Source organism: Pseudomonas sp. HK3 (assembly GCF_052920985.1).
In genome coordinates this window covers 57672-288357 of record NZ_JBREXD010000003.1, presented here as the reverse complement: position 1 = coordinate 288357, position 230686 = coordinate 57672, and the positions used below count along the sequence as shown (strand labels likewise).

General features: G+C 42.5%; 203 protein-coding genes, 9 pseudogenes and 1 riboswitch (2 of these 213 only partly in view). Of the genes and pseudogenes, 87 read left to right on the top strand and 125 right to left on the bottom strand.

Going from position 1 to position 230686, the window contains the following annotated elements; translation table 11 throughout:
• The 3 genes from gspE to ACU6U9_RS16620 form a co-directional block, all read right to left on the bottom strand.
• Nucleotides 1–194, bottom strand: partial view of a type II secretion system ATPase GspE gene (gspE, locus tag ACU6U9_RS16630; protein WP_446736131.1) — the start only. Its footprint begins 1294 nt before the window's first position; the window shows 194 of its 1488 coding nt (coding positions 1–194); the start codon lies at nucleotides 192–194; its stop codon lies off the left edge, out of view.
• 171 nt (nucleotides 195–365) lie between these two features.
• On the bottom strand, nucleotides 366–1295 hold the full coding sequence (locus ACU6U9_RS16625) for an electron transfer flavoprotein subunit alpha/FixB family protein (protein WP_446736130.1): 930 nt from the start codon (nucleotides 1293–1295) through the stop codon (nucleotides 366–368).
• Nucleotides 1295–2044, bottom strand: coding sequence for an electron transfer flavoprotein subunit beta/FixA family protein (locus tag ACU6U9_RS16620; protein WP_446736129.1), 750 nt, complete (start codon nucleotides 2042–2044; stop codon nucleotides 1295–1297). The genes ACU6U9_RS16625 and ACU6U9_RS16620 overlap by 1 nt, the downstream gene beginning before the upstream one ends.
• Before the next feature lie 413 nt (nucleotides 2045–2457).
• Here ACU6U9_RS16620 and ACU6U9_RS16615 point away from each other — a divergent pair.
• Nucleotides 2458–4102, top strand: a pseudogene (locus ACU6U9_RS16615) (electron transfer flavoprotein-ubiquinone oxidoreductase).
• Between the two features lie 159 nt (nucleotides 4103–4261).
• Here the strand turns inward: ACU6U9_RS16615 and ACU6U9_RS16610 are convergent.
• Nucleotides 4262–4786, bottom strand: a complete 525-nt coding sequence (locus tag ACU6U9_RS16610) for a DUF1285 domain-containing protein (RefSeq protein WP_446736128.1) — start codon at nucleotides 4784–4786, stop codon at nucleotides 4262–4264.
• Nucleotides 4786–5670 carry a radical SAM protein gene (locus ACU6U9_RS16605; RefSeq protein WP_446736127.1) on the bottom strand — a complete coding sequence of 295 codons (885 nt, stop codon included), beginning with the start codon at nucleotides 5668–5670 and terminating at the stop codon, nucleotides 4786–4788. Before ACU6U9_RS16605 ends, ACU6U9_RS16610 begins: the two co-directional genes overlap by 1 nt.
• Before the next feature lie 142 nt (nucleotides 5671–5812).
• On the opposite strand from ACU6U9_RS16605, the gene ACU6U9_RS16600 reads away from it, so the two are divergent.
• Complete coding sequence (locus ACU6U9_RS16600; RefSeq protein ID WP_446736126.1) at nucleotides 5813–8509, top strand: SNF2-related protein; 2697 nt, start codon at nucleotides 5813–5815, stop codon at nucleotides 8507–8509.
• Between the two features lie 92 nt (nucleotides 8510–8601).
• On the opposite strand, the gene rraA is transcribed toward ACU6U9_RS16600, so the two are convergent.
• The 3 genes and pseudogenes from rraA to ppsA form a co-directional block, all read right to left on the bottom strand.
• Nucleotides 8602–9090 carry a ribonuclease E activity regulator RraA gene (rraA, locus tag ACU6U9_RS16595; protein WP_446736125.1) on the bottom strand — a complete coding sequence of 163 codons (489 nt, stop codon included), beginning with the start codon at nucleotides 9088–9090 and terminating at the stop codon, nucleotides 8602–8604.
• Nucleotides 9091–9116: 26 nt separating this feature from the next.
• Nucleotides 9117–10067, bottom strand: coding sequence for an alpha/beta fold hydrolase (locus tag ACU6U9_RS16590; protein WP_446736124.1), 951 nt, complete (start codon nucleotides 10065–10067; stop codon nucleotides 9117–9119).
• Between the two features lie 8 nt (nucleotides 10068–10075).
• A pseudogene (gene ppsA / locus ACU6U9_RS16585) lies at nucleotides 10076–12410 on the bottom strand (phosphoenolpyruvate synthase).
• Between the two features lie 119 nt (nucleotides 12411–12529).
• Between ppsA and ppsR the strand changes: the two are divergent.
• The gene (gene ppsR, locus ACU6U9_RS16580) at nucleotides 12530–13342 is read left to right on the top strand and encodes a posphoenolpyruvate synthetase regulatory kinase/phosphorylase PpsR (RefSeq protein WP_446736123.1); all 813 of its coding nucleotides are present in this window, start codon (nucleotides 12530–12532) and stop codon (nucleotides 13340–13342) included.
• Nucleotides 13343–13346: 4 nt separating this feature from the next.
• Here ppsR and ACU6U9_RS16575 read toward each other — a convergent pair whose 3' ends face one another.
• From ACU6U9_RS16575 to ACU6U9_RS16555, 5 genes are read right to left on the bottom strand one after another with little or no spacing between them, the layout of a single operon-like run.
• Nucleotides 13347–14138 carry a hypothetical protein gene (locus ACU6U9_RS16575; RefSeq protein WP_446736122.1) on the bottom strand — a complete coding sequence of 264 codons (792 nt, stop codon included), beginning with the start codon at nucleotides 14136–14138 and terminating at the stop codon, nucleotides 13347–13349.
• Nucleotides 14138–14782 carry an OmpP1/FadL family transporter gene (locus tag ACU6U9_RS16570; RefSeq protein WP_446736121.1) on the bottom strand — a complete coding sequence of 215 codons (645 nt, stop codon included), beginning with the start codon at nucleotides 14780–14782 and terminating at the stop codon, nucleotides 14138–14140. Before ACU6U9_RS16570 ends, ACU6U9_RS16575 begins: the two co-directional genes overlap by 1 nt.
• Before the next feature lie 40 nt (nucleotides 14783–14822).
• Nucleotides 14823–15758, bottom strand: a complete 936-nt coding sequence (locus ACU6U9_RS16565) for an OmpP1/FadL family transporter (protein ID WP_446736120.1) — start codon at nucleotides 15756–15758, stop codon at nucleotides 14823–14825.
• Between the two features lie 14 nt (nucleotides 15759–15772).
• The gene (locus ACU6U9_RS16560; RefSeq protein WP_446736119.1) at nucleotides 15773–16792 is read right to left on the bottom strand and encodes a transporter; all 1020 of its coding nucleotides are present in this window, start codon (nucleotides 16790–16792) and stop codon (nucleotides 15773–15775) included.
• 22 nt (nucleotides 16793–16814) lie between these two features.
• Nucleotides 16815–17714, bottom strand: a complete 900-nt coding sequence (locus ACU6U9_RS16555) for a C39 family peptidase (protein ID WP_446736118.1) — start codon at nucleotides 17712–17714, stop codon at nucleotides 16815–16817.
• Between the two features lie 248 nt (nucleotides 17715–17962).
• On the opposite strand from ACU6U9_RS16555, the gene ACU6U9_RS16550 reads away from it, so the two are divergent.
• The gene (locus ACU6U9_RS16550) at nucleotides 17963–19270 is read left to right on the top strand and encodes an anthranilate synthase component I family protein (protein WP_446736117.1); all 1308 of its coding nucleotides are present in this window, start codon (nucleotides 17963–17965) and stop codon (nucleotides 19268–19270) included.
• A 10-nt stretch (nucleotides 19271–19280) separates the two neighbouring features.
• Here the strand turns inward: ACU6U9_RS16550 and thrH are convergent.
• A pseudogene (gene thrH, locus ACU6U9_RS16545) lies at nucleotides 19281–19902 on the bottom strand (bifunctional phosphoserine phosphatase/homoserine phosphotransferase ThrH).
• Between the two features lie 175 nt (nucleotides 19903–20077).
• On the opposite strand from thrH, the gene ACU6U9_RS16540 reads away from it, so the two are divergent.
• A complete protein-coding gene (locus tag ACU6U9_RS16540) occupies nucleotides 20078–20809 on the top strand; it encodes a phosphoadenylyl-sulfate reductase (RefSeq protein ID WP_446736116.1) in 732 nt (243 codons plus the stop codon).
• A 15-nt stretch (nucleotides 20810–20824) separates the two neighbouring features.
• On the opposite strand, the gene cysB is transcribed toward ACU6U9_RS16540, so the two are convergent.
• The gene (gene cysB / locus ACU6U9_RS16535) at nucleotides 20825–21799 is read right to left on the bottom strand and encodes an HTH-type transcriptional regulator CysB (protein WP_446736115.1); all 975 of its coding nucleotides are present in this window, start codon (nucleotides 21797–21799) and stop codon (nucleotides 20825–20827) included.
• 142 nt (nucleotides 21800–21941) lie between these two features.
• On the opposite strand from cysB, the gene ACU6U9_RS16530 reads away from it, so the two are divergent.
• On the top strand, nucleotides 21942–22727 hold the full coding sequence (locus ACU6U9_RS16530) for a sulfite exporter TauE/SafE family protein (RefSeq protein ID WP_446736114.1): 786 nt from the start codon (nucleotides 21942–21944) through the stop codon (nucleotides 22725–22727).
• On the opposite strand, the gene ACU6U9_RS16525 is transcribed toward ACU6U9_RS16530, so the two are convergent.
• Nucleotides 22724–23227 (bottom strand): universal stress protein, encoded by a 504-nt coding sequence (locus ACU6U9_RS16525; protein WP_446736113.1) that lies wholly within the window; start codon nucleotides 23225–23227, stop codon nucleotides 22724–22726. The two genes, ACU6U9_RS16530 and ACU6U9_RS16525, sit on opposite strands and share 4 nt — an antisense overlap.
• Nucleotides 23228–23314: 87 nt before the next feature.
• Here ACU6U9_RS16525 and ACU6U9_RS16520 point away from each other — a divergent pair, with 87 nt between their 5' ends.
• From ACU6U9_RS16520 to ACU6U9_RS16505, 4 genes are all read left to right on the top strand, one after another.
• Nucleotides 23315–23494 carry a helix-turn-helix domain-containing protein gene (locus ACU6U9_RS16520; protein ID WP_446736112.1) on the top strand — a complete coding sequence of 60 codons (180 nt, stop codon included), beginning with the start codon at nucleotides 23315–23317 and terminating at the stop codon, nucleotides 23492–23494.
• A gap of 132 nt (nucleotides 23495–23626) precedes the next feature.
• Nucleotides 23627–24694, top strand: coding sequence for a 3-deoxy-7-phosphoheptulonate synthase (locus ACU6U9_RS16515; RefSeq protein WP_446736111.1), 1068 nt, complete (start codon nucleotides 23627–23629; stop codon nucleotides 24692–24694).
• A gap of 76 nt (nucleotides 24695–24770) precedes the next feature.
• On the top strand, nucleotides 24771–25265 hold the full coding sequence (gene purE / locus ACU6U9_RS16510) for a 5-(carboxyamino)imidazole ribonucleotide mutase (RefSeq protein WP_446736110.1): 495 nt from the start codon (nucleotides 24771–24773) through the stop codon (nucleotides 25263–25265).
• A gap of 3 nt (nucleotides 25266–25268) precedes the next feature.
• Nucleotides 25269–26375 carry a 5-(carboxyamino)imidazole ribonucleotide synthase gene (locus ACU6U9_RS16505; RefSeq protein WP_446736109.1) on the top strand — a complete coding sequence of 369 codons (1107 nt, stop codon included), beginning with the start codon at nucleotides 25269–25271 and terminating at the stop codon, nucleotides 26373–26375.
• 53 nt (nucleotides 26376–26428) lie between these two features.
• On the opposite strand, the gene nfuA is transcribed toward ACU6U9_RS16505, so the two are convergent.
• Nucleotides 26429–27007, bottom strand: coding sequence for a Fe-S biogenesis protein NfuA (gene nfuA, locus ACU6U9_RS16500; RefSeq protein ID WP_446736108.1), 579 nt, complete (start codon nucleotides 27005–27007; stop codon nucleotides 26429–26431).
• Between the two features lie 205 nt (nucleotides 27008–27212).
• Here nfuA and ACU6U9_RS16495 point away from each other — a divergent pair, with 205 nt between their 5' ends.
• The 3 genes from ACU6U9_RS16495 (at nucleotide 27213) to ACU6U9_RS16485 (ending at nucleotide 30603) form a co-directional block, all read left to right on the top strand.
• The gene (locus tag ACU6U9_RS16495; protein ID WP_446736107.1) at nucleotides 27213–28871 is read left to right on the top strand and encodes a nitrite/sulfite reductase; all 1659 of its coding nucleotides are present in this window, start codon (nucleotides 27213–27215) and stop codon (nucleotides 28869–28871) included.
• Nucleotides 28855–29340 (top strand): DUF934 domain-containing protein, encoded by a 486-nt coding sequence (locus ACU6U9_RS16490; protein ID WP_446736106.1) that lies wholly within the window; start codon nucleotides 28855–28857, stop codon nucleotides 29338–29340. The genes ACU6U9_RS16495 and ACU6U9_RS16490 overlap by 17 nt, the downstream gene beginning before the upstream one ends.
• 99 nt (nucleotides 29341–29439) lie before the next feature.
• Entirely contained in the window at nucleotides 29440–30603 is a 1164-nt protein-coding gene (locus ACU6U9_RS16485) for a cation:proton antiporter (protein WP_446736105.1), read from the top strand.
• Nucleotides 30604–30612: 9 nt separating this feature from the next.
• On the opposite strand, the gene ACU6U9_RS16480 is transcribed toward ACU6U9_RS16485, so the two are convergent.
• Together ACU6U9_RS16480 and sohB are read right to left on the bottom strand one after the other, a co-directional pair.
• The gene (locus tag ACU6U9_RS16480; protein ID WP_446736104.1) at nucleotides 30613–31599 is read right to left on the bottom strand and encodes a YhdH/YhfP family quinone oxidoreductase; all 987 of its coding nucleotides are present in this window, start codon (nucleotides 31597–31599) and stop codon (nucleotides 30613–30615) included.
• Nucleotides 31600–31610: 11 nt separating this feature from the next.
• Nucleotides 31611–32621, bottom strand: coding sequence for a protease SohB (gene sohB / locus ACU6U9_RS16475; protein ID WP_446736103.1), 1011 nt, complete (start codon nucleotides 32619–32621; stop codon nucleotides 31611–31613).
• Nucleotides 32622–32854: 233 nt separating this feature from the next.
• Between sohB and ACU6U9_RS16470 the strand changes: the two genes are divergently transcribed.
• Nucleotides 32855–33169: an SCP2 sterol-binding domain-containing protein gene (locus ACU6U9_RS16470; protein WP_446736102.1), complete on the top strand. Its 315-nt coding sequence runs from the start codon at nucleotides 32855–32857 to the stop codon at nucleotides 33167–33169.
• A gap of 67 nt (nucleotides 33170–33236) precedes the next feature.
• Here the strand turns inward: ACU6U9_RS16470 and ACU6U9_RS16465 are convergent, their stop codons facing one another.
• The 5 genes from ACU6U9_RS16465 to ACU6U9_RS16445 form a co-directional block, all read right to left on the bottom strand.
• The gene (locus ACU6U9_RS16465) at nucleotides 33237–33875 is read right to left on the bottom strand and encodes a hypothetical protein (protein WP_446736101.1); all 639 of its coding nucleotides are present in this window, start codon (nucleotides 33873–33875) and stop codon (nucleotides 33237–33239) included.
• Nucleotides 33875–35518 carry a hypothetical protein gene (locus tag ACU6U9_RS16460; protein WP_446736100.1) on the bottom strand — a complete coding sequence of 548 codons (1644 nt, stop codon included), beginning with the start codon at nucleotides 35516–35518 and terminating at the stop codon, nucleotides 33875–33877. The genes ACU6U9_RS16465 and ACU6U9_RS16460 overlap by 1 nt, the downstream gene beginning before the upstream one ends.
• 109 nt (nucleotides 35519–35627) lie before the next feature.
• On the bottom strand, nucleotides 35628–36335 hold the full coding sequence (dnaQ, locus tag ACU6U9_RS16455; RefSeq protein ID WP_446736099.1) for a DNA polymerase III subunit epsilon: 708 nt from the start codon (nucleotides 36333–36335) through the stop codon (nucleotides 35628–35630).
• Nucleotides 36323–36781 (bottom strand): ribonuclease HI, encoded by a 459-nt coding sequence (gene rnhA / locus ACU6U9_RS16450; protein ID WP_446736098.1) that lies wholly within the window; start codon nucleotides 36779–36781, stop codon nucleotides 36323–36325. The genes dnaQ and rnhA overlap by 13 nt, the downstream gene beginning before the upstream one ends.
• Entirely contained in the window at nucleotides 36765–37472 is a 708-nt protein-coding gene (locus tag ACU6U9_RS16445; RefSeq protein ID WP_446736097.1) for a class I SAM-dependent methyltransferase, read from the bottom strand. Before ACU6U9_RS16445 ends, rnhA begins: the two co-directional genes overlap by 17 nt.
• A gap of 103 nt (nucleotides 37473–37575) precedes the next feature.
• Here ACU6U9_RS16445 and ACU6U9_RS16440 point away from each other — a divergent pair, with 103 nt between their 5' ends.
• The 8 genes from ACU6U9_RS16440 (at nucleotide 37576) to ACU6U9_RS16405 (ending at nucleotide 45904) form a co-directional block, all read left to right on the top strand.
• The gene (locus tag ACU6U9_RS16440) at nucleotides 37576–39174 is read left to right on the top strand and encodes a LysM peptidoglycan-binding domain-containing protein (protein ID WP_446736096.1); all 1599 of its coding nucleotides are present in this window, start codon (nucleotides 37576–37578) and stop codon (nucleotides 39172–39174) included.
• Between the two features lie 67 nt (nucleotides 39175–39241).
• A complete protein-coding gene (locus ACU6U9_RS16435; RefSeq protein ID WP_446736095.1) occupies nucleotides 39242–40270 on the top strand; it encodes an ABC transporter permease subunit in 1029 nt (342 codons plus the stop codon).
• Nucleotides 40270–41313 carry an ABC transporter permease gene (locus ACU6U9_RS16430; RefSeq protein ID WP_446736094.1) on the top strand — a complete coding sequence of 348 codons (1044 nt, stop codon included), beginning with the start codon at nucleotides 40270–40272 and terminating at the stop codon, nucleotides 41311–41313. The genes ACU6U9_RS16435 and ACU6U9_RS16430 overlap by 1 nt, the downstream gene beginning before the upstream one ends.
• 10 nt (nucleotides 41314–41323) lie before the next feature.
• Nucleotides 41324–42844 carry an extracellular solute-binding protein gene (locus ACU6U9_RS16425; RefSeq protein WP_446736093.1) on the top strand — a complete coding sequence of 507 codons (1521 nt, stop codon included), beginning with the start codon at nucleotides 41324–41326 and terminating at the stop codon, nucleotides 42842–42844.
• A gap of 4 nt (nucleotides 42845–42848) precedes the next feature.
• On the top strand, nucleotides 42849–43130 hold the full coding sequence (locus ACU6U9_RS16420; RefSeq protein ID WP_446736092.1) for a hypothetical protein: 282 nt from the start codon (nucleotides 42849–42851) through the stop codon (nucleotides 43128–43130).
• Entirely contained in the window at nucleotides 43127–44107 is a 981-nt protein-coding gene (locus ACU6U9_RS16415; protein WP_446736091.1) for an ABC transporter ATP-binding protein, read from the top strand. Before ACU6U9_RS16420 ends, ACU6U9_RS16415 begins: the two co-directional genes overlap by 4 nt.
• Before the next feature lies 1 nt (nucleotide 44108).
• Entirely contained in the window at nucleotides 44109–45119 is a 1011-nt protein-coding gene (locus ACU6U9_RS16410) for an ABC transporter ATP-binding protein (RefSeq protein ID WP_446736090.1), read from the top strand.
• On the top strand, nucleotides 45107–45904 hold the full coding sequence (locus ACU6U9_RS16405) for an enoyl-ACP reductase FabI (RefSeq protein ID WP_446736089.1): 798 nt from the start codon (nucleotides 45107–45109) through the stop codon (nucleotides 45902–45904). Before ACU6U9_RS16410 ends, ACU6U9_RS16405 begins: the two co-directional genes overlap by 13 nt.
• Nucleotides 45905–45967: 63 nt before the next feature.
• Here the strand turns inward: ACU6U9_RS16405 and ACU6U9_RS16400 are convergent, their stop codons facing one another.
• From ACU6U9_RS16400 to tig, 6 genes are all read right to left on the bottom strand, one after another.
• Nucleotides 45968–47806 (bottom strand): SurA N-terminal domain-containing protein, encoded by a 1839-nt coding sequence (locus ACU6U9_RS16400; RefSeq protein WP_446736088.1) that lies wholly within the window; start codon nucleotides 47804–47806, stop codon nucleotides 45968–45970.
• 111 nt (nucleotides 47807–47917) lie between these two features.
• Complete coding sequence (locus tag ACU6U9_RS16395) at nucleotides 47918–48190, bottom strand: HU family DNA-binding protein (RefSeq protein ID WP_446736087.1); 273 nt, start codon at nucleotides 48188–48190, stop codon at nucleotides 47918–47920.
• Between the two features lie 136 nt (nucleotides 48191–48326).
• A complete protein-coding gene (lon, locus tag ACU6U9_RS16390) occupies nucleotides 48327–50717 on the bottom strand; it encodes an endopeptidase La (RefSeq protein ID WP_446736086.1) in 2391 nt (796 codons plus the stop codon).
• Between the two features lie 112 nt (nucleotides 50718–50829).
• On the bottom strand, nucleotides 50830–52116 hold the full coding sequence (gene clpX / locus ACU6U9_RS16385; protein ID WP_446736085.1) for an ATP-dependent Clp protease ATP-binding subunit ClpX: 1287 nt from the start codon (nucleotides 52114–52116) through the stop codon (nucleotides 50830–50832).
• Between the two features lie 92 nt (nucleotides 52117–52208).
• Nucleotides 52209–52838 (bottom strand): ATP-dependent Clp endopeptidase proteolytic subunit ClpP, encoded by a 630-nt coding sequence (gene clpP / locus ACU6U9_RS16380; RefSeq protein ID WP_446736084.1) that lies wholly within the window; start codon nucleotides 52836–52838, stop codon nucleotides 52209–52211.
• Nucleotides 52839–52940: 102 nt separating this feature from the next.
• Nucleotides 52941–54251 carry a trigger factor gene (gene tig / locus ACU6U9_RS16375; protein WP_446736083.1) on the bottom strand — a complete coding sequence of 437 codons (1311 nt, stop codon included), beginning with the start codon at nucleotides 54249–54251 and terminating at the stop codon, nucleotides 52941–52943.
• A 213-nt stretch (nucleotides 54252–54464) separates the two neighbouring features.
• Between tig and ACU6U9_RS16370 the strand changes: the two genes are divergently transcribed.
• On the top strand, nucleotides 54465–54803 hold the full coding sequence (locus ACU6U9_RS16370) for a hypothetical protein (protein ID WP_446736082.1): 339 nt from the start codon (nucleotides 54465–54467) through the stop codon (nucleotides 54801–54803).
• On the opposite strand, the gene kdsB is transcribed toward ACU6U9_RS16370, so the two are convergent.
• Genes kdsB through gltX form a run of 4 tightly spaced genes read right to left on the bottom strand, consistent with a single transcriptional unit; the run spans nucleotide 54800 to nucleotide 59059 of the window.
• A complete protein-coding gene (kdsB, locus tag ACU6U9_RS16365) occupies nucleotides 54800–55564 on the bottom strand; it encodes a 3-deoxy-manno-octulosonate cytidylyltransferase (protein WP_446736081.1) in 765 nt (254 codons plus the stop codon). The two genes, ACU6U9_RS16370 and kdsB, sit on opposite strands and share 4 nt — an antisense overlap.
• 24 nt (nucleotides 55565–55588) lie before the next feature.
• Nucleotides 55589–56143 carry a KdsC family phosphatase gene (locus ACU6U9_RS16360; RefSeq protein ID WP_446736080.1) on the bottom strand — a complete coding sequence of 185 codons (555 nt, stop codon included), beginning with the start codon at nucleotides 56141–56143 and terminating at the stop codon, nucleotides 55589–55591.
• A 13-nt stretch (nucleotides 56144–56156) separates the two neighbouring features.
• Nucleotides 56157–57533 carry a mannose-1-phosphate guanylyltransferase/mannose-6-phosphate isomerase gene (locus ACU6U9_RS16355; protein WP_446736079.1) on the bottom strand — a complete coding sequence of 459 codons (1377 nt, stop codon included), beginning with the start codon at nucleotides 57531–57533 and terminating at the stop codon, nucleotides 56157–56159.
• A gap of 11 nt (nucleotides 57534–57544) precedes the next feature.
• A complete protein-coding gene (gene gltX, locus ACU6U9_RS16350) occupies nucleotides 57545–59059 on the bottom strand; it encodes a glutamate--tRNA ligase (RefSeq protein ID WP_446736078.1) in 1515 nt (504 codons plus the stop codon).
• A 113-nt stretch (nucleotides 59060–59172) separates the two neighbouring features.
• Here gltX and ACU6U9_RS16345 point away from each other — a divergent pair, with 113 nt between their 5' ends.
• Nucleotides 59173–61395, top strand: a complete 2223-nt coding sequence (locus tag ACU6U9_RS16345) for a 7TM diverse intracellular signaling domain-containing protein (RefSeq protein WP_446736077.1) — start codon at nucleotides 59173–59175, stop codon at nucleotides 61393–61395.
• Entirely contained in the window at nucleotides 61337–61687 is a 351-nt protein-coding gene (locus tag ACU6U9_RS16340) for an EAL domain-containing protein (protein WP_446737188.1), read from the top strand. Before ACU6U9_RS16345 ends, ACU6U9_RS16340 begins: the two co-directional genes overlap by 59 nt.
• A gap of 84 nt (nucleotides 61688–61771) precedes the next feature.
• Here ACU6U9_RS16340 and ACU6U9_RS16335 read toward each other — a convergent pair whose 3' ends face one another.
• Complete coding sequence (locus tag ACU6U9_RS16335) at nucleotides 61772–62320, bottom strand: PhzF family phenazine biosynthesis protein (protein ID WP_446736076.1); 549 nt, start codon at nucleotides 62318–62320, stop codon at nucleotides 61772–61774.
• A complete protein-coding gene (locus ACU6U9_RS16330) occupies nucleotides 62287–62685 on the bottom strand; it encodes a PhzF family phenazine biosynthesis isomerase (protein ID WP_446736075.1) in 399 nt (132 codons plus the stop codon). Before ACU6U9_RS16330 ends, ACU6U9_RS16335 begins: the two co-directional genes overlap by 34 nt.
• 99 nt (nucleotides 62686–62784) lie before the next feature.
• Between ACU6U9_RS16330 and ACU6U9_RS16325 the strand changes: the two genes are divergently transcribed.
• The 5 genes from ACU6U9_RS16325 (at nucleotide 62785) to ACU6U9_RS16305 (ending at nucleotide 67145) form a co-directional block, all read left to right on the top strand.
• The gene (locus tag ACU6U9_RS16325; RefSeq protein WP_446736074.1) at nucleotides 62785–63693 is read left to right on the top strand and encodes a LysR family transcriptional regulator; all 909 of its coding nucleotides are present in this window, start codon (nucleotides 62785–62787) and stop codon (nucleotides 63691–63693) included.
• A 258-nt stretch (nucleotides 63694–63951) separates the two neighbouring features.
• Nucleotides 63952–64974 carry a tRNA dihydrouridine(20/20a) synthase DusA gene (gene dusA, locus ACU6U9_RS16320; RefSeq protein WP_446736073.1) on the top strand — a complete coding sequence of 341 codons (1023 nt, stop codon included), beginning with the start codon at nucleotides 63952–63954 and terminating at the stop codon, nucleotides 64972–64974.
• Between the two features lie 108 nt (nucleotides 64975–65082).
• Complete coding sequence (gene tal / locus ACU6U9_RS16315) at nucleotides 65083–66048, top strand: transaldolase (RefSeq protein WP_446736072.1); 966 nt, start codon at nucleotides 65083–65085, stop codon at nucleotides 66046–66048.
• 1 nt (nucleotide 66049) lies between these two features.
• Complete coding sequence (locus ACU6U9_RS16310) at nucleotides 66050–66493, top strand: tellurite resistance TerB family protein (protein ID WP_446736071.1); 444 nt, start codon at nucleotides 66050–66052, stop codon at nucleotides 66491–66493.
• On the top strand, nucleotides 66486–67145 hold the full coding sequence (locus tag ACU6U9_RS16305; protein ID WP_446736070.1) for an NAD(P)H-binding protein: 660 nt from the start codon (nucleotides 66486–66488) through the stop codon (nucleotides 67143–67145). Before ACU6U9_RS16310 ends, ACU6U9_RS16305 begins: the two co-directional genes overlap by 8 nt.
• Here the strand turns inward: ACU6U9_RS16305 and ACU6U9_RS16300 are convergent.
• Complete coding sequence (locus ACU6U9_RS16300) at nucleotides 67135–67362, bottom strand: DUF1289 domain-containing protein (RefSeq protein ID WP_446736069.1); 228 nt, start codon at nucleotides 67360–67362, stop codon at nucleotides 67135–67137. The two genes, ACU6U9_RS16305 and ACU6U9_RS16300, sit on opposite strands and share 11 nt — an antisense overlap.
• A 248-nt stretch (nucleotides 67363–67610) precedes the next feature.
• Here ACU6U9_RS16300 and ACU6U9_RS16295 point away from each other — a divergent pair, with 248 nt between their 5' ends.
• Nucleotides 67611–69800, top strand: coding sequence for a malate synthase G (locus tag ACU6U9_RS16295; RefSeq protein ID WP_446736068.1), 2190 nt, complete (start codon nucleotides 67611–67613; stop codon nucleotides 69798–69800).
• A 199-nt stretch (nucleotides 69801–69999) separates the two neighbouring features.
• Here ACU6U9_RS16295 and ACU6U9_RS16290 read toward each other — a convergent pair whose 3' ends face one another.
• The 3 genes from ACU6U9_RS16290 to ACU6U9_RS16280 all read right to left on the bottom strand — a co-directional run bounded on the left by ACU6U9_RS16290 (nucleotide 70000) and on the right by ACU6U9_RS16280 (nucleotide 78784).
• On the bottom strand, nucleotides 70000–76215 hold the full coding sequence (locus ACU6U9_RS16290) for an FG-GAP-like repeat-containing protein (RefSeq protein ID WP_446736067.1): 6216 nt from the start codon (nucleotides 76213–76215) through the stop codon (nucleotides 70000–70002).
• 136 nt (nucleotides 76216–76351) lie between these two features.
• Nucleotides 76352–77176 (bottom strand): hypothetical protein, encoded by an 825-nt coding sequence (locus ACU6U9_RS16285; protein ID WP_446736066.1) that lies wholly within the window; start codon nucleotides 77174–77176, stop codon nucleotides 76352–76354.
• A gap of 828 nt (nucleotides 77177–78004) precedes the next feature.
• A complete protein-coding gene (locus ACU6U9_RS16280; RefSeq protein WP_446736065.1) occupies nucleotides 78005–78784 on the bottom strand; it encodes a hypothetical protein in 780 nt (259 codons plus the stop codon).
• 302 nt (nucleotides 78785–79086) lie between these two features.
• Here ACU6U9_RS16280 and ACU6U9_RS16275 point away from each other — a divergent pair, with 302 nt between their 5' ends.
• Both ACU6U9_RS16275 and ACU6U9_RS16270 read left to right on the top strand, forming a co-directional pair.
• Entirely contained in the window at nucleotides 79087–79497 is a 411-nt protein-coding gene (locus tag ACU6U9_RS16275; RefSeq protein ID WP_446736064.1) for a hypothetical protein, read from the top strand.
• Nucleotides 79482–79751, top strand: a complete 270-nt coding sequence (locus ACU6U9_RS16270; protein ID WP_446736063.1) for a hypothetical protein — start codon at nucleotides 79482–79484, stop codon at nucleotides 79749–79751. Before ACU6U9_RS16275 ends, ACU6U9_RS16270 begins: the two co-directional genes overlap by 16 nt.
• A 234-nt stretch (nucleotides 79752–79985) precedes the next feature.
• Here ACU6U9_RS16270 and ACU6U9_RS16265 read toward each other — a convergent pair whose 3' ends face one another.
• The 5 genes from ACU6U9_RS16265 to ACU6U9_RS16245 form a co-directional block, all read right to left on the bottom strand.
• Entirely contained in the window at nucleotides 79986–80474 is a 489-nt protein-coding gene (locus ACU6U9_RS16265) for a hypothetical protein (RefSeq protein ID WP_446736062.1), read from the bottom strand.
• A gap of 196 nt (nucleotides 80475–80670) precedes the next feature.
• A complete protein-coding gene (locus tag ACU6U9_RS16260; protein ID WP_446736061.1) occupies nucleotides 80671–81006 on the bottom strand; it encodes a hypothetical protein in 336 nt (111 codons plus the stop codon).
• 26 nt (nucleotides 81007–81032) lie between these two features.
• Nucleotides 81033–81155 carry a hypothetical protein gene (locus tag ACU6U9_RS16255; RefSeq protein WP_446736060.1) on the bottom strand — a complete coding sequence of 41 codons (123 nt, stop codon included), beginning with the start codon at nucleotides 81153–81155 and terminating at the stop codon, nucleotides 81033–81035.
• A 280-nt stretch (nucleotides 81156–81435) separates the two neighbouring features.
• The gene (locus ACU6U9_RS16250; protein WP_446736059.1) at nucleotides 81436–81777 is read right to left on the bottom strand and encodes a hypothetical protein; all 342 of its coding nucleotides are present in this window, start codon (nucleotides 81775–81777) and stop codon (nucleotides 81436–81438) included.
• Between the two features lie 505 nt (nucleotides 81778–82282).
• Nucleotides 82283–84514, bottom strand: a complete 2232-nt coding sequence (locus ACU6U9_RS16245; RefSeq protein ID WP_446736058.1) for a hypothetical protein — start codon at nucleotides 84512–84514, stop codon at nucleotides 82283–82285.
• 2061 nt (nucleotides 84515–86575) lie between these two features.
• On the opposite strand from ACU6U9_RS16245, the gene ACU6U9_RS16240 reads away from it, so the two are divergent.
• Both ACU6U9_RS16240 and ACU6U9_RS16235 read left to right on the top strand, forming a co-directional pair.
• On the top strand, nucleotides 86576–87868 hold the full coding sequence (locus ACU6U9_RS16240; RefSeq protein ID WP_446736057.1) for a S8 family serine peptidase: 1293 nt from the start codon (nucleotides 86576–86578) through the stop codon (nucleotides 87866–87868).
• The gene (locus ACU6U9_RS16235) at nucleotides 87816–88430 is read left to right on the top strand and encodes a PPC domain-containing protein (protein ID WP_446736056.1); all 615 of its coding nucleotides are present in this window, start codon (nucleotides 87816–87818) and stop codon (nucleotides 88428–88430) included. Before ACU6U9_RS16240 ends, ACU6U9_RS16235 begins: the two co-directional genes overlap by 53 nt.
• A gap of 863 nt (nucleotides 88431–89293) precedes the next feature.
• Here ACU6U9_RS16235 and ACU6U9_RS16230 read toward each other — a convergent pair.
• From ACU6U9_RS16230 to ACU6U9_RS16210, 5 genes and pseudogenes are all read right to left on the bottom strand, one after another.
• Nucleotides 89294–89548, bottom strand: coding sequence for a hypothetical protein (locus ACU6U9_RS16230; protein WP_446736055.1), 255 nt, complete (start codon nucleotides 89546–89548; stop codon nucleotides 89294–89296).
• 419 nt (nucleotides 89549–89967) lie between these two features.
• On the bottom strand, nucleotides 89968–90633 hold the full coding sequence (locus ACU6U9_RS16225) for a hypothetical protein (protein WP_446736054.1): 666 nt from the start codon (nucleotides 90631–90633) through the stop codon (nucleotides 89968–89970).
• A gap of 40 nt (nucleotides 90634–90673) precedes the next feature.
• The gene (locus ACU6U9_RS16220; protein ID WP_446736053.1) at nucleotides 90674–91024 is read right to left on the bottom strand and encodes a hypothetical protein; all 351 of its coding nucleotides are present in this window, start codon (nucleotides 91022–91024) and stop codon (nucleotides 90674–90676) included.
• A 334-nt stretch (nucleotides 91025–91358) separates the two neighbouring features.
• Entirely contained in the window at nucleotides 91359–91724 is a 366-nt protein-coding gene (locus tag ACU6U9_RS16215) for a hypothetical protein (protein WP_446736052.1), read from the bottom strand.
• A 239-nt stretch (nucleotides 91725–91963) separates the two neighbouring features.
• Nucleotides 91964–93043: pseudogene (locus tag ACU6U9_RS16210) on the bottom strand (transposase); the annotation flags it as partial.
• Nucleotides 93044–93113: 70 nt separating this feature from the next.
• Here ACU6U9_RS16210 and ACU6U9_RS16205 point away from each other — a divergent pair.
• From ACU6U9_RS16205 to ACU6U9_RS16195, 3 genes and pseudogenes are all read left to right on the top strand, one after another.
• Nucleotides 93114–94271, top strand: a pseudogene (locus tag ACU6U9_RS16205) (IS3 family transposase).
• 212 nt (nucleotides 94272–94483) lie between these two features.
• Entirely contained in the window at nucleotides 94484–95473 is a 990-nt protein-coding gene (locus ACU6U9_RS16200) for an IS110 family transposase (protein ID WP_446736051.1), read from the top strand.
• A 13-nt stretch (nucleotides 95474–95486) separates the two neighbouring features.
• A pseudogene (locus ACU6U9_RS16195) lies at nucleotides 95487–95726 on the top strand (transposase); the annotation flags it as partial.
• 158 nt (nucleotides 95727–95884) lie between these two features.
• On the opposite strand, the gene ACU6U9_RS16190 reads toward ACU6U9_RS16195, so the two are convergent.
• Nucleotides 95885–96262: a hypothetical protein gene (locus tag ACU6U9_RS16190; RefSeq protein WP_446736050.1), complete on the bottom strand. Its 378-nt coding sequence runs from the start codon at nucleotides 96260–96262 to the stop codon at nucleotides 95885–95887.
• A 606-nt stretch (nucleotides 96263–96868) separates the two neighbouring features.
• Nucleotides 96869–97873, bottom strand: a complete 1005-nt coding sequence (locus tag ACU6U9_RS16185; protein ID WP_446736049.1) for an AraC family transcriptional regulator ligand-binding domain-containing protein — start codon at nucleotides 97871–97873, stop codon at nucleotides 96869–96871.
• A gap of 139 nt (nucleotides 97874–98012) precedes the next feature.
• Between ACU6U9_RS16185 and ACU6U9_RS16180 the strand changes: the two genes are divergently transcribed.
• Nucleotides 98013–99623, top strand: coding sequence for a GMC family oxidoreductase (locus tag ACU6U9_RS16180; protein ID WP_446736048.1), 1611 nt, complete (start codon nucleotides 98013–98015; stop codon nucleotides 99621–99623).
• Between the two features lie 76 nt (nucleotides 99624–99699).
• Here ACU6U9_RS16180 and ACU6U9_RS16175 read toward each other — a convergent pair whose 3' ends face one another.
• Nucleotides 99700–100356, bottom strand: a complete 657-nt coding sequence (locus ACU6U9_RS16175) for a hypothetical protein (RefSeq protein WP_446736047.1) — start codon at nucleotides 100354–100356, stop codon at nucleotides 99700–99702.
• A 198-nt stretch (nucleotides 100357–100554) separates the two neighbouring features.
• Between ACU6U9_RS16175 and ACU6U9_RS16170 the strand changes: the two genes are divergently transcribed.
• On the top strand, nucleotides 100555–100749 hold the full coding sequence (locus tag ACU6U9_RS16170; RefSeq protein WP_446736046.1) for a DUF2061 domain-containing protein: 195 nt from the start codon (nucleotides 100555–100557) through the stop codon (nucleotides 100747–100749).
• Between the two features lie 48 nt (nucleotides 100750–100797).
• Nucleotides 100798–102351 carry a sensor domain-containing diguanylate cyclase gene (locus tag ACU6U9_RS16165; protein ID WP_446736045.1) on the top strand — a complete coding sequence of 518 codons (1554 nt, stop codon included), beginning with the start codon at nucleotides 100798–100800 and terminating at the stop codon, nucleotides 102349–102351.
• A gap of 7 nt (nucleotides 102352–102358) precedes the next feature.
• Here ACU6U9_RS16165 and dinG read toward each other — a convergent pair whose 3' ends face one another.
• From dinG to ACU6U9_RS16135, 6 genes are read right to left on the bottom strand one after another with little or no spacing between them, the layout of a single operon-like run.
• The gene (gene dinG / locus ACU6U9_RS16160) at nucleotides 102359–104479 is read right to left on the bottom strand and encodes an ATP-dependent DNA helicase DinG (protein ID WP_446736044.1); all 2121 of its coding nucleotides are present in this window, start codon (nucleotides 104477–104479) and stop codon (nucleotides 102359–102361) included.
• The gene (locus ACU6U9_RS16155; RefSeq protein ID WP_446736043.1) at nucleotides 104469–105089 is read right to left on the bottom strand and encodes a general secretion pathway protein GspB; all 621 of its coding nucleotides are present in this window, start codon (nucleotides 105087–105089) and stop codon (nucleotides 104469–104471) included. The genes dinG and ACU6U9_RS16155 overlap by 11 nt, the downstream gene beginning before the upstream one ends.
• 1 nt (nucleotide 105090) lies before the next feature.
• Nucleotides 105091–106554, bottom strand: a complete 1464-nt coding sequence (locus tag ACU6U9_RS16150; protein ID WP_446736042.1) for an AAA family ATPase — start codon at nucleotides 106552–106554, stop codon at nucleotides 105091–105093.
• Nucleotides 106551–107561: a hypothetical protein gene (locus ACU6U9_RS16145; RefSeq protein ID WP_446736041.1), complete on the bottom strand. Its 1011-nt coding sequence runs from the start codon at nucleotides 107559–107561 to the stop codon at nucleotides 106551–106553. Before ACU6U9_RS16145 ends, ACU6U9_RS16150 begins: the two co-directional genes overlap by 4 nt.
• Nucleotides 107561–110401 carry a hypothetical protein gene (locus ACU6U9_RS16140; protein WP_446736040.1) on the bottom strand — a complete coding sequence of 947 codons (2841 nt, stop codon included), beginning with the start codon at nucleotides 110399–110401 and terminating at the stop codon, nucleotides 107561–107563. Before ACU6U9_RS16140 ends, ACU6U9_RS16145 begins: the two co-directional genes overlap by 1 nt.
• 34 nt (nucleotides 110402–110435) lie before the next feature.
• Nucleotides 110436–111401: a LysR family transcriptional regulator gene (locus tag ACU6U9_RS16135; protein ID WP_446736039.1), complete on the bottom strand. Its 966-nt coding sequence runs from the start codon at nucleotides 111399–111401 to the stop codon at nucleotides 110436–110438.
• Nucleotides 111402–111536: 135 nt separating this feature from the next.
• Here ACU6U9_RS16135 and ACU6U9_RS16130 point away from each other — a divergent pair.
• A pseudogene (locus ACU6U9_RS16130) lies at nucleotides 111537–113130 on the top strand (isocitrate lyase).
• Nucleotides 113131–113343: 213 nt separating this feature from the next.
• A complete protein-coding gene (locus ACU6U9_RS16125) occupies nucleotides 113344–114054 on the top strand; it encodes an ABC transporter permease (protein WP_446736038.1) in 711 nt (236 codons plus the stop codon).
• A 96-nt stretch (nucleotides 114055–114150) separates the two neighbouring features.
• Here the strand turns inward: ACU6U9_RS16125 and ACU6U9_RS16120 are convergent, their stop codons facing one another.
• The 6 genes and pseudogenes from ACU6U9_RS16120 to topA all read right to left on the bottom strand — a co-directional run.
• Nucleotides 114151–114870 carry an NAD(P)-dependent oxidoreductase gene (locus tag ACU6U9_RS16120; RefSeq protein ID WP_446736037.1) on the bottom strand — a complete coding sequence of 240 codons (720 nt, stop codon included), beginning with the start codon at nucleotides 114868–114870 and terminating at the stop codon, nucleotides 114151–114153.
• A gap of 428 nt (nucleotides 114871–115298) precedes the next feature.
• The gene (locus ACU6U9_RS16115) at nucleotides 115299–115658 is read right to left on the bottom strand and encodes an adenylyltransferase/cytidyltransferase family protein (protein ID WP_446736036.1); all 360 of its coding nucleotides are present in this window, start codon (nucleotides 115656–115658) and stop codon (nucleotides 115299–115301) included.
• Nucleotides 115659–115718: 60 nt separating this feature from the next.
• Complete coding sequence (locus tag ACU6U9_RS16110) at nucleotides 115719–116372, bottom strand: CDP-alcohol phosphatidyltransferase family protein (protein WP_446736035.1); 654 nt, start codon at nucleotides 116370–116372, stop codon at nucleotides 115719–115721.
• Nucleotides 116373–116792: 420 nt separating this feature from the next.
• The gene (locus ACU6U9_RS16105; RefSeq protein WP_446736034.1) at nucleotides 116793–117293 is read right to left on the bottom strand and encodes a M48 metallopeptidase family protein; all 501 of its coding nucleotides are present in this window, start codon (nucleotides 117291–117293) and stop codon (nucleotides 116793–116795) included.
• Between the two features lie 9 nt (nucleotides 117294–117302).
• Nucleotides 117303–117719 (bottom strand): tetratricopeptide repeat protein, encoded by a 417-nt coding sequence (locus ACU6U9_RS16100; protein ID WP_446736033.1) that lies wholly within the window; start codon nucleotides 117717–117719, stop codon nucleotides 117303–117305.
• A 171-nt stretch (nucleotides 117720–117890) separates the two neighbouring features.
• A pseudogene (topA, locus tag ACU6U9_RS16095) lies at nucleotides 117891–120524 on the bottom strand (type I DNA topoisomerase); the annotation flags it as partial.
• Nucleotides 120525–120720: 196 nt separating this feature from the next.
• On the opposite strand from topA, the gene ACU6U9_RS16090 reads away from it, so the two are divergent.
• Nucleotides 120721–121479 (top strand): hypothetical protein, encoded by a 759-nt coding sequence (locus ACU6U9_RS16090; RefSeq protein ID WP_446736032.1) that lies wholly within the window; start codon nucleotides 120721–120723, stop codon nucleotides 121477–121479.
• Here the strand turns inward: ACU6U9_RS16090 and ACU6U9_RS16085 are convergent.
• The 3 genes from ACU6U9_RS16085 to fadB all read right to left on the bottom strand — a co-directional run bounded on the left by ACU6U9_RS16085 (nucleotide 121476) and on the right by fadB (nucleotide 125135).
• The gene (locus tag ACU6U9_RS16085; RefSeq protein WP_446737187.1) at nucleotides 121476–121691 is read right to left on the bottom strand and encodes a DUF1653 domain-containing protein; all 216 of its coding nucleotides are present in this window, start codon (nucleotides 121689–121691) and stop codon (nucleotides 121476–121478) included. The two genes, ACU6U9_RS16090 and ACU6U9_RS16085, sit on opposite strands and share 4 nt — an antisense overlap.
• A gap of 94 nt (nucleotides 121692–121785) precedes the next feature.
• Complete coding sequence (gene fadA / locus ACU6U9_RS16080; RefSeq protein ID WP_446736031.1) at nucleotides 121786–122961, bottom strand: acetyl-CoA C-acyltransferase FadA; 1176 nt, start codon at nucleotides 122959–122961, stop codon at nucleotides 121786–121788.
• Between the two features lie 26 nt (nucleotides 122962–122987).
• Nucleotides 122988–125135, bottom strand: a complete 2148-nt coding sequence (fadB, locus tag ACU6U9_RS16075; RefSeq protein WP_446736030.1) for a fatty acid oxidation complex subunit alpha FadB — start codon at nucleotides 125133–125135, stop codon at nucleotides 122988–122990.
• 486 nt (nucleotides 125136–125621) lie between these two features.
• Here fadB and ACU6U9_RS16070 point away from each other — a divergent pair, with 486 nt between their 5' ends.
• Complete coding sequence (locus ACU6U9_RS16070) at nucleotides 125622–126455, top strand: hypothetical protein (protein WP_446736029.1); 834 nt, start codon at nucleotides 125622–125624, stop codon at nucleotides 126453–126455.
• Here ACU6U9_RS16070 and ACU6U9_RS16065 read toward each other — a convergent pair.
• On the bottom strand, nucleotides 126445–126930 hold the full coding sequence (locus ACU6U9_RS16065) for a hypothetical protein (protein ID WP_446736028.1): 486 nt from the start codon (nucleotides 126928–126930) through the stop codon (nucleotides 126445–126447). The genes ACU6U9_RS16070 and ACU6U9_RS16065 overlap by 11 nt on opposite strands.
• A gap of 45 nt (nucleotides 126931–126975) precedes the next feature.
• The gene (locus ACU6U9_RS16060) at nucleotides 126976–127836 is read right to left on the bottom strand and encodes a LysR substrate-binding domain-containing protein (protein ID WP_446736027.1); all 861 of its coding nucleotides are present in this window, start codon (nucleotides 127834–127836) and stop codon (nucleotides 126976–126978) included.
• 145 nt (nucleotides 127837–127981) lie between these two features.
• Here ACU6U9_RS16060 and ACU6U9_RS16055 point away from each other — a divergent pair, with 145 nt between their 5' ends.
• The 3 genes from ACU6U9_RS16055 to ACU6U9_RS16045 all read left to right on the top strand — a co-directional run bounded on the left by ACU6U9_RS16055 (nucleotide 127982) and on the right by ACU6U9_RS16045 (nucleotide 129957).
• Nucleotides 127982–128647 carry a pirin family protein gene (locus tag ACU6U9_RS16055; protein WP_446736026.1) on the top strand — a complete coding sequence of 222 codons (666 nt, stop codon included), beginning with the start codon at nucleotides 127982–127984 and terminating at the stop codon, nucleotides 128645–128647.
• Between the two features lie 33 nt (nucleotides 128648–128680).
• Nucleotides 128681–129310 (top strand): isochorismatase family protein, encoded by a 630-nt coding sequence (locus ACU6U9_RS16050; RefSeq protein ID WP_446736025.1) that lies wholly within the window; start codon nucleotides 128681–128683, stop codon nucleotides 129308–129310.
• A 110-nt stretch (nucleotides 129311–129420) separates the two neighbouring features.
• Complete coding sequence (locus tag ACU6U9_RS16045) at nucleotides 129421–129957, top strand: hypothetical protein (RefSeq protein WP_446736024.1); 537 nt, start codon at nucleotides 129421–129423, stop codon at nucleotides 129955–129957.
• A gap of 79 nt (nucleotides 129958–130036) precedes the next feature.
• Here the strand turns inward: ACU6U9_RS16045 and ACU6U9_RS16040 are convergent, their stop codons facing one another.
• On the bottom strand, nucleotides 130037–130936 hold the full coding sequence (locus ACU6U9_RS16040) for a LysR family transcriptional regulator (RefSeq protein ID WP_446736023.1): 900 nt from the start codon (nucleotides 130934–130936) through the stop codon (nucleotides 130037–130039).
• A 117-nt stretch (nucleotides 130937–131053) separates the two neighbouring features.
• Here ACU6U9_RS16040 and ACU6U9_RS16035 point away from each other — a divergent pair, with 117 nt between their 5' ends.
• The 3 genes from ACU6U9_RS16035 (at nucleotide 131054) to ACU6U9_RS16025 (ending at nucleotide 133131) form a co-directional block, all read left to right on the top strand.
• Nucleotides 131054–131728, top strand: a complete 675-nt coding sequence (locus tag ACU6U9_RS16035; protein WP_446736022.1) for a pirin family protein — start codon at nucleotides 131054–131056, stop codon at nucleotides 131726–131728.
• An 81-nt stretch (nucleotides 131729–131809) separates the two neighbouring features.
• Nucleotides 131810–132037: a DUF2798 domain-containing protein gene (locus tag ACU6U9_RS16030; protein WP_446736021.1), complete on the top strand. Its 228-nt coding sequence runs from the start codon at nucleotides 131810–131812 to the stop codon at nucleotides 132035–132037.
• A gap of 377 nt (nucleotides 132038–132414) precedes the next feature.
• Complete coding sequence (locus tag ACU6U9_RS16025) at nucleotides 132415–133131, top strand: isochorismatase family protein (protein WP_446736020.1); 717 nt, start codon at nucleotides 132415–132417, stop codon at nucleotides 133129–133131.
• 83 nt (nucleotides 133132–133214) lie between these two features.
• Here ACU6U9_RS16025 and ACU6U9_RS16020 read toward each other — a convergent pair whose 3' ends face one another.
• On the bottom strand, nucleotides 133215–135131 hold the full coding sequence (locus tag ACU6U9_RS16020) for an ATP-binding cassette domain-containing protein (RefSeq protein ID WP_446736019.1): 1917 nt from the start codon (nucleotides 135129–135131) through the stop codon (nucleotides 133215–133217).
• A 169-nt stretch (nucleotides 135132–135300) separates the two neighbouring features.
• On the opposite strand from ACU6U9_RS16020, the gene ACU6U9_RS16015 reads away from it, so the two are divergent.
• The 5 genes from ACU6U9_RS16015 to ACU6U9_RS15995 are packed head-to-tail and all read left to right on the top strand — an operon-like array spanning nucleotide 135301 to nucleotide 142236.
• Nucleotides 135301–136437, top strand: a complete 1137-nt coding sequence (locus ACU6U9_RS16015) for an efflux RND transporter periplasmic adaptor subunit (RefSeq protein ID WP_446736018.1) — start codon at nucleotides 135301–135303, stop codon at nucleotides 136435–136437.
• Between the two features lies 1 nt (nucleotide 136438).
• Nucleotides 136439–136879, top strand: a complete 441-nt coding sequence (locus tag ACU6U9_RS16010) for an efflux RND transporter permease subunit (protein ID WP_446736017.1) — start codon at nucleotides 136439–136441, stop codon at nucleotides 136877–136879.
• Nucleotides 136857–139589: an efflux RND transporter permease subunit gene (locus ACU6U9_RS16005; protein WP_446736016.1), complete on the top strand. Its 2733-nt coding sequence runs from the start codon at nucleotides 136857–136859 to the stop codon at nucleotides 139587–139589. Before ACU6U9_RS16010 ends, ACU6U9_RS16005 begins: the two co-directional genes overlap by 23 nt.
• 57 nt (nucleotides 139590–139646) lie before the next feature.
• Complete coding sequence (locus ACU6U9_RS16000) at nucleotides 139647–141602, top strand: transglycosylase SLT domain-containing protein (protein ID WP_446736015.1); 1956 nt, start codon at nucleotides 139647–139649, stop codon at nucleotides 141600–141602.
• A 34-nt stretch (nucleotides 141603–141636) separates the two neighbouring features.
• Nucleotides 141637–142236: a hypothetical protein gene (locus ACU6U9_RS15995; RefSeq protein ID WP_446736014.1), complete on the top strand. Its 600-nt coding sequence runs from the start codon at nucleotides 141637–141639 to the stop codon at nucleotides 142234–142236.
• Here ACU6U9_RS15995 and ACU6U9_RS15990 read toward each other — a convergent pair.
• Together ACU6U9_RS15990 and ACU6U9_RS15985 are read right to left on the bottom strand one after the other, a co-directional pair.
• Nucleotides 142233–143033, bottom strand: a complete 801-nt coding sequence (locus tag ACU6U9_RS15990; protein WP_446736013.1) for an MOSC domain-containing protein — start codon at nucleotides 143031–143033, stop codon at nucleotides 142233–142235. The two genes, ACU6U9_RS15995 and ACU6U9_RS15990, sit on opposite strands and share 4 nt — an antisense overlap.
• 90 nt (nucleotides 143034–143123) lie before the next feature.
• Entirely contained in the window at nucleotides 143124–144056 is a 933-nt protein-coding gene (locus ACU6U9_RS15985) for a chemotaxis protein CheV (protein WP_446736012.1), read from the bottom strand.
• 105 nt (nucleotides 144057–144161) lie between these two features.
• Between ACU6U9_RS15985 and ACU6U9_RS15980 the strand changes: the two genes are divergently transcribed.
• A complete protein-coding gene (locus tag ACU6U9_RS15980; RefSeq protein ID WP_446736011.1) occupies nucleotides 144162–145382 on the top strand; it encodes an EAL and HDOD domain-containing protein in 1221 nt (406 codons plus the stop codon).
• Nucleotides 145383–145610: 228 nt separating this feature from the next.
• Entirely contained in the window at nucleotides 145611–146828 is a 1218-nt protein-coding gene (locus ACU6U9_RS15975; RefSeq protein ID WP_446736010.1) for a sterol desaturase family protein, read from the top strand.
• A 369-nt stretch (nucleotides 146829–147197) separates the two neighbouring features.
• On the opposite strand, the gene ACU6U9_RS15970 is transcribed toward ACU6U9_RS15975, so the two are convergent.
• The 7 genes from ACU6U9_RS15970 to ACU6U9_RS15940 all read right to left on the bottom strand — a co-directional run bounded on the left by ACU6U9_RS15970 (nucleotide 147198) and on the right by ACU6U9_RS15940 (nucleotide 156668).
• Nucleotides 147198–147671 (bottom strand): L,D-transpeptidase family protein, encoded by a 474-nt coding sequence (locus ACU6U9_RS15970; RefSeq protein ID WP_446736009.1) that lies wholly within the window; start codon nucleotides 147669–147671, stop codon nucleotides 147198–147200.
• 104 nt (nucleotides 147672–147775) lie between these two features.
• Nucleotides 147776–148573: a hypothetical protein gene (locus ACU6U9_RS15965; protein ID WP_446736008.1), complete on the bottom strand. Its 798-nt coding sequence runs from the start codon at nucleotides 148571–148573 to the stop codon at nucleotides 147776–147778.
• A gap of 110 nt (nucleotides 148574–148683) precedes the next feature.
• Nucleotides 148684–149430: a hypothetical protein gene (locus tag ACU6U9_RS15960; protein WP_446736007.1), complete on the bottom strand. Its 747-nt coding sequence runs from the start codon at nucleotides 149428–149430 to the stop codon at nucleotides 148684–148686.
• 456 nt (nucleotides 149431–149886) lie between these two features.
• The gene (locus ACU6U9_RS15955; RefSeq protein WP_446736006.1) at nucleotides 149887–151734 is read right to left on the bottom strand and encodes a DUF1302 domain-containing protein; all 1848 of its coding nucleotides are present in this window, start codon (nucleotides 151732–151734) and stop codon (nucleotides 149887–149889) included.
• A 116-nt stretch (nucleotides 151735–151850) separates the two neighbouring features.
• Nucleotides 151851–153410: an FGGY-family carbohydrate kinase gene (locus ACU6U9_RS15950; protein WP_446737186.1), complete on the bottom strand. Its 1560-nt coding sequence runs from the start codon at nucleotides 153408–153410 to the stop codon at nucleotides 151851–151853.
• A gap of 35 nt (nucleotides 153411–153445) precedes the next feature.
• Nucleotides 153446–155035, bottom strand: coding sequence for a glycerol-3-phosphate dehydrogenase/oxidase (locus ACU6U9_RS15945; protein WP_446736005.1), 1590 nt, complete (start codon nucleotides 155033–155035; stop codon nucleotides 153446–153448).
• 28 nt (nucleotides 155036–155063) lie between these two features.
• Nucleotides 155064–156668, bottom strand: coding sequence for an FAD-binding oxidoreductase (locus tag ACU6U9_RS15940; protein WP_446736004.1), 1605 nt, complete (start codon nucleotides 156666–156668; stop codon nucleotides 155064–155066).
• A gap of 160 nt (nucleotides 156669–156828) precedes the next feature.
• On the opposite strand from ACU6U9_RS15940, the gene ACU6U9_RS15935 reads away from it, so the two are divergent.
• The gene (locus ACU6U9_RS15935) at nucleotides 156829–157851 is read left to right on the top strand and encodes an AraC family transcriptional regulator (RefSeq protein ID WP_446736003.1); all 1023 of its coding nucleotides are present in this window, start codon (nucleotides 156829–156831) and stop codon (nucleotides 157849–157851) included.
• A 106-nt stretch (nucleotides 157852–157957) separates the two neighbouring features.
• On the opposite strand, the gene ACU6U9_RS15930 is transcribed toward ACU6U9_RS15935, so the two are convergent.
• From ACU6U9_RS15930 to ACU6U9_RS15915, 4 genes are read right to left on the bottom strand one after another with little or no spacing between them, the layout of a single operon-like run.
• Complete coding sequence (locus tag ACU6U9_RS15930) at nucleotides 157958–158998, bottom strand: FecCD family ABC transporter permease (RefSeq protein ID WP_446736002.1); 1041 nt, start codon at nucleotides 158996–158998, stop codon at nucleotides 157958–157960.
• A 1-nt stretch (nucleotide 158999) separates the two neighbouring features.
• Nucleotides 159000–159962: an ABC transporter substrate-binding protein gene (locus tag ACU6U9_RS15925; protein WP_446737185.1), complete on the bottom strand. Its 963-nt coding sequence runs from the start codon at nucleotides 159960–159962 to the stop codon at nucleotides 159000–159002.
• A gap of 40 nt (nucleotides 159963–160002) precedes the next feature.
• Nucleotides 160003–160809 (bottom strand): ABC transporter ATP-binding protein, encoded by an 807-nt coding sequence (locus tag ACU6U9_RS15920; RefSeq protein WP_446736001.1) that lies wholly within the window; start codon nucleotides 160807–160809, stop codon nucleotides 160003–160005.
• A 14-nt stretch (nucleotides 160810–160823) separates the two neighbouring features.
• A complete protein-coding gene (locus ACU6U9_RS15915; RefSeq protein WP_446736000.1) occupies nucleotides 160824–162944 on the bottom strand; it encodes a TonB-dependent receptor in 2121 nt (706 codons plus the stop codon).
• 127 nt (nucleotides 162945–163071) lie between these two features.
• A riboswitch (cobalamin riboswitch) is annotated at nucleotides 163072–163251 on the bottom strand.
• 912 nt (nucleotides 163252–164163) lie between these two features.
• On the opposite strand from ACU6U9_RS15915, the gene ACU6U9_RS15910 reads away from it, so the two are divergent.
• The 9 genes from ACU6U9_RS15910 (at nucleotide 164164) to ACU6U9_RS15870 (ending at nucleotide 172911) form a co-directional block, all read left to right on the top strand.
• Nucleotides 164164–164859 (top strand): thermostable hemolysin, encoded by a 696-nt coding sequence (locus tag ACU6U9_RS15910; RefSeq protein WP_446735999.1) that lies wholly within the window; start codon nucleotides 164164–164166, stop codon nucleotides 164857–164859.
• A complete protein-coding gene (locus ACU6U9_RS15905; RefSeq protein ID WP_446735998.1) occupies nucleotides 164849–166333 on the top strand; it encodes an AMP-binding protein in 1485 nt (494 codons plus the stop codon). The genes ACU6U9_RS15910 and ACU6U9_RS15905 overlap by 11 nt, the downstream gene beginning before the upstream one ends.
• A complete protein-coding gene (locus tag ACU6U9_RS15900) occupies nucleotides 166323–167207 on the top strand; it encodes a TauD/TfdA family dioxygenase (protein WP_446735997.1) in 885 nt (294 codons plus the stop codon). The genes ACU6U9_RS15905 and ACU6U9_RS15900 overlap by 11 nt, the downstream gene beginning before the upstream one ends.
• Before the next feature lie 419 nt (nucleotides 167208–167626).
• Nucleotides 167627–168382 (top strand): M12 family metallopeptidase, encoded by a 756-nt coding sequence (locus ACU6U9_RS15895; RefSeq protein ID WP_446735996.1) that lies wholly within the window; start codon nucleotides 167627–167629, stop codon nucleotides 168380–168382.
• Nucleotides 168324–168800, top strand: coding sequence for a hypothetical protein (locus tag ACU6U9_RS15890; protein WP_446735995.1), 477 nt, complete (start codon nucleotides 168324–168326; stop codon nucleotides 168798–168800). The genes ACU6U9_RS15895 and ACU6U9_RS15890 overlap by 59 nt, the downstream gene beginning before the upstream one ends.
• A gap of 593 nt (nucleotides 168801–169393) precedes the next feature.
• Nucleotides 169394–170581 (top strand): hypothetical protein, encoded by a 1188-nt coding sequence (locus ACU6U9_RS15885; RefSeq protein WP_446735994.1) that lies wholly within the window; start codon nucleotides 169394–169396, stop codon nucleotides 170579–170581.
• A 15-nt stretch (nucleotides 170582–170596) separates the two neighbouring features.
• Nucleotides 170597–171019 carry a phosphate ABC transporter substrate-binding protein gene (locus ACU6U9_RS15880; protein ID WP_446735993.1) on the top strand — a complete coding sequence of 141 codons (423 nt, stop codon included), beginning with the start codon at nucleotides 170597–170599 and terminating at the stop codon, nucleotides 171017–171019.
• Between the two features lie 397 nt (nucleotides 171020–171416).
• Entirely contained in the window at nucleotides 171417–172373 is a 957-nt protein-coding gene (locus ACU6U9_RS15875) for a chalcone isomerase family protein (RefSeq protein WP_446735992.1), read from the top strand.
• Nucleotides 172357–172911: an energy transducer TonB family protein gene (locus tag ACU6U9_RS15870; protein WP_446735991.1), complete on the top strand. Its 555-nt coding sequence runs from the start codon at nucleotides 172357–172359 to the stop codon at nucleotides 172909–172911. The genes ACU6U9_RS15875 and ACU6U9_RS15870 overlap by 17 nt, the downstream gene beginning before the upstream one ends.
• Nucleotides 172912–173225: 314 nt before the next feature.
• Here the strand turns inward: ACU6U9_RS15870 and ACU6U9_RS15865 are convergent, their stop codons facing one another.
• The 17 genes from ACU6U9_RS15865 to rluC all read right to left on the bottom strand — a co-directional run bounded on the left by ACU6U9_RS15865 (nucleotide 173226) and on the right by rluC (nucleotide 186454).
• Nucleotides 173226–173372 carry a hypothetical protein gene (locus ACU6U9_RS15865; protein ID WP_446735990.1) on the bottom strand — a complete coding sequence of 49 codons (147 nt, stop codon included), beginning with the start codon at nucleotides 173370–173372 and terminating at the stop codon, nucleotides 173226–173228.
• A 71-nt stretch (nucleotides 173373–173443) separates the two neighbouring features.
• Entirely contained in the window at nucleotides 173444–174271 is an 828-nt protein-coding gene (locus ACU6U9_RS15860) for an AraC family transcriptional regulator (protein ID WP_446735989.1), read from the bottom strand.
• A 396-nt stretch (nucleotides 174272–174667) separates the two neighbouring features.
• Nucleotides 174668–175015 (bottom strand): PilZ domain-containing protein, encoded by a 348-nt coding sequence (locus ACU6U9_RS15855; protein ID WP_446735988.1) that lies wholly within the window; start codon nucleotides 175013–175015, stop codon nucleotides 174668–174670.
• Nucleotides 175016–175047: 32 nt separating this feature from the next.
• Nucleotides 175048–176058, bottom strand: a complete 1011-nt coding sequence (locus ACU6U9_RS15850) for a DNA polymerase III subunit delta' (protein WP_446735987.1) — start codon at nucleotides 176056–176058, stop codon at nucleotides 175048–175050.
• Nucleotides 176055–176678: a dTMP kinase gene (tmk, locus tag ACU6U9_RS15845; protein WP_446735986.1), complete on the bottom strand. Its 624-nt coding sequence runs from the start codon at nucleotides 176676–176678 to the stop codon at nucleotides 176055–176057. Before tmk ends, ACU6U9_RS15850 begins: the two co-directional genes overlap by 4 nt.
• Entirely contained in the window at nucleotides 176678–177703 is a 1026-nt protein-coding gene (gene mltG, locus ACU6U9_RS15840; protein ID WP_446735985.1) for an endolytic transglycosylase MltG, read from the bottom strand. The genes tmk and mltG overlap by 1 nt, the downstream gene beginning before the upstream one ends.
• The gene (pabC, locus tag ACU6U9_RS15835; protein ID WP_446735984.1) at nucleotides 177696–178529 is read right to left on the bottom strand and encodes an aminodeoxychorismate lyase; all 834 of its coding nucleotides are present in this window, start codon (nucleotides 178527–178529) and stop codon (nucleotides 177696–177698) included. Before pabC ends, mltG begins: the two co-directional genes overlap by 8 nt.
• A 5-nt stretch (nucleotides 178530–178534) precedes the next feature.
• Nucleotides 178535–179770 carry a beta-ketoacyl-ACP synthase II gene (gene fabF, locus ACU6U9_RS15830; RefSeq protein ID WP_446735983.1) on the bottom strand — a complete coding sequence of 412 codons (1236 nt, stop codon included), beginning with the start codon at nucleotides 179768–179770 and terminating at the stop codon, nucleotides 178535–178537.
• A gap of 88 nt (nucleotides 179771–179858) precedes the next feature.
• Nucleotides 179859–180092 carry an acyl carrier protein gene (gene acpP, locus ACU6U9_RS15825; RefSeq protein ID WP_446735982.1) on the bottom strand — a complete coding sequence of 78 codons (234 nt, stop codon included), beginning with the start codon at nucleotides 180090–180092 and terminating at the stop codon, nucleotides 179859–179861.
• A 216-nt stretch (nucleotides 180093–180308) separates the two neighbouring features.
• Complete coding sequence (gene fabG / locus ACU6U9_RS15820) at nucleotides 180309–181034, bottom strand: 3-oxoacyl-ACP reductase FabG (protein WP_446735981.1); 726 nt, start codon at nucleotides 181032–181034, stop codon at nucleotides 180309–180311.
• Between the two features lie 9 nt (nucleotides 181035–181043).
• On the bottom strand, nucleotides 181044–181958 hold the full coding sequence (fabD, locus tag ACU6U9_RS15815) for an ACP S-malonyltransferase (RefSeq protein WP_446735980.1): 915 nt from the start codon (nucleotides 181956–181958) through the stop codon (nucleotides 181044–181046).
• A 63-nt stretch (nucleotides 181959–182021) separates the two neighbouring features.
• The gene (gene plsX, locus ACU6U9_RS15810; protein ID WP_446735979.1) at nucleotides 182022–183020 is read right to left on the bottom strand and encodes a phosphate acyltransferase PlsX; all 999 of its coding nucleotides are present in this window, start codon (nucleotides 183018–183020) and stop codon (nucleotides 182022–182024) included.
• 2 nt (nucleotides 183021–183022) lie between these two features.
• Nucleotides 183023–183202, bottom strand: coding sequence for a 50S ribosomal protein L32 (gene rpmF / locus ACU6U9_RS15805; RefSeq protein ID WP_446735978.1), 180 nt, complete (start codon nucleotides 183200–183202; stop codon nucleotides 183023–183025).
• 12 nt (nucleotides 183203–183214) lie between these two features.
• A complete protein-coding gene (locus tag ACU6U9_RS15800; RefSeq protein ID WP_446735977.1) occupies nucleotides 183215–183736 on the bottom strand; it encodes a YceD family protein in 522 nt (173 codons plus the stop codon).
• A gap of 80 nt (nucleotides 183737–183816) precedes the next feature.
• Complete coding sequence (locus tag ACU6U9_RS15795; RefSeq protein ID WP_446735976.1) at nucleotides 183817–184788, bottom strand: S49 family peptidase; 972 nt, start codon at nucleotides 184786–184788, stop codon at nucleotides 183817–183819.
• Nucleotides 184789–184813: 25 nt separating this feature from the next.
• On the bottom strand, nucleotides 184814–185485 hold the full coding sequence (locus ACU6U9_RS15790; RefSeq protein WP_446735975.1) for an HAD-IA family hydrolase: 672 nt from the start codon (nucleotides 185483–185485) through the stop codon (nucleotides 184814–184816).
• 12 nt (nucleotides 185486–185497) lie between these two features.
• Complete coding sequence (gene rluC / locus ACU6U9_RS15785; protein WP_446735974.1) at nucleotides 185498–186454, bottom strand: 23S rRNA pseudouridine(955/2504/2580) synthase RluC; 957 nt, start codon at nucleotides 186452–186454, stop codon at nucleotides 185498–185500.
• Between the two features lie 411 nt (nucleotides 186455–186865).
• On the opposite strand from rluC, the gene rne reads away from it, so the two are divergent.
• A complete protein-coding gene (rne, locus tag ACU6U9_RS15780; RefSeq protein ID WP_446735973.1) occupies nucleotides 186866–189547 on the top strand; it encodes a ribonuclease E in 2682 nt (893 codons plus the stop codon).
• A 91-nt stretch (nucleotides 189548–189638) separates the two neighbouring features.
• On the opposite strand, the gene murB is transcribed toward rne, so the two are convergent.
• Nucleotides 189639–190643 (bottom strand): UDP-N-acetylmuramate dehydrogenase, encoded by a 1005-nt coding sequence (gene murB, locus ACU6U9_RS15775; RefSeq protein ID WP_446735972.1) that lies wholly within the window; start codon nucleotides 190641–190643, stop codon nucleotides 189639–189641.
• Nucleotides 190640–191098, bottom strand: a complete 459-nt coding sequence (locus ACU6U9_RS15770; RefSeq protein WP_446737184.1) for a low molecular weight protein-tyrosine-phosphatase — start codon at nucleotides 191096–191098, stop codon at nucleotides 190640–190642. Before ACU6U9_RS15770 ends, murB begins: the two co-directional genes overlap by 4 nt.
• A gap of 146 nt (nucleotides 191099–191244) precedes the next feature.
• On the opposite strand from ACU6U9_RS15770, the gene ACU6U9_RS15765 reads away from it, so the two are divergent.
• Nucleotides 191245–191997 (top strand): murein hydrolase activator EnvC family protein, encoded by a 753-nt coding sequence (locus tag ACU6U9_RS15765; RefSeq protein WP_446735971.1) that lies wholly within the window; start codon nucleotides 191245–191247, stop codon nucleotides 191995–191997.
• A 4-nt stretch (nucleotides 191998–192001) separates the two neighbouring features.
• On the opposite strand, the gene ACU6U9_RS15760 is transcribed toward ACU6U9_RS15765, so the two are convergent.
• The 6 genes and pseudogenes from ACU6U9_RS15760 to ACU6U9_RS15735 form a co-directional block, all read right to left on the bottom strand.
• Nucleotides 192002–192187: a Trm112 family protein gene (locus tag ACU6U9_RS15760; protein WP_446735970.1), complete on the bottom strand. Its 186-nt coding sequence runs from the start codon at nucleotides 192185–192187 to the stop codon at nucleotides 192002–192004.
• Complete coding sequence (lpxK, locus tag ACU6U9_RS15755; protein ID WP_446735969.1) at nucleotides 192180–193160, bottom strand: tetraacyldisaccharide 4'-kinase; 981 nt, start codon at nucleotides 193158–193160, stop codon at nucleotides 192180–192182. The genes ACU6U9_RS15760 and lpxK overlap by 8 nt, the downstream gene beginning before the upstream one ends.
• 3 nt (nucleotides 193161–193163) lie before the next feature.
• Nucleotides 193164–194910: pseudogene (gene msbA / locus ACU6U9_RS15750) on the bottom strand (lipid A export permease/ATP-binding protein MsbA).
• 2 nt (nucleotides 194911–194912) lie between these two features.
• On the bottom strand, nucleotides 194913–195326 hold the full coding sequence (locus ACU6U9_RS15745) for an ExbD/TolR family protein (RefSeq protein WP_446735968.1): 414 nt from the start codon (nucleotides 195324–195326) through the stop codon (nucleotides 194913–194915).
• A 4-nt stretch (nucleotides 195327–195330) separates the two neighbouring features.
• Nucleotides 195331–195960, bottom strand: a complete 630-nt coding sequence (locus ACU6U9_RS15740; RefSeq protein WP_446735967.1) for a MotA/TolQ/ExbB proton channel family protein — start codon at nucleotides 195958–195960, stop codon at nucleotides 195331–195333.
• A 21-nt stretch (nucleotides 195961–195981) separates the two neighbouring features.
• Complete coding sequence (locus ACU6U9_RS15735) at nucleotides 195982–198144, bottom strand: DNA internalization-related competence protein ComEC/Rec2 (protein WP_446735966.1); 2163 nt, start codon at nucleotides 198142–198144, stop codon at nucleotides 195982–195984.
• 100 nt (nucleotides 198145–198244) lie between these two features.
• On the opposite strand from ACU6U9_RS15735, the gene ACU6U9_RS15730 reads away from it, so the two are divergent.
• On the top strand, nucleotides 198245–198781 hold the full coding sequence (locus ACU6U9_RS15730) for a DUF2062 domain-containing protein (RefSeq protein ID WP_446735965.1): 537 nt from the start codon (nucleotides 198245–198247) through the stop codon (nucleotides 198779–198781).
• Here the strand turns inward: ACU6U9_RS15730 and ACU6U9_RS15725 are convergent.
• Nucleotides 198778–199476, bottom strand: coding sequence for an ABC transporter ATP-binding protein (locus ACU6U9_RS15725; RefSeq protein ID WP_446735964.1), 699 nt, complete (start codon nucleotides 199474–199476; stop codon nucleotides 198778–198780). The genes ACU6U9_RS15730 and ACU6U9_RS15725 overlap by 4 nt on opposite strands.
• Nucleotides 199466–200710, bottom strand: a complete 1245-nt coding sequence (locus ACU6U9_RS15720) for a lipoprotein-releasing ABC transporter permease subunit (RefSeq protein ID WP_446735963.1) — start codon at nucleotides 200708–200710, stop codon at nucleotides 199466–199468. Before ACU6U9_RS15720 ends, ACU6U9_RS15725 begins: the two co-directional genes overlap by 11 nt.
• 118 nt (nucleotides 200711–200828) lie before the next feature.
• Here ACU6U9_RS15720 and ACU6U9_RS15715 point away from each other — a divergent pair, with 118 nt between their 5' ends.
• From ACU6U9_RS15715 to ACU6U9_RS15700, 4 genes are all read left to right on the top strand, one after another.
• Nucleotides 200829–201164, top strand: a complete 336-nt coding sequence (locus ACU6U9_RS15715; protein ID WP_446735962.1) for a hypothetical protein — start codon at nucleotides 200829–200831, stop codon at nucleotides 201162–201164.
• 18 nt (nucleotides 201165–201182) lie between these two features.
• The gene (locus ACU6U9_RS15710) at nucleotides 201183–202220 is read left to right on the top strand and encodes an agmatine deiminase family protein (RefSeq protein ID WP_446735961.1); all 1038 of its coding nucleotides are present in this window, start codon (nucleotides 201183–201185) and stop codon (nucleotides 202218–202220) included.
• Nucleotides 202220–203110 carry a carbon-nitrogen hydrolase gene (locus tag ACU6U9_RS15705; protein WP_446735960.1) on the top strand — a complete coding sequence of 297 codons (891 nt, stop codon included), beginning with the start codon at nucleotides 202220–202222 and terminating at the stop codon, nucleotides 203108–203110. The genes ACU6U9_RS15710 and ACU6U9_RS15705 overlap by 1 nt, the downstream gene beginning before the upstream one ends.
• 65 nt (nucleotides 203111–203175) lie before the next feature.
• On the top strand, nucleotides 203176–203838 hold the full coding sequence (locus ACU6U9_RS15700; RefSeq protein ID WP_446735959.1) for a hypothetical protein: 663 nt from the start codon (nucleotides 203176–203178) through the stop codon (nucleotides 203836–203838).
• Nucleotides 203839–203940: 102 nt separating this feature from the next.
• Here the strand turns inward: ACU6U9_RS15700 and ACU6U9_RS15695 are convergent, their stop codons facing one another.
• Nucleotides 203941–204192, bottom strand: coding sequence for a hypothetical protein (locus ACU6U9_RS15695; RefSeq protein ID WP_446735958.1), 252 nt, complete (start codon nucleotides 204190–204192; stop codon nucleotides 203941–203943).
• A 208-nt stretch (nucleotides 204193–204400) separates the two neighbouring features.
• Here ACU6U9_RS15695 and ACU6U9_RS15690 point away from each other — a divergent pair, with 208 nt between their 5' ends.
• On the top strand, nucleotides 204401–209266 hold the full coding sequence (locus ACU6U9_RS15690) for an ATP-binding protein (RefSeq protein ID WP_446735957.1): 4866 nt from the start codon (nucleotides 204401–204403) through the stop codon (nucleotides 209264–209266).
• A gap of 77 nt (nucleotides 209267–209343) precedes the next feature.
• Here ACU6U9_RS15690 and ACU6U9_RS15685 read toward each other — a convergent pair whose 3' ends face one another.
• Nucleotides 209344–209751: an acyl-CoA thioesterase gene (locus ACU6U9_RS15685; RefSeq protein ID WP_446735956.1), complete on the bottom strand. Its 408-nt coding sequence runs from the start codon at nucleotides 209749–209751 to the stop codon at nucleotides 209344–209346.
• Between the two features lie 156 nt (nucleotides 209752–209907).
• Here ACU6U9_RS15685 and ACU6U9_RS15680 point away from each other — a divergent pair, with 156 nt between their 5' ends.
• Nucleotides 209908–211968: a carboxy terminal-processing peptidase gene (locus ACU6U9_RS15680; RefSeq protein WP_446735955.1), complete on the top strand. Its 2061-nt coding sequence runs from the start codon at nucleotides 209908–209910 to the stop codon at nucleotides 211966–211968.
• 102 nt (nucleotides 211969–212070) lie between these two features.
• Here ACU6U9_RS15680 and ACU6U9_RS15675 read toward each other — a convergent pair whose 3' ends face one another.
• Genes ACU6U9_RS15675 through yaaA form a run of 3 tightly spaced genes read right to left on the bottom strand, consistent with a single transcriptional unit; the run spans nucleotide 212071 to nucleotide 214159 of the window.
• The gene (locus ACU6U9_RS15675) at nucleotides 212071–212781 is read right to left on the bottom strand and encodes a DUF599 domain-containing protein (protein ID WP_446735954.1); all 711 of its coding nucleotides are present in this window, start codon (nucleotides 212779–212781) and stop codon (nucleotides 212071–212073) included.
• Nucleotides 212782–212789: 8 nt separating this feature from the next.
• A complete protein-coding gene (locus ACU6U9_RS15670) occupies nucleotides 212790–213347 on the bottom strand; it encodes a YajG family lipoprotein (protein WP_446735953.1) in 558 nt (185 codons plus the stop codon).
• A 35-nt stretch (nucleotides 213348–213382) separates the two neighbouring features.
• A complete protein-coding gene (gene yaaA / locus ACU6U9_RS15665) occupies nucleotides 213383–214159 on the bottom strand; it encodes a peroxide stress protein YaaA (protein WP_446735952.1) in 777 nt (258 codons plus the stop codon).
• 135 nt (nucleotides 214160–214294) lie between these two features.
• On the opposite strand from yaaA, the gene ACU6U9_RS15660 reads away from it, so the two are divergent.
• The 7 genes from ACU6U9_RS15660 to ACU6U9_RS15630 all read left to right on the top strand — a co-directional run bounded on the left by ACU6U9_RS15660 (nucleotide 214295) and on the right by ACU6U9_RS15630 (nucleotide 220797).
• Nucleotides 214295–216112 (top strand): long-chain-acyl-CoA synthetase, encoded by a 1818-nt coding sequence (locus tag ACU6U9_RS15660; RefSeq protein ID WP_446735951.1) that lies wholly within the window; start codon nucleotides 214295–214297, stop codon nucleotides 216110–216112.
• Nucleotides 216113–216287: 175 nt separating this feature from the next.
• A complete protein-coding gene (locus ACU6U9_RS15655) occupies nucleotides 216288–217022 on the top strand; it encodes a TSUP family transporter (protein WP_446735950.1) in 735 nt (244 codons plus the stop codon).
• 139 nt (nucleotides 217023–217161) lie between these two features.
• The gene (locus ACU6U9_RS15650) at nucleotides 217162–218025 is read left to right on the top strand and encodes a hypothetical protein (protein ID WP_446735949.1); all 864 of its coding nucleotides are present in this window, start codon (nucleotides 217162–217164) and stop codon (nucleotides 218023–218025) included.
• Between the two features lie 18 nt (nucleotides 218026–218043).
• Nucleotides 218044–218757, top strand: coding sequence for a glycerophosphodiester phosphodiesterase (locus ACU6U9_RS15645; protein ID WP_446735948.1), 714 nt, complete (start codon nucleotides 218044–218046; stop codon nucleotides 218755–218757).
• Nucleotides 218758–218763: 6 nt separating this feature from the next.
• Nucleotides 218764–219486: an SIR2 family NAD-dependent protein deacylase gene (locus ACU6U9_RS15640; protein WP_446735947.1), complete on the top strand. Its 723-nt coding sequence runs from the start codon at nucleotides 218764–218766 to the stop codon at nucleotides 219484–219486.
• Nucleotides 219487–219645: 159 nt separating this feature from the next.
• The gene (locus ACU6U9_RS15635; RefSeq protein WP_446735946.1) at nucleotides 219646–220083 is read left to right on the top strand and encodes a DUF1499 domain-containing protein; all 438 of its coding nucleotides are present in this window, start codon (nucleotides 219646–219648) and stop codon (nucleotides 220081–220083) included.
• 138 nt (nucleotides 220084–220221) lie between these two features.
• Entirely contained in the window at nucleotides 220222–220797 is a 576-nt protein-coding gene (locus tag ACU6U9_RS15630; protein ID WP_446735945.1) for a hypothetical protein, read from the top strand.
• Nucleotides 220798–220859: 62 nt separating this feature from the next.
• Here the strand turns inward: ACU6U9_RS15630 and ACU6U9_RS15625 are convergent, their stop codons facing one another.
• From ACU6U9_RS15625 to ACU6U9_RS15590, 8 genes are all read right to left on the bottom strand, one after another.
• Nucleotides 220860–222068: an IS256 family transposase gene (locus ACU6U9_RS15625; RefSeq protein WP_446733082.1), complete on the bottom strand. Its 1209-nt coding sequence runs from the start codon at nucleotides 222066–222068 to the stop codon at nucleotides 220860–220862.
• A gap of 114 nt (nucleotides 222069–222182) precedes the next feature.
• The gene (locus ACU6U9_RS15620; protein ID WP_446735944.1) at nucleotides 222183–223376 is read right to left on the bottom strand and encodes a PilT/PilU family type 4a pilus ATPase; all 1194 of its coding nucleotides are present in this window, start codon (nucleotides 223374–223376) and stop codon (nucleotides 222183–222185) included.
• Nucleotides 223377–223777: 401 nt separating this feature from the next.
• Nucleotides 223778–224080, bottom strand: coding sequence for a putative quinol monooxygenase (locus ACU6U9_RS15615; RefSeq protein ID WP_446735943.1), 303 nt, complete (start codon nucleotides 224078–224080; stop codon nucleotides 223778–223780).
• A 388-nt stretch (nucleotides 224081–224468) separates the two neighbouring features.
• Nucleotides 224469–225863: a Si-specific NAD(P)(+) transhydrogenase gene (gene sthA, locus ACU6U9_RS15610; protein ID WP_446735942.1), complete on the bottom strand. Its 1395-nt coding sequence runs from the start codon at nucleotides 225861–225863 to the stop codon at nucleotides 224469–224471.
• A 19-nt stretch (nucleotides 225864–225882) separates the two neighbouring features.
• Nucleotides 225883–226116, bottom strand: coding sequence for a (Na+)-NQR maturation NqrM (gene nqrM / locus ACU6U9_RS15605; protein ID WP_446735941.1), 234 nt, complete (start codon nucleotides 226114–226116; stop codon nucleotides 225883–225885).
• A 9-nt stretch (nucleotides 226117–226125) separates the two neighbouring features.
• Nucleotides 226126–227124 (bottom strand): FAD:protein FMN transferase, encoded by a 999-nt coding sequence (locus ACU6U9_RS15600; protein ID WP_446735940.1) that lies wholly within the window; start codon nucleotides 227122–227124, stop codon nucleotides 226126–226128.
• Between the two features lie 88 nt (nucleotides 227125–227212).
• A complete protein-coding gene (locus ACU6U9_RS15595) occupies nucleotides 227213–228145 on the bottom strand; it encodes a DUF4062 domain-containing protein (protein ID WP_446735939.1) in 933 nt (310 codons plus the stop codon).
• A 203-nt stretch (nucleotides 228146–228348) separates the two neighbouring features.
• Nucleotides 228349–229113, bottom strand: coding sequence for an AEC family transporter (locus ACU6U9_RS15590; RefSeq protein ID WP_446735938.1), 765 nt, complete (start codon nucleotides 229111–229113; stop codon nucleotides 228349–228351).
• 122 nt (nucleotides 229114–229235) lie between these two features.
• Between ACU6U9_RS15590 and ACU6U9_RS15585 the strand changes: the two genes are divergently transcribed.
• The 3 genes in view from ACU6U9_RS15585 to ACU6U9_RS15575 are tightly spaced (at most 17 nt apart) and all read left to right on the top strand, a layout consistent with a single transcriptional unit that may run on beyond the window.
• The gene (locus tag ACU6U9_RS15585) at nucleotides 229236–229565 is read left to right on the top strand and encodes a hypothetical protein (RefSeq protein ID WP_446735937.1); all 330 of its coding nucleotides are present in this window, start codon (nucleotides 229236–229238) and stop codon (nucleotides 229563–229565) included.
• A 17-nt stretch (nucleotides 229566–229582) separates the two neighbouring features.
• Complete coding sequence (locus ACU6U9_RS15580) at nucleotides 229583–230674, top strand: class I SAM-dependent methyltransferase (RefSeq protein ID WP_446735936.1); 1092 nt, start codon at nucleotides 229583–229585, stop codon at nucleotides 230672–230674.
• Nucleotides 230667–230686 carry the start of a YigZ family protein gene (locus ACU6U9_RS15575; RefSeq protein ID WP_446735935.1) on the top strand. The gene runs 571 nt beyond the window's last position, so 20 of the gene's 591 nt are visible here — the first part of the coding sequence; the start codon lies at nucleotides 230667–230669; the stop codon falls past the right edge of the window. Before ACU6U9_RS15580 ends, ACU6U9_RS15575 begins: the two co-directional genes overlap by 8 nt.

Below are 230686 nucleotides of genomic sequence, written 5' to 3'. Positions count from 1 at the left end.
TCATCACTGACGGTTTCGAACTTTATTTCACCTGGCAAGATACGCAGGCATTCTGTAAAAGCTTGATTTGGGGCAGACTCTTTATGCCAAGCTTTATAAGTTTGATCGGTCTGGTTTTGTGCCACTAAGCCATAGCGCTTAGCAAAGCCATAAGGCAGACGCTCTGGTCTAATTTCAGATTCAACTGATTCCACTGCTACTTCACTTCTTATTGTCAGGGCTTAATAGACCGCTAGTGTACAGGCTAGTTTCAAATAATTAAAACGACCTATTACAAATTTGCGAACATATTAGTGCGCAATTGTGACAGACAAAAAAAAGCCTGGTAAAAACCAGGCTTTTTAAGGGCTTTAACAGCTAAAAACTTAAAGTTTGCTGTCTAGCTCTGGGATGGCTTCAAATAAATCAGCCACTAGGCCGTAATCAGCCACTTGGAAGATAGGCGCTTCTTCGTCTTTGTTGATAGCAACAATGACTTTAGAGTCTTTCATACCGGCCAAATGCTGAATCGCACCAGAAATACCAACCGCAATATATAGATCAGGGGCAACAATTTTACCTGTTTGGCCAACCTGCATATCGTTTGGTACAAAGCCTGCGTCAACTGCCGCACGAGATGCACCAACACCTGCGCCGATTTTATCAGCCAGCTTGTAAAGCATTTCGAAGTTATCGCCATTCTGCATACCGCGACCACCAGAAATGATGATGCTTGCAGCAGTTAGCTCAGGACGATCAGACTTAGCCAGCTCTTCACCAACAAAGCTTGAAATGCCTTTATCGGCAACAGCAGAACCGTTTTCGATAGAAGCAGAACCCCCTTCAGCCGCAACAGGATCAAAACCCGTCGCACGAACAGTGATTACTTTGATTGCATCGCTAGACTGCACAGTCGCAATCGCGTTACCAGCATAGATAGGACGAGCAAACGTGTCAGCAGACTCAACTTTTACGATCTCAGAGATCATATTGACGTCAAGTAAAGCAGCAGTACGTGGCAAGAAGTCTTTACCAGTAGTAGTAGCAGCAGCAAGAATGTGGCTATAGCCTTTACCTAGCTCTGCAACTAGATCACCCATTTGCTCACCAAGCTGTTGTGCGTATGCAGCGTCATCAACTAGGATAACTTTACTTACGCCTTCAGCTTTAGCAGCCGCATCAGCCGCAGCTTGACAGCCTTGGCCCGCTACTAATACGTCGATATCACCACCGATTGCTTTAGCCGCAGCGATGGTGTTTAAAGTCGCACCCTTAATGGTAGCGTTATCGTGTTCAGCAACAACTAATATACCCATTACAGCACCTTCGCTTCAGTCTTAAGTTTTTCAACTAGTTCATCAACGCTAGCTACTTTAATACCAGCAGAACGCTGAGCAGGTGGCTCAACTTTAACTAGAGTTTGAGTAGATTTAATTTCTACACCTAAGTCAGCAGGCGATACCACTTCTAGTGGCTTACGCTTAGCTTTCATGATGTTAGGCAAAGAAGCATAACGAGGCTCATTCAAGCGAAGGTCAGTTGTTACGATTGCAGGCAGAGTCAAACCTACAGTACGCAAACCACCGTCAATCTCACGAATTACGTTTACTTTATCGCCGTCAACCGTTACTTCAGAGGCAAACGTACCTTGAGGCATACCCGTCAATGCACCCAGCATTTGACCAGTTTGGTTGTTATCGTTATCGATAGATTGCTTACCAAGAATAACTAGCTGAGGCTGTTCTTTATCAACAACCGCTTTAAGAGCTTTAGCAACAGATAAAGACTCAAGTTTTTCTTCAGTTTCAATTAGGATGCCGCGATCAGCACCTAATGCAAGAGCGGTACGAATTTGCTCTTGAGCAACTTTAGGACCAATGGAAACAACAACGATTTCAGTGGCAACACCCTTTTCTTTAAGGCGTACCGCTTCTTCGACTGCGATTTCACAAAATGGATTCATGGCCATCTTAACGTTGGTCAGATCAACGTCAGAATTATCAGCCTTAACGCGCACTTTTACGTTGTAATCAATTACACGCTTAACAGCTACAAGAACCTTCATAGATTCCCCGTCAAGTTGAGTGGATTTAAGTAAGCGGAACTATGTGAATCTAATAAATATCGACAGGAGTCCGCTTTAACGGGGGCAGATATTGAACTTAATTCTCATTAAGGTCAATAAATGCCACCTAGGACCTGTAAATACCTACCACAAACGCAAATTTCTGCTTGGCTAAACATTTGTAAACTGAATTCTATTCAAACGCGCGTTTGAATGCTAGTCTGAATATGTGGATTTACCATGAAAATGTTCACGAACATCAAGTGTAGTCCTATTTTCAGCAATATTATGATTTGGCCAAATTCAAGTAAATCAGTATACTACGGCGAATTTTTTGGCTCATTTGGCCATATTTTGACCACAGTCGACACATAGAAACGGCTGAGTTAGCTTGAGATAACGAGGAGAGTTCAATGGAACGCGAAGCGATGGAATATGATGTCGTCATAGTTGGCGGCGGTCCGTCTGGCCTATCAACGGCCATTCGTTTAATGCAATTGGCACAAGAGAAAGGCCAAGAGCTAACAGTATGTTTGGTCGAGAAAGCCGCTGAAGTGGGTGGCCATATTTTATCTGGCGCAGTCATCGAAGATCGCGCTCTTACTGAGCTTTTCCCTAACTACAAAGAGTTAGGTGCACCTCTAAATACACCTGTTGCAAAAGACGAAGTGTATTTTTTAACAGGTCAAGAAAAAGGCATTAAAACCCCTAATTGGATGATCCCTAAGCCAATGCATAACGAAGGCAACTTCATTGTTAGCCTTGGCAATGTGGTGCGCTGGTTAGGCGAGCAAGCTGAAAACCCTAGGCGTTGAGATTTACCCTGGTTTCTCTGCTGCCGAATACATCGTTGAAGATGGCCAAGTTAAGGGCATCATCACTGGCGACATGGGCATTAGCCACAATGGCGAACAAACTGAGAACTACATGCCTGGCATGGAGCTTCGCGGTAAGTACACTATCTTTGCAGAAGGCTGTCGTGGTCATCTTGGCAAGCAACTAATCAGTGAATTCAAGCTTGATGAAGGTAAAGACCCTCAGCATTACGGCATCGGTATTAAAGAGCTATGGGATATCAAGCCTGAGAATCACCAAGAAGGCCTTGTAATGCACGGTGCTGGCTGGCCTCTAAGCGAGTCCAACTCGACGGGTGGTTTCTTCCTGTATCACACTGAGAACAATCAGGTAGTGGTTGGTTTAATCACTGACCTGTCTTACTCAAACCCCCATGTTAGCCCGTTTGATGAATTTCAGCGCATGAAGCACCATCCAGTGCTAAAACAATACCTAGAAGGCGGCAAGCGTGTATCTTACGGTGCCCGCGCTATCTCTAAGGGCGGCCTTAATAGCTTACCTAAGATGACATTCCCTGGTGGCCTAGTTGTTGGCTGTGATGCAGGTACTTTGAACTTCTCTAAGATCAAGGGCACACACACAGCAATGAAGAGCGGCATGATTGCAGCTGAGCAAGTCATGGTAGCGATTGAAGCTGGCCGTGCTAATGACGAATTAACCGAGTACACCACTGCATTTGAAGCGTCTTGGGCTTATAAAGAACTTCATGAAAGCCGTAACTTTGGTCCTGCCATGCACAAATTTGGCACATATTTAGGTGGTGCGTTTAACTACATCCACCATAATATCTTCCCTATTCCGGTTACTTTGCATGATACAACGCCTGACTACGCAACCCTTAAGCCGGCTGCCGAGTCTAAGAAAATCAATTACCCTAAGCCAGATGGCGTAATTAGTTTTGCCAAGTTGGATTCTGTATTTATCGGTAACGTGAACCACGCTGAAGATCAGCCATGCCATTTGAAATTAGCAGATGCAAGCATTCCTCTAGAGAAGAACCTTCCTCTTTATGATGAACCTGCTCAGCGTTACTGCCCTGCTGGCGTTTATGAGATCGTTGAAAATGAAACCGGTGAGCAGCGCTTTCAAATCAATTCTCAAAACTGTGTTCACTGTAAAACTTGTGACATTAAAGACCCTGCTCAGAACATTACCTGGGTTACTCCAGAGGGTGCTGGCGGCCCTAACTATCCAAACATGTAATACAATCACGGTATTGGGTTAATAAAAAAGGAGCTTTTCAGCTCCTTTTTTATGTTCTTAAATTAACACCAGATTCATTTCACTGGCTTATTTAGCCTACATCAAGCCGGCCCTTATAACTGTTCATTATTTGTTCCCCGTGGAACATATTTTAACCAGCTAGCCTATTTGAAACTCGTCTCCACTGCTTTTCACAAAGAAATGGCCGTTTTTTTCGCTGGCTATCTCGGCTATTGCGTAAAAAACATTACGATTTAACCGCGCATACATGTTTGAGCGAACCAGAATCTTGGGGGCCTCATGGTCATCCAAAACCAAAGGGTGCTCAGAATTCAATTCTATTTCGTCCCCTGTGTTGGTGATCATTTGTATTAAATTGACCCCATTTTTTACAGATTGATGCATTAAAACAATGACAAATGGCTGATCTTCGACCTGTAATCGCCACTTTTCAACGGGCGTTACTAAAAAGTAATCATTCTGCTCTCGCTTCAAAATCGTACTAAAAAGCCGGGTTAATTTTTCACGTTTTATAGGGTTATTCTCATGAAGCCACTGCCCATCTGCCTTGATAACCATATCAATGTTGCCAGACAAATCAGGGTTCCATTTATCGACAGGCGGCAAATCAGAAGGCATGTCTAAATATTTGCCTAGCTGACCACTTAAAACCGTTAAATCCACTAAAGACCCCTTTGCCATTCTTGGCGTAACTGAATTTTATTGGGTTGATAAAGCGCCGTATCAATCTGTTCGAGCATACCAGCCTTATCTTTTCCTAATACGCCTTTGAGGGGGAGGTAATTACTCGCATGGTCACTACGGAAAATTGTATTTTCTAGTTCCAGGTGGCTAATAAAATGCTTAAGTTCTAAAAATAGAGCCGTTTGATCCATCAGCGACCAATCCTCTGCAAACCCCTCTTTTAATCGATCTTCGCCTAAAGGAAAACTAACCACCAGTGTTGATAGGTAATCTGGCTGCGTTTCATTCATGAGCTTGGCGCTATTAATGGCATGCTGCTCCGAATACTTTGGGCCACCTAGGCCATTTAATATCATTACCGAAGAGCGCAAGCCCGCTTGCTTTATTTTAACCAGCGCATCGCGCTGGGTTTCGTAGGTTTCACCTTTACTAACAAACCCCAAGACTTGTGAATCACCGGATTCACAGCCGACATACAGAATATCCAACCCAAGGCTTTTAAGTAACGCTAAGTCCTCGACGGATTTTTTATACATATTTCTAGGTAGGCAATAACTTGAAACACGCTTAACTGTCGGCAGATACTTTTGAATCATACGTAAAATGGATTCAAGTTTACGCATTGGTAGCACCATTGCATCGCCATCAGCCAAGAAAACTTTCTGAAAAGGTACGCCACTTGACGCTGCTTTGATTATATCTTGCTCAATTTCATCCTCTTTACGGGCACGAAACTTTTTTTGATCCTGTGTGTACATCTCACAAAATGTGCATTTATTCCATGAGCAGCCATTTGTAACCTGCAAAATCAAAGATTGAGCTTCACTAGGTGGACGGAAAACAGGTTCTATATACGTCAACATATTGCTTACCTTTGAAAATATGCTCTATTTTCGCATGTTAACGCCAACATCAGCAATTTAACTTAACTGAAATTTGTTGTTAAAAATGGCTGAGCTTAATGCTACGAAATGCTAAAATCCGCGGTTCAATTTTGGGGGTGTTATGAGTCAATTTATTTGTGGTCAGCGATGGATAAGTTTAGCTGAGCCAGAACTTGGTCTAGGTGTAGTAAGTGAGTCACAAGGCCGTCGTGTAAATATTGACTTCCCATTGGCTGAAGATACTCGTCTTTACTCTATCGGCAATACGCCATTAATTCGTTGCCGCTTCGAAGTGAACGACAGGGTTTCGCTTATCTCAGGCTTAGAAGCCAATATTTTAGCCACTAAAGAAGAAGCTGGGATATATCATTATCAAATTAGTGAGCATCTCTGGATAGAAGAAACCGACATTGCCCCTAATGAAGGCAAGGTATCCCCTATTGAAAGATTAAAAGCAGGACAAATTGGTAGCTTTAAGTGGAGCAACTTGTATCGCCGCCTAGTCACTGCGCATACCGAACAACAAGGTAAGCGAAGCCATGGATTTGTGGGGCCTAAAATCAATATCATCCCTCACCAGTTCGACGTTGCCCAACAGATTTTGAACATGCCATTGCCTCGTGCGCTATTGGCTGACGAAGTGGGGCTAGGTAAAACAATTGAAGCGGGCTTGGTTATTCACCAGCTAATTGCCACGCAGCGTGCTCAAAGAATTTTAATTTCGGTTCCATCATCGCTTGTCAATCAATGGCTCGTTGAAATGAAACGTAAATTCAATTTGGATTGCACGCTCATTGATGATGAGTTTTGTGCAGAACAACAAGGTGAAAACCCATTTAATCAAGTTCAAGTGGCCTTGTGTAATTTCGACTGGCTCAACAATAGCCAATATTTAGATCAAGCATTAAGCACTCAGTGGGATATGATGGTGATTGATGAAAGCCATCGTCTACAGTGGCAATCAAAGGCATATCAATCAGCACTTGGCTTATCGAAAGTCAGCTCTGGGGTTTTATTATTAACAGCCACACCAGAACAATTGGGTGTAGAAAGCCATTTTGCACGCTTACATTTGCTCGATCCATTGCGCTTTCCAGATCTTGAGCAGTTTTTAAATGAAGAGCAAAAATACGGCGCTGTCAGCGAAATAGTTGAAACCATTGAACTTAATGGTCTCGCAAATGCGCTTGATTTAATTGGCGCACTGAACGATGAAAAACTAGATAACTACGCACAATCTGTATTACAAAGCGGCCTTTCTGAAAAACAATTTATTGATTGGATGGCTGACCGCTATGGTACCGGTCGAATGGTTTATAGGAATACTCGCCGCAGCATTTCAGGCTTCCCCACTCGTCACAGCGAGTTCTATCATTTAAAAGAACAAACCACACTAGATTGGCTCATTGAATGGCTGCCGACCATTGGCGAAAACAAAGTACTTATTATTTGTCACAGTGCCGAAGCGGCACAATCTATTAGCGAAAATATAAATCAACGAACTCTGATTCGATCAGGGGCTTTTCACGAACATTATTCCTTAGTTGAACGCGACCAAATTGCGGCGCGCTTCACTGAAGAAGATGGCTTTCAAATATTGGTCAGCAGTGAAATTGGCGGCGAAGGTCGAAACTTTCAACATGCACAGCACTTAATATTATTTGATTTACCAGAACATCCTGATTTAGTTGATCAGCGAATTGGTCGACTTGATCGCATTGGACAAGGCAGTGATATTTATATTCACATTCCTGTTCAATCTAAAACAAAGCAATCCCGACTGGCCGCCCTTTATCATCATGGTTTTGATATGTTCAGCCAGCCAAACCCGGCTGCCTCTCCTATTTTTGAAGCTTATGGCTACGAAATTGAAGATATGCTCGAATCTGGTGAAAATGCTGAAAGTGTTATCATGCAAGCAAAAGAAGCCAGCCGACAATTACTCGCTGAAATTGAACAAGGCCGCGACCGTTTATTAGAGCAACACTCTTTCCAAGAAAGCCGTGTAAGCGGATTAATCGACTCTGTCGCGCAAGCCGATAATGACGATGATAAGCTAAAAAATCTCATGCTCGATATATTCGACAACGGACATATCGAAACAGAAATCGCGAGCAATGAAAACATCATTGTCAGTCCGCAAGAAAACTGCCCATTTTCATTCATTAATAGTTTGCGCGATGAAAAAGCGACCGTCACGTTTAGCCGAAAACAAGCATCAGCCCGTGAAGATTTAGAATTTATTTCGTGGGATCACCCCTGGATTCGAGGCATTCTTGACGACCTTGAAGCAAGTGGCGATGCATTTACCTCTTGCGCGCTCTTTGATAATTCTGAATACAAAAATGGACAGGTTTTTATTGAGACCTTGTATCAAGTTAAAGCAGAAGGCCCTGGCCGATTAGAGCTGAACCGTGAGCTTAATCCGCAGTTGCGACACTACATAATAAGTGAAGATTTGAAGAACGTTACGCGTCAGCTTGATATTCAACAAATGCGCGAGGATCACGAACTGCTATCAAAAGAAATGGCTAGAGAAGTCATTGAAATGAAACAAGGAAACATAGAAAACGCCGTCATATTAAGCGAGAAATTAGCTGCACATACATCTAAGGAAAATATCGCTCAAGCTATCAGCGATCTTAAAGTCAAAAATAACCAAGAGCTTGCTCGTTATGCATCACTGGAAATAACACCTGGTAGCTATCAACAAGAAATTGAAACACTAAAACACAATACTAGTGAAGCAATTGAATACTTAGATGCAACCAAACCAAAGTTATTATCTTTGTGCATTTGGATTAATTTCTCCAAATAATATTAATAAATAACAAACTCAAGAAATAAAAAAGCCGCTTTCATTATATAGTGAGAGCGGCTTTTTTGTAGATTTTAGATTAAATCCCTTGATCAGCTCGGCATAGACAACGCTTTATCAGATACGATAACGCCGTTATTATCTGCATAAATATATTGCCCAGGGCGAATATCAACACCTGCAAATTTAACAGGGATATTCATCTCGCCAATGCCCTTCTTCTCAGTTTTACGCGGATTAGTCGCCAAGGCTTGAACACCAAGATCCGTTTCCATAATGACATCAACGTCGCGAATGCAACCGTAAATAACCATGCCTTCCCAGCCATTCTTAGCCGCTTTTTCGGCCAGCATGTCACCTAACAGCGCATTGCGCAGCGAACCACCGCCATCAACAACCATAACCTTGCCTTTGCCCGGCTTATCTACATTCTCTTTTACCAGTGAATTGTCTTCATGACATTTAATGGTTACCACTTCACCACCAAAGGATTCGCGGCCACCGTAATTATTAAACATTGGCTCAAGCACTTCTACTTCAGGGTATTCATCACATAAATCTGGGGTAATGTATTGGGTCATTATGAATCCTCTATCAATTTTATTGTTTAGCGTTGTTTAGCGTTGTTTAGCCAAGTGATCAGCAATGGCCATACTTCTTCTAGGGCTGATTGGCTTTTAACCATATCACCATGCCCATAATCGATTGAAAAACCTTTTGATTTAGACAATAAATGAAATGTTTTATCGCCAGCAAAGGTATTAACCAGTTTCGCGCACAGGTTTGCAGGGTCTCCTGCATCTCTTTTTGCACCAAACCCAATAACAGGGGTTTTAACTTCTTCAAGAGCCTTCCAGTATGAAAGGCCTTTTTTTGATTTCCAGCGGGAAAATAAACTTGACCAGCGAATAAATTCTTTCGCTATGCCTCTGGGCTCTACTTCAGGGCCAAGTTTAGTATTTGTAATTCGCGTTTGCGCTTGCGTCCAAATTTTAATGAAGGTACGCACAAATGGTAAATACAAAGGCACTGGGTAATGTGAAACTTGAGAGCCAAACATTGCAATACCAGCAATTTCATCAGCCTTCAAATGCTTACCTGCAAGTGAAGTGGTGATGCAAACCCCTCCACTTGAATGCCCGACCCAAAAAGGGCACTGCTCCGTTTGTTCTTTTACAAATGCTTGTACTGCTGGGAGATCAAACTGTGCATATTGCTCAAGCGAGTTTTTAAGATAAAACGCATTTTCTGGGCTATCACCATGACCTCGAAATTCAATCATCCAAGGGTCAAAACCATTTTCAAGTAATATACGAGCGGCACCTTGTAAATGACTGTCTAGCCATATACCTCGATTAGAAAACGCACCATGAACGAGAATGACCGGCACGCCTCTTGCCTTTGTGCTTTCATAATGACCGAGGCGTGATAATGCAATTTGAACCGACGTATCCGAGCTGTTATTTGGCTTCAATAAATAAGTATCTTCAATAAATTCTGAAGATAATACTTCTGCTCGCATCAATGCCACGGGGAATAAAGCGCTGCTACTTTTCATTTCAAACCTTACTGCGGTTTATCTGCCAAATAAAACCATGTATCAAGAACAGAGTCAGGGTTTAACGAAACACTATCAATCCCTTCGTCCATAAGCCATTTGGCAAAATCAGGATGATCACTTGGGCCCTGCCCACAAATTCCGATGTATTTGTTCTGCTTTTTACAGGCTGATATAGCCATGTGCATTAGTTTACGAATGGCACTATTACGCTCATCAAATAAATGCGCTATGACACCTGAATCTCGATCTAGCCCTAAGGTTAGTTGTGTTAAATCATTCGAGCCAATGGAGTAGCCATCAAAATATTCTAAAAACTCATCCGCCAGTAATGCATTTGCCGGCAATTCACACATCATAATTAAGCGAAGCCCGTTCTCACCTCGCTTTAAACCATTTGAAGAGAGTAACTCAACCACTTGCTTTGCTTCGCCAACGGTTCGCACAAATGGCACCATGACCTCAACATTTGAAAGCCCCATTTCCTCGCGTACTTTTTTGATTGCTCTGCACTCAAGCTCAAAACAATCGCGAAAAGATTTACTGATATAACGAGCTGCGCCTCTAAAACCCAGCATTGGGTTTTCTTCTTCTGGCTCATATAAGCGACCACCAATTAAATTGGCGTACTCATTTGATTTAAAATCTGACAAACGCACAATGACTTTTTTAGGATAAAAGGCTGCCGCCAATGTACTGATACCTTCGACTAGTTTTTCTACATAAAAATCAATAGGTGATGCATAGCCCGCAATTCGGCGTTCAACCGTTGCTTTTACTTTCGTCAGGCAATGTATCAAAATTTAAAAGTGCTTTCGGGTGAACACCTATCATTCGGTTAATGATAAATTCTAAACGGGCTAAGCCAACCCCTTCATTCGGCAGCCCCTGAAAATCAAATGCGCGATCAGGATTACCGACATTCATCATAATTTTAAAAGGTAAGTCTGGCATATTGCCCACTGAATTTGTTTTGTGCTCAAACTCAAGTGCACCATCGTAAATAAACCCGGTATCCCCTTCTGCACAAGATACGGTGACGAGTTGACCATCTTGAAGCTCGTCAGTTGCATCGCCACAACCTACTACCGCAGGAATACCAAGTTCACGAGCAATGATTGCAGCATGGCACGTACGCCCGCCACGATTAGTGACAATTGCACTGGCTTTTTTCATGATAGGCTCCCAATCTGGGTCCGTCATGTCAGCAACTAAAATATCACCTTCATTAATGTCATGCATTTGGTTAACGTTACGCAAAACCTTAACTGGGCCTCGTCCAATTCGATGACCAACACTGCGCCCTTCACATAGCACCTTACCGGTTTCTTTTAGAATGTAACGTTCCATGACGTTTTTACTGGTGCGGCTTTTTACGGTTTCAGGGCGGGCTTGAACAATATAAATTTCACCATCAACACCATCTTTCGCCCACTCAATATCCATTGGGCGTTGATAGTGCTTTTCGATAATCAGAGCTTGCTTGGCAAGTGTATTGATGTCGTCATCTGAAATACTAAATTTAAAACGCGCATCACGATCAACACGTACCGTCTCAACTGGTGTGTTTGTTAATGGGTCTTGGCTGTAAATCATTTTGACAGCTTTTGCACCTAAGTTTCGACGCAAAATAGCGGGACGACCTTCACTTAGGGACTTTTTATGCACGTAAAATTCATCAGGATTAACGGCACCTTGAACAACGGTTTCACCTAAGCCATATGCACTTGTAATAAATACAACTTGATCAAAGCCAGACTCAGTATCTAGTGTGAACATTACGCCTGCAGATCCACTTTCACTTCGAACCATGCGTTGAATGCCCACGGAAAGGGCAACATCGTGATGCTCATAGCCTTGGTGGCTTCGATAGCTAATCGCGCGGTCATTGTAAAGGGAGGCAAATACTTCCTTTACTGATTGAAGTACAGCCTGCTCGCCAACAATATTCAAAAACGTTTCTTGTTGTCCTGCAAATGAAGCATCGGGCAAATCCTCTGCGGTTGCAGAAGAACGTACCGCCACGGAAATTTCGCCGCCAGCACCTTGAAGCTTCTTTAAATTTGCTTTAATTTCATCTTCTAATTGCACTGGCAATGGTGTTGCCAATATAAGTGCACGAATATCCGCACCAGCTGAATTCAAATCCGATAATGAGCCGTCTGTAATGTTGGCTATTTTAGCGTCGATTTGGCTTTTTAAATTATCTTGCTCAAGAAATAAACGGAAAGCTTCAGCAGTTGTTGCAAAACCATTGGGAACATTGACACCTGAGGATGATAAATTACTGATCATCTCACCTAACGAAGCATTTTTACCACCAACCTTATCTACATCAGCCATACCCAGTTGATCGAACCAAATAACGTGATTATTCAAGCTTACCTCCCATGAAACCTAGTGCGCGACTCGGCAATATAGTACTCTAATTCTAGAGACTATTCACAAAGTTGTTAAATTAAATGAAACGACAAGCATTTTTCATTTCAGATGGTACCGGTATTACAGCTGAGACACTTGGTCACAGTCTTTTGGCCCAATTTGAAAGTATAGAGTTTGAGCAAGTTACACTTCCCTATATCGATTCAATTGAGAAAGCTGAAGAGGTTGTTCAACGATTAAACACTGTGGCTGAAAAAGGCACTCGCGCAATCGTATTTGACACCATTGTTAATCAAGATATAAGGGATGAAATATCCAAAGCAGAAGCATTCAAAGTCGATATATTCGCTACATTTTTAGCCCCTTTAGAAAAAGAGCTTAATAAAAGTTCGAGCTACACTGTGGGCAAATCTCATGTCGGCGGAAACAATAAAAGCTACCTTGCCCGGATCGATGCCGTTAACTTTGCCCTAGATAATGACGATGGCAGTAAAATTAAGCACTATGATAAAGCCGATATCATACTGGTTGGCGTTTCTCGGTCCGGTAAAACACCAAGCTGCCTATATCTGGCGCTTCAATTTGGCATTAAAGCGGCTAACTATCCGTTAACAGAAGAAGACTTGGGTAATGGTGAATTGCCTGAAGCATTAAAGCCATTTAAAGATAAGTTATTTGGCCTAACGATTGACCCTGAAAGGCTAGCAGCGATCCGAAATGAGCGCAAAGCAAATAGCCGATATGCCTCACTAAATCAGTGTTATTACGAAACTGAAGAAGTAGAGATGCTGTTTCAGCGAATGAGTATTCCATTCCTTACAACAACGGACTTATCCGTTGAAGAGATATCCACTCGCATCATGTTTGAAACTAAATTGAATCGCAGAGCTTAAACAATCAACGGGCAGTAAATACAATACTGCCTAGATTACTTTGCTTAATAATCCCACCCTCTTCTATTTCAATAACACCTGACTGAGGGCTGGGTAAGATTAAAAGATAGCGAGAGCTATTTGGAATACTCAGCTCGCCATGTAAGTACCCATAGCTATGCCACGATTCAGGCTCTCGATACTGATATGGGTTTTCAAAAGCATAGTTTTGCTTAAACTCATCTGTTAGCGGGATAATTTGAGGCATAGCAACAGATCGGTTACCAACAAAAGACTTAACTTGAATAATCTTAACGGGACTAGTGAGCTCAATTAATAAGTAATCTAATTCGGTTTTTTGATTGAATTGATAATAGTCCGCCAAATCTATCGATATACCATCAATATCTTCAAATAAGACCTGATCACCTTTTCGATATGCCTTTAGGCTGGCTTCTTGGGTTGCAGTAGGCAGAACATTTGTATCCTGTGGTGCATTTGCCTGTACAACTTCTTCCCTAACAACTTGAGCGCCAGTCGCATCCTGCCACGCAAACATTTTTTCATCTGCCAGTTTTTTATCAATGCTCTCAGAGTCGATAAAATCATCTGGATTTATGTTATTAGATTGAACGTTTGGGGCTTTAGTTTCATTCTTCGGGCTTTTATTCACGGCCTTAGGTTTATTGCTTTCTTTTTTAATCGTACGAATTTGCCCAGTTTCATCAACCCACGTATAAAAATCAGAGTCCCCCTGCGGGAGCCCTTGGCAAGCAGTCAATGAAAGGAAAATAAAACCAAATACAATAAGTTTCATTAGAATTTCGTTCTGAATGTAATACCTGCCGCCGCAACCGTTAATTTGGTTTCAACATCTAAGCCAGGATAAGGGTTTGAAACCAAGCATGTTAAACAGTCTCGGTTTAAAGAGCCACTTGAGGTGCTGAATCCTTGTTCATCCTGAGGGTCGGCCTCAATTGTCTCTTGGCTTTTAAGAAAAGAAAGGGATACATCAATTTCTGTATCTAGATCCCAGCGATAGCCAAAACCAATACCATACATGGGTGCAAAGCCCAATGGCGCCATAACGTTACGTCGGTCTGTTGGTATCGATGTGGTTCGTGGCTCATAACCAATTCGCGCCTTCAGTCGAGAGCTCATTTGATACTCAATACCAAAGCCAAAACTCCAAACGCTTTTATAATTTAAATTCTGCCTCAATGTGTTACCTGTCACCTCGCCGGGTGCCAGTATTTTTGCGGCATTCAAGAAATCTAACTGGCGATCGAATTCAAAATAAAAGGAGTCCCATTCGTCGTAGTCGGTCCAGCCCGCATCAATATTGAACTGTAACTTATCAAAAAAACGAAATTTAAAACCTGTTTGAAAATGCTGAGGATAAGTAAATTCAGTCGTGACATACCCTGTTTCTCGACTCACACCTGATGGCAGTTGAAACATAGCGCCAATTATAGCCCCGTATATTGACCCTCTAAAGCCACTAAAAAATCCAGCAAAATCTCGGGAAGTAATCCATTTCAAACTCACCGCTTAACTGGTCTTTAGCTTCACTTTGGTAAGCCATACCCCATGCAAACCAATCCGTGGGCTCCCATAACAAACCAAGGTTATAAGAAAGGGACATGGAGTTTTCTAGTTGCATGCTCAGTGTGCCAATATCTCGATACGGCCCAACACGACCGCCACATAAAGAAACAAATGGCACCAATGGATCATTACCACCACCGCCTTCCTCGCAGCCAAATGCATCTTGAAGCATCTCAGTAGCCGCCATTATTAAGTTTACGCCACGTGCATCTTGTTCAATAGCAAAGCCTTGGTGGGATAGCAAAACACCAGCGCCCAAAGAAAGCTCATCGTTGACCTTATAACCAAAAGACGGTGACAAGTACGTCATACGTTGCATGGCCAGTTGCTTGGCTTGATAGCGCCCGGGATTATCAGCGCCTTCTTTAACAAACCCAGCAACCATGGGCATATAAGTGGCTGTTGCGAATGTGAATTTTGAACCCGGTGGATTGATAGAAAAGCCAGCAGCAGGCAGTGCAAGAACGGGCAAGTGCAAAGGAAATATGCCAACACCTGGAATATAGGCGCCTGCGATGGCTTCACTTTTTTGACCAATAACGGGGTCATCCTCGAAATTTAGAAGCTCTCCATCACCATCGTAATCTTCAGGCAGATTGAAGGTGGCTTCGGATTTCAAAATAACATTAAGCAGGGTAACGCCTATTTGGCGCCCTTTTAATTTTGTAAGACCGGCAGGGTTATAGTGAATTGAGGCCATACCAGGGGGATCAGCCGTCACAGCATTACCCAAAGAAAGTGCCTTTGGGTCAATAAGCATCGACTGCCCAAGCTGGGCATGGGATACAAAACTCAAACATAGCAGAATGACAAATAAGTAACTCTTCATAACAGCAACCATTATTAAGAAGAGCTAGCAGATGATTTGGCTTTTAAACCATTTACATCAATTGGCAATGATAGAGATAAAATAATGTCAGGCGCGTCATCCGTCATGCCAAACCCAACACCAATGTTAGTAATGGTTTTGGGTGACACTCTTACACCTAAACTTATATTAAAAATGCCGCTCATAGTGGCTGAACTTTGCACATCAGAAAAACTGCCTGAATTATTTTTAAACACATAAGTCGATTTGTCCGAATAACTCCCTTGGAATGACATGCTCATGGAAACATCATACGAAAGCGAATAAGCAAAACCGCCAGAAAATGACACACTCACCCCTGGTTGCACTTCCATTAATATTGCGCCGCTTCTAGGTTGGTTAATATCTTTTTCTGGTATCGCATAAGACAAACTACCAGAGCCAAATAACATGACAGGGTCAACAACCTTTGACATAGACAGACCGCCTGTTAAGGAGTAATAACCGCTCCCCGTTGGTAGCGTTTTGTCGCCAACGGTGTGAAATGGACTTGAGCCTGTTTTAGTTTTAAAAGAACCGGTTACTGTCTTGCTTAACTCGCCGGGCACATAAGCGTAAGGCTGCCAGCGTCCATTTATTGATATATCACCAATACCAGACGCGCTTTGAGATTCAAATGAATCATATTTGACAACCAAAGGCACGGTAACACCTAATGTTAGGTTGTTTTCATACCCGTAATCAAAGTTGAAATTATTTGAAAGGTTGTGAACCGAGGAAGGATTGACATCAAACGAAGTAACACGACCATCGACAATACTGACATCCAATCGTTGATCTGCTACATAGCTATAACTCATATTGAACCCGAGAGAAGTCTGGCCTTCTTTCATGAGGGAGTAGCTGTTTTCTGTGGCTTCAAATACTTCTTCTAAGCTTTTTTCTTGGGTGGCATCACCTTCTTTTTGTGAAAGGGCTTCCCTTGCGCTTGAAACATCGGCATTCGTATTGTTAGCTATAAAAAAGGCCAGTAATAAAATTAATCTCGCGTTCACTTAAACCACCATGTTCTTTTTATTATTTTCTCTTAAAGCGAATGCTTTTATTTACCAGAGAGTCCGTCTTAATCGTGTTCACCAATGAAGGGTCAAAACCTTCATCACCAGCCGAAACCAATTCGCCAAAATCTTCATCGTCGGCGTCTTTTTCTCGAATCCAGTGGGCATTGTTTTTACTTCGCGCTAAACCATTGCTGATTTCAGCGGGCTCACCCATGTGATCGGCCGGAAAGAAGTCTCTAAAATCACGAAAAGCCATTTTGGTAAATGTTCTTTCATCTATGACCCTTAAATCTTCATCCCTGATTTCTAAGCCCCCTACTGGCTTGTGACCATTAGGGAATACAATAAATAGTACATTACGATCCCATACCTCTAAAAAACGGTTCAGCGTGAAGCTAATATTACCAAGAGAGGGATCTGCGACAAATACGTGGCCATTTTTAACACCGCGAATAACAACGAAATGCTTAAATCCAGCATATTCAATAGGCGCAATAGCTGGGTGATCGAGTTTAATTAAGTCCTCTTTTTCTGCACGAAAACCACCTGATGGATGACCTAGTGCCGTCACAAGGCGCTTCATGTCTAATAAGGAAAAACCACGGCGTTCTATGATTTTCTCAGAGTCGCCAAATTCCAAAAGCCCTTCCATTACTTGGCGCTCTTGGAAATTTCGTCCGAGATAAAAGTCCAAAAGTGTCGTCAAAGCAGCCGAGCCACAGCTATAGTCATAAGCTTGGCGAACAACATTGTTGAACCTAAACTCAGAAAGAGGCTCTATGAATTCTTTTTGACGCGTGCTTTGCGCGCCGTATCCGGTTTCATAATAGACAATACCCTTTGGCTGAGATTCCACTTCTAAGAATTCAGTCAGCATGGTGTAGCTAATTATGGAAGCAAGCAGAAAAACCAACATGGGATATTTAGGCCTAACTTGTTATTTTTGTTATTTTTGGTCAGTTACTCATTGTTACATTAATTAACTTATTAGGCCATACACCAAAATGCTTGGTATCGACAAAAAATGCCGCCATTGATTGTTTTTTAGCCCGAACACGCTTTTTTCATTGCACATGAGTACAACTCATCTGGCAAATAAAGACCAAAAGCCTACCCAAAAAATGTTGTAGCACTTAAAATGCACACACCAATTGGCGAGCAAAAATGAACTTTTCTACAAGCAAACTTCCCTACCTCGAAAATACAGATCAACTTTTAAGCAAGTTAAGTGACTTGGGCCATAGGGTTGCGCTAGAAAGCTCAAACGCAGAACACCCAAACGGGCGCTGGAGTATTATTTCAGCATCCCCTATTGAGATCATAGAGCTATACGATCGATCAAATATAGAGTCTGCGCGCTTGCAGCTTGAACAGCTCAGTGCTGTTATTCCTACCATTGAATCTGACCTGCCCTTTACTGGCGGATTAATTGGTCACCTAAGCTATGATCTGGGAATTCCTAGGCTAAAAGTAGATCAATATCCATCGCAACCACTCATTATGTGTGGTCTTTATAGTTGGGCCTTTTTAATTGATCACTCATTAAAAGAAACTCAGCTTGTTTATTGGTCAGAAATTAGCACGATCGAAAAAAGCCATTTGAAAGACATATTCTCTCATTGTCTTGCATCTAATACCTCAACAGGACTAACGTTTAACTTAACATCCGCGTTTAAACCTAAATGGGATGAGTCAACCTACAAAAATAAAATCGATACGATCCATGATTATATTTTGAATGGCGACACCTACCAGGTAAATCTAGCGCAATCGTTTTCCGCGCAATATGAAGGCGACCCCATTTGTGCTTATTCAAAGATCAAGCAAGCAGGGAAAGTCCCTTTTGCATGTTATTTTGAATCAGATAAATGGTCTTTTGCTAGTGCAACACCTGAATTATTTTTACAGTACAGCGACAACAAAGTCACAACAAAACCAATCAAAGGTACCCGCCCTAGATTTGCGGATAAAATAAAAGACCAGCAGCAAATTATTGACCTCAAAAATAGCATCAAAGACAAAGCCGAAAACCTCATGATTGTTGATTTATTGCGCAATGACTTAAGCATGAATGCAAGCAATGTCCGAGTCGACTCTCTGTTTGACATCGAAACATTCAGCACTGTGCATCACCTAGTAAGCACCGTATCGGCTACAGCAAAAAGTGAAAACATACTTAAATTATTAATTGATGCATTCCCTGGGGGGTCGATAACAGGCGCACCTAAAAAACGTGCAATGGAAATCATCCATGAACTCGAAGCATCACCAAGAAGTTTCTATTGCGGCAGTTCGTTTTATCTTTCAAGTAACAATAAGATGAATTCTAATATTTTAATTCGTGGCTTTCTATTTGAAGAAAGCTCAGTAACTTGCTGGGCTGGAGGTGGGATCGTTGCTGATTCAAACTGGAAAGATGAACACCAAGAGAGCTTGGATAAAATATCCAAGCTCATGGCATCACTGCTTTAAGTCAATCGTATTAATCGAGTGACAACTGGCGATTGCTCGCTTTTAAAAATTGCGCCTTTAACTCTGCATATTCATGAACCGCAGGAAATTGAGGAAACTCATCAATCACGTTTTGCGGTGACTTAAATAAAACCCCCGCCTCTGCCTGCTTAAGCATGGTTGTATCATTGTACGAATCACCCGCCGCAATACAGCGATAATTTAACAATTGAAAAGCACGAACCGCTTGGCGTTTAGGGTCAACTTGACGCAGCTTATAGTCAGTAATAAAACCTTCTTCACTTACTTCAAGCTTATGACAAAGTAATGTTGGGAATCCCAATTGACGCATCAATGGCTGCGCAAATTCATAAAATGTATCGGATAAAATCACAACCTGAAAGCGCTCACGCAACCAATCAATAAACTCTTTAGCGCCTTCAAGTGGCGATAAAGTCGCGATAACTTCTTGGATGTCATCTATTTTAAGATTGTTATCGGCCAATATTTTTAAGCGCTGCTTCATTAAGACATCGTAATCAGGGATATCACGAGTCGTCGCTTTCAGCTCTTCGATGCCAGTTTTATTGGCAAATTCAGATCCAAATTTCAGGGATCAGCACCCCTTCTAGGTCAAGACAGGCTAGCTCCACGCTTTAAACTCCTAAGTACGTAAAAGGGCGCTACTCTATCTTTTATGGAGAGCCCATTCAATCGTATAATGTGTTTTATCTTATAAGCTATAATTATTAAATTATGCTTAATAATTATTTTTTCGAATATCAGTATTCTGCTAATGTGGCCAGATTCTAAAAAGAGAGCTCAAAAATGACACTAACACCTACTGAAGTAGAAGCCCTAGATAAAGAGCTCTCTGAAAAACAACCCAAACAAATCATCAAGCATGCGCTCGAGCAATTCGACAATATCGCTATTTCATTTAGCGGCGCAGAAGATGTGGTTTTAATTGATCTAGCCCTCAAAGCTAAAAAAAATATTAAGGTATTTAGCCTAGATACTGGTCGCCTACATGCCGAAACTTATGCGTTTATTGAGCAAGTCCGCAAACATTACGGTATTGAGATAGAGCTAGTTAGCCCTGATCACAACGAACTTGAACCATTTGTGAAAACAAAAGGCTTATTTAGCTTTTATGAAGATGGCCACAATGAATGCTGCGGGATTCGAAAAATTAAGCCACTAAAGCGCAAAGTTAAAACACTTAATGCTTGGATTACAGGCCAAAGAAAAGATCAAAGCCCGGGCACGCGAAATACGATCCCTACGTTTCAATTAGATTCATTTGAAGGCGCGAGCGGCGAACTATACAAATTCAACCCACTGGCTAACTGGAGCTCAGAAGACGTTTGGAATTATATTAAAATGTTTGATGTACCCTATAACCCGCTACACAATCAAGGGTATATCAGCATTGGATGTCAACCATGTACTCGCCCTGTTCTACCAAATCAACATGAGCGAGAAGGTCGCTGGTGGTGGGAAAATGAAGGCGGAAAAGAATGTGGCTTGCATGCCACAAACATTATTTCGAAAGGTTAAAACCTATAGCCCAGTCTAGCGACTGGGCAGCTCTATTGCAGAGAACAGCTCTTCCAACTCTGCTTTACTATGGCATTGTGCCGCTTTTTCGATGGTTGCTTTATCTAGGTGCGGTGCAAAGCGAGCAACAAAATCACACATAAACCCACGCAAGAATGTCCCTTTTCTAAAGCCAATTCGAGTAATGCTGTCTCTAAATAAATGGCTTGCATCGATCGCAACAAGATCACTGTCTTTTTCAGGGTCTATTGCCATGCTAGCCACAATACCAACCCCCAAACCTAAGCGCACATAGGTTTTGATAACATCAGCGTCAGCGGCGGTAAATACAACTTTCGGAGTCAGCCCTTTATCTTTAAATGCTTCATCAAGTCGAGAGCGACCGGTAAAACCAAATACATACGTTACTAGAGGAAATGTAGCGACCTCTTCCAATGTTGGTTGCGCACGCTGAGCTAGCGGGTGTGTTTTAGGCACAAGAATACTGCGATTCCAGCGATAACACGGCATCATGATTAGATCATTGAAATGATCCATGGCTTCCGTTGCAATAGCAAAGTCAACCGTACCATCCGCCGCCATTTCTGCAATTTGAGTTGGCGTGCCTTGGTGCATATGCAGTGACACATCAGGGTACTGCGCAATAAAGTTTTGAATAATCCCAGGAAGCGCATAACGAGCTTGCGTGTGCGTCGTGGCAATTGAAAGACTGCCCTTATTTTCGTTACTAAACTCTTGTGCTACTTGCTTGATGCTTTCAACCTTTCTTAAAATTTCACCTGAAACCTTAAGAATCGCTTCTCCAGCTGGGGTAACTCTGGTTAAATGCTTGCCGCTACGAGCGAAGATTTCAACCCCTAACTCGTCTTCCAACAGTCTGATTTGCTTACTTATCCCTGGCTGAGACGTGTAAAGCACTTGAGCAGTGGCAGACACATTAAGATCATGGTGCGCCACTTCCCAGATGTAGCGCAATTGTTGTAGCTTCATAAGCCCTCCAGGCTAACACGACCCTACTACCCGTAAAATGGTTATAAAAATAGAATTAAATATTCTTTTCCAGAATAGATGTAAATCTATAAATTTACCAGCTAACTTCTTAAACTGTACGTTATAAGCGTAGACTATATTCATGGAATTTCTGTTATATGTAGTGTCAGGCGCCGTTGTAGGCGTAATTGTAGGTATCACTGGCATTGGTGGGGGCTCTTTAATGACCCCCTTACTCCTACTTTTTGGCATCCCCCCTCACATCGCAGTTGGTACGGATCTTCTTTATGCATCCATAACCAAGGCTGGCGGGGTTATTGCTCACCACAAGCAAAAGACCATTAAATGGTCGATTACTTTATTAATGGTAGTAGGAAGTATTCCTAGCGCCATACTAACTGGCATAATTTTAAGTGCTTTTTTTGAAGATTATCAGCATTACACCGGCATCATTACCACCACTCTAGGTGTTATGTTGGTTGTAACGGCCATTCTTTTGTTATTTCGCAAGCGATTACAACTCTTTGCTGAAAACCAAGCGAACCTTAGCGGCCGTAGCTGGCTTCAGTCTAACCGAGCGGGCATCACCATTTTCATGGGTGTCATACTGGGGATATTTGTAACGTTATCGTCGGTTGGTGCAGGCGCCATCGGCACAGTGGTGCTGCTTATTCTCTACCCATACCTACGCTCTGTTCAAATCGTCGGAACAGACCTTGCCCACGCAGTTCCTCTTACATTAATTGGGGGCTTGGTACATTTATCGTTAGGTAATGTCGACTATGCACTGCTGGGTGCATTGCTTTTGGGTTCAATTCCAGCAATACATTTTGGTACTAAAATTGGCTCTCATTTACCAGAAAACCTACTGCGGAACATGCTTGCAGGACTCCTGCTGATATTAGGTGTTAAATACATTATCTTTTAGTTATCTAAACGATCCAGATCACCTAGGTTGACCATTGGAATAACCAGCACAGGTATTGGCGATATGTCCAATACCTTGCTGACAACTGAACCAATGGCGCCACCTTGAAATGCAGACTGCCCATGACTTCCTAGTAAGATGATACTACTCTGCAATTCACAGGCTTGCTGAACAATCACCTCTGACGGAAAACCAAGCTCTACAATTACCCTATCAAGATCAATAGCTTCAAGCATGTCGTGATAATCTCTTCTTAGTGCCTCCTCGACTTGCGTTTTGATCTTATTTTTCACATCAATCAAGCCGTGCTGGCGCAAATAACGACGATCTTTTTCAGGGACATAGGTATTGATAATCGATTCGGCAAACACGCCCATGGGCTCGATAACATGCACGATATCAACCCTAGCCCCCATATTTAGGGCTATCCGTGTGAGCTGCCTTATTAAATAAGGACTATACAACCCCAAGTCGGCTGCATACAAAATGCGAGGATTCATGGCGACCGCTTACTGCCAGTATCTTAATTAATCATAGCACTAGAAAACCTGTCTATACTTTCAATTGAAACCTATTGGGAGGTAATTATGAGCGACCGCATGCTAAGTTTGGCTGAAGCCAGCAGCCTATTAAATGTCAGCGAAGTAACCGTTAAGAGGTGGGCCAGAGAGCACTTACTTAAAAGTGTTAAGCAAGGCAGTGATTTCCTCTTTCCTGAAGCTGATGTCTTAAAATATAAAGAAATGAACGACAAATTTCGTAAATAGTCATAAAAGGCTTGTTTTTAGACAGGCCTTTTACGATTTTATTCCTTTTTCTTGCATTTACCCCTTTCAGTCGCCTATTCAAGTGCTCTATCATTACGCCTTTATTGCTACAGCTTCGGAATAATAAGCACAATGTCAGATAAACGCGTCGAAGACCTGAATATAGAAAGTACACAAACTCTTATCACACCTGAGCAGCTTAAAACTGAGCTTCCTATCTCAGACAAAGCCGTCAACTGTGTTGAACAAGGCCGCTTAGCGATACGAAATATTCTAGATCGTAAAGATCCTCGCTTATTTGTGGTGATAGGGCCCTGCTCTATCCATGATGTGCAAGCCGCTAAAGAATATGCCAAGAAGCTAAAAGTTCTAAGTGACAAAGTAAGCGACAGCATTTTAATTGTTATGCGTGTTTATTTTGAAAAGCCACGCACCACTGTTGGCTGGAAAGGCTTGATTAACGACCCTTACCTAAATGATACGTTCAAGATCGAAGACGGCCTAAAAATCTCTCGCAAACTGCTAATCGATCTGGCAGAAATGGGCTTGCCGCTATCTACGGAAGCACTGGACCCTATTTCCCCTCAGTACCTACAAGACTTAATTAGTTGGTCTGCTATTGGTGCACGTACAACTGAAAGCCAGACTCACCGTGAATTAGCCAGTGGCTTGTCATGTGCTGTTGGTTTCAAAAATGGAACAGACGGCAACTTAACTGTCGCAATCAATGCGATGCAATCTACAGCTAACCCTCATCGCTTTTTAGGCATTAATGGTGATGGCCAAGTAGCCGTTGTTAAAACCAAAGGCAACCCTTATGGCCACGTGGTTCTTCGTGGTGGTGGCGGCAAGCCAAACTATGATTCTGTTAGCATTGCGCTGTGCGAGCAAGAAATGGAAAAAGCCAACGTGCAAAACAACATTATGGTTGATTGCTCTCACGCTAACTCCAACAAAGATCCAGCGTTGCAGCCGCTTGTAATGAATAACGTGAGCAATCAAATTCTTGAGGGCAACCAATCCATTGTCGGCCTTATGGTTGAGTCACATCTTAAGTTTGGTAGCCAAAGCATTCCTGCCAATCTAGATGACCTTGTATACGGACAATCGATTACTGACGGCTGTATTTCTTGGGATCAAACCGAAGAAGCTATCCTGCAAATGCACGAGAAATTAAAAGACGTCCTTCCTAAGCGTTAAAAGACAAAGGGGTTGCTAAGCAACCCCTTTGCGTTTTTATGGTATAATCTCGCGCTTTAAAATTTGAGCAACCAAAATGAATTCACCTACCGTTGGCATTATTATGGGTTCCACTTCTGATTGGAGCACCATGGAAAAAGCAGAAGAAGTACTGATAAAGCTTGGTGTGAGCTATGAAGTAAAGGTTGTTTCAGCCCATAGAACCCCTGATTTATTGTTTGATTACGCTGTAAATGCCGCCGACCGAGGCATTCAGGTGATCGTTGCCGGTGCCGGTGGTGCTGCGCACTTACCTGGCATGGTCGCGTCTAAGACACACCTTCCCGTTTTTGGTGTTCCCGTGCAAAGCAAGGCCTTAAATGGTATTGATTCTTTGTTATCAATCGCGCAAATGCCAGCCGGCATAGCGGTTGGAACATTAGCCATTGGGCCTGCCGGTGCCGCTAACGCAGGATTACTCGCCGCTCAAGTAATCGCTCTGCATGACGAAACTGTACGAGCTAAACTCATTGAGTTTCGTGCAAACCAAACCGATAAAGTACTTTCTATTCCAGATCCAAGGGACGCGTAGTCGATGGCAGTAAAGCGTATTGGAGTCATAGGCTCTGGGCAGTTAGGCCGCATGATGGCACTAGCCGCTACCCATTTAAATACTGAGTTTGTGTTTTTTGATGAAGCATTGGATTCGCCATGCTCTAATTTGGGCAAATGCATTCAACCAAGTACACCTAACGCACTGCAGCGCTTTATTGATAGTGTTGATGTGGTGACTTACGAAAGTGAAAATACCGATGCAACCCTTGTTTCATTGATTAACGAGAGCGTGCCCGTTTATCCAAGCACTCTTTCACTCATGAATAGCCAGCACCGCTTAACTGAGAAACGTTTTTTTCAGTCAATTGGTATACAAACCGCTGACTTCAGAAAAGTTGAAACACTCGAAGACCTAGAACAAGCCGTACTTGATTTGGGCCTTCCGGTTATCGTAAAAACAACCCGTGAAGGCTATGACGGCAAAGGTCAGGCCATGATAAAAACCCAAGCTGATATCAAGCCCGCATGGGCTGAGTTGGGCGATAAAGAATTAATTGCAGAAGCTTTTGTGACTTTTAGCCGTGAGCTATCGGTTATCGCTGCTCGCAGCGCAAGTGGAGAGGTGAAAGTTTACCCTCTAGCAGAAAACGACCATAGCGCTGGAATTTTACGTGTATCAAAGGTTCCGGTTAAAAATCTAAGTGACGCTAAGCAAGATCAAGCGAATGAGTTTATCACGGCCCTACTGCAAAAATTAAATCATGTGGGTGTACTTACCCTTGAATTATTTGATACAGAGGATGGGCTAGTGGCCAATGAAATGGCGCCTCGCGTTCATAACTCAGGACACTGGAGCATTGAAGGCGCTTATTGCAGTCAGTTTGAAAACCATATTCGCGCCATATGCGATATGCCTCTTGGTGAAACAGCCAGTCGCCAACCTTTTGCAGGGATGATTAACATCATAGGCAAACACGGTGATTCCGACTTAGTGCTTAAGCAGAGCAATTGTTTCTACCATGCATATGGCAAAGACGAGAGACTTAACCGGAAAATTGGGCACATCAACATTGTCGCCAATAGCGAAGCCGAGCTAGAAACATCAATATCGAACCTGAACGCATTTATTGATGAGTGTGGAGAGTAAGACAATTACGCATAAAAAAAGCCCCTATGGGGCTTTTTTTGTTTTAGCAGCGGCTACATATAAGCATTATCAGCTTTTGTATGGTCCGTTACGTCTCTTACACCGCTAAGTTGTGGCAGTTTTTCTAGTAATGTTTTTTCAATTCCCTCTTTAAGGGTAACATCCACTGCGCTACAACCTTGGCAACCACCTCCGAACTCCAAAATAGCCAAACCCTCTTCGGTAACCTCAACCAATTTAACTTCACCACCGTGGGAGGCTAAGCCTGGGTTTACCTCATTATATAAAATGTAAGTGATTTGCTCTTCGATCGGGCTATCACCTGTCACTTTAGGCATTTTTGCGTTAGGGGCTTTAATCGTTAATTGGCCACCCATTTTGTCTTTGGCAAAGTCAATCTTTGCGTCTTCCATGTAAAGAATGCTTTGCTTATCAAGGTAAACGCGCAGATCATTAACATCCATGATCTCATCGTTTGTATTGACCTCTTCAGGGCGGCAATAAGCAAGACAGGTTTCAGCATAAGGCGTGCCTGGCTGAGTGATAAAAACACGTACAGACATTCCCGGCACATTTTGCTTGGCTAATAATTCAGATAAATATTGTGCGGCGGCGTCAGTAATATTAAGCATTTCGCTCTCCGATAGATTTTATTCAATTTTACTGAGTTTTCACCATAAAACCAATCCCTAGTTATTTACTCAGGTATTATGAGCTCTATATTTGCATTTCGAATAAGCGTTATAAGAAATAAACCATTTTCTCGATATGGATCTTTTGCTATTGTCCGCCCAAATTTAATAATACAGCCATCAAAATGGCGGTGATGAGAGCGCTATGTATACATATGACAACTACGATCAGCGTATCGTAGATGAGCGAGTAGCTCAGTTTAGAGAACAAACCGACCGCTACTTGGCTGGTGAGCTAACTGAAGAGCAGTTTTTGCCATTGCGCCTACAGAATGGACTTTATGTTCAGCGTTACGCCCCTATGCTACGTGTTGCTGTGCCTTACGGCTTGTTATCAAGCAATCAAGTTCGCAAATTAGCGCACATCGCGCGCACCTACGATAAAGGCTACGCGCACATCAGTACGCGTACCAATGTTCAGTACAACTGGCCTGAATTAAAAGATGTTCCGGAAATATTAGCCGAACTAGCCAGTGTGCAAATGCACGCCATTCAAACCAGCGGCAACTGTATTCGTAACACCACAACCGATCAATTTGCAGGTGTCACCCCCAACGAATTAGTGGATCCACGCCCTTATTGTGAAATTATTCGTCAGTGGTCAACTTTCCACCCTGAGTTTGCATTTCTGCCGCGTAAATTCAAAATTGCAGTCAACAGCCACCTGACCGATGACCGTGCAGCCACCATGTTGCATGATATTGGCATTAAGATTGTCAAAAATGCATCGAATGAACTTGGTTTTGCCGTGTATGTAGGTGGTGGTTTAGGTCGTACGCCTATTGTTGCCTCGCTTGTGAAAGAGTTTCTACCTGAAAAAGACTTGCTGACGTATCTTGATGCCGTACTGCGTGTTTACAACCTAAATGGTCGTCGCGATAACAAGTATAAAGCACGTATCAAAATTTTAGTTAAAGCCCTTGGTGTTGAAGCATTTGCTGAAAAAGTAGATGCCGAGTGGCAGCACCTGAAAGATGGTCCGGGCACACTGACTGAAGCAGAAATTGATCGTATTAAAGGGCACTTCACTGCTCCTGATTATGAAACCCTTGAAGCAAGTACTGAGCTTGAAAAACAATTAACAGAACACAAAGCGTTCTCTAATTGGTATAAGCGCAACGTAAGTGAGCACAAGGTAAATGGCTATGCCATTGTTACCCTAACACTTAAGAAACTAGGAACGCCGCCTGGTGATATCACGGACAATCAATTAGATGTGGTTGCTGACTTGGCTGATCGCTATAGCTTTGGTGAAGTGCGCAATACTCACGAGCAAAACATTGTACTTGCTGACGTTAAACAAGATGCCCTATTCGCATTATGGCAAGAAGCAAAAACGGCTGGTTTTGCGACACCTAACCTTGGTCTGTTAACCGACATGATTTGCTGCCCAGGCGGTGACTTTTGTGCACTCGCCAATGCGAAATCAATCCCAGTTGCTGAAGCACTTCAAGCAAAGTTTGATGACTTGGATTACTTACATGACTTGGGCGAAATTGACTTAAACATTTCTGGCTGCATGAATGCTTGTGGTCACCACCACATCGGTCATATTGGCATTCTTGGTGTTGATAAAAAAGGCGAAGAGTTTTACCAAGTATCTTTAGGTGGCGATGCTGGACCTGATGCCACAATTGGTAAAATTTTAGGGCCCTCGTTTGCGCGAGAGCAAATGCCTGAGATTATCGGAAAAATCTTAGATATTTATGTCGATCAACGCATCGAAGGCGAACGTTTCATCGATACTTATCGTCGTGCTGGTCATGCTGTTTTCAAGGAGCGCGTATATGCCAAATCTAATTAATCAACAATCGACTCTTGAAAACAAATGGGTCGTTGTGACGGACTATGACGCTGCCCTACCACAAGGCCATATCATTGTTGACTCAAGCTACTGGCTAGCGAACAAAGATGCTCTCTCGGCTCATACTGACATTGCTATCTACTTGAACGGGGATGCCGACTTAGAGTCGCTAAAAGACGACCTAGCTCGTTTTGACGTTGTTGCCGTTAACTTCCCCGCTTTTGCTGATGGTCGCGGCTACAGCTTGGCTCGCTTACTTAAAGAGCGTTATGACTACCAAGGCGAGATTCGCGCCATTGGCGATGTGCTATTAGATCAGCTTTATTTCATGAAACGCTGTGGTATTGACACATATCTGCTTAAAGACGGCCTAGAGGCTGAAAAGGCACTGCAATTCTTTGCAACCTTTAGTGACCCCTACCAGCTTGCTTATGATGTAAAAACACCATTGTTTCGTCGTAAAGCCTAGCTATACACAAAACAGCCTCTTTGAGGCTGTTTTCATTTTAACCCTTTACTCCGCTTGTTTTTTATACCAATCTTAAATGACTTACTTTTGGGTTAAGTCATGGAACACAGCCTTTTCTTTTCGTTTTTCATCATCTTCACTGGCGCCGCCATTCTCGCCACGATTTCACTCTACACTCATCAACCCATTATCATCGCTTATGTGGCACTCGGCATTCTAGCGGGCCCCTCTGTTATGGGGTGGGTAAGTGACGCACAGCAACTTAGTGAAATTGCCCACATTGGCATTGTGTTTCTACTCTTTTTACTCGGCTTAGACATGCAGCCTAAAAGCTTGGTGCATGTGCTTAAAAAAGCCAGCCTAGTTGCAATCATCAGCTCTCTTGTCTTTTTTGCGACAGGTTATGGCGCCGCATTGACGTTCGGGTTTAATCAAACCGAATCTCTGGTTACCGGTGCAGCACTAATGTTCTCAAGCACCATCATTGGGATAAAATTATTGCCGACAACCGTTTTACATCACAAACACATGGGCGAACTCATGGTTGGCCTGCTTTTATTGCAGGATATGATTGCGATTGTTGTATTACTTGTACTAGGAAGCGCCTCATCAGGTGGCGGCATTCAAGACTTTGCTCTTACTGCACTTGCCTTGCCTTTTCTTATTATTTTTTCTTATGTTTGCGTGAAATTTATTATCCTCCCTTTATTGGTCAAATTTGATTTATTCCACGAATATCTATTTTTAATGGCCATTGGCTGGTGCCTAGGCTTGGCTGAATTAGGTGCTTACTTAGGGCTTTCAAAAGAGATGGGCGCTTTTGTAGCGGGTATTACCTTAGCAACACACCCTGTAGCCCAATTTATGACCGAGAAATTAAAACCCATTCGCGACTTTTTCTTGGTGTTATTTTTCTTCACATTAGGGGCGGGATTTAAACTGCATGTATTAGCGGATATTTGGCTTTACGCATTAATTTTAAGTGCGCTGGTATTGGCTATTAAGCCTATTACGTTTAAATTTTTACTAAGCCATCAATCTGAAAATAATAATCTTTCTTGGGACATTGGCTTTCGCTTAGGGCAAATCAGTGAGTTTTCATTACTCATTGCGTATCTTGCTATTGCTTCTAATTTGATTGGTGAAAATGCAGCCCATACCATACAGGCAACAGCGGTCATTACCTTTATTGTTTCAACTTACATCGTTATATTTAACTATCCTAACCCCATCGCACCTTCTGGTAAGCTACGACGAGATTAGGCTTTCTAATTACGAATGCGCAAGAATAAATCGGCCAGTAATTACACCTTTCAACATAGCCGACATGGTTTCAGCTAAATCGGCCTTTGTTATCTCTTTACATGAGCCGACTAGCTCAGGTAGACGCCATTCTCCTGCAATTTTATTCCAAATATCTTGTTTGCGCGCTAAGGGCAACATCACTGAATCCACACCAAGTAAGCTAACATCCCTTAAAATAAACGGCAAAACCGTCGTATTTAAAGCCGGTGACGCCACCAATCCACAACATGCAACCGAGCCTTGGTAATCAATTGTTTTCAGAATACTGGCAAGCACATTACCACCCGCCACATCCACCGCACCTGAGTACGACGGTTTTAATAGTGGCCGCTTAGATTCGTCAATAAACGCATCTCTTAATATCACCTCTTGAGCGCCGATTGATTTTAAATAATCGGCCTGCTCCATCTTGGAAGTGAGAGCATGAACCTGATAACCAAGCTTAGCCAAAAGCATGACAGCAATGCTCCCAACACCACCCGTTGCACCAGAAACCAAAACAGGTTTTGTTTTAGGCAAATGATTAGAGATTAATTTATCAACGCACAACGCCGCTGTTAATCCGGCTGTCCCCCAGGCCATCGCTTCTTTCTCAGGCAGTGATAGTGGCAGTTTGATCACCCAAGCGCTCGACACCCGAATATATTCACCAAATCCACCTTTGGTGTTCATACCTAAGTCATAACCAGTAACGATAACTTTGGTGCCAGCTGGCAATTCAGCATTATGTGATTCAACAACTTCGCCAGTGGCGTCAATACCTGGGGTGTGCGGGAATGCCTGTGTCACACCTTTATTGCCGGAAAAAGATAATGCGTCTTTGTAGTTTACGGATGAATAATTCACTTTTATTAGAAGATCACCTTCTGGCAAATCCGCGGTGTTAAGTGTGCAAATTTCACCACCAAACACACCCTCAGAATTTTCTGAAACAACTAACGCTTTATAATCCATCCGCTTCTCCCTTACATGTACCACTTATGAAACGCTATCTTATTAAGAGCCGTTTCAATTGATTGATTAAGTGCGCTTTGAGCACCCGCTCCTAAACGCTTCAGTAACGGTTTTTTCTGTTCACTTGAAAGCACATACACATCTGCTTCTTTGCAGCGCGATAATAAGTAATCATCACTGGTTGATACTACATCAACTAAGTTTTGCTTAAGCGCATCTTGGCCATACCAAACATCGCCATTGGCAACATGCTCGAGATCGACGGCTGGGCGGTGCTGATGAATAAAGTTTTTAAACAAAACGTGTACGTCAGCGAGATCTTCTCTGAATTTTTCACGGGCTTTATCCGTATTTTCACCAAATACCGTTAATGTGCGTTTATATTCACCGGCTGTGTGCACTTCAAAATCAATATCGTTCTTTTTAAGTAACTTATTGAAATTAGGCAGCTGTGCAATAACACCGATTGAACCAATAACCGCGAAAGGCGCCGCGATAATTTTATCTGCCACAACCGCCATCATGTAACCACCACTGGCAGCGACTTTATCGACACAAATAGTCAGTGGGATGCCTTGAGACTTGATTCGATCTAATTGTGAAGCCGCATAACCATATTGGTGAACCATGCCGCCACCGCTTTCAACATTTACAACAACCTCATCAACGTGATCTCCTAAACTTAATAGTGCCGTGATCTCTTCTTTTAGCTGCTCACTTTGGCTTGCTTTAATATCGCCATTAAAATTAAGCACATAGACTTTTTGACGAGTGGTCTCATCGTCGCTCTTGTCTTGTTTTTTCTGCTCTTTTTTAAGGGCTTTAAGCTGCTTTTTATCAAGTACTTTTTCTTGAAGTCTCGCTTTTAACTTTTCAAGTTTATCGTTTAAAAATTGTACACGTATTTTCTCAGGCTTTGATTTTTGGCCTGCACTTGCGATCAAGCCGATAATCATTGCAACAACTATTACAAATGTGATCGCTTTGGCTAAAAATAAGCCATAATCAGATAAAAATTCCACACTACTTCCTTAACTATTGGGGTTTTGCTAAGTGTAACGACTCTAAATCTATGAGACTAGCTTTGCCGTATAAAACATATCAGCGTTATTCCGAGAAATTCAAACAATCGTATGATTAACTATTGACACCTACAACCACCTTGCTTAGTCTGACAATGTCTGTAAACACTCAGATGCGCTTGCCAGTTAAATTCGAGCAAGCTTCTTTCTTACATTTTACAAAGGATAACGATATGACTTCAGTTGCTGACATCATTGAACAAATGAAAGCGAAATTTAATGCTGATGCTGCTGCTGGCATGGAAAACGTATTCCAATTCAGCATCGAAGATGGTGATGATTTTTTCGTTGCTGTTAATGACGGCAACTTCGAAATCGGTAACGGTACGCACGACGACCCATCTGTCACTCTAATCATGACTACTGAGACTCTAGTTGGTATCATGACTGGCGAAACTGACGGTATGCAAGCGTTCATGGCTGGTCAGCTACGTGCTGAAGGCGACATGATGCTAGCAACTAAACTTGGTGAATTGTTCCCACAATAATCCAATTTAGTACACGCATTAAAAAAGGGGCTTAGGCCCCTTTTTTAATGCGTGAAGAAAATCACGACTACCACTTATTGAGCGCCTGCTTTGCTTGCTCGTTAACCGCTTGAGCATCTAGCCCATCATGAAACAGTCTGACTTGATAGATTGCACCATTTGCCATTGGCATGTACGTGGCAGAACCATACTTTGCCTGTACAAAACTCAGCCACTTTTTATTCGCAATCCAAGGCCATGTATCGACAAATTGTGACCCTAACAGGTCGTAGGCATTATCCGTTGATTGGTTTTCCTGCTCTAATGACAAAAAACGCCCAGATAAACGATCAAGCTTATAAGACGGCAAGTCACCATCGAACCAAGAGGCGACCTTAATTAAGCGCACATCTAATTGCCATTGATCACCCTCAAGCTTATAAAATTGAATATTCTTGTGGCGACCAACTAATTCAACATCAAACTCTTGCGGACCAACCTCAACAAAACGCAAAGTGGCAATCACCTGCCCCTCTTCTACGGTCGAATAGTGCAATAAATTAAACGCGACTATTGCGCTCATGGCGGTGCCGAATACGGCTACAAAACCCATACTGCCGCGCAACCACTTCATAAACCAATTTCGTGAAATTAACGTCTTACCTGCCACATAAAGCAGTATTAGAGCGATAACAACGAGTCCTGCGATTAAAATATAAACGCCCATCAAGCAACCTTATAGCCAAGCTGTGCAATACTCTTAATTGCCAAAGACAGAATATCTTTTGCTGACACATCTGACTGGGACACTGTTTCGATATAATACTCGATACTGGTTAAAACATCGGCAAGCACTTCTAGGCGTGCTTCATCCGCAGCGGCATCTGTGTTGAGCACACGCTCATTTAAGTAGCGCATCGACATGCTAATGATTTCGGCGCACTGTGTTTCGTTAAGAAAGATCAGCGCACCCTTAACGCCTGTCAAAGCCTGTCCAATATTTGCCAGGTGCAACTTATCGTTACTTTCAACAAAAGCCGCTACCGCTCTTTTGGATATGGCTAACCCAGAATGAATTTCATCAAATAAAACAATACGGGCCTCAAAGTAGTGACCAGCTCCGATTATTTCTTGTTGTTCTTTTGCGTCTAATGGTTGGCGACCAAATTTACTACTGGCAAGCTCAACTTCTAACAAGGCATCCGCAATGCCAGCTAGAGCAATGACTTTTTCTTCTTTGGATAGTTTTTCAAGCGCTATCACATTCTGTAGCTGCCCTTCAATTCGCTGGCCTAAAGAATCTTGGTTTATCACCTTCAGAACATTAGACATACGCTGAAGTCTGACCGTTAATTCTTCAAAATCAATATCGGTCAGTGCATCGCGTTCAGCTAAATCAAGGGCTTCTTTTACACTATTAATTTCTTCTTTAAAGGCCTTAGCCAAGGTATCAAAAGATCCAATATCAGGACCTGACAACAACTTGCGCTCAACTTTAAGCTGCTCTTCAGTTACATGCGACCGAATCGCATAAGCGCGCTTAACATCGGCAACTAAACCGCTTTTTTGAGTGGACAAACTGACGATATGCAATAAGTCTTTATGCAGTTCATTTGCCGTTTGACTGGTAAATACCTTTACACCACTTTTAATCATGGTGCGCATTAAAATATCAACTCTGGCAAACAACATACGTCTTGCTAGCGTTAAGTCGTATTTGTCGCCAGCCATCGCATTTAACGCAGCTAAAGACGACCACCAAAATGGCCACGCCATTGTCCCTCTCAAACCGCGCTCAAGTAACACCAAAGAGCGCTGAATAAGCTTGAAACCAACAATAGGGTTTTGATCTTTCAATACTCGTAACAAGCCTGCCTGAAACATCAAGCGTATACGGGGTAAATGCGGTTTTACATTGAAGTTAAGTTTATCAACGGCGGGTAATTTAGGGCGCAGGTTAACATTAAAAAAGTGTGATTCCGTAATCGGGCGATGGCCCCCAACCTTACGAACTTGGTTTATGGTCGGCACAAGCAAAATTGGGTGATCCACCTCTTGCTCTAGCAAAACATTAATATATTGGGTAAGACTGACTAACGATTGACCTAAAGCGTCAAATTTAATCGTTTGTTTGACGGCGCCATCACCAATAAGCGACAACATCTCTGTGGCTAACGCATCAGCACCAGAAAGCTCGAGTAACTTAAATGTCCCCCGAGCAAGATTAACCTCGTCGGCAAATAATTTAAGATGAGCGGCATCTAAGCTTTCACTATATCGTGAGAGATAGTTATCCGCTTTTTGTAGGGTCGTTTCCAGTTCTTTTCGAACAAGACCAATTGAAACACTAATATTAGAAACTTGATTCATCTGAGCCTAATTACTCATGGCACGTAAGTGCTTTTTTATAATAGTTATCATTTGCGTGATTTTATCCTTAAATGAGAGGCAAATCATTGATTCAATTCACGAACCAAAGCTACTTATCCCACTGAACCTTCTCACACTTCCCAGACAGCATCTCTAAAAATGCCTTGTGGCTTTCCAGTTCATCAGCGCTTGTGCCATAAATTGGCAAATTAGCTGCAATTGAAGGATCGACCACCAAGCTCTTCAGAATTTCTTGTTCTGAAGGCTGATCATTTTTATCCTCCTGGCTGTCTAATGTCAAAGCGGTTTGACCACCGGTCATTAACAAATAGACGTCCGCTAGGATTTCAGAATCGAGTAATGCGCCGTGTAATTCACGATGGCTATTATCAATTCCGTAACGACGACATAGTGCATCTAAGCTATTACGTTGACCAGGGTGCATCTGCCTTGCAAGCTTTAGCGTATCCAAAACCGTGCAAATATCAATCGTCTTTGGATAACCGCTTAAATTTCCAAATTCACGATCCATGAACCCCACGTCAAATGGCGCATTATGTATAACAAGCTGTGCACCTTTAATGAACGATATAAAATCGTCCGCTATTTCTGAAAAAAGAGGCTTATCCACTAAAAATTCATCGGTAATACCGTGAACTTCCATTGCCTCGGGGTCAACTAAGCGCTGGGGGTTAACATACTGGTGATAGTGTCTACCCGTGAATTTGCGATTGATTATCTCGACGCAACCAATTTCGATGATCTTATGGCCTTCGCCGATGCCCGTCGTTTCAGTATCTAAAACTATTTGTCGCATGATGCACCTTTTAGTAACTGTTCAACGCCTTTGTTGGCTAATTGATCAGCTCGCTCATTTCCTTCATGCCCTGAATGCCCCTTAACCCAATGCCAATTAATGGTATGAGTGGCGATGGCCTTATCTAAGCGCATCCATAAATCTTGGTTTTTTACTGGCTGTTTAGCGGCCGTCTTCCAGCCTCTTTTTTTCCAGTTTGTCATCCATTCGAGCACGCCTTTTCTTAGGTATTCACTATCTGTGGTGAGCTCAACCTGACATGGGCGCGTTAGAAGCTCTAGACTCGCGATAGCCGCCATGAGCTCCATACGGTTATTCGTGGTATCAAATTCACCACCGAATAACTCCTTCTCTTTGCTGCCAAACCGCAGCCATGCACCCCAACCACCAGGACCAGGATTCCCTTTACAGGCACCATCTGTGTATATTTCAACGACTTGAGACACTTATACCTCTTGTACTCGGGGTTGCGACCGGAATACGCCGGCCGCCCAAAGCCCGCCATTGTGGCCGAATTGGGGTTCTTCCTGCAACCAGTTTACGTGCCAGCAGCACATACACACCAGCCCCTGGTAGGCCAATGTAGCGTAAAAGACGGTCTATCTGTTTAGATACCTTCGGAAAATATCTCAAAACCACAGGCGGGAAGTATTGAAGCTCAGATACTTGCTCGACTCTAAATCCGAGTAATGTCATCCAATCTAAGAGACGTGATTGTGAAATGTAACTGCCTTTTGGTGCCAAGCTATAACGAGATAAAAGCCTACTGAGCCCCCAAGTACTGTATGGGTTAAACCCTACAATAACTAAATAGCCATTAGGTACAACAATTCGCGAAGCTTCACGCAGGCACTGGTGAGCAGCCGCTCCACGGTCAAAGATATGGTGAGCCACTACGCAGTCGACGCTATTGTCCCTAAACGGGAGCGCCTCATAATCAACCACTAGCTGGTTATTTTGACGATGAGACGCAAAAAAGTGGTGGCGTAGCGAGGTTGATTTCACGACGGATTGATTAAACGCACTAAGCTGCAATAAATAGTGACCGTACAAGTCAGGCATCATTCGCTCGATTGCTTCAACCTCTAATGCCCAAAGATTCTGGGCCACTTTTGTGTCTTGCCAGTCACTTTCCATATTCAAATCCATGAGACAGCTTACCCATTTAAACAAAACCCAGCTTGACCCAATACCGTGGTATTCATACACTGCCCGCTCATTTTCATATCGGTATTTCCAATTGTTTTCACGTATCATTTTAATATTAGGCGGCTCTTTAATACTAAGCGCCTGTAATTTAATCAAGCCAAATTCCAGCGAAACCTCAGATTACCAAGCGCCTAGCTTATTAATTGAGCAATCTGAATACATTCTAAACAATGACAATGCAGCTGATAACGCGCCCGAAGAAGTGGCTACAGAACAAGATAACTTAGATTTATGGCAAAGGGTACGAAACCAATACCAATTAGACAGCGAGCTTGAAAACGCCCCCATTACGGCGCAGTTAAATTGGTTCAAAAAGCATCAATCTTATATAAACAGAATATCACTACGAGCCGAGCGCTATCTTTTCTTCATCATGGAGCAAATTGATGTCCGTGATATGCCTGGTGAGATTGCCCTTTTACCCGTTGTTGAAAGCGCATTTGACCCATTTGCGTACAGCCATGGGCGCGCAGCGGGCGTTTGGCAGTTTATTCCCAGTACCGGCCATGTATATGGTTTAAACCAAAGCTGGTGGTACGATGGCCGTCGTGATATTCGTCGATCAACTATTGGCGCGCTTACGTTTTTAAAAGGTCTGTCTCGTGAATTCAAAGGGGATTGGATGCTGGCATTAGCCGCCTACAACTCAGGTGCCGGTACCGTCAGAAAAGCCATACGTAAAAACAAGCGCAAAGGCCTCCCTACTGACTTTTGGTCGCTTTCACTGCCAAAAGAAACCCGTGATTACGTTCCTAAGCTAATCGCTTTAGCAAAATTAATCGCCGAGCCTGAAAAACACGGAATCACCCTGCCCTTTATCGAGAATAAACCGTACTTCGCCGTTGTAAATACGGGCAGCCAAATGGATTTAAGCCAAGCCGCGATTATGGCGGGCGTCGAACTTGAAGAGATTTACAAATTAAATCCACAATATAATCAATGGGCTACCAGCCCAAATGGGCCCCATGAAATACTCGTTCCTGTTGAAAATAAAGAACAAATCGAACAACAATTAGCCGAAATAAAACCTCACCAACGCATTAAGTGGCAGCGCTATAAAGTTGCCAGTGGTGATTCTTTAATTTCCATCGCAAAAAAATACCACACAACACCTGATGCGCTAAAACAAGTAAACCCAATTCAAGGTAGCTTACTGCATATTGGCGATATGTTGCTCATACCCACAGCCTTTAATAATTTATCCAGCTACACTTATAGCGCTAAAAATCGTAAAAATGTAAAACAGAATAAAGCGAGGGGCCCAAAAGGGACATCTAAAATTAGCCATCGCGTTCAAAACGGCGATAGCTTTTGGAGCTTATCAAAGCAACACAAAGTGCCAGTGAGAAGTATTGCAAAATGGAATGGCATGGCCCCTAAAGATCCGCTAATGCCTGGCCAGAAATTAATCATCTGGTCTAAAACAGAAAATGGTTGGGGCAAGCAAAACCGAGAAATCATTCGTAAAGTGCGCTATCGAGTACGCAATGGTGACAGCCTGCATAGGATTGCCAATAAATTTAATGTAAATGTAAAAGACATACAGCGCTGGAATCAGATTAAAAACAGAAAATATCTGCAACCGGGCGATGAACTGATTTTATATGTTGATGTCACACAGTCTGGCTAATTTGCGTCTTTGTCTTAGTACAAGGGATCTGTTAACTTATCCTTACTCATAACAATAAGAATCGAGCATGCAAAGCTACTTTTTACAGCGGTTGTTGCTAATTATTCCGACCTTTATCGGGATTACATTATTAGTATTTACGTTAACTCGCCTAGTACCAGGCGGGCCAATAGAGCGCATGCTTGCCGAAGCTCAATTTTCAAATTCTGCAACTTCATCAAGTGCGAATGGCTTCGGCTCCCAAAGCCTCAGTGAAGACCAACTCGATCAACTTAAAGCGTATTATGGTTTCGATAAACCCATAATCACGAGCTATTTTGACTGGCTCTGGAAAATCCTTACGCTTGATTTAGGTGAGTCCACACGATACGGCGAACCCGTTTGGGATAGCATTAAAGATCGCCTGCCTATTTCGATTTTTTATGGTGTGACCACCATGATACTCACCTATTTGATATGCATTCCTTTAGGTATTCTAAAAGCCATCAAACACGGCACACCCTTTGACCATGTTTCATCTGCATTTATATTTATCAGTTATGCCGTGCCCGGTTATGTGATTGGCATTGCGTGTATTGCTTATTTTGCGGTTCATCTTGAATGGTTTCCACTGGGTGGATTTGTCAGCGACGAATTTGAATATTTATCCACCTGGGAACAAATGAAAGACGTTTTCAATCACGCCGCATTACCGCTTGTTGCCTACATGATGGGATCACTTGCTGTCATGACATTTATGATGAAAAACGCATTAATGGAAAACCTAGCCGCCGATTATGTGCGCACAGCCACTGCAAAAGGCTTTAGCTTTAAACAAGCAGTGAAACGCCACGCATTAAGAAACAGCTTGATTCCCTTGGCCACACACTTTGGCCAAAACATTGGTGTGATATTGGGCGGATCATTTTTAATTGAGAAAATATTTAACATTGATGGCATTGGCCTGCTTGGCTATGAAGCATTAGTCGAAAGAGATTACCCTGTGGTAATGGGAATTCTGGTCATATCAGCGGTACTGTATTTAATTGGCAATATACTCAGTGATATATGTGTGGCATGGGCAGACCCTAGAATTCGTTTCGGGGAGAGTAAATAATGTTTTCTCCTCAAGCTAAACGCAGATGGCAACGCTTTAAATCCATAAAACGCGGCTATTACTCTTTTATAGTGATTTGCATATTAATCGTTGCCAGTTTATTTGCTGAGATTTGGGTTAATAATCGCCCTGTCATTATTCACTACAACGACACACTCTACTTTCCAAGCTATGGAGACATACTACCAGGCAGCACATTTGGCCTTGATTACAGTTGGGAAACCAATTATCGAGAACTTAACCAGCATTTCACCGAAAACCCCGACGCTGGAAACTGGATGGTAAACGCCCTTGTTCCGTACAATCCGTTTGAGAATCATTTTATTGAAGGCGAGTACCCGCCTTATTCACCCTCAGCTGAACACAAACATTACCTAGGCACAGACATGGCTGGTCGTGATATTTTATCGCGCATTGTTTATGGCTTTAGAATTGCCATTTTATTTTCGCTGTTTCTACTGGTTATTACTTATTTAATTGGCATTTTTATCGGCGCGCTCATGGGATTTTTAGGCGGCGCCTTTGATCTTGTTTTTCAGCGGGTAATAGAAATTTTATCCAATGTCCCTATTCTATACATCATCATGATTGTCGCGTCGATTATTACTCCCAGTTTCTGGACACTTGCTCTTATGCTAGGCGCGTTCAGCTGGATGGGTTTGACTTGGTATATGCGCACAGAAACCTATCGAGAAAATACACGCGAATATGTATTGGCTGCACGATCAATTGGCGCTTCGAACTGGCGCGTCATGTTTAAGCACATTTTGCCTAATTCCGTTTCAATTTTAATTACGTTTTTTCCTTTTTCAGTTGTTGGTGGCATCACGGCACTTACCAGCTTAGATTATCTTGGCTTTGGCTTGCCAGCACCTACTCCAAGTTGGGGAGAATTACTCCAACAAGGCACTAATAATTTAGATTACCAATGGATTGCGGCTTCTGCAGTCATTGCCCTTACCATTGTATTAACACTGGTTACATTTGTTGGTGAGGCCGTTAGAGAAGCCTTTGATCCTAAAAAATATTCCTACTTTAGTTGAGAAACAAATCATGAAAATAATAAAAAGCGTTTTCATTCTTTGCTGCTTACTGGCAAGCCATCATTTATTCGCACAAAGTAACACACTGCCCACTGACTTAAAGTGGCTCATAAACGATACTTCTGCGCCATGGGCTGAACCTAAAGCATTAAAAGGCGGTGTATTTACAACATTTATGCTCTCCTTTCCCCCCACACTTAGAACCGTCGGGCCTGATTCAAACAGCGGATTTCGTAACCACATTAACGCCAACCAATTAGGGCTTGTTGGGATGCACCCAAACACGCAGGAAATCATTCCTCAACTGGCTCAATCATGGGCCTATGGCAGCGATGGTAAGACGGTTTTCTACAAGCTAGACCCTGCAGCAAAATGGAGTGACGGCCAACCCGTTACGGCCGATGATTTTTTATTCACATTAGAATTTATGCGCTCACCTCACATCAACGCACCTTGGTATAACAATTATTACACCAAAGAAATTATTGATGTGAAAAAATACGACAATCACACCATATCCATCACGGGCGCTGTTGCACACCCTCAAGAAGATCTTCACTACTATTACGCTATCGGCCCTACACCCAAGCATTTTTATAAAGCCATCAATGAAACATGGGTCAAAGATCATAATTGGAAAATCGTACCTAATACTGGCCCCTATCAAATCAGCAAGATGAAAAAAGGCAAAGAAGTCGAATTTACTCGCAAGCAAAACTGGTGGGCAAAAGATTATCGATTTAATCTAGGCCGCTTCAATGTCGACAAAGTTGTAATAAAAGTTATACGCGATGTAAACATTGCTTATAGCCACTTTGAAAAAGGTAATTTAGATACATTCGCACTCATTCAACCTGAATTTTGGCACAACAAGGCCAAAGGAATGCTGTATGACAAAGGGTTTCTTGAAAAATATTTTTTCTTCAATGATGCCCCACGCTCAAGCTCTGGTTTTTTTCTAAATCAAGATCACCCAATATTAAAAGATAAAACCATTCGTTTAGCCCTTAATTACGCTCTTAATTTTGACAAAGTCATCAACACTGTATTGCGCGGTGACTATGAACGCTTACAAGCATTTCATACGGGTTACGGTGAATATTCTAATAATACAATCAAAGCGCGTAAGTTTAACTTAGATAAAGCCAATGAGCTTTTGGACAGCAGTGAATGGCAAGCACGCGGTGGCGATGGCATCCGAATCAATAACGGCCAGCGGTTAAGTCTTGATTTATCTTATGGGCGCAAAGAGCACAGTGAGCGTTGGTCGATTTTAAAACAAGACGCACTTAAGGCGGGCATTGAATTAAATTTGGTCCTGCAAGATTCCTCGTCGCATTATAAGACCATCATGCAAAAGCAACATCAAATAACCTCTTTAGCTTGGAGCACAAGTTTCCGCCCTGCATATTGGCAGCATTTTCACAGCGAGAACGCCCACAAGCCACAAACAAACAACGTCACCAATATGGATTCACCCGAGCTTGATGAAAAAATCATGCAATACCGCAGTGAAAACAAACAAAAATAGCCGTATGAAACTGGCTCAAAATATTCAGCAAATGATTCATGATTCAGCCGCATTTATCCCGGACTTTAAAGTACCCTATACACGAGGCGCACACTGGCGCTGGATTAAATTCCCTAAAATTCCTGGCACTAAAACAAGTGACACGCTCTACTCTGCGTTTTCAAACGGCGGGCTTTTCTGGATTGATAGCGCAATTAAAATAGAAACCAAAACCGCCCGTAAAAGTAAAACACAATACCCGGTTGTCAATAAAATGTTCGAGCAATATCGAGCTAGCACACCATGAACAAGCCATTATTAAGTGTTGATAATCTTTGTGTCGAGTTTGAAACGGAACAAGGTACACTCAATGTATTGGATCATGTGAGCTTTGACGTCCATCAAGGTAAAACATTGGGATTGGTGGGTGAGTCCGGGTGCGGCAAGAGTGTTACATCACTTGCTATTATGAAATTACTGCCTCAGCCAGCAGGCCGCATTCGATCAGGGCACATTTCTTTTAAAGAACAATCACTGTCAGATTTAGCCCCTAAAGCATTACAAAAAATTCGTGGCAATCGGATTGCTATGATTTTTCAGGAACCGATGACAGCCCTCAACCCTGTTAAAGCCATTGGCAAGCAAATATTAGAAGTATTTGAGCTACACCGGCCTGATTTAAGCAAAAAACAAATGCTACAAGAAACGATTGAGGTGCTTGATAAGGTCGGCATTCCTGACGCAAGCAAACGCATCACGGAATACCCTCACCAATTATCAGGGGGTATGCGTCAGCGTGTCATGATTGCAATGGCGCTTGCCTGCAAACCTGACTTATTAATTGCTGACGAACCTACCACAGCCTTAGACGTAACCATTCAAGCGCAAATATTAGATTTAATGCAATCACTGCAACAAGAGTATGGCATGGGCATTCTATTTATTACCCATGATCTTGGAGTGATTGCTGAACTCTGTGATGATGTGGTGGTGATGTACGCTGGACGTGTTGCAGAAAAATGCAGCGTCAAAGAATTATTCAAAAACCCTAAACATCCTTACACAAAAGGACTTTTGAACTCGATTCCCAAACTCGATCAACCCAGTAAAAGCCGACTCAACACAATAGAAGGCCAAGTACCAACTCTGCAAAACATGCCACAAGGTTGTCGCTTTTATAATCGATGCCAATATAAACAAGATAACTGCAAAACACTCGACCACTCATTTATTCATCAGCAAGGCGACACATTTGTAAACTGCCTTCACTGGCAAGAGATTTAATATGCCACAAGAGCATGTATTAACCGTTAAAGGTTTATCTAAATTTTTCCCAACAGGCAAATCGAATTGGTTTAAGCCTAAACAGCAATTACGTGCCGTTGATAATGTAGACTTATACATCAAACCAGGGGAGACACTTGGGATTGTTGGCGAGTCTGGCTGCGGAAAAAGCACACTGGCAAAAACCATTGCTCGATTGTATGAACCAACCACAGGTGAAATACATTTCAAGCAAACCAATCTAACCGAGTTAAGCCAAAGACAACTTCGCCCACTTCGCCCCAAAGTCCAATATGTTTTTCAAGACCCTTATGAGTCATTAAACCCAAGACATACCATTGGTAGCACGCTGGAAGAACCATTTGTTATTCACACAAAACTAAACGCTCAAGAGCGAGCCGAAAAAGTAAAGCTGTTACTTGCACGTGTGGGCATGCCTGAGCACGCTATAAATAAATACCCCCATGAATTTTCTGGTGGACAACGTCAGCGCATCGGCATCGCTCGTGCAATTGCACTCGAACCCGAACTGTTAATTTGTGATGAGCCGGTGTCTGCACTTGATGTGTCGGTTCAATCACAGATTATAAACCTGTTAATCGACCTACAGCGTGAAATGAATTTGGCTATTTTATTTATTGCTCACGATTTAGCCGTAGTTAAGCATATATCGGATCGAATTAGCGTCATGTACTTAGGCTCCATTGTTGAATCTGCAGACAGCGAAACGCTTTTTAAAGCACCGCGACATCCTTATACGCAATTTTTGCTAGATGCCATTCCCACACCGGACCCTAATTCAAAAAGAAAAAAGAGAAGAATTTCAGGGGAGCTTCCCTCCCCCGTTTCACCACCACCAGGCTGCCACTTTAATACTCGCTGCCCAGAGGTGAAATCAGACTGCCACAATACAAGACCACAATTAATCGTTACAGACAGTCAAGACCACCAAGTGGCTTGCCACTATCATCAGCAATCTTTTGAAAATTGGGAGTCACCATGGGACTACTAAGTGGAAAAACCGCATTAATTGTCGGTATTGCCAGTAAAAAATCCATCGCCTATGGCATAGCAAAAAGTTTTCATGAGCAAGGTGCGCAATTGGCCTTCACTTATCAAAACGAAAAGTTAAAAAGCCGCGTCGAAGGTTTCGCTGAAGAATTTGGCAGCAGCCTTGTTTTTCCATGTGATGTCGCTAGCGATGTCGAAATAAACGATTTAAAAACAAGCGTGTGCCAACACTGGTCAACATTAGATGTACTCGTTCATTCTGTTGGTTATGCCCCTGGGCACGAACTAGAAGGCGATATGGTCGATGTGTCCACACGGGAGGGCTTTAAAATTGCCCATGACATCAGCAGTTATAGCTTCATTGCGTTAACGTCTGCATTCAAAGACACACTCAGTGAAACAGCATCGGTTTTAACGCTAACTTATCACGGCTCAACTCAAACACTGCCTAACTACAATGTCATGGGTATGGCTAAAGCGAGCCTTGAAGCCGGAGTACGCTACTTAGCAAGTAACTTGGGCCCTAGCGGCATTCGCGTAAATGCGATCAGTGCTGGCCCTATTCGAACGCTTGCTGCCTCAGGGATCAAAAGCTTTAGGAAAATGCTCAAAGACAATGCACAACGTGCACCTTTACGCCGTAATGTCACCATTGATGAAGTGGGCAATACTGCCATGTTTTTAGCGTCAGACTTATCAAGCGGCATCACAGGTGAGATTATGTACGTAGATGCAGGGTTTAATACCTGCGCTATATCATCAGCAGAAATGCTTGAGCAAGAATAATCAAAATAGCACTCATAAAAAAAGGGCCTAGAGGCCCTTTTTTTATGAGTGCAGAATCACTAATTAGTTTTTATCAATATCAGCACTATCAAGCTGATACTGGTAAAACGCTTTGTATTCATTGTATGACTTAGCACGACTTACTTTTTGAAGCTCATCATCACTTTGTGCCACTTCAACATCACGCTTAATGCTATCTAAACGAAGTAAAACCTGATTACCGCCACTGGTGCTAACGAGTTCAAATGACGGCTTGTCTTCATTGAATGGCAAAGCAAACGCTGCTGTAACAACCTTCGCATCCACACCCGTAAACTGACGAGTTTTATTGTTAACTGATACCCAAGACCCTGTGAACTCACCAGCATTTGCATTGGCTAACGCTTGCTTGGCTTGCTCTTCAACTTGTTCAGTTGCTTTACGGTTTGTGAGCTGCTCCTTAATTTGTGCGCTTACGTCAGCTAAAGGCTTAGCCGTTGATTCTATGAATTCATTTAAATGAACAACAACAGCATGGCCATCATTTAATTCAATCACTTCACTGTTGGTGCCTTCGTTTAAAACAACATCTGAGAATGCCGCCATAACGACTTCACGATTTGCAGCAACACCTTTGCCACCCGCTTCTGAGAATGGACCTTCAGACTTAACCGTAAGACCCAATGACTGAGCTGGTGCATCGATACTGTTAGACGAGAACGCTTCGTCTTTTAGTGTTTCAAGTGCTTCTAAATATTCAACCTGTACCGCTTCTTGACGAAGACTTGTTGCAATTGAATCTTTAAGCTCAGCAAAAGACGCAACTTCAGGTTGGCGCACGTCTAATAGTTTTATTAAATGCAAACCATCACGTGTTTCAACTACTTCAGATACTTGTTCTTTTTCAAGACTTGTAAGGGTTTGTGCAAAAGCATCTTCATAAATTTCATCAGTTGCAAACCCTAAATCACCACCAGCAAATTTAGACGTATCATCTTCTGAATATTCTTTAGCCAATTCTTCGAATGATTGCCCAGAAGCTAACTTGCCCTTAATTTCTGTCATGATTTTTTGAGCCGCTTCATCATTTGATAACAATAAGATGTGCGCTGCTCTGAATTCTTTTTTGCTTGCTGCTTGAGCTTCCATTTCACTATAACGCTCTGCAACTTCATCTTCATCAATCGAAACATTCTTAGCTAAGCTATCGCGCTTCAATTCGACATAATTAATGCTGACCTTATCTTGCGTCATAAACTGAGCGGTATTCTCTTCATAGTGCTTCGCAATATCGTCATCAGAAACTTGGATTGATTTTTTTGCATCAGCCAACAAGAATTCAACATAAGAGAAATTACGCTCTTGTGACTCAAGTTTAGCGGCTAACTTCGCCTCAAATGGTGTTGCAAAACTGGTACCCTGCCAAGCATTCTGCGCTTGCTGAGTCGATAAAGAGGTACGTAGTAATTCACGGTACGTGCTACGAGTGAAACCTGCACTGCGTAATGCTAAATCGTAGCTATCTCGATTAAACTGACCGCCAACTTGAAACTCAGGCGATTGTAGGATGATTTGGTCGATTGCCGCATCTGAGAAGTACACTCCAGATTTAGTCGCCGCTTGCTTGAATAATGTTTCGTTAATCAAGCTCTCAACCGCTGACTCTCTCAACATTTCATCTTTGATCATAGATGGATCAAAGTTTTCACCAAATTGTGCCTGAAAGCGACGTTTCTGCATCTCAACCATTTGCTGGACCTGATACTCAGTAATTTCTTCACCATTTACTTCAGCCGGTGCATCTTCGCCACCACCTAAAGCAACAATACTTTCAATACCAAATAGCGCAAACGTTAAAATTATTAAACCTACTATAATTTTAGCAGCAACACCTTTTGAACCATCACGAATAGCCTGCAGCATGGAACAATCAACCTTTCTTAGAATTCTTCTTACTAGATAACAGAAAAAGCGCACCAAGGAGATGCGCCTTTTATCATATTCACATAACAACTTGCGTTATTATTGGATATCTTAGTTTACGGCATCTTTCAATGCTTTACCTGGCTTGAAGCCTGGCACTTTAGCAGCCGCAATTTGAATTGGCTCACCTGTTTGTGGGTTACGGCCGGTACGAGCAGCACGTTCTTTAACCGCAAAAGTACCAAAACCAACAAGAACCACTTGATCGCCTTCTTTTAATGCATTTGTAATTGCATCAACAGTTGCATCCAAAGCGCGGCCTGCGGCTGCTTTTGGAATGTCTGCTGAAGCAGCAATTGCATCAATTAATTCAGATTTATTCACACGTATCCCCTTTACCAAAATTGGTTATTATAGATGTAAACTGGTATCGCTAAGCGCTGTAGCATAGACCTAGATAGAACGCTGAAAGGTATACCAGCGCTAAGCCGAGTGTCAACCGCTTAGTTAGTTTTTTATATTAATGAGTACTCAATCGACCCTGCTGATTTTGCTGGGTTGCGGCTTCCTTTTCAATAACTGAAGCAACATTTTTTTCAAGATTGCCCGTTAATGCAACATCAAGCACTTCGTCAACCCACTTAACAGGGATGATTTCTAGCTCTTGTTTGATATTGTCAGGAATTTCTTTTAAGTCTCGCTCATTTTCTTCTGGAATTAAAACCGTTTTAATTCCACCGCGGTGTGCCGCGAGTAATTTCTCTTTTAAGCCACCAATTGCGAGTACTTTACCACGCAAAGTCACTTCACCTGTCATAGCCACATCAGAACGCACTTCTGTGTTCGTTATAACAGACATTAGAGCCGTTACCATACCAACTCCAGCACTCGGGCCGTCTTTTGGTGTAGCGCCCTCTGGGACGTGAATGTGAAGGTCATGAGTTTCAAAGAAGTCTATTGGAAGCCCAAGGCCTTCAGAGCGACTCTTCACAACGGTTAAAGCCGCTTGTATAGACTCTTGCATGACATCACCCAAGGAGCCAGTTTTTACAACGCGCCCCTTACCCATTGAAATAGCCGACTCAATGGTTAAAATTTCACCACCTACAGAAGTCCAAGCCAAACCTGTTACTTGACCAACTTGGTGATCTTCTTCTGCTAAACCATAACGGAATTTTTGCACACCAAGATAATCTTCGATTTGCTCAGGCTTTATTTCACTATTCAGCTCTTTACCTTTTGCCATCACATTTTCTTTGACAACTTTACGGCATATTTTGGCCATTTGACGCTCAAGTCCACGCACACCAGCTTCTTTGGTGTAATGACGCACAACATGGCGCAAACTCTCTTGTGATAACGTCAATTCAGATTCTTTCACGCCATTGCTTTTCATTTGCTTAGGCAATAAATAGCGCTCACAGATACTAACTTTTTCGTCTTCGGTATAACCTGGAATTCGAATGATTTCCATACGATCCAATAGTGGGGCAGGAATATTCATACTATTAGCGGTACACACAAACATTACTTCGGATAAATCGAAATCAACCTCAAGGTAATGATCACTGAATGTACTGTTTTGCTCTGGGTCCAGCACCTCTAATAATGCACTAGCAGGATCACCACGATGATCCATACCCATTTTATCTATTTCATCTAACAAGAAAAGAGGATTCTTCACCCCTACTTTGTTAATTTTTTGAATTAGCTTACCCGGCATAGAACCAATATAGGTACGACGATGACCACGAATTTCAGCTTCATCGCGAACACCGCCCAATGCCATGCGCACATATTTACGATTCGTCGCTTTAGCAATAGAACGACCAAGGGATGTCTTACCCACACCCGGTGGCCCAACTAAACACAGAATATTACCGGTAGACTTTTTAACACGCTTTTGAACCGCTAAATATTCAAGGATACGTTCTTTAACTTCATCTAAACCAAAGTGATCTTCGTTTAAAATTTCATCAGCTAGTTCAATATTACTGCGTGTTTTACTTTTGTTTTTCCAAGGGACGCCAATCATCCAATCTAAATATCCGCGAACCACTGAGGCTTCGGCTGACATTGGTGACATCATTTTTAATTTATTTAATTCTGAATCGGCTTTGTCTTTTGCATCTTTTGGCATGCCCGATTCAGTAATTTTATTTTGCAAATCTTCAAGCTCATTAGGCACGTCATCCATGTCGCCTAATTCTTTTTGAATGGCTTTCATTTGCTCATTCAAATAATATTCGCGCTGACTTTTTTCCATCTGCTTTTTAACGCGACCGCGAATGCGTTTCTCTATATCAAGCAAATCAACTTCTGATTCAATCAACGCCATTAAATGCTCTAAACGATCACGCTCAGAAACCATTTCTAAAATAGCTTGTTTCTCATCTAACTTTAATGCCAAGTGGGCTGTAATGGTATCAGCTAGGCGACCAGCTTCTTCTATGCTTTCAATCGACGCCAATACTTCACTCGGCACCTTTTTGCTCATTTGAACAAACTGATCAAATTGCTGAATCACGGCTTTTACTAAAACAGATTCTTCACGCTCTGCAATCGCTTCAATTTCAAGGTGTGATGAATCAGCCTGATAAAAATCATCGATTTCTTTAAAGTCGGTTACTTCACAGCGATGTAAACCTTCAACTAAAACTTTAACGGTGCCATCTGGTAACTTCAAAAGTTGCAAAACAGTCGCCACGGTTCCTACATTATATATATCTGCAGCTTCAGGCTCGTCTGTCGTTGCATTTTTTTGTGCAACTAAGAGAATTTTTTTACTTCCCTCCATTGCTGACTCTAAAGCCTTAATAGACTTATCGCGGCCAACAAATAAAGGAATGACCATATGAGGGTAAACAACTACATCACGAAGAGGCAGTACTGGAAGAGTTTCTGTTGTCATAAATTACCTTGTGCTTAGCGGTGCACTGAACATAGGTTTAAGATGGGGATAAAACAAATAGAATACAAGGCCAAAACATAAAAAAAGGGGCCAATTGGCCCCTTAGTTAACGTTATGCATCATCAGGGGCAACTTTTGCGCTCTCTGTTGATTCATAAATAAACAATGGCTCGTTATCACCATTAATTACAGCATCATCAATGACGACTTTTGAAACATGATCTTCTGATGGAATTTTGTACATGCTATCCAACAAAATGCCTTCCATGATAGACCTCAAACCACGAGCACCTGTTTTACGCTCCATTGCTTTATTTGCAACAGCAACTAGAGCAGTATCACGAAACTCAAGTTCAACATCTTCCATTTCAAACAACGCTTGATACTGTTTAACCAATGCGTTTTTAGGTTCAACTAAAATCTGAATCAGTGCTTCTTCATCCAGCTCATCTAGCGTTGCAACAACTGGCAAACGACCGATGAACTCAGGAATAAGACCATACTTAACCAAATCAAGTGGCTCAACATTTTTAAGCAAAGAACCTAAAGTTTTATTATCATCCTTAGCCTTCACTATTGCGTTAAAGCCAATGCCGCTCTTTTCTGTGCGGTCACGAATAATTTGATCAAGACCAGCAAATGCACCACCACAAATAAACAAAATATTTCCGGTATTCACCTGAAGAAATTCTTGTTGTGGATGCTTGCGCCCACCTTGCGGAGGAACAGAAGCAACAGTGCCTTCAATTAATTTCAGCAAAGCTTGCTGTACGCCTTCACCACTTACATCACGAGTGATGGAAGGGTTATCAGACTTGCGAGAAATTTTGTCGATTTCATCAATGTAAACAATACCGCGCTGGGCCTTATCAACATCGTAATCACATTTCTGCAGTAGCTTCTGGATGATATTTTCAACATCTTCACCCACATAACCGGCTTCTGTTAATGTGGTTGCATCTGCAATCGTGAAAGGCACATTCAGCATACGAGCTAATGTTTCAGCCAGTAATGTTTTACCACTACCAGTAGGACCAATAAGCAAAATATTACTTTTAGTCAGCTCAGTTAAGCCTTTTTTGCCTTCGCCATGACGCAGACGTTTGTAGTGGTTATATACCGCTACTGATAAGACAATTTTTGCACGATCTTGACCGATGACATATTCATCAAGGGTTTCTTTAATTTCTTTAGGTGTCGGCAAGCGGTCAGAAGGCGCTTCGCCCTGACTTTCTTGAACCTCTTCACGAATAATGTCGTTACAAAGGTCGACACACTCATCACAAATAAAGACGCTCGGACCTGCTATCAGCTTGCGAACTTCGTGCTGACTTTTCCCGCAAAAAGAGCAGTAAAGTAACTTACCCTTGTCGTCTTTATTGTTTGATTCGTCGCTCATTCGACTTCCTCATTATCTACAGCAATTATGTAAAGATGCTGCTTACCGACACATCTTTAAGGTTACAGCCAATTGCATCAAAGTTTAAACGGTTAGCTTGGACGCTTCTCTAATATCTCGTCAATCAAGCCGTACTCCAATGCCTGCTCTGCATTCATAAAGTTATCGCGCTCGGTATCAGCAGCTACTTCTTCAACACTACGGCCAGAGTGCTTGGCCATAATTCTATTCAAGCGGTCTTTTGTTTCTTTGATGTTTTCAGCTTGAATTAATATATCAGTTGCTTGCCCTTGAGCACCACCACTTGGCTGGTGAATCATGACGCGGCTATTAGGAAGACCATAGCGCTTACCCTTCTCACCTGCGGAAAGAAGAAATGCACCCATGCTGCAAGCTTGACCAATACAGATTGTAGTCACATTTGGCTTAATAAACTGCATAGTGTCGTAAATCGACATACCCGCAGTCACAGAGCCACCTGGCGAATTAATATACAGCTGTATATCTTTTTCAGGGTTTTCAGCTTCTAAGAACAATAATTGGGCCACGATCAAGTTTGCCATGTGGTCTTCCACTTGGCCTACTAAGAATATGACACGCTCTTTTAATAAGCGTGAATATATATCATATGAACGTTCACCTCGGGCAGTTTGCTCAACCACCATTGGCACAAGGCCTGACATTTGGATAGCTGGATCCTGGGCGGCCAGAAGATCTTTCATTCGTTATCTCCGTCAACGACATCAGAAAAAACAGCCGTTATCTTAGATAACAGCTGTTTAATGAGTGTAGCGTGTATGCTGCCAGATTGGCAGTAGAAATAATTATTGGGCGTTATTTGCCGCTTTAATCACTTCTTCATAGCTACTGTCTTTTTCAGTTACAGTGGCTTTTGCAAGAATGGTTTCAACAACCTGCTCTTCCAATGCCAGTGCTTCAAGTTGAGAACGCTGTTCTTTATTAGATTTGTAGAACTCTTTAACTTGCTCTGGATCTTGATACGTTGATGCCATATCTTCGATTAGTGCGTCTACTTTAGCGTCATCAGCTTTGATTTCTAGCTGCTCAATGGCTGCATTAATAAGCAAGCCTAGCTTCACACGACGCTCGGCTTGTGGCTGGAACAATTCTTTAGGCAACATGCCTGGCTTGAATTGCTGACCACCACCAAACTGCTGGAAAGCTTGTTCTTGTAAGCGCTCAATTTCTTGATCAACTAACGCAGCAGGAACATCGATGTTGTTTTGCTCTAGCAAGCCTTCAAGCGCTTGGTTTTTAGTATTACGTTGAATTGCCTGTTTCAGTTCGCGCTCCATGTTGCCACGAACGTCTTTCTTGAAAGATTCTAGATCTTCAGACTCAACACCAAACAGCTTGAAGAATTCTTGGTTCAGTTCAGGTAGCTCAGATGCTTCTACTTGATTTACTGTAATTTTGAATTCTGCGTCTTTACCAGCAAGCGCTTCGCTTTGATATTCAGCAGGGAAAGTCACTTTAATTGTGCCTTCATCACCGGCTTTCATACCAACAACTTGATCTTCGAAACCAGGGATCATGCTATTAGAGCCAAGAGTCAGGTCGTAGCTTTCAGCTTTGCCGCCTTCGAATGCTTCGCCATCAACATAGCCATCAAAGTCGATTTTAACTTTGTCGCCATCTTTAGCGGCTGCTTCAGAAACTTCAAATTTAGCTTGTTGCTTACGCAGGATATCAATCATGTTTTCAAGATCAGCATCTGTTACTTCAGTTGCAAATTTTTCAACACTGATATTTTCAAGACCCGATACGTTTACTTCAGGATAAATTTCAAACGTGGCTGCGAATTGGAAGTCTTTGCCTTCTTCATCGACCAACGGTTGAACAGAAGGCATACCAGCTGGATTCAGTTTTTCCTGAGTCACTGCTTTAACAAAGCCTTGCTGCATTTGCTCACCTAGTACTTCTTGGCGAACACCTTGACCATAGCGCTGTTTGATAACGCGCATTGGGATTTTTCCTTTACGGAAACCGTCGATACGAGCGGTACGAGAAACTTGATCCAAACGCTTAGCAATTTCTTGCTCTACGTCAGATGCTGGAATATCGATTACAAGCTTGCGTTCTAAGCCTGCCAATGTTTCTACTGAAACTTGCATGAATGCCTCACACACAAAATACATAAACTGGTGAATTTTAGGGTTGGTAACTCTATTGATCTGAACCTAGGGAATCAAGCAGTTTTTTGGCTCAATTTCATGTAATTGGCCAATTACACCCATAATTGATCACTTAGTGACCTTTACAACTGTTTTTTTATACAGTACTGTTCACTCAGCCAGTAAAACACTGTATGGATAAACAGGTCGCTTATGAACGCACTACTTAAATCTCAATCACTGCCATCAAGCCATTATTGGATGCTTTGGATTTCACCAAGCCCAATACAAATTAAGCAGATTAAGCAGCTGTCGCTCGAAGAGCAGCAAAGAGTATTAATGCTACACCCCAAGAAACCAGAACAACTTTGCAAAGCCTTGGAAATCGCCATTACAAGTGGCAATTATCTTTCTATCACGCTTGATAGAGAAATAATACCGGTTAAACAACACCAAACGCTTGAGCTATTGGCACTGCGTAACCACACTCTCATCAACTGGATTTCGCACCGTCCACAAATGAACAGCGCGTGCCAGCTGACTCTGATTTAAACTGAGGCTAACTGCGCTTCGACGCGAGCAACGTCTTCAGGCGTATCAACCCCATGACCTGGGGGCTGATCAATGACACCCATATGAATCTTCACGCCATAACAAAGCGCGCGAAGCTGCTCCAAGCATTCGGCTTGCTCAAGTGCCGTCATTTCCATTGTGGCGTACTGCTGCAAAAATGAAACACGATACCCATACATACCGATATGGCGATACACAGGCGCAATTTGCGTAAGCTTAGTCTGACCTGATTTATACAGATCACGATCCCAAGGAATCGACGCTCGACTAAAGTACATGGCAAAGCCTGCATTATCTAACACGACTTTCACCGCATTGGGATCAAATGCATCCTCTGCACTGCCAATTGGCGAGCACAAAGACGACATCCCTGCCTCAGGGTGGTCTAGTAGGCCTTTTGCCGTCAGTTCAATTAATTCACGTGGAATCAAGGGTTCATCACCCTGTACGTTAACAATGACATCATCCGCGCCCCAACCAAGCTTATGCGCAACCTCTGCAATTCTCTCAGTGCCATTTTCATGCTCGACTGAGGTCATGACCACATTAGCGCCAAAGCCTTTAGCAACATCAAATATGCGTTGATCATCGGTGGCTATAACAATATCACCGACGCCCGTCGCCAAGGCACGCTCATACACATGCTGAACCATGGGCTTACCCGCCATTTCGATTAATGGCTTCCCTGGTAAGCGACTTGACCCGTAACGAGCAGGGATTACAATTTTATAAGCAGACATGCTTTATTCCTAATACAAAGTATCTTATTTTTTATTCTCAAATTCAGGCAGCATCGCTTTGACATAAGCGGCTTCAAGATCCATGCGACTAGACAGCAATACGTCCGCTACTTCTCGAGCCACCCCCTTGCCGCCCATTGCATTTGTCACATAATCGGAATGCTCTTTGACCATTCCATATGCATCACTGGGGGCCATAGCCAGACCAATGATTTTCATTACCTTAAGGTCAATCACATCATCACCACAGTAGGCAACTTGTTCATTATCAATATTAAATTTTGACGTTAAAACATTAAGCGCTTCAAGCTTATCTTTGCAGGCTAAATAAGCATGCTCAATTCCTAGATCCGAAATACGCTTTCTTAGCGGCGCAGAATCTTTTGCACTAATGATCGCCACATGAACCCCATAGGTTTGCAGAAGCTTAATCCCAACGCCATCTTTAACATTGAAATGCTTTACCTCTTCACCATTTGTACCATAAACAAGCGTACCGTCGGTTAGCACACCATCCACGTCAAAAATCATGAGTGAAATATTGCGCGCTTTTTCTTTTATGTGATTTGGAAGCATCATAGGTAGAATCCTTTTACGTATTATTTATGTGGCGCTCATACTGATCATCGTATCGAATGATGTCGTTCTCATCCAAGTGGTCGCCACTTTGAACCTCAATTATTTCTAACGGCTCATCATAAGGGTTATGCAGTCTATGTTTTTGTTGTTTATCAATACTAATTGATTCGCCAATACCCAACTCAAACTCTTTATCATTTAACTGAATCCGCGCCCGCCCTTTTACCACCACCCAATTTTCTCGACGAAACTCATGGCTTTGCAATGATATCTGCGAATTTGGGAAAACAATAAGCTGCTTAACAATAAAATGCGCTTCTTGCGCAAGCACTTTAAATCGACCCCAAGGGCGATGAACATCAATACGATTCAATAGAGACTGTAAATTATGCGCTTTTAGATAATTACTAACGCTCGTCATATCCATTAATGAGTCTTGATGAGCCATTAAAATGACATCATCATTTTTGACAAGCACCATATCATCCGCATTAAAAGCTAATGTTGTTTGGCCATCTGCAAATATATTATAGTCCGCCACGCCTAATGATTTACGTTGAGCAAGTAAAGACGACCACGATCCTAAGTCATCCCACTCTTGATCAAGCATACAGGCTACTAACTTTGTGCTTTTTTCCAGTACGCTAACATCAAATGCTACATTATCTATTTGCAAGTAATCATCACTCATTACCTTAAAATCATATAGCGATGTCGATTGTAAAAATGACTGCTCAGCAAGCTTTAAAATCTCAGGTGCGTCAATACTTAAAGCATTCAAAATCGTCGCTGCTCGTGCAACGACCACACCGCTATTCCAAGCCACGTTAGCTTGCTGACACAACTGCTGCGCGACCTCTTTATTGGGTTTTTCAATAAAGCGCTCTACTGCACTACTGCACTCACGCTGCTCGATTGCCATATAACCGTATTGCGTTGCGCCATATCTCGGTTTAATGCCAATAAGCCCAATTTTGTCGGGGGCAAGCCCATCAATAAATTGCGCTATAGCATTCGCAAACAAAGCGACATCAGGGAGGTAATGATCGGCAGGTAGAATAAGCACAACCCCGTTAGGGTCTTGTTTTATTACCTGCAAGCATGCGATAGAAATGGCCGATGTTGTATTCCTAGAACCCGGTTCAAGCAAAACATGCTCAGGCAACAACCCAAGTGGTGCAATTTGATGCTGCAATAAGAACCGATGATCCTTATTGGCAATCATCAAGGGTGGTATCGCGCTACAGGCTTGTGCCCGCTTAATGGTTGACTGCAATAAAGTATCACCACACCCAAGCAAATCTAAAAATTGCTTAGGGTGGTTTTGTCGAGACAACGGCCAAAGCCGAGAGCCTACGCCCCCAGCAAGTATGACTGGATATAAGGCCATTTTAATCTCGACTACTCTTTTGGTTCGGCCAATTGAGCTTCAATTTGCGCAGAGACGTCACGGTATTTCTTATCGAGTTTTTTCATGCCTTTTTTCGAGATTCCACCGAGTACATCCACTGCATGACGTACACGAGAACGGCTCATATCGGGCCCAAGAATTTGCATGCTGTCTAATACAGAAAACGAGTTAGCGGTACCGGCAATCGCCACAAAAAATCCAAACAAAAAGTCTTTTGGTTTAATGCCTTCAATTTTAGCCAAAGCAAACAAACGCTGCTGAATTTCAGGCTTCTGCCAATTGCGAATCGCCTCAAGCTGCCACAAACCCATTTGCAGTAACTCAGCCATTTGCGCTTGTTCGATTGATTTATGCGCAAAACTTTCTTCAGTTAAACTCGGCATCCCTGACAATAAAAAGCCGGCTAATGGCACCACATCACTAAAGCGCTCAACACGCGGCTGAATGTGTTCAATTGCCGGCATTAAGGCTTCTTTGTTCAGGCCCCATTTAACAAATTGCTCAACAAATTCTTCCTGTGATAAATCACGAATCCATTGACTGTTTAACCAGCTCAATTTTTCTTGGTCAAAAATCGGCCCGCCCAATGACACGCGGGAAATATCAAAATTAGCAAACATATCATCACGGCTAAATTGTTCGCGCTCATCGGGCATAGACCAACCCATGCGGCCCAAGTAATTGAGCAATGCTTCTGGCATGAAACCCATACGCTTGTAATACAAGATGCTTGTTGGGTTCTTACGCTTGCTTAGTTTTGACTTATCGGGGTTGCGCAATAACGGCATATGACACAGTACCGGCATATCCCAACCAAAGTATTTATAAAGCAGCTGGTGCTTAGGCGCTGAACTTAGCCACTCTTCACCACGAATAACATGGGAGATCTCCATTAAGTGATCATCAACCACATTTGCAAGATGATAAGTAGGCATGCCGTCTGATTTCATCAAGATTTGGCAGTCAACCATGCCCCAATCCATTTCGATATCGCCACGCAGCATGTCATTGAAGGTACAAACCCCTTCTTCAGGCACATGCATACGCACAACATAAGGTGCATTGTCCGCTGTACGCTGAGCAATCACATCATCAGGTAATTGAAGGTCACTGAATTTTAACGCTGAAAAGCCCCCTGCTTCTTGCTTTTGAGCACGTAACACGTCTAACTCTTCCGCGGTGCGATAGCACTTAAAGGCATGGCCTGATGCCAGCAGTTTTTCAGTGTGCTCGGCATAAATAGCACTGCGTTCACTTTGGCGATAAGGGCCTTTGTCACCACCCACATCAGGACCTTCATCCCAGTCAAGACCAAGCCAGCGCAGGCTGTCGTAAATGGTTTGTTCTGATTCAAGTGTGCTACGGCTTTGATCAGTATCTTCGATACGCAAAAGAAACTGCCCGCCGTGCTGACGCGCAAAAGCAAGATTAAACAAAGCAATATAAGCTGTGCCTACGTGTGGGTCGCCGGTTGGAGAAGGTGCTATGCGAGTGCGAACAGTCATAAATATCCCGAATGGTACTTCAAAAGGCGTGAATTATAGGCCTATCAAGGACTTTGGCCAATATCAAACCCTGAACTATGCTTAAAATAACCCTTATAGGATCGCTGCACATAATGCTCAATTGGACTTTAGCTCTGCTTATGCTGGTTTCTAGTGCAGTTTTCGCCACCAGCATAGACCACACCGGCCAACAGTCTGTCGATGAATTCTGGTTGTTTGAAGATCCTAATCACCATTTTAATGGCCAGTCGGTTTTATCATTTGAAGACGACTCATGGCAAAAAATAGAACACAGCGGAATCAATCTAGGTTATCGCAGCTCTACAGTGTGGCTAAAATTCAACCTAAGCAATGCCACACAACGCCCACTTTTAAAGCTAATTGATATTACGTTCCCACTATTGGATTACGTCACGCTTTTTGAAATTAAAGACAACCGAACAACCACGCTGTCAGAAACAGGGGACAGCCTGCCCTTTAGCAGCCGAAATATAAAACACCCAAATTTTGTCTCTGTCGTCACACTGCAACCCAAAAGCACACACCATTATTTACTGAAAATAAAAAGCAACGCACCTATTCAAACCGAAATTAAAATATGGACACCTGATAATTTCCAAGCCTATTACCGATCAAAGGCAAGCCTTACTTTTTTATACCTTGGCATACTACTAAGCGCGGCCTTATTTAACCTGGTTGTTTTTATTTTTATAAAAGAAAACACTTACTTAGTGTATGGCTTTTATGCAGGCACATTTGCGTTATTGATGGCATCTCAAGATGCTATTTTGTTTGAGTATATTTTTCCAAATAACCCCCAGTATCATAACTGGTCACAATTGATACTAGGCTGTCTTGCTATCTCCTTTACGACCATATTTAACTTACTATTCCTGCAGCTCGACCCAAAAACCAAAGGCAAACCGTTATACCTAATGAGCTTTATCCCTATATTCATTATTTTAAGCGGATTTATTATTGGCTTTGTATTTGCGATTAAAGCGGCGATTGTAAGTACACTGCTTATTGTGCCCGCCTGCTTTTTTATTGGGCTATATCATTCTAAAGGAAATGCCAACAGGCTTTTTTATCTAGCCGCATGGTCATGGTTAATTTTAGGCATACTCGTATTTGCACTGGCAAGGCTGGGTTTCATCCCCTTTAACACATTTAGTAATCATGCCATTTTAATAGGCTCAACCTTAGAGCTACTCACATTTGCCGTTGCACTAGCAAGACGCCTACACACCGAAAAAGAAACTCGCATACAAGCACAGCAAATTATTATTGATGGCGCACGCCAAAGCGCTCATTTACAGCAAGAGCTGCTATATAACGCGACACACAATGATATTACTGGGCTGCCAAACCGTAATAATTTCAGCAGCTGGCTAGATAACCACATCAGCAAACAACAACCCTTCTCTATTGTATTAATGCGACTGTCGCGTATAGCAGAGCTCGATAAAACACTCGGCAGAGACATTAGTAATTATGCACTAGAGCAATTCGCGTTAACTTTAAATCGTGAAATACAGAGCCTAGTAAATATTAAATGCATAGATTCAAATGAACATTTTTTCGCAGCGAATCTTAGTAACAGCACACTAGGGTTTACAGTTGATAAAACCTCACCAGAAACATTAAAAGAGCAACTTACCAAGCTTAATGCTCGCTTAAACAAACCCATTATTATCAATGAAATGGAAATAGACCCATGGGTGGTAACGGGTTATGCCTGCTACCCACAAGACGGCCAACAAGCACAAATGCTGATGCGCAACGCAGGGATTGCACTTGACAGTGCCAATCAAGCTGAAAGCTACATTAGCGGCTATCACAAAACATTAGACACCTATGATGAGCGCCGTTTAATACTGGTAAATGAACTCAAAACAGCCATCGCTCACAATCACATGACCCTTTACTACCAGCCTTTAATTTGTGCAAAGACCAATACCATAATAGGAGCCGAAGCCCTTATTCGCTGGCCACATGATGAGTACGGCATGATCATGCCGGATGAGTTTATCGAAATTGCTGAGCAAACTGGAATCATCCAAGCATTAAGCTTATGGGTAATGAAAAGTGCTTTTCTACAATTAAAAAAATGGGAGAAGCAAAATCCTAAATTCCTAATGTCGATCAACATTAGTGCGCACAACATCCAAGACCCTAATTTCATTTCGGCGACTTCTTTTTTAATAAAAGACAACCAAGCACTTGCGAAAAATATCATTCTAGAAATAACAGAAACACAAATGATGGTCGACACCCATCACGCTCTACAAAAACCTTTGGGCATTAAACGAGCTAGGGTTCAATATTGCCATTGATGATTTCGGCACCGGTTATAGCAACCTCGGCTATTTAAAAAAATTGCCTGCTAACGAGTTAAAAATAGACAAAACCTTTATTTTAAACCTAGAAGACGACAAACAAAATCAAGTACTGGTTCAAACAGCCATTCAAATGGCGCACAATTTAGGCATGACCGTCGTTGCAGAAGGCGTCGAATCTGAACGCAGCTTTACCCTATTAAAAAGTATGGGCTGTGATTATTGCCAAGGTTATCATTTTGGCCGACCAGTCCCTGTCGACCAATTTGATCGGCTATTCGAAGCATAACAAAGCACATCACCAATCAATCACCATGTCATCACTCGTTTACTCATGAGCAAAGTTTGCAATATTGGCTGTGCTGTATGCGCTCTAATATTCAACATGCAGTTTTTTTGAAACCTTGCCACGCCCACCCGCCATGAGTGTTTCAATTTTAAAGTCCTTAATACCCAGCTCTACCGTAATTAAGCTGGGGGATGCGCGGTCCATGAACTGACCCTGTTCAATTAAAAAAGTATTTTTCTTAATTGAAAGGTGATCATAAAGAACACACGCCAACGGCCCGGCTGCCATGCCCGTCGCGGACTCCTCTTTAATTGCATAGCGTGGTGCAAACATTCGAGTTGTAGCGTCTTTGTCCGTTGCATGGCTGTCAGTTGTGAATACGTAATAGCCAATTAAATCCAACTTATCACTGATGGCGGAGATAAGATCAAAGTTCGGTTTTAAGCCACGTAGTGTTGACCCATCCTTAACGCCTAACACCATAAAACTATTGCCTGTGTTCACTAACATTGGGCGACTTTTAATATCGAGATCTTTTTCTGTTATACCTAGGGACTCAAGAATATCGTTAATGGTGACATTCTCCTTAATTAAATCATTCAGCATTCGATATTTAGGCGCGACTTGCTCCATAAAGGCTGCGCCATTTTTAATTGATATTTTACGCGGACCATCAACTGTTTCTTTAGACGTCTCCCCTTCACTAGCTCCGTCAGGTAGGAAAACGCCGCAATAGTCGCATGACCGCAATGAGCGATTCGTCGATTGGGTGTGAAAAAATCGAGTTTAAAACCTTCTGTCTCTGACGAAGAAACAAAGGCTGTCTCAGACAAACCAATGTTTGCCGCTATCCTAAGCATTTCGCTTTCATTGAGCTTATCTGCATCAAGCACAACCCCCGCTGGGTTACCGCCCGCGCCGTTTGCTACAAACCCACTAACAATCTGAGCGGTAATTGTTTGCGGCATTGTTTGTGTAGTTATCTGAGTTTTATTCATGATAGTCTCTAAGTTAATTGCTAAATATCTAACAAAACCTAATTTATATGGGCTAGCATAAAATAAACACTCATATAGACATGAGAATAACTCATTAATATGAATAAAAACAAAACCATTGCAAAACTCATAAACGCCTCACCTTTACTGGCGATTATTGGTGAAGAAATGAGCTTTACGCGAGCAGCCGAGCGCCTAAACGTAGATCAGTCCGCGATTAGTCACAGAGCTCGATCATTAGAAGATGCATTGGGTCACCGCCTATTTGATCGCACCACCCGAACCTTGCAATTAACCGAAATTGGCGAAATCTTATGCCATGCCGCCGCCGACACTGTCGCTCGGTGGGATATTGCACTGGACAAACTTGAGCGCACCCAATCAAAAAACCTAATGCATCTTTCTTTGCCTTCATCATTGGCCATGAAATGGCTGATCCCAGCATTACCGCACGCCCAAGCAAAAGATTTACATATCTCAGTCAGCGTCAACGAGGATACTCTCGACTTTCATTTAAATGAGGCCGACGCAGCCATCCGGTTCGGTCTTGGCCCAAACCCAGGCCTTCACACAACACATTTATCTCATTGCTGGATGCAGCCCGTGACAAACCCAAGTTATGCAGATGAACAAAGCAACCTCACAAACGTTCTCACCAGCCCCGATGTAACACTCCTTGCTGATCGCCGCGGCGAAATCGATAAAACTGATTTTAATTGGGATTATTATTTTTCGAAGCTCGCAATCACACATGACAATATCAAACCGCACTATCACTTCGATCGCGCAGACTTAATGCTGCAAGCCGCCACTCGGGGCATGGGAATTGGCCTAGGCCGAACACTGCTTATTGAAGACGATATTAAGTCAGGCTATCTCAAGACAGTAGGGCCACCGGTTCGTATGAAGTCATCTTACTGGCTGGTCTGCTCACCGAGCTTTGCCGAAACCAATCGATTTGAAAAACTGCGTGATTGGCTCATAAGCGAAATACAAACAACGCAGTAGGACGAGCAATAAAATAATAGGAGCCACAAAAGGCTTTAACAACCACATAACTCTCACTCTAAAAAACATGTAAGGCACCCTTCGACTTGCTCATCAGCTTTAAATGCGTTTTCTAAAAGTTGCCATGCTACAATCGCGCTATTTTGATGTGCCGGAATTATATGTGACAAGACATGCTATGCGCTTTTTGTCACACTTCTGTCACACCTAGATATTGAAAACAGACAATTTAGAACGATTTAAGACGATTTAGGTACAATGCAGAAAACAGCTGAAAGCCCCGTAAACACTCGCACCCCGCTTAAAAAGGGCTCTCGCGTATTTTCGACTGCCCCAATGATGGACTGGTCAGATAGACACTGCCGTTATTTTTGGCGCCAACTCTCCAAAGAAGCCCTGCTCTACACCGAAATGGTCACCACTGGGGCTATTATTCATGGTCAAGGCGGCCCAGAGCGTTTTTTGCGATTCAATGAAGAAGAGCACCCTGTTGCATTGCAATTAGGCGGCAGCAACGCAAGTGAGCTTGCCCAGTGTGCAAAAATCGCCCAAGATTTTGGTTACGACGAAGTCAATCTAAATGTAGGCTGCCCAAGTGATCGCGTTCAAAACAACATGATTGGTGCGGTTTTAATGGGCCACCCCGAATTAGTAGCCGACTGCATTAAGAGCATGCAAGACGCAGTGGATATTCCCGTCACCGTCAAACATCGCATTGGCATTGACGACCAAGACAGCTACGAAGAACTGCATCACTTTGTCGAAACGGTGGCCAAAACAGGTTGTGAAACGTTCATCGTTCATGCCCGCAAAGCGATTCTTCAAGGCTTATCGCCTAAAGAAAACCGCGAAGTACCGCCGCTAAAGTATGAAACCGTGGCACAGCTAAAACGTGATTTCCCCCATTTAGAAATTTTACTTAACGGCGGGCTGACCACCTACGAGCAAATGCACGATGCACTCACCTATTGCGATGGTGTCATGCTTGGGCGTGAGGCCTACCATAACCCTTCTGTTTTATTGGGCGTCGACCATGCCTTTTACGGCTACGAGGCCGACACAAGAAACTTAAAAGACATCGTGCGCAGTTTATACCCTTACATTGAAGATCACTTAAGCGAAGAGCGAAGCAAGCTGGCTTACATCACACGCCACATTTTAGGTTTGTTTAATGGCCTACCTGGTAGTCGTCAGTTCCGCCGTCACCTAAGTGAAGAAGCGTACAAAAAAACAGCGGGTATTGAGGTAATTGAAGCGGCCCTAGCCATGATGCCAGATTAAATTCAGCGCTAATAAAACAAAAAAAGAAACCGCTTATTTATCTGTGTTTGACATTACTTAGCATTTTCAACAAAGTAAGGTCATTATCGACACGGATTAAGCGGTATCATGAATAAATTAGAACAACTAAAAAACATGACGTCTGTTGTAGCAGACACAGGCGACATCGAAGCAATTAAACGCTACCTACCAGAAGACGCCACCACCAACCCCTCTTTAGTTTATAAAGCTGCCCAACTTGCACGGTACCGCCCTCTTATTGAGGAAGCCGCACAATGGGCAAAAGAACAAGCAGGCAATACTCTAGAAAACACGTTGGACATGGTATCGGTAAAACTGGGCATCGAGATTTTAAAAACGGTTCCCGGTTATGTATCAACCGAGGTCGATGCGCGCTTATCGTTTGATACCGTTGCAACAATTAATAAAGCTCGTCACCTTATTTCTCTATACGAAGAAGCTGGTGTTGATCGCAACCGTATTTTGATCAAAGTTGCCTCAACGTGGGAAGGCATTCAAGCGGCCAAAGTATTAGAAGAAGAAGGCATCAAGTGCAACCTAACGCTTTTGTTTAACATTGCTCAAGCCATTGCGTGTGCGCAAGCCAACATCACATTGATCAGCCCATTTGTTGGCCGTATTTTAGATTGGTACAAAAAGTCTGAAGGCGTTAGCCATTACCCGGGCCCGAAAGACCCTGGCGTTATTTCGGTTAGCCGTATTTATCAATATTTCAAAACCCACAACTACAACACCATTGTAATGGGTGCGAGCTTTCGCAACCTCGAAGAAATTGAAGCCCTTGCAGGCTGCGACAAACTTACCATTTCGCCTGATTTATTAAACGCCTTAAATGAAGATAACGGCCAGCTTATTCAAGTGCTATCCAGTGACAATAAAACAGAAGAAACAAAATGGGATACGCTGACCGAATCGCAATTTCGCTGGCATTTAAACGAAGACCCGATGGCCACCGAAAAATTAGCCGAAGGCATTCGCAACTTCACCAAAGATTTGGTGTCTCTAGAAGCGCTTCTAACATCAGAATATTTAACCGCAGCGGAAATAGCCTAATATGTTCAAACGCCTACTTGATTGGTTTTCAGCGCCTGAAACACAAGAGTCACCTAGCAACGAAACTGAACGAGCGATTGCAGCCCTCATGATTGAAGTCGCCCTTGCAGACGACAGCATTGAGAAACAAGAGCGTGAAAAGCTCCCTGAACTGCTGCGTCAGCATACTGGGCTCACCAGCCAAGAATGCCTTAGCTTAATCGAAATCGCAGAGGAAGAAGTCGACAACTCAGTTTCGCTTTACGAGTTCACTCAACACCTAGATAAACAGCTATCCATTGAATCTAAGTGCGCATTAGTGACACGTTTATGGCTCATATCTCTGGCTGATAATGAAATTGATCGCTATGAAGAGCACACCATCCGCAAAATCTCTGACTTGCTGCATTTGCGTCACAGTGAATTTATGCAATGCAAACATGAGGCCTTAAATACCCATGGATAAAGGGATAATGGTCGCAGGGGCAACAGGAGAAGTGGGCAGAAGACTTGTAGAAAAGTTAATTGCCCACAATCCAAACACCCCTATTCATGTATTAGTAAGAGCAAAATCGTCACTTTTCAGTGACGCTGTTGAACAGCATATTGTAGACCTTGATAACCTAAGTAACTTCAAGCTCAACGAGACACTTGAAATGGCATATTCATGCCTAGGCACCACAATTAAAACCGCTGGCAGCAAAGATGCGTTCAAACATGTAGACCACAATTTAACCGTAAAATTTGCACAATGGGCACACGATAATGGCTGCCAAAATTTTGCGTGCATCAGTGCAATTGGCGCCAATGCTAAAAGCTCCAATTTCTATTTGTCCGTAAAAGGCCAAACCGAACACGACCTGACACAAATGGGTTTTAAACACTTATGGCTGATTCGACCGAGCTTATTACTTGGAGACCGTGATGAGTTTCGTTTAGGTGAATACTTAGGGTCGTTATTGAGTTTATTTATTAGCCCGTTTTTACGGGGGCCTTTAAGCAAATACAAACCAATACACATGATTCGTGTGGCGCAAACCATGGCTCAATTATCGAATAGATTGAATGACAAGGAAGGCTGTCACGTACTGCAAGGGCAAACACTGTTTAACTCTTAGCGGCTTTCTGCGCTTGCTGAGCTTTTATAATGGCGGCAATTTTTTCTTTACGCAAAATGCACAAATCTAAAACGCGCATTTTTTCGGCTGGCATTAAGTCATTCCATTTTTGCCGCTCTACCCTAGATCGTAAGCAACCCATGCAATAGCCTTTGGCATTACTTTGGCAAACCCCAACACAGGGATTGGGCACAGGGAAGAGTTCAACTTGCTGCATATTCAACCAATTTTATGATGAAAATTCAGTCTAGCCTAGTGCGAAACACTCGCCAAGCACTTAAATCTACATCACTCAGGTTTATACCCACTATACGGTATATAACTATGAATTATGGAACAATTTCGTGTACAATTCTGGCCACTTTTTCCACTGTGTCGTTTTATTTTACTCAAAAATAACACAGAACAACCGCTGAATTATGGCCTATTCTACGTCGTAATTTGGTTAATAATTAGAGGCAAACAATGACTGATCGCATTCAAGTTGGCGGCCTGCAAGTCGCAAAAGAACTTTTTGATTTTGTTAACGAAAAAGCTATTCCAGGCACCGGTGTTGACCAAGATAAATTCTGGTCAGAATTTAGCGCCATTGCTAACGAACTAGCACCTAAGAACAAAGCCTTGCTAGCTAAGCGTGATGATCTACAAGCTAAAATCGACGCTTACCACACCGAACGCAAAGGTCAGTCTCTTAACTTTGCAGAATACAAAGCTTTCTTACAAGAAATCGGCTATCTAGTACCACAAGGTCCTGATTTCTCTGCAACGACTCAAAACGTTGAACCAGAAATTGCTGAAATGGCTGGCCCGCAGCTTGTAGTACCCGTAATGAACGCACGTTTTGCGCTTAACGCATCTAATGCGCGCTGGGGTTCTTTATACGATGCCGCCTACGGCACTAAAGTGATCTCTGAAGAAGGCGGCGCTGAAAAAGGCAAAGGCGGCTACAACAAAGTACGCGGCGACAAAGTTATCGCATATGCTCGTGATGTATTAAACACAGCAGCACCTTTGGCGAACGGCTCTCACGTTGGCACCACTAACTACGCGATTGAAGACGGCAAGCTGGTGGTTACTTTGGCTGACGGTTCTAAAACCGGCCTTAAAGATGAAGCCAAACTAGTCGGCTTTACTGGTGACGTCGCTAAACCTACTTCTATCTTGCTTAAAAACAACGGCCTTCACCTAGAAATCGTCATCGACCCTACTAGCCCAGTTGGTTCAACTGACGCAGCTGGCGTAAAAGATTTAGTACTAGAAAGCGCCCTAACCACCATCATGGACTGCGAAGATTCTGTAGCCTGTGTTGATGCGGCTGATAAAGTTGTGACTTACGGCAACTGGTTAGGCCTAATGAAAGGCGACCTTGCTGAAGAAGTATCTAAAGGTGGTAAAACTTTCACTCGTAAAATGAACGCTGACCGTGAATTCACGGGGCTTGATGGCAACCTTTTCTCCTTGAAAGGTCGCTCAATGCTGTTCATCCGTAACGTTGGTCACTTGATGACTAACCCTGCGATTTTATTAGAAGATGGTTCTGAAATCCCTGAAGGCATCATGGACGGCGTTGTATCTGCAATGATCGCTATCCACGATCTCAAAGGTAACAGCCCATTCAAGAACTCAACGACGGGTTCTATCAACATCGTTAAACCTAAGATGCACGGCCCAGAAGAAGTGGCATTCACCACTGAATTATTCGGTCGTATCGAAGACGCACTTGAATTGCCACGCAACACCATGAAAGTGGGCATCATGGATGAAGAGCGTCGTACTACGGTTAACCTTAAAGAATGTATCCGTGCTGCTCAAGAGCGTGTTGTATTCATTAACACTGGCTTCCTAGACCGTACTGGTGATGAACTGCATACGTCTATGCTGGCGGGTCCTTTTGTTGCAAAAACCACCATGAAGCAACAAAAATGGATTGGCGCATACGAAGACTGGAACGTCGATACAGGTCTTGAAACTGGCCTACAAGGTCGTGCGCAAATCGGTAAAGGCATGTGGCCTATCCCTGACGAAATGGGTCAAATGATGGAGCAAAAAATTGGCCATCCACAAGCCGGCGCAAACACCGCTTGGACTCCTTCGCCAACGGCTGCCACGTTACACGCTATCCACTACCACATGGTTGACGTATTCGAAGTACAAAACGGCCTTAAGACACGTGAACACGCAAACGTTGATGACATCTTAACCATCCCGTTAATGACTCAAGCGCAAATCGACGCCCTAACCCCTGAGTTCATTCAGCACGAACTAGACAACAACAACCAAGGCATCCTAGGCTATGTTGTTCGCTGGGTAGATGCTGGCGTTGGTTGCTCTAAAGTACCTGACATCAACAACGTTGGCTTAATGGAAGACCGCGCGACACTGCGTATCTCTTCTCAACACGTGGCTAACTGGTTAGAGCACGGCATCTGCACCAAAGAGCAAGTGGAAGAAAGCTTGAAGCGCATGGCAGCGGTTGTAGATGGTCAAAACGCAAACGACCCTCACTACATTGCAATGGCGCCAAACTTCAACACCATCGCTTTCCAAGCGGCTTCTGACCTTATTTTCAAAGGTAAAGAGCAGCCTAGCGGTTACACCGAGCCTCTACTTCACGCTTACCGCTTGAAGTTCAAAGAGATCAAAGGCATTAAATAAGTCTTTGTAGCTTGAACGAAAAAGCCCAGTTTTTACTGGGCTTTTTATTGCCAAAAAGAAAGTAACGTCTACTTAAGCACCCTTTAACTCACTTTACGTTCAAAGAGATCAAGGGCATTAAAATAAGTCTTTATCGCTTGAATAAAAAACCAGCTTATACTGGTTTTTTTGTTTAAAACCCTAGCGGATGAGGACACAGCTACTCTATCGCACCCTTGAAGCCAAAGACTAACGGGCTGAACACAAACCCTACAGCACCGCCTACCCCCGTTGTAATGACCCAGCTCCGATTACCGGACTGGTTCAAAATGCTGTGATTGAGTTCCCGGCCCATGTCCGCAATCACAGCACCCTGAATTGGCCCTCGAATCAGCGAGCTCACAAAGCGCTTGTCTTTTGTAGCCCCTGTACCGGCACCGATATCGGCAAGGACGCCGGCATCATAGCCAGCTAACCCACCAAGGGCAGCAACTCCGCTCGAATAACCAAAGCCCTTCCAGTTCCAGCTCCCGTCTTTGTGTGTGTAGCTATACTTGGCGGTATTCACCAACTCGGACTGCACCATGGTTTCTAGCAAGTTGGCGCCATGCTTTTTAGCTTTCTCTGTACGAGACAGCGGCGTTTCACTTGGACCATCGGGGGACCTCAGGGGCATACTCTCATCGGGTACCGGTCTGGCCTCCAGAAAACTGCCATCGTCCACGACACCCCCAAGACCCTCATCCAAGCCCCCACCTATTACGCCAAAGGCCTCTCCGGCCATATCACCCAACACCAAGACATCGACGCCAGACGCCGCGAGGCCGACGCCCACGAGAACGCCAAGTGCTACTTTGACTATCGGAAAATGCCCGCTTGGATCGGCATACAATACCGGATTATTCAGCGCATAAGCGTAGTCGTTGAATGCATCGGGCACGAGCGGCCCTGCGGCAACCTGAGTATCTGCACTCACGAAGCGACCGGAGAACGTGTCTAGATAGCGTGCATTGGCGTAGTAAAGCCCTGTCTCTTCAGTAAATTCGTACCCGCCATACAGCGGACGAAAGGTAGCGTTGGCGGCAGGGCTAATCGTTGGCTGTCCCCATGCGTCATAGGACACCATGGCGTACTTGGCACCATCGGCATCCGTCACTGCCTGAGTGCTGCCGACCTGATCAAGATGAAACACCCGTGTACTTGCCGGCACCGGTGGCGTTGCAGGATTCAGCGTCACACCTAATGCTTGCGCGAGCTGGTCAACTTCAGTTCCAGCCAATGGCTCAATGTACGCCACTTGTCGTCCACCTGGGCCCATCAGATACAAGGTGTATTGTGCCGCACCGCCATTAGTCAGCGTTATCTCGAAGTCAGGCGCAGGATAGATGACAACATGATCGATGGTGGTACCGTCGGGCCCGTAGACGGTCTTGGCAACCCGCTGCCCGGTGTAATCGTAGGTGAATCGCTGGAAGGTCTTGTCGGCTAGCTCGGTCTGCAGTAGCCAGCCCTCAACGCCAGTGGTGACTCGCAGATTAGTGTCCTGAATCGTGCGGTCATACAGATGACCGCTGGTGTCATACTGCGCTGAGAACACGGCACCTTGACCATCACTGTCGCATTGATTTGGAGTGGTCGCGTCGGTTCCGTCTATGACCTGATTGCCGTCGTAGGTGAATACCACTCCGTCGCTCTGCACGAGATTGCCGGCATTGTCATAGCAATAGGTCTGGGTGCCATCGGCGTCTTGCAGGGTGTGTAATCGCAGCAGCTCATAGGTATAACTGGCACCAAGGTCTGTGTCAGAACCACCTGAACCAGCTGGGCACGGGAGCTGTGTACTGTGATTACAGTCCAGCACCGTACTAAGCTGGTTGCTTTGATTCCAACCTGCGCGCTCGTTGATCAATTGCGTATTCGACGCCTCTGTCACCTCGTGCGACATAAGCAAGCCATTATTGAAGTAGTTCCAGCGCTCATTCACGCCATTGGCGTAAGTCGCGGCCCCAGCCTGACCGCGAGCGTTGTAGTCGGAGAATGTCATGTACGTGATCGGTGACACAGCACTGTCCGAGGTGTAGCCAACTGTACTCAGGCCGCCGTAGCTTTCCCAGAAGTTGTACGTTGCCTGCGGACGCGCACCATTAACAGACGGATACGTTCGGTTCAATGGGCGTCCCATCGGGTCGTAGGTTAGATCGAAAGGGAAATCTTTCCCGCCAATAGCTACGGCTTGTGAGGCCTGTCGACCCCAAGCGTCGTAGCCAAAGCCGTAGCTAATGGCGTCAACCTCAAAAGGCAATGTTCGTGTGACGCTAGCCGTTGCCGCTTGCCCTTTCAGGTTGCTTCCAAAGCCAACATCATAGGTGACTGTCACCAACGACTCGGGCGCGAATTCGCCGTCCACCAGCGCGTAGGTCTGCTGGGATGTCTGCCGGTGCAGCACATCCCAGCCAAACACAATCTTTTGGCCCATGGGGTCGATTTCGTAGTCGAGCACGCCGTGCGGGCCATAACTGTAGGTGCGCGTGCCCGTCTCGCTATCGATACGCTTCACGATGCGCCCGAGGCTATCGTATTTCAGCATGTCGGTGACCGCCGCCCCACTCGCTGGCACCGGACTGGTCACACGATTGATACGCGCTAGCCCGTCGTAGTCTATGGTGGTCGTTGCGCCATCATCTGTGGTTGCGGTGTGCGCCATCGGCTGGCCGCCGTAATAACGCATTACCCGGGTCTGTTTAAACACACTCGGAGCCCCTTCGGCTTGAGTGACTGTCAGAGTGTTGCCTGCGCCGTATTGGTATTTATTAGCGCTGGTGGACTTGGCTCCGGTGAGATCCCAGGTTGGCTGAGTGGTGCTCGTGACCCGGCCCACCGCGTCGTAGAAATAGACGAGAAAATCATCGGCGCTCTCGCCGGGCATAGATTGCTTCTGGACCAAACTGGGGTCTTGATAGACAGTTTGTCGCGTCATTGAAGCACCCTGATCATTAACGTAGTTGATCGCTACAGTGCGTCCGAGGCCATCAAGAATACGGGTCAATGACGTCCACTCGGTGGTGTCATCATCCCAAGAACTACGACCACTCTGTGCCACACTGACAGCCGACCCAGCTTGGCCGTAGGTCAATGTCTGGGTGGTAACAACACTTTTGTTGTTAATGAATGCCGTGTCGACATAGGGGTAGGTTTTACCGTCAACACAATTGATCGACGTCGCTGTGCCCTGAGCCGGCCCCTGTGTCGCCACCGAGAGACCGAAGTCGTCGACACAATGATTGACGATATTGCCGTTTGGATCTTGCTTAGACACTAAGGTGCCGAAGCGGGCGTCGTATGCGAATCCGAGTGTGAGTGATCCGGCTCCATTGCCCGGATCAGGCGTGGTCAGCGAAGTAAGGTAGCCCAAATGGGCAGAATCATAGGTTGCTGTGAATACGGCGTCTTTATCGTACTTCAAGGCATTAACTGTCGCGCCATAAGTCTCGGTCGCAGTCGCGTGTAGGCCCTGTTCGGTGTACGTCATATAAGCGCCGAGCCACTGATTGTTCTTGTCGTCCCAGCTCATGCGATGACTGCGATTGTGATTCGCGTCATAGGCGAGGTACGTCAACTTCAAATCATTGCTTGGATCCCATGTATCGATGTCGGTCGTACACCCATCATTGGTCGTTTTCTTGGTGTACTGTGGGTAGTTAAAAACCCATGCGTCTTTGTCGGGAGGCATGAATGAACTGCAGGTATACAGTGGGACACTATCAGGGTCGCTGGCGTCAGCGAGTGCGCCAGTGACCTGCAAATTACCCCAAGCATCATGAGTGTAGTTCGTGGAAAGACTGCTACCCAAAGTTGCGTCGTTCATTGTTGTGCTCTGCGCACTTACAAAAAACACCTCGGTGCTGCCTTCGGCGTAGCCTTGGTTATAGACGTTACACGCGCTTTGGTTCTGGGAATCAACACACCGCCAATTGGCAATCACAGTCTGCAGCGCATTATTGTCTGCGCATGTGGTCTGTGCTGGGTTTGTCGGTAGGTCGCAAGTCGTCCGCTGGTTTGGTCGCCCATTGAAAGGAAAGTCCTGACTATATCTGGTGGTGATTTGTGCCTGAAGCTGCGGGTCGGATTTGGTAATTGTCGAGTAGCCCATCCAGCCGCGCCCAAAAAGATTGAGTTCGCCGTGCTCGTAGTAATAACTGTAATTGTAATTGTAACTCTGGCTTTCAATGGTCGCGTCGTAGGTCTGCGCGTAGCTCGCGACGACGTATTGACCACTGCGAATCGCGCGCACTGGGTATGACTGCACGAAGGTTGGTGACAGCGGTATGGCATGATACAGGTTGCCCAGAGCCGTGATGCGCGAGCTGCTTGCCGCGTACACGCTTGAATCGGTTATGGGCTGATAGGTGATGTGCGTCTGGCCGCCATAGCCGTCGATAACCGACTCTAACATGTCGGCTGCACGATTGGACGGCAGCACTTTATTGCCCTGGCCGGCGAAGTGAAAGGCGCTACTTTGCCCATTGCCCGTAAAAATATCGGTCAGGCCGTCTCCGTTGAAGTCACCAAAAAAGCTACTGTCAACATCGACCCCTACGCTCACGTCACTGCAAGGCTCTCCACCCACGCAGGTGAAACCGGTACCATCACCGAGGTAAAGGATTCCCGAGTCTTGAACAACCAAAATGTCCGGCAGGCCGTCGCCGTTGAAGTCGCCGACATAGCTGTCTTTAGACAATGTGAGCGTCAGACCCTGACCCGCCTTGAGCGTGGTTCCGGTTCCGTAATTGATGTAGGCACTGACGGCCCCAGGTGCTTTAATGTCACCCGTCATAACATCAACCAAGCCATCGTTATTGAAGTCGGCCACCCAAGTCATTTTTCCCCCTAGCTTGGCATTTGGAAGCGGAACTCCGACACCAAGATGGGTGTTTCCAGTTGACGGGTCCTTGGTATCGCCGCCCGTGGTTTCATCCGAGAAGTTGAGCGTACCATCACCATCATTGGTGACAAAAAGCGCATCTGCTCGACCATCTCCGTTAAAATCACCAAACAAGGTTTCGCCATTCCCGTTCAGCATCCCCTGTCCTTGCTGGCTGGTGGAAGAGAAGCCGCTATCGTCTGCTAGATAGATCTGCGACGAGCCCGGACTCGAAGCCAATAGGTCTGTCAGCCCGTCGCCATTAAAGTCGGCCGCATACAGGTCGTCGGAATCATCAATACCCGTGATGGTCGGACAGGTCTTGCTGCAGGCGCAGCTCTTGTCTTGACGGCTGCCTACGTAAAGGGTGCCATTGTTGCTTTCGCCAAACGTCCCGTATAGGTCGGTGATGCCATCGCCGTTGAAGTCACCGAATAACATTTTTCGTAGGTTATCCGGCAAGCAAGTGCTTTTAGTATTAAAGCCCGAACCATTCGCTAGGTAGATTGTGCGATCATCGTCCATCGACAGAATGTCGGTAAGACCATCGCCATTGAAGTCCCCCAGAAAAGCATCGGTATTATCGGCAATGGCGCTTTCCACTTTTTGATATTCGAAGCTGTCCCCGCCATTGCTCCAAGTGAACGCTACGGGTGTTAAGCAGACACCCAACGACGTGCATTGAGTCACCGATTTAAGTCGTTTTCGTTCTGTAGTCGGCGCATTCTCGTAGGCCAAGGTATAGCGCATCACCGGCTGAGCAGCAGGCAAGACGAGACTTGTTCGAATCTCGCCCATCAACAGCGCCGTTTTGATCAAACCGCCACCCAAATAAGTCACAGGAGTGTCTGGCCGCCCTTGGACATAGAAAAACTCCACTAGGCGGGTCTCATGCTCGTTTTCTCCGTAACTGATCTGATCGAGATAACTTTGACCACTGTCGCTCTGATCGGATGAATCCCCTGAAGTAAGCGTTGGCTGCTGTGAATAGCGATAGGTCACCCGGTTTCCGTTGGGGTCGAGTACCGTGTCCTGCATCCATACACGAATACCGCTGGCACCAAGCGCGTTCACTGCAGAGCCATGCTGGGTGCTGCCGGATTCATCGACACCAAAGGTCACCAGCGTGCCATCGCCGCGAGACAGTCGGAATCCACATGGGTCGACATCACAGATTCCGGTCACGGGTACAATGCGCTGCCAGCTCTCAAGCTGAGTACGGTAACTGGGCGCCTCGTCCGTGCCCACGTTGATCAACCGCTTGCCATCGAGACAATATTGGTCGTTCCCACCGTAGGCAATTCCTCCCTTAATGCCATCACTGGCAATTTCAGTCCCACATCGGCTGATGCCGCTTACGCCTTGAATACGAAATCCAATCCCGAGCGACCCATTGCCTTGGCCACTACTGTAACTGAGTGCGAGCGAGGGCTCGGCCTCACCAACACCCGGTGGTAACGCTAGGTTAAGGGTGTATGTGGACGCTCCTTGCTGAACAGCAAAAGACCCGCTCATAACACTCCCAACCGCTGCCGGCGAGGGCTCCATAGCCGCTCGGTCAGGTGAACTCAATTTTTGATATGAGATTAGAAAAAAACAAGCGACCAAGACTAATAGGACGGTTACACGACGGGAGTTCATTGGCGCGCTCCTAGCTGTTCTTGGACAGCGTGTATATGTACTCTGAAGAAGAAATTGTTTCGCAATCAAGCCTGTACGAGCCAGCCCCTTGTGGGGTACTCCAACTGTAGAATGGCTCTTTATTGTATTTTGCGGTGATGTAGAGCTCGTGCTCATTCGTCAAGTTGTAAGTCAAGGTCGCGTCGGGCTGCCCTTCAGTAATGGAGTAGATCAACAGCGTTTCACCTGGGGGAACACAGGTCGTGCCACCGGTCACGCAGTCGTAGCCGTACTGTACGTTCTCAGTGTTCTTCAAGGTGACCCATTTATCGGTATTATTAAAGAGCGTGATAGTCGTATATTTATAATATTGGTCTGTGGGTGTGTGCGTGGGAACAGGAACATAGTCCGTCGTACCCGATTGATAGAGGTCAATGGACGTCTCAAACACTTGGGTGCTGGACGACCCGCCCCACGGCTGACTCACAATCGCGAAGTAATCATCGAATCCCACATTGCTGCCGTCGTTGTTCTGCAGTTCGACCAAGACACTGATACCCCAGAAGCCAGGGCTAACACCGATGTCATCCCCCTTCTTCGAGCCATACCTGATGATCATGGTCGCAGGGATACCGGGCAGCTCGTAGAGCACAGAACCATCAATCACGTCACCTGCTCCGCTACCCGAGCGTTCAGCTTTACACGCAGGTGCAGCCGTCGCACCGCTAGCAATACTCTTACCCTCTTCGTAGATGACAAGCGTGCCTGCGGCAGCGCTGCCACCGGATGTGGCATTCAGATCGTAGTGTTGCGAGTTTGGGTGATTAGTGATGTTTATTGTTAGTTGATAGCCCACTGGCGTTATCCTCCAAAACCCTGATTGGGTCTTTAGTTGTTGCGGAATCGTAGTATCTTGAATCGTACTGTTTAAACCTTACAACTATGCTTATTAGAGAGTCCGTTTCACTGTCTCACTAGAACGGCCGGAATCGACGTGAGAAATTGCGTTAGAAGAAAGATCCTCTAAATACATTATGTACTTGTGTGGCATAGCTGCTGATATTGAGCGCACTTTGAATTAAAAAAGCAACAGACCAGTCAAGACAATAACAAAAAAATTATGACACCCTGAACAAACATAACACCACGCATTCTATCGGACACATTTCACTAGCGATGTATGTTTTTTCTCATATCTCAGTATTAAGCATTAAACTTGGCATTCTAAAAGCGCAATTAAACCGAAAAACCCGTCACTTTCAAAAAAGCAATCGCGATTAAAAATACAATTGGAACTTGGATAATTGCTTTCATCTTATTTCGTATCACACCTCAAAAAAAGGCGCATATTAACGCGTCCAGCCGAAGGCGACTTTGATTGATTTATTATGAGCTTAGCTGCCGATTTACATAAGGAGTTACTATCGCGCTACAAACAGCTGGCGAAATAGTTAACGCTAAAAATAAAGTGCAAATTCAACATCTAAGTGCACCAATATGAAGGGGTCATAACGCTCATGCCAAGCAGCGCAGTTTACAGCGTCCATAGCTTGAGCGCCTTGCTATGTGTTTTTATTACTAAGTTTTTAGTATCCCCCAATACAAAATTTAAGATGTGTTTCAATATTAAATTTGAAGAACGGCATTACATTGTTGTGATGTAAAAGAGTGGCGTTTGCAACTCTTATTGTAATGGCTTGTTTAACGTAATCCGGCCTTCTAAAATTTTTGTCCCTTCTTGTGCTGAAAAGCTAAAAAACGGTTTTTCAGTACCAGGAAACTCTATCTCTATGTATTCAAAACCGTTTCTTTCAAACCCATACATACCTTTATTATCATATTCTATTTTAATATATTTATGGGCATCTGTACCTGTGCGAATAGATAGATGGCTATAGCCTGTACCATTATGAACGATAATGGAGTCCTCTGAAAAATTATCTCCGTTACTTGTGCTAATGCTAACTGAGGAAATGTTTGCGCAGTAGATAGGCGTAGTAGAAGTAAGACTGCCATACTCACTCCAAGTGCCTGATATTTCACCAACAGGGTTCAAATCTTTACTCTTTCTATGCATCTCTATTGTTGTTGATATATTGGTATAGCCACTTATTTCAAATGAGGCGGTGATCAGTTCTTCATTAATGATGCGATAATCAATGTTATTGTAAGTAAAAGCATTATTTATAACTTCTACTTCTTCATAGCCGTTGTAACAATTTGGAATTTCGATGGTGCCATCGCTTTTTCTTCTAATAACCCAGTGTAATTCTGATTGGCTTTGCTGATACGAGCTAAAACCAGAATCGAACACACTTATGCTTGTTTGCTGAGTGCCTGACCAAACCCCCGAAATATCGCTTTCATTATCTTGGTCATTTTTATCTTCTTCAAAAATATCTAGCTCACATCCAGATAATAGAAAGAAAAATAGAGTGAAGGTAATTTTAAAAGGCGTATTCAAAGCACATTCCTTTGGCATAAATGAGTAATGGGTTGTAAATTTTTTAATCGATTAAGCGCTATATTAATGGTTTAACGGGCCGTATTCGAGCAGTATGCTTAAATGTAGATAGCTAATCACTCTCTGCGGAGAGATACAAGTGGTCAAGTAAATCCGGCCACTAAGTTAATCAAGACACTCATGATAAGAAATTAACACTAGGTCAAGAAAGTCTATTTTTTATATCAGCACTATAAACCCTACATTATTCGTATTTCAGTTTTTAAAGCCATGGTTATTCTTTATTCAAATAGGAGAATGCCATGCCAAAACCAAGGAAGGAACAAGTCAGCTTAGAAGCCACACCCTATTATCATTGCGTTTCACGTTGTGTGCGCCGTGCATTTTTGTGTGGTGTGGATGTAATGACCAATGAAAACTACGAACATCTCCGTGGCTGGCTTGAAAACGAGCTACTCAAGCAAGCCCAAGTGTTTGCCATTGATATGGCTGCGTATGCCATAATGTCCAATCACTATCATGTTGTGTTGCATATTAATAAAGCGAAAGCCAATGATTGGCCTTTAAAAGACATAATCGAACACTGGCATCAACTTTACAAAGGCCATGCTTTAAGTCAACACTTCAAGTTAGGCGAGACATTAACTCAAGCAGAATTCGATAAACTCTCTGAAATTGTCGAAACATGGCTTTTGGCTTGCCATTTAAATTAACAGATTATTTAGAATTGGTTGATTACACTGGCCGTATTTTTCGTGACGACAAACGCGCTAGCATTTCAAACAATCTACCTCCGATTTTACAACGCTTAGGTATTGAAGCGAATAACTGGCTAACCCTCACCACATCGTTCGAGAACAACTTTAAAGATTTAGTAGGCTGTCCCAGTGCCTTGGGTAAAGCAGTTGTATTATTACATCGAAAGCGACGACCCAGTTTTAATAATTGCAAAACGCTGTTTTCTTAAACTCAAATCATCAAGCCAGCATCAAAAACACTTTAATGTGATTTTGGTGCATCTGAGAATTTGATTTATACAGAATATCGCCAACCTAAACTCGATCACAGCAACACTAAAAGCAATTTACTTATTAAAATACTCGTAATTATAAGGTGCCTTAATGTAAAAACACTGGCCAATACATTTTTCTTAGCATGAGTGTCTTAGTTATTCTTTGTTTAATACTCTAACCTTATGCTCCTAATTACTATAATTAATGTAAGTAGGCGTATAAGGTACACTCTTTTCATTAATCCATGACTTCCCCTTGGGCGGGTAAATTAGTACTCCCTGAGTTTTATTGTATATAACAGGTGACCATTGAAATTGCTCGTCTAGCATTTTAAGATTTAGTACTTGTCCAACAAAATAAGTATTATTTTTTTCTGCTTTGAAGTTTATCAACTCAGTGAATAAGTGCGGGGTGCGCCAATAGTCTATGTGCAATAATAATCGCTGATCTCCTGGCAATGTTTTTAGAACAAAAGATCCATCCCAACTATTGTTAAAGCTACCAGTATTATTAAAATGTTTATTATCACCAATGATATCGTTTAGCGATACAACGACCACTGTACTAACAGGTGATACATTAAAGCCATAACGCTCCAGCGAAAGTTCTTCTTCAATAGATGCCTTGCATAATTCGTCACAGCTAGATTCTATAATTGACAGGTCTTGATCTAACATATCAGACCCTTCATATAACTTTATAGGAGTTGCTGTGCATCCAGTTACAAATAGGGAGAATAACAAAATTGAAATCTGAAAAGCTGACTTCATAAAACTAATCCTTTAAAACATAACTGCTGTGGCTTCGGGGATCCGAAGCCCACCGTCGTTATGTTGTACCAATGGATTTCAGGAAACTGAAAAGCCTTTGGACCTATTTACTAATTTCAATTACAGACAATGCATCATGTCCAGTGATGCAATTACCTGAGATGCCGTCAACTACCATTATAATTGGTAGACCCGAAGCCAAAGCTGCTAAAGCAGTGCTATACATTGTCTTGCCTTGAAATTTATTCATATCAAATGCTAAATGTGATGAGGCAACACAATTATTCTTTGAAGCCCATGTTCCGCAAACTCTCAGGTATGCGATATCAGACGTAGCGCTAGATTGTAACCCGCAAACATTTACAGTGTATTCACCAGCGCCAGCGTTAGCACTATGATGAAAAAATGCAGCAAGTAATATTAGTAATCGAAGTCTCATCAAATCTTCCTACCTATGGTTATGCCTTACAGTAATAAAAGAACATAACGCTGAGTGAATGGGCAGCTTTGCTGCGAAGCAGCGCTTAAAGCTGTCCAGCCAGCTTGCTGGCGTGCATTGCACGTTTTGTTATGTGTTGCTAATTGCACTGATGTTCTTCCTTGTAGGGATGACTAACTTCATAGTCACATTCACATGCCTCGTAATTGAAGCTGCCCCCAGAATCTAGGCAGCTATCTACTTGGGGCGATGCCAACAAATTGGGGAGAACGATTGCAAGCCCAAGCCCGATGATGATCGGTGCTACGAATAGCCAAACCATTAACTTCGATTCCATTTTTGAAGTGGCTATTAATGTTGATCTCTCAATCTCCCTGACACATAACTTCGCCTTCATCCGTTTTTTTCGGATGCAAGGCATTGTTATATTTATTCGCTTAATTCAACGCCAGTTACTACTTCGACATATTCGCCGATACCATAACTTGACAGTATATTGATCTTTTTACCTGTAGCCTTTGCAGTAAGCCATAATGAATAGATCGAATCTAAAGAATCGTCTTTGGCAACCCAACACCAGTGCCCATAATCCGTTACCGATCGCATTATTACTACCGGACCTTCAATTACGATATGTCCCGCTATAGGTTTGCAGCCCTGAATTTGATCAACACCTGCATATACTTGCAAACGACCAATTGACAAGTTTGGCGCTGATGTTGCTGAAACCAACCCAGATAAAAACAGGATTACAAAAAGTGTGTACCGCATGTATTCACCTTGAAGATATAACAATTTGGTTATTCGGATGGATCTTGATAACCATCTATATATGCGAGGGGAAGTGATCAGCACTTTCCCTTTGCCATCAGTGGTTTATCTCATCCATGTTAATTGCTGGCGAATATTACCTAACCGAAAAAATACGTCAATCAAATAAATGGATATATCCCCGTATATCATCATCAAAAATATTGAACTACGCTACAGCCCTTTAATAGAAAGGGATACAGCGCTTTGTAAGAGATCTCTTAAATTATGGTTATACGGGTTGATCCTTAATAATCCTATGCATATAAATACAGCACAATACAATTTCGGGGGTATTAAAGAGGATGATCCATGGCCAAATTACAGGCGGAGTTTCACGATAAAATGCGAGCGGCTCATTACGCACTAAACACCGAGCGGTCTTATTGGTAAAGTCTCAAGACACTCATGTAAATCCTTAACATGAGCGCCTAATTTAGTTACAACTTAAAGTAAAGCCACCACATCAAAACTGATAGCGAAAATACCCTCCAGAGGTTGCGTTATCAGGGTACCAATCAAATTCGATGGGTGTTGAGCCATTCACATAAAAATCATTATTGCCAAACACAACAAAGTTCATCGCGTTAGTTGGGCTGCCGATCCAATGTAACGGTAAAAACACCTCGCCCGTCTTGCCGCTCCAAATTCGTCCCATTTGATAACCACCACTATTGGGTGAAACGATCCAGCTCCAATCGCTCCCTGTGCCTGCATATTGGTAAACATTAACGCCTTCGATCAGATAATCAGCGCCAATTGGAAAGTCGTTAATACCAGCAAAACTGCCTTTGAATCCCGTTGTGGGGTCATCATCGCTATCGATAAATACTTGAAAGCCCCAACTAATATAGATGTTGGTTTGATTGGTATAGGCCATGAACAATTCATTTGTATCGGTCGTATGAGCGACTTGAATACCGGCCCAATTAGCTTGATTACCTTGACCACTAATGTGGCCGGCAGCGCTGACTGCCACAATATCATCTGGGTCTGAGGGAAACGCTTCAATGGTCGACCAATCGCCTAGTAAACCATCTAGAGTAATGGACGATTTAAGAATTGGGTTGGAAATTGGCGTGGCAAGAGAATACGTCATACCCGGATCCCCCTCGTTCCGATTACCCTTAGCATCTTCTGCATAGACTTTGATGCGGAAATCATCGCCCATACTCAAACCACTAACGATGGTTTGGTTGGCACTATTATTAGCGGGGTTATGTAACCATGCAGGATTGGTTGTGAAGGTAACATCGTCATAAACAGTAGTGGTACCAGCTGAAAGGTTCTCAACAGAAATGTCGTAATGAATAGGATAAGACTGATCAATCACCGTATCCCATGTAATCACAATATCCGTTGGTGTTGCGCCTTCTGTTATGGATTGAACTCCCACTCTCATATTTGTGTTGGGCGTGTTATATAAACTATGACCTGTGTTGTCCCAACTGGGTGGCGCATTATCGTTTTGACTGTCGGGTAAAAAATTAGCCATGGCCAAGCTATGAGTCGCCAAGTCACCATCCGGTGCTAAATAGTTAATAAACCCCATTTCTCTGATGCCAATATCAAAGCTATCTGATTCAACGTTCAGGCGACCACTTTGATAATCTAAACCGAACACCGTAAAACCGTCTTCTCGATTCGACTCAGCAATGACTTTTGGTGCGGAGTTAAAGCGGTTTTCGTTGTAGTACTCAGACACGCCATTTGCCCCGTCGCTTGAAGGGTCACTGTCATAGCGAAAACTTTCAAACAAAAATGCATTCACATACGGGCGAATGCTGTAATCAATTGAATATTCATTCGTGATGGGGCTTTTAAGCCCTGGTGAAAAGTAAAATGCACCGCGATTGGCCATCACGAGTTTATTGGGATACTGATCACTAATGAATTTAACGGTTTGTTGCATGGCCTGAGCGGTCCAAGGATACCAGCCGGCATTATCATAAGGCCCTGCTGTATCAATAGTATCTAAAAAGAATCCATCAAAACCGAAGTTCGCTGAACGATCACGAAGGTTGGATGAATCCCTGCTGCCCGCTAATTGCTGCAAGCCTGCTTTGTATTGGCGGCCAGCGACATTCGCTGTGCCGATTCGCATGTTATCCAATACCCAACGCCAATTAGCATCGGGGTACACCATAAACCCATGAAAGTGAGGGTTTAAATCTGGCACGCCATCCGGTGTGAATCGAGCCGCCGTTGTGACACTTTCAACATTACCGTCTGCCTTATAAGTAACGGTTTGCGTATCAACATCCATATAAAAGCTTTGAAGTGTTGTACCGGATACGGTTAGGAGTTGATTAGAGGATGAATCGTACGTTCTCATCCCCGTACCATTACCTAGCGCAGATTCTAGGGATTGATTAACATAATCTTCACCAATACTGATGTACCCCAAAACCCTATCCACACCACCCGCTTTTAAAGCTTGGACAATCTCGGGTGTGAACGTCCACTGGTTTGGCTGAACCACAACCACATCAAAGTCAGACAAAGTATTAATAACAGATTGGTTAATAACCCAATTGTCTGGGTTGGCTTGTGTATTGGTATAAAAATCATTCCCGTAATAAACAATAAACTTGGAATCACTATTTATATTAGGAATCGGGCCTCGGTCAGCTAACGCATTTGTCGTTAATACAGCGGAGAGGGCTAAAGCGAGAATAGTTAAGTAATATGTATTCATGAGCATTAATCCGTTAATGGGAAACTATAAGCTAGCACTGAAATAAGCTAATTGTTAGAGACACATTGTAACGAGCGGCTTAAAAACCGGAGCGGCTAAAGAGGCGATTTCGCCCCTTTGGCTTTGCTCGGTACTTAACTATGAAGTCGGTAAATTGCTCAAGTTAACCGATTATCTTACAGACATTAAACGAACAGCAACTATTTAACGTAACGATAGCCGCGGCTTATTCAAACAACCTTCGCCAATAACACCGACATTGAGTAAGTGATTTAACAAATCATTATTGGGCATTAAGCGCACATGTAATCTATTTAAAGCGTGACTTATTTCCCCCTAGACTAAAGTAGTCTTGGATTTTATTGCAGCGAAGATGAGAATCTAGTTAAATTACTCTAAAAATATTCATAAATGTAAAGCACTCACGACAAGAACATACGGCTAGATCAAGCAAACCTATTTTTAATTCATAAAAAGTTAATTTAAGTTGTCGCATTCTAGCCGAACCTTCAATTGCTTAACGTATTTAATATGACGTACTTGCCCGATTACTTTCTACAAGCCAATAATCATAGGGCCTCAGATAACCCCAGTAAATGTATCGATCCGTAATTTACGCGCAATTCGAATATAACTCAGACATTGAATGCGTAATTTTTTATACGTTTTTATAGTGAGAACTTAACTTAATATATAAATAAAATTACTAATACAACGTATTACCTTACTTTTATGTCGCGCGATTTTATCTCAAAGCATACGATTTCGTGACGCCTTTTACGAGAATTAAGTAAGGTAAAAGCATTAATTATATTATTTAATAATTAGTCAAACCGCGCAAAATATAAATCAAATCCTCTTAATTCCACCAAAATCTAAAACTATCTAGACAGTCATATTAAGAGAAAAGTATGAGTTAAAAATTACTCATACATTCGTCTTATCGCGCTTTAATTGATACCTATCCATGATAAATAATAAATCGGAACAGATCGCAACATGCCAAAGCTCAGAAAGAAACAAGTGAGTTTAGAGGACAAATCTATTACCACTGCGCATCACGCTGTGCTTTTTTTTGCGGAACTGACATCAACACTCAGCAAAACTTTAAACATATTCATGACGGGTTTAAAACGAGCCATACAATCAGGCTCGTGTATTTGCAATCGACATGACGGCTTATACGATTATGTCGAACCCGAGTCATGTGGCTTTACACATCAACAAACAGCAAGCTGATACTTGATAATTTTATGACGTGATTAAACGTAGGCATTCACTCTGCCCTTAATCAGCGTTTAAGCTTACCCTTTAAGTTAACTGATTATTTTGAACGATTAGGTTGGACAGGCGGAATCATCCAATAAAATAAACGAAGCGCTACAGCAAAATAATTACCATCTATTTTACAACGCTTAATCATTAGCACTGAAAACTGAATTGAGTTCACTCAAACCATAGAGACAAATTTTAAAGGATTGATTGGTAAACCGGAGTCACTACATAACGACCCAACCAAATTTAACCGACAGCGACGATCAAGAATTCAGTCTAGTCACAGCTTGCTTGCTTAATTTATAATGCTTGCAAATGAAATACACACCTGAATATCTCAGGCGCTTTGCTATGGTATAAATTAAAAAATAGAATAAAAAATATAATATAAAATTTATTATTTTATATTAATAAATCTGCCCAACATAAAACTACCGCCTGACTTTTACGTCGTGTTATTTAATATTAAATTCATAATTTCTTGAAGAACTTTACGGAAAACAATAATAAAAAATTTATTATAATCACCTTAAATTACTCACAACGTGAAAAACTATAAATACTTAAGCTCACATAAACTTACAAAAAAAATAATGTATTAGGCCCATAACAAAGCCACAAGAAAACCTAAAACAGAAACACTTATTACATTTAAAATTACATTTTATTACATTACATTGAAGTTAAACTTTAATTAAAACTAAAAAAAATGTTTACTTATTGTTATTCAAGACTATCTTAATGGGGCGTGATCCAAAACAGTAACCACTCACAAAGGATTAAATAATGCGTAAATTAAGTACTCTAAGTTTTTCTGTATTAGTTGGCTTATCAGCTGTGCCAACTTATGCCGCAGAACTTATGTCTGTCGACAAAAGTCGTGCAATTGAAGGTAAATATATCGTTGTATTTAAAACGCCCTCGGTTTTAAATATTCAAAGCAGTGACGCTATCGCAGATTTTGCCAGCTCACAATCGGCGAATTTAAGTAATCAATACAACATCGATGTGGTCCAGAAGTTTGGCGGCATTCTAAACGGTGTTGTTGTTAATGCCTCGGATAAAACAATTCAACAAATGCTTAGCAATCCGAATATTGATTACATTGAACAAGATCAAATGATGTCGGTTAACCCCATAATGGAAACAAACGCAAATCAACCAAATGCAACCTGGGGCTTAGACCGTATTGACCAACAAGACCTCCCTCTTAATTCAAATTACTATTATGATTTTGATGGGTCTGGCGTCACAGCGTATGTTATCGATACCGGTGTGCGCATAAACCACAATGAATTCGGCAATCGTGCATCTCACGGTTATGATTTCATTGATAACGATTCAGATGCAACAGACTGTAACGGGCATGGTACACATGTTGCCGGCACGATTGGTGGTGGTGATTACGGGGTTGCTAAAAATGTAAACATTGTAGGTGTGCGCGTACTGGACTGTAATGGCGGAGGCTCAAGCTCAGGGGTTATTGCAGGTATTAACTGGGTTAAAGATAATGCGTCGGGCCCTTCTGTTGCAAATATGAGTTTAGGCGGTGGCGCTTCACAAGCAACTGATGATGCCGTCAATAATGCCGTAGCAGCAGGCATTAGTTTTGTAGTAGCCGCGGGTAATGACAGCAGAAACGCCTGTAGTTATTCACCGGCTCGGGCAGAGAGTGCCATCACCGTTGGCTCAACAACCAGCAGCGACAGCCGTTCAAGTTTTTCAAACTATGGTAACTGCTTAGATATCTATGCACCTGGTTCAAGTATTAAATCAGCATGGTACAACTCAGATACAGCAACAAATACCATCAGTGGCACATCAATGGCCTCACCGCATGTTGCTGGGGCGGTTGCACTCTACCTTGAAGAAACGCCCTCTTTAAGCCCATCACAAATCGAAACCATGCTCAACCAGCGCAGTGCTAAAAACAAAGTATCTGATGCAAAATCTGGTTCACCGAATGAGTTACTCTACACATTAGAAGGTGGCATTGTTGTACCACCAGAAGAAAATGAACTCACCAATGGACGAAGTGTTAACGCCTCAGGCGCTCAAGAGTACAAATACTTTTTATAAGTTAGTTGTTCCTGCAGGTTCTGAATCGCTATCATTTGATACGAATGGTGGCACAGGCGATGTTGATATGTATGTACAAGTCGGTCAAAAACCTTCTACAACTAACTACAACTGCCGCCCATATAAAGATGACAACACAGAAAACTGCACGTTCACTAATCCACAAGCAGGCGATTGGTGGGTGATGCTCAATGGCTATAGCCAATACAGTGATGTAAGTTTAACTGGCACGTTTAGCGGCGACACTAGCTGTGACGATAACTGCTTAACCAATGGCGTACCAGTCACTGGGCTTTCTGGCGCACGCAACCAAGAACTCGTCTACACCATTGATGTACCTGCCAATGCAACGCTAAATATTAGCATGTCTGGTGGCACGGGCGACGCTGACTTATATGTTCGCAAAGGTGAGCAACCTACAACGAAAGAGTATGACTGCCGTCCATATGTAGACGGTAATGATGAAAGCTGTAACCTAAACTCTGGGAAAGGCGGTAAATACTATATTACATTAAGAGGATACGACACATTCTCTGGCGTAAGTATTGTTGCTTCTTATTAATTTGCAATAACAACTGATTCTAAAAAATCAGCAATAAATAATACGGCCTATTTTTATAGGCCGTATTTTTTTATTTATGAACAGAGAGTGAAAATTAGTTGAGCCGATAACCTCGTTAATATTTAAAATACTTAAGTACACACATTCGCTTTTACAACATAAAATCAGCACAGGCAGTATCACAACAATCCCTTGTGGGCTCATGCTTACCGTTAATTATTGCTTTCAGCATGCTTTTTACATTAAATTAATACCATCAATTTTTTGAAATTTTTGAAAGCAACAAAATCATTTCGGTAGTAAATATAATATCTGAGATAGGAATGGGTATTTTCTCTTTAAAACTGCCCTCTTCCATATCTATTAACACCTCACCTGTAGCAACGTTACTTGGATCAAAAACTGTAAGAATTAACGTAATAAGAATTAGGCACTCATGATAAGAAGTTAAAATTAACAACTTCATTTGAGTCAAATTTTAAAGATTTAGTCGGCAGCCAAACTGCTTTAGGCAAAGCAGTTGAATTGCTTGATCGCAAGCGGCGACCTAACCTCAAAAATTTCCAAACCTTACTGGCTTAGATTTCACGTCACAATCAACCTAATATGCTATCTATGGCAGGATGTCTGTCGTCAGTATTGTTCAAAAACACGTCATATCAAAACTAACATATAAATAAATCAGGCTAATGAGAATAATCTATCACCCTCACGCGCAACAGCTAATGGGTCAAAGATTAAATGCAACGTGCACTCAGTCTATTTTATTAGCATGAGTGTCTTAATTATTATCAGTTATTTAAAGGTGTCCACATTATCGGGGGAAGTTCAACGTCAAATGGACAAACTTGCTATGTGTCAAACTATTTTACCAAGTACTTTCTTATTAACGCTGATACTACAAATAAGCTAAACCCTGCGAGTAAAAAACAAATGCCAATTTGAGTTGAATCTACTCCTTCAGTGAGAACTATTTTGTAGAACTGGTGCTCACCGCCTGCCGATTCGTGCCCACCAAAAGTAATCTCCACTGGAAGTAAATCACTACCAAAAGCCATTAGAGCTATGATAGTCGATACAACAGCGATGATCTTTAAAGTCATTGCTAATATTTTCATTGTGAAATTATATTCTCGAAATTTTGCATTTAGTCATGACGCCGCATAACAAGGCTGTAGAAAAACCCACAGCCTAAATTTCATTATGGAAATAGAGTAAAAATCACTCTATAAATACGTCTCAGTTTAAAATCCACATAGGTTTTACCATTAAACTTCCTTGAAATTTAACGTAGAGCGCGCTCTACTTTTCTCTTTGAGGTTTTTCTACAGTCTCAACGCCCGCATAAACTGCGGAGTAAACTTGTCGTCTTTTTTTACATCGCTTTGCAAAAAAAAAGACAAATTTACGGAGTCAGATTTAATGCGATGGTTATACATTTTTTAATTTCTCCTCCTAGCTGCCCACTACAAAGACACATTTTAAACAACTGTAATTCTTATCTAAGATTCAATCAATAATTGCCACTTTGGCCAAATTATTTTTGGCTGGCTTGAGGTGTGGAGAGGTCACATGCTGGCCGTATAACTCGCTTCGATATTTTCAAGTTAAAACCTTTGTGCCACTCGGCGCCATTTATTATATCGTATCGTGCACATGTCCACTTAGATGGTACATCTACTTCAAGCAGAAAAGGCTCTGGGAAATTAATCTGAATATGCTTTCGAGGCGTTTGCCCGTGAAGACCAGCCTGTGTCAATCCGCTGGAAAAAGGCAAAAGCAGATCACTCGCTTCAGCTATATCATGCACTATAAAATAATTGAAATTCGCGGCAGGCTGAACGTTGATAGCTGAGGAGCGCCAAGCCAGTTCGCCAACCATCTCGAGCACAGTGCCAGATGGGAGCGTTATTAGCGGCTCATAGTAGACTAAATCGTTAGGCTTTTGGTCTGAAATAACAATAGCTAAAGGCACGTCGTGAAGAGCCACAAAACGACTATGGCCCAGTTTAAACACTGTAATTGGCAGTTTGGTTTCAAAACGTTTTCCGACCAGGTTCTGACCATTGAAATACTCAGAGAACCTGGCACTTTCACTTTGCAGATAACTACTCGTGCAACCGCTAAGCAAAACAATTAATATCAACCAATTATTGAAACTTCTGAAGAAATATCGAAACCAATATACAGATGAATGCTTCATAAAGCTCTTACAGGTCCATAGTATCAAATATGTGGTCGTTTCAATGATAAGCTTCAAGGTATTGCAACAATAAAATGATAAAACAAGCGGAAAGCGGTAGACAGAGTGCTATCCCTGAAATCAATGCCGTACGTTTAAGCCGCAAAACAACAGCAAGCCACATACCTACAGAACAAAGAAAGAGTAAAAAAGGCACATTCCACTCTGAACCGAATAGGAAATAGATAACAATCGAAAAATTTCGTTCAGAAACTGGCTTACCGGCATTAAAAAGCAACCAAAAAAAGAACCAGATCGGCAACGAAATTAGTGCGATAACCTGAAAGGGGATAAATGAACTAAATGCAATTTTCGGGCGCTCAGATGCGGTTTTAGAAAATAGTGGCAACATTAACCCCATACCCCAGCTTTAACAAGGTCTGTAAATAAAGTAGATGCAGTTTTGGCTTTTCCACAGTTATGTTTAATCCCAAATGTTATAACGAGGCTGTAGAAAAACACACAGCCTAAATTTCATTATGAAAATAGAGTAAAAATCACTCTATAAATACGCCTCAGTTTAAAATCCATATAGGTTTTACCATTAAACTTCCTTGAAATTTAACGTAGAGCGCGCTCTACTTTTCTCTTTGAGGTTTTTCTACAGCCTCAACGCAGAGCTTTGCAGCAATTTTGGAGCCGTGTAGCGGTGGGAAAATTGTCAGACAACAGCAACTTCTTAGCTGTTACATCTCAATCGAACTTACAATTTTCCTCAAGGCAAACGCAAAAACTACTACTGCTACGCCCACACCCCAGAGGACCAACTGAACATTAAATAAGAATGAAGCAAACGTCGTTTGGCAACATGGTTGACTAGCTTCGAAGATAGCGGAAGCCAGCGTCAAAAATATTGGTAAAACCAAGAGGCGTTCAACTCGACCATTTTTAAACGGGTCGAACACCCGATATTGACTTGGATCAAAGACCTTGAGAAACAGGCCATAGAACAACACCAGAACGCACGCGAACTCAGCTGCCAACACCGCCGGTGCAAGCAGCAAGATAACCAATGTGCCAATCCCTGTGAGGAAACCGACTACTAATTCCATTTAAACCCTCTTCTCAGTGCAGTTAACGAGGCCTTAGGAAAACCTGATTTAAGACAGCCACTCCGTACGCCTTCTTTCTAAATTTATTTACGCATCAATTTGCCAGATTTTTACTAACTTGCAACTCAATTCATCAGTTTATTGATAAAAACGCTTACAACTCGTTTTATCCACTCTTATCAGGCTGCTAACTGCCCATAATTCGCTAACTTCTCGATGTTATGAATCATACAATACAATTACCATTGCGCTTCAACTTTCTTTTTCCCACGCAAGCTGAAGCGGTTCAATTTTTTATTTGTGCCAATATTTGCAAAGACAGGTTCTACTACTGACATTCTATGGCTGTATATTTGTTTGCCTTCTTTACTATCTACTCTGTGTTTCATCCAATCTGTATGACTGGGTTTGCGCTTGTGCGATAAAGTGAATGACACCTGTCGACCACTTCCTTTCCGGTGATCTGCTGACGCTGGGTTTTGCATACATTGTGTTTTTAGTTCGCAATTTCGACACTGCATGATGCGCCCATTAAAAAAGGCCTTAGGCGCACCTGATTCCGATACCCTTGTATTTTGATAGCTTAAGGTTTCACCGGCTGGGCAAACACAGATAAGGTTTACTGGATCAAATTGAAACTCACTGGGTGGAATCACATTGCGAACTCTACCAGCCTTCTTTTCATTCTGATGGCGTTTACCGTATTTCTTTTTTTGTTCAGCGAATTTTGGATCACGACTCCTAAATTGATTGTCGGGTATGTAAGCATTAATGCCAGATTCATTTAAGAATTCCATATTGGCTTCGTTGGCGAAGCCTGTATCCGCCGTAACAATGGTATCGTCTTGATAGATGTTTTCACTGATTTTTAGGCGCTGATATTTATCTTGAATTTTTTCAACAATCGGCTTTAAGGTATGATGCTCTTGCCCTTCTCCAAAGGCTTGAGCATCAATAATAATCTGATGCTTTTTGTCGACGGTGGCGACGCCATTATAGCCTTGTATAGTGCCTTTACTGGTGGTCATCTTGGCTGATTGATTATCAGTAATATTGATTTTAACTTGCTTGATTTTTTTGCCTTGCCCCATCCTTGGGTTAGACGTCTTTAGGAATCGATCGATTTTATCGTGTGCTTTAGAGAGGGTTTCAATGGCTTGCTCTGTTCGCTTAATACGCTCTTCGCCTAGCGATTCATGTTTGTCGATTTGTTTATGTTCAGTGATTTGATGGTTGATAAGACGTTTTAACTTAGCACGCTTTTCTTCTAATTCCTTAAAGGTGCCTGACCATTCTTTTGCAGCGTTAGATGACATCTGTAGTGGTACAGTGATTTTGGCCACCTAAATAGAGGTGATATCATCACCTCATAAGTATCTTAGGTGACATATGAGTAAGCAAGGTAGAAAGCATTTTACACCCGAATTTCGTTTAGAAGTTGCACAACTAATCGTTGATAAAAATTATTCTGTACGCGAAGCTGCTGAGTTAATGAATGTCGGTAAATCCACCGTCGATAAGTGGGCAAGACAGCTCAAACTTGAACGTGATGGTGGCATACCAGCAGCATCCCCAATGACCCCTGATCAAATCAAAATTCGTGAGCTGGAAAAGAGAATTAAAGACATTGAAGAAGAGAAAGAAATCCTAAAAAAGGCTACCGCTCTCTTGATGTCGGACTCGATGAGAGGTTCTCATTAGTCCAGAAGCTGAAAGAGAGCTACGCCGTTACGAAGCTATGCAATGTATTTGAAGTGTATCGCAGTAGTTTTAAATATTGGTTAAGTCACCCAGAAAAACTTACCTCTAAAACGATTGAGTTGCATAGTAAAATTCGGGAAATGTTCAGGCTAAGTAACGGCTCTGCGGGCGCGAGAACAATCAGTGCGATGGTGACTCAATCAGGTATTAAATTAAGCCGCTACAGGGCAAGAAAAGCCATGCAGCACTTGGGTATAATTAGCAAACAACCTTTTGCGCCGAAGTACAAGAAAGCAAATAACGAGCACCTTGCAGTGCCCAATTTACTTAATCGCCAGTTTAATGTGGCCGCACCTAATCAAGTTTGGTGTGGTGATGTCACTTATGTTTGGATCGGGAAAAGATGGGCTTATTTAGCTGTTGTAATGGATTTATACGCCCGCAAGCTAATTGGCTGGGCGCTCTCATTATCGCCAGATAGTCAGTTAACCAGTAAAGCTTTACAACATGCCTATGAAAGCCGAGGGCAACCTAAAGGAGTGATGTTCCATTCCGATCAAGGTATGCATTACACCAGTAGAAAGTTTAGGCAAACACTATGGCGCTGCCAGATAAAACAAAGCATGAGTCGTCGAGGTAATTGCTGGGATAATGCACCAATGGAGCGATTTTTTTAGAAGCTTAAAAACAGAATGGATGCCGAAATATGGGTATAGCAATTTTGCTGAGGCTGAATATTCGATAACAAATTATATCGCAGGTTATTATTCTCAGTTGAGACCACACCAGCATAATAATGGGAAGACTCCAAATGAGGCAGAAGGATTATTCTTTCAAGCCTCTTAAACTGTGGCCAGATTTACTTGACCACTTGTATCTCTCAGCAGAGGGTGATTAGCTATCTCCACTGCTGGAAGCTAGTGAGGATGTTTGACCACATAATGCTCTGACATTGTATTGTAGATTATCCCCTAGCTTCATTTCTCTTTATTACTGGATGGTATCCAAGCGCTCAGTCACGACTGATGATGCTGTATGAACAAGTGGAGTTAAAAAAGATGATTGCATATATTGGAATAGATGTTGGTAAGCAATTTTTAGATATATGCTATATGAGCAGTAACACTACAACTAAATTAAAATCGAAACAATTTAATAATCAGAAAGCCGACTTTAAAAATATGAGTCGCTGGATCAAGAAGTTTCTTATATCTCCCAGTGAGATCCTGATAACCGTTGAAGCAACCGGCGTATATCATGAAGCAATTGTGAATTTCTTACATGAAGAAGGTTTTAACATATTTGTTTCTAACCCTGGTAGAGCTAAGAAGTTTGCCCAGTCATTAGGTCTTTTACATAAGACAGATAAATCTGATGCTGCAATGTTGGCTAAATATGGGGCATTGCAGACTAACGATCTATACCTTTGGAAGCCAGAACCCCCTCAATCAAGGGAGATTAAAGCCTTAGTAAGAAGGTTAAATGCCCTAGAAAAGGATTACCAGCGAGAAAGTAATCGTCTTGAAGCAAGTAGTATTAGCGGTGCATCTAACTACGTGATCGAATCTATACGACGAATAATATTAATTTTAAAGGCTGAGATCAAAGAACTACACAAAGTCATTGATGATCTAATCGATAGCGATCCTGAGATGAAAGTGAACCATAAGTTATTGTTAACAATCGTTGGGATTGGCAGCGTAATGGCAAGAGAACTAACCTGTTTGTTCTCAACAAAGTCCTTCAATAATGCAAAGCAGGTAGCAGCATATGTTGGGCTTATTCCAAAACTAAACGAGTCAGGAATATTTAAGGGGCGGACAAGTTTAAGTAAGTCAGGACCATCAAGGATTCGCTCAAAACTCTACTTGGCTGCCGTTTCAGCAAGCAAGTACAACCCAGATATAGTGGCACAAAAAGATAGACTCATTCGAGCAGGGAAGTCAAAAATGCAAGCTCTTGGTGCAGCAATGCGAAAAATGATTCAAATTTATTTTGGCGTAATCAAGAACCAAACAGCCTATCAGTCGCAGGTCAATGTAGCTTGACACAAACTTTATAGATGGTATCTACAAAGCCATCTATACCACCAATGCCGTTGAAGCGGTACATCGGCAATTTAGAACACTGACAAAAACCAAAGGCGGTTTTGCCAACGAAAACAGCTTGCTGAAATTATTGTACGCGGGTATTTTGAAAGTCTCTGAGCGCTGGACGCATCCCGTGCAAAATTGGAATCTTACGCTGTCGCAGCTGGCGATTCATTTTGAAGGTCGACTGGATGAACACATCGACCTGTAGAAAATTTAACTGACACAGAATTTTGAACAGCCTCCAATTACCTTCAGAAACCACTGAAACACAAAACCCTCCAATAGTTTTTATACTGGAATCTTTGATAACTACATTCATAGCAGCCTCAAGTTCACTTAAATCCGACTGTTGCGTGATGCTTTTTGTTAATAATTTATAGCCATAAGAGTCACCAATGTAGCAATAATCAGGTTCCGTAATAATTCCACTAGCAATTTTGTATATCTTTTTATCAATCGCATCGCATCGCATAATAAGAAATCTGTGGAATTTGAATCTTCCAAACTACTAATCCGTAACTGCTTTAAAGTTGTTTGTAAATCCCAACTTTCTTTTTTAATTTGGTCAAAAGCATCTTGAGCTATTGAAACAGTACCTGCAAATGCAATAGTGACTGCCCCATTATTAACTATAAATAACTTCAATCCACCATTTTTCTGATAATCAGAATAACGAGGTAACTTACACTTGATGTCATGACTTAATTTAGTATCACTAACGAGGTAACTTACACTTGATGTCATGACTTAATTTAGTATCACTAACGATGTAAATATCACCTTCCTGAACTTTCTTAGCAAAGATTAAACTCATTTAAATTCTCGTATATTCCAAATAACAGACAAAGGCTTAACATTTTATTCATAAGACCTTGCAAGCTTCCCTACCTTGCAAGGTAGAATAACCTTACAAGGTAAGGAGACCTGATTATGTACCGTCGTAGCAATAAGTACCAACAATTAAGGGCCCGTATAGCTCAGTCTATTGCTAAACGGGAAACTCAAAGGCTTAGGAGTGTAAGCGAGTCAGGTGCTGAACCACTACTGCCAGACTTACGCAAAAAGATTGAAATAACCAGCTATGACACGGGCGAATCAAAGACCATAACATTTGAATTATTTCAAAGTGACCGAATTGACTGCTATTAAGTTTTGGTTCATGGCAAGCTTTGGAAAAAACGCGTCGGCCTTAGCAAGATACTGGAAGGTATTCGTAAAGCCTTACCCCGGCACAGCCGATTGGAATAGCTATCATCTTCGCTCTGACTTTCATTGATATGCAGACCAGACGACGCTTGGTTTAAATTAATACCATAGAATGAGTGAGAATCAATGGGTCTTCTACTTTTTTCACACCACCCGTTTACGATATTCCCGCGGCCCCATTAAAAACCAGCGCTGGCAACTGCGTGAAAAACCCGATTGTTCCGAATAACCCAATAGCCGTGAAACTTGCCCAAGCTTTAAGGCCTTTTCTTTTAAATACATTTCAGCCAATTCTTTGAGCACCTTGTCTTTTATCTTACGAAAGTTAGTACCTTCGGCTTCTAATAAACGGTGCAGTTGGCGCACGTCCATTTCGAGTGCTTTGGCCACGGATTCGTTGGAGCATTGCTCAGCCATTAATAAGGGCTTTATAAGTGCCTCTACCCGTTCGCTGAGTGAAGATTGCTTGGCTAAAAAGTGGCTTTCTAAATAGCTATAAGCCATGGCGCCTAGCTCGGTTTGCTGTGAGCTTAAGGGAAGATTTAAGTCGCGGGCATTCACCTCATAACCGGATACGCCTTGGTTGAAGGCAATCTCACAAGGAAAAGCTTTACGATAAACCGCATTGGTATTCACTGGTGAATGAGGCAATAAAACTTTGAGGGGCACGGCTTGGCCACCGCTTAGCATATGGATAATCTTGGCGGATAACGCCATGGTGAGCTCTACCGCTTGGGTGCATTTAGGCAAGGGCTTGAGCAAGATTTCTACGGCCACCAATAAGGTTTGCCCACCAGGTAACACACTGACATTTAACCCTAAAGCGGGTGTATACACATGCAAATAACTTGAAACCCGTTGTAATGCTTGGCCTAGATTTTCGCTTTGCTGAGCAGCCAGTGCAATGGGGCCAAGTACGCTAAAGTCTTGCTGGTTGGCGCAGCGAATACCGAAGTCATGGCATTTTAGGGCTTTTGCACTGGCCTCTAGCAAACCCACAAAATTGCGATACGGGAACATGTAGCCTTCGGTTTCGAGCTTGACGCGGTCGAGCTTAAACGGTGCCAATAAAGCATCTGGGTTACCGCCCAGTTGCTCAACTAGCTGGCAATAGCCAGTTAAGGATTCGCTTCTTACCAATTGTGTCATGGGTTTTACTTAGTCAAAGTGGCCGCTTATGTGCCAAAGATGATAAGTTTATGTCTGGAAAAGGCAAGTTTTTAAGTATGAGAATTGGCAAACTAATGCTCATCGACTAATGCCATCAAACTAAAATAGAAAAATAATAATGAAAAACCAAACGTTCGATTACGTCATCGTAGGCGCAGGCAGTGCAGGCTGCGTATTAGCCAGCCGCTTAACTGAGAATCCAAACATCAGCGTTTGTCTGTTAGAGGCAGGTAAAAAAGACAACTCAGCCTTTATTCACGCCCCAGCGGGTGTGGCAGCCACGGTGCCTTATGGCATTTTTAGCTGGCATTACAATACCGTGCCGCAAAAGGGTTTAAACAACCGCTTAGGCATGCAGCCGCGCGGCAAGGTAGTTGGTGGCTCTAGCTCTATTAACGCCATGATGTATATTCGCGGTGCCCACTGGGATTACGACAACTGGGCAGCCCAAGGCAACAATGGCTGGTCTTATAACGATGTTCTGCCCTACTTTATCAAAGCTGAGAACAACGAAACCCTTCACGATGAATACCACGGCCAAGGCGGCCCGTTGAATGTAAGCGAGCTAAGTGACCCTAGCCATTTTAACGAATTCTTTTTAGATGCCTGCGAACAAAATGGCATTCCCCGTAAGCCCGACCTAAACGGTGCCAGCCAAGCGGGCTGTCGCATGAACCAGGTAACGCAAAAAGGCGGCGAGCGCGGCAGCGCTGCTAAAGGCTACCTGACCCCTAACCTTGCCCGCCCTAACCTTACGGTGATGACCGAAGCCCATGTGACAAAAGTAGACGTCAGCAATGATACCGCCACGGGCGTGACCTTTTATCAAGGCAAAGACTTAGTCACAGTGAACGCCAGCAAAGAAGTGATCATGAGCGCAGGCGCATATGGCACGCCGCAAATCCTTCAGCTTTCGGGCATCGGCCCTAAACAACACCTTGAAAGTCTCGGCATCAAGGTAGTGAAAGACGTACCGGGCGTGGGCAGCAACCTGCAAGACCATATTTCGGTAGTGCCAATTTATAAAACCAAACTATTCACCCCAAGCAAAGGCACCTTTGGTTATTCATTAGGCGGCGGCTATGACGTAGTGAAGGCGATTTTTCAGTGGGTATTTAAACGTCGCGGCTTGCTCACCAGCAACTTCGCGGAGTCTGCGGGCTTTTACAGCACAGATGAAAACGTACCGGCACCGGATATTGAGATCACGTTTATTACTGGCATCGTGGATGACCACACCCGTAAGTTCCACCTTGGCCACGGCTACTGTGCTCATGCGACCTTAATGCGACCTAAAAGCCGCGGCAGTGTGCGCCTTGCCAGCAAGGACCCATTAAAAGACCCACTCATCGACCCGAATTACCTAGACGACGAAGACGACATAAATCGCTTGGTAAAAGGCCTACAAAAAACCATCGACATCCTTGAGTCTAAGCCGTTTGATAAGGTAAAAGGCAAGACGATTTACCCAGTTGAACGCGACAATATTGCGCAGCTTAAAGAGTACATCCGCAACCATTCGGATACCGAATACCACCCAGTGGGCACCTGTAAAATGGGCCCAGACACAGACCCAATGGCCGTGGTGGATAACGAGCTTAAGTTCAAAGGCATTCATAATTTGCGCGTGGTCGATGCCTCTATTATGCCTAACTTAGTCACTGGCAATACCAACGCCCCTACTGTGATGGTTGCAGAAAAAGCCGCGGATATTATTCTAGGTAAATAAGGCAGTTGGCGAAAAACACTAGGCATAAAAAAAGCGCTGATATGACGATATCAGCGCTTTTTTTACACTATACGGTTTAGCTTTTTTTCATTAAGCGGCGGGCTTTTAACAATAGGTAATGAAGGTCTAATGAATTAAACCCTAATTTTGGATAAAACAACCGCACACACTGGCGCTGCCAAGCGTCTCTTCTTTCAAGCCACGTTAAACGCACATTTAGCCCAGCTAGCTCGGCTAGATACATTTTAACCAATAGCGCTTTATCTTCATTTTGCTCAGATGATAAGCCGTGGCGTTTTGTCAGATACTCTTGCGTGTCTTGGGCTAAGTTGGCAAAAATACGCACACAAAGGCTTTCACGCTTTAACAAACGCTCTACACCCAGCAAACCAACCACGGCGTATTCGAAAACGTCTAAAGCCACTTTTTGGTTATCAATATAGTTAGCGAACAAAACGGCTTCGTTGTCTATTACCGTTGCAGGGGCGCTAATCGACAAACCACATGCTTGTGGTGATGCCACTACCTTAGCCTTTACACCCAAATTGCGCTCTAGGTCTTGCAGCCAATCTTTAACACGCATTACGTGAGTAGTATTGGCTGGGCTACGCGATAACTGTTCATTTGCCGCAGGCAAAAGGTTTAACTGAATGAAGGCTTTTTTAATGGCTTCAATGTTAAGGGGTAATGAATCAACAGCAGATTGTTCTTGAAGAGTAACGGCACTATTCACGATAAGCACACCTAAAACTATATACTTAGCTATTCTGCGACTAAACCTTTCGAATAACAAAGCCAGCGTGTTCGTTTTGTGACTACGGTCATACACATAACCTCTAAGATAGTAAAAAGCTATGCCCTTCTTAGTTACGATTGATTTTAAGAATGATAACTATTCGTAAATAATGACTGCAACTTAAGAGGTACCACCATGAATAAAACCATCAGCTTTGCCATTGTTCACTTTTCAGTCGCCTTTACTATCACTTACATCATGACGGGTAGTCTTGTCATTGGTGGCGCATTGGCCTTAATTGAGCCCGCTGTTAATACGGTGGCCTTTTATATTCATGAGAAGCTATGGAATCAATCAGCTAAGCCTCAAAGCCCCGTGCTTAGCGCATAAACACCACATATTTAAAAAAGGTGGCTATGCTTAAAATCAGGAGGAACCATGAGCCTAAGGTCCTTAGTTTTTTTAGCTGCTATCTCTTACACGCTAATAATCGGTGGAAGCCTACTTGGCTATCGCCTTTTGGTGGTGTTCCCCGCTTTGCTTGAATCGACCATCGAGCTGCACAGCAATGATATAAAGGCGGTTTATTCTGCCTACAATAGCGAAAGAACGAACTTAGTACGCTTCAATTTGAATTTATCAAAATGGGACGATACTTATGACTACGCGGAAAATAAAACGCCTAAATTTATTTCAAGTAATATATCGGGCTCATTTTTAGAATCTGGCATAGACGCACTTGCTATCACAGATAAAAATGGCGACTTCCTTTACGGTGCACAAAAAAAAGGCAATGAGTTTGTCGAAACACAATCGATTATCGATATCTCACCAGACTTAGACATTGAAACATTGCTTGCCCATGATCGACAATTTGGCTTTATTCGCATAAATAATCATTTTGGGTATTTCGCCAGCTCACATATACAAACTTCTGACGAGACCTCTGATACAAATGGCATTTTAATCTTTGTTAAATTATTAAGTTATGAATTCTTCAATCGAATTAGTCACATCACCGAAGCAAAATTCACCCATCACGCACTCAGTGACGTGAATTTTTTCGAAATGGAATCAGACCCACTACTCGATGGTGAAGAATTCGAAATAGACGATGCCCGCAGCAAATATTATATCTGGGTAACAAACCACATCAGCGAACCCATTGGTATTGTTGAGGTTGAATATCCATTAGACAGTATACCTGAGAAGTTTGACAACATTACCATTTACAGTTTTAGCGCCCTTTTGATGCTACCAATATTTATTACCATTGCCGTTTGGATTATTTTTCTTGCGCCAATTTCAAACATGTTTAAACAAATAAAAAACATGTCAACCTCCGGAACGATCACCAACATAACGATTAAAAGCCATGTCTCTGAATTTAAAACATTTCAAATAGTGTTTAATGGCCTAGTGACCAAAATCAAACTTTACCAAGATAAGCTCGAAAGCGAATCACAAACAGATGGGCTAACCGGTATATATAACCGTCGACACTTCAATGAGCATTACGACCAAACCTGGCGTGCAAGCACAAGAAACGCATTACCCTTAGCCATTATCATGATGGACATTGATCACTTTAAAAAATACAACGATCACTATGGCCACCAAAAAGGCGATGAGGCATTAATAGCCGTTGCTCATGCATTACAAACTCATACACGTCGAGCATTGGATTTATTGGCACGGTATGGCGGTGAAGAGTTTGTTATGATTTGTCAGTCAGATAACGAAGAACAGCTCAAAAAATTGCTCTCCAATATACTCACCAGCATTACAGACCTAAACATAGAGCATGTTCTTTCAAGTACTGGCAATAAGTTAACCATTAGCTGTGGTGCTTGCCACATTATAAATACAGGTGCGTGGATGCAAAATCATAAAGAGCTCGCGCTAAAAATGGCCGACCAAGCACTCTATAAAGCAAAAAATTCAGGTAGGAATAAATTTTATATTAGCCACTTAGACGAACTAAGTAGCTAATAGTATTTTACGCATGCAAGTCTCGCGTAAAATTCGGCAGGCCATCTAACAAAAGACTCCCGTATCGTTTACTTACAATACGCTTATCTAAAATTGTGATTTTTCCGGTATCGGTTTCGGTTCGAATTAAACGGCCACACGCTTGGATCAATCGCACCGATGCATCGGGCACCGAGATTTCCATAAATGGGTTACGCCCTTTTGATTCAAGCCACTCTGCAAGGGTCGAATCAACAGGGTCATCTGGCACCGAGAACGGTAACCTAACAATCACTACATGCTGTAAATAATTACCGGGTAAGTCGATGCCTTCAGCAAAGCTGGCTAAACCAAATAAAAAGCTTGGCAACTCGTTGTCTATTTTGTCTTTATGGCGTTTGATCACTTCTTGTTTAGAGAAATCATCTTGCGTCATAATGTGGTCAGCAACGTCGTACGGTAATTTATATTTTACATCGTTCATCATTCTGCGAGAGGTAAATAACACTAAGGTGCTTTCGCCTTCTTTTAAATGATCTTGCAGTATGTCGCTTATTTTTTGTGAGTACTCATCACCATGACCCGCCTCGACGGCGTCTTTAGGCACAACCAAGCGACCTAAATTTGGGTAGTCAAAGGGGCTTTCAATAATTTCACAATGATTGTCTCGCGCAATACCCGACTTCATTCTAAAGCGATCAAATTTACCCAGTGCCGTTAACGTGGCGGATGTCACCACGGCAGAAAAGCAGCGGCTCCATAAGTTTTTCGCTAATAATTCTGCCGCTAATATGGGGCTTGAATACATACCAATGTCGTCTTCGTATTCGTTATTGATACGATCAATCCAACGGGCCACCGGTACGGCATCTTCAAAATCGGTTTGCGCATAGCTTAGCCATAATAACCCTGCGCTCTCTAGCCTTGCTTGCAACATCCCAATAATGGGAAACCAACGCTCGGCATCACTTTGTTTGTATTCGCCATCGTCTTTACTGATGGAGGCTTTCAACGCTTCGACTACTTTATCAACCAAACCATATAAGCTGTTATGGGCTTTATTGAGTTCACCTGCTAATTCCATCAAGCCTTCAGGCACTTTGCCCATGCGAAAACGATGCTGAACTGTGCCTTCTGCGTCCGCTTGATCACCCATAAAATCAATCAATAAATGGCGCACATAACTTAGCTGCCCATTAATATGACCGATGTGTTCGGGCATAGCCGACACCACTTGCAACAAGCCCATCGGCGTACCGCATTGCTTGCCAAGGGTATCGACTGCTTTGGATATTTGCTTAAGCAAGTTTTCTTCTTGATGCAGTTTCACCTGTGATGCAAAGTGACTAATGGCTTTGTCAGGCAAATGATGGCCTTCATCAAACACATAAATACTATTGCTTGGCTCAGGTAAAACGGCGCCACCACCCAAATTAATATCAGCCATCACTAAGTCATGGTTGGCAATAATAACATCAGCATCTTCGAGTGCTTTTCGCGCAGTGAAAAATGGGCACGCATTAAAATGCGGGCAACGACGGTTACTGCACTCTCGGTGAGTGGCTGTCACCATTGACCAATCTTGTTGATCAATTTGCTCCGGCCAATTATCACGATCACCGTCCCACTTAGCGGAGGTAAACTGATCTAATAATTTTTGGAATAATGCTTTTTGATCATCCGATGCATCAATGCCACCAAACATATCCATGGCTGCATCCTGCATGCGCTGATCTTTTAATTCTTGATCAAGCTTATGCACACATAAATAACGCCCGCGCCCTTTTGCTAGCGCATATTTGAAACTGAGACCGCTATTTTTAGCCACATCCGGAATATCTTTAATCACCAACTGCTCTTGCAACGCAACGGTTGCAGTAGAGACTATTATTTTTTTATTTAAATCTGCAGCCAGCGGAATAGTCGCAATTAAGTAAGCGAGGGTTTTACCTGTACCCGTACCCGCTTCGATGACACACACTTGTTGGTCGGATATACGATTACCATCATCATCTTGCCTGATGTTGCCAACGGTTCGGGCGATGGCGGCAATCATTTGCCTTTGTCCGCGCCTTGGTTTTAACTTTTTTTTCTCAAGAATCTGGCTATAGCCAGACTGAATACTGCTCTTGGCTTCACTACTTAGCATGTTTGCTGGCTACCCACGAAATTCCCTTGGGCAGTTCAACTCTCTGACCATGAATATTAATAATAATACCGCTTTGATTAATTTCTTCTAATTTCAAACCCGCTTGAATCAAGGCGCCTTCTTTATAGGTTTGATCATTAATTACCACCGATCGGTAATCGGGCGCGCTAGAATAAATGTGACTGGCCAAATTTAAGCTTGGAATCATTGCGAGCTCATTGGTTGTTAGCTGCGACAAGTCTTTTGGTTTTGGCGGCGCCATTGGCTGCACAGGCATTTGGCTTACGCCGTTATTTGCTTGTGACGTTGGGTCTGTATTTTTTTCTTCATCCAATTCAGTCGACGCTGACTCATTAAAGATTGATTCACGAGAGACAGATTCTTGTGATTGAAACTCAGAATTTATTTGCATATCGCCATCAGAAAGAGCTGACTCTTTACTTGGCCAAGCCTGCCACAATGTAAGCAATAATATAAGTACGACAACCACAACCAGACCCATCGGCAAGCTTGCTTTATGCTGACGAATGACAGGCTCACCTTGTTCGGCTGATACATTTTGCTGGCGTTCTTGTTCGGCTTTCTCAAGGGCTTTAAGTAAATAGGACATATTATTGAGCCGCCATTTGTGATTGCTGATCCCATAAAGACAAGCTAATTAGTGTCTGCGGGCCCAGCACACCATCCACCATCAAACCATGTTTACGTTGAAATGCTTTTACCATGCCATGCAATACAACATCGTAAATTAATGACGAATTATTAGTTGTAGATTTAGGTGCAATCACTTGCCACTGCGAAAAGTCTTCGGTGTCGCCGGTTTGATTCTGTGATAATAAAACTTCCCTTACCCAAGGAATCAGCACATCTTGATCTGATTGTTTGATTAAAGCATCGATATAGCGCTCGTCTATGTTATCAAGCGCCACCATTATTTCGTCACCTTCAAGCGGCTGACCTGTAAATTCTTCCCATTCACCATCAGAAAAAACATCACCGCTCATGGACGCATTCATAACAATGCTAGAAGGAAGACGCCCAGACCAACAATTATTTTTTTGCTTACACGGATTGGTTTGCGCATGATTGTTTTTTGACTGTGAAGATTGATTTGAGAATTCAGATGTAAAACGGGAAACAAGATTATGTTCTAATGCTGGCTGTACGACCGATTTATTAAAATCATCGGATACATTATTTAAACCAAACACGATTAATACAACAGCAACCATAGCAACCCATAACCGGCTCTTTTTACTTGCCTTACGGGATGGCAGAACTTCTTTTGCTGCTCGCCACACCATAAACGGTGTCACTTGTTTTTTCTGTTCGGCGTAACAGCCCATCAAGCAGCGATCCGCCAATACGTTTATCAAACGAGGAATGCCATTGGTTAAACGATACAGCAGCCAAGCCGATGACACTGAGAATAAAGAGTCTCGACCACCTGCCACTTCAACTCTGTGGTCAAGATATGACCTGACTTGTAAAAAACTTAAACCATTTAAATGAAAACGAGCCGTAAAGCGCTGATTAAGCTGGCGCAGCTGATATTTATTTAAGCGCTCTTTTAGTTCAGGCTGACCCAGTAAAATTATTTGCAATAATTTATCTTCATGGGTTTCTAAGTTGGTCAGCAAGCGAATGAGCTCTAATACGGATTCATCTAAATGTTGCGCTTCATCAATAATTAAAACGCTGTATCCGCCTTTTGAATAAACTTGCAATAAAAATTCAGTTAGCAGATCAATTAATTGCGATTCTTTAAGCAAACCCTGACTATTTAAACCAAACTCTTTACAAATTAAATGCAGCAGCTCAAGGCGGTCAAGCTGAGGGTGTAATACCAGTGCTACCTCTGTATCTTGGGGTATTGATTGCAAAAGGAATTTACACAGAGTGGTTTTACCCGTCCCCACTTCTCCGGTTAACAAGACAAAACCACCACGATGCAGCATTCCGTATTCTAATGCCGCCAAGGCTTCTTTGTACTGACCACAGGCATAAAGGAAATTGGGATTAGGCGCTATTGAGAACGGGCGCTGGGTTAGAGCAAAATAATGTTCATAAATCATAAAATAGGCCAGTTCATATCTAGGGTAAGCTGCCAGTGTTTGGCTTGCGCGAAGTTAATTTTATCGAACCCCCATTTTACCTTGAGTACAGTAGATTCATAGCCAAGATTGATCATTTCGTTAATAGCGTCTACTTCGACCTGCATACCTTGATAATCAATACCCAACAACAGCGCCCGATAGCGCTGCCAAGCCTGCGTCTCAAGCGTTGCTGAAACAGCCTCAAAATCGTATGCCCACTGTAATTTTGCGAATACCGGAAACCTTTGTGTATATGTGGAGCGGGATGTATAGACTGAGCAGTCCGGCGTTAGGGGCCTATTGAGGCAACCCTTATCTTGGTCTAGCTTGTCCCAGTGTAATGTGTACATTAAATCTTCTAGTGACGCAGATAAGCGCTGCTCATCACTTAGTTTGGCTTTCATGGCAAGGTCAAAACTGTAACCCCAAGCGGATGCGGATTTGCGGGGGCTCTCAAAAATACGATTTTCATCATAGGCGTAATCGAGCTGCCAGTCGTAGCTCAAGCTTGAGTCATTCACCTGTCCTTTACCGCTCAATTCCCCTTTTTGAACTCGGCCGCCCTTGAGCACATGCGCTTTTATCCAAAAATCAATACCAGAAGATAACGGTATAAAGTACTGAGCAAAAAATCCTTCACTGGTGGCCGCATTAATCGATAGCGATAAATCATATTGGCCATTCGCCACAGCATTGTTTTCTAGGCGTGAGTAAAACTGTGCGGTGTCTTCAGAGAACTTTAGTAGGTAGTGCCAGCGCTTTTCTATGCCCAGCTCAAGCCGATTATTAACCTTAAAATAGGTTTCGATACTGGCTCTTGCTTGGGCAGAACTACCTGAGGATGGATTTTGCCAGCTTGAATCAAGCTCGCTTATTTCCATGGCTGGGCTCGCAAGTAAAATATGATTGCGCAACCCTACTGCTTGCTCAGCACGAACACATTGCGCTGCAAGCAGTAATACCAATATAAAAAAAACGCGACACATCAAAGCAATTGCCAACTGCCGTCAATATAGCGCACAACATATAGGCCGCTTTCTTTTCTTAACGTCCCGATGAGTTGATTGGCATAACGGATATAACCCAGTGGCGCATCATGGTAATCATCGCCTGATGTATAATCGAACGCCGTCATCACCAATGAAACCGTGTTATCTAAAATATAATAAACAACCGAATCTTGCTCCGCCTCAGCACTATTGCCTATTGAAAACCACAAGGTACGCTCGCCGTAAGGCAAAATCTCAAGCGCCCCTAGCGAATTAGAATTACCGTAACCTAAAAAGTCGTGGGTTACAGAAAACGCAATGCTAATATTTTCAGGGTCGGTAAACGCCCCTAACATGTTTAGCAGTACTGGGGTTTCATCTAAATTTTTATTATTGTCTTCAAAACGAGACAGCATGCGAATATTAAATGATGACACGCCCAAGTAATGGGGCGCATCTAACGTCGCACCAAATGTATCACCGTCATTAAAGCCGCTGATGGCACCATAATTAATAACATATACGCCACGTCCGATAATTTTCACCTGCGGAATACAGCCAACCCCATCGGCATTCACATTGTTTTTCAAAAACAAAAACGCATCCGCCACGGATGCATTTGCACTAAAATTTGAATCTTTTGAATACGGGGTTTCACAACCTAACTGATCCAATGTAACCGCGCCGGAGCAAGACCAAGCCCCTTCTATTTCGTTACACTGTTTAACCGTTTTTGCGTCACTGGCGTTTTGTTTATATACAGCCAGCGCAGTAGAGCCACCAGGGTAGCGCAACTCACCAAATTCAAATTGGTGGTAACTAGCAATCACTAATTCCGTTTTTAGTGCAGCAGGTAGCGACGCGTACTGAGCAATTTCATTATAAGTCACGACAGACGATAGCGTTTCATTCAAGACAACATTACTCGGTAAAACTAACCAACCAGCAAGGTCTGCATCGTTTAAAGCGCTGCTATCAAATTGAGCATAGCGTTTAAAGTCAGAACTTTTCCAAGCAAAACTTAAATCAGGAAAGCGTTCCGCAGGATAATGCAGGCTTGCATTACTGCCGTTTAATATCAGCTCGATATCCAACACATCGCTGCCATCTGATACCTGTCCCAATAACGATACCGATTCTAAATTAAAATGAATTGGCTCATTCACTCGTGTTGGGTCTTTTACTCCCTGCATCGCTAATACAGCATCATCCGCTGTATACACTAAGTTTTGATAAGTACTGGCACCAATGGCGGTTTTTGCTTTTAACGTGATTTTAGGAAAGCTTAATTCAATGCGTCTAATGGCAGGCTCAACACCTGGTCTAAGCGCAGAATCTAAATACACCTTTATACTGGCTTTTTTCTCGGTTCGGCTTTGTATTATGGCCAAACCTGTTGCGCTTTCTACGTTCACATCTTGCGAAAACGTAAACGTTTTAATTAGGCCGCTGTCCGTTGCATTTAGTAACTGCCCTTTTACAACGGTGTTCGCTTGCGCTGAACTTGAATAAGTAAAACGGCTTTCAGCACTTACAAACGCAACCGACGCGGCTGCATCAGAAAAACTGTACGCTTGCCCTGATGCACAAGAGCCATTGGCGGTACAAATTAATGCGTAGTCAGCTAGTTGTACCATAGGTAACAGTACAGACTGTAGTTCTGGGCCTAGGGTTTTCTGAAACGCTTCCCACTGACCTTCCATTTCGCTTACTTCAGCAGCGGTATCAGCATCTAAGAAATTACCAAAACTCTTGTTTTCATAATCAGCAATCCAACTTTGTGCGTTACTCACAAATTGCTTAGCGGCAAGTATTTTATCGGCTAAGGCATCATTATAGTTACTGCCCTTTTCATTCGTAATGGTGTTGGTTAAACCATCAGCAATTAACTTTAAAGCCGCTGCCGCTGAGGTAAGTGCGACATTATCAGGTAACGCTAATTCACTCTTTACAATTTCAGCATTGGTAAAGGCCGTTTTTAAGCTCCATTGGGCAGGTGAATTAGTTTGATCATCACCATATAGCTGGCCACCATTCTTTAGGAAGGCATCGTCTAACCAGCTGGCTAATACAGCACTTAGCGTTTTGTTTTCTTCGCGGGCCTGATACTGCCACGTTAAATTTAACAAGCCGTGTTTAGCTGCATCCACAGCGGTGACAGAATCTAGCGTTGAATCAGTAAAAGGAGAAAATGGCTCAATAAAGGCATGAACATTTGAGGCTAAATTAAATAATGCTTGGACACGCGTATTCGCTTCATGAATGCTCTGAGGTGTAAACATATTGTTGCTGGCTAACACACCATCACAGTTCGACGACGTACAACTGCCATTAGAGATGAAATTGCTAAATGCCAATTTGGCCGCCAAATGTGTCAACGGAGTAATGTGCACATTACTCATGCTTTGCGCATCATTTACAACGGCCCATAATTCAAAATCGCTCGCTGCATCGTACCATTGCCCGTAAGCAACTGCGCCCCCTGAGTCATCAAGACAACCATTTTTTAAGCTGCAGCGAATTTGAGTATTGTGGCCGCTTAACGTGTGACTTTTCACAATAAACAATAATGAACCCGTGGCCGCACCATTAATGGATAAATTGTAGCGACCATTGTCATCACTAAAAAAGCGATCTGCGTAAATTTCACCGCTTGAGTTACGCTGAGGTTGACCATAATTATCAATCCCCACCACTTGAACACTGGCGTCGCGGACATTGCCATTAACAATAAGGCCTGTGATATCAATGTCAGGCAATGCACCCACATTTTCATCAACAGAGTTACTGCAGCCAACTATTACAGCCAAGCAGAAAAAAATCACATAACGCATCATGAGGTAACCATTTTTATAATTATTAATTCAACGACTAATTACGAGCCAACTTTTCAGACTCTTCCGTAATCAATGCACGCATCCACTGATGTGGTGGATTATGATGTAGTAGAGGGCTCCAAGCCATTTTAAGTTCAAATGCTGGGATTTCAAATGGTGCTTCCACCATTTTCAATGCGCCCGATTGCGCCTGCATTTTAGCGACCTTAGTCGGCAATGTCGCTACCAAATCGTTATTCATCGCCAATAAGGCTGGCATTTGATAGTGGCGAGTAAACACACTGATATTGCGTTTATAGCCGGTTTCAGCCAACGCCTCATCTACCCAACCTAGATGCCCTGCTTTGTCCTTGCTCGGATTGACCCCTGTGCCAACCCCCATACCGGTTTTACTCACCCAGATGTGATTGGCTTGCAGGTATTTATCAAGATTAAAGCCTTCTAATAATGGATTAGCGGGATTTACCAAGCAGGCAAAGCCATCGCGCCATAAGGTTTTCTGGTGAAAAGACTGGGGCAGTTCGTCAAATCGGTTGATTGCCATATCGACCTTGCCCTGCTCAACATCTTTATAGGTGACATCCGAAGGCGTGAGGAAATCCAAAATGACACCTGGGGCTTCGTTGCGTAAACGCTTCACAATAGCCGGCACCAAAGTCGCTTCTGCATAGTCACTCACCATAATACGGAACACACGGCCGCTAGTAAGAGACTGGAATTCACCCGTTGGCTGAACCGCGGCATCCACTTCAGCCAATATATTGCGCACTAAGGGCTGTAAAGCTTGCGCTCGTTCTGTGGCACTCATACCATCACTGGTGCGAACCAAAATCGGGTCATCGAACAGCTCCCGCAGGCGTTTCAGCCCATTACTCATGGCTGGCTGCGTGATTCCAAGACACTGAGCGGCCTTAGTCACACTGCGCTCACGCAGTAAAATATCTAGATAAATAAGCAAGTTTAAATCAAAGCGGTCCACATTCACCTCGTGAATACCCATTATAAGAACTATAAATTAGATAAATTATCACAAAAACCTTATCATCCGCACGTCATTTAAGAGGCGAGCCTCGATAAAGCTGCTATTTTTATAGGCGGCTTTAGACAATTAACCTATTTTTTAAGGATTGGACATATGTCAGCGATTCAAGACGACATCAAATCTATCTCAGCTGCGCAAGAAGCTGCACGCTTTTCTTGGGACATTACCCCAGAATCTGCTGCTCGCATGCGTGCTCAGAACAAATTCAAAACTGGTCTAGACGTTGCTCAGTACACTGCAGATCTTATGCGTGCTGATATGGCTGCGTTCGACGAAGACAAAACTAAATACACTCAGTCTCTAGGCTGCTGGCACGGTTTTGTAGGTCAGCAAAAACTGATCTCTATCAAAAAGCATTTCGGCACTACAGATCGTAAATACCTATACCTTTCTGGTTGGATGGTTGCTGCTCTACGTTCTGAATTCGGTCCTCTTCCTGACCAATCTATGCACGAAAAAACAACTGTAGCTGCTTTGGTTAAAGAGCTTTACACTTTCCTACGTCAAGCTGACGCACGTGAACTAGGCGGTCTTTTCCGCGACCTAGACGCTGCTCGTGAAGCGGGTGATGCTGCTAAAGAAAAAGAAGTTCAAGCTGCAATCGACGGTCACAAAACTCACGTTGTGCCTATCATTGCTGATATCGATGCTGGTTTCGGTAACGCTGAAGCGACTTACCTAATGGCTAAGCAAATGATCGAAGCAGGTGCTTGTTGCCTACAGATCGAAAACCAAGTTGCTGATGAAAAGCAATGTGGCCACCAAGACGGTAAAGTAACGGTACCTCACGCTGATTTCCACGCGAAAATCCGCGCTCTGCGTTACGCCTTCCTAGAACTAGGTATCGACAACGGCCTTATCTGTGCTCGTACTGACTCTGAAGGTGCTGGTCTTACTAAAGAAATCTGCAGTAGTTAAAGAGCCAGGCGATCAAGGCGATCGTTACAACTCTTACCTAGACGTTGAAGAAATCGACGTAGCTGACATGGCTGAAGGCGATGTTTGCTTCAACCGTAACGGCAAACTTGTTCGTCCTAAGCGTTTACCTTCTGGTCTTTATGAGTTCCGTAAAGGTACTGGCGAAGAGCGTTGTGTATTCGATTCTGTTGAAGCCCTTAAAGCCGGTGCTGACCTTATCTGGATCGAAACTGCAACTCCAAGCGTTAAAGATATCGCTGACATGATGAACGAAGTTCGTAAAGAAGTTCCAGATGCGAAACTTGTTTACAACAACAGCCCATCTTTCAACTGGACTCTTAACTTCCGTCAACAAGCATTCGACCGTTGGGTTGAAGCTGGTCAAGACGTATCTGCATACGATCGTAGCGATCTAATGAATGCTAAATACGACGGTACTGAACTAGCGGCTGATGCAGACGATAAAGTTCGTACTTTCCAAGCTGATACAGCTCGTGAAGCGAACATCTTCCACCACCTAATCACTCTTCCAACTTACCACACGACTGCATTGTCTGTTGATAACTTGGCTAAAGAGTACTTCGGTGCTGAAGGTATGCTTGGTTATGTTGCTGGCGTACAGCGTAAAGAGATCCGTCAAGGTATCGCATGTGTTAAACACCAAAACATGTCAGGTTCTGACATGGGTGATGACCACAAAGAATACTTTGCTGGTGAAAACGCGCTTAAAGCAGGCGGCGCGAAAAACACTTCTAACCAGTTCGGTTAATAGCGAATGAGTTAACTAGGCTTCGGCCTAGTGTGTTTTCAAAGAAAGGTCACTTCGGTGACCTTTTTTTATACACAAAAAATCCTACCTGCGAAAAATAGCTTCATTAGCTTCAAGCTACTTTCAATCGAAAAACCAACACGCTAAAAACAGTAAGCTATGCGCATCTAATTTAATGCATAATTCGATGCACGTAATTCTTAGAGATAAAAAATGAATCCTATCGACTGGCTCGAATTAAGCTGGTGTTTAATACCAGTGGCATTAGTTTGTTGTATTTATATTTATTGGCAAGGCAGCATCGGTGAAATTATGTATGCCTCTTCTAGAATGCTCATACAATTACTGGCAATGGGATACGCTTTAGTTGCCGTATTTAATCACCCCTCCCCTTGGATCAGTATTATCATTGTAAGCGGAATGCTTTGCGTCGCCGCATGGATTGCTATTCGCCCTGTGCGTCATATATCAGGCATTTTACTGCCCGCCGCCACTGCATTGATTATTGCCATTGTCATTCACCTTGGTATTTCTCTATTTTTAGTTTTGGATGTAACAACCTGGTACGCCCCACAAATTTTAATCCCACTTGCTGGTATGTATCTAGCCAACAGTATGAATGCCATTAGTATTTCAACAGAACGTTTCTATGCAGAGCTGGCTCACAACGCAACCCCACAAAACGCAAAGATATTCGCATTTAAAGCCGCGATGATTCCACAAATCAATAGTCTATTGGCGGTTGGACTGGTTGCACTGCCTGGCATGATGACAGGGCAAATCCTATCTGGTGTATCGCCACTTGTTGCAGTGCGCTACCAAATAATGATTATGACTATGATTTTAGGTACAACAGGGTTGGGGTCAGCAATTATGCTGTCACTGCTTTATCGCAAACAAATAAACATGAGAAATGAGCGCTAATTGCTCTCTTGTGAACCGGCTAAAAATCAGCAAATCTAGATCAATAAAATGAATTATAAATCTGCTAATCGCACTTTCACGCTCGCAGATTTTATATCACTTAGGCTGATGTTTATTATAAATAACCGGCATATGCCCTTTCCACTTTAGCCACTTACTTTCATCTGAAACAAGTTCTGCCATGAAATTAGCCACATTAATTCGACTGGTTTGGCCTGAGTCAAAAATTGGATTGCGAATTGGTGACTCATGCACGTCATATGCAGTTACAGCGCCCTCATCTATTAGCGCGTCGGGGCGAACAGCAACCCACTGAATAAAGGCATCACTTTGGCCTATCTGTGTGCGCAAATAATCCGCTGCATTTTCATTATCAACATGAGGTGGCAACAAGCATCTTAATAGCGAGATAACAATACGCTGACTCAAAGGCGCTTTCTCTGGTATGTCTCGATTACTATTACCTGATGTATTCATCAAAATGACTTTTACCGCATCACTCCCATTACTTAGCTTTATTGCATCACAAATTCGTATAAGCACATTTGTCACAAGTAAACGGGGGTGACCAAACATGCCTTTAAACGTCAGATTATGGCCCAAGCAAGAAATCACAGCACTACAATCTCGTACATGCTCAACCATTTCAGCAAGCGCTATCTCATACACAGAGGCCTGTATTTTGTGTAAGCTGGGATGCTCAGGCAGCGCATCAAGAGAGCGTACAATCGCCCTCACCTGAACACCTTGAGCAAGCAACTGATCAACCGCCAACCGACCTGTTGCGCCGCTTGCTCCTACGATTAATACCTTCATTGTTTTTTCCTTAAACTCGATAATTTTAATGCGCCAATCAAGCAAGACACCTGACAAGGGTATTAAACTAACGAAGAAACCGCATCTAGCCAACTACTTTAGCGTATTTAAATACGTTATTCACACACCGCTAATGTGTCTTCACCTAACCTGCCGTTTATCACACTTAACAACATCCGCTCAATAAACACATAAATAACCAGCAAACATTCAGCTTAATATCAAATATTTCCCATAAAAAAGGCTATCTGATGTTTAAATATCAGATAGCCCTTTATGCGTTATCCACTATGCGCTTTATTTACTGCGCAGGCAGAACATATCACTAACAATGCGACAATCGTTAAACCGCTGCCATCTTGAACTGGTTTACGATTCTTTTTTGGGCCATTACATTTTGCTTAATGGCAGAAGAAGACGTGCGCGGATTATAAAGCACTTGCTTTATCTGCTTGCCATGGGATTTTAAATAAGACTCTAACCGCAAGGTTATGCGGTTTATCACCCCAGTCTTCACCAATTACAAAAATATCCGCATTTAATTCCTTACAGCCCGATACATATTCAAGCTCATCATAAGGCCGCACAATATCAACACAACTTAATGCTCTTAACATTTCCATGCGTTGCTCAAGCGGTATCACCGGCACATTTGGTTTATAAGAGTTAACAACTCGATCTGACGCGACACCAACAGCCAAAATACCACCCAGTGACTTGCAATACTCAAGCAAAGCAAGGTGACCCACATGCAACAAATCAAACGTACCTACGGTATATACAATCATATGTTATTTGATTTCTCCTATAAAATTATTAAATGAAATTATTTACTGGCTTACCTCGAACTAAAAAAGCTTCCAAGTATAGATACTGCTTATTCCGAGCGTATATAACGCAAGCAAATAGACATTATGTTTATGACCAGAAAGTTTAGGGGTTTTAATCTGTGAAACATTCAATACGGCTAACGCAAATGCACTGACATAAAAAACCACTGAAAAAATATCGTCAGGCAATATACTTTCAAACAGAAAAATAAAGACCAACGCAATATTATTATTATCCAGCGCTAAGCCCGTATATTTAGATTCACCAGACAAACCAAACGTACTAAAATAACTTAACCGTATAGCGGCAGCGGCCAGCATGACGAATGCCAAGGGCAAGAATAATGGGTTAAAACCCGCAAAACTAAGAACAAGTGCCGCTGGCGCGACACCATAGCTGACAATATCAATCACCAAATCCAATTGGCCACCAAACATACGATCGGAACCGGTGCGCCCTTTCATTTTTCGAGCAACCAAGCCATCTGCCCAATCAAATGCAACCGCCCAAATCATGCCAATCATGGCCGCGTAATAAACGCCAATGACACTAAAATATATTGCCAATATTGTGCAAGCCAAGCCCGCAAGCGAGCAAATATTAGGTAAATCTTTTACAAAAGAAATAATGGTGGGCTGACGATCTTGAACGTCAATTTGGACAGTAGTCATAATGCTCCTAACAAGCTTTCTGAGGATTAAAGGCACACAGTCTTCGCGCTACAAATATTTAGCGCAGTAATTCTTCATTCATAAAAGAACAAAAATCATCTATAGATTTGACTCTCTCATAAAACTGAGAAGCGCAAACGGCAGGTGCAGTGGATCTAGAATATTTGCTTGCTAGCAAATAAAAGTCGTAATAAGGAGGATAGAGGCGTGATGGCCAGTAGGCTCGTTACAGGGAAAGACTAACCAGTGGACTATACGCCCTATTTGTTCAGGGGCACAGCAGTTTGATTTTTTAATTGTATCTAATAATGACAAGGTGATGACAAGGTGATGACAAAAGCCCCATTTATTGGGGCTTAAAGCTACTTTAAAGGCAGTATTTACGAGTTTTAATGAAAGCAATGGCTAGAAGAGCCGCCCCTAGCCTTTCATCAGTTCCTTTTGAATCAGATACAAACGCATATCAAATTCTAACTGATGATAGTCAGGCAGCATATGCTGACATAGTTGATAAAACGCCTTGTTATGATCCTTTTCTTTAATATGTGCCAGCTCATGCACAACGATCATTTCTAAAAACGCTTTAGGTGCCACTTTAAAAACAGAGCTAACATGTATCTCGTTTTTGCTTTTTATTTTACTGCCCTGCACACGATTGATATAACTGTGTGTACCCAAGGCATTTTTAATAACATGTATTTTATTGTCATACACCACCTTACTTAATGGTGAGGATTTTTTTAAATACTGATTCTTAAAGCTCATAACAAACTGACGCAAATCTGCGTCAGATTTAACCCTGTGAGCCTGACCATAGCGAGCATTCAGATAAGACTCTAGCTTGTCATTTTCAATTAATTTCGTGACTTGCTGCCTAACCGACTCAGCATACCCAGCCAAATATCGCTCTACTTCTTGCATAGTTAGCGATTAATTAATCAATGACTGTAGCAAGTCATGAATTTCGTTTTTCAATGCTTTGTCTTCGATATTAGAAGATACAATTTTGGCTTCACGTAATATCTCGATAGCCTCTTGAGTATCCCCTAGTTCAATCAACATAGTTGCTAAAGAAAAGCGTATTGATGAACAAAAATCGGCCGACTCTATCGCCTCTGCTTTTTCAAGCGCCTTACGATACAGGGTTGCAGCTTGCGCAATATCGTCCGTAAAATCCGCAAGTGTCTCCCATTGCACAGGGTGATCTTTTTCATCAGCTTCATGCTCTAAACAAATGCTGTTCAATTCTGCATAAAGTGCATCAAACGTCACTTGGTCTTTTTTATTAGCCGCTTTTAATAAGCTTTCAGCTAATGATGTCACGCGCTTATAAATTTTTGTATTCAACTTCATTTCCTCTAAAAAGCAAAAAACCCAGCTAGCAGCTGGGTTTATCGCTATTACTCTTAATTATTTAGCTTTCTTAGCGCTCGTTTTTTTAGCACTGGTTTTCTTAACTGAAGACTTCTTAGCCGATGTTTTCTTTTTAGCCGACGTTTTCTTTGCGGATGTTTTTTTAGCCGTAGACTTTTTCTCTGTCACTGCCCATTTATCACCCTCATAAAAAGCACTCCAACCTGTCGCCTTACCTTCTTCGTTCTCGGTAGCCACATAAATTTGAGCGGTCTTACGACTGTATCGAACTGTCGTTGGATTTCCATCACCATCTTTAACTGGCGCATCCGTTAAGTAGTGATACTTCTCAGGTAATTCAGCTTTATGTGGAATCAACTCAAACACTTTAGGTGCACGTGTCTCACGATTCTTAGGAAACTGGCTTGCCGCCAAGAACAAACCAGCCGCACCATCACGTAAAATATACGTATCGTCTACTTTTTCACACTTAAGCTCAGGACACGGCACAGGATCCATTTTTGGTGGCGCTGGCTGCCCGCTTTTCAGAAGCTTACGTGTGTTTTTGCATTCTTCATTCATACAGCCAAAATACTTACCAAAACGGCCATTTTTTAACTGCATTTCGCTACTACATTTATCACATTCAAGGGTTGGGCCTTCATAGCCTTTAATCTTGAACTCACCACCCTCAACTTCAACACCTTCACAGTCTGGATTGTTACCACAAATGTGAAGCTTGCGTTTTTCGTCAAGCAGGTAGCTTTCCATAGCCGAACTACAAATTTTACAGCGACGCTTTTCACGCAAACGACGGCTTTCTGCTTCTTCGTCATCATCAGCGCTAATGGCTTCATCACCCGGCGTAAGATTCATCGTCTTGGTGCAACGCTCTTTTGGCGGCAAGGCATAACCCTCACAACCTAAGAACACACCAGTTGTACCGGTTCGAATCATCATATGACGACCACACTCAGGACACTCGATGTCGGTTGGCACAGGGTCATTCAAGCGCATGCCGTCTTCATTACGGGCTTTATCTAATTTAATAGAGAAGCCTTCGTAAAATTGGTTAAGAACTTGTTTCCACTTTTTGCGGCCTTCAGCAATGTCATCCAGCTGCTCTTCCATGTTGGCGGTAAAGCTGTAATCCATTAGGTCTTCAAAGTTTTCTTCTAACCGAGACGTAACGATTTCGCCCATTTTTTCAGCATAAAAACGGCGCCCTTCAAGTCGTGCGTATCCGCGATCTTGAATGGTTGAAATAATAGAAGCATAAGTAGATGGGCGACCAATGCCTCGTTTTTCTAACTCACGTACCAAGCTTGCTTCGTTAAATCGAGCCGTTGGCTTGGTGAAATGCTGCTTAGGTTCAACATGATCAAGGCCAAGTACATCGCCTGACTTCAAGTCCGGCAATACCGTGTCGTCATCGCCTTTTGCAATGGCATTCATGGCTCGCATATGACCATCAAAACGAATCACACGGCCTTTGGCTTTAAGCTCAAAATTATCGCATTTTGCAGTTAGTGTACTGCTTGTAAATTCGGCATCGGCCATTTGACAAGCAAGGAAACGATTGCGGATTAAGTCATAAAGCTTATGAGCGTCTGGCTCCATGGCGTTTAGCAAATTAGAGCTCATACGCACATCAGAAGGTCGAATCGCTTCGTGAGCCTCTTGTGCGCCATCCTTGCTGCTATATATGCGCGGCTGAGCAGGTAAGTATTTCTCACCAAACTTAGTCGTAATGTACTGACGAGCACCTTCGACCGCTTCTTTACTCAAGTTAGTACTATCGGTACGCATATACGTGATATAGCCACCTTCGTATAAACGCTGAGCCATCATCATGGTTTTCTTAACACTAAAGCTTAAACGGGTGCTTGCGGCTTGCTGCAATGTAGACGTAATAAAAGGCGCAGCCGGCTTTGAGCGAGTCGGCTTATCTTCACGTTGTACAACTTCGTACGGGTCGCTATTTAATTTAGCCACAGCTGCCATTGCGTGTGTTTCATTGGTTGGCTTGTATTCTTTACCGCCCTCTTTCGTGACCTGAAACCGAATAGCGTCTTTTTCAGCCGACGTTAGATGGCTGAATGTCTCCCAATACTCTTCTGGCACAAACGCACGAATTTCAGCTTCGCGCTCAACCACTAAACGTACCGCAACCGATTGGACACGCCCTGCCGATAAACCACGAGCTATTTTAGCCCATAGCAATGGCGAAACCATAAAGCCTACGACGCGATCCAAAAAGCGACGAGCCTGCTGAGCATCTACTCGTGCTTGATCCAATATAGATGGCTTTTCAAACGCCGCCTGAATCGCTGTTTTGGTAATCTCATTAAAAACAACGCGCTTATATTCAGCGCCGGTATTGCCGATCACTTCTTTTAAGTGCCAGGCAATGGCCTCACCCTCTCTATCCAAATCCGTCGCGAGATAAATGACATCCGCGTCTTTGGCGAGCTTTTGCAGTTCGGCAACCACCTTTTCCTTACCCGGCAGAATTTCATACTGGGCTTTCCAGTCATTTTCAGGATCAACACCCATCTTGCTAACAAGATTGGTCTTATCCTTTTTCTTTTTGTGGACAATTTTATCTTCAGGCGACAATTTACGCGTAATGGCCGCTTGGCGGGCACGCTCTTTTGCATCCACTGGCTGTTTATTGGCACCCGTCGGCAGATCACGAACGTGACCCACAGACGACTTAACAATAAAGTCATTGCCCAGATATTTATTAATTGTTTTAGCTTTTGCCGGCGATTCGACAATTACGAGCGATTTTCCCATATACCTTGCGATTCCCTAGGTACGTCCTAAATTTGGCTGGCCCATATATAAGGCCCTGTTTTTCATCGGTCAAGTAAAAACCAAAGAAAGTGCCAAGCTAAACGTAAAATGCTTAATTATTGTACGTATTAATACTAAATACAGCTGCTACACTTAAACAAAGATCTAGTTGTTAAAAGCGGATATTGCAAACTTTATGAATTATTTAGTGATTACTATCTTTGTCGTTATCGGCATCGGGGCGCTATTAATTGCACAAAAAATAGCCCAAAGAGAACACCAGAAGCGCCTAATACAGTCTAAATGCAAGCGCATTCTTCAGCGTGCCAATGATATTTTTGACATTGCAACACTCGCATGCTCCTACATTAAATATGACGATGTCATTGATGCACTCTTAAAGCACTACAAACATTACATACACCAGCGGGAACAGCTACACCCTCAAACCGATACATCAGCGCTTCTTACTCAAGCTGATACACTTAAAACTCAATATAATCCGAACGATATCATCATCGAGTTAAAAAGCGATAATGAAATTAATCGATGCAAGCAAGCATTTAACAAAACAATCCAAATTTTGGGTGCCTGTGCAAGTAAAAGATTCATTGACACTGAATCCTATAAGCGAATGAAACACAATTTAAAGTTCACACTTATTCAGCTAGAAGTAGATGCCTATGAAGAACTTGCTGATATTGCAGGCGAAAAAAAAGATCCTGCGATGGCAACAAACTACTATAAATACGCAAAAAAAATACTCATTGAATCTGACATCAATTTTGATGGCAAGCATGAACATATCAGAGAAATCACCAGAAAAAACCAATTACTGTTCGGCAATATTGTAAAAGAAAAAATAGAACAACAAATTGAAAGTGAAAATGCCGTAGATGAATATGGCTTCCCTACCGACTTAAATGTTATGTCAGGCAAAGCAAAAAAGGACTAGTCTTCTTTTATTAACTCAAATCGCAAACGGCTTTGGTTTTCAACCAAGACACTTTGCGTAAACATATCTAAAGGTCGAACCCAGTAACCGTATTCACCATATAAAGCCTGATAATAAACGAGCCACTCCTGTGTTTCACTATGCTGCGCAGCACCCATCACTTTATATAAAGCACCTTTATAATGTTTATATATGCCAGGCTTAATCATAATAACCTCAATAGTTTTGGCATAAAAAAAGGCTGAGCAAAGCCCAACCTTTTTTTAACATAGAAGCCAAAGCTCCTTAGTTTCTACAAGCTAATGCTTATAGACGCTCCCATACGGTAGCAATACCTTGGCCCATACCAATACACATGGTAGATACACCAAATTTAGCATCTTTCTGCTCTAATACGTTGATTAGAGTAGTAGAGATACGCGCACCAGAACAACCCAATGGGTGACCTAGTGCAATTGCACCGCCGTGGATGTTGATTTTTTCATCAGCCACATCTTTAAGACCTAGGTCTTTAACACATGGTAGAGACTGAGCAGCGAACGCTTCGTTCAATTCCCAGAAATCAATATCTTGTGCCGTTAAGCCAGCACGCTTAAGTGCTTTCTTAGTCGCAGGAACAGGACCGTAACCCATGATCGCAGCATCACAACCAGCAACCGCCATTGCTTTGATACGTGCACGAGGCTTAAGACCTAGTTCTTTCGCTCTTTTGCCACTCATTAGCAACATCGCTGCCGCGCCATCAGTGATCTGTGAAGACGTTGCCGCCGTTACAGTACCAGCCTTAGGGTCGAACGCAGGACGAAGCTTAGACAAAGTTTCAAGCGTTGTCTCAGGACGAATAGTTTCATCTTGAGTGATAAGCACTTGCTTGCCATCTGCATCGTGCCCATACATAGGTACGATTTCGTTAGCGAAATCACCTTCGTCAGTCGCTTTTTGCGCTAGACGGTGAGAACGCTCAGCGAACGCATCTTGCTGCTCACGAGTAATGCCGTGCATTTTGCCTAGCATTTCAGCGGTTAAGCCCATCATGTTAGATGCTTTAGCAGAGTACTTTGAAGATGCAGGGTTATGGTCGAAACCATGCTGCATATTCACGTGACCCATGTGCTCAACACCACCAACAACAAATACATCACCGTTGCCAGTTTGAATCGCTTGCGCCGCAGTGTGGATTGCAGACATCGCAGAACCACATAGACGGTTAACAGTTTGTGCAGCCGCTTCTTTTGGAATCGCTGTCATCAAAGAAATTTGACGCGCAACGTTGAAACCTTGTTCCAAAGTTTGGTTTACACAACCCCAAATCACATCTTCAACATCAGATGCTTTCGCATTTGGGTTACGCTCAAAAAGCGCATTAATTAGGTTTGCAGAAATGTCTTCTGCACGTACGTTGCGGAAACAACCGTTACGAGAACGGCCCATCGGCGAACGTACGGCGTCAATTACAACTACATCGTTATCTTCGTAGCTCATATGTATTCTCCTAGTCTCGTTCGCAATTAACCGAAGTAGCTTTCGCCATTAGCGGCCATTTCACGCATCTTGTCAGTCACGTGGTATAGAGGGCTAATGTCTTTGTACTTGTCAGCAAGTTCAACGAAGTTAGCAAGACCAACTGTGTCGATATAGCGTAGAGCACCACCACGGAATGGAGGGAAGCCGATACCAAATACCAAAGCCATATCCGCTTCAGCAGCTGTATCTACGATACCTTCTTCAAGACAACGAACAACTTCGTTACACATTGGAATCATGCAGCGAGCAATGATTTCGTCAGCATCGAAGTCACGAGCTTCACCCAATACAGGTGCAAGCAACTCAAGAATCGCTTCGTCGAATACTTTCTTCGGCTTGCCTTTCTTGTCTTCTTCGTACTTGTAGAAACCTTTTTTGTTTTTCTGACCGTAGTATTCGTTTTCGAATAACACGTCCATCGCAGACTTAAAGTCAGCCTTCATACGCTCAGGGAAACCTTCAGCCATAACGTCGTTAGCGTGTTTACCAGTATCGATACCCACAACGTCCATTAGGTAAGCAGGACCCATAGGGAAACCGAATTTCTCCATTACTTTATCCACTTGACGGAAATCAGCACCGTCTTTAAGTAGAGAAGCGAAACCGCCGAAGTAAGGGAAAAGTACACGGTTAACTAGGAAGCCTGGGCAATCGTTAACAACGATTGGGGTTTTACCCATTTTCTTCGCGTAAGCAACCGTTGTCGCAACTGCTTTTTCAGACGTCTTCGCACCACGGATGATTTCTACAAGAGGCATCATGTGTACTGGGTTGAAGAAGTGCATACCTAAAAAGTTTTCAGGACGCTTAACGCTCTTCGCTAGGAAGTCGATAGAGATTGTTGAAGTGTTAGACGCAACGATCGTATTTTCGTTAACGTAGCCTTCAACTTCAGCCAATACAATACCTTTAACTTTAGGGTTCTCTACTACTGCTTCAACAACAACATCTACGTCGCCGAATTCAGCATAAGAAAGAGTAGGACGAATGCGGTTAAGTGCATCACCCATTTCAAGCGGCTTCATCTTCTTACGCTCAACACGCTTAGCAAGAAGTTTGTTCGCTTCGCCCAAACCTAATTCGATGCCCGCTTCTGCGATATCTTTCATTAGGATTGGCGTGCCTTTAAGTGCAGAAACAAAAGCGATACCACCGCCCATGATGCCCGCACCTAATACTGCTGCCTTTTTAGTCGGCGTAGCAATGGCGTCATATTCTTTGGCTTTTTTCTTCAACAACTGATCGTTGTTAAACAAACCGATAAGCGCTTGAGACTCAGTTGTTTTAGCAAGCTTAGCAAAACCTTTCGCTTCAACTTCAAGCGCTTTATCGCGGCCGAAGTTTGCAGCTTTTTGCATCGTTTTAATTGCTTCAACAGGAGCTGGGTATTGACCCTTAGTTTGACCAGCAACGAAACCTTTAGCCGTTTCGAATACCATCATTTGCTCCATGGCTTCAAGCTTAAGCTTAACAAGCTTCTCTTCACGCTTAGCTTTCCAGTCAAGGCTACCAGCGATTGCATCTTTAACCATTGCAATAGCAGTATCTTTTACGACTTCAGCTTTAACTACGGCATCAACAGCACCGAATTTAAGCGCTTTATCAGCACGGCTCTCTGCGCCCATGCAGATCCACTCGATTGCGTTATCGGCACCGATAACGCGAGGCAGACGTACAGTACCGCCAAAACCTGGGTAGATACCTAGTTTAACTTCAGGTAGACCTACTTTGGCTTTTTCTGACATCACACGGAAGTCAGTTGCCAAACACATTTCAAAACCACCACCCAAAGCGATACCGTTAATAGCAGTAACCGTTGGGAATGGTAGATCTTCAATTGCATTAAAAATCTGGTTCGCTTCAAGAATCCATTTGATAATAACTTCGTCTTCTTGTTTGAAGTTATCACCGAATTCAGTGATATCAGCACCTACGATGAAACAATCTTTACCAGATGTAACAACAAGACCTTTAACGTCTTTATTATCTTGTAGTGCTGCAGCGGAAGCTTTTAAATCTTCCAAAGTAACACGGTCAAACTTGTTTACAGATTCACCTTGTAAATCGAAGTTTAGTTCGGCGATGCCGTCTTCGAGTAGCTTAACCGTGATGGCTTTACCTTCGTAAATCATCAACAAATCTCCACGCTAAATATTAGCTGAGTGAACACAGCTTGAATAAAAAGTACTTAGCAAACACAAGGTTTAATAAGTACTTTAAAAACAAAACTGCTACTTACGGGCATTTGGTTGAAAAACACCCAACTAACCTAATTCATACGCCCGTTTGAATTTGGTAGCAGAACCTTCGTAAATCTGGCCTTAAATGTCAACCATTTCCGTATTATTTACTGAAAATCCCACCAAAACAGGTTGTTTTTTATCCACTTTGTTTCATATGAAGCAAAAGTAATGGCATATATGACCATAGACGAAAGTAGTAAAAAATGTTGATATTGATTATTACAGACTTGAGTTTTTACATTTTTGTCAAGAAAAAACGCCCATTAAACTCATCTTTTATAAGTAAATGTGATAAAGACCAAACTCTTCTTTGACTTACCCGTAAAATTAAGCAAACTGTGATTAAAATAATAAAAGATGCCCTCAGGATACAAAATGATAAAAATAGCCCTGAAGAAAGTATGCAGCGCATTCGCTTTGTGCCTTTTGCTTGCCGCTAATCCAGCAACCGCAGACGCTGATACCAACAACACCCTAAAGCAAGTATATGAGATGCGAACCCTTACGTTTGCCATTTTAAGCGACTATTACATGTTCAGTGGCTTAGAGGGTGATTCACGCTACAACCGTGAAATTGAATCTAATGTTAAGCAGTTTGAAGACCGCCTAGCCAAAATCACCGACAGCACCGCCCCAACAGCCCAGCTTGCCACTTTGGCAGCTGCGTTAAACGAATGGCAAAATTTTAAGCGTCTACTTGAAACCAACCGCGCTGATTTTCTGACTCAAGGCTATGCAAATGCCCGTCTAGTATCTGAACTCAGCACCGAAGGCATCGCGCTAGGTAAAAGCTTGGGCAAAGTTTACACCGCACTAATAGAGAAATCAGGGGTAAAACTTGCAGACCTAACTCAGCAAACCCGTGACATGGGCCTAATCATACAAACCCTTACTGCGGAATACGCAGCAAGAAGCACGTCAAGCCTAGGCCAAGTAAGCGTGGTCAGTATTAATGAAGGCGGCATGGATAACCAAGGAAAGAACTTTACGGCTCTTTTGACAAAACTAAAAGCACAAGGGGCTAACGAAAAGCGCATTTACAAGCTAGTCGATCAAGTCGAAGTAAAGTGGGAGTTTATTGCTAAGTCGATTGTTAATTACAATGAAAATGCAGTGCCATTTATCGTGAGCAGCTATGGTGACCGCATTACTCACGACTTAGAATCCATTAATGAATATTACACACAAAAATTACAGGCTAAGAAATAGCCTGTAAAGTTTGTAGGTATTCTTTTAATTTGACGGCATCAAATTCTTTACCTGATTCATTCCAAATAATACGACTGGAAACGGGTGTTCGCTCAATGGCGTTCACCTCAACAGGTAAAGCATCAATTATTTGCTTTACGCTATTTAAATCAATTTGAGCTTCTTGGCCATACCAACTCCACCCTTCTGGCAAGCCATCTTTCAACCAAGCATCCACCCTCACGATCGCCCAAGTGGTTTTATCTAATTTATCTGGCTCGGGGTTAAACAACTCATACGTGACACCCTCAACATCCTCTCGGACACCGCTGTTTTTAGGTTCAGCTTTTAATGTTTGAAGGCGCACCTTCAAACCAGCCATTAATGCCTCCTGTCGCCACTTAGCTAACTTTTGATCGCGAGGACTTGGGCGAACCCACATCACACTACCAATAACCGCTAGCGCGATAAAAATCATCGCTAACCATACCGTCATCTCTTACCACCTCTATTCATAATTTATCGTACCGTAAAATGCTCATCACCTTATTAATCTTTCAGCAAACTTTAAATTCAAAAAATCTAAAAATGCCCTTAATTTTGGTGTAACCCCATGCCGACTAGTATAAATGGCATTAAATTCTACACTGTGTGCTCGCCATTGTGGCAATACCTTAACTAGCTCACCGCTATTAACTGCTTTGTCTCCCATGTAGTCTGGCAATAATCCGATACCAACACCTTCGATGGTCAAACGATAAAGGGTTTCAAAATCATTAACTGTCACTTTTGAATTAAGCGGAACAGTGGTTTTATCTTTTTCGCTAAATAAAACCAAATTTCGCCTAATGTGATCATCCATAATCAGCAATGGCATGCTCTTTAATTCCACTACGGACAGATCCTTTCCTTGCTCAGCCAACCAGTTTGCATTGGCATAAAAGTGCACATGGCTTCGTCCTAGGTTTAAAGCCACCAATGTAGAATCTTCAAGCTTTCCAACCCGAATCGCCACATCAACACCCTCTTCAATTAAGTTTAAACGCTGATTAGTTAAATCTAATTGGAGATTAATATCTGGGTATTGGTTTAAGAACTCACCAATAATGGGCTGTACCAGTTGCTGACCTACCGTCACTGAAGTCGTCACTCGTAATAAGCCACTTGGTTCTGATTGCATTTGTCCGATCTTGAGTTCGGCTCGATCCATTTCATTTATGACATTCTGGCAATGATGAAAATAGATTGTCCCAATTTCTGTGAGATGAAGCCGCCTCGTCGTTCTTTCTATTAGGCGCACACCTAATTCTTGCTCTAATCGGCTTATTTTCTGGCTCACCGCAGACTTGGGCATATCTAGCTCATCGGCCGCAGCCGTAAAGCTGCCTTTACTGGCAACCATGGCAAATACAATTCTCTATCGTTAAAATTCTTCAATTCTATTGTTCACAGTTTTGAACAGTTAAATAATTTATCCCTTATATATCTAACGATAGGAGAAAGCTAGTATAAATTTCGATTACCACTAATTTAAACAAGGTGCACCGATGGAAGTACTACATCGCGACGATCTTCCTCAGGGTGGGTTTGCAGGGCTACTAGAACATCGCCTAGTTAAAGACTCAAAAGTATTTGGTAACCAGCCGAAAGACAGCACCTGGAATGGCATAGGCAATTTTGTTTATCTCGCAGATGCAAGGTTTTTACCTAATGGTGAAACCAAGATGCACCCACATAAAGAGATTGATGTCATTTCTGTCATGGTCAAAGGTCGCATCAAACATGAAGGCTCTTTAGAGCATGGCCAGTCATTAGATACATTCGATGCCCAAGTACAACGAGCAGGCGGCCAAGGCTTTACTCACAATGAAATTAATCCTGATTCAATTGAAAACAGAATGATTCAATTATGGGTCACACCTGAAATAGCTGGGCAATGCGCTGATTATCAAGTCTATCAACCAGCAAAAGGTGACGTGACCCGTATTTATGGTGGCGATGCCACGGCCAAGTTTCCAGCAAGTACTTTTATAGATATCGGCTTATTCAAAAAAGGCCAGCAATTCCATCATGAAGGTGAATTTCTTGCCTATATAACCACAGGTCTAGGTACCGCAAATGGAATAAGTGTGACTGACGGCGACCTTCTACGTGATTCAAAATTATCGTTTGAAGCATCAGAAGATTGCCAACTTATTCTCATTCATATCTAGCGTTTAATAAAAACCAAAACGAGGGTAATAAAAATGAGCAGCAACAAATTTACTGAGCGCTTATCCACCGATAACGCTGTATTGGCGATGATGGATCATCAAACTGGCTTATTAGTAAGCTGTCGTGATATTGATGCGCACCTACTAAAAGCCAATATTCGTGGTTTATGCCAGCTAGCAAAAACTATTGATTTACCAACCGTTGTGACAGCCAGCATGCCGGAAGGTCCAAACGGACCTATTATGCCTGACATTCTTGAAATTTTAGGTGACGAAGTCATCGAACGTCCCGGTGAAATTAATGCTTGGGATAACCCTGAATTCAAAGAGGCTATTGTTTCCACTGGCCGTAAAAAAATCATTATGGCGGGTATCGTTACTGATGTTTGCTTAATGTTCCCTGCGATTTCAGCCGTAGCAGAAGGTTACGATGTGTATGCGGTTATTGATGCGTCAGGTACTTGGAATAAAGGCGTTCAAGAAGCCAGCTTACATCGTATGACCCAAGCTGGTGTAAAAGTAACAACATGGGCTTCGGTATTAGCTGAAATCATGCGTGATTGGCGCAGCCCTAAAGGCATGGAACTAGGCAGTGTACTAGGTGACCACACGACCTATAGCTGGGTTTATAACAGTTTTTTAACTGCAAATACGCCTAAATAAACACACCAGAAAACAATAAGCATTGGCGAGCACTCGCCAATGCTTACTTATCCGTACATTAAAAACCATCGCCATTTTTTATTTCAAACATCATTAATCATGGAGTACTCATGATTGCTCAACCTGAAAACCCTGTAACGGTTATTGCTAAACACGATGTTACTTTCGGTAAAGAAAGTGAATTTAAAACTTGGATGAGTGAAATTGGTCAATGCTGCAAACTGTTTCCTGGTTATCTAGGTACAGAACTCATTCGACCTACTGATACAAACAGCAATACGCATGTCTGTATTTTCCGGTTTGATAATTTTGAAAATCTAGAGAACTGGATGAACTCAGACAAGCGAAAAGAATTGTTAACTCAAACCAGTCACTTTAGTGAAAGTGAATCAGCCTATGAGCATTACCATAGTTTAGAATTTTGGTTTGATAAAAACGTAAAAACACCCGCTCGATCAAAAATGGCTTTGATTACATTTCTTGCTATTTGGAGTCTTGTGCATTTTCTCGGCCCCATCATCGCACATACTTTACCAGCACCATTTTGGATTCAAGAAATGATTACCATTGGGCTAATAGTGATTTTAATGACCTTTGTTATTATGCCTATTGTTATTAAGGTATTTTCTCGCTGGTTATTTTCTTAATTTAATTTTTTGTATTTTTATAAATAGCTGTACTAATCGATTTTTGTAGTACAGCCATTACTGTTCTTTAATAATCAACTCAAGTAGCTTGAAAACACCTGCTTAAATATTCAATCAAAGCCCTTAACTTAGGTGTTGAACCTTTATGGCTTGGATAAAGGGCATAAATTTCAACATCTTTATATAACCACTGTGGTAAGACTCGTAATAATAGCCCCTGATTTATGGCCTCTTGGCAGATATAATCAGGTAATACCGTCACTCCCGCACCATCTTGAGCTAACTGTCTTAATACACTGAAATCATCGCTATAAAATTCAGGTTTAATCGTAACCAGATGCTCTTCTTTTCCGTTTATCAGCTTCCATTGATTTTTTTTACCTAACCCTTGCATCATCAAACACGATAGCACGCTCAATTGTTCTGGGCTTTTAAGTTTATTGCCACTTAAGTTCATTGACTGCAAGTAATCAGGACTGGCATACAAGTGCAATTCTCTCGAGCAAAGCTTTTTAGCCACTAGATTTGAGTCTTGTAACTCTCCGACTCTAAGTGCTACATCGTAGCCCTCTTCGATTAAATCAACACGTCTGTTCGTTAGTGTTAAATCAATTTTAATTTCAGGGTATAACCTTTTAAATTCAGCTAGGTATGGCGATAACAAACTTTGCCCAACAGCAATAGACGTGCATATCTTGATTAACCCCCTTGGTGATGACATTAGCGAGCTCACTGATAGTTCAGCACTTTCCATTTCTTCTTGAATACGTAAGCAATGGTCGTAATACACCTTCCCTACCTCGGTCAAATGCAGGGTTCGAGTTGAACGCTCCAATAAGCGCGCACCAATGCTTTGTTCCAGCCTTGTAATCTTGCGACTGATATTGGACTTGGGTAAATCATAAGCCAATGCTGCCGCTGTAAAACTGCCTTTTTCTACGACGGTGGCAAATACCATCATGTCATTTAAGTTTTCCAAGTTGTTACCTTAGATAGAACACATATGTATTTATTAGCTTATATATCACATATTCGCAATAAGATAACCTGCTTACATTGAGTACACCTCTACAAATTAAACAACGGAGATAATCACATGAAAATTTTACGTTATAACGACTTACCTAAAGGTGGTTTTGCAGGTTTAAGAGAGCGCCAACTGGTGATCGATCGCAAAATGAATCGCGGTCAGATTCACCCAACAGCAGCCGATGGCATTGGCAATTTTGTTTACATGGCAGACGCTAACTTCATGCCTAAAGGCCAAACTGGTATGCACCCTCACCGTGAAGTGGATGTCATTTCAGTCATGGTTGATGGTCGTATTAATCATGCAGGATCGTTAAAACATGGCCAACAGCTAAGTGCTGGTGCCGTACAAGTCCAACGCGCAGGTGGTGAAGGATTTTCGCACAACGAAATCAACCCAGACAATACTGAAAACAATATGATTCAGCTATGGGTTTTACCGGAAGTCCAAGGTGAAAAAGCAGACTATAAAGTATACGAACCTAAAAATGGTCAACGTTTAAGAATTTATGGTGGTGATGAAAACCAGCAAGATACATTTGCTAGCCATACTTTAATTGACATTGTTCAACCATTAACCGGGGAGCTATTAGAACACAAAGGTGACGTAATGGCTTATGTGGTCAAAGGGGCTGCCATAATTAATGGTGAAGCCATTCAATCAAGAACCTTGGTTCGTGATAATGGTTTAAACATCAAAGCAACAGCAGACAGCAAGATTATATTGGTATACACCCAGTAGTTCGTTTTGTGTTTTTAGATAGCAGCACCTTCGCTGCTATCTAGGTATAACGATATTCATAACACGATAGGAGTCACAACAATGTTGATTGCAAAACGCTTTACAGCAACCCTTTTTGCTTTTTGGATGTCAGTGTTCATGGCTTTGATTATGTCTGGCGTGCTAGTGGGTATTCATTCAGGGTTAAACGAACAATTTCTAACATTATGGATGAATGATTTTTTACTGGCACTCATAGTGGCCTTTCCAACCACATTATTAGTCACCCCATTAGCGGGCTACTTAACAAAAGCAATCACTCGAAAATGATAATTAATCATTAATAAATGACCGTTTTCATTTCGTATATTCAAACATTTCACAATCACACCCTAGCATTGATATTGATTATGTAATGCAGGGTGCTGACTTAAGTCTGCATATTATTTTCACCTCCCCCCTTTCACCTCGTTACGCCTAATATCAGACAGCCCAGAAAGACAAATTACACACTTTAAAATCCACTCAAGTTCAACACACAAGTAAAATTTCATTCGGCTTCGCGTGCTTCAGTCGTGAGCAATGATCAAGCTCAACTGTTACCTTAAATAGAACTCATATGTATAATTTGACTTATATATCCATTTTTATCGATTGGATATGATTCTCCTCGTTGACAGACATTCAATAACAACGAGGGTAAAACAATGAAATCATTTAAAAAACTAACCGCTGTATTAGCAGCTGCCACACTCAGCATTAGCTCAATGAGCTGGGCAAATAATAATGCGCCAGATAACAAGTTTTCTGAAACCCTGACGCCAGATAATGCTGTTTTAGCCATGATCGATCACCAAACAGGTTTGCTAGTCGGCGTACGCGATTTAGATCCTATGCTATTAAAAAATAACATCAGAGGTTTGACTGCAATTGCAAAAGTTTTGGATTTACCAAGCGTCATAACGGCAAGTTACCCTGATGGTCCTAATGGCCCTATCATGCCTGATATTTTAGAAATGCTACCTAATGCACCAGTAATCAATCGCCAAGGTGAGATCAATGCTTGGAAATCACCAGAATTTAAAAAAGCCATTGAGAAAACAGGCCGTAAAAAAATCATCATGGCAGGCTTAGTAACCGATGTTTGCCTACTATTCCCTGCACTTGCAGCAGTAGCTGAAGGTTATGATGTATACGCAGTCGTTGATGCATCCGGCACGTGGAACGACACTGTACAACGCGCAGCGATTCATCGTATGACACAAGCTGGTGTAAAAGTAACAACCTGGGGTTCCGTACTAGCAGAAATCATGGATGACTGGCGCAGCCCTAAAGGTGCAGAACTTGGCGGCGTGCTAGGCTCTCACACCTCTTACGGCTGGGTTTATAATAGCTATATGGCTAATGCAAACAAAGAAAAGTAAACATAATTTTAACACATAAAAAAAGGGCTAATGATTAGCCCTTTTTTTATGTGTTAGCGATTTAGCCCAGTATTTAATCTGGGTTATTCGTCACCTTCCTTCATGGCTTCTAGTTCCATCCAACGTTCAACTTTTTGGTCTAATTCAAGCTGAGTGGATTCAAGCTTTGCAAGTGTTTTGGTGACGTAGTCATTGTCTTTTGAATAGAAGTCACCGCTAGCTGTTTCCGCCGTGAGTGCCTCTACCGCACTTTCTAGCGTTTCAATTTCAGCAGGCAAGTTATCGAGCTCTAATTGAATTTTATAACTTAGCTTTTTAGTTGGCTTGGCTTTTTCAAGCACCACTTCTTCTTTTTTGGCTTGGGCTGCTTGCTTAGACGCCTCTCGAACCGATAAGTCTTCGTCTTTTAGTCGATTACCACGGGCATACCATTCACTGTAACCGCCGACATGTTCAGAGATCTGGCCATCACCATCGAAGGCATAAAGCGAGGTAACTACGTTATCTAAAAATGATCGATCGTGACTCACCACCAGTAATGTGCCTGGGTATTCCATCAAACGGTTTTCAAGCATTTCGAGTGTTTCAACATCCAAGTCATTGGTCGGTTCATCGAGTACCAACATGTTTGAAGGCTTGCTGAATAACTTAGCCAGCATGACACGACTGGTTTCACCACCAGACAATGCTTTAACCGGTGTGCGAGCACGCTGAGGCGAAAACAAAAAGTCGCTCAAGTAACTCAAAATATGGCGAGGTCCTGTTCCCGTATCGATAAACTCTCGACCCTCTGCTAAGTTATCAACTACATTTTTCTCAAGATCTAAGCCTGCACGTAATTGATCGAAATACGCGACCTCTAATTTTGTGCCTTGCTTAATTGTGCCCGCTTGAGGCGTTAACTGATCAAGTAGCAATCGCAACAATGTACTCTTACCGCAACCATTCACACCCAATAAACCAATGCGATCACCACGCTGAATCAGCGTTGAGAAATCATCAATAATATTTTTGGTTTCAAACCCATAATTCACATGACGCGCATCAATTACAATTTTGCCTGATTTATCCGAGGCATCCATTGTGAAATCGGCTTTGCCTTGACGATCAACACGAGCGCCTCGTTCATTACGCATGGCCTTTAGTGCACGAACACGACCTTCGTTACGAGTACGACGCGCTTTAACACCTTGGCGAATCCACTTTTCTTCGTCCGCTAAACGCTTATCAAACAGTGCATTTTCTTTTTCTTCGTCTTCAATTCGTTTCTCACGCCATTCAACTAGACCGTCAAAATCACTGCCGTTGTAGCGAAAAATATTGCCGCGATCCAAATCAATTACCTGCTTAGCGACTTTTTCCATGAACGCTCTATCGTGCGTTACAAATAAAACGGCACCAGGGAAATCCGCCAGCTGCTCTTCTAGCCATTCAATGGCAGGAATATCCAAATGGTTAGTGGGTTCATCAAGTAGTAATAAATCAGGCTCGCTCAATAACGCACGGCCTAACATTACACGACGACGCCAACCACCAGACAATTCTGCCATGGTCTTTTCTTTAGGCAGATTAAGCTTTTCAATAATCGCATCGGCTTTGGTCTGTAATAACCAGCCATCTTCGGCTTCTATTTTACCTTGTAAAACTTCAAGCTTTTTCATGTCTTTATCGGTCGAGGCCGTCATGCTTAACTCATGATAATCATGCAGCACCCTACCCAGTTCCGCTTTACCACTGAGTACAACGTCCATCACATTACGCTCATCAGCTGCAGGCAGGCTCTGAGGCAATTCTGCCAATGTACAACCATCCGCTATGCGCACCACACCTGAATCCGGCAAGTTTTGCTTAAGCAATAGCTTCATTAGGGAAGATTTGCCTGCGCCGTTACGACCCACAAGACACAAGCGGTCTCGTTCGTTAATCGTAAGATTCACGCCGTTAAGGAGCACCTGTTCGCCGTAGTGCAAGCCCACGTTATCTAATATGACAACTGCCATGGAACCTCTAATCAATCTGTATAGTAAGAATTGCGCGCATTGTACGTCATTTAGAGTGAGAATTGGCCAAGTAAATGCCTCCATTTAACATAAGTTAATTTGGGGGTTTCGGTATGACATGAAACCCTTATAATCCCTGCAAAATAAAATTAATAAATGGATGTTATCTATGGAGTTAAACCGCAGTCACTACCTAGCTGTCGGCGCCAGTTGCATTATCGCAATCTGGATGTTGAGCGGCGTATTATCCAGTGCCCCCCATGAAGCCCCGCTAGCACCGGTAGAAAAACAAACCGATGACGTATTTGCTGTGCAGGTTGAGCGTTATGTTTCTGACCAAATCATCCCAGAGCTTACATTGCACGGTGAAACACAAGCTAACCGCCATGTAAACATCACCAGTGAAGTCGAAGGTAAGGTTGTTAAGATACATGCGCGCGAAGGGGACTTTGTTAAAAAGGATCAACTTATTATTGAGGTTGACCCACAAGATAAACCTCAGCGCTTAAAGCAGGCGCAAGCTCAAGTGAAACAACGCGAGCTAGAATACGCCGCCAATGAAAAGCTCATAGGCCAAGGTTTACAAAATAAAACTCGCTTAGCCGAGAGTGAAGCGCTTTTAGAAGCCGCCAAGGCTCAGGTTAAATCTCTTGAGATTGATATTACGGGCACACAAATTAGAGCCCCTTTTGACGGTATATTAGAAAACAGAACCGTTGAGGTTGGCACCTACCTAAGAATGGGCACATCCGTTATTAGCGTAATGGACTTTAACCCCTTTATCATAAAGGGCTACGTCGCAGAAAAAGACCTGCACAAAATCAGAGTAGGCGCCAAAGCAAAAGGCAAAACGCTATCTGGTTTGTACTACACAGGTAAGATCCGCTATGTATCTTCCCAGTCTTATCAGGCTTCAAGAACCTTTGCGGTTGAGTTAGAGATTAAAAACCCGAGTGAGCGTCAGGTAAACGGCGTATCTGCTCAAATTATGATTCCACTTGAGAAAAGCAACGCTATCTTGGTAACACCCGCCCTATTAAGCCTTAACGAAAGCGGCGTATTGGGCGCCAAATATGTTAATGATAACCAGCATGTTGAATTTGCCCCGGTTGAGCTTGTAAAAGCACAATCTGATGGCGTTTGGATTTCTGGCCTACCCAATCCTGTTGACTTAATTATTACGGGTCAAAGCTTTGTTAGCTCTGGCGAAAAAGTAAAGCCCGTCTTTAAAAAGCACCCTATTAAGGACATCCAAGATGATGAGTCGGTGGCTTCCCCAAAGCCATTGACCGCTGAGGCGCACTAATATGAATGCCTTAATTAATGCGGCTTTAAGTCGAATACGCACAGTGGTATTACTGTTTGGTCTTGCCATGATCGTGGGCGTAAGCGCCATGAACAATCTCCCAAAGGAGAGCTTTCCTGATATCACTATTCCCATGGTGTATATCTCTATCACCCATGAAGGCATCAGCCCTGAAGATGCAGACCGAATTCTTTATTTACCAATGCATAAAGAACTTAAATCAATTGATGGCTTAGAAGAGATTATTGCAACCGCCAGCCAAGGCCACTTAGCGATACAGCTGGAGTTTCAAACCGACATCAATATTGATGAAGCACTGGCGGATGTCCGTGAAGCGGTTGATGCGGCTAAAGGCGAATTGCCCAGCGCGACAGACGAGCCTAAGGTTATGGAGATTAACCTATCCCTCTTCCCCCGTTATGGTGGTTGGCCTAGCAGGTAACGTAGACGAACGCGTTTTATTCTCCATTGCCAAAGACCTGAAAGAAAAACTAGAAGCACTAAGCGGTGTACTCGAAGCCAGAATTCAAGGCTACCGTGAAGAAGTGGCCGAAATCATCATCGACCCAAGTAAATTAGATGCTTACAACATTGACCAGCTAGCGCTGTACAATCTAATTAACAACAACAACCAATTAGTGGCAGCCGGTAACCTTGACACTGGCTCTGGCCGTTTTGCCGTTAAAGTCCCGGGCTTAATTGAGAACACGCTAGATATTTTAAACATGCCGGTGAAAGTTGATGGTGATGTGGTTGTGCGCTTTAGAGATATTGCCATCGGCCAACGTACCTACAAAGACCCTATCAGCAAAGCCAGCATCAATGGCCAGCCCGCTCTTGCTATTGAAGTTTCAAAACGAGTCGGCAGTAACATTATTGCCACCCTTGATGAAGTGAAAGCCGTTGTAAAAGAACAGCAGGCATCTTGGCCTGACGGCATTAACATTACGTTCAACCAAGACCAAAGTAAGGAAATCAAAAACACATTGAATGACCTATTCAATAACGTCTTTTTTGCCACCGTCTTAGTTATGATCATTATTGTTTGGTCTTTGGGCGTGCGATCTTCAATATTAGTGGGCTTGGCGATTCCTGGGTCATTCCTATTAGGCATGCTGGTTTTAAGCCTGATGGGTTACACCCTTAACATGGTGGTACTGTTTGCCCTAATTCTAAGTATCGGAATGTTAGTGGACGGCGCTATTGTGGTCACCGAGTACGCTGACAGGCGCATGGCTGAAGGCAGCTCTAAGTTTCATGCGTTCAAAGAAGCAGCAAAACGTATGGCTTGGCCGATTACAGCCTCGACGGCCACCACACTTGCGGTGTTCTTACCCTTGTTATTCTGGCCTGATACGGTTGGGGAATTTATGAAATTCATTCCTATTACCGTCATCATCACGCTATCTGCGTCTCTTATTATGGCCCTCATTGTGATTCCTGCACTGGGCGCTTGGATCGGGAAACCCGGCGCTATATCAAAACAAGAGTTACAAACATTAAGAGCCGCTGAAGAAGGTCGCTTTGATGAAATAGGCGGCTTTACCGGTCGCTACATCGCCCTTTTACAAAAGCTGATTAAATACCCGGTTAAAACTCTATTTGCGGTAATCGGTTTAATGATTGGTACATTATTGCTTTATGGTGTTTTAGGTAAAGGGGTCGAATTCTTCCCAAGTGCGGATGCAGAGATCGCACTCGTAGACATACGCGCAAGAGGCAACTTGTCACTGCGCGAGCGTGACGATATCGTAAAAGAAGTCGAAGCTCGCCTATATGATATGAAAGAGATTCGAACGCTCTACACCTCATCATTTGTCTATCCACCAAGTGGCTCTGCGGTTGATCTAATTGGTCGTATTCAGCTTGAACTTGAAGACTGGCAGCTGCGCCGACGCGCCAACACTATTCTTGAAGATATTCGTCTGCGCACCGAAGATATCCCTGGCATCATCATTGAAACCAAAGCCAAAGAAGATGGGCCCGCAGGTGGTTCGGCCATTCAATTAGAAATCTCAGGTGATTACCCACAAGTGCTCACCGAAGTTGTAAGCAAAATACGCGAGAAACTAGAAGCAGACCCTGAACTGAGAGACATAAAAGATTCACGTCCTTTAGAAGGCATTGAGTGGGAGCTTAACGTCGACCGAGAAGCCGCCAGTCGAATGGGCGCTAGTATTTCATCCGTTGGTAACATGATCAAAATGGTTACCTCAGGCCTGCAACTGGGCTCCTATCGCCCTGATGACGCCGACGATGAAGTTGATATTCGTTTACGCTTCCCTACTGCCAGCCGAACACTCGACCAAATAGATGAGCTGCGCATTAGCCATCAAGGGCAGTTAATTCCGATCAGTAGTTTCACTGAAAAGTCACCTCATCAACAAACAGGTAACCTTGTACGTACCGGTAATAACTTACGCTACATGATTGAAGCCGATGTGGTCGAAGGGGTCAACGATGCCTATAAACGTGCGCAAATTGCAGCGGCACTCGAGGAAGCGGATCTACCTAATGGGGTGAACTATCGCTTCAAAGGAGATGCCGAACAAATGGTTGAAACCATGAGCTTCTTGGGCAAAGCCTTCATTTTGGCTATTTTCATTATGGCCATTATTTTGGTTACTCAATTCAATAGCATCTATCGAGCAGGCCTTGTATTGAGCGCCATCATATTATCCTTTGCTGGCGTATTCATGGGACTGATGATTCGTGGCGAGCCTTTTGGCATCGTTATGAGTGGTGTCGGTATGATTGCCCTAGCCGGCATCGTGGTAAACAACAACATCGTCTTGATTGATACTTACTCGATATTGCGCCGCGATGGCCTCGCACCTGTGGATGCTGCCCTTAGAACAGGCGCACAACGCTTACGACCGGTACTGCTCACCACCGTTACGACCGTCTGTGGCTTGATACCCATGGTGTATCAATTAAATATTGACCTTGTTGGACGCGAAATACTTGTAGACGCCCCTAGCTCTCAATGGTGGACGCAACTCTCAACCGCCATTGCTGGCGGTCTGTCATTCGCCACAGTGCTGACATTATTATTGACCCCTTGTCTTCTAGTACTAAAAGACCAAAAAAAGTACGACCAGAAACAACGAGAACCCGAAACACCAATTAAGCCCATTCAAATAGAGACTTAAAACTCATATCCCCTTCACTTTTTCGACTATGCTCAAATAAGTGAAGGGGAGATATTTATGGGGAATTGGCTAAAATTAGTCATATGCTTACTAGTGACTGTGTCTACTAGCTCATTGGCTATGAGCGTCGATCAAGATGCCTTCCTCGAAGCTGAACGACTTCTTAGCAAACGCCAATACGTAAAATTTCAACATGCCTTCAAACAAATAGAACATCACCCACTCGCCCCCTATTTAGAAGCTCGCTGGATTCGCAGCCAGTTTCACAAAAAGCCCATTGCTGAAGTCGATGGTTTTTTAAAACGTTATTCAGACGAACAACCCGCTCTTAAGCTACATAGACAATGGCTTTCCTATTTAGCCAAGAAACAAGAATGGTCACTTTTTTTATCCTACTACCAACCTACCTCTAACTACACATTACGCTGCCAACGCATTCAGGCACTTGAAAACACTAAACGCCAATTTGATGCCATTAAAGAAGGCCAAGAGCTGTGGTTACTCGGTGTTTCATTGCCAAAAGCATGCGACAAAGTTTACAAGGCATGGCAGCGTTATGGGTATTTAAGCCAAGATTTAATTTGGCAACGCTTACTTAACGCAAAACCAAAAAAGCAATACAAGTTAGTGCGTTACTTAACACGTAAATTAGACAAACAGTACAAAGCAAAAGCCAAACTGTTAAGTCATTACTGGCGTTACCCGCAACGCGTATTCACAGAAAAAAAAGCGCTGACCCTAACACCCCAAGAACGCCATATCATTCTAAGCAAGGCATTAAAAAAACAACCTCAATCTTGGTTAACCCAACCTGATCACAACGTATTCAAAGGGCTTGAGGATGAACAGCGTCGTGTTTTACTCAGCATTGCCATTGAAGCCAGCGCAGCGCAGTCACCGGAGAATATTTTTGAATGGTATAGCCTAGCCAAAGCCAACAACCAGTTGTCCGCTCATTTGCAAGAAACCTTTTTACAAGGCGCACTCAAAAAACAAAATTGGCCCTTGTATACACACTTATTCAAACTTGCTAACCAAGAAATTAAAAGCGAGCCTAAATGGCAGTACTGGCAAGGCCGTGCACTTAGTTCACTAGGCGCGCCTATTGAACAAAGCCAACCCTACTTTCAACAAGCTTCAACTCATAGAGACTTTTATGGTTTTTTAGCCAGCCAAAAAATAGGCATTAGCCCCACTATGAATCACTCCCCCACACACGTGCCTCCGTCTATTATTCAACGTATGCGTTTAACAGACGGTGTTAAACGTGCGCTTGCTCTGTTTGACTTGGGGCGTATTCCACAAGCGCGCCGCGAATGGCAAACCGTATTTGATAAACAGGATGAACAAGGCAAACAAGCACTGGCAATTTTAGCCGGTCGTTTAGAATGGTCCGATCGAGCAATCATGAGTCTTGCTCAAATAAAAAGCTGGCACGATTTACAGCTGCGCTTCCCATTGGCGCATGATCGCCTATTTGAAAAAGCTGCACAAAAAAACCAAATCAATAAGAACTGGATTTACGGCATAGCACGTCAAGAAAGTGCATTTATGCACGATGCCAGAAGCCCTGTTGGCGCCACAGGTTTAATGCAGATCATGCCCAGCACCGCCAAAAGCATTTCACGAAGAATGCGCATTAAATACTCAAGCAGACGTTTAGTGGACCCAAGTTACAACATTAAACTTGGCGGGCATTATTTACAGTTCCTACTTAAGCGATATAAGGGTAATCGGGTATTAGCAACCGCGGCTTATAACGCAGGCCCTGGTAATGTAAAGCGCTGGCTTAAGCGAAACCAGGGGCCAATTGATATCTGGATAGAACATATTCCTTTTAAAGAAACCAAAGAGTACGTAAAACGAGTACTCGCCTACAGCACTATTTATTCTTACCGCTTAGGTTATTTAGAGCCTATGTTAGATGATACAACCATCAGCGCATGGGCCCTTTTACAACCACAAGAGCTGCAAATTTCAGAAGCAAATATCAAGCAAAACGGCAAAGGTTGACTATGCTGTAATAAGCAAACAAAAGGAAAGCAGAGTGACTTCTGATAAGCGATACTCAATTAGTAAGCATGGCTCAAGCGTTGACAAGCCAGACCTAGACTGGAGCCAAATCAAAGAGACGATCACCATGCTTGCGTTGGCCGTCGCTCAAGTTGAATCGTCCATGAAAGATGGTGAACAAAGCGTGGGCACCTTATCCGCTTCATTCACAGATATGGCCGAGTACGTCTCTCAAATTCGCACCCTAACCGACAAAGTCACACCCGAAAGTCTTGATCGGTATAAGGCTGTTATCAGTGAAACCACAAACAACCTAGAGCACAATGTCCATAATGCAGTGATGGCATTTCAGTTTTACGATCGCATCAGTCAACGACTCGACCACGTGTGTAACTCCCTGGATAAGCTAGGCTCTTTGATTAGCCAAAAAGACTCCTTATACAACCCAGAGTCTTGGAAGAACCTACAAAATGAAATTAAAGGCTCCTACACAATGGAAGCCGAGCGGATTATGTTCGAACATATTTTACTTGGGCACAGCATAGAAGAGGCGCTGGAAATCTATCGTCACCATTTTGATGCATCCGACAAAGGCACCGACCAACAAAGCGGTGACGAAGTCGAGTTGTTTTAAGCCAACACTTCAATAACCTGCCCGACCTCTAATACACCTAGGCCACGATGCACTGCATTTTGCCCCATCATCACTTTTTTGCCTTGTTTTCTGTGCTTTAACATTACCTGCATGACATCAGGTTGTTTTTCTGACGTATTTAAATCCAACGTTGGGATCACACAACGAGAACATGATTTAACAATATCGAATTCAACACCGTTAATTGCGATTCGCTTCCAGTTATCTTCTGCAAACGCATCACAACCAGACACAACAATATTCGGGCGAAAACGCTCTACTGATAACTCGCGCCCTAACTCATCAGACAAAAATGCAACCGATGCTTCACTAATAATTAAAAATGGGAACCCATCAGAAAAACTCGCTCGATCACCTAGCTGTGCAAACTCTAGGTCTACTTGTCGATGGGTATCTGCATCCATAAAACACAACGTAACATCACGCTGTAAAATATCACTTAGCCAAGCGTTTATATCCCCTTCAATCAAACGGGCATTCACTTCATCATCCCACACCTTAACCAACTGAAACTGATCAAATTGATTTAAAGTGGCAAGGTCCAACCCCGTCTCTTGCGCTTGATACTTTAACGTTAATTGATCATCGAGAATGCTGACGGATATTTGACCCATTAGTGGACATTGCCTTTGGGTGACAAAACGTCCGTTACTGTCGATTAGCATAAAACGTCTATCCCACTGAGGGCCAAATGCATCGAGCGTCATTTGATTTAATTGGGTGCCTTTAAGTGACTTAACCGGAAAGTGGAATAATTGGCTAACATGAATCGTCATAGCATCGTCCATAATAAATAAGACGATTATAAAGCATAAAAAAAATAGAGCCATGGACTCTATTTCATATTCACTATTAGCAGGCAGCGATCAACCAAATAATTGTTTCGCCCTAACCTCCACAGCCTGAGCTAACTTATCGGGTTGGAATTTAGAAAGAAAAGCATTACAGCCAACTTTATCGACCATTGCTTCATTAAAACTGCCGCTTAAAGATGTGTGCAGCACCACATATAAGTCTTTGAGTTCTGGGTCTTTTCTTATTTCGGTGGTTAGCATATAACCATCCATAGATGGCATTTCAGCATCGGTTATCACCATTAATAACTGGCTATTGATAGGCCCCTCTGCAGCCAGTTTTTTTAATATATGTAGGCCTTCTAAACCATCAGCCGCTTGAATCACTTCAATACCAATACTGACCAGCGTCTCTTTAACCTGCGAGCGAGCAATACGAGAGTCATCAACGGTCAACACTTTCAAACCTGATTGCGCTGTACGCTCCATCACATCTAAGTTCACCACATCATCACTGATACCCGTTTCATAAGGCACTATTTCAGCTAATACTTTTTCAACATCGATTATTTCAACAATTTTGCCATCCACTTTCGTAATCGCCGTCAGGTAATGAGATTTCCCCGTCCCCTTTGGTGGCGGCATGATCTCTTCCCAGTTCATGTTCACAATACGCTCAACGCCCGCTACTAAGAACGCCTGAACCGTACGGTTGTATTCCGTCACGATCATCGTCGTATCTTCTTTGATTTCAGTGGGCCGCATACCAATCGCATGACTTAAGTCGACCACAGGTAACGTATGGCCACGTAAATGGGTCACACCCTTAACCACGGGGTGAGAATCGGGAATATTGGTCAATCGTGTCACCCTAAGCACTTCTTGGATCTTAAACACATTGATTGCATAGGTCTGACCACGACCAAAATGAAACAACAGCAATTCAAGGCGGTTCTGCCCTACAAGCTTAGTTCGGGAGTCGACGTTAGATAACACACTTGCCATAGAAAGTTACACCTTTTATCTAATCTATGAATAGTGTAGCCCAAGGTACAGCTTTGCCCACTTTCAACTAAGCTGATTTATTATGAGCGCAAATTTAAGGTTTTCATGAGTCAAAGTAGCCACGTATTGCTTGCTCGACAGCCTATTTACAATAGAAGTTTGGAAATATCGGCTTACGAGCTCTTATTCAGAAGCCACTCAACAAGTGAAGAGGCTCAATTTACCTGTGGGGATAAAGCCACCAGCCAGGTAATACTTAACGCCTTTGGAGAAGCGGGTCTTGAAAGTATTTGTGGCCAACACCCCGCATACATCAACTTCACTAAAAAATTGATTTTAGAGCTCCCGCCGTTTGATCCAGAGCACTATGTGATCGAGATACTGGAAAATATCGAAGTCGATTCCGTTTTGATTGAGGCCCTCACAAAAGCCAAAGCCCAAGGGTCACGCTTGGCACTGGATGATTTTATACTTGATCATAACAGCGCCCCACTGTTGCATTTAGTTGATATTGTTAAAGTCGATGTACTGGCTTTAACCGAATCTCAAATAGAACGTTTTGCTAAAGTATTTATTCCAAGAAAGCTCACCCTGCTCGCTGAAAAAGTTGAAACCCACGAGATGTATGAATTCTGCAAAGGGTTAGGGTTTGAGCTATTCCAAGGATATTTTTTAAGCAAACCCCAAAATATCGAAGGACAAGCCATCCCTGATAATAAAATGGTGGTGCTAAAACTCTTATCAGAAATCCAACAACCTAACGTATCCGCTGCGGAGCTCACAGACACATTAAGTCGTGACCCTCAAATGGGTTACAAATTACTAAAGTTGGTCAACTCTGCCGCTTTTGCACGCGTGCAAAAATGCACATCATTACAGCAAGCCATTACGTTATTAGGCCTAAATCATATCCGTAGTTGGGTGTCATTACTTGCGCTTGGTAACTTAGAAGACAAGCCCTTAGCACTTAGACAAACCAGCTTAGAGCGTGCGATTATTTGCCAAAAGCTAGGTGAGAAAATTGGCGAGTTCTCTATTTATGATTACTACACTGTAGGCTTATTTTCATTACTTGATGCGTTTATTGATCGGCCCATTCTTGAAATCATCAAAAGCCTAAAACTGCCAAACCCGATGGTTAAAGCACTGATGAATAACCAAGGCTCATTGGGACTAGCGTTACACACCGCAAAGTGTTTTCAAGAAGCGCGGCTTGATGAACTTCAAGAAGAGAAGTTAGAAAGCTATGGCTTAAATTTAGATTCCATGAACGAGCTATACAAACAAAGCTTAATAGAAAGCGATGCGCAAGCCGAGTCCTTATAGCCACTCTGTTTATCGCCCATCACTCACACCCCAGTAATACCTCCTATAGCACACAACAATTAATAAACATGGCTCTGTTTACGCCTCCTCCTTGTAAGCAATCAAAAGCCCTAGATAGCTATAAAACGTCAATCTGGCACCGGGAATCAATCAATGGCCGCTTGAGCCATTGTTCAAATAGCCCAATTAACCAAATATGGTGTCATTACAATAATAATGAGCAGTCTGATGAATTACATACTTATGGCCATTCCGGGGTTTTTAGTCCTGATCTTGCTTGAATTGGCTTGGGCACACTACAAGAAGCAAGATGTCTACCGGCTCAATGACGCAATAAATTCAATCGCCATGGGAATATTAAGCCGCATCACCCAAATACTTTACGCTGCGGTTCCGTTTTCTTTTTACGCTTATTTTTATGAAGACTTCGCTTTATTTGAATGGCAAAGCAATCTTTGGACATGGCTCGCTGCATTTGTCTTATACGACTTTAGCTATTACTGGGTGCATCGTATTGGTCATACCATGAATATTTCATGGGCAAGCCATGTTGTGCATCACTCTAGCGAAGAATACAACCTCACAACTGCTTTACGTCAGACTAGTGTGCCTAATGTCATTGGCTGGGTGTTTTATATTCCTCTGGCTTTTATGGGGTTTCCTCCCATCGTATTAATATCCGTTGGCTCTCTTAATTTGTTGTATCAATTTTGGGTGCACACCCAAGCGATTGATCAAATGCCAAAATGGTATGAGTTCCTATTCGTCACGCCTAGCAACCATCGTGTACACCATGCCAAAAACAAACGGTATATTGATAAAAATTACGGCGGTGTATTTTTATGGGATCGCCTATTTGGTACGTATCAAGCCGAACTAAAAGAAGAGAAAGTCGTATTTGGTATTAGTACTCAACTAGCGAGCTGGAATCCAGTCTGGGGAAATTTACATTTTTTAACGGCTTTATGTAAAGACGCTTGGCGCACAAAAAGCTGGAAAGACAAACTAACATTATGGTTTCGCCGTACGGGATATCGCCCAGCTGATGTCGACGCTAAGTACCCTATAATAAAAAGTAATCAAGCCGTTAAAAAATATGATAAGCCATTAAGTTTTTCAGCAAAACTGTATGTCATTTTACAATTAGCGGTCACATCCCTAGGAATTTTTATCTTTATGCACCACCTAAACACTCTGGATTTATATCAACGCATTGCCATTGGTCTATCCCTTGCTTTTGCCCTTTACAGCCTAGGGAAAGTACAAGAAAGCAGCCACAACAGCGGGTTAATTGAATGCGTAAAATATGCACTACTGGTTGTAAACCTCATATGGGTAGCAAGCGCACCACACTGGTTAAGTATTACGGTATGCATGTTAGGAGGGATGTCTCTTTTATGGCTATATAGCATTCAAAAACAAACAAGGCCGATGCAAGCCGCTTAATTTAGCGCTTTGATTTGAACTCACTCAAGTGAAACGAAATTTTTTGGGGCTAAACTTAAAAATTGAGACACCTTTAGGTTATTTAAAGGTGTCAGTAACATCAAAATTTAAACACTACTCCTTACTTTTGGCCCATGTATAAATTAATGAGGCGCCAACTTGCTCTGCGTCACCGATATTGACGGCGAAAACACTAACATCAAATATAGAGCTAACACTAAAGACGGCATCCAGAGAAAACCCTGTTTCTTCATATACGCCAAAATCCTCGCGCACAACTCCAGCCGACAAGCTGATCTTTTGCGTTAGTTCGTATATATGAAGCCCCTATACGCTGTCCTGTCGTTAGCTGTTGAGAATAAGCATGTTCTACCACTGGATATGAATTTTGGTTCCAGTTTCTACTAAATCCATAAACTCATCCATTTCTGGATTGGTCAAAGCAATGCAACCATTTGTCCAATTATACTTTTGCGTAATTGAAGAAAACCACCCAAGCCAATTACGTTGCCCGTGAACCATAATAAAACCGCCAGCAGACACACCTTTAGATTCCGCATTCTTAACATCTTGAGCGTTTGGATATGAAATATGCATTGCTCTGTAGAATGATGAATCTTCTTTTTTATAATCCAAGGTATAAGTACCCTCAGGAGTCTTTTGATCACCTTCCTGTTCTTTGTGCCCTTTCGGAGTTTCACCAAATGCTACGTGATATTCCTTAACAACTTTGCCATCAGCAAGTAAGTACATTTTGTTATCAGATTTATCTACTTTTACTAAATTGACACCCGCAAAGACAGAGGACGAAAATAAAATGTAGATTAGAAAGATATATCGCATATTTACCCGTACATGTAACGCCGTCGTCAACTGTCGGATTTTGTGCGTTTTTTGCACAAAAGGTGACAGTGGCCGGAGGTCAGATTGCACGACCTTGTTATAAGTCATTTTAAACCTTTCTTGATAGCTTCAATTTCAGCACCGGCTACATTTACCCATGGAGCCATTGGTATCTCTGATTTTGAATATATAAATTTAACATACTTTAATACAAGTTCTGGGGCTAGAAAGGAATTGGTTTTGAAAAGTTTAACTGCGTAAGAAACCCTATCCAAATCTTGATCTTCCAGACTCAATTTGGACTGCATATGCATTACTATATTTCTTTCATCAATCAGATCATTTACATTTGATCGTAATGTACTGTGAGCTTTTAATGGCTGAACATTAAATACTTGAGGGACTAGCTGAAATAGCTTTGCCCTCAAAGGTATTGCCAAGTCTGAAGCTACCTTTGACGTTAAAACCTTACGATCTGACTTTCCCGGCCGTTGTAAAATTAACTCGGTTGGTTTCCCATCCTTTAAGCCATAGACTTCAATAGATTTATTTACCCAAGACTCAATGGCGCTTATTGAGAAAGCAACTGCCGCCATTGAATTCTGGCACGCTGCAAAGAAATTCTTATGATTGACATCGAAGCTTTCAATTTCTAACATTGAGTCAAATGCTGACTTATTTACCTTTACCATTTTCTTTATAACTTCCGATCTTGCAGCAGCCTCAAATGCGGAAAAGAACATCAATGCCTCAAACTCTGGAGGCGGGATGCGCATCTTTAGCCCGTTAAAATCCCCTTGCTTTGAAGTACAAGTGATTTTACTACCGGCAGCAATACTAAAACCAAATGCTTCAGTATCATCTTTTACGGAAATATTGTTATCTTCTAGAAAATGTTCCATATCTCTCAAGACTTATAACGCCCTAATAATGGGCAAAAAATTATTGGCTAAAATGTTGAGGAACGAAAACAGCCAACTATTTTTTGTCCTTATTAATTAGCTTGTTAGCTTTACAGGCACCCTAAAATAAAAGAACCGATAGAGGCTATTGAACCAAGATTGGGTAATGAATCAATTAGTGTTTTGGCAACCACTTTACTTGGTTTATCTGATGTTACGTTAGCTTCTATAGCATCGATAATTTCAATGTTATCGTTTGATAAATTGTGATGTAGAGCTTCACTGCGTAACTTAACTAACAAATCACTAATATCGTTAGAATTAATAATATTTGTAGAGTTGTCTACCGAGTTTTGATTAACTTTTGCATTATCACCCGTAATAGTAATATTGGTAACACCTGCAGGTGCACTTTTTAAGGCACTTTGTTCTTTTAGGTTAGTCATTTCGTTATGCTCATTAACAATAATAGGTTTTACACCATCTGCTATGTCTAAAATCTCTGAATGAATTCGTTCTTCAAATGGACGAACAAAAACTGTTTCAATCATCTGTCGACTAGTGCCATAACCACTTCCCATTGGCATAGCATTTTCGTATTCAAGGTGTAATTTTAGACGTTCCCACCCGACCATATTTAAGTTTTCTTTTGACCAGCTACAATATTGAGTTAACCAAGACATAAATCTTCGCTTACCAAATGAATAGTTAAATTTTGATCCATGACCCAATACCCCAAAGTCTTTACGAAGCAAAAATAGTTTTTCAGCGAATTTAAATAACTCTTGAATTCTTCTAGAGTCTTCTGCTGGCAATGCTTGATAGTCGAAATCACTTTCAACCGGAAAATTAGACATTATTGTTCAAGTTCTCCATTGTCGGAATGGTAAAGCTAACATTTTAATCGTGCGCATGCTCATTTTTGCAGTTTCAGAAACACTCAAAAAACCCCCAAAAAGCCTATTTATAACAGCCACTTACCAGTACTTTTTTATCAATCATGCCTGTAAAAACGAGCGCGCGAAATAATTTAAAAATAACGGGGTCTCGTTATTTCGGTTATTGTTTTTGTAAGTTTATGAATTTAAAGCATTTATGATTTATTAACTAGGAAAAAACGAGCCCTATTTTCAGACTTTTCGAGCCTAGGGGGGTAAATTTTTCGCCAAACTGAAAATATACTGCCTATTCATACAGTCTATTTACTGCAAGCAATATAGGTTCACTACAAACAAGTCGGCCCACTGCAGTATCACGATAACACCATGATACAGGAGTGGGCCGAAGCGTTTTCCGGGTTGTGCTTTTAGCGTTTAAAATTCAACGCTTAAACTGACGGAGGCAAAATCACGATCACTGCTTAAATTGTAGTCACCACCCATATACTGGGTGTAAGAGACATTTGCGCTGTAAATGGATGCGTATTCAGCTTGTAAACTTAGCCCTAACGATTGCTCGCCTTCTCTGAAGGCACCACCTGGCTGAGGTGCAAAACCGTCTACATCATGTGAAAAAGCCAATGTAGGCTTCAAATTAACACTCGAAAATACGTTGTTGTACTCACCTACTAAGCGTGTGCGATAACCCCATGAGCTTTCAGTAACAAATCCTTCATCACCTTTGCCGTCAAATACGCCTGCGCGACTGAATTTAATGGCGTCATTACTTTCATCAAGGTCGTGTACAAATGTGTAACCAGCTTCAGCGATCCAGGTATAACGGCTGGCACCTAAGAAGCGATCAAAGAATTGAAGTAAGGTGAATTGCGCTTGGCTCACATCAAACAAACGATAACCTTCAAAGTCAGCGCCATCAGCCGTTGCCGCTACATCGGCCATTAATTCAGGCGAGGCTGACAAGCCGGTTAAACCTGCGCCAAGTAACATGGTTGCATTGATTTGTAATGGCACATCTTTTTTATGGCTCACTTCACCCGACACTGCCACTGAACCAATGTTCGTCGCAAAGCTTACACCCGCCAATTGAATGTCTTCAGGGTACGACACATAATAACGAGTATCAGCCTTATTGTTGCCAATAGCAGTGCCTTTATCTATTTCAGATGTACTCGCCGCAGCCGTCCAGCTAGACGATTTAATACCACTTACGACAGGCAAACGGCTGTGAATATTCATAGCATAAAAACCAAACTCAGTATCACCTAACGCTTCACTCATGTAACGAAATGCAATACCAAACTGACCATCATCTTTCGCTAGGCGATTACCGTCCGCGTCACGGTCAAGGGAGTATCCCGCCGTTACACGACCTGCATCATCTAAGGCTTCTAAACCAGCACCTGATAACACAACTTTATTACAGCCCTCTGGCGCATAATCGTTAAACGCAAAGTAAGTACCGCAACCTGGGATTACCGTTTCTTGAAACTCTAATTGATAAAACGCTTCAATCGATAAAAACTCAGTTGCGCCTACGTTGACATAAGCCATGTTAACCGGCAACAAACCTTCTTTAATTTCTGCACCAGGACGACGAAACGCATTCACATCAACAGGGTTAATTGAATTGACGCCGCCTAAAATAAAGGTGCTTTCACCCCAACTCACTACTTGACGACCTAAGCGTACATCAATTGGCGTATAGCCAACTTCATACATGCCGTAAACGTAAGCATCTAACAATGCGGCGCCTGAAAATTTAGATAACGGGTTAAAGTCTTTATCGTTTAGTTTTTCGTTTTCAGCAAAACCATTGGCAGCATGGCCGTGGTTTACTTTTGTGCCTTCAAGCGCAAAGTCGTGCCAGTATTTACCACGGATAAAAACTCCATGATCACCGCTGCGTAAATGCAGATCATGACTGCCTTTAATAATTTGAGAGAATGCATCACCATTGTCAAAGTTAGCATTACCGTCGTTATTATTACCCGCCATTAATAAAGCATCATCCGGCTTGCTCATTCTCCAGCTTGAACCAATGGATAGCTGAGAAGAAAAACTGCCTTCTACATCCATAAAAAATTCTGCACCATGGCTCATGGCACTGCTTAGGGATAAGCCAGAAACAATAACGGCTAACTCGATCGGTTTTAAAATTTTATTTTTTACACTCAAAACACGGCACCTTGCATTGATTTCTTCATCAAAATCATTCGCTAATGGCTTATTTTGACCAATAGCAAAAAAACGCGAAGGATACACCAAATGCGCCAAACTGTATTAGTTATTGGTTTTTTTTGTGAGCGAGGCAAGGGTTTATATGAAGCCTTGATTATAAATCAAACAAAAAAGGCAGCTTAACGCTGCCTTTTTTGTGATTAGGCTTTAGGGTAGCCCGTAATTTCTTTGATGTGTTTGTACAACGGCTGCAAGCGTTTATACATTTTAAGATAGACATTTTTATAAAGCTGATCATATAGTCGACTTGTTTGAAAATCAGGTTCAAACACCTCGCCAACCGATGTCATTGCATCAATGGCTGAATCGTAATCTTTATATTTACCAAGACCCACTGCCACGTTAATAGCCGCACCTAGGCCAGACGTTTCATAAGTACTTGGACGCTCCGCGGGTAAATTAAAAATGTTGGCGGTTAATTGCATCGCGGCGTCACTTTGACTGCCGCCGCCACTAATACGCAACTTAGTGATTTTAACACCACTGCGTTTTTCAATTCGCTCTTTGCCTTCACGCAAGCCGTAAGCCAAACCTTCAAGTATCGAACGATATAAATGCGCACGTGTGTGCACGTCACCAAAGCCGATCACCGCACCCTTTGCTTCTGGCCCGGGCATACGTGTACCTGGCGACCAATAAGGTTGCAACATTAACCCCATCGATCCTGCTGGCACCGAATCAACAAGCTCGTCAAACAACACTTCAGGCGCTACACCTCTGTCAGCCGCTATTTGCTGCTCACGTAAACCAAACTGCTTTTTAAACCAGCTTACCATCCAAAAACCTCGATAAATCATCACCTCGGTATTATAGGAATCCGGTATAGCCGCAGGGTATGGGGGAATAAACTGCACAGGCTCAACGTATTTTTTCGTCGTAGTATTGATCGTGGCCGTTGTGCCGTAACTTAAACACGCAACATGCGGGTCAAGTGCACCGCTGCCAATCACTTCGCATGCTTTATCAGACGCACACGCAATTACAGGTAAACCTTGCGGCAAACCTAAATGGCTCGCCGCTTCACGGGTTAATGCACCTAATGATTCACCCGGCTTAACCAGTTCAGGCAGCATACTGTCTTTGACATTCGCCACCTGCCACTTCCAATCTTTTTTACCTGCCCACTGGTGGTTTTTGTAATCAAACGGTAAATAACCAACCGTACAACCAACCGAGTCTTTGTACTCACCAGTTAGACGGTATGTTAGATAGCCACTTAATAATAAAAATTTATTGGTTTTTTTCCAAACGTCAGGCTGATTTTGTTCAATCCATGCCGCTTGTGCTTTACGCTGAAACCCTTCGATGACTGGATTTAATCTAAGCAGTTTGAATAACACACCCCACAGGCCAGTAATGGGCTTTTCGATTTCTGCTTGGCGTTGATCTAACCAAATGATGGCAGGTCGCAGCGGTTTGCCTTGGGCATCTAAATTAATCATCGTGCCCCGCTGAGTGGTTAACCCCAAACCAATAACTTGTTCGGGTGTTACATCAGTGGATGCCCACAACGCTTGGCAAGCTTCCCCTGCGCTTTGCCAATAGTACTCAGGGTCTTGCTCTGCCCAACCGGGTTGTTTAGAAAAATAAGGCTCAATCTCAACCTTACCTTTTGCAATTAACTGGCCTTTAAGATCAAACAATAAGGCACGCACGCTCTGCGTACCATTATCAATGGAAAGAATATATTGAGACTGCATATACGACGAATCCGGTTTTATTATTGTTATATTTGTTAACTTGCAGGTAATGAGTAATAACGTTGCCAAGTCGATAAATAATCTTGCCATTGCTGTTGCCATTGGCTGTCATCCCAATGCATTTCTTGCTGGCAAATGTGTTTAATTTTCTCTTCAAATTGTGTACCGCCTTCTGGCAAGCACAAGCCAATACGCGTGCGGCGCAACATCAAATCATCTAACTTAACAACGGCTTCTGCTCGTGCAGCAAAACGAATTTGTGCCCAAAAGGTCATGGTGCCAGGCACAAGCGCCCAACCTTCTTCTTTTGCACATGCGCATACTCCATCAATTTGCTGACCATAAAAACCCAGCAATCTGCGCTGCCATTGCGAGTCAAGCATGCCAAAGAAAGAAGACCCAGAGCGTGCCGCATTAAATATATTCTGGCCAATATCTTTATAATTTAGCCCCTTCAAATACACAGAAGCCGCTTTTAAAACATCCAGCGCAATTAAACGGAATGTGGTTAATTTACCACCACTGACTGTAATTAGACCTTGGTCATCCCAAATAGTATGGTCACGTTTTTCGGATGATGGATTTAACGCACCGCCTGACACAATCGGGCGTACGCCAGCAAACGACGCAACGATATCGGTTCTTAATAGTTTAGAACTGGGAAAAAGATGATTCGCAGCGGTTAATAAATATTCGACTTCATTGGCTTGAATGCAAGGCTCAAGTGAGGTCATTTCGGGGTTATCTAAATCTGTCGTGCCGATTACCGTCATGCCTTCCCAAGGGTAGATAAACATACTGCGGCCATCTACTGGGTGTTTTAAGGTAATGGCTTGCGCACACGGCAAACGCCAAGACGCGACCATTAAGTGACTGCCGCGTAAAGGGCGAATCTTCCCTTCTTGGCCCATTTCTTTACGAAATTTATCGGCCCAAGCACCTGTTGCACTTACCACCACTTTTGCTTTAATCGTGTATTGCTCGCCACTGACATTGTCTTTTGCAACCACACCACTCACATGATTGTTTTCATGTACCATGCTTTCAACTTGGCAATAATTTAAACTGATTGCCCCATCATTATGTGCTTCGTTTAATACTCGCATCACTAAACGAGAATCGTCAGTCACAGCATCGGCAAAGCGAGTTGCACCCATTAAACCGTCTTCGCTTAAGCCCGGTAATGCGTACAAGGTTTTTTCTTTATCAATAAAGTGACGATATTTTTGACCCGCAAATTTATCGTATATGGCTAGCAATATGGCAAAGACTTTTGGCCCAGGAAACTGCCCTTTATAATGAGGCCAGCTATAGGCCATTAAATCAACCAAGCCTGGTGCTTCATCCATCAAGCGCTCACGCTCTTTAACCGAGTGGCTTGTCAGCTTTAAATTACCCGACGCCAAATAACGCAAACCCCCATGGACCATCTTTGATGACCGGCTTGACGTGCCCCATGCAAAATCCTTTTGCTCCAGTAGTAAAACGTTGAGCCCTTGACGAGCCGCTTCACGTGCTACACCCACACCCGTTATGCCACCACCAATTACTAACATATCCCACTGCTGGGTTTGTGTAATGGTTTGTATAGTGTGTAAACGACCTGGGGACTGCCATGTATCCATGTTGTGCCTACTTCATATTTTTATTAAATTATTTGTCTTTGCGCTGCAATAAAGTGCCAGGATTTAACAACTGTTTAGGGTCAAAGCCCTCAACAAGCAGTTCAATGCTGTGCATACCTAACGGCCCTTTTTCAGCGGCCATGTACGGCGCGTGATCTTTACCAACCCCATGCTGGTGACTAATCGTGGCATGACCATTGGCGACGGTTTCACTTGCCGCTTTTTTGATTTTTTTCCAGCGCGCTAATGTCTCTTGATAGGTTTTTCCGTTTGGAAAAACGTACGTTGTATAAATACTACAGCCTTGTGTGTACATGTGTGACAAGTGCGTATAAACGTGAGGCACAATGCCTTCTTCTTTTAATGCATTACGCACACTGGCTTCCATGTCGTTCATTAAGTCCGTTACACGGTGCCAATCTGTGGCGGTTTCAAAAGTGTCGACTGCATAGCCTTCAAGCCACAAGTTTTCACGTAAATACGGAAATTTAAAACGATTTTCAGCCCATTTTTCACCCATCATAGCTGGGCCTTTTACCCCACCAAACTGCCTAAAAAACTTGAAAGCCTGTTTTAATGAGGCTTTATTCTGTTGTTTATTACCGGTGACACCAAAGGTTAATAAGCATTTTCCTTCGCTAACACCACGCACCGTTAAATAACGTTCTAACCATTTAATTAAATTCTCATGACCTGCCAATTTAAGTTGCGTCTCGGTTTCTAATGCATTGCTAACACGCAACATAGAAAGCGGAATTTTGTTTTGTACAATTAAACGAACAGCACTTTTTGCGGCTTCAAAGTTGGGTAAAAACACAGCAAAGAATGTTTCTTGAACAGCTAGCGGCGTTACACGCACTTTAACTTCACTGATGATGCCCATACGGCCTTCGCTACCCAAAATCATCTCACGTACATCCGGCCCTGCCGATGATGCCGGAATCGTAGGAATATCCAATCGTCCTTTTGGGGTAACCATGGTGCCACCAGCAAACATTTGTTCGATACGACCGTAACGCAAAGATTGCTGCCCACTTGAACGGCTCGCAACCCAGCCGCCTAACGTCGATAGCTCCCACGACTGCGGGAAGTGACCCAAGGTATAACCGCGCGCGCGTAACTGTGATTCGACTTGCGGGCCAGGTACACCGGCACCAAACGTAGCAATTTGGCTATCAACATTAAGGTCTAGTAGCTGATTCATGTGTCCCATATCAATGGTCAACACAGGCTTATCGCTGGCTAACGGGTTTATATGGCCTGCCACACTGGTACCGCCACCGTAGGGGATGACTTCGATGTCATGCATATAAGCAAACTGTAGAATCTCTTCAACTTGTTCAGTACTTTGCGGAAACGACACTCCGTCAGGGAATACATCAAAATCACCGCTGCGCATAGCCAACCAGTCAGGTAAGCTCTGGCCGCGGGCATGACGTACGCGGTCTTCAGCCGCGGAGCTAATTAAAGGATGTTCAGGCAAACGAGAGGCCGGTACTTGGGCGCACACGGCTTCTAGCTTGGCATCAGGCAATACTGGACCAGGTGCCACTTGTTGATTTAAATATTGAATACCATTTTGTGGGGTGGCCATTTCAAAACCATCATCACCCCAACCATTCCAGCGGCGCATATACCACTCCTAATATTTATTTTTGTAAGAAATAGACGCGTATTTTTTCTGGCGTTATCATAGCAACCATCATAACGTTGGCTCATTTGGATACACTGTCAAAAAATGCCAACGTTCGTACAAATAAAGTCATAATAATCATAAGAGAACTTTATTAACCATGAATCACCTAGGTTATGCGTCATCCCCCGCTATATTGCAATATTTAAAGGCGGCTAGCGACTATGGGCTTGAGCCCGAGCAAATATTAAATGCGACTCAAGTTAGTCTTGAAATAGTAAATAATGATGTCAAACGCATCACAGGTGAAGAATTTCAAAGAATACTCGCCTATCTTGCAAAAAACACGCAAGACCCCTGCTTTGGTTTAAAAAGCTCTCGTTACGTGCAAGCGGGCTCTTATAGTGTGCTGGGCTATATGGTCATGAACTGCAAAAGCTTAAAAGAAGCCATCCGCATTACACCTGTGTATGAGCAATTAGTGGGCGACATGGGGCATACCGACATTCATACGCACGAAGACGGCGCATTAGAGATGCGCTGGCATTGCCATTACACCAACCCAAGCGTGCGCCCCCACATGATCGCCAATGTATTAGGCTCGTGGATCAATTTTGCTCGCTTTTTAGTAGATAAGCCCAATGGCAACCCGCGTAAAATCTATTTTGAGTTTGATCAACCCGACCACAACGCCATGCTGCAATTTCAATCTATGTTCCAGTGTCCTATGGAATTTAATTGCGAATACAGCGCACTGATTATTGATCAACGCCTATTGGCGCTCCCGATGCGTCAGCCCGATGATCAACTATTAAAAACATTAGAGAATCACGCTGATATTTTAATGGCTAACATTAGCGATAAACAACCTCTGCCGATGCAAACTAAAAATGTCATTAAAGGATTACTGGTCGAAGGTATTCCGCGTAAAGAAATGGTCGCTAAACGTCTGGGGATGTCTGAACGTACAATGCAGCGCCGCTTGCAGCAACATAATACCAGCTACCAAAATATTCTGGACGATGTTCGTCAAGAACAAGCTAAGCATTTATTAACCAGCACCGAGCTTTCTATTCAAGACATTGCCGCGCGCTTAGGCTTTAGCGAACCACGATCATTCCATCGCAGCTTTAAAAGCTGGCTAGGCATGACACCGGGGGAATTCAGAGAGCATGAAAAATAACGCTCTCTCTTTAAGCGCGTTATTTTCATTTAAGACAAGAATGTGAATATTTTAAGGCACCTTGCCTGATTGATTTTTAACGGCAATGGCATTTAGATGAGTAAACTTATTCTGATTGCCTTAACAAAAGCACTACAAAAAAGACCCCTCCGATCAAACCTGTAATAATACCTATCGGTAACTCTTCAGGAGCCAGTACAGTACGAGAAAGTACATCCACCCACAACAAAAAAAGCGCCCCTAATAAGGCACAAACAGGCAGCAACCGATGCACATCATGACCAACAAAATATCGGCCAATATGAGGAATCATTAATCCGACAAAACCAATCGCCCCCGTATTAGCAACCAATATAGATGTCACCAGTGCACTGGTAATAAATAATTGAATCCGTAAACGTTTAACATTAATGCCCAAACTTAAAGCCGTTTCGTCTCCCATCAACAGCGCATTGATGTGATGACGCTGGGCATACAACACACCATAACCCACAACACAAATAACACATGGCAATAACAAATGATCCCACCGCGTTTGCCCTAACCCACCCAGCATCCAAAAAATCACATGATGACTTGAACGAGTATCCCCTAAGAACATAGAAAAATTCGCCGCCGACATTAATACAAATGAAATCGCTACGCCGCACATGAGCAACTTTGTCGCGCCACCTAACGTGGCCCTATGACTAATAAATGCTACAAATAAGGTGGCGATAAGCGCTCCAGAAAATGCCATAACGGGCAACGTCATTTCGCCCCATATTTCACCGATATGCAACGTCGTAATCACCGCCCCAAATACAGCGCCCGAAGAAATACCCAATAAATGCGGGTCGGCTAAATTGTTTTGAGTAATAGATTGCAAGGTTAATCCGGCAATCGCTAATCCCGCACCAGTCAGGCAAGCCATTAACATACGAGGAACACGCAGCTCCCAAACAATATTCTGCACACCAATAGAAATCGATTCTGTAAATGAATACTCCGGCACCAGTTTATTCAAAACAATGTGTACAGCCTGCATAGAGTCAATGTTAATCGTCCCAAACATAAGAGCCGCCGGAATAGACAACAACACAGCCACTGCTAGCAATGCATTAAATAATGTAAACCTCTGCATTTTATCTTTAAATATCAGTGCCATTTTATTTCGAAACCCAAGCACGCATGATCTCAGGGTGAAGCGTCTGCGCTAACGCAAGGGTTGCGTTTACATTGCCTATACCTGGGGTTACATCACTGTATTCCAATACGATAAAGCGTTGATATTTGATCGCATCTAACTCGGCAAGTGCAGGATGCTGCATCAAAAATTGTATTTTTTGCTCTGCTGTAACCTGCCCATAATTTACAATAATAATATAACTTGGGTTTCGATCTACCACTGCCTCCCAATTAGCACGTGCCCAACCTGCTGGAATATCATCCATAATATTGCGCGCCCCTGCGGCACGGATCATAGCACTTGGCATCGCATAAGCGCCCGCTGTAAACGGAACGTCTTTTCCACTATCGTATAAAAAAACAGGTACAGGTTCTTTAATATTTTGAGTAAGTGATTGAATAGAAAATAATTTTCTTTCTAATTCTTCAACAATGCGGATCGCTCGATCCTGTACATTAAAAATACGACCTAAATTGCGAATATCGTTAAATACATCATCAAAGCTCGCCGGATTTTTTTCTGTAATATGAATGCACGATTCGGTCAACTCATATACAGGCACACCGAATGCGTTGAGTGTACTTGGGGTTAATGGGCCGCCTACCCGCATGCCGTAATTCCAACCCGCAAAGAAAAAATCGGCGTTCACCGCCAATAAACTTTCAATGGTAGGAGAACGCTCCGTTAGTTCAGGCAGGCCCTTAGCCGTGGCCATAAACTCCACGGTGCGCTTATAAGTCGCACTCACGCCGGTATATCCCACCATGTGATTTTGTAAATTTAATGCAAACATCATTTGCGTTAAATTAATATCGTGCGATACCGCTCGCTTAGGGGGTTGCTCAATATTCAACTCACGACCACAAGAAACAACAGGAGCCTTTTTCATTAGCGCAGCCTCATGTAATGACCCAAGTACTGGCTCACCATATGCGGCACTCATACCTAACAAACATAAAATACTTAAAAATAAATGTTTCATATTAATAAAAACTCAAACGCAGCGTACCGCGAACAGGGTGTTGATCATGTACCGAATGGACACGAAATACATCTTGAATTAAATGGCTTTCTAATACCGCTTCAGGCGGCCCTTGCTTAATCATCTTGCCATGGTGCATTACAGCAATATCATCACAATAATCCGCAGCCAAACTCAGGTCATGTAAACTGCAAATAACGGTTATATCTAATTCACTCACAAACTTTAATAGTGAAATTTGATGAGCTATGTCTAGATGATTAGTCGGCTCATCCAGAATAAGAATCGAAGGCTGCTGGAACAGTGCTCGAGCAATCATAGTTCGTTTTTTCTCGCCACCAGATAAATCGCTATAACTGCGACCCATTAAATGCGCTAACGATAACCGCTCAATCACATTGCATTCATATTGCGTTAATTGCGTTTGATGCCGATGAAACATTCGCCGTTGAGGGGTTCGGCCCAACATCAAAATTGATTCAACCGTCAAACCAATTTCAAGCACTTGCTCTTGAAGCACAACCGCAATCTCAGATGCAATCTCATTTCGGGTATAGCCTGTCAAGCATTGATCGTTTAATAAAATACGACCCGATGTAGGCAATAAACTTTGATACAAGCAGCGAATCAAACTGGTTTTACCACTACCATTTGGGCCGACTATTCCGACAAACGCGCCTTTTTTAACCTGAAAATTCACATCATTTAATATCAAGCTTTCACTGTGCTTGTAAGCAAATGACACATGACAGGTTTTAAGAATGGTTGATTGCATAGCACTTTGAAACCATGGCAGTACAGCTACCATGGCTTACCTCGATATTAAAATTGATAATTTAAGCTGATTTGATAACTGCGGCCGTCACCTAAAATCCATTGATTTCCATACGACGCCAATGCATAGTCTTTTTCATCCGATAAATTCTTTGCATGTAGGTTTATTTTCATTTCTGGGCGAACCTGCCATTGCACACTCGCATCGTAAATTAAATAAGACGGTATTTTACGGGTGTTTTCATCATCGCTATACCGCTCAGCAACATAACGCGCCCCACCGCCAAGACGCCACTGATTCGCTACCTGCCAACCAGACCATAAGTTAGATGTGATTTTAGGAATATTCTTAGGTCGATTACCGGCAAGATTTTCTAAGCTATCGCCTTTTTTAAAGGTTTTATATTCTGCATCTACCAAGCTAATATTAAATTCAATATCCCATTGCTCTGTGGGCTTAGCATAAACATCTAACTCAACCCCTTGCGACGCTTGCTTGCCCACTTGATGCTTCACACCACCTGGTGCACTGCTTAATAGATTTTTCTTTTCAATATCATAAAACGCCAATGAATATTGTAATTGATCTTGCCACAGGGATTGTTTCACCCCTACTTCAATTTGCTCACCTTCTGCTAATTTTAAATCGGTTTTCGTCGATGTAATAATGGACTGTAGCGGATCAACGGAACGACTGGTTTGAATGTAAACACTCGCCGTATCAATCGGCTGATAGACAACGCCTAAACGCCAACTGGTGCTTTTATATTCATCTTTGATTTTAGATACCACTTCGCCATTAGAGCGCTCAACATCGTTACGCTTATAGTCAATCACATCTTGACGAAGGCCCGCCACCACACTGACATTATTTTCAAATGCTATTTTATCGTCTACAAACACAGCATATTGCAGAGTATCCGAGCTAAAATCTTTACTGGTTTCACTCAACACACCATCCGCCCACTGGCCGACATCCGGCTGATCTAATTCTACCGTTGACCCGCCCATATATGGGCGATTGTTTTGGTGCTCAAACTCAATACTGTTCACTTCAAAACCCAGGTTCACTGTATTTCCAATATTCAAAAAACGCGCATCCACTGTCACACTGGCCCGATTACCTAGCTGAGATTGATCATGAAGAATTTCTAAATAATCCTGACGATCAACACTCCCAGTGACGGGATTATAATTATACGACTCTACGTTACGCCAATGTCGTTCGGCTTCCATGTAGTAAAGATCATTGGTTAATGTCACGTTTTCGTTAAGCCTCCACTTCACATTCATTCTTGGCCAGATATCTTTGTACTCAACCAAGCCATCTTCAACGTTATAGTTATGAGTGCGCGTGTTATTTTGAATTTTGCCACCGACTAAGGGCGTGCCAAAATACGGCGCAGCTTCAACGTCGGCGTAGTCCATGCTCACGGTCACCTCAACGTCATCACGCGGTATAAAGAGTAAACTACCGGCTATAACATCGCGCTTTTTATCAGCACGATCCACGTAACCATCACTTTTATGAGTCACTGCATCCAAGCGATATGCAAGGTTAGAGGTTAATTCACCTCCTGAACCCAGTGCCAAACGGCGCAAACCAAAGCTGCCTGCGGTGATATTTATTTCATTTTGTTGATCCGAGAATATCGGTTTTTTAGGTATGTAATTCACCGTACCACCGACCGCGCCGACCCCGTTTGTCACGGAGCCTGGGCCTCTTAGCACATCAACTTTTTCTAACGTCCAAGTATCTGCCGGAAACGTAACCGCGCCAGCCCCCACATACAAACGCGAACCATCATAAAGTTGCACGACCGACCCGTGACCCTCAAAGCCTCGCACAGACATAGCCATGCCACCATTGCCTGGTGTTGCCGTTGATGCAAACCCCGTGCTGCGCGTAACCGCTGACAAGGAGGAGTAGTCAGCCTTTTTTGCGATATCTTCTTTAGATAAAGACTCAACACTTGCTGGGGTTTCAAGAATACTTAGGTTCAAGCGATTGGCGGCACTGCTTTCTTGGGTTAACCCAAGGCCGGTTGATGCCTCTTTACCCACAACCTGAACCCGATCAAGTTCAGTATTGCTTACGGTGGCCGCCAACGTTACGCCAGAGTTCGATAGAAATAACAGCCCACAAAGGACAGTAGATTTGATAAACACAGAAAAACCTCATTAGATAACAACATTTATATAATTATGAGGAGGAGGATATATAGAGTTATTCAGCACGACTGATGGGATCCATCAAGTACTTACGATATTGCTCTATGAAGCCCGCCGCTTCATTTTTCTAACATATCTTAAGGCTGGTATCGGGCTTACATATAAAAATGCTTACCGTTGCGGGGGCAGCGATGGAATAAATAAACCTGCCAAACACGGTTTATTGTCACCATACTTCCCATTTAATCTACACAAATAACTGGGCAAACGTTACTCAGAGACACCTTTAAGAGGTGGCGCACATTAACATAAACAAGATGGAAAATAAAAAAATATTAGCCTCTAAAGTACAGTGAACATATTTTAAACAACTATCGATCAAAACCGATAAGCACACGCACTAAGCAAAAATCAACGCTTCAGTATAAATATTTCCTGAAATGCTATTTAAGGGTTTTCAGCTTGGTGTAACTAACATTCAACTTAACCAAGCCTACTTTATGTGAGATATATTTAGTGAAAAATGATCGTCATTATTACTTGGCACTCAAGCGCATAATTTAAAATAATACTCATCAGAAATATGCGAATTTTTTACTCATAAATACCGAACGTTAAATTTAATATGTTACTGCATTTAAGCCTTAGCTAACCTAGCGTTTTTATCACTTCTTTAAACTTTTATTAGGCATGAGAAATAGAAAGCCTCATTAAAAAGTCTCAGGAAAAGTAAAATAGTAGAGTCCTTATACTAAATACTCAAGCATGGTTATTATTAAAAAACAACTATAATCCCACCACTCAACATCCATCCAAACACGATCTGCCGATTCAAGAAATAATATAGAATCACCAACAAAACCCCATGCTTTTATATTAGTAACAAATCAATCAATATTAACAAAGCCCTTAAAAATAACAGCCTTATAAAATACCGCTACACCACACATAAATATAAAACACAGTATTCATAAGATTAAAATAAATAGAGTAATGAAACTAAAAAATTTAAAACCATAAAAAAATATATCAATGTCTAATAAAAAAGAACCAATACCACCCCATTAAAAACCAGAATAAGTAACAACTAACATTGATAAGTTTTGAAAAAATAAAATAAAATTATTTTTTCAATTTTTTAATTGAATCTTAATATTTTAACGATATTCTCTGCGACCTATAAAACACACATCGTCAATAAAAAGGACATTGACCAATGCAAGCCACAGAAAAAAAACCAACCAATCAAAAGCAAGTTTTCTCTCCTCCGCCTATCAGCATTAACTTTTACACCGAAAGATCGGAAGATAGATCAAAGGTCGAAGAATTTCTACGCAATGGTTTTAAAAAGTCATTTAATGCAAACACACAATCTTTCATGCCATTAATCATGGAAACCAAAGACAACAACAACCGGACGTCAGCTTGCTTTGGAATTCGCAACATACAAGATTCACCCGCTTTTCTTGAACACTACCTAGAAAAACCAATTGAGCAATGTATTTCAGAAGTCGCAAAACAGCCCATTTCTCGCGAAAATGTCGTTGAGCTTGGAAGCATCATTGGCAGCGGAAAAGGCGCAGGCGGCTGGTTAATTATTGCGGCAGCCGCTTGGCTTCAAGGTGCTGGTTACGAATGGGGAGCACTCACCGCCACTAATGATTTAAAAAAAGCCTTTAGTAAACAAGGTGTGTCACTACTAGAACTAGCAGACGCTAACCAAACCCGCCTCCCCGTCAACGAAATAGCAAACTGGGGCTCATACTATGAAAACGAACCTGTCGTCTATGCAATACATATAAGCACCTTGTATGAACAATTTTCAAATCATCCTTTAGTCATGCAATCAATGGGCGGGTTAATGGCGTATTGCTACAACCTTGGCCAGCAAGGAATTTTCAATGGAAAATAACACCTCATTTCTTTCCCATCTAGAATCCAGTGATAAAGTCGCACTAGAGCATCTAGGCCATTGCTTAACATATGCCGAGCTCATCGACCGTGTATCCAAAATGGCGCAGTATCTCGATTCTTTGGGCTGTAAACGCCTAGGGCTATACGGTGATAACTCACTTGATTGGATGATCGCAGACTTAGCCGCACTTGAAGCCGGCCTTACATTGGTGCCGCTACCAATGTTTTTTTCAGATGAACAAATTCAGCATTCTATTGAGCAAGCCCAATTAGAACTTATTATTAATATTTCAGATGAAAGAGTAAGGCCATTACTGACTGTTAATCATTCAGAACAATATCAAAATTACGAATTACTTTATTTAAACAACAAACCATCAATCACACTTAAAAACACACACAAAATCACTTACACATCAGGCAGCACTGGCCGCCCTAAAGGCGCCTGCTTAAGTGAGCGTTCAATGATTAGCGTGGCATCATCACTCGCAAAAATCGTTAACCCTGATGCAGGTGGAACACATGTTTGTTTATTGCCTTTAAGTACACTATTAGAGAATGTGGCCGGTGTGTATGTTGCCTTACTTAATAAATTACGCGTTATCATCCCACCTCAAGCTGATGTGGGTTTAAGCGGATCAAGCAGCTTAGAAATTGATAAAATGTACAACAGCCTACTAACACATAATGCCAACACCGCTATTATGACGCCCCAGCTATTACAGGTTTTGGTTTTCCACATGGAAAAAAACAATCTGACATTGCCAGCATTAAATTTTTTAGCCGTCGGTGGCAGTAAACTTTCTGCACATACCATGGCACAAGCCAAAGCTTTAAACTTGCCCATTTATGAAGGCTATGGCTTAAGCGAAGCATGCTCTGTGGTTTGCTGTAACGAGCCAAATAACGAACGAAAAGGCAGCATTGGTAAACCACTGGCACACGCCACATTAAAAATCGCAGACGACGGCGAGATTCTTGTTGCCGGCTCATTGTTTAACGGCTATTTAGGCCTAAATGAGCAACCAAACAAAGATGGTTTTTGGCCCACAGGTGACTTAGGTCGCATCGATGATGATGGCTTTGTTTATATTGTCGGCAGAAAGAAAAACCTAATCATCAGCTCATTCGGCCGCAACATTGCCCCAGAATGGATTGAGTCAGAACTAACAACCACTCCGTCTATTTTACAAGCCGCCGTATTCGGTGATAGCCAAGCCTTCTTAACCGCCATTATATTCTCGCCAGACCCAACACAAGCACGCGAAAATTTAAACGACATCAATAAACGACTACCGGATTACGCTCAAGTTAAACACTTTATATTTAGTCAAACGCCCTTCACGAAAGAAAACCAATTACTAACTGAGAATGGACGCATTAAACGACACAATATTGAACACGCATTCTGCGAAGAACTGGCCATCGTATACCAAGAAAATACTCACAAGGAAGAAGTAAATGAGCATTAACATTTCGACACTACACGACACAACCAAATTGGTTGAAAGCTCAGACGGGCAATCTCTCACAAGCCTAGATAAAGAAACGATCATAGACCTATGCGCAAAATCGGGCACCCTTTTATTCCGTGGTTTCTCTGGTGATATTGATACGTTTTCTCAATTTGTAGAAAACAACAGCAGCAAAGTAACACTGGACCCAGCCCGCAGTTTTCATGCTGAAAATGCACAAAAAGTAGATGCAGGCCTAAATGCGGTTGGCCTACATTGCGAAAATGGCAACGCCCCAAAATTGCCACACTTTATTTGGTTCTACTGTAAAAAAGCCGCCAAAATCGGTTCACAAACTACATTCTGCGACGGTAAACGCGTTTGGGCGGCCTTACCTGACGAAATAAAAGCAGAATTTGAAAGTAAAAAAATAAAGTATTCGCGTAACGTACCTGAAAATCTATGGCGCGCATACATTGCCTATGAAATGCCAAATATTAAGTCGCCAGAAGACGTCACCGTTGACCACCTAAAACAGTTTTCCGATTCATTAGACGGTCAAATTTTCAAACTAAATGATGATATGTCCCTTCATTATTCGTTTATCGTTGGCGCTGTACATAAAACGCTTTTCTCAGATGACCTTTCATTTTCAAATAGTATTCTCGGGCCTTCATTCAACTATGAAAAACCAACCATCACCTTTGAAGATGATTCATTTATTTCTGAAAAAACCATAGATAAAATAAAAGAAATAACAGAGAAAGAAACACAAGAAATAACTTGGCAAGACGGCGATGTGGTTATGATCGACAACACGCGCTTCATGCATGGTCGCCGTGAAATAAAAGATACTGATCGTGAAATTTATGCGGCTTTGAGTTATTTATAAAACTTAACTTGCATCTAATAAAAATTTCATTAAAAAGCTTAGTACCTATTAAAAGGCTCTTTCAACAAAAGAGCCTTTTTTCTAGTTTTAGATTAAATAGAAAATACTACTTATTTGACTATATCCATCATTCAACACCCTCTGCTTTCTATTATATAAACACAATCAAAAAAGACACCCCATCAAATAATGAAAATCATTTTATATAAAGTAAAACCCACTTTAAACATCAAAAATAACATCTAATAAAATCATCATATACACATTTATAATTAGATTATTTATGACATATAGAGCATTAACTTCAATCAAAGATAATTAAACAATATGTTCCGCTTATATTAGGACCAAAACACTGCTGATACCCTATAAAAGCAACATCAACTTTATATAAAATTCACTAATCAAAAGGAATGAATGTGAAAAAAATACACACAATCTTACTCACATCATCAATCGCGATAGCATCAAGCTTTTCAAATGCTAATGACGAAGGTTTTGTTTTATCAAATTCAATATGGAACACAAGTAATATACCCGTGTGCTGGGAATCGCTTAACAACTCGAGTAGCACACAAAGAGGCTGGGTAAAAAATGCAGTCGAAAATAGCTGGCCTGCTAACTCGAGGGTCGTATTTGAAGGCTGGGGCTTATGTAACGACAACAGTGACGGCATTAGAATACAAGTAGAAGATTCAGGCCCGCACGTTAAAGCTTTAGGTCGATACCTTAATGGCCTTAAAAATGGCATGGTACTCAATTTCACATACAATAATTGGTCCCAAAGCTGTGCAGGAAATGCCCAGTATTGTTCAGAAACAATTGCTATTCATGAATTTGGTCACGCACTAGGTTTTGCACACGAACAAAATAGACCCGACACCCCTACTACATGCCTGAATGACCCTCAAGGCACGAACGGCGATGTTATTGTTGGCCAATGGGATATTGATTCGGTTATGAACTACTGCAACCCAGAATGGAATGCAGGTGGTGTTCTCAGCGCCACAGACATTGAAACCGTTCAAAGATTTTACGGCAATTATGATTTAATACTGTCATCGCATGACGATTTGCCTCTGTTTTCAGCTGATTACTATATGAATTACAACCAAGATGTTGCAAGAGCATTTGGTAAAAACAAACTTCAAAGCAGCACGAAACCATTGGGATAAACACGGCAAAAAAGAAGGTCGTGTCAGTTCGCCTAGCTTCAATGTAAAAGAATACATTGAATTACACTCCGATTTAAAAGCGGCTTTTGGTTCAAACTATGCCAGCGCCGTTAATCATTTTAAAACGTATGGTATTAATGAAGGCCGTAAGAGCTCTTATTCATTCAATGTAAAACAATACCTTTCATATCACAGTGACTTAGTGAATGCTTTCGGCTCTACTGGCTATTTAGCCGCACACAAACACTGGGCTAGGCACGGACTGAAAGAAGGTCGCCGAACAACCAACAATTTTGATGTCTCTAATTATTTAAATCGATATGAAGATTTAAAAACAGCGTTCGGTGAAAATAATTACCTATTAGCCCTTCAGCATTGGGAGCGATACGGACGAAAAGAAAATCGAAATGGAAACTAAATAGTACAACTAATACAACGCAATCAAAAAACCAGCTAGCACCACGGCTGGTTTTTTCAACCTAACAGATAAAAACTGTCATACTTAGCATTGGCTTTACGCTGCTTTCAATTATTGATCCTGTACAAATAGCAATATATTTAAAGGCGTATCAATAAAAACATCCAAATGAGAATCAGTAAAAAAAACAAATGAGAATCAGTTCCCCTTTCTCACAGGATACACAACTCAAACTCAGCGCGTTGCTTTCTTATCTACCAATATTCACTTACTAATAATTGAGCAACGAATCCCCACCACAAACAGCTCTCCCTTTGTTACACCGCTAAAGTAAGCTCGGCAATGGCGAAACCAAGTAATCAAAATCCCCCCCCAGCAAAGATATTAGCGATTAATTTGCCTGCCATATGCCTTAAAGGTATTAAAACTAGGGCCTTTGAATAAAGCAAAATGCCAATTAATCAAGGGGTTTAAAAAGCCCAGTTGACTTGCATCACAAAATTACACGCTGTTACAAATCAATACACGATACAATGGTTGAATTTTCTATGTTTACCGTTAAACTCCGCGCCCTTAAGTAATAGGAGCAAACCATGTATAAAAAATTGGGTGCTTCTGCTGTTATTGTAGGGCTGATTGGTTCAGTCAATATTGCACAAGCAGCAGATGACGATTTAGGTATTTACGGTTTTTTAAGCGTAGGTGCCGCAGTATTAGATACAGATAACCGCGTTGAGAAAGGCAATGGCAACTACGGTAAATCGGTTAGCCTAGATGGCTTTGACGAAGAGTCTGGTAACTTTAAGCAAGATGCTATTTTCGGTTTACAGATCACCAAACAAGTAAACGATAAAACGTCTGCAACGGGCCAGCTTGTCTCACGTGGTGGCAGTAACTACAACACCGAAGCGGCTTGGGCTTTTGTCACATACAATGCGACTAAAGACATCGATATACGTATGGGTCGTCTACGTATTCCGTTTTTCTATTATTCAGAGTTCTTAGAAGTTGGTTATGCATATAACTGGGTTCGCACACCTTCTGATGTTTATAGCCTACCGTTCTCATCATTCGATGGTTTTGATATCACCAAGCGTTTTTCTTTTGGCAAATTCGACGGCAGCATTAAATTAAACTACGGTCGTTTCTCCGAGACCATTGACCTATACGGCGATGACTACGAAGCTGACTTGACCAATATTGTAGGCATCGTAGCTGACTTAAACAGAGGAGACTTTGGTTTCCGCTTATCTGCTCAACAAGCAGAAGTTACCTTTGACATGGACGCTACAGGTGATCGCTCAGTAGACAAACTTCAAGCAGGCGCATTTAATGCAATTACTGCTTTTGGATTTGGTGAAGAATTAAAAGAAGAATTCACATTTGATGGCCATAAAGCCAATTTCTACGACGCCGCATTCACTTATAACAACGGCACTTACGGCCTGGTAGCTGAAGCGAATTCAATCATTTATGAATCTGCCCTACTAATGGATGTCGATTCATGGTTAGTATCAGCTTCACGCCGCATCAGTGATGTAACATTACACGCGACTTATTCAACCTCTAAATCAGATTTTGATAGTGGTAATGCTGGTCTCATTCAAGAGAAATTAAAAGTACATGGTGAAGACGTGAGCATGATTTTAGGTGCACGTTACGATTACAGTGCAGGAACCGCACTGAAATTTGAAGTGGAACACCATGATGAAAAAACCCATCTCGGCCAAGACGGCAACAGCGGCATGCTGTACAGCGTTGCTGTTGACATGATCTTTTAAGGGGTGGATATAAAAATGAAACTAAGAATAATATTTGCCTCAGCCGTGTTATTGGCGATTACCACAACCTCAGTAAATGCTGAAGTTGCCGTGATTGTAAGCCGTGACAACCAAATCGCTAAATTAGACAGCGACATTATTGCGCGTATTTTCCTAGGAAAAGTATCTAGTTTTCCAAACGATGAAGAAGCGATTGCTATTGATCTAAAGAAAGGCAGTGATGTACGTGATGAATTTGGCGAAACGTTCCTAGAAAAAACGCCAAGTCAGTTAAATACATATTGGTCTCGATTGATTTTTACAGGTCGCGCCAAGCCTAATCAAGAAGTTGATTCGGCCACCGAAATGAAAAAGATCATAGCCAAAAATCCTAATATGATTGGTTACATCGACGCAAAAGACGTTGACAACACCGTTCGCGTTATTGCTAAACAGTAATAACTTTAGGATAATTAAAAGCCCGCATAAATGCGGGCTTTTAATTAGTATGCTTAACCCGTTTTTAGCAGTGAACTTTTTGTACTGCAGTATGTACGATAGATATAAATACAAGTAAGATACCGCAAAATAAGCGTGTTGTGAGAGCCAGAGCAGTAAACACACTTAAATACGCGGGGCTTAACACTCAACCCCTTTCGTTAATAGCATGTAGAATGATGATTTAATATGTTTGTAACTCCACTTTCAATCTGCATGATCACGTTCAAAAAACATCCAAAAATTTCGTCACTCTACACAGCATTTATTTATATGAATTCGATTCCGACCCCCACGATTATCAAATGCATTAAAATATTTAGTGGCTTTTAGTCTATTTTCAATAACAAGTCATACCATGGCTGCATTACAACTAAATGGTGTTGCCAGCTACAATGAACTAAATAAAGAATACTATATTGCCGGTCTTTTATTGAGCGAGCGTATTTCTGACCCTGCTGAAATTGGCATATACAAAAACCACAAGCAAATGAAACTAATCGTCACCGCTGATCGTTGGTCCCCTCGTCAGTGGAAAAAACAGTGGCAAAATAACATTGCAATAAACAACACATTATTAAGCAGTGACAACCAGCTGCAAAAAGATTTGGCCTATTTTACTAGTTTTTTATCAAAAGACTTAACCAATGGCGATGAGCTAGTTATTGAGTATTACCCGCAAACAGGGACACGAATACAATTAAATAATCTTGAATTCATTACCACTCAAGATGATCGTTTATTTAACTACTTAGTAAACACCTGGATTGGCAAACTGCCACCATCACGTGACTTTAAAAACCGAATTCTATCTCTTCAAGATGATACCGAATCTGTTGTTCACAAACAGTTAATGATGACACATACCGTTACAGCATCGCGTATTGCACAAACCAACAGTTGGTTTGTACAATCAACTGAAGATAAAGAAAAAGCAGAAGAATCAGCACGCATTGAAGAACAGCGTCAGAAAAAATCGGCATTAAAACAGCAACAAGCACAAAGAATTGCAGAACAAAAATTAAACCGTAAACAAAGTCTAGAGAAATCAGAGTCTGCTATTAAAGCTGAAAAACTGGCTCAAGCCAAAGTCGCTGCAGCCAAGCGTCTCGAAAGAGAACAAGCAGCAGAAAAAGCTAGAATCAAAAAATTAAAGTTAATCAAAGAACGTAAAGCACAAGAAGCACAACTGGCTCAGTACTACTTTAGAGACCTACATGAATGGAAGTTACGTCAAGCAGTACTTGCCGAAGTACAGTACCCCGCTTGGGCAAGACAATTCCATCAGGAAGGTTGTGGTGGACGCCCAATTTAAGGTTAACCGTAAAGGTATCGTGACGGATGTTTCATTTGAAGATGAAGACACACCTGAGATGCTAATGTCTGAAGTTCTGCGCGCAATTAAAGTATCCGCACAAAAGCTATTACCACCGGATGAATTAAGCGGAACACACTGGGAATTCTCAGTTACGTATAAATTTGACTTATTAAGCAGAAAGCAAAAAGTATTAAAGTCACCTAAAATCCCTAATCATATGATCAACCAAGGCAGTGGATACAACCTTGAAGAAGCTGGCAAATATATGCAATCTATCCGCGCGCGCGTGATTGATGCAATGAAATACCCATCTGAAGCCATCATGCTGAAAAAACGAGGTAAGGCCTCTATTTTTGTTACCATAGACAACAAAGGGAATGTCGTAAAAATATTCGAACGCTATGAAGCTAAGCATGCTGTCTTAACCAAAGCGTTAATAGATGCCGTTGAGCGCGCCAAGCCTTTACCGGCCATGCCAGTGGATTTAGGCAAAGATACCATCACTGTGGATATTGAATACGAATTTAGACGATAGATGGATTCATCACCATATCAGAAAACTCTTCTATTTTTTGACTTACGAATGACACATAAATATAACGATTTTTCGAGAAAAAGAAAAATATCCACGTTATCACCTCTAAACTTTTATCTTGCGACGTGGGATGCATTTTTAATTATTGATATATCTAACAACTAAAAAATGTAGCATATTTTCCAGACAGCCCTATTACTTTGGACCAACCGAACTGGCAATACATCTAGTTATATTTATTAACAACATGTAAATTCGTAATATCTTAAAATTCTATCTAAATGAACAATCATATAGCCAGCAAAACGTAAATCTTATGGCCCCATCCAGTTATCACTCCAATCGTACGATGAGTTTTGATGTTGGGTTTTCACAGCATCACTCTCATCAAAAGAAAGTCGCCCTGCCCACACCACAAATAAAAAACAAATAACGGTCAACAATAGCATTAATATTTTCATGATACCCTCCTGTTCAATACAGACAGAATAACGAAAACAGTCACTATTAGGCTTGAACAGAATTGCTCAATTTAAGAAAGAAATGACATCTGATATTGTTTTGGTGTCATACCATAAACAGGCTTAAAGCGTCGATTGAAATGACTCAAATCAGAAAAGCCAAAATCAAATACCACATCATTAAGTGCAGCCCCTTGCTCTAATTTCGAACGAGCAGCATTCACCTTAGAATTAACGATATACTGATGAGGTGTCATGCCAAATTGAGAGCGAAATAATCGTAAAAAATGATATTTCGACATCCCAATCATATTACTAATATCCGTTAAGGATAAATCATGATGTACATTATCTTGAATAAAATCACGCGCCTTTAATAGCAATCCATCGACCCGTCGTACCTTTTGATTGGGGACAAATTGATCTTCATAAGCAGCTATCCTTGCACTTAACTGATACAGCCAATAATCTTGCATTAATGCATCTTGATTATGAGTGGCAATAAGGTGACTAAGCCGCATGACAGCATCACCTAATAACCCATCGCCTATTACATTTTCATTCACTCGAAAATGAGCGCTGTTTTTAACACCCGCAGCGTATAACATGGCGTGAAACTTATCAGGATCAATGTATAGCATTTGATACAGTAAGGTATTACCACTTTCACCATGACCGTCGTGGACCTCTTCAGGGTTGAACAACATAATATTGCCCGGTTCACTACGATGGGCCGCACCACCGCTGGTAAAGTGTTGAAACCCCTTTTGAGTCACGCCAATAGATAACGTTTGATGAGCATGTTTATCATAACTAAAATCATTGATTTCAGCGCGTAGCATTGTCACCTGATCAAGATAAGGGCTCCGTAAATACTGAAACTGATTGTCTGTTTTCATATCTCAACCATTGAAATAAACCTTTGCATCAATGAGCATACCGCTAAGTTGATTAATCTACTTGGACAATGTTGCTATTTTGCAACAATAAAGAGACTGACTGAATAGACCCACCAGAGCATTTATTTACCACACCCTTTTAAGCAGGTAATCATAGGCTTGAAATCAAGACTCATTAAAAGAGAAAAACTCACTATCAGCATCAACACTAATTAAAGTTTTGTCGGCATTTTTTGATCTACTGGCAATTTATTTTCAACACAAGACTCCCAACCTATAACAAGATTTAATGCTCCCATTCATTGCTTTCAGCATTACGCACGCTCTAGCAGATTTTCACATAAAAAAAGCCAGCAACAGCTGGCTTTTCAAGCAACACACTCAATACAAATATAACTAAAGCGTATGGGTAGGCCTATCCGAATTCAGCGCACCCGCCAGATGCGTTTCTATTTTATTGCGTGCTGCATTATTCTCAGCAAACTGCACGCCCACCCCCGCCGCTTTATTGCCTTGTGCGCCTTTTGGGGTGATCCAGATGACTTTACCAGCTACGGGGATTTTTTCTGGCTCGTCCATCAGGCTTAATAACATGAAGACTTCATCGCCCATCGTATAGCTTTTATTGGTGGGTATAAATAAGCCACCGTGCTTGATAAACGGCATATAAGCCGCATACAAGACGGCTTTGTCTTTGATTGTAAGAGAAAGTATGCCGTTACCGGGACCTAATTTAGGTGCCATAGTATTTAACCTTTATTATTCTAATACTGCTATTAATGAGCAGATTGCCCCAATAACGCAAGCCAGTCAATGAGCAGTGATTCTGTCATCATAGTCGCATTTGGATTCGCCTGACCACGATAAGCATGCTGGGATTCAGTGAACTTTTGCAGTGCCTGCTCTATTTGCCCATATTGCGCACGTTGCGCCACTTGCTGGCTTTGAGCCGACAGCTCCAGAAGCGCCAAAGTCTGATCACTGGCTAAGCCTGCTTTGTGTTTTTGTGCATCTAATAATAAACCATAAAACCACTGGAGAATGTTTTGCATATCCCAGTTTTTCCATTTAGTTAAAAGCTCATTCCATTGTACCTGTCTGTTTTGTAGGTCCATCATATTTTGACAAAATTGCATGTATTGCACGTGGATATCTTGCTCAATCATATCCATCGCTTTAAGCGGTGCACCACTGGCTAAGCGCAATATACTGTTGGCCGCCTGATCACTTAATTGCGTTTCGGTATTTTGCTTTAACCATGCTAGTGCATGTGTGAATTCTGGGCCATACACAGGATACTGCTGACAACGACTTTTAATAGTGGCTAAAAGCCCACTTGGTTGATGACTATAAAGTAGCAAGGTGACACTGCCACTGGGCTCTTCTAAGCTTTTTAATAGCGCATTGGATGCATTAATATTCATGGCTTCGGCTGGACCAAGCAATACCACTTTACTGTGACCGCGCTGTGCTGTGGTATTAACAAACTCAGTGACTTTACGCACTTGTTCGATTTTTATTTGTTTGCCTTTCTCTTCTGGCTCAACCATTAATAGGTCAGGATGACTGCCCGCATTAAATAAATGACAACTGCCGCATTCACCGCACGGGCCCTGCTGCTGATTGGTACATAATAAAAACTGACTCAATTCACGCAAAACCAAACGTTTACCAACACCTTCTTGGCCAACCAATAGCAATGCATGGCCTAAGCGCTGCCCAGCATATTGTTGCACTATGCGATCGCTTACGGGCTGAGTCCATGGCAGTGCTTGCGCAACTTTCATTTGCTGGCCTTAGTCAATAATGCATTTAAATGATGTTGAATATTCATCTGTACGGCTTCTAGTGACTGCGTCGCATCAATAACGGCAAAACGCGACGCGTCTTTTGCTCGCTTTAAAAACATATCACGTACACGATTAAAAAAAGATAAGTCTTCTGCTTCAATGCGATCCGCTGCACTGCGCTTTGCGGCTCGGGCGCGACCCACTTCAACAGGCGCATCCAGCAACAAGGTTAAACTTGGTTGAAAATTCCCGTGCACTAGGTTTTCTAATTGAGCAATGACATCTGTTTTCATTTCGCGACCACCACCTTGATAAGCATAGGTCGAATCAGTGAAGCGATCACAAATAACCCATTTGCCTTGAGCAATAGCCGGTTTAATTACTTGCTCTAAATGCTGCGCACGCGATGCAAACATCATGAGCAATTCAGCTTGACTGCACACCTCACCGCCATGCAGTAAAAGCTCACGCAGTTGCTCACCTAACTCTGTGCCACCTGGTTCACGTGTGGTAATAAATTCGATATTTTGTTGCGACAACCAGCTTTTTACAAATTCGATATTGGTGGTTTTACCCACCCCTTCAATACCTTCAATGGTGATAAAACGGCCTATCATTATTTACTGCCCAATGGTGTCGAACGATATTCATCGCTGCGCTTATTAATTTGATAATGACGCACGGCTTTGTTGTGCTCGGCTAACGTTGCAGAAAACTGATGACGGCCATTACCTTTGGCAACAAAATAAAGCTCTTCACCTTCTGCGGGGTGCAACGCGGCATAAATTGCTTCACGTCCAACCAATGAAATTGGTGTCGGTGGTAAACCTTTTATGCGATATGTGTTGTATGGCGTAAGCTCGCGTAAATGTTTTTTACGAATATTACCGTTATAGCGTTCACCTAAACCGTAAATAACAGTTGGGTCCGTCTCTAAGCGCATGCGTTTTCCTAAGCGACGTACAAAGACACCTGCAATTTGTTCTCGTTCATCTGGTGCTGCGGTTTCTTTTTCAACAATAGAAGCCATTATTAACGCATCGTAAGGGGTTTTATAAGGCAGCCCGTCTTCTCGATTGCGCCACTCGTCAGCCAAAACGGTTTCTAAGCGAATTTGTGCACGCACTAAAATTTCTGAGGCGCGGGTATTAGTGTGAAACAAATACGTGTCTGGGAAAAAACGACCTTCAGGGTGCCCATCTAATCCCAAAAATGGCATTAATTGATCAACATCCGATGGAAGATCCTGCACTAACTTTTCGTGAGCCGCTAAACGGGCTAGTGTTTCACGGATATTTTGCCCTTCAACTAACGTTATTTTATAAGAAACCGTTTTACCCGATACCAATAAATCGAGAATATCAAGGCTATCCATCTCTGACGTTAACTTATACTCCCCTGCTTTTGCTAAACGCGCCTTGCCTGTTAATTTTGCAATAAGCATGATCCAACGGCTATCACCTAGCCATTCTTCTCTTTCAAGCGTCACAAAAAAACTAGACAGCGGACGGCCCTTATCAAGGCTAACCACTTTCGGTTCATCTATTTGCAATGGCTGCTTTAATTGATAAACGCTATAAACCATTAATGCTATAAACCAAATAAGCAGCATTAACATCAATAAACCAAAGCGCTTACGCATATATAACTCCATTTTTCCAAGCTGTTTGCATCGTTTTTGTCAGAGGACCTATTTTAAATTTACGATCATCAAGACTTGCAATAGGCACAATACCCATAACGCTATTGCAGATAAAACCATGTTCAAATTGATCAAGCTGCGGTTGAGCCAAATCATTAATTTCTATATTTATATTTTGTCTATTTGCATAAGCCAATACACATTCACGCATAACACCCGCCACACCGGATAAGTTCAACTGTGGTGTCTGTAGTGTATTATTTTTTTCAAAAAAAACATTGCAAGCCGTGCCTTCAATAGCAAAACCTAAATGATTAAACATTAAACCTTCAAATGCATGGCCCGCTAATTCTTTTTTAGCCAATACATTTTCTAAGCGATTTAAATGCTTAATACCGGCTAGTTGCGGTTGAATTGCACACTGAGTTGTCAATTGTTTTAATGATACACCACGGTCATAAACTTCATTATCATATTGCGGTAACGAATTATAAAATGCAGTGACACATGGCGTAATATTATCATCATAGCCATAACCCCGCTGACTATTACCACGACTTATCATCACTTTTAATACACCTGACTCTAAGCCTGATAACTCAACAAACTTATGCCCATAAGCTATAAACAACTCCGCTAAATTGTGATTAAGCGGTTTAATGTTTAAACGCTTGCAACCGCTTAGCATACGATTTACATGGCGATCAAACGCTTGAATATTCCCTTGTTTGATCACCATGGTTTCAAATAAACCATCTGCAAATTGTGCCGCTCGACTCCAACCGTCAAGCTGCCCTAAATATTGCTGATCATCAATTACCCACATGCAATTTAGTCCTGCAACTTACTAAAAATAAGCGAGCCGTTGGTCCCACCAAAACCAAATGAGTTACTTAACACGTGAGTTAATTCTACATCTCTTGCAGTATTTGCCACATAATCTAAGTTGCAATCATCTTCTACATTATCAAGGTTGATGGTCGGCGGCACCTTATTATTCATCAGCGCCTGAATCGCAAAAATGGCTTCAATTGCACCCGCTGCACCTAATAAATGCCCCGTCATAGACTTTGTTGATGACACTAATACATGCTTACCAATGGTATTTTCTATTGCACGACTTTCGGCCACATCACCTGCTGGCGTAGAGGTGCCATGGGCGTTTACATATTGAATATCAGCGCCTGCTAAGCCAGCATCATTTAGCGCATTAGCCATAGCTTTTGCCGCACCTGAGCCATCGTCTGGCGGGCTAGTCATATGAAATGCATCGTCGCTCATGCCAAAGCCTGTCACTTCTGCCAATATGATAGCGCCACGTTTTTTAGCCGCCTCGTACTCTTCAAGTACCAAAGCACCTGCACCATCACCTAATACAAAACCGTCTCGCTCTTTATCCCAAGGCCTAGAAGCGGCTTTTGGGTCGTCATTACGAGTCGACATAGCACGGGCGGCACAAAAACCCGCCATACCACTTGGTGTACAAGCGGCTTCTGCTCCGCCAGCAATCATGACATCAGCATCACCATAGGCAATCGTACGCGCCGCATAGCCAATATTATGAGTGCCTGTTGTACACGCTGTCGAAATCGCAAAGTTAGGGCCCGTAAAATTATAAAGCATGGCCAAGTGACCAGAGAGCATATTAATGATTGAAGCCGGTATATAAAACGGGCTAACACGACGTGGGCCTGAATTTAATAATTGAGAGTGGTTGTGTTCAATCGTACCAAGGCCACCAATACCGGAACCCAGCGCACAACCGATACGATCTGAATCGTAACCAGCGTCTAATAAACCGGCATGCTTTACTGCTTCGGCGCAAGCAACTAAACCATACTGAATAAATGTATCCATTTTTTTAGCATCTTTAGCGCTAATCACATCACCAAGTGAGAAATCTTTGATGGTGCCTGCAAATTGAGTAGCAAGGTTACTAGGGTCAAAATGGGTAATGGTTTCGATACCGCTTTGGCCATTCACTAAACCTTGCCAAGTGGACTGGGCATCATTGGCAATAGGGGTAACAGCCCCAAAACCGGTTACAACTACGCGACGCTTAGCCATATATCCCCTTCCTTTTGCTATTTTCTTAACGTATACAAACAAAAAAGCCGCCTAGTAAGGGGCGGCTTTAACATCAATGCGCATCAAATTAGCTATGAGCAATAATGTAGTCGATTGATTCTTGAACCGTTGTCAGTTTTTCAGCATCTTCGTCAGGAATTTCAGTTTCAAATTCCTCTTCTAATGCCATGACCAACTCAACTGTGTCTAAGGAGTCTGCGCCTAAGTCTTCTACAAAGCGAGATGTACCTTTTGCTTCGTCTTCTTTAACACCTAGTTGTTCACAAACTACTTTTTTTACACGATCTTCAATGCTGCTCATAATTTATCCTGTTTATTATATAGAGCCTGTATGCCCTACAAGTCCCGATCAATAAAGGGCGATATTATACCTCTCTTTGATCAGGGGTAAACCTATGTTTTCCGCCATATAGAGAGACTGTCTGTTTCCCCTATATGACCACAAATAGACATTAACCGCTTGATTATTAAGTCATTTATCAGAAATTGCGAGCTAATTTAGCCATTAATGGCTAAATTAGCCCATATTTAGGCCACCATTCACATTTAATACTTGGCCCGTGATGTACGCAGCCTGATCCGAAGCCAGAAAAGAAACCGCTTTCGCTATTTCTTGTGGCTCGCCATAACGGCCTACCGGAATGTTCGCTATCATGGCCTGCTTCTGCTCATCCGTTAGCTCATCCGTCATATCCGTTGCAATAAAGCCAGGCGCCACTGCATTCACTGTAATACCCCGACTGCCTATTTCATAGGCTAAAGAGCGCGTAAACCCTTCAATACCCGCTTTCGAGGCACAATAGTTTGCCTGACCAGGATTCCCCATAGCGCCTACAACGGAACTAATATTAATAATACGACCCCAGCGCTGCTTCATCATGCCTTTAAGCAAACCTTTGGTTAAACGAAACGCTCCGCTTAGGTTTGTTTCGATCACGCTATCCCAGTCTTCATCTTTCATACGCAACATTAATGTGTCTTTTGTTACGCCAGCATTGTTCACTAGTACAGATACCGCACCTAACTGCGTCACGCTTTTTACAAATTCAGCGCAGCTATCTTTATTCGATAAATTGAGAGTAAACGCAGTACCGCTTTCACCTAGATATTCTTTAATTGAGGCAACACCTGCCTCACTGGTCGCACTGGCTACTACAAAATAATTGGCTTCAATAAGTGATTGAGCAATGGCTTTACCTATACCACGGCTTGCACCTGTTACAACGGCAATCGCTTGCTGCATATTTTTTCCTTACAAAGCGTTTAGCAATTCAACCGAGTTAATCGATTGGCTATTTAGCTGTTTCGCAATTCGTTTATTAAGTCCGGTTAGAACTTTACCAGGCCCTATTTCTAACAGATTTTCTACACCGCTGTCAGCTAACAGCTCAACCAATTGCGTCCAACGAACAGGGCTTGCAATTTGTTTTACCAAGTTTTCACGTATAACTTGTGCATCTTGCTCAAATTTATTGCTGGCATTTTGAAGCACAGGAATGCTTGGGTTGTTTAAATTAAATCCCGATAAATACCCAGCAAAATCAGCCGCCGCAGGCAGCATTAGCGCACTGTGAAACGGCCCACTTACGGGTAGCATAATAGCGCGCTTAGCACCTGCCTCTTTGCATTGAGCGACCGCTCGCTCAACCGCTTCTTTATTCCCTGCAATAACCACTTGCCCAGGGCTGTTATAGTTCGCCGCTTGAACCACCTGACCGTGTTCGCAGTGTTTGCATATTGCTTCGACTTCGGCATCTTTCATGCCTAATATTGCCGCCATAGCACCAACACCATTAGGAACAGATTCACGCATTAACTCTCCACGACGACGTACCAGTAAAAGTGCATCCTCAAACGCAAGCGAACCTGAACACACTAAAGCGGAGTACTCACCCAAGCTGTGCCCTGCCATCACGTCCGGCTTTATTTTATCGCCAAGGGCTCGCCACAAGGCCACTTCGACCGCAACCAGTGCTGGCTGAGTATTGTTGGTGCTATTTAGGTCATCCGCAGGTCCGTTTAAAATTATATCGCTTAACTTAAAACCCAAAACTGCATCTGCTTGTTGCAGTGTTTCTTTTGCTACTGGAAATTCAGTAATGACGTCAGACAGCATTCCTACAGATTGAGAACCTTGACCTGGGAAAACAACGGCATTTTTGTACATAGATAAATCCTGAAAGGCTTATTTTTTGAATAGACAAGATGTTTTAATAAATGTGTAACTTGTTTATAGCATTTCACTATCTAGCATTTCAGCTATTTGTTGTAACAATTTGTTTTTTGCCAACAGGTAGGCACCATCTATGGCATTAGTGAACGCAGATTGATGGGATTTACCATGACTTTTCACGACAATGCCCTGAACACCCAATAATACGCCACCACTTTTCAGGTCAGGCTCAAAGGCTGAGCGCAAACTGTCTAAAATTGGCAACGCAATAAAACCAACCAATCGGGTGAATAGATTCTTTTGAAAGGCATCACGAATAACCTGCACCACAAAACTGAGCAAACCCTCACTGGTTTTTAGTGCAATATTGCCTGCAAAACCATTGGTCACCACAACATCGGCAATACCTTTATATAAGTCATCGCCTTCGATGTAACCGACATAATTGATACATTCAGATTCTTTCAGCATAGTATTTGCCAAACGAATATCCTCATTACCCTTAATTTCTTCGCTGCCGATATTAAGCAAAGCCACTTTTGGTGATTTAATTGCGCTAAGTGACGAAGCGTATGCACTTCCCATCAATGCAAATTGATGCAAATTTTCAGAGTCACACTCAACATTTGCACCTAAGTCCAGCATATAGCTTGAGCCACTAATATGGGGTAAACGCGCGATTAAAGCAGGACGATCAATACCGAGCATGGTTTTCAGTACGTAGCGCGAGATCACAACCAACGCCCCAGTATTACCAGCACTAACAACAGCATCGGCTTCCGCATTATTAACCGCATCAATGGCTAGGCGCATGGAAGATTGCTTTTTACGAAGTGCAGCAGACGAGCGCTCACCAGAACTTACTACTTCATCGGTGTGAATGACCTTAAGACGAGAGCTAGCAGTTGATTGGTGTAAATAAGGGTCTAACTTAGCGCGATTGCCAAATAATAGAATGGTTAGATCAGGATTTTTTTCAAGAGAGGATAGCGCAGCGGGAACAGTCACGCGGGGACCGTGGTCCCCGCCCATTGCGTCAATTGCAATGGTGACCATAATTAGCTTTCTTGTACTTCAATAACTTTACGACCACGGTAGAAACCATCAGCAGTCACATGGTGACGGATGTGAGTCTCACCAGAAGTTGGATCGATAGACAATGCACGAGTAGTTAGTGCATCGTGAGAACGACGCATACCGCGACGTGAACGAGATTTTTTGCTCTTTTGAACAGCCATTAGGCTCTCCTACTATTTCTTTAATTGCTCAAGTACGCTGAACGGATTATTCGGCGCTTCTGTTTCAACCGGCACTGGCTTCATTTCTTCAGCTTTTGCGACTAATTCATTATCATCACACTCGGCATGATAAGCATACATCGGCAGGCTGAGAATTAACTCATCTTCGATCACGGGCAGCAGTTCTAAATCATCTCTCTGGGCAATAACAGGTTCGTATTGCTTTGGTAAATGTTTTGCCTGCTCATCGCTAAACACGATACCGAGCTCAAAGTTTGTGGATAACTCCACATCAACCGGGTTCATACAGCGCTGACATGTCATGCGTACTTGCGCTTGACACTGGCCACGTAACAAGGGGTTACCTTGTTGGTCATGACCAAATTGGATTTCAACTTGAGATTCACCGCTGTCATCCTGTAGAAAGTTTTGCAACCGTTCTAACTTGGAGACTTGAATGGAACCGCTGAATTCAGCTTCTTGTTCCACGCTTTTAATCGGATCGACTCGTACTGGAAATAAACCTTGGTTCATAGTGCGCGCAATGGTACTCATGGGGTTAGGTGATGTCAAAACTATTTGACGTTTTTTCAAGTAAAATCAAGCACAAACGCCTATTTCAAGCTAATCGGGGAGTCTGAGACCCCAAATGCCATTGCTAGGCTTTTGCCCATGGACGCACCAAGGCGCCCAACCAAGGATTCAAACGGTGTTGGCTGCGGCGTAAAATCAACTATTTGTTCAGCACCAACCAACTCACGAGCGACATAGCTTGAGCTACCCAAACCATCTATCAACCCCAATGATAGCGCCTGCTCGCCTGTCCAAACTAGACCACTGAAAAGCTTAGCATCTTCAGATAGCCTGTCACCTCGACCTTTTCTTACTTGTTCAATAAATTGTTTATGGGTAGTGGCTAAAACGCCTTCCCAGAACGTCTTCTCTTCTTTATTTAGTGGCGTAAACGGATCAAGAAAGCCCTTGTGCTCGCCAGCTGTAAATTGTCGACGCTCAACACCAAGCTTTTCCATGGTGCCTACGAATCCAAAACCTGATCCAACGACACCAATAGAGCCCACCAAACTGGCTTTATCTGCGTAAATCTCATTAGCAGCAGCAGCGATATAATACGCACCAGAAGCACCTAGATCAGAAATCACCGCATATACTGGTATATCGGGATTTAAGCCCCGTAAACGCATAATTTCATCGTAAACATAACCAGACTGAACAGGTGAGCCACCTGGACTATTAATTCGTAAAATAACCGCCTTAACACCCTCAGCCTCAAATGCATTACGCAAACCGGTAACAATAAAATCAGCCGATGCTTCTTCACCGTCAGCGATGACACCTTTTACTTCAACCATGGCTGTAAACTCGCCATCAATGCCTAAATCTTTTGTATCAATACTGCTTGGCGCAAAAATCGCCAACACAACAAATAAATAGGCAAAAGTCATTAACTTAAAAAAGATACCCCAACGTCGAGCACGGCGTTGCTCGACATTTACACTACCGACAACCTTTTCTATGAGCTTCCACTCTTTTTCAGATTGTGGGCGATCAACTGGATCTTGATACATGTTCTATCCCTACTCTTTCTATATTTTAAACGGCAAGCTCAGATTGATGACTCAACCAATGAGCAAATTGCTTTAAATCATCCACCACTAACATGGGTGAGCTTTGTTTTAGTTTTTCAACTGAATGCGCGCCATGGGTAATTGCAATTGAATCCATACCCGCATTATGCGCCATATCTAAATCGAATTGAGTATCACCGATCATCAACATTTTTTCATTATCTACGCCTAATGACTGTGATAACTCATGCAACATTAACGGATGAGGTTTTGAACGAGTTTCATCAGCACAGCGAGTATCATCAAACGCATCCATAAGCTGAAACTGATTCAACACTCGATCCAATCCCGCACGACTTTTACCCGTAGCTACCGCTATTTTTAAGCCAAGCGATGCAATCAAATCAAGTAATTCTAACGCATGATCAAACAAAACCACATCAGAGCGCTGCTCATTTTGATAATGAACGCTATATTGTTTTGCCACACCTTTAACAACGGTACGATCATACTCAAGTTTTGGCCACAAACTAACAATTGCCTCAGGTAAACCCAAACCAATAATTTGCTTTACGTCATACTCACTTCGAAATGGCAGATCAAAATCTTTTGCAGCACACTGCATGGATTCAACAATACGACTCGCAGAATCCGCTAAAGTGCCGTCCCAATCAAAAATTATGGCTTGATACTTCATAGGAACCGTCAATTAATTTATCGGTACTAGCGATTGTAAAAATGATTCATATAACGAATCAAGTGGCGCCTCAATCATCAGCTTTTCATTTGTTTGCGGATGAATAAACCGTAATGACTTCGCATGCAAGAATAATCGCTTACCGCCCGCTATTTTAGCTTGCTTTAACTCTTCATCAGTGGCGTATTTTTCGTCACCTACAATTGAATGGCCCGCAAACTGACAATGCACTCGAATTTGATGCGTCCGCCCCGTTACAGGCTCTGCATTTACCAATGTGTATCCATCAAAGCGACGCTCCAAGGAATAACGTGTCTGACAAGGCTTACCTTGTTGCGACACTCGCACAATACGCTCACCAGATTGAAGCTCATTTTTTAATAACGGCGCCGTCACTTCACCCATATGCTTTGGCCAACCGCCATACACAAGTGCCCAATAGCGCTTTTGTATTCCTGACTTTTTTTGCAGCATAGTATGCAAAGCAACCAGAGTGGATCGTTTTTTAGCAACCAAAATGACGCCTGACGTATCTCTATCTAAGCGATGCACCAATTCTAATCGACTAGAATCAGGACGAATTACACGCAACGCCTCAATCAGACCAAGACTAATCCCGCTACCACCATGCACAGCCATGCCTCTTGGCTTATTGACCGCAATTAAATAGTCATCTTCAAATAAAATGGCCGATTCAATATCATGGGCCATTTTATCGGGGACATTTTCAATTTTATTCTCTTCTTTTACTCGCACAGGCGGAATTCGGACCAAATCACCTGCCTTCAACTTATAGTCAGGCTTAGAGCGGCCTTTGTTGACTCGCACCTCACCCTTACGGATGACTCGATACACCATTGACTTAGGCACACCTTTCATACGCGACATTAAGAAGTTGTCTAGACGTTGACCCGCATAATCTAGGCTTACTTCTTCAAAAATGACCTCGCGTTTAGAACTTTCAGACATATAAAACTCGTAGTTAAGAAAAACCGGTTTGACGCACTGCCAATCTTTGCTATATTCAGCCATTCCGGTTGTACCCAGGGCTAAAGCGCCCCAAACAACATTGGGCCCGGATGATAACGTAAGTTTGGGAAAGTTAGATATAAACTTCCCGGAATTTTGGCATTTAGCGGCCAAATTGCCGCTAAATAAGAAAAACGATACGTTCTGATTGAGCAAGGGGTCTTGCTAAATCAGCTTATGTTTCGTGTCGGTGTTTGCAAATTCATAGCAAAACTAGCTAAACACCCCTGCTTGGACGCAGTCAATCCTAGAATCGGTATAGAAGTCCATGCAAAGCACGCATAAATATTTTGATTAGCTCAACCCTTGTGATTCATATCAGAACCACACAAATATGAGCTCTAGAAGTTAATGAAAAGAATGCTAATTAACGCAACTCAATCAGAAGAGTTGCGTGTTGCGCTAGTTGATGGCCAACGCCTATATGATTTAGATATTGAACCTACAACTCGCGAACAAAAGAAAGCTAACATCTATAAGGGTAAAATTACCCGCATAGAACCTAGCCTTGAAGCCGCTTTTGTAGACTTTGGTGCTGAGCGCCATGGTTTCCTGCCGCTTAAAGAAATTTCTCGCGAATACTTTAAAACCTCCTCTTCGGGTCGTCCGAACATCAAAGATGTGATCGAAGAAGGCCAGGAAGTCATTGTTCAAGTAGACAAAGAAGAACGTGGTAACAAGGGTGCTGCCCTAACGACCATGATCAGCCTTGCTGGTCGTTATTTGGTTCTTATGCCAAACAACGCACGTGCTGGTGGTATTTCTCGTCGCATTGAAGGTGATGAGCGAAACCAAATTCGTGATGCAATGCGTGATGTAACCGTACCTAATAACATGGGCGTTATTGTACGTACCGCGGGTATTGGCCGTGCGGCTGAAGACTTACAATGGGACTTAGATTACCTATGCCTACTTTGGGATTCTATCAAAGGCGCATCAGAGACTCGTAAGGCCCCTTGCCTCCTATTACAAGAAAGCAATGTGGTTATCCGCGCGATTCGTGATTATCTACGCCAAGACATCGGTGAAGTGTTGATCGATGACAAAACCGTGTACGAAGAAGCCCTAAGCTTTGTTCAACACGTAATGCCTCAATACGAAAACAAAATTAAGCTTTACGAAGACAACACGCCTTTGTTTAGCCGCTATCAAATTGAAGCGCAAATCGAAACTGCGTTCCAACGTGAAGTGAAGTTACCATCTGGTGGTTCGATCGTGATCGATACAACAGAAGCTTTGATTTCAATCGATATCAACTCTTCTCGTGCCACAAAAGGCTCTGACATCGAAGACACCGCGGTAAGTACCAACCTTGAAGCGGCTGACGAAATTGCTCGCCAATTACGTCTTCGTGACATTGGCGGCCTTATCGTAATCGACTTTATCGATATGATGTCTAACAAAAATCAACGTGATGTTGAAAACCGCGTAAAAGACGCCCTAGAAATTGATCGCGCTCGTGTTCAAGTCGGTCGTATTTCACGCTTTGGTTTATTAGAAATGTCTCGTCAACGCTTGCGCCCTTCTCTTGGCGAAACAAGCGGCCATGTATGCCCTCGCTGTGTGGGTACTGGCTTTGTACGCGATATGCGCTCTCTAAGCTTATCTTTACTTCGTTTGATCGAAGAAGAAGCAAGCAAAGACAACACCGCTCAAGTACGCGCTCAAGTACCATTAGAAGTAGCCACTTTCTTAACGAATGAAAAGCGTGAAGAAATCATGGTTATTGAGAAGCGCCACGAAGCACAAATTTGGATTATCCCGAACCCTAACTTCCACACACCTCACTTTGAAGTGTCGCGTGTTCGTGCTGGCGATAATCAAATTGATGAAGTCAGCTTTGAAATCAACTATGAGCAAGAGCTTGCAGTCGAACAAAATACGCTAGTGAAAAAAGAAGCCGCCGCAGTACAAGCCGTTTCATCTGCACGCGCGCCTGCTCCTACCCCTAAAGAAGTCAAGGTGGTTAAAGCACCTGGTTTATTTAGTAAGCTTGCGAGCGCGGTTTCAAGTTTATTTGAAGGCGAAGAAAAGCCTGTCAAAAAAGACACTAAAACCAGCAATAACAAAACTAACAACAACCGCAACCGCAATAATACCAATACCAATGCGCGCAACGGTAACCGCCCAAACAATAATCGCAATCGTCGCAACGAGCCAAAAAAAGACGCTCGCCCTAGCGACAACAAGCGCAATGACAAACGTAATGAACGCAACGAAGGCCGCGCAGAGCAGCCTCGTCGTGAACGTAGTGATAATCGTACCAGTGACAATCGCAGCACTGAAAACCGTAACAGTGATAATCGCAACAGCGAGCGTTCAAATGAGCGCAATAATGATAGTGATGAAAACCGCAATCAAAATACCGCTCGTCGTCGCAATCGCAATCAACAGCCTAACAAGCTTGATGAAAATGTTGCACGCAAGATCGAAGACGTAAACACAAAGCCTAAAGCTCCAGAGAAAGAAGCCGTAAAAGCAGAAAGAAAACCTGCTAATACTGAATCTAAAGTATCTGAGGTAAAAGCCGTTCAACCTAAAGCATCAGAAACAAAAGCCGTTAGCGCCAAAGTATCTGAAGTGAAAGCGGTTGAGTCTAAAGTATCTGAAGTGAAAGCAGTTGAAGCACCTAAAGCAGAAGCAGCTAAAGCAGAAAAGCCAAAGCAGACTGAGCAAAAGCCAACGCAAGTTGAAGCCGTTAAAGCGCCAGTTGAGAAAGTAGCTGAGCCAAAAGCTCAAGATACAAAAGTCGATCAGGTTAAGGCCGAACCAACCAAGCCTGAAGCACAACCGACACCTGAAGCTAAAAAGCCTGTAGAAGTAGAAAAAACAACAGCACCCGTAGCTGCCAAAGAAGACGTCATCACAAGCAAGCCAGCAGAGGCAGCACCTGTTGCACCTAAGCCTGCGGATATGACACTTTCTGCCCACGACACAGCAGCAACAAGCAACAAGCCAAAACGTGCTTATAACGACCCAAGGGAAGTTAAGCGACGCGAACGTGAAGCGGCTGCGCAAGAGTCCAATTCATAATTGAACGCTTAGAAACTAAAAAAGGGACTCATTGAGTCCCTTTTTTTATGCGTACCACTTTATTTAAACAGCGAAGGTAAACCTAAGCCAACTAAAATAGCCTTGGCTCCTGCTCTAACGCAATGCCATATTCATTAAAGACCGCCTCTTTTATTGCTTGAGCAGCCGCTAATACATCCCCCCCGCTGCCGCCATTATTTATCAGCACTAAAGCTTGCTGCTTATGAACACTCACCGCGCCAAATGCCTTACCTTTAAAGCCCATCTGATCAATCAACCAACCCGCTGGGATTTTCACCCCAACTGTTTGCTTATAATGCGGCATATTAGCGAATTTATTTTTCAAACGCTCAAATTCAGCATCGTTAATCACTGGGTTTTTGAAAAACGAACCGGCATTAGGCAATTCATCAGGCTGGGGTAATTTACTTTTACGTACTCCAATTACCCAATCGGCCAATTCTAACGGTGTAGGTACACCCCGATCTTCTGCCATTTGATCCAGTGGAGCATAACTTGTATTCACAACTGGCGATTTACTTAATATAAAATCCACTGCTGTAATGAGAGTCTGGCTATCTAATGCTTGCTTGAAAATACTCTCACGATACTCAAACTGACACGCATCATTAGTCAACTCAAACGCTTGCCCTGAGCCAAGATGAACACCATGTACAACGCGAATAAATTCTTTTACCTCGACGCCATAAGCACCAATATTTTGCACAGGCGCAGCCCCTACTAGGCCCGGTATATAGGCTAAGTTTTGTAAACCATTCCAACCTTGCTGCAAAGTAAACATCACAAGCTCATGCCAGTTAAAACCGGCCTCTACTCTAAGAGCAACATGATCATGATTCTCTTCTAAAACATGGTATTGGCACCCTGTAAACTGAACAACCAAACCAGATACGGCTTCTGGTAACACAACATTACTGCCACCACCGAGTACCTTAATCGCTAGGCCTTCTTCTTTTGCAAAACTAGCGACCTCTTTAAATTCATCAACACTACTCACTTGCGCCATAAATTGCGCATAAGAGTGCACACCTAGTGTATTAAATGCTTGAAGCGATACATTTTGCTGAATATTCATGAAACAACCTTTGTTTTTAAAAACTGCTCGCAGGCGTCTTCTAGTAAATCCAATACCCATTCAAAGCCACTATTCCCACCATAGTATGGGTCTGGTACTTCGTCTGTATTCAGTGTGCCGAATTCATTTAAGAATAACGCCAACTGAGCACTGGCATTCGCGGGCTTAATTGACAGTAAGTCTTGGTAATTCGATTTATCCATTGCAAATATGTAATCAAAGTCATAGAAGTCATCAGGCATAACTTGTCTAGCGCTTTGCCCAATCATGCTAATACCGCGCTTAAGCGCTACTTGCTGTGATCTTGAATCGGGTGATTTACCAATATGGTAAGCCGCCGTGCCCGCGCTATCAACGTCAACCGTTATCCCTTGTTGCTTAGCCATACTTCGCAACACCGCTTCAGCCGTTGGTGAACGACAGATGTTACCTAAACAAACGAACAATACTTTTATCATCAAACACCCTCCATCTGCCTCTTTAAAGGCATAGATTTGCCGCTATATGACTCGAATAAATTATAACACCCTTATTTTACTGCTTTTTAAGAACTGGCAAACATTATGCTTTTATAAAAACAAATAAAACTGTGATAGCGCTTATGTTAACTCAACCAAAGCTTGTTAAAACCGAATCCAGCACAAATAAGTCCATCAATCTTAAAAGCCAAACTAAAGGCAGCGCACGATTTTTGCTGGGGCTAAATAATCGCGTGAGCCATATGGACAAACGCCTTAATCGATTAGAGGCGACCGCTGACCATATTTTACGCCACCATATCGGCTACAAAGAACTGGGCCTCACCTTTGTATTGGCGCTCTTAATGTTCACCAGCATCACACTGGGTCTAAAGGAATTTGGACTCAATTCAGCTGGCCAAAAAGATCTTGCCAATCAGCAAGCACTGCTCATTCCTTTACTTAAACAAAATGCGGAACTGCAAACAGCACTCAAACAAACAAATAACCAAAGCACCCGCCTAAATGAAGCAAGCCATTCATTTAAATGGCCATTAGAAAAACAACCAAATGTGAGCAGTGTTGAATACGCTCACCACAAACATGGCATAGAGCTTTCTTCAAAATTAGGCGATCCGATTGTGGCCATCGACAGCGGCGAGGTCATTTATAGCGGCAACGCCATTAATAGCTATGGCAATTTAATATTGATTCAGCATCGCAATCATGTAATCAGTGTCTACGGTAATAATTATTCTAATTATGTGTATGAAGGCGACCACGTTGAAAAAGGTCAACTCATTGCAGCGGTAGGCGAAGGTGATGGCAAACGACCTAGACTCTACTTTGAAATTCGCTTCAAAGGTAAAGCCCAAGATCCTTTTTTATACTTTTAATCGGTTATTTTGCGAGTTTTTCGTCTGTGGTTAACGCTCGACCACTTTCTGGCAACATAACAGGGATACCATCGTCAATTTTGAATGCTATACCATCAAATTTGCAGATTAGTTCTGATTTTTCTTTATCTAAAATAAGGTTTCCCTTACACAAAGGACAAACCAAAAGTGATAATAATTTTTTATCCATGATCTCGCTTCCACTGTTCGAGTTTCAATTTTAAATGCTGAAAAAATGCATCGGGTAAACAGGCTGATATCTTTAAAAACCACATATCATCACCGGCAAACGGCTTTATCTTCACTGCATCTTTTTCTGTCATCAGTACTTGTTGCTTTAAATCTGAAAAATCCTGCGCTTTGTAGTCATAATGATCAGCAAACCATTTATGAGCACAGTGTAGATTTAGCTCATTTAACGTTTGTTTAAACTTATCTGGATTACCAATACCCGCTATTGCCAGAGCATTCGACTTAAGTTTAAAGCGGCTTAATTCGTACTCTTGCTCTGTTTTAAGGTTACACCATGACTCCGGCTCGATCTGAAAAGTGCTGCGCGAGACCACAGAGTCACTGCGTAAGACATAATCAACGCTTTCTAGGCGGCTCTTGTGCTCACGTAATGGACCGACTGGCATTAACTGAGCATTACCCAAGCCCCGTGAACCATCAATGACACAGACTTCATAATCACGGTGCAACGCATAATGCTGCAAACCATCATCACTAATAATAACATCCACACCCGAATTCAATATAAATGAAACCGCCCGAGTGCGCACAGGGTCTACCACCACTGGCACACCCAGCGACTGGCAGAGCATGTAAGGCTCATCACCCACTTCGTGTGAGCTATCTTTCGATTCTATTAAGTGCGGAAAATTAGCCAATGTGCCGCCATAACCACGACTAATCACACCTGGGCGATAACCCTGCGTTTGTAAAAACCGAACAATAGACTGCACAACTGGAGTCTTGCCTGTGCCGCCAATGGTAATATTGCCGACCACAATAACAGGTACCGCATAAGATTGGGTTTGTGCAGCTATATACGCTTGGCGCTTACGCTTGGTGACCACAGCCACCAACATGGCAAGTGGCAGTAATAACCATGTCCATTGAAAGCGGCCATACCACGATGCATTAAATAAACGCTCTAACACCACTTACCCACTGAACTGCATATCATGTAAGTTTTTATAAAATCCTTGTTTTTCTATTAAGGTTTTATGGTTACCACGCTCAACAATTTCACCTTTACTCACCACCAAGATAGTATCGGCTTTTTCAATGGTGCTTAAGCGGTGTGCCACAACAAAGCTTGTTCGATTTTTCATTAAGTTATCTAATGCTTTTTTGAATATATCGTTCAGATTCCGTATCCAGCGCACTGGTGGCTTCATCTAAGATCAAAATAGGGGCATCTTTCAAAATAGCACGAGCGATGGCCAAACGCTGACGCTGCCCACCCGACAACATTACACCGTCATCGCCAATCATGGTTTCCATGCCTTCAGGCATTTGCTCAATAAACTCTAAGGCATGTGCCGCCTTTGCCGCCGCATAGACTTCTTCTTCTGTTTTTTCGGCCAAGCTACCGTATGCAATATTGTTGAAAACCGTATCGTTAAATAACGTCACGCCCTGACTCACCAAAGCAATTTGGCGACGCAAGTCATCTAATGGGTATTCTTTAATACTGCGGCCATCTAATAAAATATCACCCTCGTTAAATTCATAAAAACGAGTGAGCAAATTAATTAATGTCGACTTACCACTGCCGGATTTACCCACTAGCGCAACGCTTTCACCTGGCTTAACATCAAGCTGTATGTTTTTAAGCACAATTTCGTCAGAGTCAGGGTAATGAAAATTCAAATTATTAATATTGATCGCGCCTTTGGCTTTTTTAATGGCCAAGTCGCCCGAATCGTCTTCAGCATCCTGACCCAATACCGAAAAAATACTTTTGGCGGCCACAACACCTTGTTGTAAAAGCGCATTAATACCCGCCAGCGTGCGCATGGGTTTAGCCAGTGTGCTTGCTGCCGTCATGAATGCCATTAGTTGACCGAAATCCATACCATCAATCACACGCGGATCCAGTGCCACCCAAATTAACGCACCAATGGCAATAGCAACAATCATTTGCATCATCGGCACACTGATGGCTTTCACACGAGCAAACTTTAACGTTTGTATGCGATTTGTTTCGCTCACTTTGGCAAAACGCCCCTGCTCATATTCATGACCTGAGAAGATTTTTACTTCTTGATAAGCATTAACCGCCTCACCCGCCACCTGAGTCACTTGCCCCATGCTGCCTTGCACATTTGTGCTGTATTTTTTGAAATACTTATTGGCTTTTTTAACAATAAAGGCAAGAAATGGTGCGGCTGCAAAAAATATAAGTGTGAGTTTCCAGTTCATATAGAACATGTAGCTCAACAAGAAAACAACCGTTAAGCCTTCGCGCACTAGGCTGGTCACTGCATTGGTGATCGAGCCGTAGACTTGCTCAACATCAAACGTGATTTTAGAAATAATATGACCTTTTGCGTGCTTATCAAAAAACTCATTCGGTAAAATAAGATAATGATTAAACAGCGCGGTTCTTAGCTTGTGTACAACCGTACGCCCAACTTTGGCCAAGAAAAAATCACCTAAGAAACTGCCCAACCCGCGCAGCGCAAAAATACCCAGTATCATTCCCACCAATAACGTGCGTGATTCGATTGTCGGGTTTTGATAGGTTTTTTCAATTAAATCCATTAGGTGAGCAAGCATTGGCGCAGTAGATGCGTAAATGCTGAAACCCAGAATCGCGGTAAAATAAAGAATTTTTTGCTGAAAAACATAACCGAGCAGGCGCTTGTAAAGCGCCCAGTCTGTAAGATTTGACGTATCTTTCATGATTATTTAGCTTGCTTACTGGTAATACTCAACCGAGAAAAACCCAGCTGGCCGGCGGCATCCATTGCTCGCACGACGAATTCATGAGGCGTAGATGCATCAGCCGTAATAATAAAGGGCAAACTTCTGTCTCCTGCTGATACTTTTTCAATGGCTTGCTTAAGTGTCACCAGTTTTTGACTGATCAACGCTTTGCCATTAATACTATAGGTACCGTGCTGATCAATGACAACTTCAACCATTTTATCGGGTGCATCGGCCACTTGCCCATCGGCCTCTGGCAAGTTAACCGCTAAGTGATTTTCTTTGGTGAACGTAGTGCTCACCATAAAGAAAATAAGCAGCAGAAATACAATATCAATTAAAGGCGTTAGGTTTAAATTGAGTTCTTCTTTGTTTTGACGCTTAAAGTTCACAAATCTAACCCTCTGGCGTCTCGCTAACTTCACGGTCGCCATGAAGTACATCAACTAATTTAATGGCTTCTTGCTCCATGAACACAACAATCTCATCAATACGACGCTGAAGAATGCGATAGCAGATTAATGCAGGAATCGCGATCATCATGCCCGATGCGGTAGTAACCAACGCTTCAGAAATACCGCCGGCTAATACGCCTGCGTTACCTGTCCCTTGAGCCATGATTTCATTAAACACGGAAATCATCCCCAATACCGTACCCAGTAAACCCATTAATGGCGCAACGGCGGCAATCGTACCGAGTGCATTTAAGAAGCGCTCCATTTCATGGACCGCCTTTGATGCCGCTTGTTCGATGGCTTCTTTGGTAATGTCACGACCATGGCGAGAGTTGCTTAACCCTGCCGCTAAAATAGCGCCTAAGTGAGTCTCTTGTTTTAGCTGCTTTAATTTTGCACTGTCTAACTCGTTATTTTTGATCCACATCCACACTTGAGCAAGCAAATGTTTGGGTGCAATGTTTTCAGAACGCAAAGTCCAAAAACGTTCAATACAAATTGCAACGGCCAAAACAGAGGCCAAAATGAGGGGGATCATCATCCAACCGCCAGCAAATACCAGTTCTTTCACCTCATGTACTCCTACTTATCATTATTCTGTAATACTAAAATTAGGGCGGTATGTTGAAACAACTAGCGCCTCTTGTCTAGGTGGAAACGCAACTTGTATCGAACCTTTCATAGCAGTTGTATAAACCATCATGTTTCTAGCCTCATATTTGTTTACTATTTGCACATGTGGGTGACCATAACGGTTTAGAAAGCCTGCAGAAATCAGCACCAACTCAGGCATTACTTCATTTAAGAACGGATCAGTGCTGGATGAGCGACTGCCATGATGCGGCGCGATTAGAACATTAGCCTGTAGTTTGTTGTTTTCTTGTACGACTAACTGCCTTTCTGCTTCTTTTTCGATGTCACCCGTAAACAATACACTTTTTCCTGAAGCGGCCGTCACTTTTAACAAGCAAGAGCCATTATTACCTCGAACAAAGCCTTCTGCTTGAAAACGCCAAAACAGCACGCCATCATATTCCCATTGCCGACTTTCACAATGTTTTTGCTCCACCAATACGCCAGCCATTGAATTCATCAACTGTGCATTACCAGCATGATCATTATCGGCATGGGTCACATGCAACATATCCAAGTACCTTACTCTTTGTTGTCTCAGGTAAGGCAAAATCACAAAATCGGCCACACCCAAACCACTTAAAAATTGAGCACCGGTATCAACCAACACATATTTATTGGCTGTTTTAATCAAAGCGGCACTGCCCTGACCCACGTCAAACACAATGAGTTCAAAACCGCCTTCATCTGGTTTGTTTATCGGTAATATCAAAACAACGAACCCAATAGCCAACGCCAAAGGCCGCGTTTTGAAAACAGCAGGCAGCAAACCCAATATTAATGAAATCATGAAAAGGTAACGATAATGCTCATGGATCGGTAACCACCATGTGATCACACTTTCGACCTTATGCAGGACAAGCAGTAAAGAGGATAAACCCGACTCGAGTAATACCAATCCTTGATCATCAACTACAAACATCCAAGTCACGGCCAGCAATACTGCAGGCATCACTAATATTGTAAAAAGTGGAATCAGTAATAAGTTAACCAATAACGAAAACGGCACCAACGCTTGATTAAAACCGAGCAACACCAACCCACCCATACTAAACGCTAGCCACTGGGCTTTAAGCAGCCCTGACCACCAAGACGTATGTGTTAAACCAGAAAAGCCCACTATCAATGCCAAAACAATACTGAAGGACAACCAGCTGCCCATATCCATAAAAGCCAAGGGCTTCATCAACATGACCACCAGAAGCGCAAAGACATAATAATGAATCACATGCGTAAAACGGGTTTGATACAACATGAATACACCACACAAGAGCATAAGCACTGCTCTTATGGCGGGCACCTGAAAGCCCGTCATATAACCGTAAAGCATCGCCGCACATAAGCCCGCCATTACCGAAATCGATCGAGCATACGGCCAGTTGATCAATAAAAGGGGCCGCTGTAGCCAATATAGAATTAAACCCACTAAGCCTGCCACAATCCCAACATGAAGGCCTGACACCACAAACAAGTGACTAATCCCTGACGAGCTAATTAACCGCTTATCTTCGCCCTTTAACGCACTTTTATCACCCAGTACCAATGCCCGTAATATGGGGAAACGAGACGATGGCAACTGAGCCGACAACTGATTTAAAACATCACGGTTATTTTTAGTTAAACGCACATTCGAGTGTGATTTCACATCGACACTAGCTTGTGCGCGATAGCCTTTGGCCATCATCCAATGTCGATAATTGAAGCCACCTGGATTCTGAAATGAATAAATAGGTTTAATTCGAAGCGTAAACTGCCAGCGCTCTCCCGCCGACAACATAAATGGGCAGCGATAACAGCTCACTTTTAGTGCTTGAGTGTGCCCATCTTGGGTGAAGTCAAAATGTGTTTTATAGGATTGATGCGATACCGCTGACACATATCCAGTGGCAACTTGGGTGGACTTTCCCGCACTTAGCTCAAGCGCATCACCTTCAACATGTACCCAATGCCAACTCACCCAAATAATTCCCGCCATAAAAAACAAGGCGGATAAAATTCGACTAGGCTGAATCCATACGATTACGATTACGACTAAACACAAAGGCGCAAGCAATAAGGCTAAGCTCGGCCAAATAGAGGCCAACAATCCACCTATAATGAAGCCAAAAAAGGGCTGTTTCATAACTAGCATGTCATATGCATTCCGTGCATAATTGCGCCCTTCTCAAGGGACACATGTTCCATATTATTAATATCCTCCTTGGATTGTGTCCGAGAATACTATGCCAAAACAGACACTTAAGCGTTTATTTCCTAACCCTAAGACGGTTCAAGAGCATCCTTCTTTGCAGTTTTTAGGGCCATTGCTTCATCGTCCTAATTTATGGCATTTGAATCGCCGCTCGGTTTCACGTGCGTTTCTTGTCGGTGTGTTTTTTGCATTCATGCCAATGCCATTTCAAATGGTCGCCGCCGCTATGCTTGGGATTGTGGTTCACTCTAACCTTCCAATATCCATCGGTTTGGTTTGGATCAGTAACCCCCTCACCATTCCGCCTATTTTCTATTTCACTTACAAAGTCGGCACGGTTTTATTAGATACACCCATCCGAGAATTTGAAATTGAATTATCACTAAACTGGGTACTGACAGAATTAGGGGCTATTTGGCAGCCGTTATTATTGGGCTCTTTGTTATGCGCCATCATCTTCTCTGCCATTGGTTTTATCGGCATTCGTTTATTTTGGCGCTTTCATGTCATTAGCAATTGGAAAAAACGCAAAGCAAAGCGTTTAGCCAAAAAACAAAACGCTAGCTAAGCTAGCGCCTCTAAGGGTTGTAATTTACCATCTAATAATTGGTAACTGATTTGTGCCAAACGTGAAAATGCTAAGTCATGAGTCACCACTACAAATGCCGTTTTCATTTCTTGGTTAAGCTCTGTAATCAATTTTTGTATCTCATGGGCCGTATTGGCATCCAGATTACCCGTAGGTTCATCCAGCAATACAAGTGCAGGCTTTGTAATCAACGCCCTTGCAATCGCAACACGCTGACGCTCACCACCGGACAATTCAGCGGGTTTGTGATTAACACGAGTCCCCAGCCCCACTTTTTCTAATATATCCTGTGCTTTAACAAGCGCCTGTTTCTTATTAACGCCCTGAATCCATAATGGCATCGCCACATTTTCGCAGGCACTGAATTCAGCCAGTAAATGGTGAAACTGATACACAAAACCAAGATGAGCATTACGTAATTTGCCAAGCTGCGCTTCAGATAGCCTACTAATATCTTCTTCGCCCCACATAACACGGCCACTACTGGGTAAATCTAAACCCGCGAGCATATTAAGCAATGTGGTTTTACCTGAGCCTGACGCCCCAACCACCGACACCCAGTCCCCTTCGAACAATTTAAACTCTAACTCGTCTAAAATGCGGATTGGCTCAGGGCCAACTTGATATTCTTTAACCAAACTTTCACAGCGTAAAACCGTTGTATTAGATGTCATAACGTAATGCCTCTGCCGGTTTTACTTTTGATGCACGATAAGCTGGATACAAGGTCGCTAAAAAACTCATCATTAAGCCACTGCCCGTTACAATCATCACATCCATCCATTTCAATTGAGACGGTAAATAACTAATAAAATACACATTCGCATTTAAAAATTGCACATCCAGCAAGCGCTCTATGCCCGCGATAATATCGGTAACAGTGAGGGCTAAAATAATGCCTAAACCTGTGCCTAATAAAATACCGACAACACCAATCACTGACCCCTGCACCATAAATATTTTCATGATACTGCCAGGTGACATACCCAATGTACGCAAAATAGCGATATCGCCTTGTTTATCGGTTACCACCATCACAAGCGTGGACACAATATTAAACGCAGCAACGGCAACGATAATCAGCAATAATAAACCAATCATGGTTTTTTCCATTTGAATGGCTTGGAATAAATTACCGTGGGTGCGGGTCCAATCACTGCTTGTGATGGACGCATCAAGATCAAAGGTTAAATTCCAAGCAATACGAGGCGCTTGAAATAAATCCTCTGTTTTCAATCGCAAACCTTGGGCGGGGTATTTCATACGCGCCATTTTTGCCGCATCCACCATGTGAATATACGCAAAATTAGCATCTAGCTCCGCCCCAACTGAAAACACACCGCTTACCGTAAAACGTTTCAAACGGGGCATCACGCCTGCTGGCGTCAAGCTGGCTTCAGGCATAATTAACGTCACTTTTTCGCCTAACGTAACACCTAATTTTCTGGCTAATAAATCACCAATAATAATCTGATATTTACCCGCCACTAAAGAATCAAATTCACCCAACTTCATAAAGTCAGGGAGAATCGATACTTTTTTCTCCCATTCAGGTTCAATGCCATTCACCATAACACCTTGAACACGCCCTTTATGGCTCATCATGCCTTGAATATTAACGAACGGTGCAACGCCTACGATACCGGGCTTGTTTTTTACTTCGTTCGCTAAAACTTGCCAATCTTGTAAACCATCCTTTGCATATAGTGCCGCATGAGGCACCATACCTAAAATACGCTCACGTAACTCGCGATCAAATCCATTCATAACCGATAGAACAAGAATTAAAACAGCTACGCCTAACGTGAGTCCCGCCATAGAGATTGCGGATATAAAAGAAATAAAATGATTACGCCGCTTAGCGCCGGTGTATCGTAAACCGATCAAAATAGGTAATATTTTAAGCATTCGCTGTTACAACCGCAAAATAAAACGTAAGACTAAAGAATTCACCGCATAATTGAAATGGTCTTATGGCGCTTTTGGCGCTAAAATCAAAGGATAAATGGACATAATGGTTAGTATTATGAAATCGTTAACACAAATTGCTTACAGCTGCGTCAGCTTAATACTCGTATTAGGTTGTTCATTAGCCTATGCACAGAACATGGACGATAGCCTTACCCAAACAAGTTCGAAGGTAACGGAAGTCGTTATTCCATTGTCTGGGCAAGACATCAAAAAGAACTCAGCGGGCCCCAAACGTGGCATGGGCATGAAACAAGTTGAAACTAAATACGGCAAAGCGATTAAGGTTCACCCAGCAAAAGGCAAGCCCCCTATTACTCGCTGGGATTACCCTGAGTTCAGCGTATATTTTGAATCTAACTCTGTCATTCACACCGTCAGCCGCTCTGACTGATTATAAAGATCTACACTCATGAATCGATATCTCCCTGCTGAATGGCATCCTCAACATGCGGTTCAGCTTACATGGCCTCATTCTGAAACGGATTGGAATTGGGTCTTAAATGACATCCAAGCCCTCTACATTGAACTCATCAATACGATTACTGAATTTGAGAGCGTCATTTTAAGCATCCCAAATGCAGATATCATTGATACTATTAATTCACAATTAGCTACCAACACGTTTACATGTGAATTTTACATCGCCAATAACAATGACACCTGGGCACGTGATCATGGCCCTGTAAGTGTTTATGAGAACAATAAATTAGCCATTCAGAATTTTCAATTTAATGGCTGGGGCAAAAAATTTGATGCTCGCCTCGACAATGAAATAACCTCATCCCTATTTCAGCAGCAGGCTTATCATGCCCATACATACGAGAAACATAATTTCATATTAGAAGGCGGCAGTATAGAAAGTGACGGGAACGGCTGCTTACTAACCACACGCCAATGCTTAATGAACACCAACCGCAATGCATCATTAAACCAAGATCAAATTGAAGCGTATTTAAAAGACACATTAGGTTGCGAAAAGTTTTTATGGTTAAAACATGGTGACCTTATCGGCGACGATACCGATGCACATATCGATACGCTCGCCCGCTTTGCACCCAATAACCAAATCATTTTTCAAGGTTGCCAGAACACTGATGACGATCACTATAATGATCTAAACGCCATGAAAGAAGAGCTCACACAACTAACCAATATAAATGGCGCGCCATTTTCGTTAGTTGAACTACCTTGGCCTGATGCCATTTTTGAAGGCGACACCAATCAGCGATTGCCCGCAACCTATGCCAATTTTTTATTCATCAATGGTGCGGTACTGCTGCCTATTTATAATGTTAAACAAGATACGCAGGCCATAAAAGTCATGAAAGCTGCACTGCCTAACCACAAAATTATTCCAATTAATTGCTCTGTGGTCGTGCGTCAGTATGGCAGTTTACACTGCCTCACCATGCAAATTCCGACAGCTGAACGACAGGAAAAGATTTAATGCCCCGTAACATTCGTGTTTTTGGTATTCAACAGGCATGTTCGCCTGAGAAGTCGGTTTCACTTAAAACCACCCAATCGTTTATCGAGAAAGCAGCAAAAAACAACGCAGATTTAATTGTATTGCAAGAACTGCATGCCACTGATTACTTTTGCCAAACCCAAGAGCCCTCTAAATTCGATTTAGCTGAACCCCTTGACGGCCCCACAGCCCAATTTTTAAGCAATCAAGCCAAGCAAGCGAATGCGGTCATTGTTGGCTCTATTTTCGAGCGCCGCGCTGCGGGCATCTATCATAATACGGCACTTGTATTTGACCGTGACGGCAGTCTTGCCGGGTTTTATCGTAAAATGCACATCCCTGATGACCCTGGTTTTTATGAGAAATATTATTTCACCCCTGGTGACACAAATGGTTTCGAGCCGATTCAAACCAGTATCGGTAAACTGGGGGTGATGGTGTGCTGGGATCAATGGTATCCAGAAGGTGCACGTATTATGGCACTTAAAGGTGCTGAAATTTTGATCTATCCTACTGCTATTGGTTGGGACAGCGAAGACACAAGTGATGAACAAACACGTCAAAAAGACGCTTGGATTGGCGTACAACGCGGCCATAGCATTGCCAACAACCTTCCGGTTGTTGCCATTAATCGCATCGGCCACGAAGCTGACCCAAGCCAGCAAAGCACAGGCATTCAATTCTGGGGACACTCTTTTATAACGGGTCAACAAGGTGAGTTTTTAGCCCTTGCTGATCATCAAGAACCTTGCCTAATAGACGCAACGATCAACCTAGATAAAACCGAGCAAACACGACGTATTTGGCCTTATTTTAGAGATCGTCGCATTGATGCCTACAACGGTTTGCAAAGCCGATACTTAGACTAATTTACCCTAGTAAATCATTGCTATTACGCTAAGGTATAGGTATAGGTAGAGATTAAGGAGTCAATATGAGACAAGCCCCCCTATACCTAATAGGCTGTTTTGCATTATTAGCGAGCATAAGCGCATCAGCCGAAGTCAAAGAACTGAGTAATACGGAGATGACTGAGGCGTATATCTTAGATGGTTCGATTATCATCAAACAAAAGAATGCCAAAACTAAGCCTGAGACTACGAATAAAGCCCGTATTAAGCTGAGCGCTGGCAAGCCTGCAGTAACAGAAGCGGACTCCGTTCGAGAGCTTGACCAACAAGCAACGCAGCAAACCATATACGATCAAAGCCTGATGCAGCGCCAAGCAGAGCAGCAGCTGCAGCAACTTGAGCAAGCTAATAATAACCAGTTATTTGTGCCGTCACCTCTGAGTCCTGCGGCTCAAGCGCAGCAAACCTACGCCCAAAACTTAGTACGAGATGGCCTTGGCCTCCCATCTGGCACTCAGGTAACACCAGAGTTAATGGGCCAATATTTAAGCTCTTTTGCAGGTCAAACCTCCGGTGATCCACTTCGAGGTCAGCAAACCATCACTAATTCGGGCTTCCAATTTATCATTCCAAACCTAGGTGGTGATATACAAAGCGGCATCTATTCATCAGGGGACGGGTCAATTAATGTCGAAAGTAACAACTCTCAGATTATATTTAATTTACTCTTCCCTAGGAATCCTTAAGCTCATTATAAAGGCTTACATAAAGTCATATTATTGCAACAAAAAGCCCAGCGAATGCTGGGCTTTTTTATGTACAGTACCACTTGCCTTAAAAGCGACCAATCAGCCCAACAAGTCAAAGCTTGGCGCTTGCTCATCACCGTCTTCATGATCAAGCCAAAGATTAGGTTTACTAAAGGTTTGCTCCATTAATCGAGCAAGCGAGTCTGATATGGATTTTTTACTATTGGGTAACATTAACGTAGTAATTTGAGATTCATCTTTGCCTAAACACATTGCAAACGATAATTCGTCCAATGCGTTTTCGTGCATAATCTCAATTGCGTTTTTACGGCGGATTTCGTCTAAGCCCATAAAGACCTCTCATTTTTGTACCATTATAGTCTTGATGAGATTCAGGATAAACCTTGGGTTTGATTTGTTAAAATTGAATATATGATGGATTTCAAGATTCACAGTAAGATAGCTGTATTCTTATAAAATGTCTGTTATAAAGTAGTCCTTATTGGCTTTAAACATCAGCCAGCTTCACTATAAATCTAATGAAAAAGTGCCAATAGTTATGTCGCAATTTAATACCGATCAGCTATTTCAAATAGCAGAAAAACTAAGCCAAGACTTTTCTCTGTTTCCTAACGCCAAAGGAAACCAAGCCGCGGCTGTGGTAAAAGGGCTATTGAGCCAAGAACAAGTCAGCGCAAAAAGCGACGAGCTAAAACAATTAGACATTGATAGTTATATTAAAGAAGTTGTCTCACCGAGCGAATCAAGTCAGCGCTTAAATGCAAAACAGCTCGTGCATAAATTAACAACGCGTTTCATCACAGAACAGGATTTTGGTCCACTATACGTGGCTGAAGTAGAGCTATCATTTGACAACCAATTACGACGTGTCGGTTTCATTTGCCAAAACCGCGCAGAACGCAACGGTGCCTGGTTACCAGAACACCACCGCCAAGCTGTAAAATCATTACGCCAATTTGCTAAACACATTATTCCTGTTGTCACTTTAATTGACACACCGGGAGCCGATGCCAGTGAACAGGCAAACTTAGACAACCAAGCTCATAGTATTTCTCGATTAATCACAGAAATGTCAAATATCGACATACCAACGGTCGGCATTATTTTAGGGGCCGGCTATTCTGGTGGTGCTATTCCACTTGCATCTACTAATATTTTATTGTCAGTACGTGATGGTATTTTCAATACCATTCAGCCACAAGGGCTTGCAAGTATTGCACGTAAATATAATTTGTCTTGGCAAGAGTGTGCAAAATATGTCGGCGTGTCTGCGTATGAGCTTCAGTTACGCAACGTGATTGATGGCATCGTTGATTACGCACCAAGCGATCGTATCGATCAACTACAAAACTTAATGAATGCAATTACCAGCAGCATTGTAAGCATTGAAAATGGTGCGGAGAGTTTTGCTCGTGAGAATCCATATTTAATGGATCATTACATGCGAAGTGTTGAACGTTATTTAAATCCATCCGATAAACTAGTCGCATTGGAAAAAGGTTCAAGCTTAAACCTAGCGTCATCCCCTTCTGAGCATCACAATTTATTTCGCATGACGTATCGTTACATGCGTTACCTGACATTACGCAATCGTATTTCTTCTACCACTACTGGCCACTATAGTCGCCTTGCAAAAGTTGAAGTACCTAAAGGTAAATTAAACGAACGCACCGAAGAAGAAAAACGCAAGAAATTCCAAAAATGGCTTCAAACACCAGATAAAATTCGCTATGACGAAGAGCTTAATAAACTTTGGAAAAATTATTTACAAAAACTAGAAGGCCGCAGTGATTCTCGCGGTTCTATTTCAAAATTATTTTTTGGCGAACCAGAAGACAATTACATAAAAGCAAAACAAGATTTTAGTTTTGCTCTTGGCTTATATTTATTTAATCGCTGGAAGTCAGATGCTGACATCAATTTTATTGAATTAATCAGTTATCTAGAGAATTACCAGCAAAGCCGCTTCTTGTTAACCCAAGACGATCTACTTGATAGCCAAGCTATTATTAGCTTTATCAAAACAAATGATCATGCACTGGCTCAGTTCATTCAAAAATCGTTAAACTATGATACTCAAGCATTGCTAGCTAAACATTCAAAAGGCAAAGCATCTGCTGAACTCATCACCGGCTTAACAGAAGCCCTTAATGGCATCATCACGTCCGATAAACTGCCAAAAGACGTCACCGAGAGCATTAAACTTAGCCAAGCCACAGAGCAACTATTAAACAGTGTGGCCAGTGGTTCATTAGAAGCCAATCGCCGCGCATTAGAAGATGCTCTCGCGCCTTATATCAAGATAAAAGCAGATACCGCCGACCACCTAAATAAAGATGCCAGTGTATTAGATGCCATATTAATGGACGATCTACGTGTCGAGTTCATTAGCATCAGCCAAAATTTAATTATGTTTGGTACGCTGTATGATTACGTCATTCACAACCTTGGCACCATTGCAAAAGAAGCAAAGGAAACTCACAGCCTATCTTACATGGCCGTTAGCGACCTTCTTAACAAAGGTCTTGAATACACCAACAATTTAAGCATCGCAGAAAATCATAAAGATGAATTTGCTAACTGGTTTAAATTCTTTGTTGAATCGAATCAACGTGGTGCATTCTTAATTCAAGTGGAAGAATGGAAGAAACATAGCTTCCCTCGTCTAAGTGACACGCTTTTTGTTATCGTTACATTCTTCTTTGATAAGCTATTAGCCGAATTCTATGAATCCAATAATGGTTCCAACTATAATGGTCGCATTAATCCTTATAGCATTGGTCGTAAAAAAGATTTTTGGAACCGCTTAACCATTGCTTATTTTGACTTATTAATTCAAGACGTTTTAGATAATGTCAAAAAAGAAAAAACCACTAAAAGCCAAGCATTCATTGATCGCTTCTTCCATGACTTTGAAGAAATAAATGACCACTTAATGACAGCTGACCCCGTTCAATTTCCTGGATTCAGAAGTGCAATCGAAAAAGCACTTAGTAATGACATCACACCATGCGGCGTCAAAACTGGCTTTGGCACAATTCAAATTGGTGAGGAAAGCCGACGCGTAGGCACGCTTATTTCAAACCTTGATTTCCAAGCTGGCGCATTTGATATGGCCAGTGCTGAGAAATTCTGTAAATTATTAGTTGAGTGCGCGCGTCATAACTACCCTGTCATTTGCTTTGTAAGCTCTGGCGGTATGCAAACAAAAGAAGGTGCATCTGCCCTATTCTCCATGTCCATTGTAAACGACCGTATCACCCGTTTTGTTCGTGATAACGACTTGCCTATCGTGGTATTTGGTTATGGTGACTGTACCGGTGGCGCTCAAGCCAGTTTTGTTACCCACCCTATGGTACAAACTTTCTATTTTTCCGGCACTAACATGCCATTTGCGGGGCAAATAGTAGTGCCATCTTATTTGCCTTCAACGTCTACTTTGTCGAACTATTTATCACTTAATCGTCAATCAATGGCTGACTTAGTGAAACATCCATTTGTAGACGATCTAGACAGTCAATTGCGAGCTATAGACCCTGCCATTCCCGTTGCACGTAAAACAGTTGATGAAGTACTGGCACGCATACTGAAAGGTTATGTGACACCAGGCAAAGCAAAAGCCAAAGAAGTGACCAACCTTAATAAAGAAAAATTATTCCGCCCTGTGAAAAAAGTGCTCATCCATGCACGTGGTTGTACCGCAGAAAAGCTGGTTCGCAAAGCGCAAGAAAACAATATCGATGTCGTACTCGTACAATCCGACCCAGACATGAACAGTACCGCAGCTGATAACTTAAACAGCAAAGGTCGCCTAGTATGCATTGGCGGCAATACACCGGATGAAAGTTACTTAAATGCACAAAGTGTGATTCGAATTGCCGACCTTGAAAAAGTAGACTCACTGCACCCAGGTATTGGTTTCTTATCAGAGAGCTCACAATTTGCAGCGTTCTGTGGCAACCATAATATTAACTTTATTGGCCCAAGTGTTTCATCAATGGAAACCATGGGAAATAAATCCAACGCTATTAATACCGCGATTAGCTCTGGCGTCCCCGTTGTACCTGGCTCCCATGGTATTGTTACAACTTCTGCCATGGCGGCAAAAGTGGGTGATGAGATTGGCTACCCTGTTCTATTAAAAGCCGTTCACGGTGGTGGTGGTAAAGGCATACAAGTGGTACATGAACCTTCAACGATTCATGAACTATTCCATCAAATTTCAACTGAAGCACGCAGTGCGTTTGGTAGTGGTGATGTTTACCTTGAAAAATTTGTTACCTCTCTTCGTCATATCGAGGTACAAATACTGCGCGATAGTAAAGGCAACACCAAGGTACTAGGACTACGTGATTGCTCGGTTCAACGCAACAACCAAAAAATCATCGAAGAATCTGGTTCAACTATGCTGCCAAAAAACCTAGAAGATAAGGTTTATGATTACGCAGAAAAACTCGCCAATGCGGTTGATTATTTTGGGGCAGGTACTGTTGAATTTATTTACAACCTAGATGAAAATGATGTGTACTTCATGGAAATGAATACACGCCTCCAAGTAGAGCACCCAGTTACCGAACTAGTAACCGACACCGATATCATGGGTCTACAGTTTAAAATTGCCAGTGGCGAAAGCATTGCAGATATAAAATACAAACCGAAAGGTTACGCAATGGAGCTGCGCATCAATGCTGAAAAAGCCACGCTTCAAGGTGATGAAGTTCAGTTTATTCCTAACGCAGGTAAGATTACTCGCTTTGAATTACCTGACGATAAAAATATTCATTTACTCAAATCAATTGATAGCGGAAAAGAAGTCACTCCCTTCTACGACAGCATGGTGGTGCAAGTTATTTGTTACGGTAAAGATCGCAACGATACCATTAACAAGTTAAAAAAATATTTGGATAAAGCCGTTATTCAAGGTGTTAGTACCAACATCCCGCTTCTAAAACGCATCTTAAACGATGATGTATTTGTGAACGGCGATTATGATACCAATTACTTGCCTAACTTCTTAAATCGTATCGACAAACAAGCTCTGATCAAAGATATTGCGACCAGTGCAGGTGATGACAAGCAAAGCGTTACATTGGATCACTTACGGATTGAAGGCTCTAACGAATTAAAAGTACTCGCACCGGCTAGTTCGATTTTCTACAGCGCCCCATCTCCAACCGAGCCTCCTTACATTAGGGAAGGCGACACAATATCTGTCGCTAAAACCTTATGTTTAATGGAAGCCATGAAAATGTTTAGCCCGTTGAATTTGAAATCGTTCAATACTCAAGGCAACACGCTTTACGACCCAGATGCTCAATACAAAATTGTGCGCATACACAATGCTGAAGGCCAGCAAGTAAACCAAGGGGATTTACTCTTTGTGATTAGTCCTGTTCAGCATTAATAATCAATACTGCACTGGATAACTCAGCACTAAACTTGAAACATAAAAAAACCCAGAAATTCTGGGTTTTTTTATGTTTATTTAAAACGCTTAAACAGCCCGTTAGGTGGAGCGGTAAGACGCCCTTCTTTTTGGAATAAAATAGCCGTCTTCATTCTGCAAATCTCATCAGCACCACGTCGCACCAAATAATAAAGATCAAAACCATATTTGTGCTGCTCACCTAAGTATAAATCAACAGATACCACGTCACTTGCGAATGCTTCATTAACGTACTGTAAAGCCGCATCTGCCATAATTGTATTGCATCCCTCAATATCAAGTTCATTAAAGCCAAGTGATGCAAACCAAGCGCTTCTGGCTTCCTGTGCGTATACTAGCAATCGGTCATTGCCCAGATGGCCAGCATAATTGATATCTGTCACACGAACAGAAACTTCTATTGAAAATAGAACTGTTTGGGGTAATTCAAGTCGAATACGCATGGCTTTTCACATGAAAGTTAGGAATGCATAAGCTATTATGCCATTATTTTTTAGAAACATTGGGCCAAAGCACACATTTAACTAGGTTAAGTGCTATAAATAGGCATAAACCTACTGTTTACTTGAGTGCGTCATCCAACAAGGAATATAACGTAAATGTTGCGTCATCTTATAATACTCAGCACAATTTTTTGTTCGCTTTTAGCACACGCTGCCACAACTGAAGTCCCTGTCTTAAAACCTGAATCCGAGCATGTTTTAACCAATCGCACAGTTGTTCAGCACTTGTATCAGCACCACTACTCTCGTAAATATCTAAACGATGAGTTCTCAGAGAAAGTATACACCCGATATCTCAACATACTGGATAACACTCGCTCGTATTTCACTCAAAAAGATATTGATCAATTTGAGCAATACCGTAAAAAATTAGATGAGGCCATCAAAACTAACAATTTAGACCCAGCATTTGAAATTTATAATCGTTATGAACAACGCGCAATTGAACGTTTAGATTATGCCCTTGCACTGCTAAAAGGCGGCATCAAACAATTTAACTTCAAAGAAGAGCAGTCCCTTGAACTGGATCGAGAAAAAGCGCCTTGGGCAAAATCAGGCAAAGAACTTGATGAATTATGGAACAAGCGCATCAAAAATACCGTCTTAAACCTCAAGCTGGCAGGAAAAGAAGACAAAGACATTATTGAACTGCTCGAACGCCGTTACGAGAGCCAATTAAATCGCCTAAAGCAAGTTAACTCTGAAGATGCTTTTCAATCTTACATGAATGCCCTAACCCATACATTTGATCCGCACACTCAATATATGTCACCGCGTAACAGCGAAAACTTTAATATTAATATGAGTTTATCTTTACAAGGCATTGGTGCGGTTTTACGCAGTGAAAACGAAAATACAATTGTAGAACGCTTAGTCCCTGGTGGGCCTGCCGCAAAAGCAAATCAACTTAAACCAAGCGATAAAATTGTTGGTGTTGGGCAAGATAAAGAAAAAATGGTCGATGTTATTGGCTGGCGCTTAGATGAAGTGGTTAACCTTATCCGCGGACCAAAAGACAGCATTGTACGCTTAGATATTATTTCTGGCAGTGGCCAAACAGAATCTCACCGCACTATTTCTATTTTACGTGATGAAGTAAAACTTGAAGACCGCGCGGCACAAAGTGACATTATTAATATTAAACGCGAAGACAAAGACTACAAGCTTGGGATCATTGATATCCCTGCTTTTTATGCAGACTTTGAAGCAAAAAATGCAAATGACCCTAATTTCCGCAGCACAACGCGAGATGTCAGCAATCTTATTACAAAGCTTAAAGCCGATAACATTGATGGTCTAATCATTGATTTACGAAACAACGGCGGCGGCTCTTTAGCTGAAGTAAATAACCTTGTGGGTTTGTTTATCCCTGAAGGCCCGACCGTACAAGTTCACTACAGCTTTGGCCACACTCAAGTACTTGCCGACCAAGATCCTTCTGTTTTGTACGCCGGCCCACTTGTGGTACTAACAAATCGTTTAAGTGCCAGTGCCTCTGAGATTTTTGCAGGCGCCATTCAAGACTATGGTCGCGGCCTGATCGTAGGCAGCCAAACATTTGGTAAGGGCACCGTGCAAACATTGATCCCGTTATTTCGCGGTCAAATGAAAGTCACTAATGCTAAATTTTATCGCGTAAGTGGTGAAAGCACTCAACACCGCGGCGTTATTCCTGATATTTTATATCCTGAAATTTATGATATTGAAAAGATTGGTGAAAGCGCATTAGAAGAAGCTTTGGCATGGGATAAAATTGATGCCTCTAAGTACAAGCAGCAAAGCAATCTTAGCCCTTTTGTTCCTGCTCTGGAAAAAGCGCATTTAAAACGCATTAAAAGCAACCCTGATTTTGAATATCTTAATGAACAAGTTGAGTTCTTAAAAGAGTTGCGCAGTGACACCAGTATTTCATTAAACATTGATACTCGTGAAAAAGAGCGCCTAGAAACAGAAGCACGCCGCTTAGCGTTAGAAAACAAACGCCGCAAAGCCAAAGGGCTTAAGTTACTTGATAAGTTAGAAGATCAAAGCGAAGAAGACGCATCAGAAGACCCTGAAAAGAAAGATGCAACAGAAGATGCCTTACTAGTAGAAGGTGGTGAAATACTCGTAGATTTCATGAAGGCTAAACCTAATAACGCCATTACTAAAAAATAGTTCTCTGCCTTATTAGAGACATAAAAAAACCACGCACAGCGTGGTTTTTTTATGTCTCGTATTCTTGCTCTAACAAATGCTTTATATAATCATGCATTTATATTAACGCACCTTACCCTCCAAAATATGAGCATCCATTACTAATAATTTTAGTGCTTTAGATGCAAACTCTCGTCGATACAAAACGGCCAACACTAAAGATGATGCAAACATAAATATTATTGGATGAATAAACCATGCTAAAGACGCCATAGCAAAGTAATAGGCACGTAGACCATGATTAAACGCATGCCCTGCTTGATCTAATATCTTGCCAGTAGAATACGCATACTCTTTACGCTGACGAGCATTAAATTCCTCTTGGTCTGGCATTGGCGCGGCGCCCACTAATACACTACCAAAGCCATATTGGCGCAATGACCATGTAAAACTAAAAAACGCATACACCATAATAAATAAAAGCAAACCAAGCTTATATTGATTAAAACCAGAACCAACACTTTCAAACAACACCCATTTAGATGCAGAGGTTAGCGCCGTCAATACAGCCGCAACAATAATAACCGTAGTAGACGCCATAAAGTTTACATTGCGCTCTAGGTTTGCCAATAGCGCCGCATCCCCTATTCGGTTTTCTCTTAGCATCATTCTTTCCATCCACGATACTCTGTGAACATCCAATACAGAGGCTAAGCAATGGGTACGCTTAGCCATGTATTTAGAAAATGCGCTGTATCCGACCCATATTGTAAAAAAATACAACAAAGAAATGTGATTCCAAATCACATGATTCAGAATAAAATTATCTTCCATATCGTTCTCTATTTAAGAAAATTGACAATTTCTTTATCATTCAATGCTTTATTAAATAATTCAGTCAACATCGCGTTCAAGTATTTTTCATTAAATTGTTGCGTTGGTGCTGTTGCAACATCTTGCGCACGGTTTGCGGCAAAACGTTTTGTCAGGCTTGAGCCTGAACGACTAATGGTCAGCACAATTTCGCCTTCTAGCTCGATATGACTTACCCAGCTTTCGTCAGGTGAGAAATAACGTAATTTAACAATGCTTATTTCTAACTTAGAAAGTGGTTCAGGTCCTTTTTGCATGGCAATGTCTTGGGCAACCATTGCTGTTTGCAACGCTTCACCGATCGATTTTGACAAGCTATCCTCAAAACGAATAGGCCCTTGGTTTTTAGCATTACGATAACCAAGTAAATCGGTATTTTCACGTTTATCCGTTACGATCAACTCAATAGGAACAACCACACCTTTTAACTGTTCAAAATGAAGCTCGGGTGCCACATTAAGAGATTGTGGACCCACCGCACAACCTGTCAGCATTACGACCAAAAGACCACTTAGAAACGATTTCATTCTACTTCTCCTTTATTGTTCATTAACAATATCAATTAATTTGAGCCCTGCTCATCGCGCAAGAACACCCATTCTTTAGCATTTGATTGCTCAGAACTAAACTGATAGCCAGACACATCAAATTGCTTAATTTTTTCAACGTCTTTTATTCTGTTTTTAATCACATAAGCCGCCATTAAACCGCGAGCTTTTTTCGCATAAAAGCTGATAATTTTATACTGCCCATTTTTTTCGTCTTTAAATACTGGCGTGATCACATTTGCATTAAGTTGTTTAACTTTGACTGATTTGAAATACTCATTTGATGCCAAATTCAGTAAAACCTTGTCAGATGTACCTTCTTGATTCAGCTTATCCGTTATTAAGTCACCCCAAAAATCATAGAGATTTTTGCCGCGCTGGTTAGCGAATTTAGTGCCCATTTCCAAGCGATATGGTTGCATTAAATCCAGTGGCTTCAATAACCCATACAAACCAGACAGCATGCGCAAGTGTTTTTGCGCAAAGTTAACATCGGCTTTTTTAAATGAGTAAGCATCTAACCCGGTATAAACATCCCCTTTAAAGGCATACATAGCAGGACGCGCATTGTCTTGAGTGAACGGCAATGACCAATGCTGAAATCGATTCACATTTAAAACCGCCAGCTTATCACTTAACTTCATTAAGCTAGCCACGTCTTTAGGCGTCAACTCAACCAACTCATTAATTAATAACTTAGACTGGTCTAGCATCTCAGGCTGCGTGCATTCTTCAAACGGCAGGGGCGTTTCATAATCCAGCGTTTTAGCTGGGGAGACGAGCATTAACATCTTATTTCCTTACATCATCAAATCAGGGTGGCGACTTTGGACGTCTTTCATTTCGTTTAAGGATACGTATAGTAGTTCATTGCTGCCAGCCATCAAAAGCGATAATAATAAAAATGCTTACGAGGCACCCTACTTATGCAACCCAAAACTGTCACCGGTATAAATGTATTTTCTGGTACTTTGCGTATATTGCCAGATATTGGCCGCATTCTTAAGGGTGTTTATCACCTTGCCAGCGCCAAACCGGACAAATATAAATCCATCGGCCGAATGTTCGAAATTCGCGCAGCTCAACGCCCAAATCATTGTTTTTTACGTTACGAAGATACTGAGTATAGCTATCAAACGTTTAATCAATGGAGCAACCAGATATCTCATTATTTTAGCAGCCAAGGGGTCAAAAGCGGCGATACTATCGCTCTCATGATGGAAAACAGGCCTGAAACCCTTGCTTGCGTCCTCGCAATCACGAAACTAGGTGCCATCGTGAGCATGATTAACACCACCCAAAGAGACGATGTTCTTGTGCACTCGCTGACCACCGTCACACCCAAAATAGCCATCATTGGGGAAGAATGCACAGAAGCCTATCTTCAGGTTAAAGATCAGATCAAACAAGACTCATCATTTAGGACATTCTATATGGCGGATGCGTCATCAACCCCCGCTCCAGATGGTTTCATTGATTTAGATACAGTTACCCCAGATTTCCCTAAAAGCAACCCAGAAAGCTCTAAACGTATTCAAATGAAACAAACGGCTTATTATATATTTACATCAGGGACAACAGGCTTACCAAAGGCATCGATTTTAACGCACTTTAGGTGGGTTAAAGCCATGGGGGCTTTTGGGCTATCGGCTTTTCGTATCCGTAAAGATGACGTTTATTATGTTTGCTTACCCTTATACCACAACAATGCTTTAACCGTTTCTTGGGCCAGCATCGTCGGCGCTGGCGCCACCATGGTATTAGCACGTAAATTTAGCGCGTCAAGATTTTGGGATGACTGTCGCCGTTATGGTGTTACAGCATTTTGTTACATCGGCGAGCTGTGCCGTTACTTACTTAATCAACCAGAAAAAGACAATGATCGCAATCACAGTGTGCGAGTAATGGGTGGAAACGGTTTACGCCCAGATATTTGGATGAAATTCAAACAACGCTTTGCCATCCCCCAAATTATGGAATTATATGGTGCCAGTGAATGCAACATTGCATTTGTAAACAACTTAAATTTGGACTTAACCGCAGGCTTTTGCCCAATGAGTTTTAATGTTATCAAATACGATATTGAACAAGACGCTCCTGTGCTCAATGAGCAAGGTTTTATGATTCCAGTGGCAAAAGGTGAAACTGGGTTATTAATTGCTGAGGTAACCAAACGCAGCCCTTACGAAGGCTATACAAATATTAAAGCCAACCAAACAAAAGTGCTTACAAATGTCTTTAAAAAAGATGATGTCTATTTTAACAGTGGCGATCTTGTACAAAAACAAGGCTATAAACACGTAGCCTTTGTTGACCGACTAGGCGATACCTTCCGCTGGAAAGGCGAAAATGTTGCCACCACAGAAGTCGAAGAAGTGGCCAACCAATTCCCACAAGTTGAACACAGTGTTGCCTACGGTGTGCAAATCCCCAACACAGATGGCCGCGCTGGCATGACGGCCATTACACTCAACACAGAGCTCAATCAATTTGACACCACTGCGTTCACACAACATCTTAAAAGTAAATTGCCTAGCTATGCCGTGCCTATTTTTATTCGCATTAGGCCAACACAAGAGATAACCGGCACATTCAAATATAAAAAAGGAACTCTAAAAACAGAAGGGTTTAATTCGCAAGCATTCAATGAACCCGTGTTTGTATTATTACCAGGAGAAAATAGCTATACAGCCATTAATGCTGATTTAATATCAGAATTAAAAAATGGCGACTATCAGTTTTAACCATCACGTTATTACTTGCCTTGTTTACACTTCATTCAAGGCAAGTGCAAACTGTGTACCATAGGGTATTTCATGTTAACCATAATAATTTAGAGTCATAAAAACCTAAATTAGAATTCACAGCAAAAAATAAAATGAAATGCATCATAAAATGTTTTGAAGCAATGAGTGTGTAATGAATATATCTGATTTTGATATGAGCTTACTCACAATTGCCGCAATATTAACCAGTGGTATTGCGGCCATATTAGGCCAAGGCGGTGGCATCATGCTCTTTGCATTGCTGGCCATTTACATTGACCCCCCATTACTCATTGCCTTTCATGCTGTTATTCAATTATCGAGTAATGCCAGTCGGGCGGCTTTCGCTATTCCCCATATCAATTGGCATGTGATCTCACCTATTTTATTTGGGACATTAATCGGCGCGATACTCATTACCCCTTTTATTAGCACTGCAAATTGGAACTGGATGCAACCAATTATAGGCGTCTATATACTTTTTCTTACTTGGGGCAAAGGTATCTCAATGCCCTTCTCGCTGCCAAAACCCATGCTAAGCATGGGCATACTTCAAGGCAGCCTAGGCATGGCATTGGGGGCTACTGGCCCATTAGGTAACGCCATTCTCTTAGCTAAGGGACTAAGTAAAAATGCCATTGTGGCAAGCAATGCCGTCATTATGAGTACCAGCCACGCCAGTAAAGTCATCTTATTTGGCTTAGTCGGCGTCAGTGTATTACCCGCCATTGAACCAATAATTTTTCTCAGCATCGCTGCCATAATAGGTTCTTATCTTGGGAGTAAGCTAAGAGGCTTTTTACCAGAACGCCTTTTTAGCACCCTATTCAAAGCAATACTGACGCTTTTAGCGCTGCGTATGATTGTTATGCAACTGATCGAGCTTTAAATAACTGTAATTTAACTGTCATATTCTAGCTGCATGCTAGGCTTATGACGTCACACACAAACCCATTAAATCATCGCATAACACCTGTTCAAACATATTTTATAACGCTATGCTTACCGAAAAAGATAACGGTATAAAAATGAACACATCAGAGCTCATACACACCTTTGATGAATTGGTTGAAACAACGCAAACACTTTGCCTTAGTATTCGTTCAAATCATCAAGGACATTGGCTACCACTCACTGAAGATGAGCAATCTAACGGCACCACTGCTTTGAATAAAGCGTGTAACATGCTCAGCGATTTTTGGTACAAAGACGGGCAAGATGGCAGAGAAACCCGTAGCTGTTTTGGTTTTATTGCGGTACCGGAAAGCACACTCGCATTAGCAAACACTGTTAATAATTTAAAAGATACGCTTAAACAACAAGTACAAATTCTACAAAAGCAAAACAAACAACAGTGGTTAGAACTCAAAGGCCAACTGGCTCGCCGCCACCCGACACTACAAACACAACTGCATTTTTCTGGCCTTAGCCGTCTGCATTTAAAACAAACATGGCGCACAATAACGGTTATTAATCGCACACCCACGCGCATTGGTTTTAATTGGTACCACTCAGGTAGAAGCATTCAAAAAATTTCGGTGCAACAAGCCTATGATGCATTGGCACGCCTAGACACAGGTAGTTCGCATATTCAGGCTCAATTATCGTCTGTATCAAAACTATCGAGCAACACGCCGCTAGCAAAAGTGCAAAATTTAGCCCCCACAATGCGGGCTAATTTATTTTATGATGATGGCGAAGTACCTTTACGCCACGCTATGAATATTTCATTACCTATTTTGTTTAAGGCCCATAAAGAGCACACATTACCACAACACAATGAGCCTGAAATCGATCCACCTACTGAACGACAAAGAGCCGTACGCAGCGATCGTAAAATTGAAGATCATCCTTTTTTACCCAGCATTCGCGTACACAGATACAACCCTTAAAAAATAATTTGAGACATTATGCAAATATACGGTCATCGCGGCGCCAAAGGGGTAGCCATGGAAAACAGCCTAGCGGGCTTTCAATTAGCGGCAAGCCAAGGTATTGACCGCTTTGAACTTGATGTTCGCCTAAGCAGTGACGGTCAGCTCATGGTCGTTCATGACGAAAAATTAATGCGCCTTGCCAATAGTCAATTACGTGTCAGCCGCAGTACGGCTCACGTACTTGGCTCAACTGTATTAAAAGGCACTCAACAAGGTATTCCAACCCTTGAGCAAGTGGTTGCAGCTTGTCCAAACGTTGTTCATTGGCAATTTGAAATTAAAACCCTGTCGAGCAACCCTGGTTTTTTACAACCCATGGCTCAATTAATCGAGCGCTTTCAATTACAAGACAAAGTCGTCATTACATCAAAGCACATCGGTATTTTACGTGCGTTTAAACGCAGTATTCCACACATTGAACGAGGCTACGTACAAGAATGGCCACTTCCTAACGGCTTAAAAACAGCGCTTGCATTAGAGTGCACACACTTATGCCTAAATAAGAGTCTTGCTCGCTTAAGCTATGTGAAAAAAGCACAACGCAAAGGGTTAAAGGTCAGCGTATGGACAGTGAATGATGCCGATGAAATGTGTCGATTATTCCATTGCAACGTCGACAGCATCATCAGTGACTTCCCACAAGCGGCAAGAGAAGTACTTGCGCCACTCAATAGACAAGAAGCCTAAATTAACATGAGCACAAACACGCTATACATTACTGGCGCAGGCGTCAGCGCAGAAAGTGGCATTCCCACTTTTCGCGGTGAAGATGGCTTTTGGACAATCGGCAGTAAAAACTACACACCAATGGAAATGGCGACACGTGCCATGTACCAAAACGAACCCGCTGAGTTTTTAGCCTGGTATTACAATCGCTTCGCCAGTTATCGTCACCACGGTCCTAACGATGTGCATCACTGGCTGGCCAATAAAAACTTAGTCACTCAAAATATCGATGGCTTAGATGGCAAAGCGGGAAACCAACGCTACATAGCCATTCACGGCAGGCTCGACAAAGTTACTTTGTTTCATGAACAAGGTGATAACATTGATGTACTCGATGCCCCTTGGGAATCCATTGATGAATCTAATTTAACGCAATCACTGATGCAGTATTTCAATATCAATCAAACACCCAAACTTTATGAAAGCTACAAGCCATTCGTTTTATTATTTGATGAATACTACACTCAATTATATCAAATTGACCAAGCACAAGAGCGAATGAAACAAGCCGATAAAATCGTATTCATGGGAACATCATTCAGTGTGAATATCACGAACATCGCATTGGATATCGCCATGAAAAATAAAATAGACGTTTACGTTGTTGACCCCGACCCCGTTATATTGCCCTACAGGCAAGTGACTTATTTTAGGCAGACCGCTTTAGATTACATACAAAATCACGACTGATAACAACCTAACCTAGCACCATTTCACACACGAAAAAACGCACAGTTTTGTGCAAAGCGTAACAAGCTTTATCATAAAATTTATTTAAAACTTATTGAAAGCCGAATATTGCTATAAGGTGGACCAACGTCAATATAGCGATAAAGAAGGAACCTTCTAATGCACATCACTTACTACACCAAGATTGCAATCATCGCATTGCTACCAAGTATTCTTTCAGGGTGTGCTGGCTCGCCTCCAACCTTCACAGATTCCCCCTCAACACTTACCCCCTGTCCTAGCTCACCCAACTGTGTTTCAAGTGTATTAGACAAAGATGATAGCCACTTTATTGCCCCCATAGAGTCAACACTGAGCATTGAGCAAAAGCATAAACGCCTATATGAGTTATTGAGCCAGCACGCCAATGTATCCCTTATAAAAACCGAACCTCAATACATAAGAGCCGAGTTCACCTCGTCTTTTTGGGGGTTTGTTGATGATGTCGAGTTCATTATTACAGACACCCAGATACATATGCGCTCAGCATCTCGCCTAGGATACAGTGACCTAGGAGCAAACCGCAGTCGACTAGAGCGCCTGCGTTCTGAATTTTAAGCCCCCATAAATATGGCCAAAAAGCACACTCCAGCAAGCCTCTTGTGAAGAGATAACAATTAAGGCGTTTTTTGATATAATGCCGCGCATATTAGCCGTGACACCGATTGTTACACGGCTCTGCCTATCGGAGTATGTATGACCACGAATATTGATACCCCTAATCACCTAAAAGACAGTGAAACCCTATTAAGTGAAACAGGCTTTGAAACAAGCAACACTTGGTATCACGGCACCACCTCTGGCCTAGCTCAACAAATCATCAAACAAGGCTTGAAACGCTCTGGCGACCAAGAAATCAACCAAGCCACCAAGAAGGCAATGGCGACCATTGGTAACAGCTACACAGAACGCAAAGAGCCTGTATACCTAACTCAAAGCAAAGAATTAGCGTACTACTGGGCCGTTGAAAAAGTACGCGCTCGTAAGGTCCACACAGGAAGCGATGAAACGCCAGAGATCATTAAAGTAACCCTTGATGATAAAACCAACAACAGTGTAAAAACCGATGTCGGTGCCGTAGTGATGCTTATGGACTTGAATCCATACATGGGATATTTAGAAGAAATATACGCAGCAAAAAGCATTGAGTTTGATCTAGATGACATTCAAGCAAACGCAATGGAGCTTAACCGCGAAGACTATATGAACAAATTTGGCCTTGCTTACTACGCAAAAGATATCGACGCGAAATTTGTGAGTTTAGTTAAATAATATACACATAAATCACACCCTAACCCTTGGAGGATGTAAGCCATTCTGTGTAACCGCCAGTTTTAAATGTAATCTTTCAAACGGTCTTCGAACATGATCATAAATCGGTTCAAGGCCGTTTTCCAGTTTCTTATCGGCATAGTCCACTTTTCCGAAGCTTGTCGTACCGCAAGGTAAACCACTTTTTTAGCCGACTCTTCTGTTGGAAATACTTTTCGTTTTTTCGTCGCTTTTCGAATAACGCTGTTCAGAGATTCAATGGCATTGGTTGTGTAAATGGCTTTTCTGATATCAGCAGGATAGTTAAAAAGCGTATTTAAATTCTCCCAGTGATTACGCCAAGATCGGCTGATTTGTGGATATTGACCATCCCACTTCTCACTAAAATCAGACAGTGATTGCAAGGCACTTTCCTCAGTCGCGGCCTGGTAAATTTTCTTTAAATCAGCGGTGACGGCTTTGTAATCTTTCCAAGGAACGTACTTCACTGAGTTACGCACCATGTGCACGATGCACAGCTGAATTTGCGTTTCTGGATAGACGGCATTGATAGCATCTGGAAAGCCCTTCAGGCCATCCACGCAAGCAATGAGAATGTCTTTCACACCACGATTCTGCAGCTCAGTCAGAACATTTAGCCAGAACTTAGCCCCTTCGTTTTCAGATAGCCACATGCCCAATAACTCCTTGTGGCCTTCCATGTTGACGCCTAAGGCAAGGTAAACTGATTTATTGATCACCTGTTTGTCCTGACGAATTTTAAGCACGATGCAATCAAGATAAACAATGGGATACACCGCATCTAATTCACGAGATTGCCATTCAATCACTTCTTCAATGACCGCATCAGTGACTTTTGAAATTAGGCTTGGAGAGGCATCTGCGTTATACAGTTCTTTAAACGTTTTAACGATTTCTCGTGTGGTCATGCCTTGGGCGTATAAAAATAAAATTTTATCGTCCATCGAGGTAAACCGAGTCTGATTTTTCTTTACTAATTTAGGATTAAAAGAGCCTTCGCGATCCCTAGGGGTATCTAGTTGAAACTGGCCATCTTCGGTGCGTAAAGTTTTACTGGTGGTGCCATTGCGGCTATTGGAGTTAGAGGATTCTTCATTCCGTTCATAACCAAGGTGCTCATCAAGCTCAGTATTTAAAGCCCGCTCAACTGTCACTTTAGTGAGCATCTGACGAAATTCATTAAGGTCTTGTTCTGTTTTAATACCCTTTGCCGCTTCGCGGGCAAAGGCTTCTAGTGCTTCTTTGTTCATTGCTGCCTATCCTTAGCCATTTCTGGCTTTGATGATAAGCAGTTACACAGATTTATCTACAGCCTCAACCCTTGCGGATTAGGGTGTAACAACTAATTTAACCTGCCTGACTCATCAACCCGTTTTAGCCATCAACATTTCTAGTTCTTTATCTTCACGTTCTTTTTGTATTTCTTTCGCTAATTCTTCCGATGTTTTTTGTAACGATAGACCCGCCATTGGGCTTGCCTGCGACGCATCTGAGTCACTGCCATCGGCTAGCTTGACTCTTAAGCGTAAGTTATTCTCTGAGTCAGCGTTCTTTAAAGCTTCTTCTAATGAAATTTTCCCAGCTTGATATAACTTAAACAATGCGGCATCGAAAGTTTGCATACCCAAATTTTCTGATTTTGACATAATTTCTTTAATGCCATCCGTGTCACCTTTGAATACCAAGTCTTGAATGGTTTTATTACCCAATAAGACTTCAACTGCGGCTACACGCTTACCATCAACAGTCGGAATTAAACGTTGAGAAATAATGGCTTGTAAATTTAAACCAAGGTCTTGCAGCAATTGCTTATGACGTTCTTCAGGAAAGAAATTAATAATACGATCTAATGCCTGATTGGCATTGTTTGCATGCAATGTCGAGATCGCAAGGTGACCTGTTTCAGCAAATGCTAATGCATGCTCCATGGTTTCTTGATCCCGAATTTCACCAATCAAAATAACATCAGGCGCTTGGCGTAACGTATTTTTTAACGCCGCTTTAAAACTTTTAGTATCAACCCCCACTTCCCTTTGATTGATAATGGAACGTTTATGCGTATGCACAAATTCAATTGGGTCTTCGATTGTAATAATATGCCCAGGCACATTGGTATTGCGGTGATCAATTAACGACGCTAGAGAGGTCGATTTACCAGAGCCTGTTCCGCCTACAAATAAAACCAAACCCCGTTTTGCTAAAATCACTTTTTTTAGTACCTGAGGTAATCCCAAATCATCAAAACGCGGAATATCGGTTACGATATTTCGTGCAACCAATGAAACTTCATTGCGTTGACGAAACATATTCAACCGGAAACGCCCACCAGTTGGTAAACTAATGGCCATATTTAATTCAAGTTCGGCTTCAAATTCTTTTTTCTGATCTGCATCCATAACGGATTCAATCATTTTTGCAATTTGACCTGGTTGTAGCGGCTCTTTACCTAACGGCTTTAATGTTCCTTGAAATTTAGCACTAGGAGGCGCGCCCGTGCTCAAATACAAATCAGAACCATCATGCTTTGCTAAAATTTGCAGGTATTTTATTAACGCCATCGGTATTCACTTCTTATTATCTAAAACTACAACAGAATTCAGTTTGAACAATATTTAAGCATATAGTACTAGATAATAATATTTACTAAGCAGGTAAATGTGCACGAAGTAGCAAATTTTAGCTATTCATTGCCCTTTTGATCAAAACCCGAACATAAAAAGTGCATGACTCATGCTTTAAAGTGAAATGTAACGTTATGTAATAAAATTTATAGCATTAACAAATACTGCTTGATAAGCCACAGCTATATAAGGCGATTAAACACAGAACCCATAAATAACGCATGATACTGTCAAGTAACCTTTTATCAAAATTACTTGACCTAGCGGAGTAAGTTTAAACTTGTCTGCAAAAGCAATTCCCGCTGACAAAAAACTAAATAAGAAAATTCATGACAAAACTACACCCGCGTAAAGTTAATACCACTGGCTTCAATAAACTGAACATCAAAACAACCATCAACAACACACTCCCTTAACTGGGGAACGTATTCCTCAACATGACTTGCGTTTAAGTGAATATCCAGAGATGCCTGATCACGCCACCGCTCAATGGTGATAAAGGTATTGCCATCAATAAAAGATTCGTATTGTTCACAACCATCTTCATTAGGGGCATATTCAAATTGAAGTATGTTGGCGATCGTTCTTAGTTGCTCATGTTTATTATCTTTAATGGATGCTTTTACAATTGCAATTATCATTTTAATTCCCTACAGCGTAATAATAAGATTAGAATTAAACTCTAATCTTGCCTGACCGACTGCTTTTTTAAGCACCTCCATTTCAACACATATCAATTTTAAATAAATCATCATTTTTTCGTTTTAACGTATCTGCCTAATCGATTAACTAGCAGTAACCAGGTTTTGATCTGGTAAATTCAGTTGCGCTTATTAGCTATCATCAGCAAACAATAACGGGCAATAACATGACCATCGTCCGTATAAAAACGGGTATTAGATAAAGTATATAAGGACATTAAAAAGTAACACTTTCAGATCTTGATCATTTTTTATTTAGACAAAACGCGGGCACAAAAAAAGCGAGCAATGCTCGCTTTTTTGCTTACTCAAGAATGCTCACTCAGCACTACGCTATTCGATTTAAACCATTAAGAGCGGCAATCCGATAAGCTTCTGCCATGGTCGGGTAATTAAACGTATTATTCACAAAATAGCTAACGGTGTTACCCGCGCCTTCTTGTTTCATAATGGCTTGACCGATATGAATGATCTCTGACGCTTGGTCTCCAAAACAATGAATACCAAGTATTTCAAGCGTATCGCGATGAAATAAAATTTTCAGCATCCCTACACTTTCCCCAGTGATCTGAGCACGGGCGATACTTTTTAAGAATGCCTGCCCTACTTCATAAGGCACTTTTTCATTGGTCAGTTCACGCTCAGTTTTACCAACCGAGCTGATTTCTGGAATCGTATAAATACCTGTTGGCACATCACTTACAAACCAATAGTCATCATCACCAGCTAAATGCGCTGCTGCGCTTCGTCCTTGGTCGTATGCGGCACTTGCAAGACTTGGCCAACCAACAACGTCACCTACCGCATAAACATGGTCGGCACTGGTTTTATAGTTTTCATCCACTTCAATTTGGCCACGACTGTTAGGTTCAACACCCACATGCTCTAGCCCAATATTTTTTGTGTTGCCGTTACGCCCTGCCGCCCACAAAAGTGCATCGGCTTTGATTCGCTTACCCGATTTAAAGTGCATGATCACACTGTTTTCATCTGTCTCTATTGAGTCAAACAGCTCATTATGACGAATCAAAACACCAGTATCACGCAGGTGATAACTTAAAGCGTCTGAGATTTCATCATCCAAGAAAGGCAATAAGCGCTCGCCTGGATTAATCAAATCAACTTTTACACCAAGACCACTAAAGATAGAGGCGTATTCAGAGCCAATAACACCTGCGCCATAAATAATAATGGTTCGCGGTGTATGCTCTAGTTTTAAAATCGTGTCGGAATCATAAACACGCTCATGATTGAAATCGACGCCCGCAGGACGAAATGGGCTCGAACCGGTGGCAAGTACGATTTGCTCCGCATGTAGGCGAGTACTTGACGCGGGCCCTTCTGTAATTTCAATCGTATGAGCATCAACAAAGCTGCCATGACCATGATATAAATGCACACGATTACGGCTATAAAATTCAGTCCGTAATTTAACTTGCTTAGCGATAACCCGTTCAGCTGTTTTTAATACGCGCGGAAAACTAAACCATCTAGGCTCGCCAATATCACGAAACATCGGGTTAGTGTTGTATGAAATGATTTGCTTAACCGAGTGACGCAATGCTTTAGAGGGTATTGTGCCGTAATGAGTACAATGCCCACCAACAGCCGGAGCCTCTTCTACTACCGCCACTTTTTTGCCTTTTTTTGCCGCGTTCATAGCAGCACCCTCGCCTGAAGGGCCTGTTCCTAAAACAATGACGTCATAATGGTAATCAGCCATTCAACACTCCTTATACATATTATTTTTGGCTTGCGTCATACCCTAAATTTGCGGTTACATTGCCAGCCACTTTTTTCGTTTCTGTGTCACATTTCTGTTTATCGCCGCCACATACATCGCACGCTGATTCCATCCCGATGGCGCTCATGCCACCGCAGGATCCACTAATGGGCTTTCGACCAAGCAACACGCCGACTGCCATTAAAGCAATGATTAATAGCATGAAAACAAACACGACAAATATCATTTCCATGGGGAAACCTCACTTAGCTTGCCAGCGTTCAAACTCTGGCGTTGTGTATTCACCGAAGCCGTTAGGGCCTCGCTCAATTAGATAGACTTTTAATTTGTGTTCAACGGCAAACGCTTTGGCTTTTTCGGCCCCCATTACAAGCATAGCAGTCGCGAGCGCATCGGCACGGACACAGGTTTCATCAATAATAGTCACTGAAGCCAAGGTATGCTTGACCGGCTTAGCCGTAAAAGGATCAATACTATGACTGTATTGCTGACCATTCATTTCAAAATAATTACGATAATCCCCTGATGTGGCCATGGCACCCGTTTTCATTTCGATGATCTTTTGAACACTGCGTTGACCCTCATCTGGCTTCTCAACCGCCACACGCCAAGGGTTTTCAAGTGATTTTCTCCCCTTAACACGCATCTCGCCACCAATTTCGACTAAATAATGGGTAATGCCTTTCGATTCAAGGTAGTCCGCTACTTTATCAACCCCATAACCCTTGGCAATGGCAGATAAATCTAAGTAGCGCTGCTCGGTTTTACGAACACTTAAATTAGCCAAGCTAACTTGCTCTAACCCAACTTGCTGCTGAGCCTGCTTAGTTTGCTCATCGCTTGGTAAGCGTGTTGGCATTTTGTCTGGCCCAAAGCCCCACAAATTAACCACTGGCCCCACTGATATATCAAAATACCCAGAGGTAAGGCCATGTAATGATAGCGATAACTCAAGGACCTCAAAAAGCTCTGGGCTTACTTTTTGTTCATGGGGCGCATCTGCTGAATTAAAAATGCTTAACTCGCTGTCTTTTTGATAAGTCGACATTTGCTGATTAATCATCAGTAAAATCTTGTTAATGTCCGACTGGGCTTGCTGTGTATCAACACTGGCAACATGACGCCACTGAGCGCTGTAACTGGTGCCCATGGTATAACCATGGATCTTATCGAGTGATTCAGGTTGTTGTGAGCAGGCTAAAAGCTGAAAAGATAAGAGAAAAATGAATACGAACTTCATACACTTGCCCTAGAAAAAGGCAAGTATATCGGATATATACAAAAGCCTCTATCTATCGGTAAAGCAAAACGGCGTTCTAAAACATAAATTAATTATTAGGTATCAATAACTTATGCAAGCGGCTCTCGCCCGATGGCGTCAACTGCCAATAACTTTTCAAACCTGAACGCTCTTTGGCCACATTCTCAATCACGCCTGCGCCTTTTAGATAAGCCTTCAAACGCTGGAATTCGATGTCATTACAGCGCACACCAGACAAAGCGTGCGAGTCCTTGATGGCATTCATGAATTCTTCTTTATAGTTATCTTCGACATAGTCTTCTAAAACGGAACGCATTCGATCTTCGGTGACTGGCGATGTCATCATGGATCCAATGCTTAAAAACGCCATTTCCCACGTTAACAAAATATTGCTTGTTACTTCATGGCAATTGCCATGGGCAAAGACTTTGCCGGTAAATCGCATTGGATAGGTTTCCATGCCAAACAAGGCGTCTGTAATAGCCGCATGCAGGTTCGATACCGTTTCTACTTCTGAACGTTTATTGCTCTCGGCCAAGCCAAGTTGCGGCTTCAACACATCCCTCAATACCTGACGAGCAATTAACAATAAATCCTCTTTGTAGCTCCAGTACTTGAATATGCCAGACATCGTTAAACGGTGCAGTGCGCGCAAACGCTGCACATCTTGAGAGACCATGCCTTTAAGCTCGGTATTTTTAAGTAATGCGACCACTTTTTTATGTTTGCTTTTGGCATACACGGCTTCACGGTGAATATAGCTTTCACCACTATCCGACAGTGCACCGTATCCATCGCCAACTAATAAGATGAAGACATCCGAAGAATCTATGGTTTTACGCACCATTGGCCAATCATAGTCGCCAGAATCTGGCGTAAAATAAAATGAAATCGGCAAGCCGCCCAACTGGATAACAACACGGTTGATGGTGTAAATAATATCTGCAGTGTCTTTAGGATCGGCACAGATAAAGACTGTTGACTGAGTGTTTTGATTCATATCCTTATATACCGCTTTAAATCCACGCTAATACCTTAGCTAAATACAATAATAGACTAATTGAGAATGCTGACATCAATGTGCTCAACGCAATAATATTTGAAGCCAAAACATGGTTTCCGCCCATTGCGCGCACCATGACAAAACTCGCAGCAGCCGTAGGGCTTCCAAACATGAGAATGACACAGCCGATTTCAGCCCCATTAACAGCCCAATAAAAACGCGGCCACACCCACTACAACGGGCACTATAACTAATTTGGCAAAGACCGCCTGTGCTGACAACACACTGGTGTTATGCAGCTCACGCAAGCTTAAGGAGCCCCCGATGGCAATTAACGCCAAAGGCAGTGTCATTCGGGCCAAGTACTGCCCCGTATCATACATGACTTTAGGAAGCTTTAAATCTAGCCAAACACAAAAAAAGCCGAGAAAAATAGCAATTATTAACGGGTTTTTAGCAATGTCTTTGAGCGTTTTACCCCACTGAACGGCACGCCCCTCATGCAGGCTGCGATTTAACGCATAAACCGATAATATGTTGTATATGGGCGTCACCACGGCCAAGATAACCGCGCCGATCGCAAGACCATCACCACCAAATGCTTTTGCACACAGGGCAATCCCAACAATACCAAGGTTGCTTCTAAAAGCCCCCTGCACTGCAACACCTCTGTCCTCATGCGCGACCCACATACCTGAAAACAACCAAAAGACAACAAACGTAACGAGCGCTGCGCCCATACAAAACCAAACTAATGGGAGTTGATCAGATAAATGTAAATCATTATCGATCATGGATAGAAAAATCAGAATCGGCAGGCAAATATTAAACACCAGTGATGATGCCTGTCCTACGAAGCCAGTATCGATATGCCCTTTGCGTTTCAAATACAGACCCACAAACACAATGATAAAAACAGGGCCGGTTACCGATAATGTATATTCTAACGCCCCTAAATACCCCATAAAGCCACCCAAAAAAGGCGCATTGTAGCAGTTTCAGATTATTCGGCCTGTATAATAAACAAACAATTCATTTGTGGTATTGGATATGCTAGAATGCGCCGCAATATTTATAGGTAATTATCATGTCTAGATTAAAAAAATCACGCTCTCTAAAGCGCGTTACTGGCGGGGTTAAAACAGGCTCTAAAGAACGTACAAAATTAGAGAACAAACAGCGTAAAGCAAAACAAAAAGCAGCGAACCCTATGAAGAGTAATCGCCAACGCTCTGTCTATCAAAAATTCATAGACGAAAACGGTATCGTTGAAAAACAGCACGCGCCTAAAGCCGCAAAAGTGCAAGAGATTGTCACCGAAGCGATATTTATTGAGCGCACTGTTCATCAACCAGCCGAGACAACTGAATCCTTATGGGATCAGCTAGAAAAACCGCAAAATAACGATACTTTCTAAAGATACCTTTCTATCTTATGCAACAAGATCAATTAGACTGCACCAGTGGCCAGTACTCCCTCACTCGCCCTGGCGCAAACCCCAAGCAACCACTTCGTGCTTGGGATGCCGCTGACGAATACCTCATTAACTTAATCAACACTGAATATTCAAACTCAACATTATTGGTGCTCAATGATCAATTTGGTGCATTAGCGTGCGCCCTACATAAACAAATTAGCGCCTGGTCATCAGACAGTTTCTGCGCAAAAGATGCATTAAATCAAAATCTAGCAAGTAACAACCTGACACTTAGCGGATCGCAATTTGATTCAATTACGATCGAATCTGATGCAGAACTAGCAATCATGAAAATTCCAAAAAACACCAGTTTTTTAGAGTTCCAACTAAACCAATGCGTAAAACTGGGTATAACAAAAATCTTACTTGCAGGCATGATGAAACATCTGCCTAAAACAATTCTGAATCAATTACAGAAGTTCGGAACGGTAAAGCGATTACCCTTTGTTAAAAAAGCCACCGTATTTGAATTAGACGTAGAAAAAGCCACTACGGATTCATACCCAAAGAAAAATCATTTTGAAAGCATCACGCTTTTAAGCCACGCCAATGTATTCGGTCGAGATAAGCTCGACCCCGGTGCTCAATTTTTTATTGAGAATCTTCAACGTTTACCTAATGCCTCACATATAGCGGATTTGTGCTGTGGCAGCGGCATATTAGGCATTAAATACGCTCAAGAGCACCCGCAAAGTAATGTCGACTTTTATGATGAATCCTTCATGGCCGTCGAAAGCTCAAAAATATCTTGGCCGCTAAACAATATAAACAACCCGGCAAATTTCATTTGGGCCGATGGCTTGAGCGGTAACGCAAACACCTACGACCTCATTCTGTGCAACCCCCCTTTTCATGAAGCACATACTGTTGGCGATCACATCGCAAAACGATTATTTAAACAAAGTAAAGCTGCGTTAAACCCTCATGGAGAACTGATCGTCGTTGGTAACAGGCATTTGCAATATCACGTAACATTAAAAAAATATTTCAAATCGGTTGAGCAAATTGCATCTAATCCCAAGTTTGTTTTATTAAGTGCTCATGGCTAGTTATCGCATCCC

What these genes read in the sequence shown, in the direction of transcription:
- ACU6U9_RS15900 (WP_446735997.1), top strand. Translation starts at nt 166,323, where the DNA reads ATGAGCATTAACATTTCGACACTACACGACACAACCAAATTGGTTGAA.
- lon (WP_446736086.1), bottom strand. Translation starts at nt 50,717, where the DNA reads ATGACAACAGAAACTCTTCCAGTACTGCCTCTTCGTGATGTAGTTGTT.
- ACU6U9_RS16490 (WP_446736106.1), top strand. Translation starts at nt 28,855, where the DNA reads ATGCCAAATCTAATTAATCAACAATCGACTCTTGAAAACAAATGGGTC.
- ACU6U9_RS16445 (WP_446736097.1), bottom strand. Translation starts at nt 37,472, where the DNA reads ATGGAAAGTGACTGGCAAGACACAAAAGTGGCCCAGAATCTTTGGGCA.
- ACU6U9_RS16460 (WP_446736100.1), bottom strand. Translation starts at nt 35,518, where the DNA reads ATGAATCAAGTTTCTAATATTAGTGTTTCAATTGGTCTTGTTCGAAAA.
- ACU6U9_RS16150 (WP_446736042.1), bottom strand. Translation starts at nt 106,554, where the DNA reads ATGATTTATGAACATTATTTTGCTCTAACCCAGCGCCCGTTCTCAATA.
- ACU6U9_RS16070 (WP_446736029.1), top strand. Translation starts at nt 125,622, where the DNA reads ATGATAAAAATAGCCCTGAAGAAAGTATGCAGCGCATTCGCTTTGTGC.
- ACU6U9_RS16250 (WP_446736059.1), bottom strand. Translation starts at nt 81,777, where the DNA reads ATGCGGTACACACTTTTTGTAATCCTGTTTTTATCTGGGTTGGTTTCA.
- ACU6U9_RS15720 (WP_446735963.1), bottom strand. Translation starts at nt 200,710, where the DNA reads ATGCTTAAAATATTACCTATTTTGATCGGTTTACGATACACCGGCGCT.
- ACU6U9_RS16005 (WP_446736016.1), top strand. Translation starts at nt 136,857, where the DNA reads ATGGTGGTTGGCCTAGCAGGTAACGTAGACGAACGCGTTTTATTCTCC.
- ACU6U9_RS15965 (WP_446736008.1), bottom strand. Translation starts at nt 148,573, where the DNA reads ATGGAACATTTTCTAGAAGATAACAATATTTCCGTAAAAGATGATACT.
- dnaQ (WP_446736099.1), bottom strand. Translation starts at nt 36,335, where the DNA reads ATGCGACAAATAGTTTTAGATACTGAAACGACGGGCATCGGCGAAGGC.
- ACU6U9_RS16485 (WP_446736105.1), top strand. Translation starts at nt 29,440, where the DNA reads ATGGAACACAGCCTTTTCTTTTCGTTTTTCATCATCTTCACTGGCGCC.
- ACU6U9_RS16425 (WP_446736093.1), top strand. Translation starts at nt 41,324, where the DNA reads ATGAAAATAATAAAAAGCGTTTTCATTCTTTGCTGCTTACTGGCAAGC.
- ACU6U9_RS15670 (WP_446735953.1), bottom strand. Translation starts at nt 213,347, where the DNA reads ATGAAATCGTTTCTAAGTGGTCTTTTGGTCGTAATGCTGACAGGTTGT.
- ACU6U9_RS16620 (WP_446736129.1), bottom strand. Translation starts at nt 2,044, where the DNA reads ATGAAGGTTCTTGTAGCTGTTAAGCGTGTAATTGATTACAACGTAAAA.
- ACU6U9_RS16480 (WP_446736104.1), bottom strand. Translation starts at nt 31,599, where the DNA reads ATGGATTATAAAGCGTTAGTTGTTTCAGAAAATTCTGAGGGTGTGTTT.
- ACU6U9_RS16400 (WP_446736088.1), bottom strand. Translation starts at nt 47,806, where the DNA reads ATGCTGCAGGCTATTCGTGATGGTTCAAAAGGTGTTGCTGCTAAAATT.
- ACU6U9_RS16530 (WP_446736114.1), top strand. Translation starts at nt 21,942, where the DNA reads ATGGAATTTCTGTTATATGTAGTGTCAGGCGCCGTTGTAGGCGTAATT.
- ACU6U9_RS16060 (WP_446736027.1), bottom strand. Translation starts at nt 127,836, where the DNA reads ATGGTTGCCAGTAAAGGCAGCTTTACGGCTGCGGCCGATGAGCTAGAT.
- mltG (WP_446735985.1), bottom strand. Translation starts at nt 177,703, where the DNA reads ATGCGTAAGCGCTTTGGTTTATTGATGTTAATGCTGCTTATTTGGTTT.
- ACU6U9_RS15700 (WP_446735959.1), top strand. Translation starts at nt 203,176, where the DNA reads ATGAGACAAGCCCCCCTATACCTAATAGGCTGTTTTGCATTATTAGCG.
- rraA (WP_446736125.1), bottom strand. Translation starts at nt 9,090, where the DNA reads ATGACCCAATACATTACCCCAGATTTATGTGATGAATACCCTGAAGTA.
- ACU6U9_RS15655 (WP_446735950.1), top strand. Translation starts at nt 216,288, where the DNA reads ATGAATATATCTGATTTTGATATGAGCTTACTCACAATTGCCGCAATA.
- ACU6U9_RS16135 (WP_446736039.1), bottom strand. Translation starts at nt 111,401, where the DNA reads ATGGGTATTCACGAGGTGAATGTGGACCGCTTTGATTTAAACTTGCTT.
- ACU6U9_RS15650 (WP_446735949.1), top strand. Translation starts at nt 217,162, where the DNA reads ATGAACACATCAGAGCTCATACACACCTTTGATGAATTGGTTGAAACA.
- ACU6U9_RS16505 (WP_446736109.1), top strand. Translation starts at nt 25,269, where the DNA reads ATGGCAGTAAAGCGTATTGGAGTCATAGGCTCTGGGCAGTTAGGCCGC.
- ACU6U9_RS16180 (WP_446736048.1), top strand. Translation starts at nt 98,013, where the DNA reads ATGAAAAACCAAACGTTCGATTACGTCATCGTAGGCGCAGGCAGTGCA.
- ACU6U9_RS16410 (WP_446736090.1), top strand. Translation starts at nt 44,109, where the DNA reads ATGCCACAAGAGCATGTATTAACCGTTAAAGGTTTATCTAAATTTTTC.
- ACU6U9_RS15905 (WP_446735998.1), top strand. Translation starts at nt 164,849, where the DNA reads ATGGAAAATAACACCTCATTTCTTTCCCATCTAGAATCCAGTGATAAA.
- ACU6U9_RS15925 (WP_446737185.1), bottom strand. Translation starts at nt 159,962, where the DNA reads ATGAGTGCCGCATATGGTGAGCCAGTACTTGGGTCATTACATGAGGCT.
- rluC (WP_446735974.1), bottom strand. Translation starts at nt 186,454, where the DNA reads ATGTCTGAAAGTTCTAAACGCGAGGTCATTTTTGAAGAAGTAAGCCTA.
- tmk (WP_446735986.1), bottom strand. Translation starts at nt 176,678, where the DNA reads ATGATAGGCCGTTTTATCACCATTGAAGGTATTGAAGGGGTGGGTAAA.
- ACU6U9_RS16625 (WP_446736130.1), bottom strand. Translation starts at nt 1,295, where the DNA reads ATGGGTATATTAGTTGTTGCTGAACACGATAACGCTACCATTAAGGGT.
- ACU6U9_RS15715 (WP_446735962.1), top strand. Translation starts at nt 200,829, where the DNA reads ATGAAATCGTTAACACAAATTGCTTACAGCTGCGTCAGCTTAATACTC.
- cysB (WP_446736115.1), bottom strand. Translation starts at nt 21,799, where the DNA reads ATGAAGCTACAACAATTGCGCTACATCTGGGAAGTGGCGCACCATGAT.
- ACU6U9_RS15580 (WP_446735936.1), top strand. Translation starts at nt 229,583, where the DNA reads ATGCAACAAGATCAATTAGACTGCACCAGTGGCCAGTACTCCCTCACT.
- ACU6U9_RS16140 (WP_446736040.1), bottom strand. Translation starts at nt 110,401, where the DNA reads ATGATGCGTTATGTGATTTTTTTCTGCTTGGCTGTAATAGTTGGCTGC.
- yaaA (WP_446735952.1), bottom strand. Translation starts at nt 214,159, where the DNA reads ATGTTAATGCTCGTCTCCCCAGCTAAAACGCTGGATTATGAAACGCCC.
- ACU6U9_RS15710 (WP_446735961.1), top strand. Translation starts at nt 201,183, where the DNA reads ATGAATCGATATCTCCCTGCTGAATGGCATCCTCAACATGCGGTTCAG.
- ACU6U9_RS16125 (WP_446736038.1), top strand. Translation starts at nt 113,344, where the DNA reads ATGAATCCTATCGACTGGCTCGAATTAAGCTGGTGTTTAATACCAGTG.
- ACU6U9_RS16220 (WP_446736053.1), bottom strand. Translation starts at nt 91,024, where the DNA reads ATGTTGCCACTATTTTCTAAAACCGCATCTGAGCGCCCGAAAATTGCA.
- ACU6U9_RS15890 (WP_446735995.1), top strand. Translation starts at nt 168,324, where the DNA reads ATGTTGCAAGAGCATTTGGTAAAAACAAACTTCAAAGCAGCACGAAAC.
- pabC (WP_446735984.1), bottom strand. Translation starts at nt 178,529, where the DNA reads ATGTGGGTAATTGATGATCAGCAATATTTAGGGCAGCTTGACGGTTGG.
- ACU6U9_RS16345 (WP_446736077.1), top strand. Translation starts at nt 59,173, where the DNA reads ATGCTCAATTGGACTTTAGCTCTGCTTATGCTGGTTTCTAGTGCAGTT.
- ACU6U9_RS15910 (WP_446735999.1), top strand. Translation starts at nt 164,164, where the DNA reads ATGCAAGCCACAGAAAAAAAACCAACCAATCAAAAGCAAGTTTTCTCT.
- clpX (WP_446736085.1), bottom strand. Translation starts at nt 52,116, where the DNA reads ATGAGCGACGAATCAAACAATAAAGACGACAAGGGTAAGTTACTTTAC.
- ACU6U9_RS16035 (WP_446736022.1), top strand. Translation starts at nt 131,054, where the DNA reads ATGAAAATTTTACGTTATAACGACTTACCTAAAGGTGGTTTTGCAGGT.
- rne (WP_446735973.1), top strand. Translation starts at nt 186,866, where the DNA reads ATGAAAAGAATGCTAATTAACGCAACTCAATCAGAAGAGTTGCGTGTT.
- dinG (WP_446736044.1), bottom strand. Translation starts at nt 104,479, where the DNA reads ATGCTAAGTAGTGAAGCCAAGAGCAGTATTCAGTCTGGCTATAGCCAG.
- ACU6U9_RS16260 (WP_446736061.1), bottom strand. Translation starts at nt 81,006, where the DNA reads ATGAGACTTCGATTACTAATATTACTTGCTGCATTTTTTCATCATAGT.
- ACU6U9_RS16600 (WP_446736126.1), top strand. Translation starts at nt 5,813, where the DNA reads ATGAGTCAATTTATTTGTGGTCAGCGATGGATAAGTTTAGCTGAGCCA.
- ACU6U9_RS15635 (WP_446735946.1), top strand. Translation starts at nt 219,646, where the DNA reads ATGCACATCACTTACTACACCAAGATTGCAATCATCGCATTGCTACCA.
- ACU6U9_RS16540 (WP_446736116.1), top strand. Translation starts at nt 20,078, where the DNA reads ATGACACTAACACCTACTGAAGTAGAAGCCCTAGATAAAGAGCTCTCT.
- tig (WP_446736083.1), bottom strand. Translation starts at nt 54,251, where the DNA reads ATGCAAGTTTCAGTAGAAACATTGGCAGGCTTAGAACGCAAGCTTGTA.
- ACU6U9_RS16515 (WP_446736111.1), top strand. Translation starts at nt 23,627, where the DNA reads ATGTCAGATAAACGCGTCGAAGACCTGAATATAGAAAGTACACAAACT.
- ACU6U9_RS16325 (WP_446736074.1), top strand. Translation starts at nt 62,785, where the DNA reads ATGAATAAAAACAAAACCATTGCAAAACTCATAAACGCCTCACCTTTA.
- ACU6U9_RS16550 (WP_446736117.1), top strand. Translation starts at nt 17,963, where the DNA reads ATGAACTTTTCTACAAGCAAACTTCCCTACCTCGAAAATACAGATCAA.
- ACU6U9_RS15685 (WP_446735956.1), bottom strand. Translation starts at nt 209,751, where the DNA reads ATGCGTATTCGACTTGAATTACCCCAAACAGTTCTATTTTCAATAGAA.
- ACU6U9_RS16155 (WP_446736043.1), bottom strand. Translation starts at nt 105,089, where the DNA reads ATGTCCTATTTACTTAAAGCCCTTGAGAAAGCCGAACAAGAACGCCAG.
- ACU6U9_RS16290 (WP_446736067.1), bottom strand. Translation starts at nt 76,215, where the DNA reads ATGAGCGGGTCTTTTGCTGTTCAGCAAGGAGCGTCCACATACACCCTT.
- ACU6U9_RS15640 (WP_446735947.1), top strand. Translation starts at nt 218,764, where the DNA reads ATGAGCACAAACACGCTATACATTACTGGCGCAGGCGTCAGCGCAGAA.
- nfuA (WP_446736108.1), bottom strand. Translation starts at nt 27,007, where the DNA reads ATGCTTAATATTACTGACGCCGCCGCACAATATTTATCTGAATTATTA.
- ACU6U9_RS16555 (WP_446736118.1), bottom strand. Translation starts at nt 17,714, where the DNA reads ATGTTGGTTTTTCTGCTTGCTTCCATAATTAGCTACACCATGCTGACT.
- ACU6U9_RS16165 (WP_446736045.1), top strand. Translation starts at nt 100,798, where the DNA reads ATGAGCCTAAGGTCCTTAGTTTTTTTAGCTGCTATCTCTTACACGCTA.
- ACU6U9_RS15875 (WP_446735992.1), top strand. Translation starts at nt 171,417, where the DNA reads ATGGCTGCATTACAACTAAATGGTGTTGCCAGCTACAATGAACTAAAT.
- ACU6U9_RS16065 (WP_446736028.1), bottom strand. Translation starts at nt 126,930, where the DNA reads ATGACGGTATGGTTAGCGATGATTTTTATCGCGCTAGCGGTTATTGGT.
- ACU6U9_RS16300 (WP_446736069.1), bottom strand. Translation starts at nt 67,362, where the DNA reads ATGCAGCAAGTTGAACTCTTCCCTGTGCCCAATCCCTGTGTTGGGGTT.
- ACU6U9_RS16470 (WP_446736102.1), top strand. Translation starts at nt 32,855, where the DNA reads ATGACTTCAGTTGCTGACATCATTGAACAAATGAAAGCGAAATTTAAT.
- ACU6U9_RS15980 (WP_446736011.1), top strand. Translation starts at nt 144,162, where the DNA reads ATGAGTCAAAGTAGCCACGTATTGCTTGCTCGACAGCCTATTTACAAT.
- ACU6U9_RS15625 (WP_446733082.1), bottom strand. Translation starts at nt 222,068, where the DNA reads ATGAACAAAGAAGCACTAGAAGCCTTTGCCCGCGAAGCGGCAAAGGGT.
- ACU6U9_RS15595 (WP_446735939.1), bottom strand. Translation starts at nt 228,145, where the DNA reads ATGAATCAAAACACTCAGTCAACAGTCTTTATCTGTGCCGATCCTAAA.
- tal (WP_446736072.1), top strand. Translation starts at nt 65,083, where the DNA reads ATGAATAAATTAGAACAACTAAAAAACATGACGTCTGTTGTAGCAGAC.
- fabF (WP_446735983.1), bottom strand. Translation starts at nt 179,770, where the DNA reads ATGGCTAAGCGTCGCGTAGTTGTAACCGGTTTTGGGGCTGTTACCCCT.
- ACU6U9_RS16215 (WP_446736052.1), bottom strand. Translation starts at nt 91,724, where the DNA reads ATGGAATTAGTAGTCGGTTTCCTCACAGGGATTGGCACATTGGTTATC.
- ACU6U9_RS16430 (WP_446736094.1), top strand. Translation starts at nt 40,270, where the DNA reads ATGTTTTCTCCTCAAGCTAAACGCAGATGGCAACGCTTTAAATCCATA.
- ACU6U9_RS15645 (WP_446735948.1), top strand. Translation starts at nt 218,044, where the DNA reads ATGCAAATATACGGTCATCGCGGCGCCAAAGGGGTAGCCATGGAAAAC.
- ACU6U9_RS15735 (WP_446735966.1), bottom strand. Translation starts at nt 198,144, where the DNA reads ATGAAACAGCCCTTTTTTGGCTTCATTATAGGTGGATTGTTGGCCTCT.
- ACU6U9_RS16310 (WP_446736071.1), top strand. Translation starts at nt 66,050, where the DNA reads ATGTTCAAACGCCTACTTGATTGGTTTTCAGCGCCTGAAACACAAGAG.
- ACU6U9_RS15975 (WP_446736010.1), top strand. Translation starts at nt 145,611, where the DNA reads ATGAATTACATACTTATGGCCATTCCGGGGTTTTTAGTCCTGATCTTG.
- ACU6U9_RS16015 (WP_446736018.1), top strand. Translation starts at nt 135,301, where the DNA reads ATGGAGTTAAACCGCAGTCACTACCTAGCTGTCGGCGCCAGTTGCATT.
- ACU6U9_RS15860 (WP_446735989.1), bottom strand. Translation starts at nt 174,271, where the DNA reads ATGAAAACAGACAATCAGTTTCAGTATTTACGGAGCCCTTATCTTGAT.
- ACU6U9_RS16025 (WP_446736020.1), top strand. Translation starts at nt 132,415, where the DNA reads ATGAAATCATTTAAAAAACTAACCGCTGTATTAGCAGCTGCCACACTC.
- ACU6U9_RS15940 (WP_446736004.1), bottom strand. Translation starts at nt 156,668, where the DNA reads ATGCGCCGCTGGAATGGTTGGGGTGATGATGGTTTTGAAATGGCCACC.
- plsX (WP_446735979.1), bottom strand. Translation starts at nt 183,020, where the DNA reads ATGGTCACCATTGCAATTGACGCAATGGGCGGGGACCACGGTCCCCGC.
- ACU6U9_RS15760 (WP_446735970.1), bottom strand. Translation starts at nt 192,187, where the DNA reads ATGGATAAAAAATTATTATCACTTTTGGTTTGTCCTTTGTGTAAGGGA.
- ACU6U9_RS15950 (WP_446737186.1), bottom strand. Translation starts at nt 153,410, where the DNA reads ATGCAGTCTCAATATATTCTTTCCATTGATAATGGTACGCAGAGCGTG.
- ACU6U9_RS15930 (WP_446736002.1), bottom strand. Translation starts at nt 158,998, where the DNA reads ATGGCACTGATATTTAAAGATAAAATGCAGAGGTTTACATTATTTAAT.
- ACU6U9_RS15690 (WP_446735957.1), top strand. Translation starts at nt 204,401, where the DNA reads ATGTCGCAATTTAATACCGATCAGCTATTTCAAATAGCAGAAAAACTA.
- ACU6U9_RS15695 (WP_446735958.1), bottom strand. Translation starts at nt 204,192, where the DNA reads ATGGGCTTAGACGAAATCCGCCGTAAAAACGCAATTGAGATTATGCAC.
- ACU6U9_RS15865 (WP_446735990.1), bottom strand. Translation starts at nt 173,372, where the DNA reads ATGAAAATATTAATGCTATTGTTGACCGTTATTTGTTTTTTATTTGTG.
- ACU6U9_RS16185 (WP_446736049.1), bottom strand. Translation starts at nt 97,873, where the DNA reads ATGACACAATTGGTAAGAAGCGAATCCTTAACTGGCTATTGCCAGCTA.
- ppsR (WP_446736123.1), top strand. Translation starts at nt 12,530, where the DNA reads ATGAAACGACAAGCATTTTTCATTTCAGATGGTACCGGTATTACAGCT.
- ACU6U9_RS15630 (WP_446735945.1), top strand. Translation starts at nt 220,222, where the DNA reads ATGACCACGAATATTGATACCCCTAATCACCTAAAAGACAGTGAAACC.
- ACU6U9_RS15765 (WP_446735971.1), top strand. Translation starts at nt 191,245, where the DNA reads ATGTTAACTCAACCAAAGCTTGTTAAAACCGAATCCAGCACAAATAAG.
- ACU6U9_RS15855 (WP_446735988.1), bottom strand. Translation starts at nt 175,015, where the DNA reads ATGGCACCTAAATTAGGTCCCGGTAACGGCATACTTTCTCTTACAATC.
- ACU6U9_RS15590 (WP_446735938.1), bottom strand. Translation starts at nt 229,113, where the DNA reads ATGGGGTATTTAGGGGCGTTAGAATATACATTATCGGTAACCGGCCCT.
- ACU6U9_RS15660 (WP_446735951.1), top strand. Translation starts at nt 214,295, where the DNA reads ATGCAACCCAAAACTGTCACCGGTATAAATGTATTTTCTGGTACTTTG.
- ACU6U9_RS16020 (WP_446736019.1), bottom strand. Translation starts at nt 135,131, where the DNA reads ATGGCAGTTGTCATATTAGATAACGTGGGCTTGCACTACGGCGAACAG.
- purE (WP_446736110.1), top strand. Translation starts at nt 24,771, where the DNA reads ATGAATTCACCTACCGTTGGCATTATTATGGGTTCCACTTCTGATTGG.
- ACU6U9_RS15800 (WP_446735977.1), bottom strand. Translation starts at nt 183,736, where the DNA reads ATGAACCAAGGTTTATTTCCAGTACGAGTCGATCCGATTAAAAGCGTG.
- fadB (WP_446736030.1), bottom strand. Translation starts at nt 125,135, where the DNA reads ATGATTTACGAAGGTAAAGCCATCACGGTTAAGCTACTCGAAGACGGC.
- ACU6U9_RS15680 (WP_446735955.1), top strand. Translation starts at nt 209,908, where the DNA reads ATGTTGCGTCATCTTATAATACTCAGCACAATTTTTTGTTCGCTTTTA.
- ACU6U9_RS16110 (WP_446736035.1), bottom strand. Translation starts at nt 116,372, where the DNA reads ATGACTACTGTCCAAATTGACGTTCAAGATCGTCAGCCCACCATTATT.
- ACU6U9_RS15600 (WP_446735940.1), bottom strand. Translation starts at nt 227,124, where the DNA reads ATGAAGTTCGTATTCATTTTTCTCTTATCTTTTCAGCTTTTAGCCTGC.
- ACU6U9_RS15990 (WP_446736013.1), bottom strand. Translation starts at nt 143,033, where the DNA reads ATGACGATTCATGTTAGCCAATTATTCCACTTTCCGGTTAAGTCACTT.
- fabG (WP_446735981.1), bottom strand. Translation starts at nt 181,034, where the DNA reads ATGCAGCAAGCGATTGCCGTTGTAACAGGTGCAAGCCGTGGTATAGGT.
- ACU6U9_RS16240 (WP_446736057.1), top strand. Translation starts at nt 86,576, where the DNA reads ATGCGTAAATTAAGTACTCTAAGTTTTTCTGTATTAGTTGGCTTATCA.
- ACU6U9_RS15920 (WP_446736001.1), bottom strand. Translation starts at nt 160,809, where the DNA reads ATGGTAGCTGTACTGCCATGGTTTCAAAGTGCTATGCAATCAACCATT.
- ACU6U9_RS16000 (WP_446736015.1), top strand. Translation starts at nt 139,647, where the DNA reads ATGGGGAATTGGCTAAAATTAGTCATATGCTTACTAGTGACTGTGTCT.
- ACU6U9_RS15850 (WP_446735987.1), bottom strand. Translation starts at nt 176,058, where the DNA reads ATGAAAGTTGCGCAAGCACTGCCATGGACTCAGCCCGTAAGCGATCGC.
- ACU6U9_RS16145 (WP_446736041.1), bottom strand. Translation starts at nt 107,561, where the DNA reads ATGTGTCGCGTTTTTTTTATATTGGTATTACTGCTTGCAGCGCAATGT.
- ACU6U9_RS16030 (WP_446736021.1), top strand. Translation starts at nt 131,810, where the DNA reads ATGTTGATTGCAAAACGCTTTACAGCAACCCTTTTTGCTTTTTGGATG.
- ACU6U9_RS16245 (WP_446736058.1), bottom strand. Translation starts at nt 84,514, where the DNA reads ATGAATACATATTACTTAACTATTCTCGCTTTAGCCCTCTCCGCTGTA.
- acpP (WP_446735982.1), bottom strand. Translation starts at nt 180,092, where the DNA reads ATGAGCAGCATTGAAGATCGTGTAAAAAAAGTAGTTTGTGAACAACTA.
- ACU6U9_RS16575 (WP_446736122.1), bottom strand. Translation starts at nt 14,138, where the DNA reads ATGAAACTTATTGTATTTGGTTTTATTTTCCTTTCATTGACTGCTTGC.
- kdsB (WP_446736081.1), bottom strand. Translation starts at nt 55,564, where the DNA reads ATGTCTGCTTATAAAATTGTAATCCCTGCTCGTTACGGGTCAAGTCGC.
- ACU6U9_RS16170 (WP_446736046.1), top strand. Translation starts at nt 100,555, where the DNA reads ATGAATAAAACCATCAGCTTTGCCATTGTTCACTTTTCAGTCGCCTTT.
- ACU6U9_RS15970 (WP_446736009.1), bottom strand. Translation starts at nt 147,671, where the DNA reads ATGCGATATATCTTTCTAATCTACATTTTATTTTCGTCCTCTGTCTTT.
- ACU6U9_RS16335 (WP_446736076.1), bottom strand. Translation starts at nt 62,320, where the DNA reads ATGGAGCAAGTCGCGCCTAAATATCGAATGCTGAATGATTTAATTAAG.
- ACU6U9_RS16115 (WP_446736036.1), bottom strand. Translation starts at nt 115,658, where the DNA reads ATGATTGTATATACCGTAGGTACGTTTGATTTGTTGCATGTGGGTCAC.
- ACU6U9_RS15725 (WP_446735964.1), bottom strand. Translation starts at nt 199,476, where the DNA reads ATGACATCTAATACAACGGTTTTACGCTGTGAAAGTTTGGTTAAAGAA.
- dusA (WP_446736073.1), top strand. Translation starts at nt 63,952, where the DNA reads ATGCAGAAAACAGCTGAAAGCCCCGTAAACACTCGCACCCCGCTTAAA.
- sthA (WP_446735942.1), bottom strand. Translation starts at nt 225,863, where the DNA reads ATGGCTGATTACCATTATGACGTCATTGTTTTAGGAACAGGCCCTTCA.
- ACU6U9_RS15705 (WP_446735960.1), top strand. Translation starts at nt 202,220, where the DNA reads ATGCCCCGTAACATTCGTGTTTTTGGTATTCAACAGGCATGTTCGCCT.
- ACU6U9_RS15790 (WP_446735975.1), bottom strand. Translation starts at nt 185,485, where the DNA reads ATGAAGTATCAAGCCATAATTTTTGATTGGGACGGCACTTTAGCGGAT.
- ACU6U9_RS16295 (WP_446736068.1), top strand. Translation starts at nt 67,611, where the DNA reads ATGACTGATCGCATTCAAGTTGGCGGCCTGCAAGTCGCAAAAGAACTT.
- ACU6U9_RS16105 (WP_446736034.1), bottom strand. Translation starts at nt 117,293, where the DNA reads ATGCAAGAAGTAGAGCGATATTTGGCTGGGTATGCTGAGTCGGTTAGG.
- ACU6U9_RS16355 (WP_446736079.1), bottom strand. Translation starts at nt 57,533, where the DNA reads ATGGCCTTATATCCAGTCATACTTGCTGGGGGCGTAGGCTCTCGGCTT.
- ACU6U9_RS16570 (WP_446736121.1), bottom strand. Translation starts at nt 14,782, where the DNA reads ATGTTTCAACTGCCATCAGGTGTGAGTCGAGAAACAGGGTATGTCACG.
- ACU6U9_RS16520 (WP_446736112.1), top strand. Translation starts at nt 23,315, where the DNA reads ATGAGCGACCGCATGCTAAGTTTGGCTGAAGCCAGCAGCCTATTAAAT.
- ACU6U9_RS16190 (WP_446736050.1), bottom strand. Translation starts at nt 96,262, where the DNA reads ATGACATCAAGTGTAAGTTACCTCGTTAGTGATACTAAATTAAGTCAT.
- ACU6U9_RS15885 (WP_446735994.1), top strand. Translation starts at nt 169,394, where the DNA reads ATGTATAAAAAATTGGGTGCTTCTGCTGTTATTGTAGGGCTGATTGGT.
- rpmF (WP_446735978.1), bottom strand. Translation starts at nt 183,202, where the DNA reads ATGGCTGTTCAAAAGAGCAAAAAATCTCGTTCACGTCGCGGTATGCGT.
- clpP (WP_446736084.1), bottom strand. Translation starts at nt 52,838, where the DNA reads ATGAAAGATCTTCTGGCCGCCCAGGATCCAGCTATCCAAATGTCAGGC.
- ACU6U9_RS16435 (WP_446736095.1), top strand. Translation starts at nt 39,242, where the DNA reads ATGCAAAGCTACTTTTTACAGCGGTTGTTGCTAATTATTCCGACCTTT.
- ACU6U9_RS16265 (WP_446736062.1), bottom strand. Translation starts at nt 80,474, where the DNA reads ATGTTAGATCAAGACCTGTCAATTATAGAATCTAGCTGTGACGAATTA.
- fadA (WP_446736031.1), bottom strand. Translation starts at nt 122,961, where the DNA reads ATGAGCTACGAAGATAACGATGTAGTTGTAATTGACGCCGTACGTTCG.
- ACU6U9_RS16565 (WP_446736120.1), bottom strand. Translation starts at nt 15,758, where the DNA reads ATGAAGAGTTACTTATTTGTCATTCTGCTATGTTTGAGTTTTGTATCC.
- ACU6U9_RS16605 (WP_446736127.1), bottom strand. Translation starts at nt 5,670, where the DNA reads ATGTTGACGTATATAGAACCTGTTTTCCGTCCACCTAGTGAAGCTCAA.
- fabD (WP_446735980.1), bottom strand. Translation starts at nt 181,958, where the DNA reads ATGTACAAAAATGCCGTTGTTTTCCCAGGTCAAGGTTCTCAATCTGTA.
- ACU6U9_RS16465 (WP_446736101.1), bottom strand. Translation starts at nt 33,875, where the DNA reads ATGGGCGTTTATATTTTAATCGCAGGACTCGTTGTTATCGCTCTAATA.
- ACU6U9_RS16225 (WP_446736054.1), bottom strand. Translation starts at nt 90,633, where the DNA reads ATGAAGCATTCATCTGTATATTGGTTTCGATATTTCTTCAGAAGTTTC.
- ACU6U9_RS16050 (WP_446736025.1), top strand. Translation starts at nt 128,681, where the DNA reads ATGAGCAGCAACAAATTTACTGAGCGCTTATCCACCGATAACGCTGTA.
- ACU6U9_RS15620 (WP_446735944.1), bottom strand. Translation starts at nt 223,376, where the DNA reads ATGGCGTTAATAAAATACCTGCAAATTTTAGCAAAGCATGATGGTTCT.
- ACU6U9_RS16370 (WP_446736082.1), top strand. Translation starts at nt 54,465, where the DNA reads ATGAACGCACTACTTAAATCTCAATCACTGCCATCAAGCCATTATTGG.
- gltX (WP_446736078.1), bottom strand. Translation starts at nt 59,059, where the DNA reads ATGACTGTTCGCACTCGCATAGCACCTTCTCCAACCGGCGACCCACAC.
- ACU6U9_RS15945 (WP_446736005.1), bottom strand. Translation starts at nt 155,035, where the DNA reads ATGGATACATGGCAGTCCCCAGGTCGTTTACACACTATACAAACCATT.
- ACU6U9_RS16200 (WP_446736051.1), top strand. Translation starts at nt 94,484, where the DNA reads ATGATTGCATATATTGGAATAGATGTTGGTAAGCAATTTTTAGATATA.
- ACU6U9_RS16045 (WP_446736024.1), top strand. Translation starts at nt 129,421, where the DNA reads ATGATTGCTCAACCTGAAAACCCTGTAACGGTTATTGCTAAACACGAT.
- ACU6U9_RS15935 (WP_446736003.1), top strand. Translation starts at nt 156,829, where the DNA reads ATGAATCACCTAGGTTATGCGTCATCCCCCGCTATATTGCAATATTTA.
- ACU6U9_RS16305 (WP_446736070.1), top strand. Translation starts at nt 66,486, where the DNA reads ATGGATAAAGGGATAATGGTCGCAGGGGCAACAGGAGAAGTGGGCAGA.
- ACU6U9_RS16090 (WP_446736032.1), top strand. Translation starts at nt 120,721, where the DNA reads ATGAATTATTTAGTGATTACTATCTTTGTCGTTATCGGCATCGGGGCG.
- ACU6U9_RS16120 (WP_446736037.1), bottom strand. Translation starts at nt 114,870, where the DNA reads ATGAAGGTATTAATCGTAGGAGCAAGCGGCGCAACAGGTCGGTTGGCG.
- ACU6U9_RS15985 (WP_446736012.1), bottom strand. Translation starts at nt 144,056, where the DNA reads ATGGCAAGTGTGTTATCTAACGTCGACTCCCGAACTAAGCTTGTAGGG.
- ACU6U9_RS15960 (WP_446736007.1), bottom strand. Translation starts at nt 149,430, where the DNA reads ATGTCTAATTTTCCGGTTGAAAGTGATTTCGACTATCAAGCATTGCCA.
- ACU6U9_RS15615 (WP_446735943.1), bottom strand. Translation starts at nt 224,080, where the DNA reads ATGATAATTGCAATTGTAAAAGCATCCATTAAAGATAATAAACATGAG.
- ACU6U9_RS16495 (WP_446736107.1), top strand. Translation starts at nt 27,213, where the DNA reads ATGTATACATATGACAACTACGATCAGCGTATCGTAGATGAGCGAGTA.
- ACU6U9_RS15880 (WP_446735993.1), top strand. Translation starts at nt 170,597, where the DNA reads ATGAAACTAAGAATAATATTTGCCTCAGCCGTGTTATTGGCGATTACC.
- ACU6U9_RS16010 (WP_446736017.1), top strand. Translation starts at nt 136,439, where the DNA reads ATGAATGCCTTAATTAATGCGGCTTTAAGTCGAATACGCACAGTGGTA.
- ACU6U9_RS16235 (WP_446736056.1), top strand. Translation starts at nt 87,816, where the DNA reads ATGGACGAAGTGTTAACGCCTCAGGCGCTCAAGAGTACAAATACTTTT.
- ACU6U9_RS16055 (WP_446736026.1), top strand. Translation starts at nt 127,982, where the DNA reads ATGGAAGTACTACATCGCGACGATCTTCCTCAGGGTGGGTTTGCAGGG.
- ACU6U9_RS15795 (WP_446735976.1), bottom strand. Translation starts at nt 184,788, where the DNA reads ATGTATCAAGATCCAGTTGATCGCCCACAATCTGAAAAAGAGTGGAAG.
- ACU6U9_RS16275 (WP_446736064.1), top strand. Translation starts at nt 79,087, where the DNA reads ATGCCAAAACCAAGGAAGGAACAAGTCAGCTTAGAAGCCACACCCTAT.
- nqrM (WP_446735941.1), bottom strand. Translation starts at nt 226,116, where the DNA reads ATGGAAATGATATTTGTCGTGTTTGTTTTCATGCTATTAATCATTGCT.
- ACU6U9_RS16420 (WP_446736092.1), top strand. Translation starts at nt 42,849, where the DNA reads ATGAAACTGGCTCAAAATATTCAGCAAATGATTCATGATTCAGCCGCA.
- ACU6U9_RS16230 (WP_446736055.1), bottom strand. Translation starts at nt 89,548, where the DNA reads ATGAAAATATTAGCAATGACTTTAAAGATCATCGCTGTTGTATCGACT.
- ACU6U9_RS15585 (WP_446735937.1), top strand. Translation starts at nt 229,236, where the DNA reads ATGTCTAGATTAAAAAAATCACGCTCTCTAAAGCGCGTTACTGGCGGG.
- ACU6U9_RS16415 (WP_446736091.1), top strand. Translation starts at nt 43,127, where the DNA reads ATGAACAAGCCATTATTAAGTGTTGATAATCTTTGTGTCGAGTTTGAA.
- ACU6U9_RS15730 (WP_446735965.1), top strand. Translation starts at nt 198,245, where the DNA reads ATGCCAAAACAGACACTTAAGCGTTTATTTCCTAACCCTAAGACGGTT.
- ACU6U9_RS16330 (WP_446736075.1), bottom strand. Translation starts at nt 62,685, where the DNA reads ATGAATAAAACTCAGATAACTACACAAACAATGCCGCAAACAATTACC.
- ACU6U9_RS16360 (WP_446736080.1), bottom strand. Translation starts at nt 56,143, where the DNA reads ATGATGCTTCCAAATCACATAAAAGAAAAAGCGCGCAATATTTCACTC.
- ACU6U9_RS16405 (WP_446736089.1), top strand. Translation starts at nt 45,107, where the DNA reads ATGGGACTACTAAGTGGAAAAACCGCATTAATTGTCGGTATTGCCAGT.
- murB (WP_446735972.1), bottom strand. Translation starts at nt 190,643, where the DNA reads ATGAATATTCAGCAAAATGTATCGCTTCAAGCATTTAATACACTAGGT.
- ACU6U9_RS15675 (WP_446735954.1), bottom strand. Translation starts at nt 212,781, where the DNA reads ATGGAAGATAATTTTATTCTGAATCATGTGATTTGGAATCACATTTCT.
- ACU6U9_RS16525 (WP_446736113.1), bottom strand. Translation starts at nt 23,227, where the DNA reads ATGAATCCTCGCATTTTGTATGCAGCCGACTTGGGGTTGTATAGTCCT.
- ACU6U9_RS16590 (WP_446736124.1), bottom strand. Translation starts at nt 10,067, where the DNA reads ATGAAAAGTAGCAGCGCTTTATTCCCCGTGGCATTGATGCGAGCAGAA.